The following is a 230,686-nucleotide window of genomic DNA, read 5'->3' as shown; positions in this document are numbered from 1 at the left end:
CACCACCGGTGGGTGGAGTCCAGCCAACGAAGAATTCCCCAATGTTAGGTGCCATCACCATACTCCCGGCGCTCATTCCCACATAAACTGCCTTCAGCGACGGCAAGAGGTCTGCCATTCCCGACTGCCGCATCCAGTGGCACAGGTAGAGGGCGTCCCCGCCCGCCACCAGCAGGACGTCCGTCTCCCGGACCAGCGGCACCCAGCGGTCTTTGTTGATGCTTGGCAGCGCTGTGAGCTCCAGCACGCCGACGGACTTCCAGCCCAGGTCGACCATGGGATTCTTGTAGATGGGATTCTCGGAATTCCCGCTGATGAAATGCCAGGCTTTGACACCGGGGCCGACCCAGGGGTGTCCGTACATCGCTGTGGGGATGCACAAGGCGTTGGAGTCGGCGATCGGCTTGCCCAGCATGTCAACTAACGCGTCTTGTATGCTTTTGTTATTAATGCCTGCAGATGTGAGCAATAATTTCATAACTTCACTCCTTGTCGTTGTGTGTGTTTGTCATTTATTCCTTTAGACTTTTCAAAGTAGGGAGTCGTAATTTCCCCGATTGCCTAGGTAAGATTAAGATAGGAGCAGTAAGTTTCTTTTTGAATTGATCGACTAAATTTGGATGGGGAGTGCCATCAAAAAGTATCAGTTCTGAATCTTGCTTTTTGTCACCACAAGACTGACATTGTGCCAAATCCCCTAACTCCTTTCAAAATACCGTTTCTATCATTGAGCTATCGTTATCCGTTAGCTTAATGCTTTTTTCAAATTTCAGCATAAATCATTTAGAAAAGCTAATGGATCTTTGCAAAATCTATAAGCATTCGATTGTTTTATTGTTAGAGCTATTGAATCTAATGAAGCATCATAAATGGTTTCACTTATTAATATTCTTGCTTTATTGATAACCATGAAATCCACAATTTCTCTTAGTATTTCTAAACTTATATTTCTAACGTCAATCCTACATGTTATTTCCGAAATGATGTTTCCATCATAGCTGATTTCCAAACAAGTCCCATCAATTTTTCCATACTGAATTCTTTCATCAGACCAACTTTTTTCTTGATGTAGTGATTTAGAAATACTTAATAATGAATCACTATTAAGGGGCGATTCGCCCCAAAGTAACATTTCTTCCTCATGTTCTTCTTCAATTACTATATTACTTTCTTTAACAATAAAAAATCGAGTTTGCCATAATCCCACCCAAAAATAATAATTCATATTGAATCTATATTCGGGAAAACGATTAAACTATCCTGCCCGTTAGTGCAGCAAAGGGCTGCCACTATTTTCCTTCAATGCAACTGCCTGACCAATCAAACAGAAGATAGTTTATCCGTTATCTATCCATTCATCGCTGTTATTAGGAAACAAATTGCAGTGAGAAAAGATAATGGTGTCATAACAAACTTTTCCTTTTTACTTTTGGACAAAGCATTTATTATGGTATTTACTATTAAATAAAATGAAAAAAAATAACATACTCCTATCGCAATGGTTGTTAAAGCATCTATCGAGATTACATTCCCTGCTTGAAGTAAAAAGATAATTGCAACCAACTGAATTAATACCGAAATTGCACATGCAACTCTCATTTGTTTTGGCATTACTTTGTACTTACCGCCCATTGCAAACTCTCCGTAAGGTAAACCCATAGCTAACAATATGTACAAAATAGCAATCGCTAAAAATGTAACACTTCCAATTAATGCTAATACCACTAAGACACCCCGATTACATTTACTTTTTTCTTCCAATTCCTTTTGTAGATAGCATAGCATTTACTCAAGTATCCTGCCCGTTAGCGTAGAGGTTTACTGTCATAAGGTTTTCCGCACTGTCTGTAACGGCAAGTTTTAAAGCCATCCTTTGCAGGATGGCCCTTTCTTTGTAGATAACATGGATTTACTGAACAGAAGTTCTTCGTACAAATCTACGACGACTTCTTACGAATAGGGTATAGCATTTTAAAGTTAAATGTTTCGATTTCAGAATAAGGGATTGTGAGAGCGTTCAACGGTTCAAGCGGAACTGTCTCCATCCCGAGTACGCCATGACGCCGATCAATCTCATAATCAGGCGACTGCTCGAGCCACGCAAATATCGCTTCATATACTCGCCACATATGGGCCTCATTCCCGTAGACTCGGGCGCTCACACAAAGCCCTCCGCTTACCTCCAAAGTCTCGATGCCATCCGGTACATCCCCAAACTCACGAACCGCCAATCCGACCCAAAGCGTATCGACTTTTTTGCTCCATTGCTCCTGTGGAATGAACACATACGCTGAAGGCCAGTCCGTAAGTCGCGTATCATCAAGTGGGACCTGCGCGGTAAGCTTGCTCCAGGCCACCCGCGTCCCGCTCTTGTCTGGTGTCATTCCCGTTCTTACTGCCAATGTCTTGAAAGGCGCCACTTCAACCAAATCAATCGCTATTGCTTCCTGCAAAAATACCCTCTCCAATCCCACTTGATTCATGAATAACTACACTGTCAACATCTTGTTAATCTTATTCGGTATTTTCCATAAAAATCCTTTGAAGTAAAACTGCTTATCCTGCCCATTCGTAACGATTGGCTACCAGGCGAGAGCACTTTTGGCATTCAACTAACTAACGTTACCCGTTAGCTTAATAACGTGACCTGTCTTATTCATGATACAGTTCTCCGTAATGTATTTAATGTATCTAAACCAAACTTCTATATATAGAAGAAAAATCTGATAATGACACCTACTTAGGCTGCTCCTAATTACTATGACTCACTTGTGTTTCCTTTTGTATTCCGTCGGGGGTTATAACAATTTGCCAAATTTCACCATTATCCCCTTTATAAAAATAAGAGAACATAATTGTTTTGTTCTTAATCACATTGATATAGAGTTGATATTGTAAGTTCCCATTCTTAATTTCACCATGTGCTACACGCTGAATATCAGGTGTATATTTAAAGCTTTCCTTTGTTTTATCAAATATCCATACATCACTTCCATCCCCGTAACCTCTAAATGCCTCTTGTCCAAACTTATTTTTAATTTCATTTTCAGTCATTCCAATTTTTGCATTGTCTTTTAAATATTCAATTGTTATCAATGGGTTTTTGTTTTGGTCACTACACCCACTATTCAAAAACAATATAGATATAAAAAGGATGATATGGCAGTATATCTTTTTCATAAAAGGCTCCTCCTTTGGTCTTATAGTCTTATTACGTTTCCAAATCATGGAAAGTTCCGCTATCCTGCCCGTTACTTTAATGAAAACAGGGAGCAGCTGCCGCGCGGCAATCTGCTCCCTGTTTATTGTGCTATCGTTACCCCTTAGTTTAGTTTCATTTAGATTTTTCTTCACCAGTGGGTTCTAATTAGTTTATTCCTTCTACAAAAACCAAAATATTTTTTGTTGACTTAAACTATGGTTTAAGTCGTATCATATTCTTGTCGACAATGAAAGATAAAATTTGGAGGCCTCCAGATGAAGTATTGTTTAATTAGCGAAGCTTCAGACAAATTCAATATTCCAGAATCCACGTTACGTTATTATGAAAAAAAAGGATTACTACCACTAATCGAGCGTGATAATGCTGGTAGGCGGTTATTTTCAGAAGATCAAATGGCGCTCCTTGAAACCGTTATTTGTTTAAAAAACACGCACATGCCAATAAGTGATATCAAGCAATATATTGATTGGATAGTTGAAGGAGATAACACGATTGAACTCCGACTTGAAATGATGAAGAATCACAAGCAAGCTGTGCTAGCTGAGATTTTGTTGATGACAGAATCCTTAAAAGGAATTGATGTAAAAATTACACGTTACACTATCGTACTCAGGAAAGAAAAGAGTGAAAAAGACTTTGACGGTTTGCTTATCGCTGGTTTTAATACAAATTCAGAAAAGGCATAATAAATTTGTTTTTATTAAGTTAAGAAAATGATGAGAAGAGGAACTATAATGAAACTTTCAGGAAATACAATACTTATTACAGGCGGAAGTGCTGGAATAGGATTAGCTTTTGCTGAGCGCTTTATAAAAGCTGGAAATAAAGTTATTATTTGTGGACGACGTGAACATGTACTTCAAAATGCGAAAGAAAAATTCCCAAGCCTTATTACTCGTGTATGTAATTTGGATATTGAATCTGAGCGTGTAGCATTGTTTGACTGGGTAATCGCTAACTATCCAGAAGTGAATGTGTTAGTTAACAATGCAGGGATCCAACAACGCTTTAATGTGTTAAAAGCGGATCCGAAGAACAATTGGAGTTATTTCAATAAAGAAATCACAACCAACATTGAAGCACCTTTCCATCTCTCAATGCTGTCCGCTCCATTTTTTGCAACAAAAGAAGAGGCGACTATCATTAACGTGACATCTGGGCTAGCTTTTACACCGTTTGCGATTGCTCCGATTTATTCAGCAACAAAAGCGGCACTTCATTCATTTACAGTGAGTCTAAGACACCAACTCTCGAATACGTCTGTAGAAGTAATTGAAGTTGCTCCTCCGGCAGTGAATACAGATTTAGGTGGGGCGGGGTTGCATACGCATGCTGAACCATTAGATGCCTTCGCAGATGGAATTTTCAAAGGATTAGAAGAAGGTAAAAAGGAAATTGGATATGGTACTTCTGTGAATCGCTTACGCATGTCACGAGATGAAGTCGACGAACATGTGGAAAATATGTACATGGCCATGAAAGACACAATTGATTAACTATACTTATGAAATAGATACTACCATTGTGTTGGTGCTTTTTCCGAAATCATAAATCAAAATGACAGTTGTTTTGACTTCGCCTTGGCATATAACAAAGCAAAACTCGCCGCAGTGTTGGCGAGTTTTCTTTATTTTATTTATCCATTTCTTATTCCACTAACCTGCCCGTTACTTTAATAAACAAAAAAGAGGAGCTGCCGCGAAGCAAGCTCCTCAAATATCGTCTTTCTATAGTTTTCTTGCCTTGAATACAAAAGTCACAGGAAGCATCTCTGCTTTTTTTGCGAAAGCGCTGTTAGCCCCCGATTGCATAATTTCATCATCAGATTCCTCAATCATTTGCTCAATGACAAATCCCGCTTTTGCTAACGCATTTACATAGGTTGATAGTTTACGGTCCGATAATGTTAGCGTACTTCCTCCAAGAGATAGCGAATACCAAGATTCATCGAAATAAGTTTTTTTGAAAACAAGCATATTATCTTGCGCAGCAACACATTTGTGTATTGGGTGAGACCAGCTGAAAATAAATACGCCGTCTTTTTTTAGGTAAGAAGCAATCCGGCGAAAAGTACCCTCAAGGTCAGTTGTCCAGCCTATTGCATAAACCGAATAAACAAAGTCAAAATAATCCTCTGGTATGCCACATTCTTCTTCCATAGGAGAACAGATTAATTTTGCTGAAAGACCGAACTCCGTCAGATGTTGCTTTGTCTTTTCGAGTTGGTTCTCTGATATATCCATACCCCATAGTTCAGATGCTTTGCGTTCCCCCAGATATTGCAAAGATTGACCGCTTCCACAGCCTATTTCCAGTATCTTTTTTCCTGAGACATCGCCAAAAAGCTGGCATTTTTCTTCTGAAACAAATGCTCCATAAAGAGGAAGTGAGGTTGCTCCTAAAACATCATTTCCTTTTGTATCCCAAAACAAGCTGTTTGTTTCATGAACAACACTCGTATCCATGTCGTCGACCGAGATGATACCAACCTCACTACCGCCTATAATGCTTTTCCCATAAACAGTATTCTTCTCCATGCCGACGACCTCCCCAAATAAGGCTCACTCAATATAACCCCAACTCTATGATTGGATAAATATGCAAAATTATCATATCGCACGTACTTTCTTATGTAAATGCCGTCTATTTCGGAAATTGTTACCTTATATACTTGACCTCTTTTTCAATGTTAACTAGGAAATAAATATGGTGATTCATAAAGTTCCACATACAGCCCAGACAATTTTATTTCGTGAAGTACTTCCGAACTATCGTCATTGGATCCAAGATACATATAAAAATCGAACCCAAAGTGTACAAAAATATCATTAGATTCCAGCTTGCACCAATACTCGTCTCGAAGAACAGCCTGAATAACTGTATTCAAATCAGAGATATAGATAATTTGTCCTTCCTTCAGTGGCGATTCTCCCTCGAGATTCGTTACTCTAAGATGTTTAACTTCCAGCTTATTCATTAGCGAGATAACACTATTCACATATGCATTTGCTACTGTTTCATACTCTTCCTTTGTTACAGTTTTGCCTATATCACTGTATGAAGTCCATTCATTGGTTTTTTGATAGTTTCCCTTTTCGTCACGATAATCAGGATTGTATTTCGTTACTCGCCATTGGTACCGCATGAATTCCCCGCCTTTAGGTTGAACTATTTTCATTTTATATCATCCACAAGAGTCAATAAAAGCTCGTTTTCCACTATTGTTATCCGTTAGCGAAACGAAAAGCTGCCGCTGTTGGCATTTGATTATGAAAATTGTTCACTGTTTAATATCATTATTCACTTCTTTGTTGCGATGATTAATCCAGTGGACCAATTTAACTTTGTTATTATTAAATCTTCTCTACTGTCCAAATAACCAATCAATTCCTCTACCTTTGTTGCATGTTCATCAGGCCAGGACGGAATCGGTAATAAATCATCAATGATATATAGACCTCCAGGCTTTAGTAAGACTAAAGCTTCATCTAGTACATAAAATTTCCCAGGCCAAGTATCAGCAAAAATAAAATCAAACTTTTGATTTGCTATTTGTTTTATAAATTCTTCTCCATCCATGTTGTAAAACTGAACCCTATTATCAAAGCTTAAATGTTTCTTGGCTATATTTTGGATAGTTTCATCCAGTTCAACAGTCAATAAAGATGATTCTCTATCCATTCCATCTAATATCCAACTTGTCGATATCCCCGCACCAGTACCCAATTCTAATAGCATCCCATTTTTACACGAACCTGCTAACGTTCGTAGTAAAGAAGCTGTCTCTAAATCACAGGACATCTTGAAACCCATCGCTTCTGCATCAATTGCAATGTTTTCACTTATTTCAGGTTTCCTGACGTTTTGTACTTGCAACATTTTAGCATGCATACATATACCCCCTTAGATAAAATTAGTATAAAAGATTTTTTGCGCAACAACTTCTCGAACTATCTTGCCCGTTACTTGAATGAAAACAGGGAGCAGCTGCCACGCAATCTGCTCCCTGTTTATAGTGTGATAACGAGATTGGTTCGTTTAGATTCATGGATAAAACCTAATTTTTTATATAACGACTTAGCAGCTTCATTTTTGATATCTACAGCTAGACGAACTTCCAAAACTCCGAAATCTTTCTCCGAACGAAATCTACTGTACCAAAACAGTCGACTACTATGTACATATCCTTTTCTAAGAAGCTTAATGAAAAAAAGCCAATGATAGTCTGATTAGTCTCAATAACAAAAGTATTTTCTCAGGTTCTTCTCCCTGGCTCATCCAAGGATAGCTCAAACTCTCCAACGGAGGTACCATTCAATAAGTGAAAAGGATCGCGGTTAATCAAAGTTACAATTTTCTCTGTATCAGTCCGCTTATGCAATCGAAAGATAACTTCAGAATACTGCACTAAGTATCTCATCCTTTACAGTAGGTATGTCCGCTATAAAATAGTTTCGATGTATAGTATATTACCACATTTTTACTATTATGTTGTGCTAAACTGCCCGTTCGTTTAGCAAGTTACGGTCAGTCTACTGCTTATCGGATTAGCGCTCTCTCTAAGCTTTTTTACGAAAATAAGACTAAAGCCGCGTTTCTCAAGTGAGTTACGCGGCTCTTAATATTTCAAGTATTTAGTGGGAGCACATAAGCCTAACACATGCTTATCAATATCCCTAGATTCACTTTCATTATTTTCTGGATAATCTGATCCATAACATCTCATGGAATATTATGGAAATCACTCATTGATTCATGATTAACATATTTCTTATCATTTAGGTGATGGGCATATCATTTTAATGTCTGCAATATCTAACATTTGGGAGCTCTCGACTAAACTGCTTAAAGGTACGCTTTGCTCGTTTTCAGGTTGATCCAAAGGATAAATTCTGGCTGTATCATTCTTTTCGTCGACATGTTGGATGTAGATTGGCGTCCCATTATAAGTAACATCAACCATGGCTGGTGAAACTGCAATCTCTTGAGCGCGTTGAATGTTCATTTTTTGTCCTCCCTTCACGTACTAGTTACATTATTTGTACGTTTGAAAGGATGTATTCATGGTATGTTACTCACGTTAAAATCCCAAGGACAATCCTCTGTTCTACTGTTTCAAGTTCGTCTGGCCTTCAGTCGGTCGCTAACCAGATTTTGGCGTTTTATCGGTTATATTTCTATTTAAACGCTTTCGTCTTAAAGGGACGGGGTTGCCGTTTTTTTGTTTGAATGAATAATTTGATTGATCATTTGGAATTGTATAACAGGATGTTAATCTATCGCAACAAAGGGAGGGAACTACAATGGCTAAGCCAGACAATCGCGAAGATAATCCAGCCCGTATTCAGAATGCCATCGATAATACAATGGCAAATCTAAACGAAGCTGAGGAATACTTGGATGAACATGCGGATGAAATTTCTGCTGTAGACAAAGAGAGCATCGAATCCAAAAATGCTCGCCGCAAAGAGAGCATCAATGGATTTATCGCAGAGAAACGAGACGAATCCAACGCACAAGAATAACAGATTTTCCCACTTATTAAAATCACCCTGTAGTCGAGATATCGGATAACCATTCTGGTTCAACCGAAGTCTGCTATGGGGTGTTTTTCTATGCCCGATAGTTGAGAAAAAAATGGCTGCCGTTTCTTCGTATTTATTATAAAGAAGGCTATAGTTTTCGAGGCATTAACCATCAAAATAACGTGATGCGCATCCGCCAATCCTGTTATTACTTGTTTAACGGCTGGATTTTAGTTATAGCGCGGCGCCAAACCCAATTTGCCTTCGTGTCAAGGAATGTAAACGTTAGTGTGTCACTTCAAGCCATAAAGAATGCAGGGAGCACGCCCCCTTGCACCCCGATACTTGCCGTAGCGCATCTACGTTCCCTTCTGGAAGGAATGTTTATGCGCTATATGTTCAGTTATTAAAATGACAAGATGGTGTCCAACTTTTCCCACAAGACTGGCCCTAGCTCACTCTCCGACCAGGGGATAAAATGCGGCTCCATGATCGTGTGCCAGTTCTCTGGCGTAATCGGTGCAGGCCATTTCATTCGCGTCGCCCCGTGTTCGAACGCGGGCGCCGGACGCTCATGATAGGAGAAGATCAGTTCCTCATGCGCTCCAATGATATAAGTCGGATTAAAGCAGCTCGGTTTCTCCTCCTGCATAGCGTAATGATAGAAGATATAGCTGCTGTACTTCGACGGTTTCAATCTCGCAAGCATACCGACTCGCTCACGGCCGGATTGTAATCGATCTCCCCTTATTTCCGGCTCACCATCGTGGTATATATCGAGCATCGGAACGGCATACCGCTGCACGCCTCCAAAACCGCCCGGCCATGTCTCCAGCAGCTGCAGACACGTTGTAGGCCATTCCCATTCGCAGCGTTCACTCGTCGTTTCAAAATAGAGAAATACACCGCTCCCCTTCGTGAAAATCGAGCAGTTCACTACACCCTGCCCCCGAAGTTGGCGCTGCCAGCTTGCGGCTTCTTGGGCTAACGAGAGCGCGAAGCCCACTTCGCAGCCTTCCTTCACCTGCGACCTATACATCCTTCTCATCATGTCAGTATCGGGTAGAATCGGTTGGCGTTGCCCGCGCGAATCATTCCCTTCTCCTCCTCTGCAAGAGTATCAGGAAGCACTGCCTCGAACAAATTGATAACATCCATATAACCACCTGCCTGCAAGGCGACCGGCCAATCACTGCCGAATAATAGCCGGTCGCTGCCAAACAGCTGAAGCAAATGATCGATATAAGGCCGCAGCCTTTCAGGATGAAATCCGCCTGCCATCGTGATCATACCGGACAATTTAACCGCCACGCAGGGAAGCTGGGTTAGCCGTTCCATGCCTGTTTGCCACGTTTCCTTTCGCTGCTTCCGAAGATTCGGACAGCCCAGATGGTTGACGACCGCCTTTAACAGCGGCAGCTCCTCTAAATACGACGCTACATCTGAAAGGTCATCAGGCTGTACGAGCAGATCCAGCGTGAGATCAGCCTCCAGCAGCGCAGCGAGCGCCGACCGCAGCTTGTTCCGGTCGGCCTCGGACCGTTCAGAGCGAAATGCGCTGCCACTTAATCGAATGCCGGTAAAGCGCGGGTTGGCCTTCAAGGACTCGAGCTCTTCGTGAAAAAGATCCGCGAACGGATCGAGTCCTCCTCCCACACCGGATATAATCGGGCAGGTCTGCGCCAGCTCCAACAGAAACGCCGCTTCCTCAGAACTAACGGCGGCCTGTATGGCTACAAGCCCCTTAACACCGAAAACGCCCAGCTCCGGAAGCAGCTGCTCTGGCAAGTAGTCCTTATAGAGCAGCTCATTTTCGGGCTTCAACCAACCGTAATCACCACGCGATGGCTTCCAAAAATGAACATGGCTATCTATATACACGGTGCTTCGCCTTCCTCTCCCTTACGCCCTGCCAGTAGATCAGCAGCATAGGGGTTCGGCCACGGCATCTCATAGCTCGGCGGATTAACGTATCGCTTCATGCCAAGCTTCAGCCTAATGCCAGAGCCTTGCTTCAGATGAACTGCAAGCCATTTTCCTTTGAGCCCATCTAGCGAGCCTCGCGGGTGCCCATCTGCGTCAATTCGCTGGGCATCGGTGAATTCGTGCTCACCAAAGCCCCCTGCCTGAATGACGACCTCTCGCTCGTCAAATAAGCTGGTGTTGCATAACTGCAACGTCACGCTGTCTGTTGTAAGCGATTCCACTAAGGCTGATACGCCATGTGGAAGACCTGGCCGTTTCTCCTGCGAATCAAAGTAGCGCACTCTAGCATGCTGCAGACCACCGTGCGAGATATGCATCGGTCCTCCCAGTGTCAGCTGTACAAGCGACTCGAAATAAATCGGGCACATTTCCTGCCAGATATGAATGTTAGAAAAGTCACCGTCTGCAAAGCCGCTTTTCCACCCGTGCGGGTCGCCTTGATCCGAGCGCATTCGCTCGAGTTGTCGACCGACCAGCTCCATATTGGCGTCCAATATCCGCTTCGGATAATCTGGGTTTAGCCCTCGAATGTACTGGAACCAAGGTTCTGTATTGCCGATATAGTGCTTCGTTTCCCTTCCTGTCCGGCTGTCCCTTCCCGATACGACAGGCACAGTTATTTCATTCCAGTCATGATCCTTCGGAATCCGCTCTAGCCGCTCTAAATCCTCGTCGGCCATGGACATCGTCCACAAATAGACCGGATACTTCGGCAGTGCCTTTCGCCAATCATACCAGCCATTATCCCCGTGCTTATTCGGTACGAGTATCTGGCCATTCTCTTCCCGCCGCAGCGCCCAGTTGGCATCCAGCTGAGAACGGGCAAGCTCAAGTTGGTTCATGTCTCCCGTCAGTAAAACGGCGTTCATACACGCGTTCGTCAGCGGCTCGATGATGGTCATAAAGCCGTGCGGCCATCTCCAGCCGTAGTAGCCTCCCCACCATTTGCCGTCATTGTACTCGCCGATTACATCGGACAGACCGACATTGTCGGGAATAATGCCTCCATTATTACCAGTACGCTTTTCCCATGCTGCGAGATAATCGACCACCCAATCGCGATAGACGGCGTCGCCATTATGCATGAATGCATGCGCAACCAATCCGGTTGCATTCAAATTCAGCGGGACATCGCCCCGGTTCATTCGCTCATTCATCATCGCAATCAGCTTCTGATATACGTCATCGTTAGACCAAGGGCATTTGCCGCTCGCAAAATCAACACCTGGAATATCTTCATACGGTGCAGGATAATCGTCGAGAATGCTGCGATGCGTGACCCAATCCTCTTCCGACACCGTAAACCGCGGACCTTTACTTCCGTTCAATGGTGATCGGATAAGCTTATGCTCTTTATCGTAATTCGGAGCATCCGGATCGTCTCCCATATACATGCTGGCAAAACGAACTGCTCTCTGCTTGTCCTTGCGTGTAACGGGACCAGCAAGTCCGAGAAAGTAGAGAAACAAATAACCTTCGCCATGATGCATCCAATCATAGTAAGCATCAAATTCTCGGTGAATTTGCCCATACTCGGTCCATTGCCAAGTAATCCCTTCCCAAATCTTTCGCGATACTTCATGGAGTTCACGACTGCCCCCTAACACGTAAAGCAGTGCTAGATTCATGAACCCTTCATAGGGATCATCCGAGCCGTCCATACCCGGCCATTCCTTCTGCCAAATCAAGCTTCCATCCGGTTGTGTGTAGCGCTCTACAAACTCCTTTGCCGCCTGATTCAGCGTAGCAAATAACCACTGTTCCTGCAGCGCCCACTCTGGTGCAACCATTCGCTCCTCCGCTACAATCCTTGGCAACATGCTCTCTTGTGTATTCATTTCTATTCCTCCTTCTCAGCCGGAAATAAACATTTGCCCTGAAATAAAGCATATACCTGTTGCAGCTCATCTGGATCCAGTCCATGCCCATCACAAAATGCCAAGTTCGTGCGCAGCACATCCGGTGTGGCGGCTCCCGTCAAGGTAACATGAATGCCCGGATTCGACAGACTAAAACGCATAGCTGGCTCGACGAGACCGTGCGGCGCTGTTTTGCGTAAAAACGCGAGCTGTTCCATCCGCTTTGCTGCCTCATCGATGAGGTTAGGCCTCAAAAATGGTGCCGGCGTATCGGCAAGCAAGCCGAGTCCGAGCACGCTGCCGTTGATAACACCGATTTTCTGCTCTGCTGCGAGCGGGAGCAGTTCGTCCTTCGCCGTATGATCAATCAGCATATATCTCGTATAAAACTGGATGCTGTCAAAGCGATTTAGCCGGACATAACGCTCCAGAAGTGATAATATCCTTGTTGAAACGCCGATATACCGGATTTTTCCATCTTCCCGCAGCTTCTCTAGGGCTGGAAGTGTCTCGTTCACAATCGTTTCATATGGAACCTGCTCCACATCGTGAATTTGTAGTAGATCAATCCAATCCGTTTGAAGCCGTACCAAACTATGCTCAACTGAGCGAATCGTTGTCGCATAATCGAACGATTCTCCCGGACCTACTGCCTTCGATGCCAACACGACCTCGTTTCTTCTGCCGCCGTTCAGCGCCTTGCCGATTCGGCGTTCCGACTCACCTCTGCCGTAGCTCGGTGCCGTGTCGATAAAATTGATGCCGCTATCCAACGCCTCATGGATCATCTTCTCGACGTCGCGTTCATCCGCAGGTCCAAAAACCCCTCCAAGGGGTGCGCCGCCTAGCCCGAGTTTCGATACACGAAGACCGGTGCGGCCGAATGTAGTATACTCCATTTGTCTATCCCTCCTACTGTAAATTGTAGTGTTCATCCTTTATAATCAAAATAGCCAGAGTTCCCCATCTTATGGCATATCTTCTCTACTTGAGGAAGAGGCGAAAGCAGGCATGGAATTTATTTATACGGAACCGATCGGATTAACCGATCTGGCAGTGCTCGAGGTCGGCACAGAAAATTGCCTGCCTGACATGTCATTCGGGCCTAGCGTAAGAGATATGTACATCCTTCATTACATTCACATCGGATACGGCACTTACTCCACAGGAGGCCGAACGGAAACGCTTAGCCCTGGTGAACTGTTCCTCGTTATGCCGGACACCGTCCACTCGTATCGTGCTGATCCGGATGAGCCCTGGCACTACTCGTGGTTCGGCTTTGTCGGGACGTTAGCCCCCCGTCTGGTCGAACTGGCCGGATTTTCTGTCCTGTCACCTGTTCGAACTGCTGACTCGTTACTGTCCATTGAATCTCTTTTTGGTAATTTAATGAGCCTGCGTAATGAACCAGCGAAGGAGCTATTTCTGACCGCTCTGTTGTATCAGATATTCGGTACGCTGGCCATACCGGACGATGCACCTCCCCTTAGAGCTGATGTCGGACACCACGTACGCAATGCGGTTTCCTATATGAACACCCGCTATGCCGATCGCATCGGTCTAAACGAGATCGCTGAGCATGTAGGACTAGACACCAAATACTTGTGCCGTCTCTTCCAGCAGCGCCTGTCCATGTCACCCTACCGATATTTGACCGATGTTCGAATGAGAAAAGCTTGCCGTCTTCTCCGAAGGCAGCTTCTCGGCATCGCCGAAATTGCCCAATCCGTGGGCTACCAAGACCCCCTCATGTTTTCACGCATGTTTAAACGGACCATTGGTCTTTCACCAACAGCATACAGGGAAAAGGCCAAATTGGAGAGCGGAACTACTTCCTATGAAACTTCTTGATTTTTCCTAAAAATGTAAAGAAGCCTATCGATGATAGGCTTCAAATGGTATAATATCTCTCGTACAACTGAACTTGGGTGGTCGGCATCCTCCAGAAAGGAGGTAATGCCTATGTCATTTTCATTTCATGAGTTAATGCTGTTCGGGATGTTTATTCTCGCACTTTTAACCTATGTGAAAAGAAAATAACCCCACTCAGGTTAGCGCCATAGGGTAGGGGTTATTCATTTCCGGTATGTCACTCGGAGTGTCTCCATCCAAGTGTTGTGCAGGAGACGGACCGCGAATCCGTCTCTTTGGTTATATTTACTCTAACATACTCTATTCATACCCGCAAATAATTATTAAATGCCACTTAAGTTTTTGAACCGTTAATCAAAATCGTAGCGTTCCTCTTTCCACGGATTTCCATACATATGATAGCCATTCCGTTCCCAGAAGCCTGGCTTATCCTTCGCCATGAACTCGATGCCTCGCAGCCATTTGGCGCTTTTCCAGAAATAAAGATGCGGAACCACCATACGTACAGGTGCTCCATGGTCAGGTGTTAGCAGCACACCATTATGTCGGATGCCTAGAAAAGACGTCTCCAACAGGAAATCTTCCAGTGGAAGATTTGTCGTCCACCCATGTTCCGCGTGCAACATAACATGAGTTGCTTCTGATTTCAACTTCACCTTGCTCATGAGCTCTGAGACGGCAATGCCTTCCCATATATTGTCCAGCTTGGACCATGTCGTGACACAATGTATATCGTTAGCAAATTCCTTGCGCGGCAGCGCCATGAAATCCTTGTACGAAATGCTGAACTCTTCTTCCACCAAACCGAACAAACGCAAATCCCATTTGCTCATGTCGTTGTAGTAGGGCACGGACCCATAGTGCAGCACAGGCCAGCCTTGTGTCAGCGTTTGCCCAGGAGGAACACGATCATTCGGATCCTGCGGCAGCTTTTGCCCAAATTGCATGGAAAAACCTCCATCCGTTCTACTTGCATCGAAATCAAAATAACTTAGTCGTTACCGATATAGGAGCCGTATTCCGCAGCGCTTAATAAGCCTTCCAATGCTTCCGGTCCTGAGATTTCAACCTCAACCATCCAGCCTTCACCGAAAGACGCATTATTAACTAGCTCTGGCGAGCCTTCCAATGTGCTGTTCACAGCCGTTACTTTACCTGATACCGGGCAGAAAATATCCGAAACCGTTTTGACCGATTCCACACTCCCAATGCTCTCATTCGCAGTTACAGAAGCGCCAACTTTCGGAAGCTCTACGAATACAATATCTCCCAATTGATCTTGTGCAAAATCGGTAATCCCTATGCGAACCACCGTATCCGATAGCTTCTCTACCCACTCGTGCTCTTTGGTGTATAACAAATTGGCTTGTACGTTACTCATCAGTCCACGCCTCACTTACTTACAAATTTTGCTTTTAGCTTAATCTACTGTGAACATCAAAGTCAAGACGGCTGTACGAGAAGCTGTGAAAGGACCATGCTGAACCTCCCCTGACCCTCTAAATCAAAAGTTATTGTTGACAATCTACACCAATTTAGACACATAATGAAGTTAAGTAGACTAATTAAATATTGGCGAATGAGGATACAGGGAGAGACTGCCGAGCACGATGGCGGCGCCGAAGGAGTAAGCCCAAAGCGGTGAATCTCTCAGGCAAAAGGACCTGTATCGGACGCGACTCTGGAGAGCTTCGAGCACTCGTTAAACACGGGAAATCGGACACCCAAGGGGAAACTTAACGGTGGAATGCATAGATTCTTCCGTTCTAGGCAACTCTCAGGTATAAAGGACAGGGGCAAAAGGTATGTTTGTGTTGCATACCTTTTGCTCCTTTTTGTGTTTCCGACATATAACCAACGGTAAATAAGCGAATGAAAGTGAGGTTATTTGCATGCTGAAACGAACACCGCTCTTCCCGATTTACGCGGAATATGGCGCGCGAATCATTGATTTTGGCGGCTGGGAGCTGCCCGTTCAGTTCACTGGCATTCAAAAGGAGCATGATGCTGTCAGGGGGCAGGCGGGGCTTTTTGATGTATCGCATATGGGCGAAGTACGTATTCAAGGCCCGGATGCTTTCGCATTTTTACAACGCGTTACGACGAATGATGTGTCCAAACTGGTGGAAGGCCAGTGCCAGTACAGCCTCCTATGCTACCCGAATGGCGGTGTGGTTGATGATCTGCTCGTTTACAAGTACAGCGACGATGATTACATGCTCGTTATCAATGCCTCCAATATTGAGAAAGATATCGCTTGGCTGCAGCAGCACCTGACAGGTCAGGTCCAGCTGCGCAACATTTCTGATGAAACTGCCTTGCTGGCATTGCAAGGTCCGAAGGCTTTAAACATTTTAGCTAAATTGACCGACGCACCGATTCACGCATTGAAGACCTTCCATTTCCTCTCAGATGTGAAAGTTGCCGGAGTAACAACGTTGGTATCCCGCACCGGTTACACAGGTGAAGATGGCTTTGAACTGTATGTCGATCAAAAGGATGCCATCACATTATGGCGGTCACTGCTTAAAGCAGGTGAGGAGCATGGGCTCATCCCGACTGGTTTGGGTGCTCGAGATACGCTTCGCTTTGAAGCGCGACTCCCCCTTTACGGGCAGGAGCTATCCTCGGAGATTTCGCCCTTGGAGGCGGGACTTTCCTTTTTTGTAAAACTAGATAAAGGTGATTTCATAGGGCGGGATGCCCTGCTCGAGCAAAAAACAAATGGTGTGCCCCGTAAACTTGTTGGCATTGAAATGCAAGAACGCGGCATTCCGCGTCCTCATTATGCCGTATACGCTGAAGGTAAACAGATTGGTGAGGTAACAACAGGTACGCAGTCTCCAACGTACAAAACGAATGTCGGCTTAGCTCTGATTGATTCCGCGTATAGCGCCCTAGGTACGGAAGTCTTTGTAGAAATTAGAGGCGCGCAAGTGAAAGCTTCAGTCGTTACTACCCCTTTTCACAAAAAGAAATAATTCCCGAATCCGGGTTGGAAGGAGCATCCTTTGACATGAAACATCGTTATTTACCTATTACGGAGCAGGATCAAAAGGAAATGTTGGAAACCATCGGCATCTCCTCCATGGAAGAGATGTTTAGCGATATCCCCCAGCAGGTGCGGTTTCAGGGTGAACTGCAAGTGGGGAATGCCCTCAGTGAGCAGGGATTACTCCGATATATGCGCGAGTTGGCAGGGCGCAACGCGGATTTCCAGCGCTACGCTAGCTTCCTTGGCGCTGGCATCTACGATCATCACCTTCCAGTGGTGATCAATCATGTCATCTCGCGGTCCGAGTTCTATACCGCGTACACGCCTTACCAACCGGAGATTAGCCAGGGGGAATTGCAGGCGATTTTTGAATTTCAGTCGTACATCTGTGAGCTCACCGGCATGGCCGTTGCGAACGCCTCGATGTACGATGGCGCAACCGCGCTGGCCGAAGCAGGCGCGCTAGCCAGCGGTGCGACGAAGCGCAGCCGTCTGCTCGTGTCCCGCGCGGTGCACCCAGAGGCGCGCGCTGTCTTGCGCACGTCCGCCCGCGGGCTGAACTTGGACGTCGTCGAGATCGCGGTTACACCCGAAGGTGTCACCGATCTGGGCGATCTCGCGTCCAAGCTCGAGAGCGACGCTGCCGCCGTCATCCTCCAATCGCCGAATTTCTTCGGCTGCTTGGAGGATATCGCGGCTGTGGAGCCGCTCGCGCACGGCGCGGGCGCACTGCTCGTCGTGAGCGCGAATCCGCTCACGCTCGGGCTGCTCGAAGCGCCGGGCAAGCTCGGCGCTGACATCGTCGTCGGCGATTGCCAGCCACTCGGCATCCCAGCTGCGCTGGGAGGGCCGAGCTGCGGCTACTTCGCCGTCGCGGAGAGCTGGATGCGCCGTATGCCGGGGCGCATCGTGGGCCAAACCGTGGACCGCGATGGCAAGCGCGGTTTCGTGCTTACGCTGCAAGCGCGGGAGCAGCATATACGACGTGAGAAAGCCACGTCGAACATCTGCTCCAACCAGGCGCTTCTCGCGCTTTGCGCATCCGTGTACTTGTCCACGATGGGCAAGCAAGGCATTCAGGACGTTGGCACGCTCAACGTCCGCAAAGCCCATTACGCGGCGAATCGCCTTGCCGCGTCAGGTCTGGAGCTGCCGTTCAAAGGCAGCTACTTCAATGAATTTGCCGTCAAGCTGCCGGACGGCACGAACATCGAGGAGCTGAATCGTCAGCTCCTTCACAAGGGCTTCATCGGCGGCTACGATCTTGGCCGCGACTATCCAGAGCTAGCCAGCCATATGTTAATCGCCGTCACCGAGCAACGAACACGCGAAGATATCGATGCCTTCGCAGCCGCATTGGAGGAACTCGTATGAACAACGAAAAAGCCCTTATTTTCGAAATGAGCCATCCTGGACGCGTCGCGTATTCCTTACCTGAATCGGATGTTCCCGACGTGAATATCGCTGAACTGCTTCCTGCCAAGTTTCGGCGGCAGCTCGAACCTGACCTACCCGAAGTATATGAAGTCGATGTCATCCGCCACTACACGGCGCTTTCTCGTCGCAACTTTGGCGTAGATAATGGTTTCTATCCGCTAGGCTCGTGTACGATGAAATATAATCCCAAAATCAACGAAGACGTCGCCCGCTTCCCCGGCTTCGCCCATATTCACCCATATCAGCCGGAAGAATCGATACAAGGCGCGATGGAGCTATTGTACAATCTCCAGCATGATCTCGAAGCGATCACAGGCATGGATCGCGTAACCTTGCAGCCTGCGGCTGGCGCACATGGTGAATGGACGGGGCTCATGATGATTCGTGCTTATCACGAAAGCCGCGGCGAGCATCGTACCAAGGTCATTTGTCCAGATTCGGCGCATGGCACGAATCCAGCCAGTGCAACGGTTGCTGGGTTCCAAACCGTAACGATCAAATCCGATGATCGCGGCCTCGTCAATCTCGACGAATTGCGCCGTGCCGTCGGTTCAGATACGGCCGCGCTCATGCTCACGAACCCGAACACACTCGGTTTGTTCGAAGAACAAATCGTCGAGATCGCCGAAATCGTGCATGCCGCGGGCGGACTGCTTTACTATGATGGCGCGAACGCGAATGCCATTATGGGCATCACGCGACCAGGGGACATGGGCTTCGATGTCGTCCATCTCAACCTGCACAAAACCATGAGCACACCGCACGGTGGCGGCGGCCCAGGCGCTGGCCCTGTCGGCGTTAAAGAGCGGCTGATTCCTTTTCTGCCTACGCCGCTCGTAGCCAAGCGCGAAGATAACAGCTTCTATTTCGACTACAACTATCCGCAGTCCATCGGTCGCGTCAAAGGCTACTACGGCAACTTCGGCATCCTTGTTCGTGCCTACACGTATATTCGTACGCTGGGTCCGGAGGGCTTGCGCAAAGTATCCGAATACGCTGTGTTGAACGCCAACTATATGCTAGCTCGGTTAACGCCGTATTTCGACGTACCGCATCCCCGCTTCTGTAAGCATGAATTCGTGCTATCTGGGAATCGCCAGAAGAAGCTGGGCGTACGTACACTCGATATTGCCAAAAGATTGCTCGACTTCGGCTACCACCCGCCAACGATCTACTTCCCGCTCAGCGTGGAAGAATGCATCATGATCGAGCCGACGGAAACGGAAAGCAAGCAAACGCTCGATAGCTTTATCGATACGATGATCGCCATTGCCAAAGAAGCAGAAGAGAATCCAGAGTTGGTTAAAAATGCCCCATACACAACTGTTGTCAGTCGGATGGATGAGGCGTTGGCCGCTCGGAAGCCGGTTCTGAACTGTACCTGCGGGTAACACGCACATCAAACTTACGCGACAATATGTGAAAAGGCTGATCCCTAAAGTAGAATGCTACTTTAGGGATCAGCCTTTATTTGGTGTTACGACCTCATTCTAAGATTAACTCCTAATTTCACTGAGATGACCATTTCACAATCAAATTATTGGCATCCGCAAGAAAGATAGCTTTTACTCCGCTGTTATCCATATCTTTCCCAATTTCTGCTTTATTCAGATGCTTCACAAAGTCCTCCATATGCTTTGCAGCCTGATCCGGTCGATTCATCTCCATTTTATGCTGCGCCTGCTTGAGGGCGTTGTTCAACTGAGATGTTAATGATTGGCTTAAAGAAGCACTATAGCGAGTAAGCAGCTGATCCATGGCTTCAATGCTGGTTGTCACATGGATTTGGACATTTTTAAGCAATTTATTCCCTGCTATATCTTCAACCATGATAGATACGTTATTACTTCCAACTTTTCCCGCTAAATCGAAAACTACGCTTGAGCCCCGTGTCAGATCTAACGCATAGACCGAGCCACTAACCGTGATTTGTGCAGAGGCTAATCCAGATAAATTATCGGATACTTGGAAAGTTAGAGGCAGATGATCATCAAAGGAGTCTCCCTCCCTTAACTCATTGCCATTGATCAAAAACTTATAACTAGGCAGTGTTACATCAACATGCACGGTCTGCTGTTTCACTTCTTCCACATTGCCTGCCTTATCCACGGAGTGGTACTGGATTGAATAAGAACCGTCTTGCGGTAGTGTAAACGGTCCCGAATACGCCGTCCAATTCGTCGAATCACCAAGTGTGTATTCCGTCTTGGCTACTCCAGATAACTCATCGGCAGCATGTAACGATACGACATTCGACGTGTACCAGCCCCTGTTAGCCACTCCTGCCATAGCAAATTCGGTAACTGGCTTCGTTTGATCTAAAAGGATCGAGACTGAATCTGACATTGGCGATTCGACAGATACGCTGGTAGATGTAACCTTATAGTAATAACGTACTGCAGGATCAACTCCACTGTCCGTGAAGCTTGCTGCTCCTCCCTGATAAATAGGCGCATAGGTGCCACCTGCACTGGTTGATCTATACAGTGTATAGGAGGTTGCTCCGATCGCTTTGTTCCAGGAAAGCTCCGCAGAATGGGATGTTGTCGAATCAACCTGAAGTCCCCTTAAAGGATCATGTGTCTGTGTTTGATCAACAATCATCAGCCAGTTGATCAACGGATCCTGTGAGGCTGTATTTCTCACCGTAACCGTGATCGTGCCATCCGTCACATCAACAGAATTTCCATAGACTGTATTGGAAATATAAGTGATCGCATTCTTTTTAACCCCATTGATATATAAGTCAGCTTTCCTAGAGGCATTATTCCATATATCGTTGAAGCCTGTGTACACGGTGTAGGAACCATTTTTCACATTGAACTTGTAGGTCAGGTCCGTACCCGCAGGGGAATTACTAACATTGCCGCCATTCAGATATCGGAGTGTTGAGAAAATATCTCCACTAGCTGACCCTGCTGAATTCGAATTCGTTCCTACATAGCCCCAAGGAGCTGGATCGGCAGCGTTATACGCCTGTTCAACTACGTCCTTATTAACAAGTGTATCTTGCAGATATGAGGTTAGCTGGCTGTAATCACTTGTCGCATAACCACCGCTGTTTACGAAATAGATGGTCTTATCAGGAATGGCGTACATTTTAAACCGTAACGCTTTATTATTAAACTGTGGAAGAACAGCCTGTAAGGTATACACACCTGGAAGTGCAAATGTATTCGCCGTTATAGGCTGTGAATTTACTGACCATGTTACTGCGGTTGTCGTTGCAACCGTTGCACCACTTGGGAGTACTGCTACCTGAGTCGGTAAATTCAGTACTGCTCCCGTAGCAACAACTTCAGGCAATTTCAGATTAATGTCCATTTTGCCCATACTGTTCAATACATCTTTATTCCAAGTGCTATACCATCTGATCGAGATATCCGTACCTTGCCCAAATTCAATGGGCAGCCATACATATTTGGCACCGCCATTTGTCGTAAACTGTCCGCCATTCCAATCGTCACCCACATAAATGAATTTTCCTTTCGCGGGGTCAACTGGGATCACAAATGTCGATTGTGATTTAAATGCTGTCATGGGGTCTGGATCTGATGTCGATGTCCTTACAAATGGATTCATCGGCGTTGACCATGGACCGAACATAGAGTCTGCCACACTGAATTTATTCTCATTCGGAGACCATCCAGTTGCACCGGAAGTGATCATGTAGTATTTTCCATTCGATTTAAAAATAGCTGGAGCTTCACGCTGAGTACCTGGAAATACTCTTATATAATCTGAGCCGTAAACAGCCTTATAGCTAGTATCGCGGACAGGTTTGCCGTTAGCATCTACATGGCCATCTGTGTGCCAACCAGTCACGTCAGAGTAATCATCCAACAGCTTGGAAATATAGATTGTTAAGTTTTCTTCACTGGAATAGATGAGATATCCCGTACCATCATCATCTTTAAACAAATTCATATCGCGTGCCATGCCAGGGTTGCCAGGCTGATAATCGATCTGCCCCGCTGGTGCTTGATCCATGCGGTAGCTCTTCTGGTAGATAAACGGCCCTAAAGGTGAATCACTTATGGCATAACCAGCTTGCGCTTTGCCATAGTTCGCGTTGTTATTATACGGATCTTTATCTCCATCAATATGAGCCCACATGACATATTTTTTTGTTTTATCATTGTAGATAACTTTGGGTCTCTCAATAATTCGGCCCATTCGAATATCTGCCCAGATGTTTAACGTATCCGTTCTACCGGCATAGAGCGAGGAAATATAAGGATCGTTCGTAAAATCATCCATTGATTTTACCATCGTCAGTGCCATACCTTCATCTGTCCAATTATACAGATCCGTGGAAGAGTAAACTCTCACTCCAGCTGCAGGCCATGCACCTTTATGGTATTCACCGTACCAATAATATTTCTGCGTTTTCTGATCATACATGATACCTGCTCCATGGGCATCAATGGGGTTACCACTGATATCTGACCAGACCGTACCAGGTGTAAAAGCCGTTCTCACTGTACCTACGCCAAGCGGATCGGATAAGGCTGATGAGATCCCATTTATGACGGCAACTATTTTATAAAAGTATCCTGTGCCTTGCGTTAAGCCTGTATCGATATACACCGTATTCGGACCGCTGTATATCTGACTATACGTTCCAGTCGCACTTGAGGATCTGCTTATTTGGTACGTTACGGTTGTTCCTTGCAGGGCATCCCAGGTTAATGCAGCTGTTGTATCTGTAACTGAAGCTGCTTGGAAATTTCCAGGGGCATCATAGCGATAAGTAGAAGCCTCTACAGATGCTGCTGGAGATTCACCAATCGAGTTATAAGCTTTGATTTGATACTTATAAGCTGTGTTAGGATTTAAACCTGTATCTACGTAGTTTAATGCTGTCCCATCATATACCTGAGTGAATGTGTTCCCCGCATCAGCAGATCGATACACCCGATATCCAGTTGCCTTAACTGCCGCTGTCCAACTCAAATTGATTTTCGAGGCATTTACAGCTGTTGCAGTCTGTCCCGTAGGTGCTGCTGGTGGTGCTGGCGTAGTCCGCACACTTATTTCGGAGGACCATTGCGATTCCGTCAGTCCGCCATAGAGAAAGGCTACTTTATAATAATACGCGGTATCTGAAAGTAACCCCGTATCCACGAAACTGTTGGTTGTGTTAGTAGATATAAAGGTATAACCGCTATTTGCCGTTGTTGAACGATAAATATTGTAACTTGTTGCCCCGTCAACTTGCGGCCAATTCAGGGTTATCGTGGAGTTGGTTTGTGTGTTGGATTGAACCCCTGAAGTGTTGACAGGCGGTGCGTCTGTTACTTTCACATCATCCAAATAAATGGCTTGCCATTTATTCCGAATGCCGATTTTCCCACTTGGAAATGTGGTGTCGGTCTCATCAAAAATTAGTTTATCAACGCCATTGTTAACGATATAGCATCTAATGGAATTGCCGACCGTAACCATTTTTAGCGTATACCACGTGTTTTTGTTCATCGGATAACTGAAGCTTCTTATCGTTGTATCCGTTCCGTTGATTCTTTTGGAAAGAACCAAGCCAGTAGTCGTTTGCATTTGGAAATAATAAAAATTTCTATAGTCCTGAACTCGCGCCAGAATACCCGGGTAAGCTCCACCGGCACCTGTATAGAAACGCATAGTAACGGTAGCATTCGTCCATGCAGCATCTCCTGCGGTAATAATCCCTTCACCAGCGTCCGTCTGATTTAACATTTTATTACTGGCGTCTGTGGGGTCTGTATTCACTTTCCATGTTCCAGAGGTTGCTGTCCATACTGGATTAGTCGTATAATCGCCGTCCGAAAAATCATCCTGCAAATAGGTCGTGGGTAGTGCAGGAGCCGCTGAAGCTTCTGGTTGTTTGGTGAGATTAAGAGATGTAATGGCTATCAACAGCAGAAACCATCCTAACAGTTTGTGCTTTCTATGCATCATGCTCCGTCTCCTTTTGTGGTTGAGATGAGGTGGCTTGAGTGATGAGTACTGTAACCTCCCGTACATTGAATTTCGCATTGCGATTTCATCACCTCTGTCTATATGGTAGAACCATAACCCACATCTGTGTAGTCTACATACCGTCTAACACTGAACAATCCTTCCTTTCGCAGCATGAACAAAAACAACTTATATGAACTCTCGCGTCTTCCAGCTACTTATAAACTTGGATTCTATCAATCATTGGACTTTTTTGCATATTTAGAAAAATGAAAAAAGCCGCCATCTTGTCTGAACAAGATGAGGGCTTCAAGATTAGTTTAAGGTCCGGAACCCGGTTCGGCTCCCCTTCACACAGACAGCTTCTCCACCAGCTCGTGCGAAGCCAGCACCCGATCCCCGCGAATGCCACAAGCATTCGGATTATCCAGCGAGTCCAAGAAATGCTGGACGACACCGGCGAAGCCTCTACGCTCTAGCACGGTGTCCCAGCTGCCGAAGGTGCGCAGGCGCGGAGCGGCATTTTTATCATAAAAGACCGCTGACTCCAAATTCGTCACCTCGACGGATCTTCCACTGCCGTGCAGCTCCACCTTTTCCAAATCAACACCAGCGAGTCTGACCATACTGTAGGAGCCTATCGCGGAACCAAAGCCCAGCGTACCTGAGGCATGCAGCAGCTTGCCGTTATCATCCACTTGTTGATGGGAGGCCATCACTTCGTAAGAGCTTTCTCCTAACCAAAGTAACGTGTCCAGCATGTGGATCAAATCGTCATACAGCGTTTCTTTGGCACTGTGTCCTTGCAGCTTGGTACGATGTTTGACGGCTGAAGCCACATCGAATCCGCCCGCTTCCTGCAACCACGTCTTTGCTTCGATATATAGAGGTGCGTAGCGACGGTTGAAGCCCGCAGCAAGAAGCACACCTTTGCGCTCCGCATAGGAAGCCATTTCCACGGACTCTGCCCACGCATACGAAAGCGGCTTATCTACATAGACCGCAACGCCATGCGCCATACATGTCATCGCAATATCATAATGCGTCGATGTCGGGCTATGCACGAAAACAGCATCCAACCCAAGCGCTAATAATTCATCCAATTGTGTCGTCCCGAAGGGCACTCTATACTTCATTTTCATACGTTCAACGGTCGCAGCCGTAGAGCTCATAATTCCAACAAGGTCCACCCGTTCATTGACGGAAAGAAGCGGTAAGTATACTTTTTGTGCAATATCGCCTAAGCCGATGAGGCCAATTCTTTTTTTTGACATGCTAAACACCACTCCTTATTTCTGTTCGTAATACATAACGTCCTACCCACAAGCCAAGTATGAGCAAGATAGCGCCAACTACCGTGGATACGCCATACACCTGCACCCACTCAGGTTGATCCACAATGAGGGCATAAATCTTCCCACCTGCAACAGGTCCCAAGAAAGCTGCCAAACCTGTGATCGCCGAATACGTCGCAATATACATCGGTCGCTCACTCTTTGGAGTATCCCCGATTGTAAAAGCGAATACCATTTGATTGAAGCCTCCCAAGCCAATCCCAAGCACAATATGAACCAAGAACAGCACAACAACAGCAGGAATGAAGGCGATAGTTCCCCATAATAAACACGCTAACGCAATGATCGGTAACGACCATAATAACAAGGTTTGGGCCGTGAATCGTGCATTCAAATTTCCCCATACATAATAGCTAGCCATCATGACTAAGGTATGTACCACTGTAATATAGGAAACAGTTCCGTAGGAAATGTTCATCAACTTCAGCATGACATAGGAGAAAAGAGGCACGGTCAATCCTTGCACGAAGAGGAAGGAGGCCAGGAAAATAATCGCTTTGAGAAACGCGCGATCCATTAATGGCTTCTGGAGCATACCAACTGGATTGGATGCCGTTGAAGGCTCAAAAGGTGGATTCGGGTACAAAAAGTAAGCAATCACGTTAAGAACCACACAAACACTTACGATCATAAAAATATAATTGAAGCCCTGCTCACCTGGGTACTTATCGAGAATCTGACCACCTACGAATAGCGCCAGCGAGCTCACGCCACCCAGAATGGTATTACGCAGTCCAAAATAACGTCCACGAATCGGTCCAGGTACGGCATCACTGATCAGTGAGGTCCACACAATCCCCCCAGCCGCATTTCCTAGATGCGCAGCCGTGTACAGAATCATATAGGTAATCACCCAATACTCTTGCGGCAAGACAAAAGGAATTAAACCGACACAAGCCCATAACACACGATGGGTAGATCCGAAAATTATCAGCATCCGCTTCCGATTTCGGAATTTCTGCATAACGACAGCCATCGCAATTTGCACGATATTGACGACTGTTGTGATCGCTAGAATAAGTCCGATCTCGGTCGAGCTTGCGCCTAAGTAAATCAAGTAACCGGTTAGGAACGGTCCGCCAAGCAGTTGAAAAATAATAACAGCAGGAAAACCCTCAAATGTCGCAACGAGTAAGCTTTTCCGGTAGGTGGACATTTTTTTCTTCGGTTTGCGCGCGTTCGGATCGAATAATTTCATAGGCATAAATCTCCTTTTGTCGGTTTAGCAAGGTTAGCAGGATCTAATAGTTTACAACCTATGGGTTGCTTATGTTAAAATAGTAGAGACTACCTAATCTATCATGTCAGGCGGGATCATCGTAAACTTATGAAACCTAAATATTGGGGTTTGCTGGCAACTTTGTTGCTCTTTTTGATTTTCATTGTACTCTCTATGAAATTTGAGTCAACTACTTATTTGTATGTCGCTAGTGTTTGCCCAATTCTTGTCGTGCCTTTTTTACCTGATATTCGCTCGAATCAATATATTAAGCCCAAAGGGAACGGTGCTGTACGCCTCATTTCAATGGAAAACAAGGACAGCGGTGATACTGATTTTCTCGTGATCCTTTTTGAACCTGGTTATATCAAATGGAATGGCGGCAAGCTTTTCTTCAATCTAGCAGATAATATGAAAGATGTGTATGTAAAGCCAGATCCATTTGCGGCAACGCTTACTGTACTCAAATACGACCTATTCAAGCATCGCCGTAAGAAGAATTGGATCGGCATTTCCTTAGATCAACTTGAGCAGCGAACTGAACAGCTCTCTTATACAACCAATGAAGTGAACCGTCTAATTATTCGTACTTCGGATATTCAAGAATTACTGCAAACCAACTTTAAACAACCTGCCTCTGTGGGACAACAGGTCGGCGCCTAATAGTCATAAAACATAAAATCACCCAACGCTTGAGATCTGGCCTACATGCAATAAGCAGGTAGGAGAAGTCTCAGACGTGGGTGATTTTTCATTTGAAAAAGATTAAGTGAGCTGCTCGCTGCACAAATAGGCAGCTAACGTACGTACCATAACACCGGTTGCCCCTTTGGGCTCGATGCCTTTGGCCGACCAAAGCCAAGCTGTGCCACCGGTATCCAAATGGATCCATGGCGTTTCCTCAGCAAAGTATCCGATAAACAGACCAGCCGTAATCGCACCTGCCCAGCGGTCGGAGGAAGTCGCGTTTTTGATATCCGCTACATCACTTTTCAGCATCGCACGGTATTCCGGATAATTCGGAAGCTGCCATACTTTCTCACCAGCGGCTCCTGCTGCTTGCAGAAATGGCTTTATGAATTCATCGTCATTCGTAACGGCTCCTGTTGCAATATCTGCAAAGGAGATTAAAATTGCACCCGTTAATGTCGCTACGTCGATCAGTCGGTTCGCTCCTTGCGCTTTCGCGTAGGTGATTCCCTCTGCCAATATAATACGACCCTCTGCATCGGTATTCAGCACCTCCACGGAATGACCGCTGAGCATCGTTACGATATCCCCTGGGCGGTACGCGGTTCCAGACGTCATATTCTCTGCTGCGGGAATGACCACAACCAGATTCACTTTCGGTTTCAATTGACCGACGACGTGCAAAGCCCCGAGCAGTGTGGCGGCTCCGCCCATATCACTGATCATTTCTTCCATGCCGTCGGGCTTTTTCATCGAGATACCGCCAGTATCGAAGGTCACGCCCTTGCCGACGAGGCCAAGCACGTCGGCGCTATCTGGATCACCCGTGTAACGCAGGGTGATCATGCGGGGCGGGTGGACGCTGCCCGCGCCCACCGCGATGAGGCCGCCCATCCCGCGGGCGGCGATCTCGTGCTCATCCAGCACTTCTATGGCGAAGCCATAGTGCTGGGCGAGCTTGATGGCTTCCTCTGCGATGGAAGCCGGCACAAGCTTGTTGCCCGGGAGGTTCGTGAGATCCCGGGCATAGTTCGTACCCTCCGCAACCGCCTCTGCGGCTGCGATCGCACTTGCCAGAAGCGCTGCATCCGCAGCCGCTTCTGTGAGCAACACCGCCTGGCGCAGCTCCGCGCGCGCAGGCTCGTTCTTGCGGTACGCCTCGATGCGGTACGTACCGAGGAGCAGCCCTTCGGTCAGCGCCGAGGCAGCTGACCGGGTGTCGAAACCGCTTGGCAGCTTCAGCGCCAAGCGTTCGAACTGCAGCGCGAGTATCTTGCGCGCTGCAAAGACCGCGGCTGCACGCAGCGTATCGCGCGTGGTTGCGGGGCCGAGCCCCGCAACAAGCACGTACGCGTACGGCAGCAGCCCGTGGGTCGGCAGCGCCTCGAGCTCGCCTGAGGCGCCCGTGAATAGGCCCTTTGCACGCATGCGCTCAAGGGCCTGGTCAAGCTGCGGCTGGCCGAGGACGACGTCCTGGCGCAGCTCAGCTTCTGTGAGGCAGACGAGAATCGCGTCTGCCCCTGTTGTGTTATCTAGCAACGAGGTGTAAACCCCTGTTGTAACGTTCGTTATTTTTGTAAACATAGGAAGTTGTCCCTACCCTCATCTATATTTCTACTCTTACTTTATTCTTCCCACTAATCGCTCTCATCGTTATTCCTGTTTTTCGTATCTTGATTCCTATTCTGGTTGCCCCCGCCAATTAACTGGAAAAACTCCAGCTAATTCCTTCACTTCACACAGAAATATCCATTTAACTGGAAAAACTCCAGTTATTTTCCGCATATCTGCTGTTTTCAAGCCAAACTAGATAAAATTAGCTACATAAAATCCATCTATTCCTCTAAATCGATATATGTAGTCGCAATTAGAGGGACTTTTTCCAGTTATCGCCTGTACTGAGGAGCATTAGTCATGCAGCATCATTCCGGAGTCCCAGATAGCAGTAGCTAACTCCCCCTAATAAAACGAAGCAGCCTTCTGCACAACCGATGACATCGGTAGTTGGTACGGACACTTTGCTTCACATAGTGGGACCACTTTACAAGGATCATGGTCTGCACAGCTAGTTATTTTTTCCTGATGCCGCTTGAAAAATCCATCACCTTTCGGAAGCAAACCGAATTTCTCCCTAAACTTACTCGCGATCATCACGTCAGGGATCGGGATTTCCAGTGGACAAGAGCAATAATTACAACGTCTGCAATCGTGCTCACCTAACTCAAGTGCAAGCTGTTCTAGTTCACGGCGCTCCTCTGGGCCAACTTCTTTTCGCTGCGCCTCCAAATTCTCTTGCACTTCCTTGACGCTGACCATCCCTGAAATGGTCACATGCACATCTTGGCTATACGGATAGCGGATCGCCCGATCCACTGGTTGAATGAATCCACCTGATAAAGGCTTCATCGCTACTCGCATCAAATCCATCTCAGCCGCTTTGGGAATTAGCTCATCCAAGGCGAAGGGCTGTGCCAAGTTCAAATGAAATAATATTTGCGAGAATTGCCCTTTCGCAATCCATTTAACAAGTAGATCTGGACGATGTCCGGAAATGCCGATATATCGCACTTTCCCCTCTCGCTGAGCCTCTAATGCTGCCTCGTAGGCGCCACCGACTTCCATCGCTTTCTTGTATTCCGTTACATTATTCACATAGTGAATTTGTAGTAAATCAACATGATCGGTCTTCATACGTACCAGGCTTCGCTCAATTTCCGCTTTCGCTGTAGCATAATCGCGTGCTCCCGTTTTCGTTGCCAAGAAATAATCCTGTCTTCGATGCGAGATACACTCCCCGATAATTTCTTCGCTGTTCCTATAAGCTGCCGCAGTATCTATGTAATTAATGCCATGATCCAAAGCATAATTAAGCGCTTCTCTCGCTTGTTCCAAGGGTACGCTAGGCAAATTCATGGCGCCAAACCCTAGTGACGAAACTTTATAGCCTGACTTCCCAAATGTTGAATATTTCAACCTTATTCCCCCTCAGGTTTGCTGGTTCATTTTCAAATTATCTTGGACATTCTCATGCTCTCCCGCAAGAGCTTCCTTCTTCACTTCAATATTGTAATACAAGTCAGTTCTACTTTCCATGCTGTCCATTAGGTCGCTTACATGCAAAAACACCTGAGACAAATGCCTCAGGTGCTCTTCCTTTATCTTCTTCCCTCATTTTGATTACCATTGTCGTCCCGGTCATTGTTTCCCCAGCCCCAATTGACACCTGGGAATTTCCCGTTATCATCTTTCGATTGCTGGAATGGGTTTACCGTAGGTTTACTTGAAATTGTTGGTTTCACTGTAGGCTTCGCAGTTGCACTCGGTGTTGAAGTTGCCTTAGGAGTTGGTGTTGGCGTCGCCTTTGGTGTAGCCGTTGGTTTCTTCGTTACCGTTGGTTTCTTCCCATCGTCGTCATCATCCTTACGATCCGGCTTTGGGGTCGGTTTACGATCATCCTTATTATCGTTATCGTTCTTATCATTTCCGTTGTTCTTACCATTGTTATTATTATTATCGTTATTATTATTTCTACCGTTATTGTCATTCTTCGATGTTGGCGTCGGCGTCGGTTTCTTCGTCACTTTGCCCGGGGTATTATTCCCTGTGTTGTTACCTTTGCCATTGTTATTTTTACTGTTTTTGTCGTCATCTTTATTAGATGAATTATCTGCACCAGATTTGGCAACGGAAGTTTGCCCAGCTCGTTCACTGAGCTTGCCGGACTTCTCGTCAGCAAGTAATCTTTGCAAAGAAGACTTATCAATCGGCTTATCCGGTTTAACGAACGTTTGAATACCACCGTTGTCCTTCGCAAGTTGATGAATGGAAGTCGTTTTGATGTCATCTAGCGATACTTTCGCACCATTATCAATGGCATTTAGATAAATCGCATATTTACCTGCAGATACACCACTTGCTTTCGCTTCCTGCCTTACTTCTTGCGGGGCAGCGAAGGCTTGCACTTCATAGTTCTTCACTTGATCCGGATGACTGTCTTCGATGTGTTTATTGACTTGAGCTTTCAACTTCGTCGCAATCGCTTCGTCGTTGACCGTTGTTTTGGCCCCTACAACCGTTGAGGAAATAATAATATCTCCTTCGCCCTTCGCCAATGCCCCTTGCTCAGCTTTATCGAGAATATCAGACGTTACAGCCTCTAAAGATTTACCTTCAAACACTAAAGCTTGAATCAAATCCTCACCGTCTGTATTGAGTCCATGCAGGTCACGAACAATCTCATTGTTATCAATACCAATTTCAACACTTGGATTAATATCAATAGTTACGTACGCAACTACGCTATTGCCAGGCACGCCGCCTGACAAGGTTGTGACTAGAACGAAGCATACAACGATTGCAGCAGCTAATGCTGAAACGACAGCCATTTGCGGTACTTGTAACCGACGCTTCACTGGTGAGTAGAGAATCTCTTCACCTAACTCACAGTTGCGCGTCCCCCTTGGTAACTTATCAAAACGCCCCTTTGAATTCATTACAATAATGGAGCTTTCGCTTAATTCCATTACGATCCCCTTGTTCATGCGCTGTTCTTCCTTTCATTCAACTTTCTTCATCGCGAATATGTAAGTAATCCCGCAAATATGGGTATGGACCGTTAAAAATAAGTGCAATGGCAATGATGTACTTACGATTTCGTTCCAAAGTTTTTCTAGATACTTGAACTTGCTCGAGCAGCTCTTTAATTGGCAGCTGTCGTTTCGTCAACAGAGTGCGCATAAGCTCTGAATCCTGTGCAAGTGTACGGCCGATACCGAAAAGCATCTGCCTTGAGTCGTCATGCTTGGGGGAGGCATCCGTTAATTCCGAGAAATTAATGTCAAAATCACTTAAGCAGCGATTAAAATCAATAATTTCACTTCGCCTTTCTTCTAAACCCTTCTGCTTCTCATAGGCTTCGATGGCTTGATGAACCTCAATTGGATTCATTAAGTTATCTTCATCATCTTCTTGATCAAACGAGCTATAAGGGATTTGCCCTTTGAAGCGTTGCTCCTTACGAATAAAATCAATGAGCCTTCGCCTGATAACCGTCTCTGCGAAACCTAGAAAAGATCTTCCCATAACCGAAGAGTATTGATTAATAGCTTCATTAAAAGCCGCTAAGGCAATGCTAAATTCATCATCTCTTGCGGGATCAATAAATCTTTTGCAAAACCTGCTCGTTACTTTGGCTACGTAGGGCTGATAATCTGAAATAAATTGATTCCTTAGTCGTAGGTCTCCCTCTTGAATCTGATGTATAGTTACCTCAAGTGAAGAGGCTTGCGGTTCATTTTTTCCATGGGACTCACTCTTTCCCAGAAACTTTTTGAATAGTACCAGTAGCACCTTTCCACCTCACAGTATAGTAGTTTCGTCCTTGTATATAACAATTCGGGGGGTACGTATGATGAAATTTATAAATAATTTGCTGATTCATTATAACATAGATCTCTAAATGAGCACCTACTGGCAAATAAACCCTTGTTTACGGTTTCAATTGCTTTATCAATCCTTTATAATATTAAGAAAACCTCTATCACGATGCCCTCTCAGATGAGCAATGTTGAATAGAGGTGGTACGACAAGGGAGGTGTTTCATATGGAAGCAAGCAATAACTTCGGTAAGTTTCTTGAAACGTTACGAGGCAAAGCTTCATTGCGTAAAGCAGCTAATAAGAGCGGCCTATCTCATGCATATATTAGAGATTTGGAACTGGGTCGTAATCGAACGACCAATGATGTCATTAAACCTTCTCCTGAGACCTTGAGAAAGTTGGCACAAGCTTATCAATACCCGTATACGGATTTACTTAAAAAGGCAGGATATCTAGAAGAAACTTCCACGTGGTCGAAGCCAGCGCAAGCAAATCTGGATACCATCTGGTATGTGGAATTCGGAATCCAATCGATTATTTACTACTCAGAAGACGGCATGCGAGAAGAACAAGTTGAATCTCTCGTGGCTTTCACACACTTTATCGAAACATTAACAGAGCATCATTTTGTGAAAATGGATATGCATCTTTTCGTAAATCTGAACAAAGTAAAAAAGTATGCCTCCTCAGAAGGCAAACTTTATTTTGATACATATGAAAATGCACCCTTCATCATTGCCGCAGCAATACCACAGAAGAAGTATCATCAAACGATTCTTGATTATGTCGCTTTTAATAATGGGCACGCCTTAGAATCATTGGGTAGTCAATGTCCCTCATCTTTGAAAGCCAAGTTCTTTACTTAGCATGACATAGATGAAGAGAATCGTTGCCATACTCAATAGCTGAATGGGCATCACTACACTGAATACATTATCACTTAAAGCATGACGGTAGATCATGCCAACAATAACAACGATCATGTATAAATAGGCCCCGACATTTTCTCGATTGAATGGAATTCTCGTATAATGCGAAAGAAAGGTAAATCCTAATCTCCCCTTGTATAGCGTCATGAGGAATGTCAATTTGCCCAAAAAAATAAAGAAACCCGTCACATACGTAATGGTAAGATCGTTCTTGATCACGTTATAGGCTTCGTCTTGTGTGATATTGATGCAAACAATGACAGTCGTAGATATTAGGACTGGCATAATGTAGCCCGAAAGTGCTATGAGTAAAGCAGGTACAAACCGATATTTCCATACACACATAAGTAAGATACATATGATGCAAACCAATATTAAAGGCGAATTATTAATTAATGAGAGCAGTGAGCCTACCAGTACGGCTAGCGATATTTGTTTCCAATATGGCTTTATTCGAATCCGAAATAGCAACAAGGAGAATAAGAGCATGGGAACAAAATGAATAATGGCTAGTATCAATTTTACCCATGTGAACAATTGCGCTTTCCCTCATTTCTAAGCGACGAAATCATACGATAAGCAACTTGACAATTTCTATAATTACATTTAAAAGTATACAAGATATTTGTACTTTTGCATTCAAAGTGGACTAAGTTGGCTGTTATAGCGTATAAGATGACAAAAGTTTCTGCAATTGTCTAGAAAGGATTGGAGTGAGATCAGTAAATGAAGCATGGCTTTACAGTCGCCATCGTAGAAGATAATTACTGGGTAGGTCAATTACTTGAAAACTATTGTCAGCAATGTGGATTACAGGTCATTTCGATCGTATCGGATGGGGAACAATTTCTACGGGATTACGATAAGCTGCAGCCAGATATACTTCTCATGGATATTGGGCTTGAAGGTAAATTGGATGGCATCAGCGTTGTGCAAGCCTTACGACTATCAGGGTATCAAATGAAGGTCATTATGGTTAGTGGAACAACGAATACCGAGCATATCTTGACCGCCTTTCATGAGCTTGATTCCGTCTATTTTCTCTCCAAACCTGTTATGCTGCCGAAATTTCAAGCTGCCATCCGCAAAACGATTGCAGAAATCCAATTAGATCGAAGCCGTATTTCGGAAGAACCACAGCCTGCCTCCGCAACTTGGATTACCGTTAAAAATCAAAAATCACAACTCCCTATCTCCGAAGATGCCATACTCTTTGTGGAAAAGGAAGACAAGCGACTCTCCAGAATTCATCTGGTGAACGGGGCTCAAATGGAATCCAGTTCGAACTTATCGGATATTCTGGCTCAAAGCACACCCCATATGTTCAGCCCCTTCAAGGGCTATCTAGTGAATCTGCGACATGTCGTTTCGTTTGTGAAAGAAAGCGGGTTCCCCACTTCTCGGAGATTTGTCATTCACTTGAGGCATACCTCCGTCAAGATACCTCTCAGCCGTGATTTGCAGAAGGAATTCGCAAAGCTGCTGCAGGAAGTTAAATAAGGAAAACCTCCAGCTCTTCTCTGGCAATTGCTTCGAAAACAGCAAAATCCAGAAAATTAGCAGGAGGTTTCCCATTTCATACAGTAAATCGCCTCAGGATGACACCCACCTCTAAGAATTCTTAGAGGTCTTTTTATTTTTCAGCTTGTCGCGGCGTGCGCTAAGCATTTTTAATCGCTTCATAAGTTGCTCTTCCCATTCCTGATCCTCAATCGTTTTGGCGAATCCTAACAGATCTAACGCCATGTCAATTTGGCAGCGAACGATATCGAGCGGCTCTTCGCCTTCGTGATTTACACAGTTGTCGTGCAACAGATGATCTTTGCCATCTACGTATTCAATAAAATCGACTTCAACAGCACCATCCCCATGGGCATATTCAGCGAGGATTTCATATTCATTCTCCACCAGATAGTGAACCTCAATATGGTGACATACCGGGCAGAAGAGGATGGGCACATTGTGAATTTGTGTACGTATGTGCTTCAAAGTACCTTTTGTTCCAATCATACTGGCTCCACAGCAAAAACTCATGGGAATTCCCTCCTAATCGTCGAACCCGGATTAATTTAATATATTCGTTACAAATGTGTGAAATTCCTTTTTCATAAGTGAGCTAGCTTATGCCAAATCATTCTAAATGTGTTTGAATAAGCATAATGATAGTAATGATCGATCCATTACGTGTTTTCCGAATTCTTAAGATGAAGGGGAGAGCGGCGTGAACATGATTCCGAGTGTTTCCAGACAGATAGCCTTTGTGCAGTATGACGATCAATCCTCCAGCATGACAGTTCAGTATCATACCGGATTCAGAGCCTCCTACACCAATGTAAAACAAGATGAGTATCTCTTGATTTTCACGTCGGCGAATCGATATGATTCTCTCATGAGACTTACGGAGAGTAGGTACATGGAAGAAAACATTTCTACCAAGTAAGTCACAGGATCCCCTTTACCCTCGGCCAATCATGATGAGCAACCGCAAGTGGTACACAAGCAATCTCCCCCCTTTCTTATGGGGTGGAGATTTTTGGTTTATATGGCGCATATGCTACAATAAAACATAGGATTAACACAATTGTTCCTTCTTACAACATAAGCAAGCAGAAAAGGTGAGTCTGATCTCTATTCAAGCACGCCCCTTTGCCCTTGATCGCGATACCCTTTATTTACTGGTACAATCCCCATCTGTCCAGTTTATTTATTGGCAGCTTTCTTCCAGTAAGCAGATGTTACTGAAAGAACATTTCCAGAAGGACTGGCGCTCTTTATCTCCTACACTACGGTTTCACGAAGTCGTTGATCCATCTCCCACGTCCTTCAGCAAGCTGCAGCAACCCGTAGATCGGGTCTCAGAGCTTATGCTTCCCCCTGGAGATTCTTGCTTTCTCAGTGGGTTAGCCTCCGGTCAATCGTATTGTGCAAGACTAGGTATCCGGAATGAGCAAGGATATTTCCTTCCGCTTCTGCATTCTAATATCATTCAAATCCCAGCGACAAGCCTGCCTAGCGATCATCATCCAGTCGAAACTGATCATCCTTTCATTTACCAGCTAACGTCTCTTCTATTACCGCAAGTAACGCCTGATGAACATGCGTATTTCTCGGCCTATTCGGTGTATGTCCCGAAGAACACTTACCTTGTAGATATGGAATCTGGAGGCGATACTGATTGAGCACTAACGTACAAGGCTATGTTGCTTTGCTCTTGCATGCCCATATCCCTTATGTTCGCCATCATGCATCTGACATTACGTTAGAAGAACGCTGGTTTTTCGAAGCGGTTGTCGATACGTACTTGCCTCTCATAGACATGATGGAAAAACTTATAGAAGATGAAGTGCCATTCGGACTTACCTTGTCATTGTCTCCACCTCTGCTTGCCATGCTAGAAGATTCCCGCATGCATCTGCGGCTTCGCAAGCACCTCTCCTCGCTTTGCGAGTTGGGACAGCGTGAAGTCATTCGCCTATGGGGGGATGAAGCCTTCGGCCCGCTGGCTAAGCTGTACGCGGATCGGTATCACCGGCTCAGCCTCCTGTACGATCGGCTCCACGGCGATCTCATTGCCAAGTTCCGCAGCCTTAGCAGCACAGGATGCTTAGAATTAATTACCTGCGCCGCGACACATGCGTTTTTACCCTTGGTAAAGAACGATAGTACGCTGCGTGCGCAACTTGAGTCGGCGGTACAGGAATTCCGCCGGCATTTCGGAGTCGCGCCTGCAGGCATCTGGCTGCCAGAGTGCGGCTATTCGCCTGCGCTTGAGCCACACCTGCAAGCGTTAGATCTACGTTACTTCATCGTAGATACACATGCGCACACTTTAGCCCGCCGCGACGGCGACCCTGACAAGGACATCGCAGGTCTGCCCCTGCGCACGCCTGGCGGCGCCTGTGCGTTCGCCCGGGATCCCGAGTCCGGCGCCCATGTCTGGAGCGCCGAGGTCGGGTACCCCGGCGACCCCGATTATCGCGAATATTATCGCGATATCGGGCATGACCTCGGCCGCGAAGACGGGGCCGAGTGGGCGTACTTGAAGCCCTATGTGCTGCCGGACGGCGCACGCATCAACACGGGCTTCAAGTACTACAGCGTCACCGGCGATGGTGACGCCAAAGTGCCCTACAACCCGGCGCGTGCCGCTCAGAAAGCTCAGCAGCATGCTGAGCATTTCATCGCTAGCCGGGTGGCGCAGGTGCGCCGCCTCGCGGAGCGGCGCCTGGCGTTAGGCGCAGAGGCTGCGTCTGCGCCTCAAGAGCCCTATGTCATCGTATGCCCTTACGATGCCGAACTGCTTGGGCACTGGTGGTACGAAGGCCACCAGTGGCTCGAAGCCGTCCTGCGCGGCCTTGCCGCGCGCAGTGATGAAAGCGTAGTCGTGCAGACGACTACGCTCGGCGGCTACGCCGCCGCCCATGCGCCGACCACCGAAGCTACGCTTCCGGTGTCGAGCTGGGGCCGCGGCGGCTATGCCGAGGTCTGGCTGCAGCCGCGCAGCCAGTGGGTTACGCCGCGGCTGCACGCGGCGGAGGACCGCATGGTGCTGGCTGCGCAGAAGCACCAGGATCCAGCAGCGCTCAACAGCCTGCAGCTGCGGGCGTTGAACCAAGCGGCGCGGGAGCTGATGCTCGCGCAGAGCAGCGACTGGACGTTTATTCTGGATGCGGATACGGTCACCTCCTACGCGACGAAGCGCATCGAAACGCATTTATCCCAGTTCCATAACCTTATGAATACATTAGACAATGTCGGATCTGACAAAGAGCTAGCCACGCTGGTGCATGCTTTGGAACGAAAGACACCTTTCTTACCTGAGCTTCATTATCGACTTTTTCAGCCATCTTCCTTTGAACCTACTCTTCTACGCGCCCCATCCCGTGTAGATACTGTAATCCTTTTAAACGAAGTTGCCGTTGCCTCGAACAACGAGGCGACCCAACAGAGCCATCCGTCCAAGCTACGTATTCTCATGCTCGCTTGGGAATACCCGCCACATGTCATTGGCGGACTGGCAAGAGCGGTTTGCGATTTATCCAGAGGGCTTGCTGCCGATGGCCATTCTGTTCATGTCATCACCTGTCAGTCTCCAGAGTGTCTGTCTTATGAAGTTTCTGAGGGGGTCCATATTCATAGAGCGGAAGTTATCCCTACAACAGACTCCTTACACTTCCTAGATCGCGTATTCCAAATGAATATGGCGTTCACGGATCTCATGTTGGGCATTTTACGACAGGGCCTCGTATTCGATCTGGTGCATGCGCATGACTGGCTAGTTTACTACACAGCACATGTCGCCAAGCATCAAGTTGGCCTCCCGCTTCTAGCAACGATTCACGCTACGGAAACAGGACGTAATCTTGGAAAACTCGAGTCACCGCTTCAAAAGCGGATTCATACCATAGAAGGAAAATTAACAGAAGCGGCCGATCATCTCATCGTTTGCAGTCTATCCATGCAGCAGGAAATGAAGGCGCTCTTTCATATTCCTATTCACCAAATATCTGTAATTCCAAACAGTGTTTCTCCCTTGCTTATACCAGATCCAGCGTTATTTATGATGAATCCACTGCTTGCTAACGCTATTTCCCCTAGCGAGATGCCGCAGCGCGTTCTTGCTTTTCTAGGCCGTCTTGTGCATGAAAAAGGCGTACACACCCTTTTGGCCGCGATGCCGCAAGTACTCGTTCAATATCCAGAAGCCAAACTCGTCATCGCTGGAATGGGGCCTGAGCGCGATTCGTTAGAGGAACTCGCTCTTAGCCTTGGAGATCGGGTAAGCTTCACAGGATTTCTGGATGAGGCTGACAAAAGCTTGCTTTTACAAAGGGCAGAAATTTGTATTTTCCCAAGCCTCTACGAACCCTTCGGATTAGTCGCATTAGAAGCGATGGCCAGCGGAACGCCACTCATCGTTTCAGATACAGGAGGCCTGGCGGAGATCGTCAGACACGGGGTTAACGGATGTACATGTCCTCCAGGCGACAGGGATGCTTTAGCTGCACAAATCATTAAGCTTTTGGACCAACCGCAGTATGCATCTAAGCTTGCTGCTACTGCCTTACGTACTGTTCACAGTGAATATAACTGGAAGAAAATTGGATCTTTAACAACTCACGTTTACGAGGCAGTGATTTCGAATCTGGCAGCTTCAACCAGTCATTCCCCACATCAAAAGGAAATAATCAAGTAATTTGGATATCCGTACCAAATGAAAGCGTGACCAGTAAGAATTTTCAGTTTTTTTTCAAAGAATCATTGATTCCTTTGTCAGAATTAGGTAACCTAATTGCAAGACTTGTGCTCCATCGTTCAGTCCTCTTGGCCTGATCTGAATGCGCGATCAAACAAATGAGTGGGGAAGTGATTGTATTGCCAAGACATCTGGTCATCGGAAATGGAAAATTCCTTATTAACCTCGATCAGCATTCCTACATGCGGGATCTGTACTATCCTTTCGTAGGCCAGCTTAACCATATTGGCGGTTATCAGTGCCGTGTTGGTGTTTGGGTAGATGGCGACTTCGCATGGCTGAATGCCCCTGAGTGGCAATTCAAGCTTGCGTATGTGGAGGATTCCCTCGTCACAGAAGTGACAGCTACACATCCCGGCCTCGGTGTTACTCTGCTTATGAATGACGGTGTTCACCAGCGTGAGGATATTTATTTGAAACGAATTCATATTACCAATCATACGAATACGGTTCGTGAAGTACGTATGTTCTTCAACCAGGATCTGCTCATTAATGAGACAGAGGTTGGCGATACAGCCGCTTACTACCCTTCTACGAATACCGTCTTTCATTATAAAAAGGATCGTTACTTCATGTTTAATGGAAGTACTGGCACAGAAGGAATATTCCAATATTCTACCGGTGTCAAAAGGTTCTATAACGCTGAAGGCACATGGCGCGATGCGGAAGATGGCCATCTCATGGGCAATGCTATTGCACAGGGGTCGGTCGATAGTACGATCTCTTTCCGACTGTTCGTCCCACCTAACGGAAATCAAACGCTCTACTATTGGATGGGCGCAGGCAAGAATCTCGAAGAAGTTAAGAAACTCGACTCATACGTTAAAGACAGCCACCCAGGCAAGCTGCTTGACCGTGTGACGGTGTACTGGCAGCGTTGGGCGAACAAAATCGATCGTGACTACTTCGATCTCACACCTGAAGTGCAGCGCCTCTTCAAACAAAGCTTGTTACTCGTCCGCACGCAAACCGATGTGAACGGAGCTATTATTGCCGCGAATGATTCTGACATCATGCAGAGCAACCGTGATCATTACAGCTACATGTGGCCGCGCGATGGTGCGTTAATCGCTTATTCGATGTCCATGGCTGGCTACCAAGGTATGATTATTCCGTTCTTTAACTTCTGTGCGAATGTACTGTCACCAGAAGGTTACTTGCATCATAAATACAATCCAGACGGTACCGTAGGATCCAGCTGGCATCCTTATATTCATTCCGGTCGCGTACAGCTTCCGATTCAGGAAGATGAGACAGCACTTGTGTTATTTGCTTTGTGGCAGGATTTCCAGAAAAATGGAAGTTTGGAATTTGCTCAATCTTTGTATCGCAATCTCATTCGCAGAGCGGCGAGATTCATGTCCACTTACATTGATCAAGAACTGAATCTACCGAAGCCGAGCTACGATCTGTGGGAAGAACGCTACGGAATCTATACCTTCACGGCATCTGCTGTGTACGGGGGATTAATCGCAGCTTCGAACTTCAGCAACTTGTTTGGAGATGAGGAGCGCAGCAATCGCTACAAGCATACCGCGGAGAAAATTAAATCCGGTATCCTGAAGCATTTGTGGGACGAAGGTGAACAACGATTCGTTCGCGGCTTGTATATGGAAGACGGCCAGTGGGTGAAAGATATGACGTTGGAAAGCTCCGTGTACGGTATCTTTGAATTTGGCGTTCTGCCTGCTGATGATCCACGTGTCGTAAGCACGATGTTAGCTAACAAAGAAGGTCTCATGATCAAAACCGAAGTCGGCGGCTCCGCCCGTTATCATCATGATTATTACTTCCAACGCTCCACCGATATTGAGAAAGTGCCGGGCAATCCTTGGATCATTTGTACCCTCTGGATCGCAGAATGGGAAATCGAGTATGCCAAAACGGTTGCTGACCTCGAGGCTCCGCGCAAAACGCTCGAGTGGGTCGTCAAACATGCCATGGAAAGTGGTGTGTTGTCTGAGCAATTGGATCCTTTCTCTGGCGAGCCGGTATCTGTTGCTCCACTTACTTGGTCGCATGCGACCTATGTGCTGACTGTGGTCAAATATCTCAACAAATATAAGCAACTCGTAAAATAAACGGCTACGTCGTCCTTACAGACGAGTGCGTTTATCCAAAAATATAGCCGACTTATCATGTGAAACATATAAATTCTATATTTCGAATAAGGCAAGTCAAGCCGTTCTCTTCGAGGACGGTTTTTTCATTGGGGGCTGTCTATTCTTATTGGAATATTGTGTGGTACGATAGCTTGTAGATAGTGGTATAGTTACAATTATCTTCTGTAGGAGGTATACTCATGGGGAGTATCATCACGCTTATCGTATTTGCTCCTGTTATTCTGTTCCTTGTTATTGGTATACTTCCTAATTCTCGCAACAAAAATCGCCCAAAAGGCCGACGTGATACTAATGACTCTAGTGGCTTTGCCACCTATGATTCCATGGATTCCTCTTCTCACAAGAGTCATCACCATAATCATCACCACCACGGTGGGCATAGTGACCATGGTAGTCACGGTAATTCCCACGATAGCAGCGGGGATAGCGGTGGGGGAGATTCTGGCGGTGGTGATGGAGGTGGGGGCGGCGATTAATCAGTCACCCAATACGACTCGGAATAACCAGCCTTTCTCATACGGCGACTCATAAAGGATTCCAGTTGCCCGCTCGATTAATATGTTCACAGCGATCACTTCACCTGTTACAGGAGCAAATAAATCGTGCTCTTCTACTGCTGTTTCTAGGGAACTCATGAACGCATCCTTCGTTAATTGCACACCTTTTTCTGGCAGTTCGATGTACAGAATCATGCCCCATTTTTCTAATGCATGCTCGGTAAGCCCGATTACCGCCTCATTGCCTTCTTGACGTATCCAAAACAACTCTTCTGTTATAACATCCATGACACGATCTCCTTAGAAAGAAAGACCCCTCCGCCCGCATTCGCATGCTAACCGAGGGGCCCTCCTATGTAGTTAAAACTTATTTAACAACCAAGTTTTTGTCGCCTGGTTTCCAGTTCATTGGGCACAATCCGCCGGATTGAAGCGCTTGAAGCACACGAAGTGTTTCTTCTACGCTGCGGCCTACGTCGTTGTGGTTAACAACTTCGTATTTCAATTCGCCTTCTGGATCGATGATGAATAGACCGCGAAGTGCGATACCTTCTTCTTCGATTAGAACGCCATAGTCACGTGCTACGGATTTCGTAATGTCAGCAGCAAGAGGGAAGGCCAATTTGCCAAGACCATTATCGTTAACCGGTGTGTTGATCCACGCTTTGTGTGTGTGGATGCTGTCGATGGAAACACCAAGAATTTCAGTGTCCAAAGCTTTGAATTGATCAGCAGCATAGCTAAGTGCTGTGATTTCAGTCGGACATACGAATGTGAAGTCCAATGGGTAGAAGAAAAGAACTAACCATTTTCCTTTGTAATCGGACAAAGATGCTTTACCAAATGCTGTACCGTCACCTGTAGCTGTCTCCATTGTAAAATCAGGAGCTTGTTTACCAACTAAACGTTCTGCCATGGGTATAATTCCTCCTCAAAATCTATCTAAATTCTATATTATCCGTATAAAATGGTATCATCCCCCTACTTGAAAGTCAATAATTAGATCGTATATTAGATAATAATTATTTTAATCCATGGAGGCTTAACTGTTGTGAACGCATTCATTCCTTTGCATACGTTTTTGGATAGTTTGCTCCCTCTCACAGAGAACCAAAAGAAGCGTTTCTCGAGCTTAATTACGACCACAACGTTGACTAAAGGTGACCATTTGCTTCGAGCTGGCGATTCACTTTCTTATTTATATTTTTGCTTATCAGGCTGTTTTCGCCTTTATTACAGCACCTATGATGGCAAGGAACGCATTAAGTCTTTTTGTACAGCTAATGACTTCATCACTTCTTATACTGCCTTGCTGACAGGCAAAGCGCTGCGTTACCAACTAGAAGCAACGAAGGTTAAGGTATTCGAAATCATCCCGCCACTCGTCAGCACGGAGATGACCGCAGGTCCGGGTAAAGGGAAGATTTCGCCTGATCAGCTCGCCCTTGAATTCGTAAGGAGCTTTGAGCGAGATCGTTATGAGATTCTGATTGGCAAAATAAAGCTGCTGCACTTGATCCAGCGGATCTCCCCATCCCTAGCGGATAAGCTTCTCAAGAATGGTTAGTTGATCCGGCACCTCAGCCTGATATAAAAAAGCTCGCATTTCCGAAGCAGATTTGCTTCGAAAGTGCGAGCTTTTTTGTATAATTATTTGCGCATTGCGTCAACAATCAATTGACCCATTGCCAGCGTACCGATCGCTGTGCTCTTATCCACTGCAATGTCGCCTGTGCGGTGACCAGCGTCTAAGACTTCTTTCACAGCGCGCTCGATGGAATCCGCAGCTTCGTGGTAACCGAAAGTCAAACGGAACATCAATGCAACGGAAAGGATTGTTGCGATTGGGTTGGAAATACCTTGACCTGCGATATCAGGTGCAGAACCGTGTACCGGCTCGTACAAGCCGAATGCACCTTCGCCAAGGGAAGCGGATGCTAGCATCCCGATGGAGCCTGTAAGCATCGCTGCTTCGTCGCTCAAGATGTCGCCGAACATGTTCTCTGTTACGATAACATCAAAGCTGGACGGACGGCGAAGCAATTGCATCGCACAGTTATCAACCAATACGTGCTCAAGCTCAACATCTGGGTAGTCAACCGCGATACGGTTAACCGTTTCACGCCATAGGCGGGATGTTTCAAGAACGTTCGCTTTGTCAACGGAAGCAAGCTTCTTACGACGCGTTTGCGCAATTTCAAACGCTTGACGCGCGATACGCTCGATTTCAGTTACGTTATATGCACAAGTGTCAACCGCTTCTTGCCCGTTAGCTGTTTCACGACGGAATTTCTCACCGAAGTAAATACCACCAGTCAACTCACGAACAACGATCAAATCTGTACCTTCAAGAACTTCTGGTTTCAATGTGGAAGCTTCTTTCAAGCAGTCGAAGATGAACGCAGGACGGATGTTAGAGAACAATCCAAGCGCTTTACGAATACCTAGAAGACCTGTTTCAGGACGAAGCTCTTTGGAATTATTGTCCCATTTCGGACCACCAACTGCTCCAAGAAGTACAGCATCTGCGGATTGACAAACTTTCAATGTTTCTTCCGGAAGTGGTGTACCTTTCTCATCGATTGCAATACCGCCGAAAAGCGCGTGCTCTGTTTCAAATTGATATCCGAATAATTCTTCCGTACGTTTCAATACTTTTTCTGCTTCTGCAACGACTTCTGGACCAATACCGTCCCCAGCGATTACCGCAATTTTTTTAACATCAGCCATGACAATCATTCACTCCTTATTTTAGCAAACCTAGTTCGTTAGTATTCCTATCGTTATATCCTGACCTCATTGTACCATAAGGAGACTCTCTTCTTTAGATATAAAATCTATTGCGTTTATAGGTTTCACCTATTAACATTTATCAATGACTATTCTAGGACTCCAATACTTTTGATGATCACTTTAGGTGAAATATTGACTGTTGCATCAGATAACGCTTTTCCCCAATTATCCTCTATCTTCTTCCAGTCTTTATAGTGGAATGCACGTACATGAACGCCAAACTGAAAAGGATCTAATTGGTATTTTTGAGCTTTCTTGATTAGTGCCGCGCATTCTTTTTGTAACTCGATTTCAATGGCTTGTTCCAATTGTTTTTTCTTCTCATCTACGTCTAAAGGAAACAACCGTTCTGTCAAATCGATCTGAGCCTTCATCTCGATATCAATCGTCAAATGATTACCTTCGAATTTTGCCTTGATTTTAGGCTTTCCTTTCTTGATATTGATACTGACAATGGATATTTCTTTGTTCGTATGAAATATTTCAGGAGGAATTTGAAACGTTAACGGAATGATATTTTTTGCATTGCCCTGCAATAAGTTAAGCAGAGAACTCTCTTGATGATTCAAAGAGGTCGCGTAAGTACCGTCTTTATGTAGAAGAACAGTACCTGAAATGACGAGTTCATTTTTCATAGGTTTCATTTCAGTTAATGCAGGCGTCATTCCTTTATCCTTTATTTGTTGATGAAATTGTTGTAATGAGGTTTGCACGGTGACTCTGCTCTTATAAGTGCTTTCTACAAGATCTTTGATCACGGTGGCAATTCGTCCTTTGTCACTCATGTTCGTATACATCACATCTTTAACTGTCCCTTCAACCACAATCACATTCGCATTAATCTCATTGCGGGAATCACGGAAGAGAACATCTAAATAGGGATATGGGTTTCTTTGCTGCAGCAGTTTTTTTCCTATGAGAACATTTTGCGATTTTCCGTAAGCCAGGATGCCACTGGTCTTACTGTTAATTTGCCCTTTTGATTTGCGCATCGTATTAGACCTTGCGAATGTGATTTTATATCGATCCTTGGCTTCTTTCGTGAAAACAGGAGTTGACGTGTACACGACAAGCTTATTATTCTCATCAAAATCAATTGCCTCTGTAAGAACAAACTGTTGATTCTCTATATAGACGGCTTTACCGCACCCTGATACGATCATTAAAACGACCAATGTCAACGAAATAGGTTTGAATTTCTTCATGATTTCGCTTCCTTTCTCATGAAATAATGAAAAATCCATCCATACATCCAAAGAAAAATTGGTAATACGTAAGCACAATATATCCCTATTATCCCCCAGGCTTGGCCCATTTGAGTGATTTGGGAAGAAGTAGGGATAAAGAAGAATGACGATAAGACCCATAGGAATAGGAGTATGCGTAAACCATTTCGATGATCTTGCTTGCCTAATAATTGACTAATTCCGAGAGTGGCCGCGTAGAGATACGGAATTATCGTCATAAATATAATAAACAAATAAAAGCTCAGGCAGATGATCTCCAGCCGTTCTATAAAAGGCAATTGGATCACCTTCAATAAATTAAGCACGGGATAAACGTAATCCGTGACCTCAGTCGGAGAGAATCTAATAAAACAGACGATTGTCGTTACTAGATACACAATCATTGTTAATGAATTGGCAATCACAATTCCCTTGGAAGCTGTTTTCTTGTCCTTAAGAAAAGGATAAAGAATGAAAGCAAGTTCAAATCCAAGGAAAGAATAAATGGTTGATTTTACGGCAGACAGAATGGGATACACGCCAACTTTCCCTATTGGAAAAAGGTACATCCATTGGATATCTTTGAGTGCAAATAGCAATAAGAAAGGTAACCACAAAGTGATAAATAAAACAAGCTCAGCGAAGAGTCCAATCATCCTTATCCCATGCTTCGTAATGATATAGATGGGGATGGTAAAAAGGATCATTAAGATGACGTTTCGTGAATCCTGAACGATCCATATTTTCATGATATGAATAGTTGAATACATAACGCTACTTGCTCCACCTACGACAACCAGAATCCATACTACCGTTAAGCCTTTACCCACCCACTTACCAAAGTATGTAGTTAAAAGTTCGAATATGGTATGCTCGGGATTCTTCTTCATAATTCGAATGATGACTAAGCTTAGCAGCGTGGACACCATCCAGCCTAATATGATTGATATCCATCCGTCGGTACCTGCCCTTTTAGCCAAATCGCTTGGCAGAGATAGGAGCCCAATCCCCACTTGGGTTTCAAAAATAATCAAGATATATTGTATCAAGGAGATTTGATTGAACGAATATTTGTTCATGGTTAATCTTCCCCTTTTCGTTTGTTTTGCTTTATTCGGAAACACCAGTACTTTTAATAGTAACATGCGGTGAAACATTTACAGTTGCTTTAGATAGTGCTTTTGGCCAGTTACCCTCTACCTTTTTCCAGTTTTTATAATCATGTGCTCTCACATATATACCAAACCCAAAGGGAGCCACTTCATGCTTTTGAGCTTTCTTGATGACATCCTGGCACTCCTTTTTTAGTTCATCTTCAACCGCTTGTTCCAGCTGTTTGCTCTGTTTCTCCATGTCTAAAGTAAACATGCGTTCCATTAAATCAATCTGAACCTTCATCAGGATATCGATAGTAAGATGATTTTCTTCAAATTTTGATTTAAAGTTAACATTTACTTTGTTAATATTGAAGCTCACATAAGACAATTCTTCTTCCGAATGAAATATTTCAGGAGAAATATGAAACGTTAGCGGTATGGGATTATTCGTATTTCGCTGCAACAATAGTAATAACGAACTTTCTTGATTGTTCAAAGAAGTCGCATAGGTACCATCTTTATGTAAAAGAGTGGTCCCTGAAACAATAAGATCATCCTTCTCTACTCTCATTTCCGATATACTTGGCGTTATTGCATTATCCATCATTTCCTGATGGAATTTCTGGAGGGTTGTCAGCACTGAAATTCTGCCTTTATATGTACTTTCAATCAATTGTTTGATCACGATACCCAATTGGCCTTTATCACGCATATTTGCATACATAACCTCTTTTACAGGCCCATCAACCACTATCATATTGGCATTAATTTCATTTTTAGGATCGCGAAAGAAGACATCTAAGTAGGGTAATACATTGGTTTGCTGCAGCAGTTTTTTTCCTATAAGAATACTTTGCAACTTGCCTGGCCCAAAACTGCCGTTTATTTGCGACTCGAGTTGTTTCTTACCAATACGCATCGTTTCCGCAGTTGTCGAAGTGATTTTATATTTATCCTTTGCTTCTCTACTGAAGACAGGACTAGCAGTGTAGATGACCAATTTCTTATCTTCATCAAAATCGATCCCCTCAGCAACCATAAAACGTTGATTCTCGATATATACTTCCTTACCGCACCCCGTTAAACATAATAAGCCTACCCCAGTTAAAAGAATGCTCCTCCATTTCATCATTGCTTATGTTCCTTTCTAGCAGGATGGAACAGCAATCCGTAGATCCATAGAAAAATGGGAAGCATATAAGCGACATAAGTACCTGCTATCCCCCACGATTTGCCCATATCATTTATTTGAGAAGCAGAAGGGAGATAAAAGAAGGGTAAGATGAGCCAGAGGCACATGACGACTCGTAACATAGTTCGATGATCCTCCATACCGACTAATTGACTTGCACCAAGAACAGCTGCATATAGATAGGGAATGATCGTCATAAACAGCGTAAACAAATACACGGAAAGAAAGATGATTTCCAACCTCTCTAAAAATGGCAATTGAATGAGCTTCAGTAAGTTTAGCGTAGGATAGATGTAATCATTGATCTCATCTGGGGAAAATCTAACAAAACTGACTACTGTTACCATAATGAATATAATCATGGATAGAGAGTTTGCAATTATAATCCCTTTGGAAGCTGACTTCTTGTCCTTTAGAAACGGATATAGGATGAAAGCCATTTCAAACCCGAGGAAAGAAAGAATTGTTGATTTCACAGTGGACAGAATGGGAAACAAGCCTTCTTTACCAATTGGAAGAAGAAACTGCCAATGGGTATCTTTTAATGCATACAATAACAAGAAAGGCATCCACATGGAGACAAGGAGAACGAGCTCAGCAAAGAGTCCGATCACCCTAATTCCATGCTTCGTGATGATATAGATGGGTATAATGAGCAGGAGCATTAAGATAAATTCCCGCATTCCAGGTACTATCCAAAGCTTTACGAGATAGACTGTTGAAAACATAACCACACTTGCTGCATATGCCGCATATAGAATCCAAAGAACAGATACACCATTCCCCACCCACTTCCCAAAGTATTGAGATAAAAGTTCGAACACCGTTGATTCAGGGTTCTTATTCATAATTTGAATGATGATTAAACTTACTAGCGTAGACAAAATCCAACCCAATATAATAGATATCCATCCATCCGTACCCACAGCTTTAGCTAAATCACGAGGAAGGGATAAGACGCCTATCCCAACTTGCGTTTCAAATATGATTAAAATGTATTGGATCAAAGAAATCTGATTAAACGCATATTTCATACTTGATCTTCACCTTCTCTGTTTGCACCCTGTCTTATAAGTTGAGTTGGATTAGTCGAGACTGGGCGCTTTTTCATTTTCCACATCGGGAGTCGAATCCATACGTCTTTCCAATCAGTCAGTCGGATCGGAGCAATTGGACTTCCATAGGAGATACCAAACGATTCCATTGAAATAAGTAGTGCACCTATAATCATCAACCCAATTACAATTCCCACCATACCGAACACAGCGGCCAGAAGCATCATTGGAAAACGAAGCAACCGCAGCGAGGAGGACATATCATAATCAGGGATAATAAAGGAGGAAATTGCCGTGATAGCAACGATGATAACCATAATATTACTCACAATTCCCGCTTGCACGGCCGCCTGACCAATGACAATACCTCCGACAACACCTATCGTTTGTCCGATAGGGCCCGGTAGACGCAAACCTGCTTCCCTTAACATCTCTAGGGCCAGTTCCATAAGAAACGCTTCAACAATTGGAGGAAAAGGTACCTTTGCTCTGGATTCCCCAATCGATATCAACAGGGCTAAAGGAAGTACTTCATAATGAAACGAAACAATGGCTATATATATCGCCGATAAAGAGATTGTTGTAATTAAGGCTAGAAAGCGCAATAAACGCAGGAAAGTGGCTATGAGCCAACGATTGCTGTAATCATCCACACTTTGAAAGAACGCCGAAAAGGTTACAGGAGCCACGATTACGCTGGGGGAGTGGTCGACAACGAGAACTATTCTTCCTTGCAAAATATGGGCTGCAGCCGCATCGGGACGTTCCGTCATAATTAACTGCGGAAACAAACTTATTGGATGATCTTCAATATACTCCGCTAATTCTCCCGTATTCAAAATGGCATCCACATTAATTTGTGATAATCGATCTTCCATTTCCTTCACAATATTAGGTTGTGTTACATCTTCGAGATACATGATAGACACTTTCGTATTCCCACGAGAACCGATGCTATATTCTTTTATTTTAAGTTCGCGATTAGGAAGATAGCGCCTGATCATAGCAATATTCTGCCCTGAAGTCTCGACGAACCCTTGATGCGATCCCTTTAGTGTCGATTCGATTTGCGGCTCTTTAATTGCTCTTTGAGGCCAGCCTTGTGTATGTAAAATAAGTGAACGCTTCTGCCCCTCAATAATTAGGACGCTTTTACCTTCAAAAATCGCGCTTTCACCATCTGCCCATAAGGTGATCATTTCTGTTTTTGCAATCGTAATGGAAGAGTTCCAAATATCGTCAATCGACTCGAGTTCATACATAAGCGGATATAAGACGTTATTATTGATCGCTGATTTATCAATGAGCCCTTCCAAATAGACAAGAACGGCATTGTCCCCCGTTCTTAATTGAAACCGACGTGTAACAAGATCTGGAGCAAATGTAAAAAATGTTTGCAAGGTAGTAAGGTCATTTTCAATAACTCCTGTAATCGTTTGATGTAGAGGAACGGATGATTGCTTACTTGGATTTGAATTCGTTCCTTTTAACCATCTCCGAATCGATACCATCTTTGCACCACCATTCCTCAATCACATGTACAGCATATTTTCCCACTTTTAGGTAAAATTATTCTCTGGTTGTCGATTCAATCCAAATTTGAACATGAAAAAACACCCAGAGCCATGCCTCTGAGTGTTGGTTACCAATCTTTAATTTGTTTTGCAAATCGATTCCATCGCCTTCGCGAGATCTCTTCAAACGTAATACCCCGCGCTTGAACTTAGCTTGGTTTGATGATCATGAAAATGAACAAAATGACACCTACAGTAGATGCCGCATAGAAATAGTTACGCGCCTTGGTCCATAGCAGCAGCTGCTCACCAGGGAGTGTAGTCGCCTTCTGGTTCGAAGGATCCAGCACCCAGCCACCGAGTTTTTTTTGATTGGGCGTTGCAAAGCCGATGGCAAGAACTTGAATGATTACATAAGCCACAAGCGAACCAAACAGCCAAATTTGCATGAAAGAACCATAATCGCCTAACCAAATCAACAACAATCCAGTTAGCACGGCAAGCGTACCTCCGATTTTCGGAAAGATCTCTAACCGACTTCCGACGCTCAAGGACATCCGCAATTCCTCTAGCGTTTGTTTTTTTCTTAGCAGCACATGGGCAAAAAACGTTGGACCAACACCGATAATGGCAGACAACACATGAATAAGTACAAGAAACTTCATGCCAAATTCACCTCTCGTTATGTAATATATAAACAACACAGTTTATAACATACAATCTGGAGAGAGAATTTTCTATGTGTGCCGACACCATTAGTGTATATTTTTACCATATACTCGATTAAAATTTCATCAATTATTATCGCCATCTCCAGCTGTCAGCAAAGGTTCATACATCATAATCGCATGGTTATCCGTCACCCATTCATCCCTTACGAGCTGCTCTTCTCGATTCCTCACCCTCCGGTGAATTTCATTATGCCGGACATATCCACCCCAGTATTCTCTTGTAATTCTGTGGCTCTTCTCATAAATTTCGTAGCTATGAAGATTGGGACTAAGTGCGCGCCATTCACCAACTAAATGGGTATCCGAAACATGGATCGTCAGCTGATACGGTTCTTGTGTCTCGTTCCGAATTTGCAAATCCAAGTAATTATAATAACACGTTGCCCCGCTCCCAAAAGGCTGAGATCTCCCCGCATCTGGAAATACATCATAGCTGTGGCGATACCTTTCCGTTACCGTAAGCGGCGTATGCAGCGTCATCCAATAGATCAAATTCGAAAGCTGGCATAAACCGCCGCCAACACCTGTCTTCACCTTTCCGTGAAAGAGCACCATGCCATCGACATACCCCTTCCTACGAGGTGTGCTGCCAATTAAGCGCCAATAGGAAAAAGTCTCACCAGGCTGGATGATAACACCATTCAACTGCTTCGCAGCAATTTTCAAATTGATTACTTTGTTGTGCTGAAGCCACATATCTACATCCTTCAACTGTCTTAGAAGAGGGGTACTGTGCGTGAACGCTAGTTGAGGGAGGATGGCGCTCTGTTTATGAGTGGCGTACTTTTTGTCATCGAATATCCAGGCCAAATATCGTTTCAAACGATATGCTTTGATCCCTAGATAAATCCTTGCACGACTTCGGTGGATCGGTTTTAAGGGTTTACTCATATGGTAAAAATCCCCTTTCTCATATCCTCTCCCTATCTTAATTTCAAAATAATCCCAAGTCAACGGACCCAAAACCGATATCTTACTTAATCACGCCACTATCCCTGTGAAATAATCCCATTGCTTGATTTTTCCCACATGCCTATGATAAAGTGTTAAAAAATGGTAGTGAAGCACACACCGCTTTTCTAGTTCAGCTTTTGCTGATGCTGGGGAGCGGCTTCTTTATTTTCTGAAAAAGGAGGCGAATTGAGTTTTGTCATTATTCGATACATCTTATGAGGCATTCATTCAGGAACATTCCAGCAAACGTAAAGGTGAAAGATTGCGCAGATTAATGGAACGGCATGGTCATGCAGAGCGATTATTTTTGAAACAAGTGTGGTGGAGAGCATTAGGTGAGTTTCTATATTTACATCTAGAATTTGAGGTTAAGGACTTCCGTGATGGCACTCGTTATATCGATTTTGCCTACATTAGACAAGGGCTGAAGCTTGCTATCGAAATTGATGGGTACAGCACACACGCCAGCCAGATCAGTCGCACGCAATTCTCAGATGGACTCATACGTCAAAATTATTTGATAATCGATGGATGGAAAGTATTACGTTTTTCCTATGATGATGTGCAGAATCATCCTCGTATGTGCGAACAAATTATCATGCAATTTATTGGGAAGTATTTCAGCGAACAGCATGGGGAGAAAGAACAATTTGGGGAGCTAAGTATTGTCGAAAAAGCGATTTGTTTGCTAGCGCTCTCACAAGGAAAAGCGATCTCTCCTCGTCATGTATCTGAACTTTTTCAGTTCGGAGCTAAGAAATCAAGGAACATCCTCCACCTGATGAAAGAGAAGCAGATTCTCGTCCCCGTTGTTGAAGGGCAGTAACGGATTAGACTTTATCAATTACATCCGACGGTTGCCGTCCAGATGATTAGGTAAGGGGCTGCGCTTTAAGGACCTTTTCGGGCCTTATCTGCCCCAAGAGCGCCGTGATCACTGCAATAGCGCCCAAAATGGGCGCTATTCATCACGTTCTCGTCTGCCGCGGCCGGCGCGCTCCGCTTTAAGGCCCTTTTCGGGCCATATTTGCGCCCACGAGCCCTGCTCTCACTGCAATAGCGCCCAAAATGGGCGCTATTCCTCACGTTCTCGCCTGCCGCGGCCGGCGTGCCACAAAAAAACACCCAAAGCCAACGGCCTTGGGTGCTGCATCTCTTTTATGCGTTTTGCAAATACGATTCCATCGCTTTTGCGAGCTTTTTCATGCCCAGAACAGTAGTTTCTTTATCTGTATGCGTGTAGTTCAGGCGCATCGTATTGTACTGGGGATTCTCCGCATAGAACGTAGCACCGGGTACAAAGGCAACGCCTTCTTTGACGGCGATTTTCAACAAATCCGCTGCGTTAATTTGCTCAGGAAGCTCTACCCAAATGAACATGCCGCCCTTTGGCTCTTCCCATTTAAGACCAGGCCAGTTCAGCTCCTTGAGAAGTCCTGACATGAACTTCATCCGATCCAGATACTGTTCACGGATTAAGGAAATGTGCGCGTCCAGATCAAAATGCTCAAGCAAGTGATACAGCGTTTGTTGATCAATTGTACTGGAGTGCAGATCCGCGGATTGCTTGAAGCGTGCAACTTGACGAATTAACGACTCGTCGCCCATCACCCAACCTGTACGGAAAGCAGGAGCTACGGTTTTGGAGAAGGTGCTCGTATAAACAACGTTCCCACCCTCAGCTTTTCCACCTAATGAGTAGACAGTCGGATAACTTTCGCTCTCGTCAAACTGGATTTCCCCGTATGGGTCATCTTCCAGAATGAGCACATCCGCGCCGCGGCAAATATCCAGCAAGCCTTGACGACGTTCCAAGCTCCATGCACGACCCGCAGGGTTCGAGAAGGTTGGAATGACGTAGACCATTTTGGGATTATGCTTCGCTATTTTGGCCGCCAAATCATCAAGAATCATGCCATCGCTATCGCTGTCAACGGAGTAGATCTTTGCACCTTTGGCTTGGAACACTTGGATCGCGGCCAAATACGTTGGACTTTCAACGAGAATGACATCGCCTTCATCAATATATACGCGTGTCAAAAGGTCAATCGCTTGCTGCGAACCTGTCGTCAACAGCATCTCGTCTGGTGTAACCAGCATGTTCTTTGCTGCCATCCGCTTACATAAGGATTCGCGCAAAGGCTTGTAGCCCTCTGTTAACCCGTACTGCAGCGCAGACTTCCCGCCGCCAACAACTCTTGTGAACGCTTCGCTAACTGCGTCTAATGGAAAAAACTCTTCAGCAGGCAATCCGCCAGCAAAGGAAATAATCGAGCTCCCTTGAGTCAACTTAAGAATTTCTCTTACTGCTGACGATGAGAAGCCTTCCAACGATTTAGAAAATCGATATTTCATACAGGGACGCATCCTTTCGCATTTGTAGAAAGCACCCCTCCTCGAATCTTGGAGGTGAGGTGCTTATCCGGGTTGCCATGAAAGCTAAGAGATTATTATATTAACGTAACGTTGCTTCTGTTACTTGTTGGGTTTTTGCGTTTCTCAATCAGTCTGTTCACAGCGTCTAGGTATGCCTTCGCGCTTGCTTCCAGAATGTCCGTAGAAATACCGCGCCCTTGAACGGAAATCGTGTCCTGTTTCAGAACAACATGAACTTCACCAAGCGCATCTTTCCCGTGGGAAACGGATTTGATGGAATAGTCGTCAAGCTCAACGTTTTCCTTCGTTGCTTTATCAATTGCGTTATAAATCGCGTCAACCGAACCGTTTCCTACCGCGCTTTCAGCCACTTCACTGCCATCTTGGAAGCGAACATGAACCGTAGCAGTTGGTGTCATTTGGTTGCCGTAGGCAACTTGAAGCGTGCCAAGTGCGAAAATTTCCGGTGTCTCGATCAACTTTTCTTCGATCAAAGCACGAATATCTTCATCTTCTACCTGTTTCTTGCGATCTGCCAAATCCTTAAACTTGGCAAAAGCCACATTCACTTGCTCGTCGCTGAGCTCGTAGCCAAGATCAATAAGCTTCTCACGGAACGCGTGACGTCCGGAGTGTTTGCCCATCACGAGCTTACTTTCCTTCACGCCGATCGTTTCCGGAGACATAATCTCGTACGTTGTTTTCTCTTTGAGCATGCCATCTTGATGGATGCCTGACTCATGCGCGAAGGCGTTAGCGCCAACGATCGCCTTGTTGCCAGGAACCACCATGCCAGTCAGCTTGCTAACTAGACGGCTGGTGCGGTAGATCTCGTTCAGCACAAGCGAAGTCTTCGCTTGGTAGAAGTCTTGGCGTGTTTCCAGCGCCATGACGACCTCTTCGATCGAGGTGTTCCCTGCGCGCTCGCCAATGCCATTGATGGTGCCTTCGATTTGATCGGCACCATTCAGAACAGCAGCGAGCGCGTTCGCAGTTGCCATACCTAAGTCGTCATGGCAATGCGCGCTCAATTGAATTTTCTCAATGCCTGGGACTGTCTCTTTCAGCATTTTGAAAATATTCCCGTAGTCATACGGTGTCATATAACCGACTGTATCTGGAATATTCACGACAGAAGCGCCAGCGCGAATCGCCATACTTGTTACTTCAGCGATAAAGTCCAGCTCCGTACGTCCAGCATCTTCGAGTGAGAACTCGATTTTGCTGAAATACTTCTTCGCATATTTAATCGCTGCTTCAGCCGTTTCCAGCACTTGGTGTTTCTCCATCCGCAGCTTATGCTGACGGTGAATTGGAGACGTAGCAAGGAAAAGATGAATGCATGGATCTTGTGCACCTTGAAGGGCTTCACGCACAGCCTCGATATCATTCTCTCTTGCACGGGACAAGCCGATAACAGAAGCGTTCTTAATCGCTCTAGCGACCGCATTCACACCAGCCAAGTCCCCTGGGGATGCCGCAGGAAAACCAGCCTCCATACGATCCACACCAAGTTTCTCTAGCTGCAAGGCGATCTCAACCTTCTCCTGAGTGTTCAAGTTCACACCTGGTGACTGCTCACCATCACGAAGGGTTGTATCAAAAATGTAAATTTTACGCACCGTGTCACCTCCCAAAAGTTTTCAATAGAAAACTTACTTCGTAAGCTTTTTCTAAGATATTTTTTCCAAGTCGTTATAGTATTCACAGGGAGCAATTGGGAAATTCTCCTCAATCACTCCCTGTGGAATGTACAGCCTATAAAATTCAATAATACCAAAGATTATTTTTTGATCCAGTGCATCATTTCGCGCAATTGTCCGCCAACAACCTCGATTGGGTGTTGAGCTTCGTTACGACGCGTTGCGTTCATGAATGCGAAGTTGGATTGGTTTTCCAAGATGAAATCGCGAGCGAATTTACCTTGTTGGATGTCGGAAAGAACTTCTTTCATCGCTTTTTTCGTTTCAGCTGTGATGATACGAGGACCTGTTACATAGTCACCGTACTCAGCTGTGTTGGAGATAGAACTACGCATGGAAGCAAGTCCACCTTCGTACATCATATCAACGATCAATTTCAATTCGTGTAAGCACTCGAAGTAAGCCATTTCAGGTGCATAACCAGCTTCAACCAATGTTTCGAAACCAGCTTTAACTAGCTCAGAAGCACCGCCACAAAGAACAGCTTGCTCACCGAACAAATCAGTTTCTGTTTCTTCACGGAAAGAAGTTTCGATAACGCCTGCACGCGTACAGCCGATACCTTTTGCATAAGCAAGACCGATTGCTTTTGCATTGCCAGTCGCATCTTTCTCGATTGCGATCAAGCCAGGTACACCAAAGCCTTCAACGTACGTACGACGTACCATGTGACCAGGGGATTTAGGAGCTACCAAGAATACATCTGTACCTTCAGGAGCAACGATTTGTCCGAAATGGATGTTAAATCCGTGGGAGAACATGATAGCTGCGCCTTTTTTCATGTTCGGTTGAATGGACTCACGGTAAACGCGAGCTTGTGTTTCATCCGGCATAAGAATTTGGATAACATCAGCGCGACGTGCTGCTTCTTCTACAGATACAACTTCGAAACCATCGTTTTTAGCTGCGTTCCATGAACGGCCTTCACGAAGTCCGATAATAACGTTCAACCCACTGTCACGCAAGTTTTGTGCTTGTGCGTGCCCTTGGGAACCATAACCAACAACCGCAATCGTTTTACCTTTAAGTACCGCTAAGTCTGCATCTTTTTCATAGTAAGTAGTAACTGCCATTCGAATAAATCCTCCTTTGATATAATGAATCCGTTTTGTCTACCCCTTGAGTGGGTGTTTCAACGATTTACCGTGGTACTTCGCTGAAACCCCCACTCAAGGAGAAGTTATTGCTGGTAGAACACTTGGTTTTTCTTGGTAAAATTTATTTAACCGAACCGCGAATCATCGCAGTAACGCCCGTACGGGAAAGCTCACGAATGCCATAAGGACGAAGCAATTCAACCATAGCATCTATTTTATCTGAATCTCCAACAACTTGCACGATCAATGAAGCTGGACCAATATCAACAACTGCCGCGCGGAACGTTTCAACAATTCCTAGAATTTCAGGACGCATAATCGGTTCTGCATTAACTTTAATAAGTGCGAGTTCTCTAGCTACCATTGGATTGGAGCTCAAGTCCACAACCTTGATAACGTCGATTAACTTGTACAATTGCTTGGAGATTTGCTCCAATGTGTTATCATCACCCGTGGTTACAATAACCATCCGGGAAAGTCCGTTTTCCTCGGACTCTCCTACGGTGATGCTTTCAATGTTAAAGCCACGGCGTCCAAACAAACCAGAAACACGTTGCAGGACACCAGGCTGATTGTTTACGAGTACGGAAACTGTATGTTTAGTTGTCATTCCGAATCCCCCATTAACATGTCACTAATTGTATCGCCCGCTTTAACCATTGGGAACACGTTCTCTCCCTTTGGTACGACGAAATCAATAACGACAGGCCCCGGTGTATCGAGGGCTTCCTGCCATACTCTTCTTGCTTCTTCTTTCGTCGTTGCGCGCAAGCCTTTTACGCCATAAGCTTCTGCAAGCTTCACGAAATCAGGGCTTCCTGCCAAGTCAATGTGACTATAGCGATTTTCATAAATGATCTCTTGCCATTGGCGAACCATTCCAAGCACTTGGTTGTTGATAATAACAACTTTAACAGGAATGTTGTTGATCGCACAGATCGCAAGCTCTTGCGCACACATCTGAACGCCGCCGTCTCCATTGATGGAAACAACTAGTTTATCCGGGTTCCCCATTTGAGCGCCGATCGCCGAAGGGAATCCGAAGCCCATCGTTCCAAGTCCACCTGATGTTACTAGGGAGCGAGGGTTTTTGAATTTATAGAACTGCGCAGCCCACATTTGATGCTGACCAACGTCCGTTGTAATGATCGCTTCACCTTTCGTTGTTTCGCTGATCATTTCAATAACGTACTGCGGTTTAAGCTCAGTTTCAGTTTCACCGTATTTCAACGGGAACTTCTCTTTGCTTTCTTGCAGCTCAGCGATCCATGCTGCGTTATTCGCAGGCTTCGCTTTCGTATTCGCATACTCCAGAACGGCTTTCACATCACCAACGCATGGAATATCGGTTTTCACGTTCTTGCCGATTTCAGCTGGATCTACGTCGATATGAGCGATCACTTTTACCTTTGGTGCGAAACCATTCAAATTCATCGTCACCCGATCATCGAAACGGGAACCGATAGAAATCAATAGATCTGCATTCTGGATCGCTGTATTCGCTGTAAACGTTCCGTGCATCCCTGGCATACCGAGCCATAGCTCGTGTGCACTTGGGAAGCCGCTTAAGCCAAGTAAAGTCGTGGCTACTGGGATCTGTGTTTTATTAACAAATTCGATCAATTCATTGGAAGCATTCGCATAAACAACGCCGCCCCCTGCAATGATGACTGGACGTTCAGCCTCTTCGATGGCTTTGATCAGCTTATCAATTTGCAGCTTATTCGGTTGCACCGTAGGGTTGTAACCACGAATGCTTACATCCTTTGCAGGCTTAAATATCGTTTTATGAGCGGAGACATCCTTTGGTATGTCAATGAGAACCGGGCCCTTACGTCCTGAGTTCGCAATATGGAATGCTTCATGAATGATACGCGGCAGGTCATTAACGTCTCTTACCAAGTAGCTGTGCTTCGTAATCGGCATTGTAATGCCTGTTATGTCAGCCTCTTGGAATGCATCCGTACCGATGAAGTTCGTTGCCACGTTACCTGTGATAACAACTAGAGGAACAGAATCCATATATGCTGTAGCAATACCTGTGACTAGATTCGTAGCCCCCGGTCCGGAAGTTGCGATACATACGCCAACTTTGCCAGTTGAACGAGCGTAGCCGTCAGCTGCGTGAATCGCGCCTTGCTCATGTCTAGTCAACAAGTGATTGAAATCATCAAAACCATGCATCGCATCATAGATGTACAATACAGCGCCGCCTGGATATCCAAAGACGCAGTCCACACCCTCCAGCAATAAGCTTCTTAGCAAAATCTCGGAGCCTGTAATCAGGTCTGGCTGCGTCAGCTTCTCAATTAGTTCTTCTTTAGAGCGTTTTGGTTCAGTTTGAACATTCATTGTGATCCTCCTCTCGAAAAGTCAATTCGTGTTATCGTCTACCATGCCATGAAAATAAGAAAAACCCCTATCATCCCGGACACGCACAAAACGTGTTCAACGGGACGAAAGGGGTTTAAGCTTCCGTGGTACCACCCAAATTTGCTATATGCCTCACAGCACATAACCTTAGCAGGAATGTTCATGAACGAACATTACCCTCAGCACGATAACGTGTGCTCTTCCGGTTCTCCCTACTACGTGCGGGTAATCCACATGTTTCAGGAAAACAGCTCCGAGGTGACTTCGTACTTAAGGGATTAAGGCGATGGTTTCAGCAAGTCCAACGCTCTCTGCGCATAAGTGCCCTTATTACTTCTTCCTCTTCATAGCGATTCATTCGTATGCTTCACCATATCAAATATGATTAAAGATTATTATATGCATCTGAAAGCCAATAGTCAATAGGTAGATCGAATAAAACATTGGAAAGTGAGAGAAGATAATACCAATTCTATGGAAAGTTCTGAGGAGGCCTACAATGAAAACGTCTCTGCAAGTCCCTTTCCCCATGACCACATCGCTGCAAGACAACGTCAAATGGCTTCAAGATCAATTAGGCAAAAGTTCAGACGTGTACTATCGACAATTAGAAATTGGCGTATATCCAGAAACGAATAGTGTTGCTTTATTTTACATTGATGGACTTGTCCAAAATGATATTTTGAATGAACACGTGTCTAAGCCTCTCCTCACCGCTCATGAGAATGTATCCTATTGGCAGCAGGATATTTGCTTCCACGATTTGTTGTGCCAGGCGATCACGATCAGCGAACTAACCTTGAGTAAGGAAGGAACCGCTGTCCTCGCTGCCCTCCTAGGTGGAAATACCATCCTTATTGCGGATGGCTATGACGAGGTTATCATCGCTGGTACCTCAGGGTGGGACAAGAGAGCTATTGAAGAACCGCAAACGCAAACTGTAGTCCGTGGCCCAAAGGAAAGCTTTACGGAGGATATTCGCACGAACACCTCTTTAATACGGAGAAAAATTAGATCTCCTGATCTTCGATTTATCTCCTTGCGGATTGGCCGGTATACCCAAACCGAGGTGATCATTTGCTACTTGGAGGGTATTGCCGATGAACGGGTAGTCACAGAAGCCACATCACGATTAGAGAGAATTGATACGGACAGTATTCTAGAAAGCGGATTTATTGAGGAATATATCGAGGATGTCACTTACTCCCCGTTTCCTACAATCATGAATTCTGAACGACCTGATGCGATAGCCGCTGGTATTCTCGAAGGTCAGATTGCGATCCTTGTCGATGGCACGCCTTTCGTTTTACAAGCACCCGTTACCTTTTTCAGCTTCTTGAAATCGAGTGAGGATTACTATCAGCGTTTCGACATTGCAACGTTCATACGAGCTATTCGCTATATTTCCTTTTTCGTCTCCATGCTGCTTCCGTCCCTCTATATCGCTATTACGACGTTTCATCAGGAAATGCTGCCAACGACCTTGCTCATCTCCTTGGCTGCACAACGCGAAGGCGTTCCCTTCCCAGCCTTACTCGAAGCGCTTCTCATGGAAGTCACCTTCGAGGTACTTCGCGAAGCTGGTGTACGTATGCCACGCGTCATCGGATCCGCTATTTCGATCGTAGGAGCGCTTGTCCTTGGGCAGGCATCTGTTCAAGCAGGATTAGTTTCTGCCGCCATGGTTATCATCGTTTCCTTTACAGCGATTTCGAACTTCGTGACACCCGCACTGAATATGGCTGTTGCCGCCAGACTAATTCGCTTCGGGCTGATGTTGTTGGCAGGCTCATTTGGTTTATTCGGCATTTTGACAGGTTGTATGGCTATCTTAATTCATCTGGCTTCGCTGCGTTCTTTCGGTGTTCCCTATTTAACGCCTGTCGCACCACTCACTGTGAGTTCATTCAAGGACACATTGTTACGAGTGCCACGTTGGTTATTAGGTTTACGTCCCTTTACCCGGTCTAACACAACAAGAAATAAGCCCTATGATAAGCCTTCTCCACCTAGAAAAAATCGCTTCTAAGACATGCTCTGGGAGGATATCGACATGAATCAGAAGCTCAACCGTTACGTGTGTCTGATGATCCTCAGTTTATGCTGTTTACTGCTAACAGGCTGTTGGGATCGCAAAGAACTGAACCAACTTGCTATCACCTCAGCGACCGCCATCGATTGGGACGGGAAAGTGTGGACCGTATCTTATCAGGTGGTTATCCCACAATCTATTGCCAACCCGAATACAGGGGGAAGCCCTGGGCAGCAAGCACCTGTCATGGTTTTCTCTACAAGTGGCGGTTCAATCCGAGGGGCTGTACAGCAATCGAGTTTAGAGATGCCAAGATCTCTTTTTTTTGCACATAATCGTGTGATTGTCATCGGTGAAAAAGCAGCTAAAGAGGGCATTTCCCAGTTACTGGACGTCTATCTGCGCAATTCAGATTCACGCGAAACGGTAGGCATTTTAGTGACAAGTGGCGAAGGGCGCAAGATTCTGGAACAAATTGTTCCACTGGAGAAAGTGCCTGGAGCTGCCATTAAAAACATGATTCACAACGAGGCTAAGAATGGATCTAATTTCCAACAAGTTTCCATTTATCAAATGATGATGGGAATTGCAAGCGACGCCCCTTTCACACTTGTCCCCGAAATTGTGATCTCTGGTGAAGGTGAGAATACGACAATTGCCACTCTGAAGAAAACATCCTTCACCAATAAGCTTAAGCTTGGTAGAATGGCTGTGTTCAAAAAAGATAAACTAATTGACTGGTTTACAGCAGAACAAGAATATGGCATCAGTTGGATTCGGAATACCATTCATCACACGACCTTGTTCTTTGGTTGTACAGAAGGAAGCAAAGATATTAAAGCAGCACTGCGTATCGATCAGAGCAACAGCAAATTGAAGCCTATCTTCTCTGAAGATGGCCATTTGGTTATGCATGTTGACGTGGATACAAGTGGTACCCTGAATGAGAATGGCTGTCCAAATGACCCTACGCAGCCTAAGGATTTGCATACCATGGAACGAATCGCAAGTGCCGAAATCACACGACTCATGACCAATGCCTTTCAAGTCGCTGTTAAGAACAATCTAGATATCTTTCATTTCGCGGATGTGATACATAAGCACCACCCTAATATTTGGAAACAGGTTAAACCCGATTGGGAGGAGCATTTCGCCAAACTTGAATTAGCAACTAACGTAAAAGTGAAGATTACAAGAATCGGTATGAGCGGTAAAGCTTTTATGGAAATGTCCAAAAAAACAGGTGAGTGATCTGTTCTAGTTCACAGTGGGATGAGGTAGAGGGTCTTGGAAGAACGCATTACGAACTATCAACTCGTTGTTATGATCATCCTATTCGAAATCGGGAGCACTCCGTTATTCGCGCTAGGGAGCAGTGCGAAGCAGGACTCTTGGCTTGCCATGTTGGCTGCTGCAGCAGCCGGATTCTTCTTATTGTTAATGTTTGTATCCATTCAACGACGAGCTCCTGAGCAGGATATTATCGGACTCCTTCGAATCTGTTTCGGCAAAGTCGCCGGCAGTGTCCTCGGAGTTTCCTTTGCGATCTATTTTGCTTATGAGTCCATGAGAAATGTCCGTGATTTCGGGGAAATCTCGAATTTAACGTTACTGAACACTACACCCAAATATATCACCATGTTCATTATCCTATTGTTAGCCTCATACGCCATTATGATGGGGGTAGATACCCTATTTCGGGTAACAGAAACTCTGCTTCCTATCGTCGCAATCAGTTACGGCTTGCTTATTTTTCTCATTAGCATCGCTCGTTTAATTCATTTCGATAATTTATTGCCCACCCTAGAAGATGGCTTTAAACCCGTCCTTCGAGCAGCCTTCCCGGACATGGTCTCTTTCCCTTTCGGGCAAACCATCATCTTCTTCATGATTTGGCATATGCTGCCCGAACAAAAGAAGGTGAAGAAGCTAAGTCTTACGGCTTATACCATCGTCTCCCTCTTCTTGATCTTGATGAATAGCATAAACATCGCCGTACTCGGCACTACATTGGCTGACAACAGCACCTTACCCTTCCTGCAAACTGTCCAGCTCATTGAGGTTGGCGATATATTTGAACGCCTCGATGTTCTCGTCACGTTACTGCTCTTTCTTGGCCTGTTTGTCAAAATGACAACCTTCTTCTGGGGAGCTGTTTATGCCTTCGCGCACATCTTTCCTTCCTTACGGAAAGCTACTTGGCTTGTTATCGTCGGCAGCCTTATCTTCATCACTTCATTTCTTGAACCCAACTATACGGTACACGTTTGGCTAGGACTTAAGTTTAGTGTGAAGCTTTACCCGCTATTCCAGGTGATCATTCCCCTACTCATGTTTATCGTCATCCGCTTTCGGAAGCTTCCAGCTCCACAGGCCACATCAGACATCTGAGTTCTGCCGTAACTCTCCATAAGATGAAAAAAGAGCCTGCCCCCTGATGGGGACAAGCTCTTAGGCGCATCGCATCGCTTACGCGTTTACTTTCGCTTTTGCAGCTGTTGCCAAATCGTTGAACGCTTTGGAATCATTCACAGCTAGGTCAGCCAAGATTTTACGGTTAACTTCGATACCAGCCAATTTAAGGCCGTGCATCAATTTGCTGTAGCTCAAGCCGTTTTGACGAGCGCCTGCATTGATACGAGTAATCCAAAGTCTACGGAAGTTACGTTTTGTTTGACGACGGTCACGGTATGCATATACCAATGACTTCATTACTTGCTCTTTAGCTGTTTTAAATAAACGGTGTTTGGAACCGAAATAACCTTTTGCTAATTTCAAAATTTTCTTACGACGGTGAGCGCGAATAAATCCGCCCTTGACTCTTGCCATTGTGAACTACCTCCTGGGATATATAAATGATGTTCGAATTTTATGCTACGTTACAATTAACCTTTGATAAGGGACAGTTGTTGTTGCAAACGACGTACATCGCCAGGAGCCATTGTTGGGTTCGTGGACAATACGCGTTTTTGCTTCGATGATTTACCAGAAAGCAAGTGGTTCTTACCTTGTTTGTATCTCATCACTTTGCCTGTGCCAGTGATTTTGAAACGGCCTTTCAGGCTGCTGTGTGTTTTCATTTTCGGCATGTTGTTGTTCCTCCTAATTTAGTATACTCGCCTAAGTTGTCGCTTTTGGCGTTAAGATCATGATCATGCTTCTTCCCTCAAGCTTAGGAGCACGCTCCTGTGAGGAGATTTCAGCAGTTTCTGTAGCAAGGCGCTCAAGCACTTTGCGACCAATCTCCGAGTGCGCAATTTCACGACCACGGAAACGAACGCTAGCTTTGACTTTATCGCCTTCACCAAGAAACTTAACTGCGTTGCGAAGCTTCGTTTGGAAGTCATGTTCATCGATCGTCGCACTCAGGCGAATTTCTTTGATATCCACAATCTTCTGATTCTTACGAGCTTCTTTTTCTTTCTTCTGTGTTTCATAACGGAACTTGCCGTAATCCATAATGCGGCAGACAGGCGGCTTCGCCGTCGGTGCAACGTTTACTAAATCAAGGTTCGCGTCAAGTGCAATTTGAAGAGCTTCGCGAATTGGTGTTATACCAAGTTGTTCTCCGTCCGCCCCAATAAGGCGTACTTCCTTCACACGAATCTCGTCATTAATCATATGGTCTTTGCTAATCGTGTTCCACCTCCATAAAGTATGTAACTCTCTTCCAAATATAAAAAAGATGCGGGCACAGTGGGCCCACATCTTCATCAATAACAGGTTTAAGACAAACCTATTGAATGTACATGATGATTCATTCAAACCAGCCAACGTTGCGTTAGTCAGGTGAGAAGCGGGCGCTTCTGCTTTACTTGAAACATATTATCATCTCATTCTAGAAAAGTCAACTCACTTGTTTACTTTTCATTTCATCCAACCGGATTACACGCGTATGCTCTGTGTGACTCCATTGTTTGTTGTTTTGCGTGAAGAACGCATAGAACGTAATTGGCCACCAAGACAGCATGAAAATCGGGTAAAGCAATAAATATTTGTACGTCTTCTTATGAGCCTTCTCAATCAGCATAGACATCGGAAGCAACACATAGATGGCCAAGCTGAGTGAATTGATAACAACCGGATTGACATGAACCAAAGCCGAATCAGCTGTCCCGTGTGATGTCATGGATTGAATCCATAGCATAACTGTTAGAATGGCACCAAAGAAGAAATTGTATACATTCGCGGAATAGATCGCCGCGTCAATTTTCATCCAGCTTCCCGTCTTAATCCCTTGCCATAGCAATGGGAAGAAGAAACGTTTGGCGACTTCAAAGTGACCTTGCATCCAACGTAGCCGCTGCTTAGCAGAAGCGTTGAAGGATAGCGGTTTTTCATCGTAAACCCTTGTATCGTAGTTGAACGTAGGCTTGATCCCCATTTGGATACATCTCATCGAGAACTCAAGATCCTCAACTAAGCTCGTTGCGCGCCAGCCAATTTGCTTTAACAGATTGGAATCGAAGCACATGCCCGTACCGCCAAGGTAATTGGCTAGTCCCAGGTTGGATCTTGGGGTTTGAACAAAACGATTCGCGTAGAAGTAAGAGATAGCGAAAGACCCAGTAATCCATGAATCATTCGGATTTTTCGTATCTAGGTAAGCTTGAATCACGCGTGAGCCTGAACACAGATCGTTATTCATGTGAATCAAATAATCTGGGCTAACCAGGTTATCCGCATCGAACATCACGATACCGTCGTACTGACGCTCACGTTTCCATAACTCTTTGAGCATCCATTCAATCGCATACCCTTTTCCTCTAAGGTTCGGGTTATGGCGTTCCATCGCGTACACCCCGTGGTGACGGGCAATGTCAGCCGTGTTATCCGTACAGTTGTCACAAATCACGAAGATGTCATAGAGCTCTTTCGGATAATCTAAGGTCTTCAGGTTCTCAATCAAAGCACCGACAACTTGTTCCTCATTATGAGCGGCAACCAATACAGCAAACGATTTCTGTGGAGCAAACATCTTTTTGTTTTTGGGACGATACCAACCAAAAAACGTTAAAAACAACTGATACGCGCCGATCAAAGCCAAGAATACTTGAACGGCAAGCATAATCTTGTCTAGCATGAAGCAAAGTCCCCCTTTTTTTGTGCACGTCAGCTATCTCTTTTTGTATGCCTAGTGCTTTTATGTACAGGTCATTCATGTTAACAGACTAACGGTGAAACAATCGTTTCTGATTTTCCTCTCTTTCCCCCTGTTTGTCAAAGTCTGCAAACTTCGAAAAAGCGTCAGTTCTTTGATATTTGGGAGGTTCGCACACGCCGAATAGAGCATGCGCTTGAAATCGGGTCGAAAATGTCTTGTTTTCATCGTTTTTCATATATTGTGTACCAAAAGTTCACCATTTAGACGAACACTAGCTTTTCTATGTGGTGACGTCCTTATTATAAATTACTCAGCTATTCGCTGACAACTTTTGCTTAAATACCCTGTTAATGGATAGCTCTAACCACCATAACAACATTCGCATAACAAAGTCCTTAAGAGTCCGTCGTTCACAATTAGGACATATCAACCTAAGCTGTGGCGGGATATCCACTCCAAATTTCGGAAACACTAGCAAGATATACTACGAACTTGCCTGAGCCTGGTCGAAGTTAATTGCCATCCTACCATACAAATGTTAACGCCAGATTAGTGCAACATTAAATTGAATTTATGAATATTTATCATCCAGTTAATCCTCCACTAATAAACCCTTCGTACAATAAGGATAGAGAGCAATTCCAAGTTAGAAGGAGGCGGTTACTCATGAGCAGCAAAGTTGTCCATTGGCTTCAAGATCATGAAACACGTCTATTCCACTTCGTCAATCAACGGATCCAGCATCATTTCCTCGATCAATTCTTTACGAAGTTCACCCATTTGGGCGGTGCCACAGCATCCATTATGATCTCTTTATGCTTGGCCTGTTTTGGGCAAGGCTCACTGCGTATAGCTGGATTTCAAGCACTGCTGGCTTTAGCCATCAGCCATATTCCTGTTGCCATTATGAAAAAGAGATACCCTAGACTTCGACCTTATCTTGTTCATCCTCAAACGATTACACATAAAAACCCTCTGACGGATCACTCCTTCCCCTCTGGACATACCACGGCTATTTTCTCGGTTATCGTCCCTATCGTATATGCCTTACCCATGCTAGGACTGCTACTAATCCCTCTTGCCTTCGTTGTCGGTATGTCGCGGATTTACTTGGGACTTCATTATCCATCCGATTGTATCGTAGGTTGCTTGATTGGAACGACGATATCCGTAGTGACAATCGCATTCTGGGGGTAGAACATGGAACAAATATTGCGAAAAAGAAGAGTGCTTATCTTATCAGAAGGCTTTGGTGCCGGCCATACGCAAGCTGCTTACGCACTCGCCAGCAGCTTAGAACAGCGCTGTTCAACGATTGAAACCCGTGTTGTGGAGCTCGGTTCCTTCCTCCATCCTACGTTGGCACCTTGGATTCTCGGTGCTTATAAGAAAACAATTGCTGTGCAACCCAAATTGTATGGTCGCTTGTACCGCGCTCAATATCAAAAGTCACTTAATCCATTGACACAGCTCGCCCTTCACCGCATTTTCTATGCACAAACGGCAGCTATGATCAGACATTGGGCGCCGCAAGCCATCGTATGTACGCATCCTTTTCCCAGCGTGGTTGTTTCTCGGCTGAAAAGAGCAGGACTGCATATCCCCCTATGCACCGTTATCACTGACTACGATGTTCATGGAACATGGGTCAGCCGTGAGGTGAATAAATACATGGTGTCTTCCGAAGACGTGAAACATAAACTTATCGTACATGGCATCGCCGCCGCGCATGTCGAAATCACGGGAATCCCGGTACATCCCAGCTTCCGAGAAGTCCATGATCGGACATTGATTCGACAGCAATTCAATCTCTCATCGAAACCTACTGTATTGGTTATGGGCGGAGGTTGGGGGCTTATCGGCGGCGATTCATTGAGCGAGCATTTACTAACGTGGAGAGACCGAATTCAGTTTATTTTCTGCTTAGGACATAACCGTAAGGCGATTTCGAAGCTAGCGGCAGACCCGCGATATCAGCATCCCCATATTCACCTGCTCGGATTTACACAAGAGATTGGCAAGTTAATGGAAGTTTCAGACCTGCTCGTTACGAAGCCAGGGGGAATGACGTGTTCAGAAGGACTGGCCAAATCGATTCCCATGTTATTCTATGATCCCATTCCAGGCCAAGAGGAAGAAAACGTACATTATTTTACTAGACATGGTTTCGGAGAATCGATCCGGTCAGCGGATACGATCTCTCATTGGTTGTCCATGCTGGCTAGCCGCTATGCGGATGTTCAGGCCAAGCGCGTTTCTAATCAACATAGGAAGAGTCACCTGCCTGCGGGTGATGGTTCAGAAGTCATTCTCCAACTGTTAGGATAAAATTGAAAAAACAGACTATCCATGGCTGCTCGTTGGCAATACGGATTAGTCTGTTTTATTTACAAGTCTATTCAGCTGATTCTTTCGATTCAGCGGCTAGTGCGGATGCAGCGGCTTGCTTCAACTGTTCTTGATGTGTTGACAATGCTTCTTGTCCGATCACAACTTCAAGGCGGTGAATATTCATACCTTGTCCTGCGAATTTCGTTTCGTACTCCGTCATCACATGATCCGGATGAATGCCATCCACGTGAAGATTCAGCGAAATATTGCGCATTCTTAGACCCATATCCGCAAAGGAATTCAATGAAAATTCAAATAAGGATTGCGAATCGGTTTTTAAATGAATTTCGCCCTTATCGTTCAGAATTTGTTGATATTTGGCAACAAAACCTGGATGAGTTAGACGTCTGCGCGCATGCTTCTTCTTCGGCCACGGATCACTAAAATTCAAGTAAACGCGCTCTAGCTCACCTTCAGCAAATGCTTCTTCAATATGCTCGATATTGAACAACATCAGCCTTAAGTTTGGAATGCTAAGCACCACCGCATCTTCTTCTTTCTCCACGGTAATTTCATGGGCAACCTTAGCTTTCTCACTTGCCTTGCGAATCAATTCATCGTACATATCCACACCAATGAAATTGATATTCGGATATTTCTTACTCATTTCACTAATAAAGCGCCCTTTGCCCATCCCTAACTCGGCATGAATTGGGTTATTGTTTCCGAACAACTCGGACCATTTGCCCTTATAATCCTTGGCATTTAATACAACGAGTTCTTTTTGACGTTCTATATCTTCTCTGATGCCTTTTCTGCCCCGTAAACGCATTCTTCATTTGCCTCCTACACGTACATGCTTTCGAATACAAATCATAGACGATTCTATAAAAAAAATCAAAACTTTCCTCTAGTAGATGAATGGAAGAATGAAAGAAAACACCCTCCGGAATGGAAGGTGCTTCGCTCTTAGAAGATATTTATTTATAGCTTTCGTCTTTTCTTCTATTATTGCTTCGTAGACCAGCTAGGCCCAATAGCCCAACGAGACCTAGCCATCCCCAGTCCATATCATTGTCATTATCCGTTGTTGCATAAGCTCGATAAGAATTACCATTAGTGCTTGGTGTTGCAGTAGCCAGGCTTTTCGTACTCATTCTATCAACCATGTTTGCGCTGCGATCGACACCTCTCTCAATCGCATTGGCTCCGCGTTCGACACCTCGCTCAACCGCGTTAGCCCCTTTTTCAACTGGATTCGTTCCATATCCATTCATATGGTCCATAACGCCAGTGCCTCTCCCAGCTGTTCCATAGCCAGAATAGGTGTTTGGGGTCGTTAGATTCCCATTATAGACGCCGTTCGTTCCATTTCCACTAAAATTGCTGACGCCTGTCCCAAGCCCCACTCCTGGTGAAGTGGCATCGTAGTTACTTCCTGTATAGCCCGTTGATGTCGTAGTCCCCGTTGCCCCTGTCCCCAATGTCCCAATTGGTGATCCCGTTCCGACCGCATTTCCAGTATCCATGTGAGTTGCCTGAACACCTGCTGCCCCCATACTTAAAGCTGTTGTCAATGCTACCGCTAAAGTTATCGTACGAAACTTTTTCATGTAGTCCATTTCCCCTCTCAGCTCGTAATTGTGGTGCAAAGTTATCATGCTCGTAGTTGAGGGGTTTTATCGGGGAACTTGTTGGAAAGGCAGGGTTCGCTTTCATGCGTAGATTTCGCTACAATATAGATTGAAACAAAATAAACGAAACCGCCGTCCTCCAAAGACTTCTCACAGTGTTTATGGAGAAATATAGCCATACTATTAGGTGAAACGTATATGTTCTATATTTGAAAGCGAAGCAACAGAAAGAAAGGATACATGTCTTATGTCTACAATGATCCAGGAATCACCTCAGCTTTGGGGCGATAAACGTTTCCATACATGGAATTATGAAATGCGCGATGCGTTCGGAGGGAAAGTTTTCAAAGTCATGCTCGATGCTGGCTTCACCTGCCCGAACCGCGATGGCAAAATTGCAACAGGCGGATGCACCTTCTGCAGTGCACGTGGATCAGGAGATTTCGCAGGAAGTCGCCGCGACGATCTTGTCACACAATTTAATAAGATCCGCGATCTTCAGCATCAAAAATGGCCCGAAGCCAACTATATCGGCTATTTCCAAGCCTATACGAATACTTACGCGCCAGTTGAGGAGCTACGGGAGTATTATGAAGAGATTTTGAAGCAGCCTGGTGTTGTCGGCTTGTCTATCGCCACGCGGCCAGATTGCTTGCCAGATGATGTTATTGAATATCTAGCTGAATTGAATCAGCGCACTTATTTATGGGTGGAAATGGGTCTACAAACCGTCCATGAATCCACTTCCGTGCTCATCAATCGTGCCCATGATACGCAATGTTATCTGGAAGCTGTAGCTAAATTGCGCAAACATAATATTCGTGTGTGTGCGCACATTATTTATGGCTTACCTGGAGAAACCCATGAGATGATGCTGGATACAGGGAAAGCTGTCGCTCAGATGGATGTGCAAGGCATCAAGATTCATTTGCTCCATCTCATGCGCAAAACACCAATGGTGAAACAATACGAAGCTGGTTTGTTACAGTTCTTGGAGAAAGATGAGTATGTGAAACTGATCGTGGATACATTGGAGATATTGCCACCAGAGATGATCGTTCATCGACTCACGGGAGATGCCCCGCGGGATCTACTGATTGGACCGATGTGGAGTCTTAAGAAGTGGGAAGTGTTGAACGCTTTTGATAAATTGCTCACGGAACGAAATACATGGCAAGGAAAGTATTGGACGGGAAAAGAAAACGTTGAGGCATCACTGCCCACTAGCCATGCGTGAAAACCAGCGTGAGAATCTTATTGATCGTGAAACCGAATAGAAGAACCCTATTCCGCAACTTGGCGCTTAAGTGAATTTTTGTACAATTAGCGTCTCTCGTTCCTTATTTCCTGGGAAATTGTCGAGAAATGCGTTAGCAAGCAATCATTGGAGGCACTCAACACATGGGATTTGTTTCAGTTCTAAGTTATGTACACCAGCTAATCGGGCAGCGCGTTGGGCCTGGTGATACTGTTATTGATGCCACGCTTGGCACTGGCGTAGACGCCTTGTACATGGCGAAGCTCGTCGGTGCTCGTGGCAGTGTCTACGGTTTCGATATCCAGCAGGCCGCGCTGGATCAAACACAGCAGCGTCTGGCAAAAGAGCTGCCAGACGCCCAAGTACACATGAGCTTATGCAGCCATGCGCTCATGGAAGCGGCAGTGCCGCAAGACCGCCACGGCAAGGTCGCCGCGGTCACTTTCAATCTCGGCTACCTGCCAGGAGCCGATACAGCCATAATCACGGAGCAGGCATCGACGATTCCTGCTCTTGAAGCTGCCCTCCGCCTGCTGCGCAAAGGCGGAATCGTGACCATCGTGCTGTACAGCGGGCACGATGGCGGGTCTGAAGAAGCCGCAGCGGTTGAACGCTGGGCAGAGAGCTTGCCGCTCGCAGCGTTTCAAGTGCTGCGGTATCAATTTGCCAATCGCAGCGCCTCCGCGCCGTATCTCTTAGCTCTAGAAAAAAGATAGCCACATGATATAATGCTAGAGTGGTATAAATGACAGAATGATAGAATAGACTAGGGGAAAGTAGGGATTGTTTTGAAATCATACCCGTTACAATTTCAACCTGAAATGAAAGAACGTGTTTGGGGAGGCAGAACCCTCGAACGATTTGGCTTTAAGCTGCCGGAAGGCGCCATTGGCGAAGGCTGGATGATCGGCGATCACCCGAACGGAACAACGAAAGTCATCAACGGCGAGTTAGCTGGCTTAGGTTTAGACGAAATTCGTGAAAAGTACGGCAAAACATTATTCGGGACCAAAGGTTTTTCCGAGAAAAATGGCCGGTTTCCACTATTAATTAAATTGCTAGATTGTGAAGACGATCTATCTGTTCAGGTTCATCCCAATGATCACTACGAGAACCTCGCGGCTGGTGAACTTGGCAAAACAGAAATGTGGTATATTCTCGATGCTAAGCCAGGCGCTAAAATTATATATGGCATGAAAGACGGTATAACACGGGAAAGCCTTGCAGAAGCTATTGCGGAGAACCGCATTATGGATTGTTTGCAAGAAGTACCTGTTGAAGCTGGAGATTCCTTCTACATACCGGCTGGTACGGTTCACGCGCTTGGCGCGGGTGTACTAGTAGCCGAAATTCAACAAAATTCGGATACAACGTACCGGTTGTATGATTACAACCGTCCAGGCTTAGATGGCAAAATGCGTGAGCTTCACATCGAGGATTCCCTCAATGTCATCGCGTATGAAGGATCAGGCTCCACCCGCATGAAAACAGATTTAGAGGAAGCAGGCACTTGGTTGACGCTAGCATCCTCTCCTTTTTTCACCGTAGAAAAAGGTCTGGTAGGACCGCAATGGGAACTCACGACAACACCAGATAGCTTCGTGATCCTTGTGATTGCAGATGGCAACGGGACGTTGCAATGGGCAGACGGTCAAATTGCGACGAAGCCAGGCGACTGTTTCTTGCTGCCTGCTGATTTGGGCAGTTACTCACTTGAGGGCAGCATGACGGTGATTCGCAGTTATTTGCCTTCGTAGATATTCGTTATCAAAAAAATAAAAAAGCTCTCTGATAGCAGCCGCGGTTGTCGGGCACTGTCAGAGAGCTTTTATATTTATGCTAACCTTCTTCCGAAAGGCTGCTTTCTTTAAGGATTACGTCATGTGCTCCGCCCTCAACTAGGCTTGTTGCGGATACGAGAGCAATTCTCGCATTTGCTTTCAGCTCGTCCAGCGTCAAGGAACCACAGTTGCACATGGTAGATTTAATTTTACCCAGCGTCTTGTCCAAGTTTTCTTGCAGACTTCCCGCATAAGGAACGTAGGAATCCACACCTTCCTCGAACAAGAGCTTGCTCTTGCCACCAGTGTCATAACGCTGCCAGTTACGAGCACGATTGGAGCCTTCACCCCAATATTCTTTCACGAAATTGTTACCCACTTTAAGTTTTCTAGTTGGGCTCTCATCGAAACGCGCAAAATATCTGCCCAACATAACGAAGTCAGCACCCATCGCCAAAGCAAGGGTTACATGGTAGTCGTGTACGATACCACCATCGGAGCAAATCGGAATATACGTACCCGTTTCTCTGAAGTACTCATCTCTCGCTTCAACAACCTCCATCACAGAGGAAGCTTGGCCGCGGCCAATACCCTTTTGTTCCCGCGTAATACAGATGGAACCGCCGCCGATCCCTACTTTAATAAAGTCAGCACCTGACTCAACCAGGTAGCGGAAACCTTCGCGATCAACAACGTTACCCGCACCAATTTTCACATCAAAATTCTGTTTCACATACTGTACGGTCTCATGCTGCCATTCGCTGTAACCGTCAGAGGAATCGATTACGAGAATGTCTACGCCCGCTTCAACAAGCGCAGGAACTCTCTCCGTATAATCCTTTGTGTTGATCCCAGCGCCGACAATGTAACTCTTATTCTTATCAAGTAGTTCCATCGGGTTCTCTTTGTGCTCATCATAATCTTTGCGGAAAACAAGCGTATCTAGATTCCCGTTGTCATCCACAATCGGCAAGCAGTTCAGCTTATGATCCCAGATTAGGTTGTTAGCTTCCGAGAGCGAAATACCGGATTTACCATAAATTAATTTCTCAAAAGGTGTCATGAACTCCGAAATTGCACGATCTAACGGATCGCGGCTCTTGCGGTAGTCACGGCCTGTTACGATCCCCAGCAATTTTCCGTTCGCTGTGCCATCATCAGTGATCGCAACGGTGGAGTGCCCTGTCTCTTCTTTCAAAGCTAGTACATCACTAAGTGACTGCTCAGGTTTCAGGTTGGAGCGGCTTACGACGAAACCAGCCTTGTACCCTTTTACCTTACGCACCATCTGTGCTTGCTCTTCAATCGACTGAGAGCCGAAAATAAACGAAATCCCGCCACTACGCGCCAGTGCAATAGCCATTCCATCATCGGATACGGCTTGCATAACAGCAGAGGAAAACGGGATATTCAGTGAGATTGCTGGCTCCTCACCCTTATTAAATTTAACTAAAGGTGTCTTCAACTTTACATTTGCAGGTGTGCAAGCCTTCGTCGTTAGATTAGGAATCAACAGAAACTCACTAAACGTACGCGATGGTTCCATATAATACGTAGCCACTTTACAATTTCCTCCTAAAATAGGGATCTTTGAGCGCAGCTCAAAGTCTCTCCTTTGATTGATCCATAGGTAAATTTTTATAATCTTATCACTGAACCTTGCCTGTGGTCAATGGATTTTTTAGGGAAATGTTCAGTAGGCTACGAGACGGTGTTATTTCTTCCAAATTTGGGGTTCAGAACCCTTGCTCGAATATTCAATATACGACGGTGAAATGTCCATCACAACATAGTTAGGATCGTGCGGCCCGTCAAACCATTCTTTCATCTCATCGGTCCATAGCTTCTCGCGAAGTGCATTGTCCGAAGAGATCTTTGCCGTAGCTTGGATTTGCAAAATGTTCGGCGTAGACTTGCCGTCATATCCCACTAGAATATGCACGTGGGGATTTTCTTGGAGTTCCTCAACTTTATCTGTCTTCTTACTTGTCGTTAAATAAATCTCCAGCCCATCGTGAAACAAAGCCATATAACGCACCTTCGGCTTGTTACCGTCAATCGTCGCAAAGGAGCACACCTGATTAGCGTTCAGCACTTGAATGATTTGCTCTTCGAGTTGTGTTTTTTTCGTTTCGATCATAGTTAGCTCTCCTCTCAGTCTCAAACTGCTTTAACTACCCTAGATTACCCATATGGGCGCGTGTTCAATCGTTTTATGCGAAAAAAATCCCCCTCACGCTAGGCGTGAAGGGGCATGGAAGGGTTAAATCGTTGCCAGCTGCTGCAGCGGCATCGTATAGTAGGACGCCGGCTTCTGTGCGTCCGGCGGGAAGTGCACGACAAGCAGCTCCTTGCTGCTTTCGTCGATGTAGCCACTTTGCAGATACGTCTGCAAAGCGAACGGTAACACCTCAAGCATAGCATGCTTGTGGAGGTCTTTCTCGTTGATGCGGAGGCTCTGGAAGTCTCCGCTGACGAGCTCAGGCTGCTCCGCAATCAGCTTGAGGTACGCATTCTGTTCGGACTTCTCCAAGGTGAAGTCCCACCAGATTTTGCGCGGCTTATATTTGTGGCCGAGGAAGTAATCGAGCTTCATCAAGCCTTCGATGATGTGCATATTAGCAGTTCCGCGATGAAGCAGGAACTCGCGTAAGCGAGTGAACAGATCCTCAAGCTGATGCCCGATCTTCTGCCAGCCGCGGCCTTCCCAGAAGTCGCCGAACTCTTGAAAGAAATCGAACGCCGACGCGAATTCGTTGGCGATCAAGTGCTTCACCGTGTGATCCATGCGGTGAGCGTTCCAATATTTCTCGAGCACATCCTCCACGCGCTTGATGCGAATCAAGTCGGTGAACGGAAGGATGTCGTTGCCGAGAATCTCATAAGGTGCGTGATCCATATAAATATAGCCATATTTATGAGCATCGTTACGCATGCCTGTGCCGCGCAGCATTTTGAGGAAACCAAGTTGCAACTCTTCCGGTCCTAGCTCGAAAACGTCGTTAAACGTCTTACGGAACGAGTTATAATCCTCTTCCGGCAGTCCAGCGATGAGATCGAGATGCTGATCGATTTTGAGACTATTTTTCACCTTAGACACGGTACGGCTCAGCTTGAAGAAGTTCTGTCTCCGCTGCACGAGGTCATTCGTCGTATCATTCGTCGATTGCACACCGATCTCGAAACGGAACGTACCTGGAGGGGCATTTTCAGCCAGATAATCAAGCACCTCAGGTCGCATAATGTCCGCCGTAATCTCGAATTGGAACACGGTTCCACGGTGATTTTGGATAAGGAATTCAAAGATTTCCATTGCGTAGTCCCGTTTAATATTAAACGTACGATCCACGAATTTGATCAGCTTTGCGCCAGAGTCGATGAGGTACAGCAGATCCGCCTTGGTCCGCTCCATGTCAAAATACCGCACACCCACCTCGATACTCGATAGGCAGAACTGGCAAGAGAACGGGCAACCGCGGCTCGTCTCGAAGTAGACAACACGGTTCGCTAGGCTCGGAAGATCTTCCTTGAAGCGATGCGGCGAAGGGATCTCATCCAGCTTCAGCTTTGGTCTGCCCGGCATCAGAATCACTTCTTGCTCTTTGCGGTAGGCAACGCCATAGACGAAGTGGTATTTGCGGGTTGTAGAGATCTCGGTAAGCAGTTGGTGGAATGTCTCTTCCCCTTCGCCCATGACGATGAAATCAACCTCTGGAATGCGCTCCATCCAGTAGTCCGTGTCGTAAGAAACCTCGGGTCCACCAAGGACGATGAGGATTTCGGGTCTGATTTTTTTGATCATTTTGATAATGTGAATTGTCTCTTCGATATTCCATATGTAACAGGAGAAGCCCAGTACATCCGGTGCCTTCTGATAAATGTCGGAGACGACATTCATGACGGGATCTTTAATCGTATATTCAGATATCTCAACATCAAAATCCTTCTCGCAGAACGCTTTCAGATAGCGCAAAGCCAAGGAAGTATGAATGAATTTGGCGTTCAGTGTGGATACAAGTACTTTCATATGAAAAAAACCTCGTTCTATTCTGGGTTATCGTGCCTTCTAATTCTACACGAAAACCGCGGAAATACAAAGGTAAGCCCTCCCATTCGGGACAGTAAAACGAAAAACATTAAAGAACCATGTCATCGTCCAAATGGGGGACTTCATAGGGAAATTGCAGGTAGGAGGCTTCTTCGATGGCGTTTTTCCAGCGTTCGGCGTGGGAGTAAAGCTGCTGCTCGACTTCTTGGATTCTCTGACTGATTTCGCCGGCCGATTCCACCGGTTCACGTTGCAGCGCTTGTTGTAGAGTACTGCGTTCTTCGAACCATTGCGTTAATTGGTATAAAAGCATAGGAAACCACCTCTCACACGTAGGATATGTACGTGCTAGTGTTCCCTGATTTGCGGAGGCGTATTCGGATGAGGCGGGGCAGCACGTCATTGTGCATATACCACTGGATACATACAGTGAAACCCACAAATAGAGAGCTTACCATGCCCTATACATTGGATTTATCCAGTAGAAGGGCTCAATTTGGGCAGAAAAAGTAGTATTTTGAGGGATTTGAATGGATTTCTCCAATCAAACACAAATTCTGGCTACTTTTCAGAGCGTTCTATTGGATTTATCCAATGAGGAGCGGTTGGGGGACAGTTTGTGGTTAGTGAGTTGGTGGGTTGGTGGGTTGGTGGGTTGGTGGGTTGGTGGGTTGGTGGGTTGGTGGGTTGGTGGGGAGTTGGTTGAGGTTGAGGTTGAGGTTGAGGTTGAGGTTGAGGTTGAGGTTGGGTTAAGGCCGCTGGAAGGGGAACTCACATCGAAAACCCCCAGTGTCACAAGGCACTGGGGGTCTCAACTATATTTACTTCAACAAAGCTCCGTCCTTCTCAAGGACAGCTTGCAGCTCGGCGACGTCAATCTCCGCTGGCAGTACGCCGTGCTTCACAGCGAGTCCAGCTGCGGAGCCTGCGGCTTGGCCCGTGGCCATACAGCTTGGCGTGAGGCGCGTTGTAGCCAGCGCTTCATGCGTGGTCGAGATGCAGCGACCTGCGGTGAGCAGGTTTTCGATTTTTTGCGGCAGTAGGCAGCGGTACGGGATGTCGTAGGCGCCGTCCCCTTTGACCCACGCTGCGGTTACACCTTTGCCAGACGGATCGTGGATGTCGATCGGATAGCCACTGCGTGCGATCACGTCATCAAAATGGCGGCCCTGCACGACATCTTCCACTTGCAGTGCATATTGACCATCGATACGGCGCGTTTCACGGATACCAATTTGTGCGCCAACGTTGGAGATGGAGGCTTTTTCGAAGCCTGGCAAGTTATTGCGCATAAATTCAGCAACCATCAACACCTGTTTGCGCCCAAGCTCCTCGGCCTCTGTCAAGTCCTCTACATTGGTGCCATCTAGCCCCTGCACACGCGTAGTATTGACCAGTACTTCGTCATCCTCAGGACCTGTGAAGAACAGCACTTGATCGCGATTAATTGGAAGATTCGCTTCCTTCCAGTGTTTGAAATAGCCGAGTACACCAGAAAGAGGGAGATCAGCGAGCTCGGAGAAAGGCGTCTTTTTATAAAACTCATCTGGGTGGTCAATCATGTATTGTTTCACGGCAGGCAGATTCACACCGCGCATTCTGAATTTCATCGTCATTGGCTGTGTGGCTTTATCCCCGTCACGCCCTTTGAGACACGGCGCACCAGACAGATACGCGAGATCAGCGTCACCTGTTGTATCGATAAACACTTTGCCACTTACATCAATTCGGCCGGATTTGGACGTCAACTGCACCGATTGTATGCGATTGTCCACGGTCTCCACATGATCGACAAAGCTATGGAAAAGCAGCTTAACACCCGCTTCTTTGAGCATATCGACCGCAAGAACTTTATATATTTCAGGGTGATAAGGTGTGATCGTATTCACGAAACCAACCGTATCCCGAAGATGTCCCGGGGATGCGTTTATTGCCATGAGGCGGTCAATGATTTCTTGCGCGAGCCCTGCAATGACTTGTTTGCCATCCGTTGTATGAAACGTCATCCAAGGATACACAAGCGCCGCCGTCGACATGCCGCCAATAAAGCCGTATTTCTCGATCAAAACGGTTTTGGCCCCACTTCTTCCAGCTGCAATCGCCGCATTAACACCCGCTGGTCCTCCGCCTACTACAACCACATCTGCTTCTATCTGTTTGATCATCTAACTTCGCTCCCTTAGCTTAATTGTTGGTAAGTCACTTGCCTCTCAGTTGCTTGCTTCTCTCTTAGTGTAGTTTAAAATTAACCTTCTTTTTAGTTTAAATTTAGTTTAAAATTGTAGGTACAGAAGGCAGTCAGAAAAGGGGCATCTCAGACGTATGCGAAAAAGAATTACACTCCACGATTTAGCCGCTCAGCTCGGCTTAACGATACAAACGGTATCCAAAGCGCTGCGCGGACTGCCTGGTATGTCAGAGCAGACACGAAGTGAAGTTTTCAAGCTCGCGCGCGAGCTTGGCTACATGACCAAAGATCAGAAACAAACACTTCAGCAAGATCTCATCTCACCGTATCCCGTTGTACAGCGCAGGTTCGTACTCGTCCAGAACAAGCAATCCTTGAACTTTAACCGCTTGTTGCTGCAAGGCTTACATGAACGTTTCATGGAGTTTGGCCACACGGTTCAACCACTTCTCATTCCGCCTAAACTTAAGCCATCACAATTTGACGACTGGGCCGAGGAAGAAGGTTTGTTATATGCGGAGGGGGTGTTTATCGCACCAAGGATGAATTGGGATCTCTTGGAGCAAAAACTGTTAGAGCTGCAGCTCCCGCGGATTCTGTTGAATTTTCCGCCACCGGAGTCCAAGGTCGATAGTGTCATTTGGGATGTGTACGAGGCAGTTTATCAGGCGGTTCGAAGGCTCGTCCGAATGGGCCACAGGAACATCCTTTATGTAGGCGATACGAAGGATCAACGCGGATTCGTTATCCGGTGGCAAGCTTTTGCCGAGGCGATGAAAGAGGCTGGGGTGGCGGTTGATCCTGGTGAGCACGCGATAGAGCGAGATGGTTCGGAGGGGTGGTTGGTGGATTTTCAGCAGAAATATCAGCTACGCCAGCCAACGGCAGTCATTTGTGGCATTGATGAAGAAGCTGCGCCTGTGTATCACACCCTTCGTCGATTAGGGGTTAACGTGCCTCAGCAATGCTCGCTGGTTGCGCTTTTGAATGAGCAAAGCGACACACTGCCGCTCTGCTCTCGCCCTCAGCTGCCGATTCGAGAGGCCGGCTACCGCGCAGCTGATCGCATGCTATGGCGGATTGCCAACCCGCATTTACCTTTTGAGCATGTGCGGCTGCAGGGGGATTTTTTCACAGGGAGTACGATTCAGAAGTTGCAGGGTTAATTTTAACGAGGCGATCATTTCATTTGCTTTTATGAACGTGGTATATTGGAGGTCGAATGAACTGACCGGATGGTAAGCCATCGTACTAGGAGGTATTTATAATATGCAAAAGAAACAAGGTTCACGTCCAAAAGGAAGCCTCAGCCATAAACCTAAATTCGGAACGAATAAAGCACAAATCCAGTCAACGCAAGCAGGTACTGCTAAAGGTGGTCAGGAGTCGAGTACTCGCCAGTATACGGTGAAGGAACCTACTGAGCTTCTGCCTTTTTTGTTGGAAAAACTATCGAGTCTAGGTCGAAATGCGGTTAAGGCTATCCTCGCTCGTGGACAAGTGGCCGTGAATGGTAAAGCGGTGACGGCTTATAATCACCCCTTGCAACCGGAAATGACGGTCACGATCAACAAGGATAAAGTTGTGGAGGATATTCCGCTAGCAGGGATGACGATTTTACACGAAGATCACGATGTTATTGTCATTCAAAAGGATGCAGGCCTTCTATCCATTGCAACGGATACACAGGAGAATCAAATCACAGCCTACCGCCAGCTTACGGCGCATGTGCGGAATCATGATCCGAAGGCGCGAATTTTTGTTGTTCATCGCCTAGATCGGGATACATCGGGTGTGATGATGTTTGCCAAAAACGAACAGGCGCAGCAGCACCTACAGAACACGTGGCAAGAGAGCGTCAAAGAGCGGACGTATGTGGCTTTAGTGGAAGGTATGGTACGCAAGCCTGAAGGAAAGATTTCTTCCTGGCTCAAGGAACACGCGAAATCGCTCAAAATGTTCTCCACACCGTACCCGAACGACGGACAGCATGCGGTTACGCATTACAAAACGCTGCAAGCGAATAAGAGCTTCTCTCTGCTTGAAGTGAACTTGGAGACCGGACGCAAAAACCAGATTCGCGTTCATATGCAGGATATCGGGCACCCCGTTGCTGGGGATAAAAAGTATGGGTCCAAATCGAAGGAGATCAATCGACTTGGTCTGCATGCGCGTGTGCTAGCCTTTTTGCACCCGACGACAGGTAAGTTAATGCGTTTCGAGACGCATATACCGAAGGTGTTTTTGAACCCTTTTAAAGAGCCGGGTGTGAAGAAGTAAAGTGCGTGAAGGATTGGGCAAACCAACAAAAGGAGTAGAGAGATGAACATTGTTGTACTTGATGGTTATACGTTAAATCCAGGCGATCTGGACTGGAGTGGTTTACAAGCGCTAGGCGAGTTGACGGTCTATGAACGTACATCTGAGTCCGAGATTGTAGAACGCGCCGCACAGGCAGACATGGTGCTGACGAACAAAACACCTCTCTCTGCACAAACGCTGGAGAAACTGCCTAAATTGAGATATGTCGGTGTTTTGGCGACTGGCTACAATATTGTGGATATCCAAGCCGCGAAGACTCAGGGGATTATTGTTACTAATGTGCCCGCATATAGTACGCATTCGGTTGCTCAGTTAGTTTTTGCACTCCTGTTGGAGTTCTGCCACCGCGTGCAGCGCCATAGTGACAGCGTGCTTCAGGGGGATTGGGCTGGATCGGCTGATTTCTTCTACAGTGTCTCCCCTCTCATCGAGTTAAGTGGCCAAACGATGGGACTAATCGGTCTTGGCCAAATTGGCAAACAAACGGCGCTCATTGCTGGGGCGATGGGTATGAAGGTCATTGCCACAGGGAGCGGACGAAGTGTGCCACAACCGGTGGAAGGCATAGAATGGGTATCGCTTGAGGAACTGCTCCAGCGTGCTGATGTGGTTAGCTTGCATTGTCCGCTGACCCCAGCTACGAATGAGCTGATCAATGCGGAGCGGATTGGTATGATGAAACCGTCGGCCATTCTGATTAATACAGCCAGAGGTGGATTGCTTAACGAGGCGGATGTCGCGCAAGCTTTGAACGAAGGTCGCCTCGCTGGTGCGGGGCTTGACGTTCTGACGGTCGAACCGCCAAAGCCAGATAACCCCTTGCTGCATGCTCAGAATGTAATTATTACACCGCATATCGCATGGGCAACGAAAGAAGCTAGAGCTCGGTTGATGGCTGTTGCGAGCAGTAATGCGCGGAGTTTTGTAGCGGGTCGGTCGGTGAATGTGATCGGGTAGGGTTGGGATTAGCGTCCTTTCCCAAGTATTTAACTTGGAATACACAACATGGATTCAAATCAATATAGGACTGCCGCCAAGGTTCGTGAATTCGAAGCTTTGGCGGCAGTCCTTTTTTTAGTTGTCGATCGTTCTATTATTTTAACTTATTCAATAAACGGTAAATGATCACAGCCGCTTGCGCTCTTGTCGTGTTGTCGTTCGGCATAAAGCTGCCATCACTTCCTTCAAGGATACCTGCTTTTTGCATGGTGATGACTGCTTCTGCCGCATAATCGGCGATTTCAGCCGAATCGTTAAATTCCTTGGAGCCAGCATTCGTCTGTATGCTTGCTTTTAGTGCCAGTAAAGTACGATAAGCCATAACCGTCATATCTTGTCTGGATATCTCATCCCCTGCACCAAAGCTTCCGTCTTCTCTGCCACTTATGATACCAAGCTGCCTAGCTGTCGCAGTAGAGCTGTAGTACCAATCTTCCTGATCAATGTCTGAGAAGGTGTTTGACGTCGCTTGTTCATGATCGAAGCCGAAAGCTCTCATCAGCAGTGTCACGAACTCTGCTCTTGTAACCGGGCTATTAGGTACAAAGCTCGCCTCACTCACACCACGGATTATTTCCCTCGCTGCCAAAGCGTCAATACTCGCTTGCGCCCAAGATACTTCGCCGATGTCTTGGAAGGTAACATCCTTGTAGAATACAGCATAGTTGCCAAGCTCTGCAGTAGTGAACTCCACTTGTCCTGTAGCTGCATTGTAAGCCCCATTCACAAGTACCTCTAACTTTCCTGATGCGTTCACATAGCTTACGATTACTTTCTCTGGAGATTCTCCTGGTTTCAGCGTATAGTTGACGGCTATGCGGGCACCCTCGGTACTCAAGTTCTTCGTCGACTTTCCATCCACTTGCAAGTCAAATTGGAATACACTACCGCTCCCAATGGACTGTCTTACCTGCTCGGAAAGTGCTCCTTGTTCAACGTTCGTTACGACAACCTGAATATTCTTCGCATCAGTCCCCGCCTGTTGCTTCAATGCTTGAAGAGGTAGGATGACCTTAGAGTCGCCTGCATGGAATGCAATCTGTTTCACTTGGTTCGCATCCGCTTTGTTCAGCAACGCAACAGGAACTTGTATGACAAGCTTCTTCGTTGTCGACTCTGCTGAAACACTTAAGCTTATCGTTCCGTTAACAGCTCCCTCAATGGCTTTAACCATGTCTAGATCTTGAATTATTACTGTGGATGTTTTCGGATCCTTGGGCTCTTCTTTAACAGGTACAGTGATGACACCGCCGCCGCTACCCGATCCGTTAGACGTATCGTCCGTCGTATCATCTGTGTTCTCCCCATTGTCTTTGCTCGTCACCGTTATATTCGCCGTCGCTTGCAGCGCAGTTCCGGCTACTGATCCATGAACGACAAAGTTACCTGCTTGGGCATAAAGCGTTGGAGCGATGTTGTCCCAAACAACCTGAAGCTGTGAGGTTAGCTGATTATCATATACGGCTGTTACAACCGTCGGTAATATCGGCGCTACCCCTGTTGTCGTGCTTACGGCTACAGGCTCAATCGATAGAATAACAGCTGGAATTTCCGTTACCGTAATATTCGCTACTGCGCGAATGCTTGTGCCTGCAACATCTCCTTGGACCACAAACGAACCTGCCGCAGCATACTGAGAAGCATCCACGAGATCCCATGTAACGGACTGCGATGAAGTCGATTGATCATCATACACGGCTGTTACTACGGTAGGAAGCACTGGCGCTATACCTTTACTTGTTAACACGCCAATCGGATTGATACTAACAATCACCGGGTTAGGATTGACAGTGACTTGAGCCTCCGCTCTCACATCTGTCCCCTCTACTGAACCATACACAACAAAGCTTCCTGCCTGCGCATATTGCGATGGTGCCACAGTATCCCAGATGACAGGGTGTGATTTTTGCGACTGATCGTCGTACACAGCAGTCACATGAGTAGGCAATACTGGCGCTGCTCCTACAGCGGTCGTAACCAACTTAGGCTCGAAGCTGACAATAGCAGCCGGAGTAGCTCCTACAGTGATATGCGCCTCTGCTCGTATGGCTGTCCCTGCTACAGTTCCTTGAATAGTAAAGGTACCTTCTGCCGCATATTGAACAGGTGTTAGGCTGTCCCACGTAACCGGCAGCGTTTCGACCGACTCGTCACTATACGTAACAGAAACGGTTGAAGGCAATGTTGGAGCAACGTTGACATACGTATTCACGTCAACGGGTGATACCGTATTAATTACCGCTGTTCCTGGAATGATTTCGCCACTGCCCATTTTGACATGGTCCAAAGTAATATCAGCGATAGGAGACGTGTCTCCGCCAATTTTCATCACATTGCCGCCGGTACCTAAACTGGCTGCTCCAGCCCAGGCTAGTTGACCGTCAATGTATAAGTCATACGTATAATTAGCGTGAACAACTACTCTGTAATCATGATACACGGTTGTATCCAAAGTAGTTGTCTTGACTGGGCTGCTTGCTTTATTTTGTGCCGTACCTTGTGTGCCATACTTTAAATAAAGTCCGATCTGATAATTACCGCTTCTGATTGTAAATTCATTTAAGGTGTTTGCGGTATTTACCTTGGCTCTATACTCTACGGTGAAGGCTCCCACCAAAGGCGTGAAATCGGTTTTTAGTAAATAGGTTGAAAAAGCGGTGCTCGAGTCTATAATTTTCACATTCCCGCTATCTTGCGTTACGGAGCCAGGGCCATTGACCAATTTGGACCAGCCTCGTGAATACTTATTCATATCGTCATTAAAATATTTGAATAGACCTGGCGGTAGTGGAGGTATCTCGTCTATAGGCTCAACTGCATTCGGGTCCATCTTTGCATAGGCAAGCACGCCGCCTAAACGGTCGCCTTGCTCATAGAACATGTATAAGTCTTCGCCGTCATATACAAAGTTAGCCGAGGCTGTTCGTCCCCGGTCAATCACGTCATCAGAGTCATGCAATATGCCCAGATGATTCTCCAGGTCAAAATTAGCACCAACCTCGGTGATATGCACATTGCCCGAAGACGCATGGTAAGCTACATAATGCTTGCCATTCCATGGAAAATAAGTGGGACCGGACAAATTTGTTCCTTCAGATGCATTGGAAGTAATCAATGGATTCTTTTGTGTTGTCCAGCTGAGACCATCATTCGACCATGCCAGATAAATGTTTCTTTTATTCGCTGTGGTATTACCCATCAGCAGCATGATGTAAATATTATTTTTGGAGGGAATCGTATACTTGAACACCTTGGCATAGGAGGTTTCCATCAAGCCAACAAAATCACTAGTGCCAAGCGCTTTTTGCTCATACGTAAAGTTGATGCCGTCTAAGGTTGAGGCAATCCTTGTCGTCGTATTTTCCCCATGGTAATACATGTAAAATTTCTGAGCTGCATCGTTCCATATCATATACGGTGAGGACACGTGTGACACACTGTAATGAGGAGACCAGACATTGGCGATTAATGGGTTAGCCTCGTATTCCGTCCAGGGCCCGTCCAAGGAATCGGAATAAGCCAGATTAATTCCTCCTGGCGCATCGTGAGGAGCATAGTACAAATAATAATTGCCTAACGGATTCGCGATATGTTCCCTCGCGTTAATAACCTGCGGAAATATAATCTCGTCTGTAGGATTATACTTTAATTTCAGTGGATCCAAGACTTGACCCTGATATTTGAAAATTGGAAAACCCGCTAAAGCGGACGCAGGTTTAGGTTTAACAACGACTACAATGCTCAGCACCATGATAAAACATATCAAACTGGCTATCGCTTTTTTTAGCATCAGTCTTGCTCCTTTTTAATGGTAAATTGTCTTCTCTACTTATTTCAAACCAGTCAAAGCTACACCTTCGATAAATCGCTTCTGGGCGATAAAGAAAACAAGCAATAGGGGAACAGTCGCCATAACGGAGGCTGCCATCAATAAGTGCCAATCCGTCCCTGCCGTATCCGTGAATAACTTGAGTCCAACAGGTAAAGTAAATAATTTATTATCGCTAATGTAGATCAGCGGATCGAAATAGTTATCCCAGCTGTGAAGAAATGTAAAAATAGCGAGCGTGGATAACGCCGGCGTAGAAAGCGGAAGCATGATACGCCAGAATGTTGTCCATGGTGTGCAGCCATCAATTTTCGCCGCTTCCTCCAGCTCATCAGGTACCATGATGAAAAATTGGCGTAGTAAAAATACGCCGAATATTCCGCCTGCACCTAATACGGAAGGAACAATTAACGGGAAGTGTGTGTCGGTCAGATGCAGCTTAGACATCCACACGAACATCGGAATCGCCGTTACTTCAGTCGGAATCATCATGCCGGTCAGCAGGATGAGGAAGATGATATTCTTGAAACGAAAATTCATCTTGCCAAACGCATACCCAGCCAGTGCCGCAAACAAGCAAGTAGCTATGGTAACCACGATGGCTATATAAGCGCTATTGAAGAAGTAAAGAGGAAACTCAGGCTGTTTAACGAAAACCTGCTTAAAATTGGACCAGGAAATGGGATCAGGAATCCATTGCGGCGGAAACAGAAATATTTTTGTCGGATCCTTAAGTGAAGTCGTGATCATCCACAGGAATGGAAACAAGATAACGAGTGATATAAGGGAAAGCACTGTATAAATAGGCAGATTTCGAAGTATGCCCTGTTGGTTATTGTTCATGATGCACCCACCTTTTTCTCATATTCCATTGCACGATGGTCAAGACCAGTACTAGGAAAAACAAGATGAAAGCGATTGAAGATGCGTAACCGAATTCAAATTGCTTAAATGCCTGCTGATAAATATAGTACACAAGCACATAGGTGCTAGTCCCCGGACCACCGTCCGTCATGACTTGGATTTGGGAGAATACCTTCAGCGAACCGATTAAGGTTAGGATAAGCGCCAGGAAAAACGCTGGTGAGATCATCGGAAAGGTGATATTCCAGAAGGTTCTCATGCGCGAGGCTCCGTCAATCTTGGCAGCTTCGTAGTACATTTTGGGAACCTCCTGCAACGCAGCAAGGAAAATCACCATATTCAGACCTACATTCTTCAATACGCTGACTACGATAACTACTGGCATCGCCAAGCCAAAATTGTAAAGCCATGCGGGTCCCTGAATGTTAAATAACAGCAGTATTTGATTGACCAAGCCAGCATCCGTCGCAAAAATGTATTTCCACACAATCGCCCATACGACAATCGAAGTCACAACCGGCGTGAATATAGCGGTTCGAAACAGGCTGATTCCTGGTATTTTTCTATTTAATAGAAGAGCTAAACCAAGTGCGAGCATTAAATTCAAGGGAATGAGCCCCGCCGAAAAGTACAATGTGTTCCATACCGTCTTCCAAAATAAAGGGTCGTTCAGAAACGCTTTCTCGTAGTTATCCAACCCTACATACTCCGTATCGTGAAGGAGAGAGTAATTGGTGAAGCTCATGCCAAATGCAGCCACGATTGGAACCAATAAGAAGATGATATATCCGAGTACCATCGGAGAAATAAATAAGTATGCATACCATGCCCCACTTGAAGCAAGGCGGCTCTTGGCACGTTTCCGGATGGAAACGGGTTGCCCTGTCTGCAGGGATGGGGTCAATTTCGCACCTGCGGAATCCATGTTGTTTCTCTCCGTTCTCTGTAAGTTATTCGATCAATAAGCGCACGAAATCCATAGCAGTGCAAGAAGCTTCGAGTAAAAGGGATCTGACTCATGCTCAGGCATCTAGTCAGAATCCGGTCATCGCTCGCGTTCAGACCCTTCTTCTACTCTAAACTTCTCCACTACCGTGACGTTTCTTTATTTAAGCAACGGGCTTACTTCACTTTCGGCTTTGGTCAATACATCCTTCACCGTGCCCGACTGCGCATAGAGCAAATCAAGAATCGTTTGCATCTTCGTATCAATTTGCTGCCAATTTTTGTGAGCTGGCAACGTTGTAGCGCCTACCATTTGATCGATGACGGCAAGCTTCACACTCTCAGGTGATGGCCCTTGCTTTAGGAATGACTCCGATTCCAAAATCGACTTGCGGCTTGGCACGAAATACTGGCTCGTAATGTTCATATTCTCACTATTGGTAATATATTTTAAGAAGTCCGTTGCTTCTTTCGGGAATTTACTATCCTTCATAACGACAACGCCAGCATATCCCATTGTAGTGCCCGCACCTTTAGGCCCTTGAGGCAATGGAGCGATATCCCACTCGAAGTCTTTGATCGCCTTAGCTTTACCCATATAGCTGAACAATTCCTTTTGCATGGCAATTTTCCCCGTGTCGAACGTCGTTTGATCCCCTGGCTTCGGATGCACTTTATCCTTGAAGATCATATCCGAATACAACTGAAGCGCCTGCTCGCCCTCTTTGGAGTTCAAAGTAAACTTCGTACCATCTTTACTTAACAGTTCGGCACCGTATGAATTAAACACTGTTTGCAGGGCATCCGGCCAGTTGGTCCAGCCATTGCGCACAAAATTCGTTCCATATACACCCTTTCCAGGGTCAGCTAATGTCTTTGCCGCTTTGAGGAACTCCTCATAGTTCCATTTCCCTTGCTTATACAGCTCAGTTGGCGTTGCCAGTCCTTTTGCTTTGAACATTGTTTTGTTGTAGTAGATCATCGATGTAGGTGTAGAAAATGGAATGCCATAGATTTTACTGTCTTTGGTTAACAATTCAAGCGTTGTCGGATATACCTCATCAAATTTATACGCCGTATCCGCTTTCAAAGAAGTAACATCAAGAAGCTGACTGCCCTGAATGAATTGCGGAATCATACGTTCTGCGAGCCATGCGACATCTGGAGCTGAATTTGATGCTTGCATGATCGATAGTTTCTGCTGGTAGTCAGCAAAAGGAATGATCGTAATCTCCACGCTAATGTTCGGGTTTTTCTCCTTGTATTTGGCAATCATATCCTCATACATTTTCTTGTGCGTGTCGTTGCCCCATATGCTGAATTTCAGTGTGACAGGCTTCTGAGCTTTCACCTCTGTTGACGAACTTGGTGCTGTTGTAGCTCCGGTTGCTGCCGGCGTATCTGTTTTGGTACCGCAGGCAGTTACGACTGACGTTGTGACTAGCAGCGTGCCCATAAGTAAGCTAAACTTTTTATTCATATTCGGGTTCCCCTTTAATTTGTATTATGTAACCGCTTCAGTGAAACGTTTACAAACTTTATTATAAAGAAAACGAACCCGCTCTTTTATGGCCTAAAATTCAGAATAGGTTCGAATTGTATCGATATTGGTTTTAAAATCTGCATGAATATTCGTACTCCTATTGGTCTCGAAATTCGGATGGCGTCAACCCAACGACTTGCTTAAATAAAGACATGAAATACTTGCCATTGGGATATCCCGACATTCTTCCGATGTCTTGAACCTTCATATGTGTCGTCTTTAATAGCTGCTTAGCCTTCTCTATTCGGCGCTGCGTCAAGTATTCCGATAGGTTCTGTCCCGTTTCGGACTTGAACAATGCGGACAAATATCTATGGTTTAAGAAAACCTGATCAGCCAAGTATTGCAGTGAGATGTTCTGATCTAGATGACTGTCGATAAGCTCCTTAACTTTTCTTATGATTTGTCGCTCCTCTTGCCCTTCCTTTGCAGAAGAGGCAATTTCAGCTTGCAAGGGATTATTTTTGAGGAGATCCTTCTTTAATCGATCTATAACAATGGCTAGTTCAGCCTTGTCTACAGGCTTCAATAAATAATCCGCAGCATGATACCTTAGTGCGTCCCGTGCATATTCAAAATCACTGTACCCGCTAACGATAACAACTGGCAGTTCAGGGTATTGGTCACTAAGCCTCCGCATCATCTCAATCCCGTTCATTTCCTTCATACGGATATCAGTAATGACGGCATCTGTCGTATTTGTCTTCAGCCATTCAATCGCCTCCAGGCCATTGGACATCCCCCCAACCACCTGAACCCCGCCTATGATATGCTCAAGTAAATGACGAAAACCATTCCGAAGATTAATCTCATCCTCAACTAATAAAATTCGAAGCATTGGTCATTCCCCTTCCCACTGCAATGGAATTTTCACAATAAAATGAGTGCCATGCCTATCGGTTTTATCCAAAAACAACCCATATTCCGTTCCGAACAAGAGTCGGATTCGCCAGTGAACATTTCGCAGTGCGAAGCCTTTCTTCTTAAAACCGAAGCCATCCCTTGCGCCGTGTTCGTTGCTTTCCTTGTAGATATGAGCTTCTACCTGCCTCATTCTTTCCTCGCTAATCCCCTTACCGTCGTCTGAAACAGTGATGACAAAGTGATCCTCTTCTAAATATGTGGCGATTCGGACGATGACAGGGTCCTCTTCCATGGCATGCTCAATGACATTTTCGATCAAAGGCTGAAGCATTAATTTGGGAACGAGATACTCCTCGTGCCCCATGTCAACATCAAGCTCCATCTGAAGCTGTCCACCTAATCGATACGACTGAATCTGAATATAGGATTCCACGAATAACAGCTCGTCCTTCAGATAGACAAGGCGCTCATCCTTATCTACCGTAAATCGCAGCAGCCTGCCTAAACTGACGACAACACTTGATAGCTTAGGATGATTCGACTCCAGAGCCATCAGGTTGATCGATTCCAGCGTATTGTAGATGAAATGGGGATTAATTTGACTCTCGAGCGTCGATAGCTGGGCATCCTTTTCACGAAGCTTGCTTTCATACACCTCTTTAATCAGGCGCTCGATTTCTGTTACCATCATGTTAAAGCCGCCTGTCAGATGGCCAATTTCATCATGGGAGGCGACTTCAGCTCGTTCCCCAAAATCACCCATTTGCACCTTTTTCATTTTCTTCTGAAGATGTCGAATCGGCTTCACTAATCGGCTTGAGGCTACAACGGCTAAGAGGTACGCAACTAGCATAGAAATAACCGAAACGATAATCGTAGACCTCACTAGCTTGCGAGCTCCCGCGGTTACCTCACTCTTCGGAATAAAGCCCGTCACTTGCATACCCGAGAATTCAGAGCTTACCTTTGCTGAAATTTGTTCTCTGCTGTTGTTAATTTCCTTCCAGCTCAATGAACTATCCATATCCACCCCATCAATCGGGTAGATCACATCACCATTACGATCCGAAATATAAATTTGACTTTTGCCGTTATAATTCGTGGAATCTAACAAGCTTTTGAAACCCATCTCAGTTAGATCAACCTTCACGATCCCCAAATATTCATTGGTGGAAATTTCTCTAACAACACGTGCAATGGAAATAACCTTTTCTGTGCCATCCAAATAGTAACCTGCGTCGTGAGGCGGTAATATGACAATTGAACCGTCCCCCTTCTGAACATCTGCCATCCACGGGTTGCTTAAAGCTTCCCAGTATCGATCAACGGTAGTCTCCAAGTTGCTAAACAAGTTCCCATCAAGCGCAAAAATTAAGATACTCCTTATCTCACTTCGATCAAATGTGAGTGAAGAAATCATTAAATTCATCTTGCTGTATTCATCGGAAGTCACAAATACGGGGTTACTTTGCCTTGGGTGTTTTCTCAGAATATTCATTACGTTTTGGTTATAATATGGCGCCATCGTAATGCGATCCATGTCTTTCATATATCGATCAAGATTAATCTGGACCTGCTCAATAATTTGGCGCGTATATCTGCGGGAATCCTCTTCAACATTCGAGATATATTGATAGTAGGTAATCCACCCGCTAATAAAGAAGGGAACCGTAATGAGCAAAGCAAATAAAATAATGAACTTGCCCCGTAAGGATAAAAATAGCTTCGATGGCATGCTAAATCATTCACCTCATAACCTAAGTGTTCTTGCATACGCCAATTATGATTGCTCGATGACTACAAATCTACTTTAACTTTACTTTATATTTGAGTGCGTAAAAAACTCTAATGAGGAGTATTGCGCGGAGTTACGGAGGCATGTATTTACATCACTATGGTGGGGAAGCTCGGGTAAGATAAAACAAAAAGGCTGTCTTTCCAAGTAGATTTTATCTACGGGGAAGACAGCCTCTTGTATTCCAATGCTATTTCAATAAAGCCGCATAATCCATCTGCGGCACAAGACCTGTCTCCGCTGCACGCTGGAGCAAGGTTAAGACAGCGCCATAGCCGCTATCGCCGAGATCAGCGGTGAATTCGTTGACATATAGGTCGATGTGCTGCTGCGCGACCTGCGGATCCATCTCCTGCGCGTGCTGCATGACGTAGTCGCGCGAAGCTTCTGGATGCGCCCACGCGTACTCAACGGAGGCGCGAGCCCAGCCCGCGAGTGCCTCCAAATCCATGGTGCGCCTAGCGATGATGGCGCCCAGTGGGATTGGCAGCCCGGTGTCTTGCTCCCACCAGCTACCCAAATCTGTTAGAAGCGCTAACCCGTACGACGGGTAAGTAAACCGGGCTTCATGAATGACGAGGCCGGCATCGATAAGGCCGTCCCGCACGGCGGGCATGATCTCGTGAAACGGCATGACCACGATTTCGCCAACGCCGCCAGGCACGTTCTGTTCTGCCCATAGGCGGAACAGTAAGTACGCCGTCGAGCGTTCGCTTGGCACGGCAACTCGGCGGCCGCTAAGGGCAGCCGGGTTAGCCGCTCCTTCGCTTGGCTGCGTCAGCACAAGCGGGCCGCAGCCTCTGCCCAAGGCGCCGCCGCAGGGCAGCAGGGCGTAATCCTGCAGCACCCACGGGAGTGCTGCGTAGGAGATTTTGAGCACGTCGGGGCCTGTGCCTTCGGCGGCCAGACGGTTCGTAATATCGATGTCCGCGTAGAGGACATCGAGCTCTGGTGCACCTGGGATTAAGCCATGCGCCCAGGCATGGAAAACAAAGGTATCGTTTGGACAAGGTGAGAACGCTATTTTCATATTAAAGCACCTCCGCTAAGACTGAACCTGCTGCTTCTAAAGCTTTCAAGGCATCACCGATCCGCCAGGCGTCTCGGTCTCGCGGCCCGACCGCGTTGGAGATCGCGCGGATCTCCAGCACAGGCACGCCGCGCTGCTGCGCAGCTGTCGCTATGCCGAAGCCTTCCATGGCTTCGGCGGCAGCGCCAGGCACGCGCGCAGCCAACGCAGCGGCGGTTGCCGCTGTTCCGGTGGCTGTTGCCACCGTCAGCACCGGCGCCGCTTGCGCCTGCAGGCCGGCGGCTTGCAGCGCCGCCGTCACACGCTGGGCCAGTTCGGCATTCGCGCTGATGCGCGTAGTCCCGAAGCCCAGCTCGTCCAAGCTGCTGAAGCCATCCAGCAGCTCAACACCAAGATCGGCGGCGATGATTTCGCTCGCAATAACAAGCGAGCCAATGTCCGCTTGACCTACGAAGCCGCCTGCAATACCCGCGATAATCAATAGGTCATAATCGGCTTTGGCAAGCTCAAGAGCACCGTTCACTGCCGCCGCGGCAAGCCCCACACCGGCTAACGCATATTGAAATCTGCTATCCTGACCAAGACCGCGCTGTATGGCATCTCGTTCAGGAGCGACTGCTGTCATGACGAGTATTCGCATCATTCTTCCCCTTTAAGCTTTGACTTCTATCTCGTATTTTACATGACCCCTGTCCAGAAAGAAACTTTCACGCTTGACACATCCATCTAATTTAATTAATATCTAATTAGATTTATGTCTAATTAGATTTTTAGGAGTTGTTCTCATATGCAATTGGATAAAATCCTCACCTATCACAAAGCAATGTCAGATGCTACGCGTATTCGCATGCTTATTTTGTTAGCGGACGGCGAATCCAATGGGCAAACTCTCGCAGAGAAGCTGAGCGTAACTCCCGCGACCGTTACCCACCATGCCTCAAAACTTCGCGAAGCCAACTTGATTCATGAGCGTCGTGATAAAAACACGATTTATTTCACCTTGAATGACGCTTCCATTCGCAGCTACGGTCAGACGACAGCTGACCTGATTTTCAAAAATAAAAAGGAGGCTCCCGCATCCATGGAAACGGAAGACAAAAATTTAAATCTTCAGAAGTCTGTTTTACGGAACTTTTTCACGTTAGATGGTAAGCTCAAACATATTCCAGCCCAGCTCAAGAAAAAGCTGATTGTCCTAGAGCATCTAGTTGCTGAACTAGAAAAAGGCCGATCCTACGCCGAAAAAGAGCTTAACCTCTACCTCAAAAACTATCATCCAGATTTCGCAACCTTGCGCCGCGAGTTGATTATGCACCAGTTTATGTTTCGGGAAAATGAGGTTTACGAGTTGAACCCTAGGGAAATGTGGGCGAAGTGGGAAACCCTATCCTAATTCGTGGCACCCCGCTCCCCCTGCAACTTTAACTGTAAAAACTCCAGCTATTTTCGACACTACTCCAAGTTTTTGGTATTTAAATGGAAAAACTCCAGTTAATTTCACCTATTTCTCTCCTGTAGAAGGAAATGGCTAATATTAACTGGAGAAAATACAGCTACTTCACAAATTCGCCCAAATACTCCTTAATTAGATGGAGAAAATCCAGTTATTTTCCTATGCGACTATCTGAAGGCAAGTGTTTCTGCAAAATCAGATAGATCGAGGGGGCGGATGGTCGCTTTTCTCGATTCCGGAGGGTTACGTCAGTAGTACAGATGCCGCTCCGAAGCCATGTCGCTTGATCTACTGTATCAATTGCGTCACTTGTGTCCCTATGTCGATATGTATCAGCTGTCACTCATTAACCATCAACGCACCACTCCAAGCCCCAACAACCACTTCTTATACGCCGTCGGTGTAATTCCAAGACATCTCTTAAATTCCTTGGAAAAGTGCGCATAATCATGATAGCCGAACTGGCCCATGCAGCTCGTGATATCCATCGTTGGGTTGAAGAAAATCTGGAGTCGAGCCAAGTTAAAACGAGACACAGAATTTAATCGCTTAGGTGACATCCCTACGAGCTCTGAACAAATCCGTTCAAAATGCCGCTGAGAGTATCCACTCTCGACGACGCTGATAGGAACATCCTGCTCCATCGGTGTGCGATATAGTTTGGACAATATATTAATCATCGCGGCATGCTTGGTTTCTGGTTGAAAATGACGATAGAGATAATCCGTCAGCAAAGCAATCCCTTCATCCAAATCTGCCTCGGCTAGCTGCGGAACGAGCTCGACAAGTTCATGCTCGGGAAATAAATCAGCGAGCGGAAGAAACTTATCAATCAATGCACGATGGTCCATCTCTTTGAAGGCACGCAACCCCCATGGCAGCAATCGCACGCCGAATAAACGAATAGGACCTTCTGCGGTAAGTGGATGATAGCGGGAAAGTGTTCCGATAAAAAATGCCCTTGGCAGAACTTGCCCACCGATTGAATAATCGGCTCCATAATGAAAAATCAACTCTTGGCAGCCATCTGGCCACAGGGTTTCCCACTCTTCCGCCGCGCTGTAATCCCGCTCCAAATACCAATAACATTTAATATATCGCTGCAATGTCTCATCTGGCTGACGTTCCTCATAACGCATCTGTCTCCTTACCTCCTTTCTCCTTTATGTCCCCTCATCCCTTTACTGTTCGTTGCCTCACCTTCATTCGTTATTCCCTTCCCTGTGCCTATTCAACTGTCCTTGTATCGCTTCTTCCAACTTTGAGTACTCATCCCCTACCAGTCCCACAAAATGGACACGTTGCCCAATTATTTATTCCGCATGCGGGTCATTCATCCATACACCTTCTAGTCAGATGACATATAGTAATTTTGTGAAGGGAGGGATTGACATGAGTTGTGGTTGCGGAACTGGCGGCGTAGGTTATTCAAGCACTGCAGTAGTCCTCGTTCTATACGTCCTCTTGGTTATCGTTCTTAGTACGTTCGGGTTTGGCTGGTAATATAGATTGTAAGACAGCGGCTGGGACGGTGATTCCGTTCCAGCCGCTTACTTTTTCTAGTCCTTTTAGCTATAATAAAAGCTTAAGCATGAATTTCATCTATTCCCTACTTAGGACGGAGACGAGGTATTGTGTCTAAACCGATTTTGACCATTGTGGTCCCTTGTTATAACGAAGAAGAAGTCCTCCCCGAAACTGTCTTTCAACTCAGTGAAGTATTAGATTCTCTCATTACAGATCAATTGATTGCCCTGGGTAGTACGGTATTATTTGTAGATGATGGCAGTAAAGATGCAACATGGTCGCTAATCGAGCGATTCCACCTTTCCAATCCATTCATTACTGGGCTTAAACTGGCCAAAAATGCCGGTCATCAAAGCGCTTTACTCGCCGGACTTCTGAAAGCGAAAGCGTATTCCGACTGTGTCGTTTCCATCGATGCGGACCTGCAAGATGATACTTCTGTCATTCGTGAATTTCTAGTGAAATTCCATGAAGGCTACGATATTGTCTACGGGATCCGTCAGGATCGTTCAGCTGATACCTTTTTCAAGCGAGCTACTGCGCAAGGCTTTTATAAACTCATGACCTCACTAGGTGTTAAAATTCAATACAATCATGCGGATTTCCGCTTAATGAGCAAGCGTACTCTCGATAATTTGGAGAAGTTTCAAGAGGTTAATTTATTCCTCCGCGGCTTAGTCCCTCTGCTAGGATTTCCTTCTACACAGGTCTATTATGACCGGAAGGAACGATTTGCTGGTGAATCCAAATATCCGCTGCGCAAAATGCTCGCTTTTGCCTTCGATGGCATCACATCCTTCAGTGTAACTCCCATTCGTTTGGTTACGGTGATGGGCTTTCTGCTCTTCGCACTTAGTGTGGTTGCTGCTATTTATGCGATTGTAGGCAAATTACTTGGCGAGAACGTTACGGGTTGGACTTCACTTATTCTCTCTGTCTGGTTCATTGGCGGTGTGCAGCTTCTTGCGATTGGTTTGATCGGCGAATACATAGGTAAAATTTATAAAGAAGTGAAGCAGCGCCCGCTTTTCGTTATCGAAAAGGAATTAACCGAGCAAACTCAGGGGCAGGAAACCGTCACTTCGCAGGCGAGCCAACCTGCATCTGCAAGGCGGTAATTGGATGACGTCCACTCCACTCAAATCCTTACTAACAGGCAGCTTTGCACGTTTCTTACTCGTTGGTGTGTTGAATACGTTGGTGGGTTTATCCGCCAGCTTTGCTCTTTTTAACCTACTAGATCTGAATTATTGGTTATCGACCTTTGGCGGCAATACGATCGGTGCGGTAGTGAGTTATCTGCTTAACCGTACGTTTACCTTTCGCTCCAAAGCCAGCATAGGCAGCAGTTGGTGGAAATTTGCACTTGTCATACTCATCTGTTATGGATTATCGTATGGGATCAGCTGGCTGCTTGCCGAAGCGATCAGTTCCTATCTCCCTAATGCCAGCACGAACTGGCTCCATAACGGTGCGATACTTGTAGGGAATGGCTTGTACACGATTGGCAATTATATCGGGCATAAATATTTCACCTTCCGTACTCATGATTCGAAAAAAGGCAGGGCATCCTAACACCTAAGAGGTGATTGACGATGTCACGAAGAAGAAGAAACCGGGCTATGGTGCCCGGATCCGAACATGGCTTAGGGCTGCTCAAAGCCCACGTTATGCAAAATCAAGGGTATGCCGTAAATCCTGAACGACCTGATCTTGTCAAATACGAGGTTGCCCGTACACTTGGTGTTCCCTTGCAACAAGGCTATAATGGGAACCTCAGCTCAGAAGATGCCGGCAGAGTAGGTGGTCCAATCGGCGGCGCGATGGTGCGAGAACTCGTTCGCATGGCACAGCAGCAGATGGCGAATCAGCGTCCTCCTGGGCAATAAGCATATCCCGCATTTAGATGTCAGCCATAATCCGACGCATCCTCACATAAACTAGTAGCAAGCTGCTTGCAGCTCTACTTTTAATGGTGAAGTCAGGTGATGATGGCAGATGAATCCTCCAGGCAATCGTTCGTCAAAACCCGATTGGAAGGGACTGTCGGCGCAAGCCGGCGATGTGCTAGGCCCCGAGTTCTGGCAGGACATTGCCAGTATTATTCCGCTAACCGGACCCCGAGTTGATATGTATGAAACGCCTCAGGAACTCGTTGTGGTCGCTGAGGTGCCAGGGTTGTCATCCCAAGAGAACATCCAGCTATCCTTCCGCGACCAGTCCCTCTTAATCAGAGGGATGCTCGTTCGGCCTTATCAGGTCAGTGATGAGCAAATGCGGCTGTCTGAGCGCTATTTTGGCACATTTGAGCGAGCGATCCGCTTACCTGGTAGAGCTTTGACCGATCAGATGCGAGCACAGTATCATAATGGGCTGCTTATCATCCGTATTCCGCTTGCTCCACCCGATGGCGAGAAGGTTATTCCCATACAGTTTACTTGAGACAACGGTTGAAGAAAGATTGCCTACTCCCTTTCATGAAGGAGGAGCCACGGTGATCTTTTTGTTTTGCAAAAAAAGAAATGATTCTGCCTTTGTCCCCATATACATGGAAAGGAGACGCTGAATTAGAGGATTTGGAGGGAATGACCATGGTTCGGATCCAATTTCAATCCATTCATATTGATGACATAACGGAAAATTCTAGCGTTAACAAGGGCAGCAATCGGATCAGTGGAAGGCGGCATTCAGCCAAGACGAATCAAGGGATCGGTGAATTGACAGGCGATCACAATGTGGTGTTGGGCGGGAAGCACACAGTCCTGGATAATGATACATTTGATGTTAAACCGAATACACGAAAGAGCTGACCTAACCTATGTGGTTTCAAAAAAAGAAAACGTCGCCGCCTCCAACTGGACCCTCTAACGCCACTCCCAAACCTTTGATGAGAAACGAGACTATTCCAAGCCCACAAACGCAAACCGTTCACTTATTGGAACAGCGGCTGCGGAAATTGGAGGAACAGTTAGCCGACCTCTCTGCTAAGCATCCGCGCATTCATATCGATAATCTGCACGTCCATCAGCCAGTTCTCGAAAACTTAACGTTTCGACTCGATCATCTCGACATTAAGGAGCTTAGCGGTTCGTTGAACTTGGGCAACAATTTCGGTGCTAAACCGAATGGGAAAGCGCAGGATGAGGCCGTGGATAAGGCATTCCAGCGTTCTCAGGTCACCAAAGAACCGCGACAGGAGCGTGCGTCAGACGGTCACTCGCATTCGTCGCCTATGCAAGAGGGTTCCGGTCCTGAGCGAACCTCAACCGGCTACCGTTACACCCCTCCCCAGTCGTCAAAAGTATAAAGATGAGGTGATTGACTGTGTCATCATTCATGTCTCCAACCTTTATCATCGGTTCGATCCGGATTGGATCTGTGGAAAGTGCATCCTGCATCAACATGGGAAATAATTGGCCCACTGATTTTCAAAGTAATCAAAAAACGGTTCAAGGCTTTGGCGCCGTCGAAGGCGACCATAACCAATTGGTCGGTACCCGTTCGATGCTAAACGATTCCGACTTCCTCGACATGCTCAATGTCGGCGATAACGATACGCCAGAGTGGCTGCAAGAGATGATAACGGTGCAAGCGCAAGCGTCGGGCTACACCACAGCAGCTGCCTCTCCACCTCCAACAGATGAAACGACGAAAGCTCCGCAAACGGCCGAGTAAGGCTGCCCGCGGAGCTTTATTTTCAAACACGGCCAATAATCAAATCACCCTTGGTATATGGTGCATCAATAATATCGTTATCGTACACGGTGTTTATATTGTTCCACACCATGTTATGTTCACCACTCACTTCACCAAGACCACTATTGCTTTTACTGCTCGTTGACCAATTCACTTGTGCGTTCGTACCAATGAATATACCAGAAGCATCGGCAATCGAATTAACATGAATCGAATCAAATTGAATCAATGGCGGGTCTAACGGTCCGGGCAGATTCAGCATCGCTTCGACCACCCTTCATTTAAACTTGGTTCGTTATGGCTGGTTTAAAGTCTTGATCATTAATAGGTGCATCAATAAAGTCATTATCAAAGATGGTATTGACGAAGTTGCAGGCGATCGAATTACCGATGAATTCACCGGTGCCGTAATTGTTTTTACTATGGGAATCCCAGCTGGATTGTGCATTCTCACCAATCCCGATCGTTGCATTCGTATTCTGATTATTAATATTGATCATGTTAAACACGATGGAACTCGGCATGCTGCTCACTCCCTGTCCGCGATTGGTTCTAGGGCCATTCCCTCATGCACGGGATCCTGCCGTAAACCTGTATCTTAGCCTATTCAGTGAGCAGGGAAATGGTGCGGCCTTCGAAGATGCTTTATCCAAATGAAAAAAGACTCTTCCCAGAAGGAAAGAGTCTTCGAGCACGATGATCAGAACCAGAGTCCTGGACCACCGAAACCGCCAAAGCCAAAGCCAGGGCCAAAGCCAGGGCCAAAGCCACCACCAAAGCCGCCACCATAACCAAAGCCACCGCCGAATCCACCATACGCGTAAGGTGCTGTACCGATTGCTAATAGGTCAAATAAAACCAATGGAATAATCGCTTTTACTTGCACTTTTTTTCCACTTTGTGGAGAAACCATCAACGTGTTACCACTGATCCGCACCAATTTACCAGTTACCTGTGTACCATCTTTCTTAACAGCCAAAATATCTTTCCCGATCAATTTACGAACTTCTTCTTTACGAATTCTGGATGCCACGAACGTCCACCTCCTCTTCACCCAATAGAGATACATTGCTCTACAGTGTATGGCATATGGGGTAACATCGCATGGATAGCTGTCCATTTTCATACAAAAATACGCTCATGTCCTGAGGGGGCTAGTTACTCTACGGTCAGTTTGGTAAGCGCCTTTTTGGCGGGTCCTTCAATCACATCACCTTGAAAGGAATATCTAGAGCCGTGGCATGGGCAATCCCATGTTCGCTCCGCTTCATTCCAATCGACTTCACACCCCAAATGGGTACAAGTCGTATCGACCACGTGCAGTTCTCCATTCGGTTCTCTGTACGCACCAGCTCTCTTCCCCTTCACGCTGACGACGGCCCCTTCATCAGGTGACAGTTCTTCAGGTTGCTTATGCAGCAAATCAAACTTGCCATCAACAAACTCTTTAGCGACGTTGGCATTCTGCATGACAAATGTTTTAATACTCGGATCGGCATGGAAACGATGCGGTGTAAATACTTCTTCGTAGGGACTCTTCTCCCCTAGAACAATCTTCGTATTTAGCAGCGCCGCTACCATGCTGGTCGTCATTCCCCATTTGCGAAAGCCAGTCGCCATGAGGAGGTGTGGAGCATCGGAAAATTGTTGTCCAATATAGGGCATTTTATCCAGTGTGAACACATCTTGAGCCGACCAACGATACAAAATCTCCTGGAGACCGAACTTGTCCTCGCCGAACTTCTGAAGATTTTCATAATACTGATGCGTACATAGACCTTGCCCTGTCTTATGACCCTCACCGCCGATAAGAACCGCTGGTTCCCCATGGATGGTGACAGCACGAAGAGAGCGAGTTGGCTGCTCCACGTTGATGTACATCCCCCCAGGGTAAGCTTTCTCCGTGCGCGCTGCAATCACATACGATTTCTCCGCATGCAGGCGAGTGAAATACGCTCCCTTGATATCGTTAAACGGATAATGGGAGGCTGTGACCACATAATTGCAAGTAACTTGATGCCCTTGCTTTGTTTTGACAATGGATGGTTGTTCATGGGTCGCACCTACGACGGTTGTTCCCTCATAAATCTGACCACCCAGCTTCGTAATCTCCTGAAGGAGTCTGATCAGGTAAGGCACAGGATTGAACCTAGCTTGCCCCTTTAATCGAATGGCTGCTTTCGTCGCGAAAGGCAGAGGCGTTGATTCCAGATAATCACCACCGATTTGCAGTTGCCCATAGGCCATGTATTCGTCCTGTAGTTGGTTTAAATAATCATCTTCACTCGTATAGAGATAAGCGTCTTCATCAGTAAGCTGACAGTCGATGTCTAGCTCAGTAATCGTTTGTTTAATCAGTATCAGCGCTTCTTGATTCGCTTCATAATATAGACGAGTCTTCTCCTCTCCAAAATGGGAAAGAAACTCATGATATATGAGTCCATGTTGCGTTGTAATTTTGGCGGTCGTGTGTCCCGTCGTTCCTTCTAGGATTGGACCGGCATTCAGTACAACAACCTTAACGCCTCGCTTTGCGAGTAAATACGCCGTTGTAATTCCAGTAATACCTGCGCCAATGACGACTACATCGGTCTTCAAATCAGCAGCCAGGGCAGGAAACTGAGGGAGCTTGTCGACAGAATCGAGCCAGAATGACTTAGGGAATTGCGGTAAAGTAGCGGCGGAAGCCTCTCCATGATGCGTCAATGTTACGTCTCCTTATGTGCCAATTTCTACCTATTTTGTCCTTGGCGGAAGGATTGTATGTATGTGAATTGGATGATGACTTGTCACGGAACATACGTTCCAATATGATAGAGATAGCAGCAGAACTCAATTGCTAGATTACTACGTATGTTAGGAGTGAGAAAATGTCAGAGAAAGTGTCACAGGTTAGTATCTTTCCTTGGTCTGAATCGGATCTTGAACTTCTGCGGCTTATCAATGCTCCTGAGATGATGGAACATCTGGGGGGTCCGGAAACAGAGGAGCAGCTGGCAATTCGCCACAAACGCTATCTGGAAATCAGCGGCAAAGGCAAGGGCCACATGTTTAGCATCGTACTGCTGCCTGATCGTGAAGCCGTGGGTAGTATTGGATACTGGGACAGCCATTGGCAAGGGGAATATGTTTACGAAGTCGGTTGGAGTGTGCTTCCCGAATTTCAAGGGCGAGGACTAGCCAGTAGCGCCTTACAGGCAGCTATTTCCCATGCGAGTTCCGAGGCTAAATTTCGGTGGATGCATGCTTTCCCCTCGATTCACAATCCAGCATCGAATGCTGTGTGTCGCAAGCTTAACTTTACGCTGATGAGCGAGTGTGAATTCGAGTATCCACTAGGACATTTCATGCAATGTAACGATTGGCGGTTGGAGCTCACTGAATCCCCGAGTGCCGATTGATGGGATTCAGCTGCTGTATTTAGCATTTGGCGGTCACTAGCATCGCTAAAAAAAGAAGTCGGCTGCCTCAGTTGGAACTCATGGGATCATGCTGGGGTTACTTGGATCGATTAACTGGATATTCTACAACTAATTTCGGGGATATCTAGCATTGCTGGAGTTTAACTGGATTTCCTACAGCTAATTTTGCTAGGTATGACCAGTTCGATAAAATTTGCTGATATTAACGGGAGAAAATCCAGTTATTTTCCAAAATCGGAGATTTAGCTTGAAATAGATGTAGAGAATCCAGTTAATCAAGGATGACTGGCGACCGACAAGGAGGGACGAGACAGGAGGGTAAGGAGAGTAACTGAAGGGTAACTGGAGAGTAGTGAGGATGAAGAGAACCTGCTAAAATGCAAAAGAGCACTTTTAGAGTAGGTTTCCCCAGCGTAATTGGAAATTGATGCAAATAGGCATCAATTTGGAGTGATTTCAGGAGATTATCCTTAAACACGTTAAAAAGGTTGCCTTTTTGCACGCATTTACCAATTTCAACCATAACTTAGTGATAAAGGTTGTATTTTTGCATTTTTGAGAAAAGGGAGCGATGAGCGAGAGTGATCAATCCAACCCCCGCGCTGCTCCCCCCGTAGTTCCAAGTTGGGGCTTGGGGCGAAATCCCAACAAAAAACCGCTCTTCCAACACAAGGTCAGAAACAGCGGCAGGCTTATGGGGTGAGGCGGTATGCTTTTAGGATAAGTATAGGTCTACTAGGCTTTGCGAATTTTCCCAAGTTCGGTTGTAATCGCATCAATCTCGCTAATGCTGAAACGATCCTTGCTCGTGACCATATCATAAAGATCCTTCAAATCCTCGTATTTTTCTTCTTTCACGTTGGAGGCTTTAATGGATCCTCCTGTTGCCATGCGCAGCTTTCTCGTAATACCTTCAAACATAAATTCAACGTTTGCTTCCGACCATATATTCAAATCCAATGTAATCATCCTTCCATCGCTGTCTTTCCATCATTTTAAAGCACATACAGGGTAATGTAAAATACAGTTTGTCTCCTTATGCAAAAAAAGAAGCAAAGACAGATCGTCTCGCTTCCTTATTTCTTCTATATCACGATGGATTTAAGTACATTCGGCCCAACCATTTTGACTAGCGGACGTTGCAATTCAGCTGAATCGACATCCAGGCTAACGCAGATAAGGCGAATATGCTCGTCAGCCAATTTACGTGCATCCTCGTATGATAGCTTAAACTGAATACAATAGGAAATAAAGCCATGTAAAGACATGAACAAATTCCATGGAAGTGTAAACTTCCGACTCTCAGCTCCTGGCTGATCTGCCATCACTTCACGAATCACAATGGCAAACATGTCCAAGCACTGCGCTTGTTCGGTACGCGAGTACTGCTGTAGTTCTGGCTCGTTAATCATAAACATCATTTCGTAGTGATTTGGATTGCTTAAACCAAACCAGACGAATTCCATCATTAACTTTTGAAGCAAATTCACGCTAAACCCATGCTCACGAACAATCATTTCCCGCTGACGCTGCAGCAGTAAGGCAAAATCGTCTTTAATTAGTGCATAAAATAATTCAGCTTTTTCATTAAAATGGTAATATAACGCACCATGACTGTACCCCATTGCTTTAGCAATGCTTCGCATCGTTAAAGCGCGATAGCCGAAAGTAGCGAATAATTCCCGCGCCTCTGTAAGAATTCGTTCTCTGCTAAGCTCTTGCGCGACTGCTTTCCTAGCCATTCCTATCCCTCCGCATCCTCAGCTCATATGAAATTTGTTGGGTCTTCTGGGAGCCTGCCTATTCAGGCAAGCTCTCGTGAACGATGTATTCGTTCTCACCAGCGACGATCAAGCTTTGACCTTGTGTAACATCAGTTGCCCAATTCATGAATGCTTCCGCTTCAGCAGCTAAAGGATAACAAGGAACGGTTACTTTGTCCGTAAACCCAATATCCCCTAACAGCATCCCTTGATTTCTCAGTTCGTTTTCCAGCTTGCCATACCATGTATAATCGACTTCAATCAGCACGAGCTGATGATTTACTTTATAAATCGGCTTTCCTGCTTCTATGCCTGCCACAGCCCCATCCGTATAAGCGCGAATAAGTCCGCCAGCACCTAACATGATGCCACCAAAATAACGAGTAACTACGACAACGGTATTCTTGAGCCCTTGATGCTTCATCACTTCCAGAATCGGCTTCCCTGCGGTACCGCTGGGTTCTCCATCATCGGATTGCTTCTGGATTTGATCCCGCTCCCCAATGATATACGCACTGCAATTATGCGTAGCCGCTCTGTGTTCTTTCTTGATCGCTTCAATAAACTGGATTGCTTCTTCTTCTGACTCTACGGGTTTAGCATGACCGATGAAACGTGACTTCTTGATGATAATCTCAGACGAACCATACGAATGGATTGTGCGATAATGTGCTAGCATAGCCAACCTTTCTCGGTAGAAGGAAACAACTGTTTCACTATATTCTACACACAACATTAGACTTCGACAATATAGAAAGAAAATTTACCACATAAATAATGGAAAAAAAGGTGCAAAAAAACGACCTATCCGATAGGATTGATCGTTTTTATTGTGAGTTGCTAATTACTGCTGCAAACGAGCTTCAAGTTCCGCTTTTTCTTTCTCATAGCCAGGCTTGCCTAAGAGAGCAAACATGTTCTTTTTGTATGCTTCAACACCCGGTTGATCGAACGGATTCACACCCATCAAATAGCCGCTGATGCCGCATGCTTTTTCAAAGAAATAGACCATGTATCCGAAAGAGTAAGGCGTCATATCCGGCAATGTTACGATCAGGTTCGGTACTTGACCGTCCGTGTGCGCAAGCATCGTGCCTTGGAATGCCTTCTTGTTTACGAAATCCATCGTTTTGCCGCTAAGGAAATTCAGACCATCCAGATCATCGCTATCTGTACCGATCGTGATATGATCAGCCACTTGGTCAACTTGGATAACCGTTTCGAACAAAATGCGATTACCATCTTGAACGAACTGTCCCATGGAGTGAAGATCCGTTGAGAAGTCTACGGAAGCAGGATAAATCCCTTTGTAGTCCTTCCCTTCGCTCTCACCGAACAATTGCTTCCACCACTCCGATACGAAGTGCAAGGACGGCTCATAGTTAACGAGGATTTCAATCGTTTTCCCTTTACGATACAAGGAGTTACGAACAGCTGCATATTGGTAAGCTTGGTTTTCGCTCAGCTTTGGATTCGAGAACTCTTGCTGCGCATCTGCCGCACCTTTCATGATCGCTTCAACGTCAATGCCAGCAGTCGCAATTGGCAGTAAGCCAACCGCTGTTAGCACGGAGTAACGTCCACCAACATCATCCGGAATAACGAAAGTTTCGTAGCCTTCTGCTGTTGCCAAAGTTTTGAGAGCGCCTTTCTCTTGATCCGTTGTTGCATAGATCCGTTTGCGAGCGGCTTCCTTACCGTACTTCTTCTCCAATAGTTCGCGGAAAATACGGAAAGCAATAGCTGGCTCCGTTGTTGTACCGGATTTGGAGATTACGTTCACGGAGAAATCTTTGCCTTCAAGTAACTGAAGCAAGTGTGTGACATATGTAGAAGAGATGTTATTTCCTACGAAATAAATCTCAGGTGTTTTACGTTTATCTTTTGGCAAAATGTTATAAAAAGAATGAGACAACATTTCTAGCGCAGCACGTGCACCTAGATAGGAACCACCAATACCGATCACGACAAGCACGTCGGAATCCGATTGAATTTGCTTCGCGGACGCTTGAATGCGGGCAAACTCTTCACGATTGTAGTTCTCAGGAAGATCTACCCATCCTAAATAATCAGAACCTGCGCCTGTTTTGTTATGAAGCTGATCATGGGCTAGCTCCACTTGAGCCGACAAATAATCGACCTCATGCTGGGATAGAAAGGATAATGCCTTGCTGTAATCAAATTGTAATTTTTTACTCAATAGGTTCGCCTCCATCTCTATTTTTCACCTTTTCCTAGCATACTTATTTGCTTGTCTAAAAGCAAGCGAGAAAGGAATTCACAGGTATTAATTCCCATGCTAAAATGAAGTCAGAGGTGAGGACATGAAACGTATCGGCTTTATTGGACTTGGCACAATGGGTAGACCCATGGCTGCTAACCTTATTCAAAAAGGGTTTATGGTAACTGTGTATAATCGTACTGCTGGCAAAGCGGACGAGCTTGGGCAAATGGGGGCTGAGGTTGGCCTCACACCTGCGGAAGTCGCTCGCAGCTCAGATGTCCTATTTACAATGCTCAGCAATGATGCTGCGCTTCTCGAAACATTTTACAGTGAGCAGGGTATTCTGAGCGGTATCCACCCGGCACTCACGATAATTGACACCAGTACCGTATCTCCCCAAACAAGTCAAAAGCTCGCTGAAGAGCTCGCAGCGCATTTCGTCGACTTCCTCGACGCGCCTGTTACAGGTACGAAGCCCGCTGCTGAAGCAGGTACGCTTACGTTCATGGTTGGCGGCAGCCGAGAAGTATTCGAGGAGCAGCAAGAATTGTTCCACGTACTTGGCAGCAAAGCTCTTTACCTAGGGCCGAGCGGTTCTGGTTCCTATGCCAAGCTCGCTCACAATACGATGGTCGGGATTAATCTTGCAGGACTTGCCGAAGGCCTGTCTATTGCAACAAAAGCTGGGATTCACCCTAGCCAATTCTTAGAAATCGTCCGCTCTGGCGGAGCCAATAGCAAGCAAGTCGAGCTCAAAGGCGATAAAATTCTCGATCGCGATTTCAGCAATCAATTCTCCTTGAAGCTGATGCTGAAAGATTTGCTGCTCGCGCAAGAAATAACGGGTAAATTTCAATTACCGACGCCAATGCTGCAATCCGCTACCAATCTGTTCCAGATCGGCCTAAGCAAAGGCTTAGGTGAAGAAGATCTTAGCGCTGTCATTAAGTGCTACGAGGAATGGATGGGACAAGAGGTTGTTAAGCCTAGTGAGCCTGTTTCGGAAGTGTCAAAACCGGCTTCGCCTCTGTCTGGTCGCGAACGTCGTAAGAATACACGGGTGCAGCTGGATATTAACTTGAAGCTGTCCATTTACCAATGGGAGCAAGAAGGTTCTTTCTCCGGTCAAAATATTGACGGAACCCTTTTCGATTTATCCGAAAGCGGGCTTCAGATCACAACAAATGTGCTGCTTGCGCCGGATATGTTCGTCGTCATCCACTTCCCTCAGGAAGCTGGATTACCTCCGATCACGGGTCGTGTCATTCGCATCGTGACCGAAGGACGCAGTTTCCGCTATGGTTGTATGCTGTCCGGCTTGCCGCCGTATGTACGGATTAAGCTGGAGCAGTATATTGAGGATCATATTGCAAGTGCGGTGTAAGAACTATTAATAGAAAATAGAACACCGTTCTTTCCTTAAATGGAAGTGGCGGTGTTCTTTTTGAATTCTACTGCAATTAGGCGGTTCACATCTGGCTTGACACTTTACGAAGCTCATTGGCTAGACGGTGGAAACTCTTCACTAGCTTCGACATCCTCCGTACTCATCCAAGCAGCAGATAAAAAGTTAATCATTTTATTGGCATCATCCGAACTCATCAAATACTCCCTTTCTTCTTCAACTTGATCAAAACGTGTCAGATCACTTCCCTCAATAATTGTAATTAGCTTGTCCGCATAGTGTGGATCTGTCGCATATCCTGCTTGCTGCAGCCCCCAACCACTTTCCAGAATAGCCTGGGCCGTAGTCACACTAGCTAAAATTCCAAATGCCAGCATATTTGCTTGTGCGGCAGGCGCAATTTGCTCAATAAATGCTTCCTTGTTCATAAACCTTCCCCCTTGCTCCGCAAAACTTGAATCATTTGCTTCAAAAACACAGGAAGAGGCAGACCTAAACGTCCGTAATTTTCCGTAATCGAAATGAACTCATTAGCCAAGTAAAAATAGATAGCACCTGTCATCATGAGGTCTGTATCCAAGAGAATATCCATGCGATGAGCCAGCATAATGACAAGCAGCATCAGTCCTTTGCGCGCCAGTCTCCAAAACCCATATTGACTGATAGACCCTTGCTGTTCTTTCATCGAGGCGGCAATGCCGGTAACATATTCGACGGTTATCGCCATAAAAAATAGACTGATAATCTCACTCCACTCACCTAAAGTGTAAGTCACAACGACTCCAAACGTGTCTGAAAACAGGTTAAATCCAAAATTGTTCATGTGTTGCTCCTTTCTTTTCGGTGTTTTGAAATTCAAAACATTTTTTTCTTTTCAAAACATATCTTCACTCCTTACACCTCCGCCGGAACGGTTTCTTGTGCAACTTCTCAGCAACATCACCTCCCTAACTTGGCTACACATCGATCATACCACGCCATATTTTAGGTGAACTGCCAATAAATGGCCAACTCTTAGTTACCCTTGTTGAGCTTCACTTCCAACCGCAGCATGTACGCTAGCTTCTCGATCGCTCTAGCCTTCATCCGTCGATACGTACGCTCACTCAAATTAAGCTCATGAAACAACAGAAAGTCGAACGTCTTGTCCCTTTTTAAATAACGTTCCCGGATAATTCCCTGCTCTTGCTCGTCCAGCCGAGATATGGCCTGCTCCACTTCCTCACATATACCTCGCATGTGTTCATCTGATCCCGACTGGTAAGGAGCTGTGTGCTCCGCCACTTTGAACCATTGATTCCTAGCGGAAATAGCTTCATTTCCTTTTCTTACATCCCCCATCGCTCGATACATACGCACAGCTTCAAGTACACTTTCCACCCTTTTGCGTGTTGCTCGGCGATCAATCTCTACTTGCTCTATATTCAAAATACGTTCTACCATCCCTTGATCATCTCCTAAAATTTGTCGTTTTGAAATTCTAAACACATCATACGTTGTCTTGTTTAAAATTTCAACACAAAAAGTTTTGATATTCAAAACTTTTTGATGATCTCCCCTTGTTTTTTGCACCGCTCACCATTTACAATAGAACCAGGTGATCAAACGATGAAAGATATGGTGCAATTCGGCATCCGAATCCGGGATCTGCGAAAGATGAATAATTATTCCCTCAGAGAGCTTGGCGAACGGTCCGGTGTTAGTTATTCATTTATTAACTCCATAGAAAATAACCGCTTCAATCCCTCAAGGGAAACGGTTATTGCCTTAGCAGATGCGCTTCGTATAGCTGAGAAGGACGAGCTTCTGCTGCTTGCTGGATTTGCTCCAACGGAAGAGGAGTCACTCGATAGCTTATCTGGAGACGGTCTTGACGAAGTCGATGACCCTGATGTGAGCTTATTTTTTAAAGACTTCAAAAACGCTCCCAAAGAGCGCCGCGACGAAATGCTCCGCTTCTGGAACTTTATCAAGGAGCAGCAGCAGAACCGAACACCTGACAGCCAGCAGTAATCTGGGTAATCTTTTAATAACGTAAAGCTAAGCCCTGACGGGCTTTTCTTTACCACAAATAAGCGAACATACATTCTTAAAGCGAGGTGTATTCACCTGTTCACTCATTACCAATCGACCTCTCTTGAGCAATGGGTAGAGGCTTTATATAGTCAACTTAGCATCACATCACCAGCTCAACTCACTATGACGAACTTGGCTGCTAAGCTGCATATTTGGGTTTACACGATGGATATGAACAGCATGGCCATAGAAAAAGATGGACTGTTCAGCATCAATGTTGACCGCCGCTTATCCGTCAAAGAACAGTGGGAGGACTTCCTGCATGAGCTTTGTCATGTACTTCGTCATTCCGGGAACCAGATGGTGATGCCTGATCGCTATGTTGATTGGCAAGAGCAGGATGCATCAGCGTTCCAGCTCTACGCGGCTATTCCTATTTCCATGCTGAAGAAACTATCGCTGCCTGAACAAAAGAATGAAATGGTCGCCTTTCTTTCTGAAGAGTTTCAGGTTACCTATCGGCTTGCCAATGAACGCATCGAACAAATCCAGCGGCGCGTCCTGCAAGGGATTCTGGATCATGAATACCAACAATTTTCACAGAGTCAAGTGAGGACGTACGACTCAGCCAACTGGTCTGACGCAACCCGCGCCATCATGAACAAGCTCGAGCAATTACAGCGAAAAGGAGGAATGGCTGATCGTCAAGCTAGCCGTCTTTTATGACTTTCATGAAGAGCGCATACAACCATCGATCATGGCGCTGCGTTTTCAGCCTAACGAACTCGACTTTAGTAAGACAACCCTTTATATTCCGATAAGCGCTCCTTTTCAGCAGCTTCATATGGAAGAAATCCCCGAGCTAGAAGCCGGAATAACCGTGCTGATTGAAGACCTCATCGTCAATCCTGCACGTCCTGCATCTTTTGGGATCAGCCTCTCACGAATAAAGCAACGACATACGCTCCTACTCGATGAGTACCCTTCAATCCAGCAACTATGGATTCGCATGACCGACATCGAAGAGGTGCTGCAGATGGAGATCCGCTCTTTGTATAGCTGGTCTTCCAAATAAAAAAAACATACATCCATTGAACATAATGTTCAATTACGATGTATGGTTTTTGTCTTTAAAGCATTCGACGCGCCGCGTGATTACTCAGCAATATACGAACAGATATAGTCGCTCACTGTTTTCACTTCGAGCTTGAATTTTGCGTTAGCAGGCACGGTGAACTCACCTTGACCACTGATTGTAATCCACTCTGTGCTGCCTGGAAGCAATACGTTCAGCTCACCAGCTTGAATTTCCATGATTTCTTTCACATCTGTTCCGAATTCATATTCACCTGGAAGCAGGATGCCTAGTGTCTTTTTCGTGCCGTCTGCGAATTGCACAGTGCGGCTTGTTACTTTTCCATCGAAATAAACGTTGGCTTTCGTAAGTACGGTTACATTTTCAAAGCTGGACATGATTAATAGTTCCCCCTCTAAAATGGCTATGAATAAATGCAAGCCGAGGCCCAGACAAGCTGAGCCCCTGCCATTATATTAACCCAACAAAGCTTTCACGCGTGCTGCAACGTTCTCTGGTGAGAAGCCGTATTCTCTAAGAACGGTATCCCCTGGTGCGGATGCGCCGAAAGTGGAGATTCCTAGGATTGAACCCTCGTCGCCTGTATAACGCTCCCAGCCAAGTGGGTACGCCATCTCAACAGCAAGACGCTTCTTCACGCCTGGTAAGATAACGGAATCTTTGTATTCTTTGGATTGCTTCTCGAATAGTTCCAAGCTCGGTAAGCTGACAACGCGAACGTTGATGCCTTCGGCTTGCAGCAATTTCTGAGCAGCTACAGCCAGTTGTACTTCGGAACCAGTTGCTAGGATTTGTGCATCCGGTTGACCGTTTGCAGCGTCAGATACCACGTATCCGCCTTTGCTTAGGTTTGCTTTAGCTCCTTCAACCGTACCTGGAAGGATCGGCAAGTTTTGACGAGTCAAGACAAGCGCAACTGGACCTTTCGCTTCTGCAATCGCATAACGCCAAGCTTCAGACGTTTCGTTACCATCAGCAGGACGGATGACTGTGATGCCTGGAATAACGCGAAGTGCCGGCAATTGCTCGATCGGCTCATGCGTCGGTCCATCTTCACCAACAGCGATACTATCATGCGTTAGAACATAAATAACAGGAAGCTGCATAAGTGCTGCAAGACGGATGGAAGCACGCAGGTAGTCGGAGAATACGAAGAATGTTGCTCCGTATACTTTAACACCGCCATGAAGCGCCATACCATTCATTGCTGTACCCATACCGAACTCACGAACACCGAACCATACGTTGCGACCAGCATAGTTGCTAGCGCTGTAGTTGGCTTCGCCTTTGATCATTGTGTTGTTCGAGCTCGCTAGATCTGCGGAACCCCCGATTAATTGCGGCAATTTACCTGCAACGGCATTGATCGCATTACCAGAAGCAACACGCGTAGCCATAGGCTTGTCTTCTGTTGTGTATTTAGGAAGATCAGCATCCCAACCAGCTGGAAGCTCACCATTCACTGCAGCGCTGAATTGGTTGCCAAGCTCTGGGTACGCTTTGATGTAATCGTTCAACAGGTTGCTCCAAGCTTCTTCAGCAGCAGCACCTTCTTGCCCAATTTCAGCATAGTGTGCACGAACTTCATCCGGAACAAGGAAATCCGGCTCTTCCGGCCAGCCATACGCTTGTTTCGTCAATTTCACTTCGTCGCCGCCAAGTGGGGAACCGTGAGGTCCAACGTGACCACCTTTACCACCTTTGTTCGGGGAACCGAAACCGATTGTCGTTTTCACTTCAATCAACGTAGGACGAGTTGTATCAGCCTTCGCTTCAGCAATCGCCTTGGAGATTGCTGCAAGGTCATTCTGCTCTTCTACGCGAATAACTTGCCAGCCGTAAGCTTCGAAACGTGCTTGCACGTTTTCAGAGAACGCCATATTCAATTCGCCATCAAGCGAAATATCATTGGAATCGTACATCATGATCAATTTACCCAATTTCAAATGAGCTGCAAGGGAAACCGCTTCAGAGGAAACACCCTCCATCATATCGCCATCGCCGCAAATTGCGTACGTGTAATGATCGATAACTGGGAAGTTTTCTTTGTTGTAAGTCTCTCTCAAGTGAGCTTCAGCCATCGCCATACCGACAGCCATACCAACGCCTTGTCCAAGTGGACCTGTCGTTGCATCAACACCTGCCGTGTGACCATACTCTGGGTGACCAGGGGTTTTGCTTCCCCATTGGCGGAAGTTCTTGATCTCTTCCATTGGCAGATCATAGCCACATAGGTGAAGCAAGCTATATAGAAGCATGGATCCGTGTCCTGCAGATAGAACGAAACGGTCACGGTTTACCCATTTAGGATTCGAAGGATTGTGTTTCATATGCTGTTTCCACAGCACGTATGCCATTGGTGCAGCTCCCATTACCATACCTGGGTGGCCTGATTTGGCTTTCTCAACCGCGTCGATACCGAGAGTACGGATCGTGTCGACGGCTAATTGTTCAATTGTTTTGTTTGATGCTGTCATTCGATATTTACCTCCATCAATTCTGTATTTTCATCAGCCAATTAACTTGTACATACAAGTGACTTTACTCGCTTGCATTATTGTACCATTTGCTTTAAGGCTTTGCCACAATAACCCGTTAAAACGTTATACTTCTCGCCTATATATAAATAGGCTGTACCCATAACTGGGCACAACCTGCTTTACACTAGTTAAAAACAACCGTTTTATTATTGTGGACGATAATGCGATCCTCAACATGCCAAGCTACTGCACGTGCAAGAACGATTCGTTCGATGTGACGACCAATTCTTTTCAAATCCTCAACATTATCCCGATGACTTACCCGCTGGACGTCCTGCTCAATAATTGGTCCGGCGTCTAGCTCGTCCGTCACATAATGCGCTGTCGCACCAATAATCTTAACTCCGCGGTTATGCGCTTGCGCATAAGGCTTACCGCCTACAAAAGCAGGTAAGAAGGAGTGATGAATATTGATGATGCGATTTGCGTAATTTTGGATAAATGAAGGGGAAACGATCTGCATATAGCGAGCAAGTACAATCGCATCGACGCCATCACCAATAACCTCAAGCTGGCGCTGTTCCGCCTCTGCTTTGGTTGCCGCGGTAACTGGAATGTGATGAAATGGAATCCCGAAGGGCTCCACTAGAGAACGCATATCATTGTGGTTAGAGATTACCATCGCAATATCCGCTTTGAGATCTCCTGCACGCCAATGCCATAATAGTTCGAGCAAGGCATGGTCTTCCTTCGAAACGAAGATCGCAATCCGCTTCTTCTGACTTGCCAGGGAAAGGCTCCAATCCATCGAGAACTTCTCAGCAAGAGTGGAGAAATCCGCTCTTAATGTCTCTACGCGACTCGCCAATTCCGCTAAATCGAATTCAATTCGGATGAAAAACATGCCACCCTCTGGATCCATCGTGTACTGATCCGATTGCACAATGTTCGCACCATATTCAAATAGAAATTGCGATACGGCTGCTACAATACCCGGTTGATCCGGGCAAGAAATTAGCATTCTTGCTCTATTCATCAATTCGCTCTCCCGGCGAGTTGAGCTGTTCGTGGTTCCCGCTTCCATCTGTATCCCCCTAGCAATTTCTGTCTATGTGAAACTTAAGCCTTCTTCAAGATGTCATTTCCAGCAAGCCAGACAATCAATCGTTGATTGATTTGTTCTTCGCTTAGATCAGCGAAAAGGCGTTCCTCATGAAGAATATCATATAAACGTTCCAGCGGCTCACGTCCATCCGCTTTCTTCGCTTTGGCATCATTCTTGAGCAATTCCCATGTTTTAAGAACGAAGTCACGGTAGTGAATATCTTTTTTGTTCATCAAAAAGTCAATTCGCTCCACTTGATCCAGGAACTCGCCGCCAAAACGACCACTTAAGTTTCCGGAAAGCAACGCAATTTCCGCTTCATACATCGGACGTTGTGTTTTGTCTTCTTTTCCAATCCAAGGTGTCTCTAAGATCATTGGCAAATGTTGCAGCTTCTCATGGTTCGCAATGTTGTTCATCGCTTCAAAGCCAATCCACCCTGAACCTAGCGGTGCGTGGCGATCCTTGGCCGCCCCGCGCGCATTCTTACTGTCATTCAAATGTATGACACCGAGCTTCTCAAGGCCGATCGTACGATCAAAATGATGCAGTACGCCGTCCAAATCATTCACGATATCATACCCAGCATCGTGAATATGGCAAGTATCCATACATACCGTCAACTTATTGTTGAACTCTACGCGCTCCATGATTTCCGCGATTTCTTCAAAGCTGCGGCCAATTTCGGTCCCTTTGCCAGCCATGGTTTCCAAAGCGATATTAACGTTCGTATCTTTAACCCCAGAGAGTACTTCATTCAAGCCATCAGCAATTCTAGCAATCCCATAGTCTGCATCCTTGTCCGTATAAGCACCTGGATGAAGCACGATATTGCGAACGCCAATGTAATCCGTCCGGCGGATTTCTTCTTGAAGGAAACGTACGGCAAGCTCGAAAGTATCTTCCTTATAAGAACCCAAGTTGATAATGTAAGGTGCATGAACAACGATTTCATTCATCGCATGCTTGTCCATTACAGCTTTGCCTTCTTCAATATACTGCTCTTCGATCGGTTTACGGCGCGTATTTTGCGGTGCGCCCGTGTATATCATAAACGTGGATGATCCGTAGGAAACGGCTTCTTCTGCTGCATTTAGTAAGCCTTTATCTGAGAAGGAAACGTGTGATCCAATTTTCGGCATAGTTCATAACTCCTTTATTAGTAGCTGCTACCCTCCTATTTTACTCGTATTGTCGCAAGAAATCTAGAAATAAGGTATAATTCTTACTATCTTTATTGAAGACAATTAGTGAGGTGACAAATAAATGGCAAATGATTTCTTTATGTATTTCATCATTTTCTGGGTATGCGTGTTGCTTGCATTCATGTCCATCGGCGGGTTCTTCATGTTCCGCAAGTTTATTAAGGTCCTTCCCAAAGAGGACGGCAAGTCCAAACTCGATTGGCAAAATCATTATGTGGACACGTCTCGACATCTATGGACAGCGGATTCCAAAGCATTTCTCGACCAATTAGTATCACCTGTCCCGACAGCGTTCCGTGATATTGCCAAGCATTCCATCGCCGCGCGTATCGGACAAGTAGCTTTAGAGGCCAATGCGAATGAGGTCACACGAGAACACTGTATCGAAGGTTACATACTTGCAACGCCGAAACGAGACTATCGGAGCTTGACGAGTTTTCTCGAAAAGCAAAAGATTGATTACAGCGCGTTCAAGCATTTATTGAACTAGAAAATGAAGAAAACACGCCCTCTTTTATCAAGAGCGCGTGTTTTTTCGAGTCTATTCCCATCCCTTGTAACTAATAATTTTGGCTGGCACACCTGCAACAACGGCGTTATCAGGCACATCTTTCGTTACGACCGAATTCGCACCAATCATCACATTATTACCAACAACTATTTTTCCAATAATTTTGGCGCCAGGTGCGATATAAACCTTATTTCCTATTTGTGGCACTCCTTTCTTCTCCCCTCTGCCGGCAATCCCGATTGTAACTCCTTGTCCAATATTGCAATTCTCACCGATGATGGTATCCCGATGAACCACGATCGTGCCGTAATGAGGCAAATAGACCCCTTTGCCAATTTTGGTTCCGAGCGGAATTTGAATGCCCATCACAATTGAAACGAATTTATGAAGGATAAACAGAATGAAATATAACAATTGTTTAATAACTGGAATCCTAAAATGATCTTTCACATAACTCCCTGCTCGATAGATGATGAGATACCACATAGGCTCATGCAGAAATAGCATTTTCATTTTCGATAATAAACTAACATGGTTTCCTACTTTTACATAACGATGAATGTCAGCTCTTAGATAGGCAATCAAGGCATCTCACCCCTTTATATATCCATTTGGTTAGGCTCATTTATAGAACTTTAAGAATTTGGGCTGGCAACTCTGCTTCTTCCACAACAAGCGGAATTTCTTTCGCAAGTTTAACCCTTAATTCCTGCCTATTTTGCCAACAATGATGGATCATCTGTATGAAAGACTCGGGTTCAATATCGGAGATATCTACCACAAAGTCATGTAAACCAAGCATTTCCATAATGCCTCTCGTTTTATGTTCATAATTGATGGCGACAGTGGGTATATGATTGGAGAGAGCAAAAATATTGGAGTGCATTCTAGTCCCAACAAACATATCCATTTTAGAATATAAATATTTTAATTCCCGGGGGTGGAAATCAAACTCCAACAATTCAGCAATACGAGTGTCTACTCCTTCTAGCACTTCTCTGCTGATGATTCTATCATCATTAAAGGCATTAGGCCCCAGCACTTGAGGCATTAACAATACCTTCCCCTTATAGGCCTGATGAATATACTGAATCGCATATCGGATACTTGCAATATACTTGGACCGATAAGCTTGCGTATCCTTCATCTCTGGAAAATTCCAATCCCTAACCGTGAACCCAATAATAGGCCCTTCATGTGACTCCTTGATTCTCTCCATCATGCTATCTATCCGTGGAGAACTAACTTCCTGCATAGAAAAGGCGGAATCAGGCACTAATACCACGTTTTCGTTCCTACACCCGATTTTCTCAAGCCATCGTTTGGAAACAGCTTCTCTCAGAAAAATGCGATCTACCTGATCGAGAATCTCCTTCGCCAACTTTTGCATATAGGTATTATAAAAAGGGCCAATGGATTGCGAATAAATAACAACTGGCTTGCCGTAGTTAAAAGCGGTTTTAATCTGAACCAAATGCTGCATAAGCGCGACACTAAATCTGTGTGAAAGTAAAAATCCTCCTCCACAACTGACCACCACATCCGCCCATTCATAATCATCTGACTTTATTTTTCTTAGGTTCTTCAAATAAGGCAGCAGCCTCAATACCGATCCAATCTTTTCTATTTTCGAAGTATCGGGGTCAATCGAAACATTATCTACACAAGAAGTAACCTGTTCTTCATAAAATTCATTATCTATCTCTGGGAATCTACTATGAATGCGAATACTGCAATCGATATTGTGTTTTTTGATCGCATCAATCATCGAAAGTACAATTCCTGCATCTCCTTTATTCTTGGAGGAATGGGCATTAATAATTAAGATATTCATCCTAGCTTCATCTCCTTTTTCCTATGAAAGATTAGCTTTTTCATGAAGACGATAAGGTCATCTTCTTTCATGACAAGTAATAGAGCAATAAAAGTGAAGTAGGCTAACAGCGTGTATAAGCTCAATCCAATAACCGTGTAAAATGTATTCATTACGAATAAGCTTCCGAACAAATGAACCAGCTTTAGCAAATAGATGGCTAATCCGCATCCTCCCATGGCCACAGAGAGTTTAATCATTTTTCGGATAAAATCTTTCGACCACACGAAATCTTTTTTCTTTTTTAGTAAGATAGCCGTAATAACAGCTGTGACGATAAATGCCATACTTGCTGATAACCCGAGCCCTATGATACCCATCGTTTTCACTAAAATGAAACTGAGAACAATGTTCACCAATGTGCCAGAAATCATAATATAGGTCGGTGTTTTCGTATCTCCGTAACTATAGAAAGCTCTCAATGTGACCTCTCTGAACCCAATGGCAATGATCCCTATGGAGTAGGCCCAAAAAATAGCTGAAGTCATTGCCGTGGCTTGCGCATCAAAACTTCCTCTTTCTAAAAGTGTTTGGACGATGACATGACTAAAAGACATGAATATGACGGTTAGAGGCATTAAGAGAATGAACAGTGAAAACAAACTATTGTGCGTTAGTGTACTAACTTTCTCGTAATCTTGGTTATGTGAAAGCCGTGATAGTTCAGGGAACGTAAGTGTAATTACGGGGGTAATACAGATGCCGGTCGCTATCCCCCTTAAATTAAAGGCATAGGACAGAGCAGCAATTGCTCCCTCAGAGATGCCTGAAGCCAATATCCGGTCTACGACGGAATTAAATTGCGTGAAGCCAGAGCTAATCATGATCGGATAGAGCAATAGCAAGAATGTCTTAGAGTTTGAACTCCAAAGCTCCACATTTCTGACGACTTTATATTGATGACCTTTAATCAGTAAGTAAAGTATGACAAGTTGTAGGACATAGGAGACCAGCGTTATAACGGCAACGCCAACAATCCCGTACTTATCTGCGAATAACCAAAGATAGGCAATAATAATGAGGTTATTGGGGAGGATGCTAGCTGCTGAAGCCATATAATCATGAAATGTATTCAACATTAAGGTATAGATCTGAATGGCGATGACAATAAATACGAGAGGGAATAATATTCTCACTAGCGTTATGGCCATGGCTTCCGCTTCCTCTGTTAAGCCAGGCGCAAGTAGATGAATAAAATGTTGTGTAAATACGATTACCAACGTATAAGCCACAATAAAAATAGCCAAAAACAGGAATAACACATTGTTCGTAAATAGATTCGATTTTCTTTTATCCGAAGCAAAATTAACGAATAAGGGAAGAAACACGCTGCTAAGTGTAAAGGAGAATGTGATAGCTAACATAGTTGGCGTTAACGCAACGTAATAAGCATCTGCCAGTGAAGAAGTCCCGTAATTTTTGGCTATCAATATCTCCCTTGTAAATCCGAGTAACTTACTTACTATGGTGATCAAAAATAAGACTAGCCCCGTTTTAAACAGTACTCGAGTCATAGGAATACTTCCTTTTGGCATAGAGTTGTACGCTCGCCTGACTATTTAGTAAGTGATCTCCTTTTTCAACTTGAGAGGCTGCCATGCCCATGACCGCAAAAATAAAAATATACTGTGGAGAGCCATTAAATATTTGCTCCCCTAACGATTCTACCAAGCTCTGAATGATGATAAATAAAGAAAAGAGGAGAAATACTTTCCCATTCTTGCTAACTCCTGCATCATGTAATTTCACATAAATCCCTCTCATGACGTAGATAAAGAAAGAAATAAATAGGATGGTTCCCAGAATGCCAACCTCACCAATAATCGATGGCCAGTACGTATCGGTTGCCCACTTCGGATCATCAGGGCTCAAACCGTATACACTTTGCAAACCATATTCATAATAAACAGGACTGTAGTCCACTCTAGCGATCCAACTCCCGAATCTCCCGAATCCTTCCCCTAGCGGAAAATCATGAAGGCCAATTGTAAATCCCGTGTGATACAAGGCTTTACGAGCCGAGTCCATATAATCTACGGAAATGTATCTGTCTATGGTTAACATGGTCAGATTGTTTATCATGTCTCCAAAAAACAAGTAGATGATGATGCCTACGCACGCAAGTGCTGCCGTATAGATGCGTTTCTTCATGGCAACTAAAGTTAAGATAACGGCTATTGCCAGCAACACCTTAAATCGCAGCGAAAGAAACGCAAGTATAAAGAAAACAATCGTATAGATGAGTGATTTTTTGGGTTTGTGAACGAGATAATGCGATAAATAGTACAGACCTACAAATACCATAAACCAGCCATATGTACCTGGATGAATAAAAAATGATTGCACACTTACTAAATTAGATCTCGCATCTAACAGATTATTCGTATGCAAGAAATTTCGAAACTGCTCATGGAATAAGAGATCAACAAGCGCAAAAACAGCTGCCAACCCACCAAGAACCTTAAAAAAACGTATCAGTTGCCGAATATTATTTTCGTTCATCGTTAGGTTTTTAAAAATAAAAAATAATAAAAACCCTTTAATCGTTAATAATCCACCTGCTACCGTTGTACTTATTGGCACTTGATGAATGGTACTTGACAGCAGTCCAAAAAACAGCACCCCTATCGTAACTAACGACAAGATCAATGTACTTTTCTTAATTCTAAAATTTGATTTAACCATAATGATACCTATGCTTCCTATAATGAAGAATTCGTCCATGTAAGATAAATAGCTGCCTAACGTGCTGTTCATATTGATGGTTATTAGATCCTGGGCAAACATAAATAAGAAAAAGCACAAGATACCTCTCATCGTTAGGCTCATTATGAATCATTCCTTTTAGATGCTATTTGTCATTTTAAAATAAGCCTTTGATACATGTGTGATAATTCTTTCATCAGCATATTGATATCGAATTGATTATGAATCAATGTCCTGTTCTTCTCTCCCATTGTAACAATCGTGTTCTGGTCGTGAATTAGAATTTCCAGTGATTTCGTTAGTCCCTCGATGTCACCGGGCTCATTGAGATAACCATTTTCCCCATGTTGGATAAGCTCAGGTATTCCTCCTACGTAAGTTGAAATAACCGGCAATGAAAAATTCATAGCTTCTAAGATGGCCATTGGCAACCCTTCATGGTAGGAGGGCAGCACTAGCATATCTGCTTTTCTTAGCAATTCTTCCTTCTCATGTACGTTAATCCAACCTAGCACTTCAACCATATCCTCGATTTGATAGTCTTTTAGTAGTTGTTTCACTTCCGTAATTTCGCCATCACCAGCTAATAAGAACTTACTTTTAACTTCTTTTTCTTTCAATTTTTTAATGGCTAGAAGCAGATCATATACTCCCTTTCGCTCTCCCAATCTCCCTAGGAAAAGACAAGTGGGTGTAGAATTCGTCCGGCTAACTTGCTCCTCCATTTTAAAAACCCCGTTATAAAGAATCTCTATTTTCCTATGTGGAACAATGGTAGAGAAATATTTTTTCCATTCTTGCGATAAAACCACTAATAAATCAACGCGATTTAGGATGAACTGACAATATCTCTTTTGAAACCAATTGTGATTATAAAAATCATCGAAGCTTGCTGCATGTATGTGCAGGATGATGGGAACTCTGACTATTTTACCAATCATCACCATCATGGATTTCCTGTAAAAGCTCCCTCCATTGGACATATGAATATGAACGATATCTGGCCGATTCCAAAACAATTGATATAGATAGCGAATTAGACCTACTATGAAAATGTGCAATCGTGCTAGTACGCTCCCTGTAATGTAAGTTTCCACTCTAGTTAGCTCATAGCTTTCCGTGAGATTCGATTGCTCAATATTTCTTATGACCGTAACGATTCCACCCATATCCTTTAACGATGAACCTACCACAAGTATCTTGGATTTCATCTGGCTCCCCTCCTATCCTAAGGTTTGGATATATGCCTTAATTGCGTAAAGGAGGTTGGATTCCTCTTGTATGTATGTGTTGAAGTGCAGATGATCGATCTCCGAAACAAGAAGCCTTAATTGATCCACGTTTTCTGCAACCTGAATGTATCCTTTTTCTTGAAAAGCAGATGAAATTTCGGATTGATGATCATCTACATGTTCGCCTAATATCTTTTTTCTAGGCATAACAATAACTTTTTTCCCACAATTGAGCGCATTGAGAATAGATCCGATTCCACCATGCGTAATGCATACGTCGCACTCTTTGGTTAATTTAGCTATGTCATCTAGTTCGTAAAAGTCGGAATACGGATAATGCCTGGGCTTATAATCCGAATATCCAATCTGGGCGATAACGGAATCTGTCAATACGCCTTCTTCTACTAATAGATCTACTGCACGTAATAAGCGATTGAATTGAAATCTCTGCGTACCTACCGTTATAAGGATCAATATAAGCTCCCCCTGTACGTCCCTTCCGGATAAACGTCTCTTAATTGCTCCCATTGAATATAAAATTGATCTGCAATTTTATAAATGAACCTACCGGTTACACTCGATGTATACACTTTAGCAAAGCTTTCAATGTACACAATTTTCGACCCGAACATTTTCCCTAGCAAGCAGAGTCCAAGTACAGCGCCCGCTCCGGTAGTTATTATTACTTTAGGCCTCTCTTTGACTAAGATATACAAGGACATTAACAAATTAAGGAGTAGATGAAGAATTAGAAAGAGATTTTTTCTTTCCTGCTGTGCTAAGAAATAAACCCTTTCTTGGTTTTTCAGAGTCCGACTCATCTCGCTCTGCTCTGTAATAATAAAGTAGTTATGTTCAGCAACTGCTGGAATGATCTTCTTCAATTCACCCAAGTGTCCTCCAGTGGAACTAGCTAAACAGATCTTCATCTAAGCTCTCTCCTTTTTGGGGATAACTGGGCAATGCACGGCACATCCCCAGTTATCATCAATCAAATGAACGAATTCAGACTTCAATTAATAAGCATTTTTAGAACCGAGCAAGGCGCTAAATGTTTTCAGAATGATTTTTAATTCAAATGAGATTTTCCGCTCACGAATATAAGTCAAATCCAATTCCACCATTTCCTCAAATCCAACATCGTTCCTCCCACTAACCTGCCATAACCCCGTACACCCAGGAGTAACTTGCAAACGTTGCTTATGATAGGAGCTGTACTGCTCAACCTCACGAAGGAGTGGCGGTCTAGGCCCTACTAAACTCATATCCCCTTTCAACACATTCCATAATTGTGGAAGTTCATCCATACTTGTTTTTCGCATAAATTTCCCGACTTTGGTAATACGGGGGTCTTCTTTCATTTTAAACATATGACCTTCCACTTCATTTTGATCGAGTAGATCCGCAAGAAGTTCTTCTGCATTCGATACCATCGATCTAAACTTGTACATGTTGAATACTTTCTCGTCTTTACCTACTCGCTGCTGATAAAAGAATATGGATCCCTTCGGATCTTCTAACTTCATACGAATAGCCAGCACAATGAACAAGGGCAAGCAACAAAGAAGTCCAAAACATGCACCTATAATATCCAATACTCGTTTAGCAATTAAATAGTAAACCATGGAGCTATCTGCGTTTTTCCATCTCGTTCTAGGATAGTATTGGTTTGCTTCGATCACCGATGAATCGTTGGATAATTTAGACATTGGTTTCCCTCCTAACCAATCGCGCGAGGTGACTTTTCACGTTTCAGCACTTCATTGAGCGCCTGTAACAGTGGCACCCTAAGCTCATTGTTCCGAAGAGCGAAATCTAACGAAGTAAGGATAAACCCGAGCTTTTCACCCACATCATACCTAATCCCATTAAAATGATAGGCATACACATTCTGTATCTCATTCAGTTTCGAAATGGCATCCGTCAGTTGGATCTCTCCTCCTGCACCACGTTCCTGAAGGTCGAGAAATTCAAATATTTCTGGCGTAAGAATGTAGCGTCCCATAATGGCAAGCTTGGAAGGCGCAGTCCCTGGTTGTGGTTTTTCCACAAGATTGCGAACTTGATACAATTTCCCATTCCTATTCACAGGATCAATGATGCCATAACGTTTGGTTTCTTCCTCAGAAACAGGCTGCACGCCAATTACGGAGCATTGCGTTCGTTCATATTGATTCATCAATTGTTTCAAGCAAGGTACGTCCGCAGTTACAATATCATCACCTAGCAACACAGCGAAGGGCTCGTTACCAATAAAGCGACGCGCACACCAAACGGCATGACCAAGTCCTTTCGCTTCCTTTTGACGAATATAATGAATGTCTACTTTGGCCGGCCTCAGAATTTCCTCAAGAAGCTCCAACTTGCCTTTCTCCGCTAAGCTGTATTCTAATTCAAAGGCATTGTCGAAATGGTCCTCGATGGCGCGCTTTCCTTTCCCCGTCACAATGATGATGTCTTCAATTCCTGATTCAACAGCTTCTTCAACGATGTATTGAATGGTCGGCTTATCGACAATGGGCAGCATTTCTTTCGGCATCGCTTTCGTTGCGGGTAAAAATCGGGTCCCTAAACCAGCTGCAGGAATAATTGCTTTCCTTACTGTTCTCTCCATCCAATACTCCTCCTAATATCTCTTCTCTATTTAGCTTCTTTTGTTGGTTTTAAAAAAACCAGGCATGCTGTCTTCTTGATGAAAACAACACGACTCGATCTTTTAACTAGTTATTCCTTATCTCCATAATAGTAATAATAGGCAGCGTCACTTTTCCTATGACGTTTGTTGTTGAGGACGACACCTAGAATCTTTGCCTGAACCCTTTCTAAGTTATGAATAGCCTTTCTTGCCATATCTCGTTTGACTTTCCCATCACTAATGACCATGACAACACCATCACATTTGGTTGCTAAAATTTGTGCGTCTGCCACTGCTAATGTTGGCGGTGAATCAATAATGATGACATCAAATCTGGCTGTCATTTCTTCCAGGAAAGCGGTCATTTTCTGTGACATTAGCAATTCAGATGGGTTTGGAGGAATGGGACCAGAGGTAATCAGAGATAAATTCTCAATCGACGTCTCACTGATAAACTCATCAAATTGAGTTCGATTCACAATGGCGCTAGTCAAACCATACCGATTCGACACACCAAAATAATGATGAATGGTTGGCTTACGTAAATCAGCATCAACAATAAGTACCTTCTTCCCCTCTTGTGCGTAGGCAACGGATAAGTTCGCAGCTGTTGTTGATTTCCCTTCTCCAGGCTGCGCCGATGTAACTAGAATCGTCTTCATGATGCGGTCAATGGATGAAAACTGAATGTTCGTTCTTAAGGTTCGATAAGATTCGGACACATGAGATTTAGGATGCAATTCCGTAATGAGCTGATGCCTATTGATTAGCGTTCGCATATACCGTATCGCCTACCTTTCTATGTGATTTAGAAGGAGCTTTGCTTAGCATGTCTTCTGGCTTTACTCTAGAAATGGTTGCAAGTGTAGGTAAGCCAAGATATTGTTCAATGTCGACTTCCGACTGGATGGAATCATCCAAATAATCTAAGAGGAACACGAGGCCAACAGCAAACATGAGGGACAGGACGAATGCGATCGCCACATTCATGATCATATGGGGTGAAACAGGACCTTGATTATCCTCGGGCTTTGCTTCATTCAAAATAACAACATTATCTACCTTCATAATCGAAGGTATTGTATTCTTGAATACTTCGGAGACGGCATTCACTGTCTTAGCTGCCTTCTCTGCTGATAAACTTCTAATTGATATGGTCATCACTTGCGTATCCACCGTTGAACTCACAAGAATCATGTCCATGAGCTCAGCGCTTGTCACACCAAGCTCTGGATACTTCGCAACCACATTATCGAGGATGGCAGGGGTTAGAATAATTTCCTTATAGGTCTTAATCAACAACGCATTCGTCCGTATGGAATCGTAATCGAGATTATCCCTTCCTTGAATGTCCGACGATTTATTGACGATGATCTTAGAACTCGCTTCATACAGGGGAGCTATCAAATAGTAGCTCACAAGCCCAGTCACTACACTTGCCAAGAGCACAATGCTTGCAATCAACCCTATCTTTTTTTGAACAATGGTCAAATATTGTCTGAGTTCAATTTCCATTGTGACCTCCAATAGTTAATGTAATGGTAGAGACCACAACCTCCGTTTATATGGAATGGTCTCCGTCACGATCGTCTCATTTCGTATGACACATGCCGCGTTAATGGAATACCTCTCCAGAGCTTTACGACCCTGAACCTTTTCCAAATACGAAAAAGCTTCTGCTAAATTACTCCTCCTACTGGCCAAATTATGCGCATCCGAAGCGATCAAATGAGCTAATTGCGATTTGCACACATACATGGCGAACTTTTGTATTTTGCGACCAAATCGTCCCATCAAGGACTGCGAAGTAATCTGGCACAGGCATCCCTGTTCCACGTAGCTGTGAAGCAAGCGGGGATTTACTATAAAATCAAGCTGCCTTTCCGGATGTGCGAGGATAACTGTTAAACCAAGTACGTGCAATTCATACAAGACCTCGTCAAAATAACTAGGAATACCTGTTGGAGGCAGCTCAAGCAAGACATACTGGCTATGATTCAGTGTTCGAATGCATCCTGCATCCAAGTCAAGAAGAAGTCCCTTAGAGACTCTAACTTCTTGGCCTGGAAGGATACGAACGGGAATACGACGCGTCTCAAGCTCATCATTCAGCTCTTGAACAGCAAGATCAACCTTCTCTGCAATATTGTCGTGTCTTCCATCACCATGGTGAGGCGTGGCCACGATGGTATGAATACCTTCACTGAAAGCAAATTGAGCCATTTCGATTGCTTCATCCCATGTTCTAGCGCCATCATCCATACCAGGTAAGATATGACAATGTGTATCAATCAGCATGAAACATCCATTGTTGTCTTATTGGTCAGCTCCATGGCATTGAGATAACCACGCACGGCTTTCTCAAATTCATTCTTAAATTGATGCTCCCAATAACGGAGAGTTTGGAGCACAATGGCCCCTGTCGGGGTTTCTTCCTCCAACCACTCCACGGCATAGACATAGCCATTCTCTAACTGGCTTCTTTCACGAAGCACCCCGCTTAACGATATGTCTTCGTTATGAAACTTAAATTGGAAACACCAAATCACATTTTCATTTATGGGTAGACTTAAATAAGAAGTGAAGCCCATTTGCGAAGGACTAATGTCGATCACTTTGAACGGCGTATACTTGGATTCCAGCATTCGCCCATCAATCTGTTTAATATTCATCAAACCATAACAAGGGTATCTCAAAACCATTTCTGATCCTTCAGCAAACGATGTAGTCATCTATTCCCCTCCTTAATGTTACGATATGTATCATCTTGAGCCTGACTACAACAGGTGCTGACTTCCATGTGCGACTAGTGTGGCGTACGTAAATGAGTTTATAGGGGATTGTTTGGACGCGATGCGATGTTTGTTATCGCTCGGGAGTGAGGGGAGCATTGTTGGGATTAGCTTGGAGGGGTTTCTTCGACTGGCCTTCTTTCCACAACAGAAACTGTTGCAAATCCAGTCCCAAATGTCTTAAAACATCTTTAATCTCAAGTGTAACTGGCTTATCTTTTTCCATAAAAGAGCACCACTCCTGATCATGTTATGTTTTATGACATTTCGCTTTAATTCTGCTTTCAATTTATGATACATCTCGTATCTTGTCAAGAGGATTTCACAAAATAAGAAAGTTCAATAGATCCTCAAAACTTGTATAGCACATGTGAAAATTACATCATCTGTTTTCAAAGTTATGCCCGTAAACCCTCGGATATGCTCAGAATCCTGTATAGATTTGAGCAAGAAATCTTGTAAGCGCACCCAAGTCTGATAGAATCAGCGGCTCTCGTACGATGTTCATTTTTTTAAAAAACAATTCCAATCACTCAGATACGAATCGTATCTAAAGTGCGAAAGTTGGTTCTTTTTTGACCGCATAACTTTAATCTTTAAATAACGTAGCGCTGATTTCCTTCACCTTCACCATATCCGGAATCCAATAATATAACCGTGAATGGACTAAAGGATCCATCTCATAGCCACTTTGGCCAGGAACTTGCTTGGTTGTAAAATCATCTGCTGTCATTCCTTTAAACAGCCAGGCTAAGCTAATGATATCGTTATCCTGGAAATTGGTATCCACCATATCTTTCTTGACCTTTGATAACAAACCTGCGATTTCTCCAATATGCTCTGGTCTTAATATTTCTGTCGCAACTGTTTTTAATAGCTGTGTTTGCTCGCTCTGCCTGTCGAAATCTCCATTCGCAAAAGCATATCGTTCTCTTGCTAAGCTCAGCGCCAATTTGCCATCAATATGCTGCTTTCCTTGAGGTAGTGTCACACCAGAATGAAGTAAATATATATCATTTTCAACCTCTACATTTACGCCGCCAATGGTATCGATGAAATCCTCAAAACCTTTAAAATTCGTCTTCATGTAATAATTGATCGGTACATCTAGAAAATTGGATACGGTTTGAAGCGCTTCTTTCGTCCCCTCCTCGTTACCTCCCCGCATCTCACCAAGGATATGAGCATGGTTTATTTTGGTGTATCCCACACCTTCTATGTAGACGCGACTGTCTCTGGGGATGGAAATCATATTGATTTTACGCGTGCTGGGAATAATGTGCATAACGATTACAACATCCGATCTAGCGTTCTCATCACCTCTGGCATCTGTCCCAAGAAGAAGCACATTGAATGATTTTATCGGTTTAGCAGGTACTTGCTGCGTAACTTGAAGTGTTGGCTCTACTGCAACTTTAGGCTGAATGACCGTCACTCCTTCCTCAATAGGAACCGATGGTCGGCTTAAAACGGGCACATCTACTTGCTCAAAATGACGAACGGGCTCATATTTCCAATAAACACCTAATCCCCCCCCGATGATTCCAACAAAGAGACAGCCTGCAGTGTACACTACCCAACGACGCATGTAGTCACTCCTTTAACTTCCCTATTTATTAGATACGTATTGTATCATCGAGATTATAGAAATACAAGAAAGAAAACAAATAATAAGCCACGTCTCTTATCCAACTAAGAGAACGTGGCTTATTGGTGATCACAAGTCCATTTCATGTCTCTCATGCTGCTCCCGCCTTATCCGATCAAATCCAACTCGCAACAGCCATTCCTTCAACATAACTCGGAAAATAAATAGGTTGCATGGTCTCGCATTTCATACAATGGGCCAATGGAATTGTTGTATGGTAGTAGCCTGTCTTAAAAATCTTTTTGGCATAGCACTTATCCATCATTGCATTGCATTCGACACAAAATACTTTTTCATAATTAATCATCTATTCCCACCCCTTAATGTATGACTAAATGTCGTAACCTGTTACAATATGTATATAATATTCATTATATGATACATTTCGTAACTTATCAAGAGGTTATTAATTATTTCAAATACATTTTGTATCTAGTCAAATGAATCTCTGCTTTGTTATAATTATCTTCTGGTATATTTCGTTAATGATAGTGGATATAATAATTGAATGATTATGAACAGTGAGGACTGATCAAGCTGAAATACGGAGATCGAATTGCACTCTTACGTGAAAAAAGAGGACTAACCCAAGAGGACTTATCCGTCAAAATAGGTATTTCCAGAGCATCCCTGTCTCACTATGAGACCAATCGCCGCGAACCTGATTATGAAACTATTAATAAGATTGCAAATTTTTTCAATGTTTCTATTGATTATTTGCTAGGGCGTACAAACCATCAACAAACGGTTTTGGATGAAGATGTACGAGACTTTGTCGAAAATTTGGATTTAACAGACGAGGGTATACTACAGAAGTTTTCATTAACAGTGGATGGAAAACGATTATCTGCCGAGGAAGCAAGAAGATTTATTGCTTTTGTTAGGGCTGAGCGTTCATTAGAGTAATTACTAGCTGCTCTCAACGCTCAGCCTTCCATTAGTTGTTGACACCAATATACTTTAAAGTCACGGATGGTGCTGACTGATTAAACAAATCTCTAAGTACAGAGACATTTCTCGTTTTGAGGTAGTAATGATAGCCATAGGTCTTACGAAGGGTATGCGTACCTATATCTGTTAAGCCTACCTGCTTTGCAGCCTGATTAAGAATCCGATAAACACGAATTCGCTTAATAGGGTGACCTGTACGCTGGGAAGGAAATAAGTAATTGTCTTCATCCATATATTGGACATATTCCTTAATATAAGCCTTCAGCTGCGAAGAAAGCTGGAATGTCTTTACTTTCCCCGTTTTCTCCTCTCTTACACTCACAATATTTCGATCCGTTACATCTTTTACTTTTAAATAGAGAATATCACTAAGATGGAGTCCTGAATTAATTCCAATTGTGAAAAGCAGCCAGTCACGAACCGATTGTTCTTTCAACACTTCCTGAATTTGCTCAATTTTCTCTTGTTCTCTAATTGGTTGAACAACTTGCATGAGTAGCACCTCACATGACCTTAATTAGTTTCATAGGATATGTTACGATATGTATCTATTGATATGTGGAGCTATCATTTTATTGGCATACCACTCCCTTTTCATCTATCATGTTACATATTGTATCATAAAATTAAGAAATGATCTATGCTTTCACCGTTCTCAAAACCTATTATTTGCTGTATAATTCTTAATAAAGAACAATTTTCAGTTACTATTCAAGAAGGGAGGCCGTGAAAATGTTTAAATTTCTCAAACTACCTTTTATTCTTCTACTCTCTAGCGCAATTATGTTTCCCGCCTATTCGTCAGCATCATCAGGTACAAGTAACTCTGACAATCATTTGCAAAGTAGCCCTCATAGTTTTTATCACTTTTTCACAAATTTTTTCAACGATCCCACCGAAGTGAATGCCGAATTAAATGATTTTATCGCAAGCTGGAATCATCAAGATTTTAATGATGTCGACTGGGAATCGGATGAAGCTATTAGTTCGCTGGATATTTGGAAGAAGTGGTTCTGTTATTAGGCAAATAAAACCTCCGTTGCTTCATTTTCATAGCAGCGGAGGTTTTACATTTATATGAGCTTCGTCTCCAGGACGAATACAGTAATTTCAGGTCGGCAATTGAATCGAATCGGTAATAAGGTCGTACCAATACCCCGATTGGTGTACACATGGAACTCCGTTCCGTCAAAGTTATACAAACCTATCGAGTACTTCTGGCCTAGGTCTGGTGTGAATACACTTCCATAGAAAGGGATACGAATCTGCCCACCATGACTGTGGCCGGAAAGTTGTAAATCGACAGCATAGCTCGAAGCCAAGTCCGCAAAATCAGGCTCATGTGCGAGCAAGAGGACGAATTCATCTTGGTCTATCCCTTTTAGGGCGAGTGGTAGATTAGGTTTACCATGGAACATCTCATCCACACCGACGATATGAATACTTTCATCTCCTCGGCTGATTCTCTGGCTTCCATTGACGAGTACTTTAAAACCAGATTGCTCCAATACCTCCGTTATTCGTGTCGCATCCATACGCAGATCATGATTGCCTAGTACCGCAAATTTCCCATATGTCGCATGAAGCTGAGATAGAATGGGAATCACGTCATTCGATATTTCGCCTTGTCTGGAATCAAATAAATCGCCAGTAAAAACAAGGATGTCAGGTTCTTGTCGCTGCAGCAGCTGGGCCAATCTAGTTAAATGAGCTAAGCCATAATACTTGCTAATATGGGTATCGCTGAACTGTACGATTCGCATACCCGCGAACGAAGCTGGATAACGCTTGTATGCTAGTTTGACCGTCGTTGTCTGGATCCAATTCGGCTCACCGAAAATACCATATGCACCGCTCATCCCCGCTAATATCCCTAGAGAACCAACCGCCAATAGACTATGCTTGAGGAATGACCTGCGACTTAAGGGGGTATCGTCCATGCTGCGTCCGCCTCCTAACTAGGTCTAAAGACTTGTATCACATACAAAATAATACATAATCCCCTTCTCGATTCATGATACAGTTTGTATAATTTTAATGTGAACGGGATTGATTTCGGAGAAAAAACATGCGATAATACATATAACGATACAAAGCGTATCTTACACAGAAAGTTTTGGAGGGGTCGGTTGTGAATATGCTAAAGCAAATGGAAATAGAAGAGTATGACGCAGAGTGGATCAATCTTATTATGAGTGCTCGTAAGATGGGACTTACCATGGAAGATATCCGCGCATTCTTAAGAAGCCCCTTCCAACCCAAGAAACTAGCACAAATCACAAATGAAAATGATCCTTGCATGTCCCCATAAGTTTACATAGCAATGCTAGCTATTCATCGTTAGGCCGTTTCATTCTCCATTTATTGAAATCCAAAAACTCCCGAAATTGCTGCTTATCTACACCAGAAGTCATTGCTTCTTTAATAATTTCATACCATTCCTCATCTAACTCTCGCTCACCTACAGCTATCTCTTCTTGATCATCAATAAGTCTGTCGACAGGCACTTTTAGTACAGCTGCAATCTTCTCTAGAAACTGGATAGAAGGATTCTTTTGGATATCTCGCTCTAGGCTGCTAATATACGATTTGGCCACACCTGCCCGCTCAGCTAATTCTGTGAGGGACAGGCCCTTTTCTTTCCTTAATTGTTGTACGCGTTTACCAATCATATTAGATCTTCCCTTTTAAAATGTAATAGTTGCTCCTATAAGTATAACAGAATTCCTATTAAAGAACAAATATTGTTCCCAATAAAGAACAACACTAGCCCCCTGAGGGGCTAGTGTTTACTTCGCTATCATGAATAAGTTCAAATGATCTCATCAGACACTCGTTATTTTGTCATTATGCCATTTCATAAACTCTATCAATATTTTCAACTCATGGATCCGTTCCTTTTTAATGCCTGATTTTTTCAAGTCTGCAATAAAATCCATCCATTCTTGATCAAGCTGCTGATTGGTTTCCACTTCTACAGCAATTTTCAAAAGTATTTTCAGATCAACCTTGAGAACCAAAGCAATTTTCTCGATTACATGAATGGAAGGATTCTGTTTCAAATTCCTCTCAATGTTGCTTAAATAGGACTTGGAAATACCTGTCCGTTCCGAGAGCTCGGACAATGTATACCCCCTTTGCTTACGAATACTCGATATATTGTGACCAATCATCGTTATCATCACTCCACAGTGACACTTTTGGCAAGATTTCTGGGCTTATCAATATCACAGCCCCGATATTTAGCTGCATAATAAGAAATTAATTGTAATGGAATCACTGACACCAAAGGGGTTAGCAGCTCTTGGACGGCAGGCAGCACAATCTGATCGCCTCTCTCCTCTGATCCTTCCATGGTAATCATACACACATTGGCACCACGTGCCATGATTTCTTGCACATTGCTTCGAACATTCGCACGAATATGTGACTGTGTAATGAGAGCAATGGCAGGTGTCCCCTCCTCAACTAAGGCAATTGTGCCGTGCTTGAGTTCCCCACCTGCGAACCCTTCAGCTTGGATGTACGATATCTCCTTCAGCTTTAAGGCGCCTTCTAATGCAACATAATAATCTACCCCTCTGCCAATGAAGAAACAATTTCGGGAGGAAGTGAGATATTTCCAAACGACTTCTTCCATCATCTCTTTCTTATTAATCAGAATTTCCATAGCGTTCGCGGCGATACTCAGCTCATGAAAAGGGTTAATACCATACAACTGCTCCATGCCTTTCTCTCTTACACTATCGAAGGCAAGCAACGCTAATACAGCAATTTGCGCTGTGTAGGCTTTCGTTGAAGCTACAGCAATCTCTGGTCCTGCATGCGTGAGTAACGTATAATCCGCTTCACGAGATAGTGTCGATCCTGGTACGTTAGTAATCGTAACGGTAGGATACCCTATCTGTTTAATCGCAACCAATACACCTCGGCTATCTGCCGTTTCGCCGCTCTGCGAAATAAAGATAAACAGCGGATTCGCGGACAAGATAGGCCTGTTATACAGAAACTCGCTGGCGATATGGGCTTCAACTGGGATGTTAGCGATCTTCTCGATCAGTTGCTTACCAACTAAACCAGCGTGATAACTGGTTCCACAAGCAATGATATAGATGCGATCCGCCATTGTCATACGTTCGCGCAACTGAGGGTCAATCAAGATTCCCCCCTGGCCATCCTGATATTTGGATATTACCTTGCGAATAACCACTGGCTGCTCGTCAATCTCCTTGAGCATATAGTGCGGGTATAAACCTTTCTCTATATCGCTGGCATCCAGTTTTACTTGAAATGGTCTTCTTTGAATCGTTTCACCATCTAAGTTCTTAATTGTTTTGGAATGCTGGCGAAGAATAACCATCTCTTCATCCATCAATTCGACGAATTGATTCGTAAGCTGCAGCATCGCCATCGCATCGCTCGCAATAACATGGAAATCGGATCCAAGACCGATGAGTAAAGGACTTTTATTTTTGCCAACATAAATGGTTTCTGTGTCCTGACTATCTAATACAGCAACAGCATATGAACCTTTAATTGCTAGAAGCAATTGCCGAAAAGCCTCCTCGACAGATAATCCACTTTCCACAAGTTGCTCCATCTTTTGTACAATGACTTCCGTGTCCGTATCACTAGAGAATGGAATATGAGCAAGGGAGTTCTCCTTCAGCTCTTGATAATTCTCAATCACACCATTATGTACGACCGTGAATCTACCATTGTGACTTTGATGAGGATGTGCATTGCGCTTACTTGGTTTGCCATGCGTTGCCCATCTTGTATGACCAATTCCCATCCGCGCCCCTTGCTCCGAATCAATAACTTCGCGAAGTGCCGCAATTCGACCTTTTTCTTTATACAGATGTAGGCCGCTCTCGTTTAGAATAGCAATACCCGAAGAATCATACCCTCGATATTCAAGCTTTTCTAGTCCCTTGACCAGTATTTCCTTCGCATCCTGACTGCCAATATATCCTACAATTCCGCACATTCGCATTACCTCCCCAATCTCAATTCTCAATAAAGAACAATAAGGCAGTATTTAGGAATAACTGAATAGATTTGTCTATTTATTCATACGTTTGTACAGAAGGGAGGAATCATGCCATGACTTCATTTTGGATAAACGTATGGAGAAAGGTGATACGTAGGTACCATAAATTCATGCATGACTACAACTATATCCTCTATCGGGATTGCCTGGACGCACAAATGAAAATAACACTATTTCAGAAAATAATTCATCATCGTATGAAAATAGACGAAAATTCATAAGCCAATTAGTTAAGCACTAATACTTTTGGCTTTAAGGATGGATTTCTGAATACAGGTAATGACCCGATCTTGCTCTTCTTCCGTCATACTTGAACCCGAAGGCAGACATAAACCTGATTGGAATAATCGCTCTGACACATTGTCGCTGTCACTATGTGGATAATAAGCAATCCCTTCAAATAGAGGCTGCATATGCAGCGGCTTCCAAACGAGACGAGCCTCGATATTCTCTACCGCCAGGAGTTCTATTAATGTCTCCACGGATACGCCGGCTTCTTTCGCATCGACTGTCAATGCTGTCAACCAACGATTCGACCTTGTATTCGGTAACTCCGGCATAAACTGAATGCCTGGCAAATGGGCTAATGCGTGATAATAGCGTTCAAATACAACTCGTCTAGCGATCACTCTTTCTTCCAAAACCGCAAGCTGAGCACGGCCAACTCCTGCCAATATATTACTCATCCGATAGTTGTAACCCATCTGACTATGCTGATAATGCAGGGCATAATCTCGTGCTTGTGTAGCTAGAAAGCGTGCTTTATTCAGCCCATCCACATCGTTCGACACCAACATGCCGCCGCCTGATGTGGAAATAATCTTATTCCCATTAAAGGAATAGACGCCAAACTTTCCAAATGAACCGCTTGCTCTTCCTTTATAGGTCGATCCTAAGGATTCTGCCGCGTCTTCAATAATGGGTACATGAAATAATTTACACAGCGCCACGATTTCGTCCATTTTGGCACTTTGACCATATAGATTAACAACGATAATCGCTTTGGGCAATTTCCCGTTAAGCGCAGCTTCATATAAGGCACGTTCTAATGCCTGTGGAGACATGTTCCAGGTTTCTGGTTCTGAATCAATAAATACAGGTGTTGCGCCCAAATAAACTATCGGATTAGCACTAGCAACAAACGTTAGGCTTGAACAAAAGACGGTATCCCCTTCAGCAACATCCAATAGTCGCAATGCTAAGTGTATGGCCGCTGTACCCGAACTAACTGCTGCCGCATCAACAAGACCAACATGGCTTGCTATCTCTTTCTCGAAGGCATCGACATGCGGGCCTAGCGGAGCGATCCAATTTGTATCAAAAGCCTCCTGGATAAACGCCATTTCATTACCACTCATATGCGGGGGAGAAAGATAGATTCTTTTTTTGTTGGCAAACATAAATTCATCCACACCTTTCAATCACTCTTTATTCTGAATCAGTATTGCAGGGGTCCCAATTGCTGTTCGAAATGAAGGAATATCACGGATAACCGTAGCTCCCGCTCCTACTGTGGCCCATTCGCCAACCTGTTTCCCAGGGATAATTGTCGCTCCTGCTCCTATCATGCTTCCTTCTTTGATCACAACAGCACCTGTCAACGTTGCCTTAGGTGCAAGATGAACATAGTCCGCAATCCGACAGTCATGTTCGACGATGGATCCCGTATTAATAATGGTATGGTGTCCAATATGGGCATCTGCATTAATAACCGCATTAGCCATAATGACGGAGCCATGACCTAGAGAAGCACTTGGACTAATGACGGCTGTCTCATGGATAAGGGTTGCGTAGTCCTCATGAGGTAGACCTAATTTCGTAAAAATGGACTTCCTTCGTTCGTTATTGCCAATAGCAACCACCCATTTCAACTCATAACCAAGTTCAATCAATTGATGGGCTGAGGAGACTGGCCCCTGATACAAGCCATCTATGGATATGAATTCCGTATACTTATCATCTAGAATTGCTACGATTTGATTTGCTTCCTTGGATCGAATAATATCCCTAATAACCTTGCTATGACCACCCTCGCCAATCACAACAATATTCACACAAGTCCACATCGCTTCATGACAAATTTGATCCTGAGAATTTCTCCATCGTTACATGATTCCCATGACTGACGCCTTCTGATTTCACGACTTTGCCAACCGTTAACACCAATATTTTGAGATCCAACATAAAGCTTCTATTCTCTACGTACCAAATATCGAGTTTAAATTTCTCTTCCCACGAAATTGCATTTCTACCGTGCACCTGCGCCCACCCCGTAATCCCAGGTCGGACAAGATGCCGCTTCGCTTGTTCTTCGGAATACAGGGATAAATAATCCATCAATAGCGGCCTTGGCCCAACTAGGCTCAAATCACCTTTGATCACATTGACTAATTGTAACAATTCATCTAGGCTGAATTTTCTAAGAAAACTGCCAAAAGCAGTCAATCTCATTGAATCCGGCAATAGATTACCCTCACTATCTCTAGCATCCGTCATGGATCGCAGCTTTAATATATTGATTGGCTTTTCATGTAAGCCTGGTCTTTGCTGCTTAAAGATGACCGGCGATCCAAGCTTCAGCTTAATTAGAAGGGCAACGATACCGATAATCGGTAGAAATAGCAGTAATAATGAGATAGCAACACAGACATCAAACACTCTTTTCATAATGGATCTACTCCTATTAAACTTGACTAAAAAGCTTTGATTTCATTCGGTCCAGCTTCCAAAGGATATAATTCATATTTTTAAACGTATGACCATCCACGGCAATTAGCCATTTATTATCCTTTAGTAAAAGTTGGTCGATATGATGCATGCCATCCTTGCGCCAATCTTTCTCTTCCTTGGATCCACTCAAAATAAGGGAAACCTCTTCTTCCACATATTCCTGCTCAGTTAGCTTATTCACTTTAAATACTCGGACTGACTCACCATAATGTGGATAATCTGCTTGCGTATATCTATGCACACATCCATCCGAAATAATCAGTCTTCCTCCTGGTCTACTGATCTTATCGTTATTTGAAATGATTGGACTTTGAGGATGCTCCGTCCAGGGTCCTACTAAATGATCCGAATAGAACACATGAAAATTGTCCTCTTCCGTCCCTGTAAACATCCACCACTTGCCATTATATTGCACAAGGGATGGATCCAAGTAATTGCCCTTCAACAGATCGCAATGTACCTCCCATTCAAATGGGAAATTCTTGGCTTTATATAAAATTACCCGATCCGATTCGGCAGTTTCAGGCAGCATGAAGAATTCGTTATTATGTTTAAATACTTGTGGATACGATAAATGGAATTTCTCACGCAGCACGACACGACCATATTTCCATGTCATTCCATCTGTACTCGTAGCAACGCCAATCTCCCCTTGACCAGATGCCTTATTCAAAATTTCAAAGAAAAGAAAATAGTCAGATTCATGCTGGATTATGAATGGATCAGCAACAAATTCCGCGGGCACATCCGTTACATCAGAAGCTTGCAAACTAGGAATGGTTAATTGTTGATACTGTGGCTCCGTTGAAATAAAATGGTCTGATCGAAATACCTTTATCGACCAAGTAGATACAACCATTCCTTGGCGCAACAGAGCCATCCAACTTTGAAATCTCTTTAGATTCCATGCACTAGCGATTGACAAAACTGTTCCTCCTTAAGATCATCCACATGTAGCGGATATGACAGAATTGATGGGTAGTTTGGTTCGTAATCTGCTTATTCATAGATTTGCAGCCACTTCATTCGCCTCTAGATAGCCCTGTGGATTGTAGGTTTGCCAACGCCACGAATCCAGACACATCTCATCAATACCCTTGTATGCAATCCATCCTAACTCTCGTTCCGCTTTGGTTGGGTCTGAATAACATACACCGATGTCGCCAGTCCTGCGTGAAGTTATCTTATAAGGAACGTTCCTTCCAGTTACGCGTTCGAAAGCTTTGACCATTTCCAATACACTATATCCTTGTCCCGTTCCCAGATTGTACGCCTCAACCCCTGTGGTTGCGATGACCTTCTCTAGCGCTTTCAAATGTCCGCGAGCTAGATCTACCACATGGAGATAATCTCTTACACCTGTACCGTCTGATGTTGCGTAATCATTGCCATATACCTGTAGTTCCTTCAGCGCACCTACAGCTACCTGCGTGATATAGGGCATCAGATTATTAGGGATCCCATTGGGATCTTCACCTAATCGTCCGCTGCTATGTGCCCCAATTGGATTAAAATATCGCAGAAGTGCGATACTCCAAGTTGGATCTGATACATGAAGATCTCTCATCATCTCTTCGATCATCAGCTTTGTTCGCCCATAGGCATTAGTTGCGCCTAATGGAGAGTCTTCTGTAATTGGAACACTTCCCGACGTCCCATACACAGTAGCCGAAGAACTAAATACGATATTCTTCACTCCATGCTCCTGCATAAGCTCGTAAAGTACAATGGAACCAGAGATATTATTATGGTAGTAGCGTAATGGCAAGGAAACCGACTCGCCGACAGCCTTCAGTCCCGCTAAATGAATCACAGCTTCTATGGAATGCCGCTTAAACACGCTCTCCAAGTCCTGTCGATGCAACAAATTAATTGGATAGAACTCAAAGTCCTTTCCCGTTAGCTCTTTTACTCGACTTAATGATTCCGAACTGCTATTGCTAAGATTATCAACAACAACGATTTCGTACCCTGCATTCAATAACTCCACACACGTGTGACTCCCAATATAACCAGCTCCACCTGTTACAAGAATCGACATTCAGATACCCTCCTACTAGATAGTTAGAATTTTAGAAAATCGCTTTTGTAAATAATGTCCAAGGTAACAACATTTTCATAATAGAAGTAGACGAAGTAAAAACCGATGACCAAGTAATAGACTAATTTCTGCTGTTTCTTAGCAAATAAACTAATTACCCATGACATTAAGATCACATTGTATAAGCCAAAATAGATCGTAAAACGCGCAAAGATCCAATTTTGTGTCGCGATAGCCATAACAACGAAATTTAATAGCGACATGTTAACAACGTAATCACCATATGGAAATATCTCTCTAAGTTTGTGTCTTCCTAAAAAGGCAAATACCAGCGGCACCGCACTTATGGCTACCCGAATGATGTTGGCACCGCCTTCTTGAAAATTCTGATACTCACTATAATGGGTATCTGCAATAGCCGAGAAAATTGCATTCGAAATCACACTGTAACCAACTATCAAAATGACTGAACCTGCGAGAAGCACGATGGTTGAGGATGTCCAAGCTTTTCTTCTGACAATGTAATAAATGGGAATCAGGATGAGGGCACTTCCATGGAAAAAAGAGGCAAACACTACAACTAGGAAATACTTTTTCCAATTTCCTTCGAATAAATATTTAGTGGCTGCGAATACAATAGCCGAAGCCAAAAATTGCCGAATTCCATTCATCGAAACGATATAGAGACCTGATGTTATGTAGATATACACACTTAATTCAAAAAGTTTAGAATACTTGTACAAGACATAGACAATAAGTACGTTAGTTACTAATGCCGTAATAAAAATGAGCGGTTGGGGATTATCTGTTATTGATTTCAAGATCATTTGTAAAATACCGAAGCCAATATCCTTCTCAGCCATGACTTCTGCCCAAGTAAAATTACTAATCCTATAAGAGTGAATATAAAAAACCGTATCGCCGATGTTATTACGAAGTCCCGCTATCAATGCGAAAGTTACCATCACAATAGCCGTCAGCCATTGATTAGGCTTCATCCATAGCTGACCATACCCAGTAGGAACAGGCTTGGCTATGTGTCTGGAAAAGTAAGATGCGAGATAGACAACGACTAAGTTAAGCCAAATAATTGCCATGAGAGGTTCCTTTCGAATCTTATGAGATCCTTGTTTTCCTGCTTACATACCAATAAAGTAGAATACCAAAAGGGATAGCCAGCAATGTGAGGAGTTTAGCGGGTGATTCCATCATGAATCTGCGATTACCTGCCATTATGCTGCTGGATACAAAGTGTATGGATTGTTTAAATTTAAACATTACACTTGCTAGGGGGAGTTTCATAAGCTCTTTACGATAAAAGGCGAAGCCTTTTGGATTTTTCAAATACTGCCTCAACATGTTCATGGAAGAGCCATCAGGTAAGTATTCTACACAGCAGAGTACTTCGTTCAAAAGAAGCATTTCATACTGTTGATCCAACTTATAATACTTGTACGCTAGACCTACATATTTCTCATTTTCGAAAATGGGGTACGGATAAGCTCGTGTTAACTCGCTTCGATACACCAGCTTCTTATCACCTGTCACGCCGTGCTTACTATACAACTCAAAAAGCGTCGATCGCTTGAGTGATACTGGCAATTTAGTACCAATAATTCGCCCATCCGTAAAGGAATCAAGCCCGATAATACCGCTAACCTGCTCGCTGCCATGTGCCTTCCAGAAAGTGAGAATGTGTTCTACCGCATTCGGTGGCATATAGTCATCCGAATCAATGCATACATTCAGTTCTGTATCAATCAATTGATAGGCTGTATTGTGCGCACCATGCATACCTTGATTATCCTGACGGTGGTATCGGATCTGAATCACATTTTCTGCGATCCAGCCAGCTACTACCTGCTCTGTGTCATCTGTAGAGCCATCGTCAATGATGAGCCATACGAAATCTTTAGAGGTTTGCTTTTTTAAATTCTCATAACAGATCGGAAGACAGTACGCACGATTATATGTTGGTGTAAAAACAGTAAGCTTGGTCATCTCATCACCTCGAAATACCTAGATAAAAACCTTCGGTCCAAGCCGCCGTATTGCGGATATCATACCCCTGGTTGGATAAAGATGAAGCAGGAATGCGTCTTGATTTGTTTCTGGCCATCACAACCTTCATTTGATGAACCCAAATCTCTTTATCAGCTAGCGGCAATCGTTCTACCAATCGAATACCCATATCCACTTCCTGCGTAATCTCATCCGAGATCATGCAAGGTAGTCCAGCACCTTGTGCCTCAATGAGTGTCACCGGCAAGCCTTCATGTAAAGAGGGAAATACAAACATATCTAGTCCCTGGAGTAAATGTGCAATATCACTACGCACACCAAGAAATTTGACTTTATGCTGCAAAGCAAGAGACTTCACTTTTCTCTCCATCTCTTCTCGGAGTGGTCCATCACCTGCTAGTACAAGCATCGTATTGGGTTTCTCTCGATTCAATTGGGCAAATACGTCGATGAGAAAAGCGTGGTTCTTCTGATGGTTGAACCTGCCAACATGTCCGAGCACGAATGCCTCAGGAGGAAGCTGCAGTTCTCGTCTTATTTGCTCTCTTACCAATGGTGAATACGCAAATTGCTCACTCTCGATCCCATTCTTCATCAACATCACTTTGCTCCGCTGATTAGCGAATAACCATTGTGCTGCCATATTCGAGCAAGCCAGGAAATGAGTGGCACAGGAAGCGATGAATGTACCTGCAAACCATTTATAAGCTTTAGCCGCTACGCCGCCTTCACTGCTTGTATTGTGACTATGTGCAATGCGAATGGGAATATCAGCCTTCTTGGCTGAACGTAATACAAAACCACTCATTTTATCCATATGAGCATGAACAATCCTGTAGCTTGCATGATTAACGAAGAATTGATCTAAGGCTTGGATATATTTCGCGTGTCCACTATCCGACACGTAGGGGATTCTATGAATAATCCCTCCCATCTCGGTAATCTCCGAATCATAGGCTCCTGGTTTGCAAGTTAGAAAGTCGAATTGAATCTTCGTTCGATCTACATTTCGATATAAATTCATTAGAAGGGTCTCTGCTCCCCCCCTATTCATATTGACAACGACATGCAGAATTCTTATTGCATCGCCCACATGACCTCCACCTTTTCGTCCATAAATCGAGAATATATTGCGCTTTTCTGATGTAACACTTGCTCAATGGCGTATTTAGCTTCAACCATTTGTCTCCCATTCGAGCCTAACTGGGTTCGCAATTCCTTATCACCAGCTAAGAGCAGAAGCTTCTCTGCCATTCTTATATGATCATGGGGAGAAGTCAGCCAACCATTATTATCATCATGTACAAGTTCTCTGTGACCCCTGTTGTCACTTGCAACGATTGGGAGTCCGCAGGCCATCGCTTCCATAATATTCACCGGCAGACCTTCACGCAGACTGGATGCAACAGCAATATCACACATAGGAAGCAAGTGATCTATATCTTGTCGATAACCAAGAAAATCCACTTGTTGAGCAACCTGAAGCTCTTTAGCAAGCTCTTGACATTGCACTTGTAGCGCTCCTTCTCCAGCAAGCAACAGTTTGACATGAGGCACTTCATTGCGAATATGAGCTAATGCTCGTATGAGCTGCTGCTGATTCTTATTCTGATTAAATTCTGCCGCATAAAATAAAAGAATATCCGCTGGTTGATAACCCATGGATACTTTTCTTTCAGCTCTATGCAGTTCGTTGATCTGTTGAAACCGTGTTGTATTAACGCCAACTCCATGCACATACTCAATCTGATTCGCACGGAACCTACGTTTCCTAGCAAGCAGGTAATCTTCCTCATTGATCGTGATCAAACAATCCGTAAAATAAGATAAGAATTTCTCTAATGGATAATAAACTAGCCAATGAAACAAAGGAGCACCTTGGCAAAAATGAAAGCCATGCGCGGTATAAATAACCTTAGTCCCCTGCTTACGGGCAGACCGTGCGGCTAGACGAGCCAGCACACCTCCCATTGGCGTATGGCAGTGGATAATATCATACTTGTTCTCATCAAGGATGGACTTCAACGCCACATAAGCATCTAGATTCGTACGGTGGAGCGGCGACCTCTGAATCGGAATATCAAACTTAGCATCAACATAAGGAAGCTCAATATTCCCACTCGCAGCAACATGAACCTCGAAGCCCTGATCCTTGAACCATTTCAAGTAAGGCAGGTGAAAAGCCCTAAAGTGATAATCAACCGTTGCGCAAAACAATACTTTTCTAGACATCGTGGCATCACCTATTTAATTAATTCTTTCTCCATAAGTTCGGAAAGATATTTCAATAGACCGTATCGTAACTCTTTACGTTGCAACGCATATTCGATTGTCGTTTGAATGAAGCCCATTTTCTCCCCAACATCATAACGGGTACCTTCAAATTCGTACGCATACACCGATTCGATCCGATTGAGTTGTGCGATCGCATCCGTTAACTGGATTTCGCCTCCAGCTCCGGGTTGCTGATTATTGAGAATCTCAAAAATTTTGGGTGTTAGAATATATCGTCCCATGATCGCTAAATTGGAGGGTGCTAATTCTTTGAGCGGTTTCTCAACAAGATGATTGACACTATGTAGTCGGTTCTCTAACTCAAAGCCATCCACAATCCCGTATCTGGACACCTCTTCGTCTGGTACGTGCTTCACGCCTATAATGGATGCGTCGTGGTACTCATATTGTTCCATCAATTGCTGCAAGCATGGCTTATCCGCTCGAACAATGTCATCCCCAAGCAATACCGCGAATGGCTCATTGCCAATAAATTTACGTGCACACCAGATCGCATGCCCTAATCCCTTAGGCTCCTTCTGGCGAATATAATGAATATCTACATTCGAAGACTTTTTCACTTCCGATAGCAGCTCGAACTTCTGTTTTTCTAATAAATTTTGCTCAAGCTCGAAGGAGTTATCAAAGTGATCTTCGATCGCTCTTTTCCCTTTACCCGTGACAATAATAATATCTTCGATGCCCGATTCGATAGCTTCCTCAACAATATATTGAATGGTCGGTTTATCAACAATGGGCAGCATTTCCTTCGGCATTGCTTTCGTTGCTGGTAGGAATCTTGTCCCCAGACCAGCAGCTGGAATAATGGCTTTTCTAACTTTCATAAATGATTGCTCCTTTTCAGCCTACAGATGATAGTTTCTTGGATAAAAGAAGAACATTGCTGTTTCCAATATTAAGCAAATGCTCTCTTAAGCTATCCTTATCTAATGTGTTGTAAATGGAAATGGTTTCTTTGATTTCCTCCATAAATAGGTCCGCCGTTTTGCCGATATAAATCTTCGGATATACTTGTTGTTCTTCGATTTCATCTGCCTTCAAAAGCTCCTCATAAAGCTTTTCTCCGGGTCTCATTCCGGTAAATTCAATACCGATATCTTCCACCGAATTACCTGAAAGTTTGATTAGATTTTTGGCCAGATCGACTATTTTCACAGGTTCACCCATATCGAGGACAAAAATTTCTCCCCCTTTAGCTAATGCACCAGCTTGCATAACGAGTCGAGATGCTTCCGGAATCGTCATGAAATAGCGAATCATATCCGGATGAGTGACCGATACGGGACCGCCTTTTTCAATTTGATGCTTGAACCTTGGAATGACACTGCCTCTGCTTCCCAACACATTGCCGAATCGGACGGCTACGAACTTCGTATTGCTGCTTCTATCCATGTCTTGAATAATCATTTCGGCCATTCGTTTCGTGGCTCCCATAACACTCGTTGGATTCACAGCTTTATCCGTGGAGATCATGACGAAGGTATTCACTTCATACTTGCTTGCTGCAATCGCGACGTTCATCGTACCAATCACGTTGTTCTTAACCGCTTCTTCGGGATTGCGTTCCATCAACGGTACATGCTTATGAGCTGCCGCATGGTACACGACATCAGGGCGATGTCGATTCATAACGGCCATCATTTTGCGTGAGTCCTGAATATCAGCAATTTCGGTAATGAATTCCGTTTGGTCGTATTCACATATGTCCTTCAATTCCATTTCGATGGAATAAATACTGTTTTCTCCGTGCCCTAGTAAGATAAGCTTGCTAGGCTGGAATTTAGAAACCTGACGGCAAATTTCAGAGCCAATGGACCCTCCTGCACCGGTTACTAAGACCACTTTTTGAGTAACAAACTCAGAAATACTTGCGATATCGAGCTCGATTGGCTCCCTACCCAATAGATCCTCAACATGAACGTCCATGAATTGATTGACTGAAAGCTTACCTGTTACAAGATCCTCTAACATTGGCAGGGTTTGAGTTTTGGCTGTCGTTTTGGCGCATTCCTGTACGATACTATTGAGATCCCGTTTCCCTAGAGAAGGAATTGCAATGATAATATTCTCAATTTGCATTTCTTTCACGGTTCGTTCAATCTGAGATATCCCGCCTACAACAGGTATGCCTAGAATATCCAGATTGTGAATGCGAGCATTATCATCAATAAAAGCAACCGGTTCTAACTCTGCATCGTTGTTCTTAATGAGTTGCCTGGCAACCATTAGTCCTGCGGAACCAGCCCCTACAACCAAAGTTCGCTTCTTCCCTGTTTTCTTAATATAGGTACTCCGAAATAACCGCCAGCAGAAGCGAGATCCGCCAATGAGCAAAATGTGAATCATCCAAGTTACAGCGAGCAAACGAAAAGAAATATCCTGAGCCATGATTTCCTGAATACACGCAACCACAACAATTGAAAAGCTAACTGCTTTTACGATAAATATTAATTCTGCAATACTCGCATGCTCCCAAGCTTTTTTATAAAGCTTGTATCGAAATGAAAACACATGATGACTTAGCAGCAGTGTAATTGAGCTGACAACCATAGGTAATGTTATGACATGAAGATCTGCGCTCAATAGAAATCGGCTTACAAAAATCGATGTTAAGACAATAAAAGAGTCAACAAAGACTAATAAGGATAATCGTTGGCGATATGACAAATAAATTCACCCTTTCACTAAAGTACTTAAGTATAAGGCCTTTGGAAAAAGACCATATAATTAAATCCTTTAATACGCTATAGGGCATCTAACCCTGCCTCGCACCACACTTTTGACGACTCGCGTCTAAGGTTTTGTCAAACCCACAGCATGATCGAGTGCATCCATTGATAACGGTAAGGAGGCATCACCGGAATGGGCTGAAAGGTTGTTCTTTATAAAGAACGACACTCTATTAATCCGCCTTGTTCCTATTATAGAGAACATTCCACATGCAATTATTCTTTATAAAGAACGATTGTATGAAAAAAAAGAGCCATAATATAGCTGTGTTGACTTATTTTCATTGTAGTTCTTTATAAAGAACATGTCAATAACAAAATAATGACGAGCCTTCTAGTCTTACACCAAAAGATATAGGAAGGATTACAGTAATACCTGTCCTCCTTCCTAGTATGAAGAAATTATCTTTCCACGTTCATGTTAGCAATGTCATTAGCTTTGAGTTTCAATCTCGCCATATTCAAAATATTGTTCTCAATTAGAAAGGGACCCGCTCCAACTCCTGCATTAAATGTAGCAATCCCTGCCGTTTCAACATTCGTTGTTATTGAATTACCTTTAACCGCCACTTGAAGAATTTCATTCGGCTTATCCTTGAGTGCGTTATAACTTAATTGAATGATGTCTGCCGGATTCTCGCGGTTAACCTCAGAGGCAACAATCGTATTATCAGTTATTTCTACTTTTTTAGCTGCGCTGATTGAAATAGCATACATATTTTTTGTTATATTAAATGTTGAGTTCCTAACAGTTAAATCTAACAAAGCGTTACCTGCTCCTAATCCAGCCCCTTTGAAGGAACAGCCGTTAAACAAGTAGGTTCCTGCATTATTAATACTTGGCCCTCCTCCTGTTTGATCTTTAGGAGACTCAAATACACAATTATTGTAGGTGCCAGGTGGTAGATCTAAGCCGTATGTTGAGTTATAACCTATAACCTTTAAATTATCAAATATGTTACCATCCACCGCACCACCTGTTACGGCTCGCAGTGCTGGGGCCCCTTGAATCGTTACATCCGTAAGATGTACGGGGTTTTTCCATATGGTTAAACCGGACTCTACTGTATTTTTAGTAATATTGATTTGAATATCGGAACCGGTTACTCCATATGCCGTACTGCTGCTTATTGATAAAAGAGAGTCAGTAAAAGTCATTCCGTTAATTTGAATACGAGGTCCTTCAAATCCAGTCATAGCATCATTCATAGAATTATCAATAAATGTCACATCATGACTCGCGTAGATATTCGTCCCGTCAAAATGATTTCCCTTGACTATAGTACCTGTAAAAGGATCTGACACCGCTAATCCAATTGCTCCCTTAGAAGCTAGATGATTGTTTTCTAAGTAACCATCATGACCATCATAAAAGATTACATCGTATCGATTATTATTAAAAAATTTGTTGCTATTAATCCTCACGTTCTCATTTATAAAGCCGTTATCACCCGCCCCGCCTTCGACATCAATCCCAGCCATCGGCGCAGTTCCATCTTTACCACCTATATCGTGAAAAGAATTGTTCTGTATGAGAATATTCTTCCCTCCATTGATTGTCAAACCCTGTCTTCTGTTAAATGCTGACTCCGAATTTTGAACAATTATGTTGGTTGATTGTACTCTATTCCATATTTCCGCATACTGACCTTCTGTTATCTGCCCATTAAACGCCACTTGAGCAGTCTTCGCCCCCTCGGGAATTTGAACATATTGCCCTTGAATTTGTTGTTTGAGTGCTGAAAGAAAGGTACCATCCGCTCGGTAGAAAAAAATATCATATCCGTGTGAAAGCTTCTGCCCATTATCGATAATGAGCGAATGTGTCCAATCAAAAGATGGGTGTGTTAACTCATATCTCACTTTTGTTCTAACTTTCGAAGCGTCCGCTATAGGCTCTCCATTATCATTTAATCCTCCCGACTCAAAACCAGCTGCATACACATCCTGCATAAACCCGCCACCACCACCAACGCAAAGGCCGTCACCAGTGAAATTTACTGCCCTAACGCCATCTATCTTAGAATTAATCGCACCTTGAAATAAAATACCATATCCACTTTCATGTGTACCGCCGCTAGAGTAATCATGTGTATCTCGATCGCCTCGATAGGTGCCACCACGAATGATAACATTCTTTACTCCCACACTTACTAATAACGTCGAATAATCTTGAAAGTTATTGCTTTCCTTTTGAATAACAGCTCTATCATCCAGCAAAAATGTCATATCACTAACCATGTTAATACGTCCATGTGGATCGTCTGTGCCATTTGATCCTTTTGCTATAAGATATGTACCTGCCGGGACCTTAAATACAGTATATCCTTGCTCATGTGCCCATTGAAGCGCATTATTGATTCCATCCGTTGTTTCAGTTGCATGTGAATTATCATTGTGAATTTGCCATCTATTTAATTCAAGCTCATAAATTCGCCCCTCTTGTTGAGGAACGCTTGTGTTTGGTGGTGATACTGAAGCAGTATTTTGAGATGATCCAACAGTCGTGTTTTGTTGAGGAACAGTGATCACACTTTGTGTTTCATTTGAATTCGAATGCAACATAAATAGCAAGGTAGCGTACAGTAGCAATACGATTTTTAACATGAATTAATTCAAATCCTTCTCGGGAATTTTATAAAAATAAATTTATAATAAGATAAGCAGTTACGTAAGTGCGATCCTTCTGAAGACTTAAACAGATATTTTTTTGGAAAACTCTTCGCGATTAGTTAAACGTGAATTCCCCCTGCGATTCGTTAGATATTTACCAAGCTTAATTGCAGGTTCTTCAATAAATTTATAACAAAGTGCAGACGAAACCATTGTTAGTATTAGGGACATAATTACAATAACTGGAGTTGGTATTATCTCATAAAAAATATGCAACATAATTAATAAAATCAATGCATGTATTAAGTACATGCTGAACGATATTTTGCCTAGATAATGAACAGGTTTCATTAATAACAATCTCGAGAAATAATTAGCACCTAACGCATGCAATAATATCAAAACAGCCCCGATGGTAATAAACCAATCAATCATAATCAAATATAGATTATATTCTGTATTTCCAATTAACTTTGAAAATATAGTAAATGGAATACGCGGGTAAGAAAAGAATAATAACCCCACAGGGAGGAATAAATACTTTGTCTTAGATCGAGCTATTATTCTTAATAATGATGCTCTATGCTTTGCCAGATTAGCTCCAATAATAAACATTGAAGTATAATGCAAAGTAACAAAATAGTTGGTAGAAAGCGGTACATGAAAAGCACTTGGAACGTTCAGCATCATGATATACCCAATACCTGATAATAATAGACTGGCCAAAACATTTAATCTCCAACTAGCCTTAAGTACAAATATCATAATGAAAGGGAATATGATGGATACTCTCATTTCATGAACTAAAGTCCAAATAACCATATTGAACGTGTACCATTTATATTCCCCTAGAAAAAGCAAATGATTAATTAAACTATTCACAGTTGTATCATCATTCCAAGTACCTAATCCCCTAATATCAGGTACAATTCCTATTTTCGAAGTTAGAGCTACTTTAGCAAGATAGGCCAAAATCGTAATTATTAAATAAGGTATGTAAATTCGACATATCCTTCTTATCAAGTACTTCGGATAACTTACTTTTGTATTTTGAAAAAAGGGGAGAGAAAGCACGAATCCACTTAAAACAAAAAACAAAATCACAGCTGAATGCCCACTTGTCAAAATTTTAATGTAGGGTATAAATGATTCGTTCTTCATTGGAATCACAAAAATAAAATGACTAAATAAAACGATTAATGCAGCGACTCCTCTTAATGACACTAATTCTTCATATCGGTTTCCCAAATAAACACCCCACCACTATTATAATTACACAAATGTTCTTTATAAAGAACATTATCATAATTTTCTGTTCTTTACAACAAAAAAAGCACCATGAGGTGCATCATAATTAATAATCTTCATACTATATTTTACTAATCGTCACACTCAAACTTAAGCTTTGTGTGTAAGTGATTTTAATTGTATTTGAATCCACGATTCTAATGATTGGCTGAATAACTTGTGTTGAGGATGTACAATAAACATAGGGCTCACTCGTAGTTAAATTGTGGATAATTGTAGCGGAATAATTCACTCCATCAGCCGTCAAAGTAATCGTTTGTTTATACTTTTTAGTTTCATCATACCCAATATATATGGAATCTGGAGCTGGTAAGGTTATATTGGTAAATGTGTTGTCAGCTGAAATGAATTTCTTCATCACATTTGCATATTGATAATAAACCAATTTAAGTGGAGTAGAAGATCCTTTATAGCTAATTGATGTTCTTTTCAATGATAAAATTACCGTTGAATCAGTCCCCCAAAGCTGAGTAAGAAGTCTCACAAATTGTGGATTATTAATTTCAATGACAGAATCTTCTAATGAAATAGTTGTAACCGAAGTTGGGCTGTTATTTTGACTCACGAAAATCTCTGTATTTGTATTTATCTGAAAGTAGCAGTTCTTTAAAAAGGTTATCGAAGTTACATTATCCATATTCGTAACTAAATTCCAAACCCTTGCATCAATAAAGGAACAATTAGCAACCTTCAAATTTTTGGGCTTTGCTGCTGTAGTATCATGCAGTAGATAGGCATTATTTTTAAATGTAGATTTGTCAATAGTTACTAACTCACTTAAGGTTGTTTCATTCCGAGAGCCTGCACTGAGTGCAATATTATCAAAGGTACATCCATCGAATGCATACACTTTAGCGTCGAGTCTAAACCCCGTTGCAATTGTGTTCTCAAAAATGCAGTCCTTTACCTGATCAACGATAAATAACGTGTAGCCTAGAGAAGATTGAGTAAACCTAATTATATTATTCTGAAAGATCGCATTTTCCGTAGGCATGCTCATGTTAATACAGTCTACCAAATAATTATTACTAAAATTAACTTTATATTTAGCGCCGCTTAAACCTAAACTTCCACCTTTCATATAATTACCAGTTATATGAATATAAGGATTTTCCATATAAGCAGTCATTAAGCCTATATTGTTACCACAATTATAGAAATAATTGCCCGTAATATCTGCATGCTGAACCGCATACATGTTAACTCCGTTTGCCGTCATATTGTAGAAATGATTATTTTGTATGCTTATCGTATATACACCAGCAAATATTCCATTGCTGCTTCCATAGAAGCGGTTATGCCTAATAATTACCCCTTCCCCGTAATTATCTTCCTGATTGAAACAGTACCTAGTTGGGTCAGCAAATACTGTACCTCCATCTAAAAACGCATTGCTACCGTCCTTACCAGTATCTCTAATGGTATTGTATTCAATAATATTATGTGAACCACCACCTTGAATTCCCCCTCGTTGACAACCATAAATTTCACAATTACTAATGATGTTATGATGAGGGATATCACCGTAGATAATTCTAATATTAAATGTTTTTTTTGGATTCGTTTCATTAAAAAAAACAAATCGATATGTGGCAGCCCCTTTTGGTATTGAAACAGGCGTATAAACGCGTTGATTCTTCATCTTTCCAATAAACGAACCGTCTGATCTATAGAACGCCATATCGAAGTCTTTGCTATTCATACTTCCAATCACACGATCGTAACCAGTACCACCAATAACTAATGCCGAATATTTCCCACCTTCAATTACTGGTAATTCAAAAGCTTTGCTGGTTAACATATTTGTTGCAGGTATAAGAGCACCTGTTGCATTGTTGATGGTATTTAAAGTAAATTGCGGGTCAAATTCAATTAATTCATTCAAAGAATTACTAATAAAGTTGATACTGTCACCAGTAAAAGCTCCAATACTGCAATTTCTAATTGAATTATTACTTGATGTTCTTTGGAATTGAACACCATATGAACTTTCGAGAACTGCCTCACCAGCTGGATTGGAATAGCTCCTGTCTGCTCTGCAGCCAATAATATTCCCATTAATTAAATGAGAGTTCATAACGTTATCAAAATAGAGAACTGTACCTTCAAACTTATAAAAGTTAGAGGTATTCGTCGTGTCAAAAGGTGATTTAGCATCGGAATCATAAATAACCTTAATCGTCGAGCCGTTAAGGTTAAATGTCAAATGACTGACCATATTTAGTGTTCTTGGATAACAAACCGCATATTCGCCTCTTGGTAGAACAGCCTCACTGTAGTTGTTGTTATACGCGTATTGCAAAGCATTATTAATACCTTGAATATTATTGTCCGCTAACATATAATGGCTAGCTACATAGGGTTTAGTAGGTAGTCCCTGTATGATTCCCCATCTCGATAATTCAATTAAATATGACGCGGTTCTTTCTGTTGCCATATTTTTAATATTTTTGACCCAAACCATTGTCCATCACCCCATTACTATTCAGATTTAGTTGTTGATTAAAGCATACATTCATTATAGTTTGCAGTTCTTTCTGCATCCGTCAAAACACGTGTATAATATCTAACGCGGCGGAATCTACCACCGTTATCCTTATTGTAGATACTAAGGTATTTACATATAATCACGCTTCTGCCATTGGTAGTATTACTGCCAATTAATACATTATCTACGTAAACTTTTACGTTCAAACCATCACTCGTAACAATTAAATGATGTTTTTTATTGTTAAAAATAGATGAGTTCATTGGTAATAGAGTATATAAACTATTGGTTGTTTGCAGGTGAAAATCACTATTACTTGCAAAAAATATTGCATAACCTTGACTATCAATTTGATAAGATTGGAGGTAATATGTTGTCGGGCTAGAAGCCAAAAATTCAAACTCCCACGTAAACACATCTGTACTAAATGGTGTTAAATTGGAAACGATATTAGAAACAACAACGTCTGAAGTGAAATCCAGTCCATCTGAATGGATATTTCTAACAAATTCAGAGTTGGCATACGGCCACCCTTTGGTCACACCTACATTGTAACCGTTTCCACTTCGATCCCCCCACAGCATTCCCGTAGAAGTCATGTTTGTGGCTAGAAGATCATCAGTAAATAAATACAATGAAGGTGCTGTCGTTGCTGAAGCAATTGTAGTAAATGACACATTCCCAAGGGTTGACTCCGTTCCAGCAGCATTCTTTGACTTAATCGTTAACGTATAGCTCGTACTTTTTAATAACCCAACTACCATATAACTGACACTTGGTGTGCTAGCTAGCCAGATAGAACCATTATATACCTCATATGACGCTGCTCCCGCGACTGCAGGCCATGTTATTGTTGCACCTGATGCGGTGATATTCTTGCTACTAATACCACTACTTGGCGGTGTAATAGCTGAGGTCGTTACTGTAAGCTGGGTACCATCGGAAATGTTATTCGATGTATCGACGGCCTTAATATTGAAGGTATACGAGGTAGAAGCTGCAAGCTGTGCTACATTATATGTGGTTCCACTTACACTACTTAACAAAGCGTTTCCATTATAAATCTGGTACGCAGCAACATCTTTTGAAACACTAGCAGTCCACGATAGCGTCAACGAATTTGCAGTAACATTACTAGCTACTAAATTCGTTACATTATCAGGAGCTGTGACATCGTTATTACTCTTAGGTACATTTGTCAGCTGAATACAGTACGCTCGGTATGCAGAATTGGTGCTGATTTGAATCGAATTAAAGGGTTCAAAAAATGCATCGAACACTTCGCCCCCTTTAACTACATACGTGTCAGTATTAATGGTAAATGACAAATCCGATGTCCCATCATTTGTAATTACAAAACCATCCATATTACTAGTAAAGGTTTTTGTTATACTCGTGCTCCCGCTAAATGATCCTTTGGCTTTTGGCAACAGCATCTTTATTCCACCATTTGAACCCAGAAGCGGCTCATATTGGTCACTGATCTCATTAAAGTATTGTAGAATCTGTTTGCCATCTACATCAACAAGTACTTTCTTGGTATTGTAAGTCATCCTTATCCTCCTCCTTTTGAATTTCTATAAAGTTCCAATTATTATATGCAGATTACATCCCAATAAAGTGGATTCTTGTCCCCTTAAATCTCATAGCTTTCCACCTATTTTAATGATTAGAAAGGTTAGATATAATAAATGCCACTTCGCCTCCATAAGCTGGAAGTAAAGTGGCATTTCTAAATATTTTCTTTAATAGCAGACTTATTATCTAGGTTAAATTTCACACGTATACCCAAGATTAACTTATGCATAATCGTAAAAATATATTTACATTCATCTGTTTTACGAAATATAAGCACATAGCATATATTCGGAACGATAAAGCAGATTATACTTCTAACAACTAGCATAACAAAGTTGTTAACTGGCACATAGCTACACAATACATTTGTCACAATCCAAATACCAACACCTATAACCACATATCCCAAGTATATCTTGAAATACTCCAGAACAGGCTTTCGAAAGACTTCCTTATATACAAAGTATGGTGCTGTCCAAAAAGGAACGACAATTGTGCTAATTAAAGTACCAATGAATACACCTGTCATCCCGAAGTATTGAACTAAGATGATAGACAGAACAAGATTTACTCCAGCTTCAAAAAATGGTGCATATCTATCTTGATGAAAAATACCCGAAGTCGTTTTTACCAGAACAATAGATTTTCTCATTCCAGATATAAAGAAATTCAACATGATAAATATAACTGCACTTTTACTCATTTGAAAATCATGCCCTAACCATAACGTAATGATAGGATCTAACATGATAAACAAGAAAATAGTAAAGAATGAATATATCCAAAAGTTAAAAAACATTGTGACTCTAAATATTTTATATATTTTGTCATCACTTTCTTGAGCTACAAGGTTCCCAAGACTGTGATTAATATTATCAAAAATTTGATTGATAAATGTTCTACAAATATTAATGAACATATAATAATTGGAATATAATCCAACTGCGGCTACACTGACAAAACTAGAAATAATGATGTTATCTGTTCCAAATACACAATACCCACCGATATTGTGCAACACTAACGCTTTCACATTTCTTATAATACTACTTTTAGTCTCAGGATCTAATTGACTACTTACTTTGTTTTTAATGTAGGGATACATCTTGTCTACAATCAATGACAGAATAACTGAAGTTGTTATTGTTATGAGAATATCAACAATAATATACAATAAATAATCATGCAAAAAATATAATATTCCAATTTTGATACATGTAGATATTATTGACGATATCGAATAAACACCCGTTACAATATAACCCTTTTGACTGACATTCAATAAAGAAATTTTATGTGAGAATAAATAAGTCGAAACCGTGTTTAATAGAAAAATAAAAAAAATGATGTTTACATGCTGAATATTTGTATCATTCATAAAAAAGTTAAGAAAAGGCATTAAGGAAATTCCAAGTAAAAATACAACAATAGCTATGATACGAAAACATTTTTTATACAAGTTCATCAGTACAATAATTTTCTCTTCGTTATTTTCCGCAACTGGTTTATACAAACTATAAATAATACTGGATCCAATCCCAGCTTCCGCCAGCGCTAACATTCCCAATATATTAGAGAATAGTCCATTAATACCTAGATATTCTATGCCCAATGCGCCTATAAATACTGTTCTGGACACAAAACTAAGCAATGTTATTATAAATTGACTACCAATACCAGCACTTATATTTCTGATTGAATTTTTTACTCTCATTTTATCTCCTATTTACAAACCTCTAAATTCCCGATTATGTACTTTAATTAATATTGGAAATACTCTAAATTTCAAAGCCAGGTAGTAAATATATTCTTTTAGGTTTTCACACCGATACGCAAAACCTATTTCTTTAACACTTTCAACGATCATGTTGTGACTGACCACTCTACGTAGTTCATTATTCATATTTGTTTCTGAACTATTCTTTACATTTTGTATTAGCAATCTATATATGTTTTTAATATAGTAATTTGCCATGTCATTCCTGTAGTTCTTATTTTTTAATAAACCAAACTTCTCAGAGATCTGCTTTCGAATTCGATGTTGTAAAAGTAAACTGCTCTCCAATTCGGGTTTAAAAGGGAGTCTCATCACACTCAACGGATTATTATCCGTGTAGTAATACAAGATATCTGGAATTGCGATTACTCGTTCTGATGCAAGAAGATACTCCAAATTAAAAATGACATCTTCACCGATAAATACATTTGAGTTGAATCTAATATGGTTCTTTTTTAAGATGCTTGTTCTATAAAAATACCTCCAAGAATAACACAAGTCATTGTTAGAGTGTACATTCGGTGAACTTAACACGAGTTCTTTTCCTTGCATAACTTGATTCATTTTAAACCCAGTATGAACTATAATATTCCTTGGAATTGTCTGAAATCCACTAATAACCACGTCACATTGGTGTTGCTCGGCAGTCTTATACAGTACGTTTAGATATTCCGATGAAACCTCATCATCAGAATCAATAAATACGATATATTTTCCAGTTGCGGCCTCAATTCCAGCATTTCTCGCACTACTTGGTCCACCATTTGCTTTATGGATCACTTTAATACGTTTATCCCTGGCTGCGTACGACTCCGCAAGTTCACCGCAATTGTCAGGCGACCCGTCATTTACAAGAATTATCTCGAAATTGGTATATACTTGGTTGAGTATAGAGGCCATGCATCCGGGAAGAAACTCCTCAACTTTATACATGGGCACAATAACGCTTATTTTTTCGTCCACAATGCCACCTCAACGGAATCAGACATAACATTTTATTTCTCTTAAATACTTACCATCCTGACTTTCTCCGACTCCCTTACCTCCACCAGCTTCGCAAACATATTTATTTTCGATGCTAATCTTCGTAAGCGTTCCTCTCAAATACCATTCATATTCGATATCTACATGTCCAATATCAATGGCTTGATAACCCTCTTTGTATAAGTCATATGCCATAACAGTAGCAGTGGGTCCAATTGCCAATAACATTAATTTGTGCTTTTCAACCTTCTTGGCTTCAGCAATGATTTTGTCGTATGAGTTAAATGCATCTTCTTCTGGAACTAAAATTCTCTCTATCGAGTTAGTTCCCTCAAATAGATCATTCCCTACACCAAGCCTACTTTTCTTCCCTTCGATAATAACAACGTCCCTATGCAGCCAGATTAATTTTAATCGATTAAACCAACGCTGACTTTCCGATTTGTTTTGGAATGGGTAATAGCATCGAGATAGGAATGAATTGTAATAAACTTTTTTATCCGACAAGAGTCTATACCATTGCAAACGATAGTTGGACAAATGTCGTGACCAATAATTTCTTGGTTCATCATGAAATTGTGATAATTCCTCAAATACGTCTGGTAAACATACAAGAAATCCAGGCTCATCAGCTTTTAGAATCGCTCTTAATCTTTCCGCTAAATTCTCATTGGCTTGTTGGAACGAAATATGAGTATTCATCATTAATTTAAACTCACCATCGCCATACCGACAAATAGAAGCACTATTATTCAAAATTTCATCCAATGTTTGATCAATAGTCTTAACTTCAGGAGAACGATTGAAAAGCCTAATTACCCGATCAATTAACGTTTTGTATTGATACTGAATTTCATCTTTAATATCAAACATCAAATTCCATATAATTATTAGTCTATGTTTTATCTTTACTACAGCCATAAGCTTACGCCCCTCTGCTTCTTTCGAAATCATATTCACACAACCTTGGAATCAACTTTGACATTCATCAGTCGGATACAAAAGCCTTGCGTGAAAGGCAACACATTAAACAACATCGAATATACTCCAATATCCTTCGTATCTCCTTGAGAGAAGTCCACAGCCCCGTTCCTTCTTGTCGCTTTCATCAAATAGCGAATAGCTTGATTAGCACTGTGCCTGCAGATGTCCGATATTTCATCGATTTGTGAAGCATTCAACATAAACCAACCTAGTGTTGCTGTTGTTGATGAGTCTGGTATTGTTTCCTCTCTGGTTACAGTCCAATTCCAATTGCCTTGCTTTTGTTGAAACACAATTGCAGACTTAGCAAATCGTACGATGCTCTTTTCCAACAAGGGTCTGCTTGTATGGTCCTGAGGCAGTTCATTCCAGGCATCGATAAGCCCAATTGCAAACCAACCCAATCCTCTTCCCCAGCCGAATAGCCCGAGTGGTAATTTACTATCAATCTGATAAGCATGGCTTGGAATATGATGCCCTTCCAACATTCCATGCTCCTCGTAATGTTGAATCTGTCTTACGGCGAGTTCAACACATTCCTCTTTCCCATAACGGATTCCATAGGCGACGAGGAAGGGGCAGATAAACCCTATCGTATCCACGTACCGATATTTGTCCATGAATTTGCGATATGCAACAGAGCCTTCATTTCCAATATGATCTTGGATGAGATGCCAAGTCTCGTCTAATGCGTTTCTGTATCGTTCTACTTCAAGAAAGTCCAACTTCATGATCGCATACGCGAGAATAGCAGCATCGACGTATTCTGGTTTCCGCGCCCAACTGCCTTGCCCATCCATTTTGGAATGAACATATTCCCCGATTTTTTGCTTAATCTCAGCTGGATTGTCATTACTTTTCACATACTCACCTAGACCAAGCAACAACGCTGCTTCTTGCCAGTGCTGAATCGCATGCTTCGTATAATTACCTTGCAGCATATCAATCGCAACTAACCGAGTTTGATCGGTCACTTTAATTTTGGGTGTACGCGACAACCATTTCACACCGATCGTCGTTATCGATTGATTCCATTTCTGCTTATCATCATATCTACCAATATGTATCCTATTTATCCAGTCCAAACCCATTGGAATCAGATCTATTAGTGCGATAACAATAATAACACTCACAATAATCAGACTAATCCATTGCAACATTACGACACTGCCCCCTTTCTTCAGCTACATAAACAATTGGTAGAGTTTAAGAATCTCTGTTTCTGTGCCAAGCATTTCTTTACCTAGATTTACAATTAATTGTTTTCTTAGTGCATCATTATCGATAATTTCTCTAATTCCCTCACATACTGCTGCAGGCGTCATCGCAACAATGAGTCCATTGATTTTGTTTCTGATTTGATCCTTGGCGGTACTGAAGTTCGTAACAACAATCGGCTTCTGAAGAATCTTCGCTTCATCGATGGCGATGGACTTCCCTTCAAATTTAGAGGGTTGAACGTAAATATCAGCTTCTCTTATGTAAGGATACGGATTTTCTTTAATGCCCAGAAGAATAAAGTTATCTTTCAGATCATGCTTTTCGATCAGCCTTTCTAAGGATGCTCTCTCCTCACCTTCCCCAATGATATACCATTTGATTGGGTAGCCAGCTTGAATGAGACCTTTACATGATTCAACAGCAAGCTCGAAGCCCTTTTGATAATTCAACCTGCCTACGGATACAATGGTAATGTCTTTTTCTTTGAGGTTGACGGTTTCCATAGAAAGCTTATGAATTGCAGCTGGAGAAACGATGTTATGCATAACCTCGATGTTTTGACTTAGTGTTGGAAATCGTTCTCTTAGAATATGACCACATTCTTCCGATACGGTTACGAGGTGATTAAGCTGATTGAAATAGACCTGATCGAGAGTTGGATCCATTCCCAGCTTGTCATAGTCATTATGAATAAAGCCTATTTTCTTGGAAGCCTTCACCTTATCGATGCAGAAGTAAATAGGATTCTTCTCTAAATATCCAATAGCTATGTCATAGTGGGTTTCGAGATTAGGTAGTGACTTCGCTAAATACTTCCAGACACGCTGCTCACATCTGATTCTGTTCTTCTCACTTACATAAATACTGCCCGCCAGTAGTCGAAGTAATGCAATCTTCAAACTGCCTTTTCTAAGGCATTGAAAGACAGCCTTTCTCATCGACATGTCGAAGTATTTATATTCAACTGGTTCTTGCAGTAAATTCACTTCTGGGGGGAGTTTGGATAAGAATAACCCCGTATGTCTGAGGAGATAAACATCCACATCATACATCGAGTAATCTATGGTCTCTAATAAAGAAATGAGCGCCTTTTCAGCTCCACCGCAGTTTAAATTGTTCATAATAAACAGTATTTTTTTCTTCATTATTAGACCATCCTACTAGATAATATCGTAAAGTTTATATACTTCTTCCTCTGTACCCATTTGCTCTTCAGCAAGACTCTGCATGAATGATTCCCTTAATTCGAATTGATTGATAAGCACTTCAATGCCCTTGCTAATACCAACGTCTGACATCTCCACAAGTAGGCCATTTACACCATCCGTAATTTGATCCTTAGCAGATTCATAATTTGTTACTACAATGGGCTTATTCAGAATCTTAGCCTCATCGATAGCAATCGATTTCCCTTCGTATCTAGATGGTTGAACATACATATCTGCATTTTTGATGAAGGGATAAGGATTCTCTTGGATACCAAGCAGAATAAAAGTATCTTGAAGCTGCAGCGCCACAATCTGCTTCTCCAACGCTTCTCTTTCCGAGCCATCGCCCAAAATGTACCATCTCACCTTGTAGCCCTTTTTTACTAGCAAGGCACAAGCATTTATGGCCATATCGATCCCTTTTTCATGGCTTAATCTAGCGATAGTAATAATATTCGTGAATTCACCATCGAATTTTTGTAAGGCAGATGGCTCACGATTAGATTCGCTTTTGATAATCCGTGGAGAAACAATATTTTGAATCACCGTGATATTATCAGTTAACTTCGTGAAAGTTTCTTTCAGTGACCTTGCGCATTCTTCTGATACCGTGACAAGCTTGTCTAACTGCTTAAAGTAGGGCTCATCCATACTTGCGATCATCCCAGAGTCTGCATAATTCGTATGAATCCAGCCAATTTTCTTAGCAGCCTTCACACGATCAACGATGTAATAAATGGATGACTTCTCTAAGTAACCGATAGCAACGTCATATTCTCGATCCAGCGTACCGAATGATCTTTTCAGATATTCCCAAGAATATTGTTCGGAGCTTGCCGTATTTCTCACAAAACGGTTAAGTGCTGCAAACATGATCCTGGCGTAAGCAAGCTTGAACTGGCGATGCGCTATCAAGGTTGTTACTGATTTCACAAGATGCTCAGCAAAAGCTGGGTGATGATAAGTAAGCGCCACAACCTGCACTTCTTTGGGTATTGCATTCATAAAGGCACCCGTTTGGCTAAATAACAATAAATCTACCTCAAACCGTTGGTAATCGATTTGCGAAAGCAAATTGATTAGACTTTTCTGCCCGCCTCCAGCCAATAAGCTGGGTATAACAAATAGTAACTTTTTCTTCATCGTATCCCTCATATACGCCAGCATTATTGGAATAATTCATCTAAGTGCTCCACCGCTTTATAAGACATTTGCTTCATATGGGGGATGGCAACCTGCAATTTCCGCTTAATTTCATCTTCTTCAGCAACCATCTCTTTAAATCCGCTAATCAACTTCGTACTGTTTGATAGTTCCTGAAGATTCAGAACCAGCTTTTCTTCTCCAAAAAGATCTTTGGCAATCCCTTTTGATTTAATGCTGTAACCTAGAACAAGTGTAGGTACATAATTGGAGTAGGCCGCAATTGTTGCATGGGTTCTTGCTCCAATAAAGAACCTCATTCTTGCGATATATCCCTTGTATTGCGTAGCGTTAAGATAATTCGGCAATAGGATGACTCGACCTGTTTGTTTAAATTCCTCGTAATACTTCTGTAAAATCTCGAAATCATTATTTCCCCCTTCAATAACATGGGGAGTCAGTGCAATCGTCATGTCAGTAGTCTCAATAATGTGGCGGATTAGGTCTCGTACCGCTTGTTGTGATTGTGGGTTCTTGTCTGAAACCAATGGACTAAAATTAAGCCCTACTGTGTTCCCCGCCTGCCAACCGTCTGGTAAGGTTAATTCTTCTTTTTCCATAGTAAAAGCCGGATCAGCGCACAATTTAACATTATTCAACCCCTTGCTCTTTAACATTTCATACGTTAATGTTTCTCTTGCCAGTATCAGATCAAACAACTTCAAATCTGCCAATTTTCGCTCTGACATGTCCTCTGCACCTATGGAGCAGCCCCAAAGCACTAGCTTTTTCCCTTGTGCTTTCACTCTTCGATTAATTTCATACCAGCCTGGCTGTTCGCCATAACAATAGTTATCTCCACCGATGGATAGGCATATATCCATCGAAGGAATATGTTTCACGATGTTATTATTCATTTTACCCAGCGCGTAGGACTCATCGTTGAACAACTTGACATGGAGAGAGGAGCGCAGCCATGTGAAGGAATACTTCTTGATTCTTCGGGAAGAACCATCATAAATCCCATCTAATTTCGTAATAAGCTGATCCGTCTCTGGTTTTGCTGAAGCTAGGTACACCTGAGCACCGTTGATTTTCTCCTTGATTAAACTCGTCGAGGAACGGACGATAGCCTCGCAACCACGATTCAAGCTGCCATTGTGTGCAAACATCATTATTCTCATTATTCATGCTCCTCCATTATGTATTTCTCAACTTGCTATACGTTGTAGCACAATATAAGCCTAATAGGGATTTCCTCCGGATCATCTCCGCGATAAACCGTTCATAGCGGCTTAAAGTTCCGGAAGCTTCATGATAATAATAGGGCAAGGCTTCCCTCACATCAGGATTTCGAATCATCCCGTTAACGTAGCGCAACCTTTTTCTAAGACTTAAATCTTTGGAGGCTTTCAAATACATATTTATATTTGCAATAACACTACTAATGAGCTTATATGACCTAAGTTGCTTGAACTTAATGGAATCAATATCACTGGAAGTATACAAGTCAGAAATATCGAGTTCATACACTTCTAAAGCTCTTTGAAAATAGTCCTTTTCCAAAATATTGCGGGTCGCACTTCCCATCACTTCTCGATAATTGTAGCCAGAATAATCGATATAAATAATTCGTGTTGCATGTTTGAAGAAACGCATATTGAATATTCCATCTTCTCCCAATGAAACATTTTTGGGGAATGTCACATCATATTTTTCAATTTTTACTCGTTTATAGAGTTTATTGCATACCATATTCAGCTGATCTGACTTCAAGAAATAGGTCATAATTTCTCTCTCGATATAATCTCTCATGAGTACAATTCCTAGAGGAAAAGGAAACTTCGTTGTCACTTTACAACCTTCGAGCTCACACTCCAAGTTAGTGATCACCGCATCACAATCACCTTCAACAGCTGCACGATATAACGTGTCATACATGGTTGCATCTATCGTATCATCCGCATCAACGAATCCGATGTAGTCACCAGATGCTGCTTGCAGCCCAATATTCCTAGCCATACTTACACCTTGATTAGCTTGATTAATCAGCATTATTCGAGGATTTGATCTCATGTAAGCTTCAATTAACTCTTTACTGCCATCCTTGGAACCATCATTTACACAGATAACCTCAATATCTGAGAAGCTCTGATTCATTACAGACTCTAAGCAAGAAATAATATAATTCTCCGCGTTATACACAGGAATTATGACACTTATCTTATGGTTTGCCATTCTTAAATCACCCCGTATAGCTTCTCCAGCTCATATGAATTACTGAAATTTTTTTCAAGCAAGTGATTCGCGAATCGCTCTCTGAGCTCCGAATTACGATACATCGTCTCAATACCAGCAGCGATTCCTTTTATACTCAGCTCACACATTAATCCTTCCGTACCATCCTCTATTTGACTGCTAGCTGTCGCATAGCTTGTTATCAATATCGGTTTACCGAGAATCTTGGCCTCCGTCACTGTGACCGCTTTACCTTCATAGCGTGAAGGTTGCACATACACATCACACGCTTTGATATACGGATAAGGGTTTGTTTGCTTACCTAGTAGAAGAAAGCTTTCTTCCAACCTATTCTCGGATATCAGTTTCCGCAGCTCTGCCTCATATCCACCATATCCAACCACGAACCAGCGAATATTCGTAAGTCCTTTATCATGTAGTTGGCGTAAAGCTTGAATCGCCATGTCGAATCCCTTCACATAGGATAGTCTTCCTACAGATACGAGGGTGAACGCCCCTTGGTCAGCTTCAAATGCTGGCAATGAAGCATCGGCCATTTTCTTGATGAAGTCAGGAGAAGTAATATTCTCGATCAAGGTAACCTTGTCATATAGTGTAGGATAAGTTTTGAGGAATGCAGCTGTACAGGCATCTGAGATGGAGGCGATTGCATCAAACTTATTCCATACAGCAAGGTCGATGTGATTATCAATTTCAAGCTCGCTATAATCTGTATGGATCCAAGCTAACTTTTTCGCAGCAATGACTTTCGTGGCTACAATATCATGAGGCCAAGCATAGCTGATGGCTAGGTCATAGCGCTTCTGAATGGGGGGTAACACGAAAGTTGTATATTTCAAATCTAGCTGCATTTGGATGTACCCTGGTCCTTCCTTCAGCTTTCTCCTTCTCGCCTTTAGACCAGCCACTGTTTTGCTCAGCGCCCTAATCAGCAATGCTGAGAAATGACCTTCCTTCATGCATTGTTTAACGGATTTCCTAAACACTGTATATGCCGGTACTTCTGGCAGTACATGAACCTCAGGTGGTATTAGTTTTAGCAAATCACCGGAATGGTGACAGATGAAGACATCAACTTCATATTTCTCATAATTAAAGCTTTCCAGCATATTGATTAAGCTGCGCTCAACACCACCAATTTCCATATCAAACAATGAAATAAAAATTTTAGTTCGCATAGGGAATGTAGCTCTTTTCTCTTTTATTTAAGAAAACGGTATTCGCGGGTACTCGCCCTTTCACAACACTTCCTGCAGCAATTACCGCGTTATCACCAATATATGTATCTCTCAAAATCACGACATTCGAGCCAATCCAAACGTTTTCTCCTATAATAACCTCGCCTTTCAAAAGATGCTCACCACCGAGATGCCTATAATTGTGATCATGATCGTTAATACTCACATGAGGAGCAATCTTAGAGAATCTGCCAATGGTTATACGATTCGCGCAGTTGATATGACAGCTATCATTGATAAATACCTTTTCGCCTATGCGGAGCTCACCATGATGGTCAACTCGTATGCTCGTATGCTTTCGAATAAAGACGAATTTGCCAATATGGATCTTAGCATGCTTACTGTACGCCTCAATTCGACTATTAGATTGCAAGACGAAGATGGAAGATTTCATATTACTCCAATAGAGAAGTGTGTTCACTACAGCTCTTAGGATACCCATGAGATGTGAAGCATACATGAGAAACGTATGATACACCCCTCGGCCGCGACACTCTGCTATAAGCGTGCTCACTACTTTTTTCAATAGACTCATTTGAGGTACCCTCTTATCCTGGCAATATTATGTCCGCCGATAAGTCTAGCCAGCAACATTTTCAACTGGCCTTTTCGTCTTTCCTTAGGAGGAAGCCAGCTTTTGTAGAAGTGATGCATAGCATAGGTATTTGATGTTTTGAATGTTTGACAGTTAATATAATCGTAGGGGGAGAAGTACGTTTGAGGGTAAAATGTGCCTAGATTCGGTAGCTCCTGAAACAGTCCATCTGGCTTTAATCCCCTCTCCGTTAATAGTCGCGTGATCACAGCTACGTTGGTCAGAGAATCGAAACTCCCATTGGCACGAATAAATGTTTTCTGTTCATAAGAATCTAAGAACAGCTGGATAAGCTTATTCCCCTTCATCGCGCCAATCGTGCTTGTAGCAATAAAGTTCGCCTGTTCAAAACCCCAGAAGGATTCATGATGCAACAAATCATCGAAAGGACGAAATACTTCCACATCTGTATCCAGATAAATTCCCCCCATATGATACAGAGCATGCACGCGCGCATAATCACTTACGAACGCGAATTTGCCAGCAGCATACGCCTCTTTGGTATATGGATGCCGGTAAATGTCAAAATTTCGTTCATTCCACTCTATGATCTGATAGTCCGCAAGATGCAATTGCCAACTCGCTAAACATCGCTTCACGATTTCCGGTTTTTCCTTTCCGCCAAACCAACAATAATGAATAATTTTAGGAATGCCCATATCGCAAGCTCCTTAGTTATAGAAAGAATAATCACAAATTTTCTTTATAAAGAACAACAAAGGCGAAGTAATTCGAAATTATTCGCTCTTAATTCTAATAATAGTTCTTTATAGAGAACATGTCAACATAAGACTTTCTTCCTATTTACGTCGGCGCCGTTTGCTTCTTTGTTCTTCTCCAGGCCCATAGGAAGGGGCGCAAAGGGAAGTACAGGAACTGCGCATACTTAGGCAACGGTAAGGTTTCTACGTCCTCTGGATAGGGATACATAAAGCTCAGAACGAACAATACTTTATTCCAATTCGACATAAGCGCGAATAAATGGCGTTTATGATATTTAGACACATCCTCGGGTACAGGATCGGTATGGAGATTGATCATCTGGCGAATGTAGAAGATAGCCCCTTGGGCTAAACGCCTTCCGTGATTTCCTTTGGTGAGCACTCCCAGTTCTTCGGTTAGCGGTGTTTGCAACAACTGCGCTGCTAACGTCAGTGCTTGGGCCCCTATTTGAAGGATATCATTGGTCTGGAGTTGCTTGAACAGGATGGCCGTATCTATATCTTGTCTCAGCATACGATCCATGTCGACTAACCATCGAAGTCGTGACCAGCCATGTCGTGCGCCGTGGGTGGCCAGAAACGAAAATAAATCCTCTCTCCCTAAATAATGGACAGGACTGCTCGTGATCGTGCTTATCCTTTTCCTTTCCCATAGTTCATTAAAGCTTGGTTCTTTCGCTGGGCCAGGGCCTAGTCGCCAATGTACTTCTACCGTAGTGCGTTTCTCCGCATGGTAAAATGTGATGTGATGATGCCGCCACTTCCAATCATTAAGTACGGTTAGTGGGTATTCAATTTTCACATAATTAAGCTTACAGAGTAGTTCTTCTACTCGCTCTAAATCGTCCATAGGTACCATAATGTCAAGATCGCGCGAGGTTCGAAGGGACAGATCACCATACAGGTCCGCAGCAAGAACGGGCCCCTTCAGCACGAGTGAGCGAATCATTTGAGCTGCAAAAGACTTGCTCAATTGCTCCATCTCTGCACTTAAATGCAGCATTTGAAAGGCATTTATCTGATATTGCTTACGCAAAGCTTCTAAGACAAAGACCGGAACCCCGATTTCTTTGTTATCCTGGAGTCTCCTGTACAGATCAGGATACACCCGATGATGCAAGGTTAGCTGAAGGAACAAATCCCAGTCCAGTTCCTCAAGCCAATCTTGTGGGATGGCGGTACATTCCCCTCGATTTTGTCTACTAGTTAGAAGCATGAGAAGTACCTTTAATTCTTTTGGAAATTGTGACACATCTAATCGAAAATCGGTATCCATCATATGACTCACCTTAGCCCCCTATTCCTCTCATACCCGCATGCGATCCCCTCACGCTAACCATGAGGCATAACGACAACTTGTTGCTCTAGCAAATGATTCAGCAAGCTTTTCTTTTCATTGGCCAGTTGATTAAACTTACCTTTCTGAACAACAGTTCCTTGATCCACGACAATGACTTGATCGGCATTACGGATCGTCGACAAGCGATGCGCGATGACTAGGATCGTCATTTTACCCTTTAATTGATCTAACGCTGCTAGAATTTTCGCTTCATTCTCCGTATCGAGCGCACTGGAAGCCTCATCCAAAACAAGGATGGACGTTTTGCGCAGTATAGCTCTCGCCAGAACAAGACGTTGCCGCTCTCCACCAGAAAGTCTAACACCGCGGTCTCCGATCAGCGTATCCAAACCTTGCGGTAGACGTTTCACAAATTCTGCAGAAATTGAAAATTCTAACGCTTCCCAGATTTCTTCTTCCGTTGCTTGCGGCTTAATCATCAATAAGTTCTCTCTGATACTGCCATTAAACAGAAATGGATCCTGCGGAACATAACTAATGGCTTGCCGGAAGGAGAGTAAGTTTTCGCTGGTGAGTGGTACCCCGTCGATACAGATTTGACCTTTCTCTGGCTGAAGGAGCCCCATGACGATATCAATCAATGTGCTTTTCCCTGCACCAGAACGTCCCACAATGGCTGTTGTTTGGTTAGCAGGAATATGCACTTGGATATTTTCAAGCTGATAGGTAGTTTCTTGCTTATTGTAGCGGAAGTAGATTTGCTTACATTCAATGCCCTGATTAACCAACATGGGTACAATGTGCTTTGCGGAATTCTCCGCATCTTCAAACTCCTTGGCATTCTTACTATCCTCTTGCAAGCGAAGAATCGATTGGAAAGCTGGAACGCAAGAAGCGATTTGCTCCAAACTAGACTGAATCCCTGTAAATCGCGGCCACAATCTCGAGAAAATCAAAACAATTAATAAGAGTTGACTAGGCTGTGCTTTAAATAATTGGATTGAAACGTAAATAAGAGAGGCAATCAACAAGGTGGATGTAATTTTGTAGAAGGTTTGTGAAGTGTTTTTTAATTTGTTCATTTTGAGTTGTTCTGCCACAACGCGTTCACACCAAGTCCGCAACCAAGCATAGCGGGATGCTTCTAAAGAATTGCTTTTAATATCTTTAATTCCGTTAAATTGGTCGGTAATTCCACCTAGATAGCTTTGTGCAATTTCGATGGTCTCATTACCAACCACTCTTGACTTCTTAATAAAACGCCTTGAGAACAAAGCTATAATAAAGCCAGCAGCTAAGACGAATACTGTAATCTTTGGTGAAAGCCAAAAAGCTATACCCAGTTGAATAGCTGTGAAAATGACAGATGTTAGTAGCTGAAGCAAGAGATTCGTCCCTCTCACAAGATGTGAAATTTCTTCCGTTAAGGAATTAATGAGATCTGATTTTCTCTTACTAACAAAAAAAGCCCAATTCGCCTGCATTAAAGTGCGATAGGTTTCCATACGAATCTGGTTGGTGAAGCCCATAATAATACGCAAGTTTCGTTGATTTAAATTTTGCTGAATGAGCGTTTGTGAGATGATCATCCCCGCGTAAGCACCTAACAGTAGGAGTAAACTCCATTTCGCAGGCAAATCCTGCAGAAAGCCAAAAATATGCTGTAACGTACTGGAACCTGAACTTATGCTAAGTACACCACTTAGACTGATCAACGGGATTAAGAGTAAGACTCCTGCCCCTTCCAGCAAACTAACCAGAACCATACCTATCACATTGATATATAAAATCTTTCCAGCAAATACGTGTAGCTTTCTTGCAAAATATAAGAGTTGCTTCACCGCAAATCCCCCTAAATAACCTGATCTTCCCTTATGCGAATGTGTAGCAAAGCCCTTATACACAGTCTCGTATAAGGGCTCTAAATCTTTATGTAGTATTCAGATCCTAGCTAGGCCCAAGTGCAAGAGGAATACCGAAAAAAGATAGGTCAACACGCTCGTCTGGCTCTCCAGCCATCGTCATACTAAGATCAAGGGCTTCCAACTCCGGTTTTTGCCATTGTTTTTGCATAGAATCACCTCCCTTCATGAACCTCTGGTTTCGACTTTTTAGCAAAAGTACCAACAACAGTAAACCTTTTCATTTCTTCTGCTCCAGAGACATAATAGGGGCCGCTACGCAGCCAAGCATGGGCGACCATGCTCCCTGTTTCGTCCTTCGCAGTTCCAAGATAAAGTGTACTATCGATCTTACGCCTTTCCAGCATTTTCATCGCCGCAAGTGCTCTCACCAGGCATTTGCTATCCCATGGGGTATAGCGGCTCATGGTTTGAATAGCTCCAGCAACGTTTGAAACCTTCCTTCTATTAATATGGAGAGGGTTTGTGGTTGTCTCTTCCATCTGAAGATCAAACATCTTAATAACTTTTGTAAAACGTATTGATTTGAGAACACGGGCCCAGCCCAGATACATATAAGCTTCCATAAATAAAAGCATTGTTTTCATATCCAAAGAACAAATGAGTTTGAAGATGCGAACGAAACGCATGGGGACTATCTTATTTTTCACGAACATGAATAAGTTCTTCTTTCAGTAAATGTTCCAAAAAGCCAATAACGTGTTCTTCACATTGCTCTTTATCTACCTGGTACTCCGAGATTAAAGTAAGAATAACATCTGCAACAACAACGGGTGAGGCAATAAGCTCCCAGATTCTGCCGCCTACTTCGCCTAAATTATAATATTTATTATGCTGCACATTGAGCATGACTTTATCTTCGCCCATATTACTAACAATGTTCCCTTTACCTTGCTCAACAATATCACTGATTGTCATCGTAGCTTGTTTAATCATGTGTGTACGCCTCCTAATGGATTGTATCTAAAATTAATGAGACAAGTTGATGAGCGGTAAAGCCATTAGTCGGGCGATTTAACTGATAAATATCCATGTGTTCCACCATGCGGGCCGATGTCGTGAAGTGCCAGTCCATCAAGCCAAGCGGCGCTAGAAAAGATTGACGATAAGTATGATAGAACAGCCTAGATAAGCCTGTAAGTTTCGGAATTTGTTGAATACTTACCTGCTCACCGTCATACTTCACAAGCTCAAATACTGCGGCTAATGGAAGTGTTTCCGTTGTAAAATTTGCAGGCACCGGAATCGTATATTTCGTTTCTCTTTGGAATATAGGATCATATTGACTTGCTTCCATCCCAAAATGAGTAAGACTTTCCTGCCAAAGCTTCTGCTGTGGATATGCTGGCGTCACCATTGGCTTATTTGAAGAATCAAACGTGATCGGAATGACATCATCACTTAACAGGGAGTAACCATGATTGATGAACGCTGATGCGAGCGTCGATTTCCCAGCACCTGAATGCCCAACAATCGCGTAGGCCTTACCCTCAATTGCGATTGCGCTGCCATGTAAAGGCAATATGCGCCTCTGCATCAATATCGCACCCATACAAGTCCCAAGTAGATAAAGGCGAATTTTGGATTCCTCAGCATGATTAACCGGTGAGATTGTAATCCTATTCCCATCCTGAATTAAGAAAATGGCTGTATCGTATACCCGAAATATGACCTTATCTTCATGAAAGAGGATACTTTGATTATCAGGTACGAGTTCTGACCACAGTTTGGATAAGTCAGCTATCGTAACCTCTACATCAGCATCTCCTTGTATATCACTTATTAGGCTTAGTTCGGGCAGATGAAGGTCGCTGCGAATGCTTAAGCCAAATGCTTGAAAAATCACTCTCTCTTGCGTTTTTATCATCTCATTCACTCCAGATATGCTTCAAAATTTTTAAAGCAACCCTTATACGAGCTGCATATAAGGGTTGGTTGCCTACGACTTTTCCTAAATTAGCTATGAAGATGAACAGTTTCATTTTGATCAGAGTAAGTAGCATCGATATAATCAGAGGTTGGACCAGCCAATGTCATACTTAGATCAAGTGTTTGTAATTCAGGTTTATTCCACTGTTTTTGCATAATATCACCTCCTTATGATAGTTTCTTGAGAAACCTATAAACAATAAGACTTCTCATGAGTATCCTAAAATCAGGACTAAATGCAGCATTCGCTTGAGGGGCATTGCGAATATTTGAAATTGCTGACTGTAACACAGGTACATTCAGCAGCTGAGAAGCCATTGGATCCTTGCTTAGTTGCTGGACCTCATCGATAAAAGATGACCAGGAAGGCGTCATACGATGAATCACATCTGTTCCCTGGATCCCTCTAAGACGTTGATTTAAGCGAATATCGTCTGGCAAAAGATTATGCATCGATCTTCGGATTAACGCTCGATCCTGACCCTTCTGGATATACTGTTCCATCGGTAAGGATAGGCAGAATCTTACGACCCTTAAATCATTCGTAGGATCTCGTCCTTGTAACTTATATCGAAGCGATAGCTTGGATGTGCTTGTATTACTTGTGTTCCATAAATTTAACTGTTGAAAATGCATGATTCTTTCTTTATCCAAATTTTTAGTAAGTTGAACACCAGCTAACATGCCTTTCGCTTCCAACTTTTGAATAATATTTGTCTTTCTTGCTAAATCTGGATTTAACAGCTGTGGAGGAGGCTCCTGTTGGGTTCCTTTTGAGAACAATTGATGGATCCCAGGAAATGCCTTTTGAGCAGCTAACTTGAGAATATGAGCTCTGCCAGATTCCATTTTCACACTGAATTTGCATACCTCATCATACAGATGGACCAGGCTCAATTTCCTCATGAGTGATGCATAGTACTGCATAGCAGGGCCCCAAGAGATTGTGAAATTTCCCCTTCCTCCATTTAAGAGAACCCCGATATCTTGCTGGTGGGCCTTTTCATAGATCCCTTTAATCCAGACGGAATTCTCAAAAAACTTATAAGGCATTTCCATAATATCAAGCCATTCATCCACTTCTGACAAAGCACTTTTCCCAGCGAAATCAAAATACTGGTCATGAATATTCCCTACATAAGCAACTGTGGATTTAATAAGCGGTCTTTCATCTGCGATTGTATTTCTCTTGGTCCAATCCGAGAAATTCTCCTCGGGAATTGAACTGTACGTATATAATTGTTTCTTCTGCTTCTGCAATGCTCTTGCCGCAAAGCTTACTACGGATCCTGAATCTAAGCCTCCGCTTAGCTGGGAACCAACGTTGCGATGCGTACGCAGCCTAGCTGTCACTGCGCTTTGGAAAACATCTCGAAATGCTTCTTCATATTCTTCATTCGATTTTAACTTCAGTTGTTTTCCAGCAGAGAACGTGCAGTACTTGGTAAGTGTTACTTTACCAGCCTTAACTAAGATACTATGCGAAGGAGGTATTTGCTGGATGTGCTTGTACACCGTTGATTCCACATCAACCGTATCAATAACACTGGTAATGGCCAGAAACTCAGCCAACCACTCTTCATTCAGCCTTTTTTCAATATGTGGTAAAACTAGTAATGGCTCAATTGTCGTGCAGAACGTGAAACTTGTTCGGTTGTGGTGGTAATATAGCGTTCTACTTCCAGTGAAGTCTCTAGCACCAAATAATTGATGCTTCTTCGCATCCCAGATCATAAAGGCGTAATCGCCTATTAAATATTTCGGTGCTTCTTCTCCCCACTTACGGTAAGCGAGTAGAATTAGCGCACTATCTGGAAATCTTTCTCTGCGGTCCGACTCGACCTGTAATTGCTCAAACAGTTCATTACGATTATCAATGATTGCATCTGCTGTAATGGCCAGCTGCCTCTCATCATCATAATAAGGAACCTGTTCGCCAACAGACTCTGGCGTGATCCACTGAGTATGGCAGCCAAGGAATACTCGCTCGTTACCCCAGGTTTGAATATCATCCGCAGGATATTTCTCCAAAGCTTTCATTAGGAGTTCTCCATGCGCTAATGAAACGGGCTGTTGTTCATCCAATTGGAATATACCGGTTATTGCGCTCATATTTCCTCCAACACTCGTTCTGGCACAGCTGTCGTTCTTTTAAAGAAACGTTTCAGTTGTTTATGTTGCATTTGTGTTCTCTATAAAGAACATTTTTAGAATATCATCTTATTTTCTACCTGTCAACCATTTCTCTAAACTTTTCTATTTCTTCCAGTTAAGTAGTACTTGAATACTTTGTTTGCCATTGTCATAGTCAAACAACTGGTAATAAACCCAATTGATATACTGACGAATCGTGCGTTGATGAAGGTTCCGGATCGTACTATAATCCCACCAAAGCTTGGTTCGATTTGGCAGAGAGAGCTCCTTGATTTCTTTCAAATGAGGAAACTGATGATAAACAATCGCAAGTGTCCTTGTGATTCTTTTTAATGTTTTATGAACATGTGCATCCTTAAATAAGGTCTCATAACGGCAGCTATCTTGCACAACATGTATCAACTGAATAATATCAATAAAGTATTTCAACGAGCTTAAATTATGCCTCCAGCCATGCAAACAAATCATATAGAACGTATGGTAGTCGGATAATTCCTTTATATACCGATACGTCCCCATAGGTGTAGCCTGCTTCCAAAATTGCTCCATACTTAAATTGGAGGTATTCTCTTTTAACAAATCCCAATGGATCTCTATGGTCAGTGGAATAGGCGATCCTGGTATTACTTTGCTAAAGCTCCAATGAAAATGAGATGGGATTCGCTCTTGCTCAAAGGAATATCCAAGTGCTTTGACACACGTAATTGCCCGTTGGAGGTCCGATGGCTGAACTAAAAGATCAATATCGGAAGTTGCACGTGCTCCTAAATGCCCAAAGTATTTCTCGGCAAACTTTGTACCTTTAAGCGGAATAGCAGCAATTTCAGCTGCATCGAACTGTTCCAACACAATGTTCATTTGATTACGAATAAACATATTTTGATACAGCGCATCACGATACTTTTCTTCAATTTTACTTCGAAAAAAATCAGGCATTTCCTCTAACTTCCCCGCTTGTTTCAATAACCAATACATTTGTGGTGATATATCAAAAAACTCAATATCGGCAAGAACTTGTTCATAATAGGATCGATCCTGGGGTATCGCCATTCGTCGATCATATAACGCTTGTATCAAAGAGATAATCAACGCGTTCCCCCCTTGTCTGAAATGATTGCCTAGATAAACTGCGATATTTGCCATTTACCTGCATGAGATCATGATGCTGTCCAATCTGGACAATGTTCCCTTTATCTAAAACATAGATGACATCTGCATGTTGGATCGTTGACAGTCTATGCGCTATGACGAGCGTAGTACGTCCTTCCATCAACCTGTGTAAAGCTTCTTGGACCTGTTGCTCTGTTTCATTGTCTAAAGCGGAAGTTGCTTCGTCTAACAAGAGTATCGGCGCATTCTTCAGTACCGCTCGGGCAATTGCCAGACGTTGCTTCTGCCCGCCAGATAATCGAACGCCTCTCTCTCCAATTTCAGTATCGTATCCATTCGGAAGCGTCTCAATATAGGAATGAATGTTGGCTATTGTTGCTGCCTGCCTCATTTCCGTTTCCGTAATGCCTTCTCGAGCAAGCAAGAGATTCTCTCGAATTGTTCGATCAAATAAGAAAGTATCTTGGGATACATGAGCAAACAAACTCCGTAGCTCGGCGGGGAGTAGCTGTTTACTAGAACGGCCATCAATGAGAATGTCACCTTTTTGGGGCTTATACAAGGCTTGAAGCAAATGAAATAACGTTGTTTTACCTGCTCCACTTAAACCAACTATTGCAACGACCTTGCCGGCCGGGATCTGCAAATTCAAATGTTCAAATATCGGGGTACCCCCATCGTAACTGAACGTAATGTCTTGAAATTGAATGGATGTTTGTAGCTTTTTAGGCAGCACGGCGTTCGGAAGCTCCTTGGCTTCCAGCGGGAGTGTTAAGATATTGTGAATTCTTTCTACCGCGGCTGCTGATCGTTGAAAGCCCGCCCACTGACCTGCTAGCTCTGTCAGCGGATACACCAAATGATTCACCAAATTCACGAAAGTCAGCAAGGAGCCTACCGTTAATAGGCCAATCGAAACATAATAGGAACCCATACTCAAACTCAATAGAAACGTTATCGTAGAAGCAGCTTGACCACCTAAGTAAAACCATCCACGTAATTTAGCGTTACGCAGTTCTAACGAGTAGATTTCTTGATTTTTACGAGCATAGCTGCCATGCATGATTGTTTCCATGATAAAAGAACGGATGATAGATAGACCCTGGAATGTTTCATTCAGGTGTGTGCTCATTTGACCCATAAGTCGATACACCATTCTACCGTTATTGCGAAGTATAACACCGAAAACAATACCAAATCCAAGCGCCAAAGGAGCTAACGCGACACAGAGAAGTGCTAATTTCCAATGAATCTGCAGCAGATAGACAAAGACAGCTGTATAGATCAATGGGAGTTTAATGAGATTCATTAAGCTTCTGCCGATCACACCGTCAATACTATGAATATCATTCGTAAAGTGCGACATTAATTCACCCGAGTGGTGTTTAGAAATATCACTGTGTGGTACTAGCAAAATGTGCTTATAAAGCTGCAATGAAAAATCCCTCTTCACACCGATCGTCGCCTTTGTTTCATAAACCGTATTCAGATACGTCGAAATTAAACTTACAATTAACAAGATGATGCCAACAGGAATTAATAGCTGCATACGTTTAAATTCACTTTGAATAGCAGCATCCGTTAAACGCCCAAAGAACCATGAAAAAGCCAAGGTTAGCGAGATATCAGCGAATAATAAAATAATAAGAACAACATATACCTGCCAGTATTTCAGCATGTAGGGAGTTAACAAGGTGAGTGTTCTCCGAATATCTCTAAACGTCAAATACTCTCTAATCGTAGATAAGAAGCTTCTAACTATTTCGGTCATATCATCGACGCTCCATTGCAGAATCTATCCTTGTATACGCTTCCTGCGTGCTAAGTAATGATTTAGAACTAATGATATTGGAGGAACTCCTAACACGATGTATCCCCAGGCTTGAGCTGCCCAACCGTCTACATGAATAATTCGTTCATTCCGCTGTATCCAGTCCATTCTACCTATCAACAGCTCCTGATCAATGCCTTCATCACATGCCAAATTCGTATCTCCCTTACAATGCAGGATGATCCCCTGTTCTAGCCATGCCTTCCGTATCAAGCGATGAGCAACTAAACTTCCATATCGCGTAAAGAATAGAACGACATCGCCTTTCTTGATATGATCAGCTTGGGCGGGTACAAACCTGCATATATCCCCCATTTGAATAAAAGGATACATACTTGTACCTTGAGCCGGAAGCTCAATCCAACCGTTTTTATCCATAGTTTGTACAATTAGCTGCCTATATTCCTTAGGAAATTGCATGTTGTACCAGGCCTCGTCTGATCATATCCTGCAAAAAGGCTTCAATGTCAGCTTCAACTGGTTCATCCACCAATACATACTCCTTTCGCACAGCTTCACTGATCGAACTCACCGTTTGTGCTACCCCTAGCAATGACCAGCAAAATCCGCCCACGCCATTTAGTTTCGTTAAGGTGTATTCATCCGTGTTCAAAATAATCCATTCCATATCCAATTCAATGGACTCATAGTCATTCATCCGGAGGTACTGGGACATTACGAAATCAGCTCCCAAAATGTATTGTTTTTTTGAAACTGTAACTCACTGATCGAAATGGAACGAACCATTTGTCTTAACATTTGGAGGATACGAATTGTTTCATCTGGGCTATGCGTCCAATAAAAAACTTTGTCCATGAGATGTAGAAATGCATCTGATTGACTTAGAGAAGCAACATGATTCGTACGTGCCTGCTTCAACAAGTAAATACCTGCAAGCGGGCTGACTTCCTTGGATCCAGTTCGGGAAAGTTCACTTCGAAACGGAGAATCAAACACAGTCACATGACTGGAAGTAATTTTGACAATTGTAGCTTCATCGGATAGAAGCTCGCGAGGATATGACAGCTTGGCAGCAGTTGACTTACCAGCGCCAGAGTACCCGGCGAACAAATAAGCTTTATCATGATCGATCACACAGGAAGAATGGATTAATAACCCCCATCCAACATACACCAAATAAGAGCTATATAAGTTCATCCATGCATGCTTCAACGCCAGTTCGTTATAAACAGCAATTGTAGCACTACGATAATCAGGTTCGGCTTCAATGAAGTAGTCCGCCCTACGATAGCAAATCTTATTTGTTTCTGTTGATATCTTTACCTCATAGTCAACAAATGCTTCCCCATAGCCATCAGTTAATTGAAGCCTGATATGAGGCGTAACCTTAGGTGGTTGGGTGATCAAGAAATTGTTGCACATCCAATTTAGAATCATAGTTGATTGACATTGCACTTCAATCGTATGCTCACCAATTCTCGTGTAAATGAGTTCCATGTTCATCACCTCGGACTTCTATATAAAGCAATCATGGAGGTCAAGTATTCAGAATATTGACCTCCATCAACGTCTAATTAATGCTTCCCATTATGATGAGGTCCACTATATGGTGGGTTAGGATAATGAATACCACCATTTCCATTCCCATTGTGATTGGTATTGCCTTGGCCTTTATTCCAGCTTTGAGCTGTTTCAAAGCGAACTGGCTGTTGGCTTAAAACGCGGGGACGCGAATATCTTCTTGGTTTCATTGCTGTTTCATTTTCCATCGCTCATCTCTCCTATCGGTTCCATGATTGTATGAGTCTTCTTACCTCACCAAATGGTGTATCAATAATTTCATACATGTTCAACTTTACCGTGGTTTCTTGTCTATCATAATCAAAGTTCAGTGTCTGCGGGCCGCTAACAATCTTATTCTCACCTGTGAATGAAAGGACCTTGGAGGTCATAATCTTATTCGATGAATCCACAAGCTCCAGTCTCACTTTAGACGATCCTTGATCCGCTACAACCTCGTCCTGAAGCTTTATGTCAAAATCAACATTTAACTTGTAGGAATACGAGTTTCCAGCGCCCATAACATAGAAGGCAGTTAACGACCAACTATTTAATGTCGTCTTAAAAGGATAGAAAGCTTTATCAGAGGAATCATCCTCCACTTTGGTCTGAAAAGCAGCCACGGGGAAATTGTAGGGCTCCACTCTTTTCGTATCCAGAATTTCCATTGCTAATCGAGCACCGGTTTCTGTATTCGGAACAATATAGGAGTAGTAGATAACATAGCTGATATTAGGAATCAGAGTTTCGACTTTCGTATCTTGCCTATTCCCCAAATACTTATTTCCACTACTACTTGTCAAACTGGTTTGAAATTTCGGAACTTGAACAGGTCCCTCACTCTTATTAAGCAATTTAAACTTAGCAACAACTGCTTTAAACCCGCCACCCGTACTCTCATTCATTTGCAAGTCAATCATGGATACTTCCACCTCTGGGCGAATGAGACCACTTAATGGATCAAACTTGATAGGCTTGTTCAACTCATACATGGACAGTTGATTCATAAAACGCTGTGTGCTGGTAGCTCCAGAAAGATTGATCATCAATCTTCCGATTAGATAAGAGATATGTGATTTATCCTCACCTACAAAATCTTCAGGCGTTAATATGACTAAACTCCTTAAATCTGCTTTGTTTTTTACAGGAATCGCATAGTACACATAATTCTTCTCACCTGGATCCAATGTGATCGTGTCTATATCTATACGTTTTCCGTTAACGGTCTTATTCAATGTTTTCCCGTTGACTCGAAAATCAGCTATCGTAGTTGCCTTGTCACCCACATTGGTAGCTAGAAAACCAACAACTGTAACGGGGCCATCTGGTGTAATCTGTTCATTCAAGCTCACAGGCTTGTATTCGACACTGCTTGATAACACAGAGATTTTAAACGTATTATCCCATTGCTTTATCAACGCTGGATCAGAGATAGCAGCCTTTTCCCCTTTCCACTCCATGTCAGAAATCGGAACCGAGATGATCCTTGTTTCATGCTTGGGATAGACGAATTCATCAACATCCAACCAAGACAGTTCAGTTAAAGCGAAGTCATCGTATCGATCTACAACATTCATATAGCTTAGTTCGACCGTCTCTTTCGGTTGTACATTTCTAGGATTTGCTTGACTCGGACGCATAATATATTCCAAACCCTCTTGTGTCTTCGCACGAACTTCATATTCTGGAACGCCGATTAAGCGATCTCCAGCATTATAAAGGCGAACAACAGCACCTATTCTAGCGCCATTTGGGCTTGGTTCATTCAGAATACTTTTCACTTCCACGTTAATAGCATCTGTAAGTTGATAGCTCAATTCTGTTGAGGTTTGTGTGTATTTCGCATCCGCTGCTACATGAAAGGAGGCAGATGGAATGACTAAGGAGGCCGCTAAGATGAACATAATCGTCGTTTTTTTCCAATTTATTTTCAAGTCGAGTCACTCCATTTTTAATTATTGCTCTTCCACGGCCGTCATTTGAACTTTCGTTTTATCGACTAACGCACCAGGGTTCGTTTTAACAACAAGTTCCCCTTCTTTAAGGCCTGAGGTCACTTCTTGATTGGGTTCATTCAATCTTCCCAATGTAATGCCTCGTTTCTCAACGGAATCACCGACAAGTACAAAGACAAATGCTTTTTCGCCTTCTTTAACGATGCTATACGTCGGCACTGTTACTACAATCTGGTCTGCATCATCTGACATTTGAAGTTTGAGCTTCATCCCTGGCTTCAAGAGTATATCTTTATTCGGTACCTCTAAATTGATTTCATAGGATTTGCTCTCAGGGTCCATGACCTTTGCCAGATAACTGATCGGTCCCTTAAATTTTGTTTTATTACCTGTTAACAAATAACCCATTTCAGTCTTACCACTAACTAGTTTCGTTTCATCTTCAGTAAGCTGCGCTTTAATTTTAATAGGATCCAATCTTTGAATAATGCCAACCTGAGATCCTGAAAGCACTGGCATCCCCGTTTCTAGTGGCATCTCGGTTAGTAATCCGCTAACTGTAGCTTTCACTTCTAAATTTTGCATGGATTGATTGAGCTGTTGCAAAGCAACTTGGGCTCCTTTGAGCTGTGACTCAAGTGCTGAGGTAGCGTCAACAGGCTCTAATTGGCTTTGCTTTTTCTTCAATTGATCCAAATCCATACGAGCATTCATCATTTGAGTTTCCATCTGATACAACTGTGCTTTGGTTGCTAGTCCTATATCATAGTCATTTTTCATTTTGTTATAGCTCCGTAGGAGTGTAGTCATATTTAACTCCATTTTTTGAATCGCATTGCTCATCTCTAATCTCTGATTTTCTATTTCTCGTTGAGCCTTTATTTTCGCTTTCTCAATGGATTCCTGAATAGCCGTTATTGCAGCCGCAGCCGAATCTCTTTGGACAAGAGCCTCACTCGATTTGAGTCGAAAGATAACGTCCCCTTCTTGAACCATATCTCCACGCTTTTTCAAAATTTGCTCAATATCGCCTGATGCCTTGGCGACTACAGTAAATTGAGCGGAGGATTGCACTTCGGCGGCACGCTCTAGCGGATCTCCAATTTTTTGCTTGATTACCTTAAATGCTTTCACAGATGGGATGGCTTGATCTTTATACACGGACTTTGCGTCATTACTAGTGACAGCGGTATCTGAGCAGCCTGCCAAAATACCAATGCTTAGCGTCAATATGCACACGATTCTTCCGGTTCGTAGATTCGGCTTTCGTCTTTTTTGTCTCATTAGCTATAAACTCGCTCCCCTTATTTTGATTTTTCAACATAACCGATTAGAGGTAAGCATTGGCCTCATGATTTCGTACTTCGTTCAAAACGACCCCGATCAATTTTACATTTGCAAGCAATAGCTCTTCTTTCACTTTCTTAGCTACATCACGTTTGACCTTTCCATATTCAACGATGAGAAGTACTCCGTCACACTTCGTCGCTATAATCTTAGCATCCGTAATCGTTAGCAGAGATGGCGTGTCCACGATGACAATATCGTACATATCCCTTAGTGTGGCTAAGAGGGCATCCATTTGCTTCGAGGCTAGTAAGCCAGAAGGATTCTGCGAGTTTGGTCCTGAAGTAATAATTGAAAGGTTCTCCACAATTGTCTCCCGAACGAGTTCGCTCACATGTGCCTGACCCTCCAAATAATTGGTAAGTCCCCGTCTATTCTCATCACTGAAAGCTTGATGGATGGATGGATTTCGTAGATCCGCATCCAGCAGTAACACTTTCTTTCCGATTTGCGCGTAGGCCACAGCCAAATGAACTGCTGTTGTAGTTTTCCCTTCACCTCGGCTTGAAGACGTGATTGTAATCGATTTTGCCTCTCGACCAAAAGTAGAGCACTCGATATTAAACCTCAACGATCTATAAGCTTCTGAAGTTGAGGAGTTGGGATGAATGTGCATCATAACGGGGGAATTAGAATTAGTAGCTAGTTTTGGCATATGAGATGTCCTCTGCTTTTTTGCTAATTTTATTTTTCCGCTTTACGCGTTGCATGTTCTTTTTTACTTTAGGTATGTAAGCCAAGGTCGAGAGTTCAAAAACCTCACGAATATCCTCTTCTGTTTTCAACGTATCGTCCAAAGCATCCCATAGAAGAATGATACCAACTGTAGCAGCCAAGGAGACAAGAAACCCTAGGATGATATACTGATTCGATTTCTGATTTATAGGCGTTGGATTATCTTGAACCTTAGCTCGATTCAGAATCGTAATATTATCAACCTTCATAATGTTAGGAATTTCTGATTGGAATACATCAGATACCGCGTTCGCAATGCGCACTGCTCGTTCGTGTGAGAGATGTCGTGCAACAATCGACATAACTTGCGTTTCATTGATATTGGTTACATTGATTATCGAGATTAATTGGTCTGTGGAGACGTGTAAATCGGGGTAGCGTTGAACAACTTTATCCATAATCGCTGGTGTTCTAATAATTTCCTTGTAGGTATTAATGAGGGACATATTGACACCAATGGCTCCATAATCAATTTGTTCTTTGCCCAGTTGATCTTGCTCTGAAGTCTTATTCACTATTAATTTTGTAGAAGCTTGATAGATTGGAACATAGTTTGATGTCGAATACATAGCTGTAAAAATGGTACAAGTACCTACAACTAGAACTATGATCCACCAGCGTTTTAATATAACCATCAAATATTCCTTCAAATTAATTTCCATAATTCCCCTCCATAGAAGTCAATTTCGATTTGCTATGATACTATTTGTATCTTAATTGTTACTCTTACTTTAAGATACTTTTCGTATCATGTCAACACAATATTATTGATTTTTAGTTCCAAATCGTATCGAAATTAAGCGAGCTATAGAATGCAAAAAGCAGCACTTTCCCCCTAGAGGATAGGCTGCTTTTACTAGGTAAAACTCCCTTATTTATCTCATTCCCATCGATGCTACGCGGACTGACTCACCCGCACCTAATCTTGAAACTAGCAGAGCTTGCTGCAACAGTAACGCTAGCAGTTTCCGCATGGAGCCAATGCCGATTTTACCCATAATATTGGCAAGGTGAATTTTCACTGTTTTCTCACTGATACAGCAATTTTCGGCAATTTCTTTGTTGGTATATCCATATGTAGCAAGTAAAGAAAGGATTTCGGTTTCACGTTGAGTTAGACCATAGTTGGAATAAAATTGAAGTAAAACGTCTGACTTTTCTGGATTTATTGGCTTCATATGACAACTTCCTTTATATGAATGTGTCTTTCTCGACTGAGATCAAGAAAGGTATTTTCGATTTTAACGAGTGGATTCGTATCATCCGTTGGATTAATATAGACGACTTCACCCCAGCGGCCATCCGTGAGAAGCACTTGCCGGCCCACTAGATTGTAGATGATATTCTGTAAAAAAACGGAAACAATATGCGGATCTAATTCGCCGAAGAATCCTTTCCTTAAGCGGCTGACGACCTCGTGAAAAGGCATCATTTCGTGATAGGGCCTCTTCGATGACATCGCATGGAATACATCTGCAACAGCTACGATACGGCTCATTTTATCGAGTTGACTATCTTGCAGCTGCAGGGGATATCCCGTGCCATCTGCTCGCTCATGATGCTGAAGGGCAACCAAAGCTACACGATAGTTAATGCCTACCGTTTCTCGCAGCATATTGTAGCCAAGAATGGTGTGTTTTTTAATTTCTTCATATTCTGCCGTCGTTAATTTGCCCGGTTTCATTAAAATTTCTTGAGAAACTTTGATTTTACCCACATCATGCATGGTTGCTGCTAAAGATAAAAGCGCCACTTCTGTCTCTGCGAGCTCCATCCATTTGCCAATAAGTGTCGAAAGAATGCCCACGCCAATATTGTGTTGATGGGTGTATTCATCCTTGGCCTTAACGGCTTGAAATAATTGAAAGAGATCCGGATTGTCGGCTGCTTGCTGGACGATAGGAATTAATTCTGACTTAATCTCAAGCAGTGGTATTTTCTTTTTTGTCTGAATACGTTCGAATAAGTCTTTGGCATATTCCGTCGCTTTTTGAACAAGACGGTTCGCGTCATGAGCAGGTGCAGATTGCGTCTGGCCATCAGGCATAGCCGTGGTTACGATATCCATCGCGTCAATGCGATGCTGCTTAAATAAGTCCAAATGCTCTTGATTGAGAACGGTATGGATAGGAACTAAGACTAGCCCATAACTTGTTGTCACATCATATCTTAATCTTTTACCCAGTAGGTCTCTCAAGATATCCCGCTCCATTATTTCAAAATCATACCAATTTCTATTATATACGACATGCCTCTTCGCATATATGGGAGAAATAACCTATATTTCGACAAATTAATCTAGGTTATTTCTCCCAGTTCGGTATATTATTGCATTCCATATAGGACTAGCGATCCTTTACTTTTGTTATTTGCTATCCGTGACATCCGTCTATCCCCCTGCATATAGTAAGTATCGACAATCCGCTTTTACCTAAGGAGGACTTCACGAATGGCATCGAACAAAAAACAAGAACTGCGCGACGTAGAGCTTGAAACGGAGATTTCAAAAAGCGCAGCCACGGAATCAGACTATCCAACAGCCTACTATCCACAAACACAAAATACGCCGTACCCATACGGCTATCCCGTACCCCAATACTACGGCTGGGTACCAGCCTATGATCCACGCGGCCTAGGAGGCTTCGGCATCCCTGGCTTCCCAGGGACTGGCGGCATGCTACCTGGATTCCCAGGTGGGCAAGGCGGCTTCGGTGGACCTGGCGGTTTCCCAGGTGGTCCAGGGTTCCCTGGCGGTCCGGGCGGTTTCCCGGGTGGACCTGGTGGATTCCCTGGCGGTCCGGGCGGTTTCCCAGGTGGACCAGGAGGATTCCCTGGCGGACCTGGCGGTTTCCCAGGTGGACCTGGTGGATTCCCTGGCGGTCCGGGCGGTTTCCCTGGCGGACCAGGACCTGGGCAAGGGCAAGGCGGATATCAACCGCCAACCTCTGCGCCACCATCCCATGTACCGCAAAAGCCGCTTAAAGCACCTGGTGTTTACGCTGTAGATCCAGGCGGCATCTCCCGCTGCTTGTTCAGATTCACATACATCTGGCAAAGCAACGGACAACAATACTGGTATTTCCCAGTGTTCGTTGGACGGACATCGGTTTCTGGATTCCGATGGACCGGATTCTCTTGGATGTTCTTTGGGATTGATTTGCGCTTTATTGACGCCTTTACTTGTTAATTCATCACGACAAATTAAACCAGTTAACATCGAGTTTTCCGGATGTTAACTGGTTTTTTGCTGGTGCATCCCGTAGCTACATTTGTATGAACAGGAAAATATACAGCTATTTGCTAGGAATTGCCTCGCAAATTCGATTTAACTGTAGAAAATCCATCGATTCGCCTCAAAGATCTAGATTCTTATATCTAAAAAAAGCTTCCAACACCACGCCATCGTGGGGGGTAGAAGCTTTTTTCCTTGAGCACCACTTCGTTAGTTCTCTTGCCAAGCAAACCGATACCCAATCCCCGGCTCCGTCAATATATACTGAGGTCTTGCCGGATCTGTTTCGATCTTCTTCCGCAAATGTCCTACATATACCCGTAGGTACTGGCTGTCAGATTCATACTGCTGACCGCCCCACACTTGCTTGAGCAGCTGCTTATGCGTCATGACACGGCCAGCATTAACCCCAAGCACCTTGAGCAAGTCATACTCGGTTGGCGTTAGCTTCAGCTTCTCCCCATTGAGCTCGACGCTGCGCTTGGCCAAATCAATGACAAGCTGGCCGAGCTTCAGCACAGGCTCATCGGGTGCTTTGGCTATATGCCGAAGAGCCACACGCATGCGGGCCATGAATTCGCCCATGCCGAATGGCTTCGTCACATAATCGTCTGCGCCGCGATCTAAGGCAGCGACCTTGTCATGCTCTTGATCCTGCGCCGTTAAAATAATGATGGGCACATTCGACCACTCTCGAATGCCATCCAGAACCTCCATACCGGTCATATCCGGCAGCCCCAAATCTAGTACGATGAGATCCGGACGGAACATTGCCGCCTGCAGCAAGCCTTCCTGCCCAGTTGTAGCTTCTGCCGTTTCAAATCCGTGGGCGGTTAAGGTGACACGCAATAATTTTCGTATTTGCGCCTCATCATCAATGACTAAAATTTTCGCGCCCATTGTTGTCATGTTTCTCTCCGTCCCTCTTAGCGAATTGCAGACATATAGTCAGAAACTTACCTGCGCTACTGTGATAAAGGCAAGCTCAGTTCGATAACCGTGCCCTGACGGCCATCTCTCCTCGCGCTAGCGGTAATTGAACCGCTATGCGCTTCCACAATACTCTTACATATTGCGAGCCCAAGCCCCGTGCCAGGAATATGCTTCGTACGATCACCTCGATAGAATTTCTCGAATACCCGTTCCCTGTCAGCTGGAAGAATGCCCGCCCCTTCATCTGCAATCGTCAAACTCAGCATGTCGCCGTCCTTCTCCGCTTCAATACGAATTTCGCTTCCTTCAGGCGAGTACTTGATGGCATTGCTGATTACATTCATCAGCACTTGTTCCATAAGAACTTCATCCAGCGGAACGGAAGGCAGATCCGGATCAAAAGCTATGTTCACAACTCTATTGTGCAGAGCATCCTTCAACTGTGTTAAGGCGACACCGACTACATCTTCGATCCCACACCACATTTTATTTAAGCGCAGCATACCGCTTTCAATACGAACCATGCCGAGCAAATTCCCCACAAGTCTATTCATGCGCGTAGCACCCTCACGCGTCGTCAGCAATAATTCTCGCCGATCATCGGGACTAAAGACGTCCTCTCCTTCGAGCAATCCTGTTACGGACCCAATAATTGTTGCCAATGGCGTACGCAATTCATGGGAGAGTGAATCCAACAAAGCTGTGCGTAACTTCTCCGACTCAGCAGTCAATTGTGCCACTTTGGCCTCATCCGCCAGTTTGACTCGCGAGATCGCAACAGCCATTAGATCCGAGAGCGCCTCGATGATCCGAATAAGCTCTGGCATCTCGGACATTAATCGATCGCGAACTTGTACAGCGAGCACGCCATGTACCTGCTGATCTGTCGCTAAGGGGACATACAAATCCGATGATTCACTCAATGTTCGAGTCCCTCTCCCCGCAATCGTATTATTACGGTTCACCCAGCCAGCGATTGTTAGGTGAGCTTCATCATTGGCCCAATCTCCACTTTCCTTCGAAGAAGCTTCTACCTGTTGTTCGCCATGTTGATTTGGCAGAATGATAGCAGCCTTCGCATCAAGTGTATCGGCAACATACTGTAGAATCTGCTTTAGCAAAATGTCTAGGTCTGAAATCGCAGTAATCTTACGACTTAATGCATACAGCGCAGCGGTATTCGCTTCTTTCTTCTGCGCCTGTTGGAACTGATTTCTAAGCTTTGAAGCAAGGCTTGACGTAAGGCCAGCCACACATAAGAACACAACAAAGGTTAGGATATAACGCAAATCAGCGACTGTAAGACTGAGTAGCGGTGGAACAAAGAAGAAATCAAAGGCTAAAACACCTAATGCCGCAGCAAAAAAAGAAGGTCCTCTCCCCCATCGAACAGCACTAAACAGAACTGGAAATAAGTAGAGAAGCGATATATTGACGAGATCAAAGAAAAAATCAAAACCTTTTAAAAATATCGTCAACAGGACGATAAAAAGTGCAGTTACAGCATACGATTGCCAGTTTGCATGTTCTTTTTTTGGAGTTTCCATAAGGTTTAGTTTACCTTATTTCTCGAAATTTGACACGAATCATAATCGGCAACAATGAGTACATCCATTGTGCTTGCATGCGGCAAAAGCTTTTGGACGATAGCATCTTTCCAAACGATGATTTGTGTAGCTCCGGCGTTACTTGCTTTCGTCGCAAAAACACGGGGAATTTGGTTACGATTCACTACCTCTTGATAGGAGAACTCTCCTCCCAAGCGAGTGGTCAGCTTTTCTAACGCTTCTTGCTTTGGCTTCCAATCGTCATAGGTAGGCCGAGCCGCTATTAAGGTTACATGCCAAGCTGCTTTAAGCCGATGCGCAATGCGAAACCCCCGCCGAATTAAGCGATCCGCCTGCGAAATTTCCGTCACACACACGTAAATGACTTCCTTCCGCCGCCATGGACCACGCAGAGAGCTCTTACGCTCCATCGACTCCAAACGTTCATCAACATCATCCGCAATTTCACGCAGCGCCAATTCACGCAAAGCGATCAGATTTCCCGTCTTAAAAAAGTTATTTAATGCCTGCTCTACTTTGACCATCGCATAAATCTTGCCATCTCTCATCCGAAGCTGCAGCGCTTCAGGGGCAACATCAATTAACTGAACTTCATCTGCTGTACGCAGCAGACTATCTGGTACGGTTTCCCGCACGCGAATACCCGTTATATGCTCAACGGCATCATTCAGGCTCTCCAAGTGCTGAACGTTGACAGTCGAGATAACCGAGATGCCAGCTTCCAGAATTTCCAACACATCTTCATAGCGTTTCTTATTCTTACTTCCTGGTACATTCGTATGTGCAAGCTCATCCACTAAGACTACTTCAGGTCGAAGACGAATAATGGCTTCTGTATCCATCTCCTCCAGTCTTACGCTTTGATATTGGTTTACTGCTCGTGGCACAATGTCAAGATCACCCACTTGCTGGGTCGTCTCTTTTCTTCCATGGGTTTCAAGCAAACCTATCTTCACATCAATCCCCTTTTTAAGCAGATCATTGCCTTCCCGCAGCATCGTGTACGTTTTACCGACTCCAGGCGCAGCGCCAATATAAACCTTGAATCTGCCTCGTCTGATTTTTTCGATTTTCGCCTCCACTTCTTGTGTGCTCAGACGTCTATATTTGTAAGGCTCCTTGGGCGTGTGAATATGAGCAGGCAGAATACGCTCTCCCTCTTGAGAAGCACGATCGGCTATCAGAAACACATCGATATTTTTGGTTCTTTCTAACACACCATTAATAACGGAGCCTTGTAAAAAAGTTTGCCATCTCGTTTGTTTGGAATGCCCTAATACAATACGTGTAACATGATTGGCGTTCGCATAGTCCACTAAAACCCGAGGAATGCAGCGGCGAAAAGTAAGCGGCAGCTCTTCAAATTTACCTCCTACTTTCTCTACAAGCTTCATAATGGACCTTCGAAATGTAGCAGATTCTTTGGTAAGCGTTTTACCTTGTTTACGCAGTGTAACTACATGCAGATCGCCATTCAATCGCTTCGCGATTTGTTGGCCACGACGTACATAAATGGATCCATTCCAATGATATTGCGTCGTAACTAGTATACGTTCCGTCGCTCCGGATGGCCCTTGAATCCCCATTTGTTCACGATGTGCTTCCAAAGAATCATTGACATCCTCGGCAACTAGACGGAGAGCTAATTCTCGCAGCACACCTAAATTACCGCGTTTAAATAAGGCTGCATCTTTGTTTCCCTTTAAATGCCCCTCTCCTAGCCGCGTTAAAATCGTTTCCGGCGTTGCATCTATGAGTCTCACCTCATCGGCCAGTTCTAAGGTATCAGAGGGAACGCAGTGACCCACTTCAATACCTGTCAGTTTATGAGCAACCTCCATCGTCCCTTCTAGCTCATAGACATTCACCGTGCTGATCACGCTAATATCGTGCGAGAGTAAATATTTAATATCTTCGAGCCTAGTTGGGAATTGAGCACCCTCCCGGTTCTGATGAGCAAGCCCATCAACGAGAACAACTTCAGGGTTTCTTTCGAGTAAGGCATCCAAGTTCAGATCCTTTTGTTCCACGCCATCTTTCATCCAATGAATGCTTGGTACTCTCTCCAAATCCCCTAATTGTTCCACCGTTTCCGGTCGTTGGAGCGTCGAAACCGCACAGATAACCACATCGATCCCTTGCCCCTTGAGATTATGACCTTCACGCAGCATGTGATATGTTTTACCAGATCCGCTAACCGCCCCGATATAAATTTTCAAGCTGCCGCGGTGCAGTTTGGAGATGGATAATAGAATCTCTTCTGGTGTTTTTCTTTTGAAACCATCCATCATAGTGACCTCCTTCCCTGTCTCTAAAAAGTGCAGAAACCACTCTCATATCGAGAGTGGCACCCTGCTTACTTTACAATTTCACTTGTTTAAGCAGTTCGCTATTTAGTTCAGTCACATTGACTCTTGGTTCCCCAAAAATGCCCAGTTGCCGCTCTTTTGACATGCGGTCAATTAAATCATTAAGCTCGTTCGCGGTGATCCCGGTTTCCTTACTAATTCTTGGAACTTGGGCTTTCGCTCCTTCTGGTGACAAGTCCGGATCAAAGCCTGAGCCAGAAACAGTAACTAAATCTGCCGGAATTTCAGTTAGCGTAGGATTTTCAGCCTTTAACGCGGCAATTTTCTCTGCCATTGCCGCTGCATAGTCGCTGGAAGCAACCACTGTATTGGAGCCAGATGATGCTGTTGGGTCATACTTGGCTGCCGATGCTCTTGGATGGAACAGCTTTGGAGACTCGAAGCTTTGAGCCAGTAATTCCGATCCAATCACCGTACCGCCTGATTCTATAAGACTGCCGTTTGCTTGTTTGGGAAATAAAACTTGAGCCACCCCTGTCGTAGCAAGTGGATAAATAAGTCCACAGACGATCATGAACAATAACGATACACGAACAGCTATCATAACCGATTTCATAAAATGATCTCCTCGTTTCTCTATCTCTTTACACGATGTTTAAGCCGTGAAGTACCATATCAATGATTTTAATCCCGATAAATGGTACAACCACACCACCGATACCGTACAGCAAAATATTACGTGACAACAGCCTATCAGCCGACATCGCCCGGTACTTAACACCCTTCATGGCAATGGGAATCAACAGCGGGATGATGATAGCATTGAAAATTAAAGCAGATAGAATGGCCGATTCTGGTGATGCCAGATTCATAATATTCAAGGCCTGCAGCTGCGGCATAGCTAGAATGAACATCGCAGGAATGATCGCGAAGTATTTAGCAATGTCGTTGGCGATCGAGAACGTCGTCAAAGCCCCACGAGTGATCAATAATTGTTTACCAATAGAGATCACCGATAACAGCTTGGTCGGATCGGAATCCAGATCGATCATATTAGCCGCCTCTTTGGCAGCCATCGTCCCTGAATTCATCGCGAGTCCTACATCCGCTTGTGCAAGTGCAGGCGCATCATTCGTGCCGTCACCTGTCATGGCAACGAGTTTGCCTTCCTGCTGTTCTTTCTTGATTGCGGCAATTTTATCTTCCGGCTTCGCTTCAGCAATAAACTCATCTACACCAGCCTCGAGTGCAATCGTTGCAGCCGTAAGTGGGTTATCTCCTGTACACATCACAGTTTTGATACCCATTGCGCGCAGTTCCGCAAAACGTTCCTTCAATCCCGGTTTTACCGTATCCTTAAGGTAAATAACACCATAGATTCGCTCGTTAATCGCAACCGCGAGTGGCGTGCCTCCTGCTTTCGCGATTCGGTTCGTTATCGCTTCTAAATCAGCTGGAATTTTGCCACCATGCGCAGTAACATAGTTCTTGATCGTATCAACCGCACCTTTGCGGAATTTCACACCGTCTGCTAGATCAAGTCCCGACATCCGTGTTTCTGCGGTAAACTCAACCACTTCTGCATCCGAGTAATGATCAGCTTGCCAAGACTCCCCAAGCTTATTCGCAAGCTCGACAATGGAGCGTCCTTCTGGTGTTTCATCCTTCACAGAGGCTTGTAGAGCTGCGAAAGTAATGTCTTTCACCGATCTGCCACTCACGGGCACAAACTCGGAAGCCATCCGATTACCAAACGTAATCGTCCCTGTTTTATCCAAAATCATCGTATCGATATCACCAGCAGCTTCAACAGCCTTACCCGACATCGCTAGCACGTTAAACTGCGTCACACGATCCATTCCAGCGATACCAATCGCTGATAAGAGACCGCCAATTGTCGTTGGAATGAGACATACCAGCAGCGCAATCAACGTGGAAATTTCTAATTTTACGTTTAAATACGAAGCCATCGGAACCATCGTCATAATGACAATTAAGAAGATCAATGTCAGTACAGCAAGCAGCGTTGTTAACGCAATTTCGTTCGGCGTTTTCTGCCGTTTGGCACCTTCGACGAGCGCAATCATACGATCCAAGAATGATTCGCCGGGATCCGTCAACACTTTGACAACGATATAGTCAGAAGCTACCCGTGTACCGCCTGTCACAGATGAGAAATCGCCGCCTGCTTCCTTAATTACCGGAGCAGATTCCCCAGTAATCGCTGATTCATCAATAGAGGCCAAACCCTCAATAATTTCACCATCGGAGGGGATAAGCTCTCCAATTTCAATGCGTACTACATCACCTTTGCGAAGCGAAGTCGAAGACACTTGCTTATAAGTGCCATCCTTTTGAACTAGGCGAGCCATCGTATCGGATTTCGTCTTCCTGAGGGAATCAGCCTGCGCCTTACCTCGACCTTCCGCCAACGCTTCAGCAAAGTTAGCGAATAGTAAGGTGAATAGCAAGATCAAGAACACTGCGATGTTATAACCCCGCCCTACTTCCGAGCTGCCAAACAACTCAGGTGCAAGAGAAAGCAGAAGGGTAATCACTGTGCCTATCTCAACAACAAACATGACCGGATTCTTCATCATGATCCAAGGATTTAATTTTTTGAACGAATCCACGATAGCTTGATTCACAATATCTTTAGTTAATGTTTTTTTACGTTCCACAGTCCAATCAATCCTCCATCTCTATTACGTCTATCCGTTTAACGCGCCGCCAAATGTTCAGCAATCGGCCCCAGTGCCAGCGCCGGGAAGAACGTTAGAGCACCAATAACTAGAATAATCATGATCATAATCCCCATAAATAAAGGCGTATTCGTCCGAAGTGTTCCCGTCGTAACAGGTACGACTCGCTTCGTAGCAAGTGATCCCGCAATGGCCAGCATCGCGATAATCGAAATGTAACGACCAAACAGCATCACCATACCAATGCCCAAATTGTAGAAGTTCGTGTTCGCGGTCAGGCCACCGAAGGCCGATCCATTATTAGCTGCACCCGATGTGAAGGCATACAGCACCTCAGAGAGACCATGCGTGCCCTGGTTGGCTATGGAAGTAATCGATTCAGGGCGAATCAGCGCCCAAGCGGTCGGTGCGAGAATGATAAGCGGATGGGTAAGAATCGCAATGGCCGCTAGTTTAATCTCTTTTCCTTCAATCTTTTTACCTAAAAACTCTGGCGTACGCCCCACCATTAACCCGCAGATAAACACAGATAAGATCAAGTAAAGCAAGCCGTTTAACAAGCCTACTCCTTTACCGCCGAACACATTGTTCAACATCATTTCTGCAAAAGGAACAATGCTTCCAAGAGGCGTAAGTGACTCATGCATATTGTTGACGCTGCCTGTTGTTGCAGCTGTAGTCACTGCTGTAAATAACGCGGATTCGGACGGTCCGAATCGAACTTCTTTGCCTTCCATGTTGCCATGTACGCCTAACGCATCTACCGCAGGCACACCTTTATATTCCGCATAGAAAACCGTAGCGACCATAACTACGAAAATAATCCCCATCGCAGCAAAGATCGTCCAGCCTTGTTTCTTGTTCTTGATCATGAGTCCAAATGCGTACACCAGTGAGGTAGGTAGAAGCATCATACAAATAATGTGGATCAAGTTGGCAACAGGCGTTGGATTTTCAAAAGGATGCGCGGCATTCGTGCCGAACCAACCACCACCGTTGGTGCCTATGTGTTTAATAGATTCAAAAGAAGCAACTAAACCACGAGTAATGGTTTGCCCTGCACCTTCAATGGTTGTCGCTTGTACGGCACCTAGCAGAGTTTGTGGAACACCTTGAAAAACTAGGATCAAAGCGACAATGAAGCTCAGTGGCAGGAATACGCGTGTAATCGCCCTCGTTATATCCACATAGAAATTCCCGAGATTATCTTGACGGCCAACTAGACCACGCGTGAAAGCAACAGCAATAGCAAATCCAGTTGCTGCCGAAGTAAACATCGGGAACGTAAGTCCCACCATTTGTGACAAATAGGACATGGCATTTTCACCGCTGTAAGCTTGCCAGTTCGTATTGGTAATGAAAGAAACAGCTGTATTGAAAGCGAGTGCCGGAGGCATATTACCTATGCCATCAGGGTTAAGCGGTAAGTATTTCTGAAGCCGAAACACAGCGTACATAAGAAGCATCATTACAAAGTTAACTAACAGGACAGCGCCTACATACTTTTTCCACCCCATGGCTTCGTCTTCTTTGACACCCATGATGCGATAAGATACACGCTCGAAAGGACCAAAAATGCGATCAAGGCCACTCTTTTCATAGCCAAACACTTTGACCAAGTAGCTGCCCACAGGCTTTACCAAAAGCATGATAATCCCTAGTGTGACGACTACTTGTAACAATCCCATACCCATAGTAGGTTCTCCCCCTGCTTACGTAAGCTTATAATCTACAATTAAAATTTCTCTGGTTTAACTAAAACAAAACCTAGATATACCATAATGGCACATCCAATGAGTCCAATAACTATCATCTGATTGCCTCCTAACATTTTTCTTGAAAAACGACTTCGTAAACTTACGCTTATGCTTTCTCACAATATTTTGCAAATCCCCAAAAACCTAGAAAAGTTACTGCAAATAATAAGATCATTGTTACATCGTTGTACACGGACACACCTCCTTGATGGATGCTCCTGAATCTGTTGTATCTACTTGGATAATTCGCTTCGCCCCTAGACCCTTTAACTTGATTCTCTCCATCTTGTTGTTTGTTAATGCAACAAAAGGAATTCCTACCAATTTCGTATGTTTCATAAACGCAACGCCTGCCTTCGTTGGCGCAGCTATCAGCAAAAAATCACTTTGCATGACGATCACCGCCCCCTTTCCTGAAACATTGTAACGCCGATCCATATAAAAAGGGGGTAAAGAAACTGTGGCATCGGTATAAAAAAAGTATAAAAATATGGATTCTCTTACCCACCTATCCAAGTTAAATCAAAAAAGCACCTCCCCACTCAATGACTAGTGGTTGGAGGTGCTCTTTGAATTGTAATCTAGCTTTCTCTCTTAGAAAGAGATATACGCCCCAGAATGCTCAAATAAATAAGTGCGATTGGATAGATAACTTAGTTCTTGTTCACTTGCAGTTGATAAGTTCTCTAGCTTTTCTGATAAATTCGTTAGTGCAGTTGCCATTAAATGAGATCGTACTTCTCCCCATGCCTCTTGTTTCTGATGAACATATTGTAAACCATCTTGAAGAGGAAGACCTTTGAGCTTCTGAAATACTGACGCCCATTGAACGAAATCCCCTTTCAGATTGCCGCATGGAATCACGAATTGCCCTAAACCGCATGTTCCGAGATTCGTTGAAATCGTCAGTATACCGCAATGACAGTCGGTGCCATGTCCAGGCTGCAGTTTATCGGATAATTCACAATCAAATCGAAAACATTCAATACGGATAATCTTGCATTCCTTGATAAGTTCGGTACATTCGTCAGATACTCTCACTAGAGTCAGGGGTTCGGGATGCATAATAGATTCACTCTCCTCAAAATATGAACAACAAAAAGAAGCCAAAGAGCAGAGAATCTCTACTATCGGGCTTCGAAACAGCGTGAATAAACGCGCTGTGGACGGCACGAAAAGAAGGTCGTTCTCTCCCAATGCGCCTACGAGGTTAGCTGTCGGATTCGGGCTTGGAAGTGCCCTACCCTAGCAAGCTGCGCTTGCTAAAGATTCACCCCGAGAAACCGATGCTGTATCCTATCGGTTCTTCTGGTTCCCCCGTTTCCCTTACGGGAATTCAGCGTTTTGCTTTAAATGATCTGTTGTTGATCCGAATATTACGCCTCATAGCCAAGAAAGTAAAACGGCGTGTAGGGACTCTATTTCTTATTTTTCAGCTGATTCAGCAAATAAAATTGGATCCAAACTATCCAAACATTCATTTTCGATATAAATGCTTCAGCTTGCTTCCGTTTTTGGCGATTCGTAGCCATCAACCTCTACTCCCACGGCTTCGAGACTATCAGTGGATTTGCATTTTTATTGTATTTTTATACGTTAGCTATGGATTCTTTACCCCCTTTTTATAAGGTTCAATCATACAATTATACCTATCAGATGGCGCTCATCAAGCAAAGTGACTTTTTGCAATTCTACTGTTTCAAACAAAGCGTCAGAAGGAGAAATGTCATGACTTCCACCTCCCGATACTATTTAGGAACCCTACCGCATTTGTTGAATCCAATCGATTTAGATTACGAGTGGTTCGGTGTCTTATGGCTAGAAGAGGAACATCATTTTCCTATCATTGTTGGTTACTGGTTTTCTAAAGAAAAGTCCGAGATTATACATGATGCTATCCAGTCAGGGTTTTCAACATGGACCGAAATATCCGATCATCAAACCATAATGAGAATGTATGAGTCCATAAGAAACAAACAGAAAAAACAGGATTGGGAGAGGCGGACTCGCTTATCCATCCGTACGATTTTCAAATCACCCTGGAGTGAAGTTTCCTCTGGATTGTATATCATCAAATCGCGGGAGACGTACCCCCTTCATGTTTCAGCCATTCTCAAGAAGAAATTCTTTGTTTGGTTGGAACATGCCGCCGTCTGTGAAACAGAGGCAGAGCTTCGTGGGTTTATGCAACGGGTAAGTGAGGAGCATCAGATGGAAACATGAATGAAAAAAGGTAGCCCTACTCTGAAGTAAGGGCTACCTTTTCCAGTTTATCTCAGGAAATTAGTTCGATAATTTCGGACTAATGGATGCTGAGGGCGGAGTCCAACCCGTACCAAGTCGATAAAATCGACTTGCACACCTGCCGCCGTGCACCCCACCCGAACTATCGAGCATTCACGCTACTTTTTTAAATGATATGGCACGGTCGTCACAACCAAATTCCGCTTATACAACAGGAACGCCCTTATCAGTAAACTGGACTGATTGTGGAGGATGTTATGCCAATTCTTCTTAGGAATAAACTGTGGAATGATCACGGTTACCCGGAAATTCGATTCCGAAGCCTTATGTTCCACGGTATCAATGAATTTGGTCAGCGGGTGGACAATGCTTCGATAATGGGAATGCAGCGTGACTAAGCGCACATCGGGCTGCCACTTCTGCCATTTCTCCTCGAACTTTTTCTCATCGTCCCGTTCAAAAGCCACATACACCGCAATAATTTGATCGGGTGATAGCGACTTGGCGTAGTTCAACGAATTCTCCACCACATGTGTGAAGCCGGCTACAGGCACAATCATGACATTCCCTTCAATCGGGAGGGCAGGTTCACAAGAAGAGAGTCGCAATTGTTCAGCGATCGCATCGTAATGCTTTTTGATTTGATGAAAAATGAACACGATGAGCGGTAGGAAAATGAGCACACTCCAAACTTGTCCAAACTTGGTGATAAAGAAAATCATCATGACGATGAAGCTCATGAATGCTCCTACCAAGTTGACCGTTAATTTGAGCAGCCAACCTCTCGGCTTCTCCCTAAACCATTTCACCAGCATGCCTGTCTGTGCCAGTGTAAAAGGAATGAATACCCCAACGGCATAGAGGGGAATGAGCTGCTCGGTCTGCCCTTTGAACACGATAATTAATAGCATAGAGGTCACCGCTAGGAAGATAATCCCGTTCGAATAGCCCAATCTGTCGCCGCGCATCGTAAACATCCTAGCGATAAATTTATCCTTGGCCAGATTAACCGCGAGCAGCGGAAATGCGGAATAGCCCGTATTCGCGGCGAGAACAAGTATCATCGCGGTTGTACCTTGGACGATATAATACATCAGTCCTCGGCCAAATGTCACCGTCGCAATCTGAGAAACAACTGTTTCCTTCTCGGTCGGGGCAATGCCGTAGTAGTAGGCCAAGTAGATGATGCCGGCGAACAAAATAGCTAATAGCATGCCCATGGCCATTAGTGTTTTGGAAGCGTTGTTCGGGGCAGGCGTCTTAAAGTTCGGAATGGCATTGGATATCGCCTCAACCCCTGTTAATGCCGAGCTACCTGAGGAGAAGGCTCTTAACAAGATGAATAAGGAAATGCCCGCAACCGGTGTCCCCAAGGGCGTATGCAAATCAGGAGAAATATCACCTGTAAAGATCTTGAACAAGCCAATACCAATTAGAATAAGCAGGGCGATCACAAACAAATACACAGGATACGCCAAAATAGAGGCAGATTCCGTAATTCCGCGCAGATTGAGGATCGTGATAAACAATACGAGTGCCAGAGCAATCGGCACTGTATAGCTATGTAAGCTTGGAAAGGCTGACGTGATCGCATCGGTACCCGCGGATATACTAACCGCTACCGTCAGGATGTAATCGACTAGTAGGGATCCGCCCGCAAACAACCCTGCGTTCATCCCCAGGTTCTCCTTCGAGACGACATAAGCACCTCCCCCTTGCGGGTAAGCGAAGATGATTTGTCGATAGGACAAAATAAGAGCTACTAAGAGAAACAGAACACCGCAAGCGATAGGGACTGTATACCAGAACGCCGCTGCGCTAATCGTTATTAAGACAATTAGAATCTGCTCTGGACCATAAGCTACCGAGGAGAGTGCATCTGAAGAAAGAATAGCCAATGCTTTCTTTTTATTTAACTTCTGCTCGCCTAATTCATGGGACTTCAAGGGCTGGCCTATTAACAAACGCTTCAAATCAGTCAACAATGTGCGTACACCACCTTGATGTGATAAGTTCGTCTCAGTTTGCCCTATTTCTTGAAATCGATTATAAATACTGGAAACACCATAGAAAAAAGAACATTAGAATAATGCTCTAATGTTCAGAAAGGTTCGAATTTTATTGATTGGTTAGACGATTTCCACATCAATCAGCTTAAATTGAGTCACATCCACCAACCCGCGATTCGAAATGCGAATTTCGGGAATCACAGGCAGAGCAATGAGGGAAAACGTCATGAACGGCGCGTTCATAGCACAGCCGATGTGCTGCCATGCTTTGTCCATCTGCGCGACTTCCTTGACGACTTCAGGCAGTGTTTTCTCTGACATCAGGCCTGCAATGGTCATTTGGACCTGAGCCAGCACTTTGCCATTCTCCACAACAATCATCCCGCCGCCAAGCTTCACAAGTTCATTCGCAGCGAACGCCATATCCGCTTCATCAATCCCCATCACAAGCAGATTGTGACTGTCATGGGCCACCGTAGAGGCCACCGCGCCAGACTTCACGCCAAAGCCATGGGCAAAAGCAAGTGAAATTTGACCTGTGCCATGATGCCGCTCGATACAGGCCAGGCGAATAATGTCTTGCTCCACATCCGGCAGGATGATGCCTTGTTGAATGGCGAGCTCTGCCGTCATCTTCTCGGTTCTGGCACTATTTTCGATTACGCGGATCACATTGACTTTCGTTTTCTCCTGCTCTGCAGCCGCCCTAAGCTTAAAGTCCTCCGCCGTCAGCTCCCGCTTCACGTTCATCGAATTGCGAATATGAGCCGGGTACGTAAACACAGGGAATTCGACAGCCAGCTCACCTTGCTCCGCAATGATTTGACCATCTGTTATAACCATGGAGGGCTCCATCTTCTGCAGATCTTCCATTAACAGAATGTCAGCACACTTCCCCGGAGTGATCGATCCCACATCATGCTCCAGCTTAAAATAACGTGCCACATTGATCGTGACCATTTGGATTGCGGTAACTGGTTGAACGCCTTCTTCTATCGCGCGTCGTGCTACATGATTGAGATGCCCTTTCTCCACGAGTGTTTGCGGGTTCACGTCATCGGTAACGAGTGAGATATTGGACGTATTGACACCATCCTCGGTGACAATCTTGATGACCTCTTTGACATCATGCCATGCAGAGCCTTCCCGAATCATGAGGTGCATCCCCATGCGAACTTTATGCAAACCTTGCTCGCGGGTAACCGTCTCGTGATCCGATGTAACGCCAGATGCGAGATAAGCTTGCAGCATACGATCATCGTCACTCGGGAAATGTCCCGTAACTGTCTTCCCGCTTTGCAGTGTAGCTTCGATTTCTCCGCACATTTTGGGATCTCCGAACACAACACCTGGGAAATTCATCACTTCACCCAGACCTACTACATTGTCCCATTGCAGTCCTGCTTGAATATCGGCTACCTCTAAGACAGCGCCGCCATCTTCCAAATCATTCGTTGCTGGCACACAGGAAGGGAAGGTCGTGAATACTTTGAGCGGTAAGGGCTGCCCCTCTTCATGCATGAGTCTGACCCCTTCTGAGCCGAACACATTCGCAATCTCATGCGGGTCCATGAAAATCCCGGTCGTCCCTTTGACAATCGCCGCTTTGGCAAATTCCGTCACTGAAAGCATTGTGCTTTCCACATGCATGTGGCCGTCCAGCAGGCCTGGCACCATGTATTTCCCTTTCGCATCGATCACGACCGTCTTCTCCCCGATCGTATGATCAGCCCTTCCTATGAAAGCAATTCGTCCAGCAGCAATCGCGACATCCATATGGGCAATAAGCTCACCAGAATGCACATTGACTAAGGTACCATTTTGAATAACAAGATCAGCAGCTTCTGCTCCTATTGCAACTTTAGCCAGTATGCGGCTGACGTCAGTTAATTTATTTCGATTTGAGGTATACGTCATAGATTTCGTTCTCCTTTACTCCTACATGAGCATCTATTTCAATACATAAATGTACTCCTTAATGTATGTCTGAGCAACTTGTAACTATTTCTTCTAACGGATACCCTATACATTCATCATGTATACTGATTTTTCAAATGCTCCGAAATTGACGTAAAAGAGAATGCCTCCAACATGTTTACAAGCTTAGCCTTGGTACCTTTAATATTGTAGTAATGAATAAAATGCTCCTTGCTCGGAAGCTCCAGCTTATGTTCCCTCGCATCAATTTCGCGCGGATGCAGATAAACAATGGAACTCTTCCCTCGGCGATTAGCAGATTGAATGGCTTTTCGAATAATGAACTCGGGGAAAAACCTAAAGTAAAAACCGCCGGAATAACCCACATTTCTCCCAGCAACTCGCATGACAGACATCGGAACCTCGAAGAGATTAAGTTCTCTACCGTTCACTATTGGCTTATGAATCTCCGTCTTTGCTGTAGGAATCCCATAAAGAAAAGTTTTCACTGGAAAAATACTAGCGTCATACACGAGGCCAAACTCTTCTAATACTTCAAGGTAGTAGAGGTTGCTTTCAACGATCGACCATGACGGCGCCCGATACCCGAGTACCTTCGTTCCGGTTAGATCCTCAAGAATATCAACTGATTTCTGGACATCCGCACGAAACTCTTCTCTGGTTTGCTTATAGGCTAATTCGTGGGCATACCCATGAGAGGCGACATCATGACCTTCACGCGCAATAGCCTTCACGATATCCGGGTAATCCTCTCCAATACAGCCAAGTGTGAAAAACGTCGCTTTACATTTCGCATCGCTGCACATCTGAAGCAAGGTATCCATATGGGCTCGGAAACTAGAGCCCTTCGTGCGATCCGGCGTCACCTGGTCGTAATTCGCATGAAACCATTCTTCAATGTCAAAAGTGAGTAGATTCGTTATCTGTTTTGAAGAATTAGACATGTTTCTTACTCCCCTTGATGGCGAATGATGTGCATAACCGATCCTGCACGTTCCACTCTGCACTTCCTTTCGAAACGTAAGAGAACGGATGATAGATCTTTAAGAACTCTATATGCTCAAATCCGTGCTCTATGAGCACTTTCTTTAATTCATCCATGGCGTACATGCGATCGAATTTTTTGGTTTTCTCGAACAATCGGAGCACTTTCCTCTGCCAAGACCTGCGGTGCAAAGTTTCAATAAGCAGAGTCCCTCCCGGCTTCGTCACCCTAGCCAATTCCTTAATAACCGTCCGATACTGTTCGATCAGCTGAATAACACCAATACACAGCACAAGGTCGAACTTACCCTCATCAAAATGAAGAGCCGTTAGATCATCCGACGATGTTCGAAGTCCTCTTTCCGCGGCAAAGGCAAGGCTTCTCTCCGAAAAATCCACCCCATACACTGTGTTTGACCCAACGAGAGGTTCACTAAATGCACCTACGCCACAGCCGGCATCCAAAATCTCTTTGTCATGAAGCTCTCCGAGCCAACCTAATGTATGATTTCGCTGCAAAAAGAAACTTTCCTCATTATAGTAGTCAGAGGATTGTACGGAAGCGCCATGAACCTCTGCCCTCTTGTCAAAATACTGCTTCCAGCTAAGATTAGCCATGCTCTATTTCCCCCGATTGTCATGTCACATATTGTTGGTTGGTTACGGCATTAGATACTTTATGAGCTGCTTACCTACTGGTTCTGTCACTATGTTAGGCATTCTCTTCCAGAGTTCGATGAAGAAACGCAGCTTTTCTTTATCTGGAGGCCCCGCCTCTTTATTGGTGCTGCCCATCACGAAATATGTGAGTTGCTCGGCAGCAGCCCCCCATTGTTCTTTGTACTTATACGTGCCTGAACCGGTTTGTGAACGACCGAGATCAAGCTGCTTTAGCCCGCTTCTTATCCCGAATTTCACGGCTTCCCAGTACATAAAGTTATTGAGATATTTGTGATTATACGCCGTCAAATTCGCACCATAGGGATAATAAAGTGTGGAGTCCCCCGGACTTATTAATAGCAGCATCCCACCAGCTACCTCACCTGTCTCTGCATCTAGGACGGTTTGCAGCACCGCGTGCTCAGGAAAATAGTCGAAGAATCTTTGGAAAAATCGGATATCTTGCGCTGGTGAACCCAACTGCTTCATTCGCCGAACATAGACCTTATGAAACTCTATCAGATTCCCTTTATCATAAGAAACCTGAAACCAGTTGTTCTTGTAGACCTTACGGATATGGTTTCGATTATTGCGAGTGGAGAGAGACAGAACCTCATCTTCATTAGTTAATGGCAGCACGAAGGTGTGGTTGGTATCGTTTAGTTGACCATGATCTGTATCCAATTGCTTAAGCACCGAAGACAACTGCTTGCCTTCGCACAGCATCGTCCCGTTCTTAAATCTCAACTCGATGTAACGGAGACGGTATTTCTCTTTCAGCGTCGCGATTGCGGCAATAGCAAATTGCGCGGCTTCCTCATTTAGGGCACACACATCCGTATAATTGACAAAGGGGAGCGAAACGCCTACCCGCTTGAGTCCTAAGTTGCGACCACTCGTTAATGGAATTAATGCGCAAATCTGGCCACTTTGATCAACCACAGCATGATACAAGCATTGATAACCAAACGTCTCGAGCAGAATCTGTCTAAATGATAATGTATGAAAAATGGTCCCCTGAGACCAAGCCAGCCTGTCCCAGTCTTCCTTCATATCTTCGGTATAGGGCACACAACGGTACATGCAGACTATCCTCTCAACCATAAAATGACACCAATCATAATAAACACGCACCCAGCCCATTTCATCGCGCTAATTTGTTCATGGAAAATCATAATCGAAACGAGAATCATAAAAATATATTGAATACTCGACACGAAGGTCACATAACTGAGGTCAAATTGGGACAGGCAATAAATCCAGATGAAGGCTGCCAGCGCGTAAAAGGCAAAGCCGGTTATAATCAACGGTGTTGTCATGTAACCTATCGCGATAGCCATAATTCCGCCCTCGAAATTGACGGCTCGACCACCTATTTTAAGCAGGGTACTCGCCACAACGGTCATGAGTACACTGGCAACTAGCATGATATATTTGATGACTTTTCCTCCTCATTGCTTTTCTTCTCAAGCTCTTCTAGCCTTAGCTTCGTCAATCCCAGTTCCTGCGTAAGCGCTTTGTTATGTAATTTTAAACCTGAGATACTTATACTCGTATTCAGCAGGAGCAGATAGGCAGAGGCGATCAGAATGGCAAAAAATGCAGATGGTGCATAGTCGATGCCGAGTAGTTTAGAGAACCACTCCATCAAATTCGTGAACATGGACATGATTAACGTAAAGATACCAATCACAAACCATACAAGTGCATATTTCTCACGAAGTCTTCTAGCCCTTACCATCATAAATACGGTACTCATGAGAATTAAACTAAAGACGACGCCCATTAATTGCACACTATACAAATGATGTTCACTCGTTAGCATTCCTACCACCTCGTCCTTGTCCTTGTAAAAGAGAATAAGATCGACATAATTACTTTTGTCATATAATAGGGACTTTGGATCGGGGTTATGGAGGAGACACCGTGTTCACGCTCTCTCATCTCAACGCCGATTTCCCCGATGCGAAGTCCATGTTTGCTAATCAAAATAATGGCGTCTGGCTCTGGGTAATCGTCTGGATAAAATTGGCTTAACAACTCTATGCTCTTGCGATTATACATCCGAAACCCTGAAGTCCCGTCGGTAATCTTCGTCTGAATTAACAAGCGAAATAAGTAATAGAACACTTTAATACCAAGGCGCCTTGTCCACGTCGTTTGGAACGATTTAATATCTAGAAACCTCGAGCCGATGACCATATCGGACCCCGTTTGCGTCATATACGCAAATAGCTTGTCCACCTCGCTGGGAAGGTGCTGACCATCGCCGTCAATTTGCACCATATACGAATAACCGTTCTTCTCGGCATATTTGAAGCCAGTTTGCACCGCGCCGCCAATCCCTAAATTATAGGAGAGGTCCACAACTTTGACGCCATCTCCTGCTTGCTTGGCTATCGCAGACGTGTTGTCCTTCGAGCAATCATTAACAACGAGAATATCGTATCTAGGAAGATTCTCACGAACATCCTTGATTACTTTTAGAATATTGTTCTGCTCATTATAGGCCGGGATCACAATGAGTGCTTGTTTCTGTTCCATTGAAGCAACTTCCCCCCAAATTTGTTAATGAAGAATAGCATTATGCGGATCAATCTCTCGACACCATACCCGCAGACGATACAAATAAAGGGTAAAGCAGGCAGCTTATAGCGATACATACTATCCATGAACAACACCATACAAAATAGGAATATCGACACAATAACTAACCAAACAATCGATGTTTTTCTGAATAGGTTGTTCTTTATGGCAGCGTAAGTTCCGAATAGAAATAGAAGTGACGGGACGACATCCTTGCACAATTTAATAACCCCAGCCAGACTCCGTATATCCGTCTTCCATACCCACCAGCCGATAAACGCAAGAGCCCTTCTGCCATATAACAACAGTACATGATCCCAATTATGAATAAGAAAGCTCAGGATCAAACTGCCGAAAATATCAATGCGATAATCGGGACGATAGGCATAGTCATGACCTGAAGGGTTATCATAAATCCAGCCTTTGGCATATATATTGTATAAAACCAACTTCGCATTATATTGAAGGGATGTGAGAAGTGGATTCAATTTGTGAGTAAATACAAGAAAACCAACAGCTGCGAAAACGATTAGTAAAGCGCATACAAACTTATATCTATGCTTCTTGAGGAAAGCGAATAATGGATATCGGTTAATTTGCAATGCGATGTAAATGAAAATAAATGCTAGTGTCAGGACTCCCGTTGGGCGGAATACCAGCATGAGGAGCGAAGAAATGAGAAATAACGAACCCATACCTTTATTGTTATTCTCAAGCGTTTTAAGAAGAAGGAAGACATTCAACAATACTAGATTCATAAATAAACTATCTGAAAGAATGTACATCGACCAAACCGTAATATGCCAAGATGTTGCATAGAAATACGAGGCTACTATTGCGGTAATTCGGTTGAATAATCGACGAGTGATGAGGTAAACCAAGATCACACACGATGCAGTTGTTACAGCCTGTATAAAAACAACGATATATTCTTCCTTAAACACACCTATCAATATGGCGAGAATGAGGTTATAGCCCAAGTAAAGAAGATCATTCATATGTAAGCCAAGCTTGAAATCTGTTAACAGGGAGTGGGCGTAATTCAGATACCACTGCGAATCTTCCGATTTCGGGAGTCCCTTCTCTGAGTGCAGGATAAAGAAAAAGTACTCTAATTTCCTCTTTAGTGAAAGCACGACAAGGGGGAGAATATAGATCCATTCGTAATTCTTGTATCGCTGATAGATTTGATTAATTCGCTCGATAAGATACACTCTGCCAACAACTCCAAATCTGTCATCATAATTGTGATGAAATTGTAAAAAAAGTGTGATTTAAATGTGAAAACAACTAGATTTTCGACATTCTCTGATGAAATCCTGCTTCTTATGGACTATTTCACAATAAATTAATTTATTGTTTAATTGCCCCGGAAATGCTACGATTTAAATCGTAATATTAATATTACGGGAGGCGTAAGGATGAACAACGAACAAGACAAACCTATGTATTACGATGGAAGCGGTACGATTCAATTACCTCAGTCAACGACAGAATGCAAGGCTATCATTATTAAACCCGTAGGTGTGAAAATTGAACATGTTCAGATTCCTTACTTTCCTTATTGATAGAGATTTTACTATGAAACTTTCATCTGAGTAGTGAAAAAGGCAGTCCCTAAGGCTATACCTTGGGACTGCCTTTATGTTATTCCATCTCTCCACTCACTCGCTCACCTTCGGCAATCTGATCGTCACTGTATGCTGCGATCAAATTCCATTTTTGCTAATACTCGGTGTTCAGAATTACGTTGAACTCAACCGTCGTATTCGGGTTAGAGACGTCAGACAAGAGACTGCCATTGTACTAAGCCACTTTCTATTTGTGAACATTTCATCGCCCCCGTTTATCTAGCAAATTTGAGATTGGCCATTTCGCTATCCCTTAACCCAATTGTAATCGTTTCATTTCGCGCTTTCCGCTCCAAATAATTGACCTTGCTCACTTATTTACATCATTTTCGCAGGTTGCTTACGTATCACTATTTTTGTTTTGTTCTCTTATCTTGATATTACCTTGTGAATTGGGAGGAATAAACGCAACTTTAGAACTGTTGTCCAATGGTAACTTTTACCTTAAAATAAATAAGGAAACGAAAGGAAATTTGTTGAAAGTTCGGTAATTTACTTAGGGCGGTGAATTGTATTCATGAGTTATCAATCACATGTGAAAAATAACCAATCGTCAGAACAATACGATAAGCAGAAACCCTCTAACAGCTCAGCCAAACAAACTGGAACAGCGGATCGTATGTCCCCTTTTTCCACTTCACATATCGCACAACTACAGAGAACCATCGGAAATCGCGCCGTCGCTCAATTATTTAGATCTCAATCTCCAGCACCATCCGAGAAGCCTATTCAGACCAAAAAAAATAACACGGGCATGCCCGATAATTTGAAATCTGGTGTAGAAAACTTATCCGGTATATCCATGGATTCCGTTAAGGTGCATTACAATTCCGATAAACCTGCTCAGTTGCAAGCCTTGGCTTATGCACAAGGGAATGACATCCATGTAGGACCTGGTCAAGAGCAGCATTTGCCGCATGAGGCTTGGCATGTCGTCCAACAGCGTCAAGGCAGAGTGGCACCTACGCAGCAAGCTGGTGGGGTCACCACTAATGATGATCACGGATTAGAATCCGAAGCTGATCGTATGGGGGCGAAAGCATCTGATTTCGGCGGCGAGCGTATGCAAATGAAGAGATCGGACAACGATAGTTTAGTAAGTGGAGAAGCATCAACATCATCGGATACGATTCAAAAGGTGGCTGCCACCCTATACGACGGATTGGATGCCAATGATCCAAGTACATATGATGTCGGTGGTGGACATTCCTATGCCGATCATGGGGCGCATACTACGGAAGAACAGCAACGCGAACGATTGAAAAGCGGTACCGCGCCTTCAGGTCGGGTGAGTAAAGTGCCAACGGGCAAAGCCGCTTCGAAATTCGTCTCGGATGATAAGCATAAGGCGGCCTTCACCAGTGCTTACAGCACTTTGGTGTCCAAAAACGCACCGAAGCAGAAGCTCGTCGGCATGGGTACCATAATCAGCGTACCAGGGGCAGGGGTCGGTTATCTCCGCGATGGTACAGAGGTCACTTGCGATCAGGTCCAATTAGATATTCAGCCAGACAACGGCAAATTGAAAATCAATACGATGTTTCCAGTAAGTTAGGAGGTGTAGGGCATGGAGTCATCCGAACGGAATACATTGCGTCAGCTCTTGGATGAGCTGACTATAGCATTAATTGCCGACGGTTTGCAGCAGGTTAATAGGCAAGCTTTGGCGGAGCACATTGCGGAGAACGAGCTCGATGAAGCAGGGGCTGCTCCTTCTTGGCTTATTGATCTCCTCACCGCGGTGAACGATCGAAAGGTCACAGGTCATTGGGTTGATTTCAAGCGAGGGACAGGCGATGACACGAATGTTTTCGATTTCATCCGGCACCTGCATGAGGTGCTCCCTATAAAGTATGAGAACAATGAGGAGAGCTGGTTGTTAACCTTTCCAAAGCTCCAGCTGGAAGCTTGCATTTCGTTGGAAGGTTCTTGCTACAAGGTAAGCGGTATTGGCGATACGTGGGAATTAGAGGATGCGTTGAATGAGTAAAGGCAGTCCCCGAAGTAGAATTCTACTTGGGGGACTGCCTTTATCGTTAGTGAGAGGGGGCTGTAGTGATGTTTTTCATCACTAACAGCATAGATTTCACCTGTTTCCCCCCTAATCCTTATACGGATCGAACTCATCCGCTCCTGCCATACAAACACCGATCGGCTTCAACACGTGCAGCACCTCAATCGTCTCCTCATGCGCGCCCAGCACATCTTCCAGCTTCCGATAGACAAAAGGACTTTCGTCCGTACCCGCTCCACGAAGCTCCACACCGTAATCTTTGACCGCATTCATCATGCGATCTGGTGAAATTTGACCTCCGCTTCTAGTGCGGTTTCTCCAGTTCATTTTGCCTGCCGCTTGCGTCCGACTCATCACCCTGCCGGCGCCATGCACCGTGCTGTAGTAAGCATCTCGATTCTCATCAGTGTCTTTCCCTCTGACGATCACGGAGATATCGCACATGCTTCCCCCGATAAAACCAAGTTGCCCCGGCGCAGAAGGCGTAGCCCCTTTACGGACTACTATAGTCTCTTGACCATCATGCTCTTCTTTCCAAGCAAAATTGTGATGATTATGCACCGCGAAATCCGCATCAGCTCCTAAAATAGCCAACACTTGCTCCATCACATAGTCTCGCCCTGCATAGGCATAGCGCCCTGCCAGCTTCATAGCTCTGTAATACATGTCTCCCAGCTCGCTCGACAAATCCAAAAGAATCGGTGGTTGATCCATCTTCTCACCTGGTGCGTTACCCAGAAAGTCGCGGCCAGCCGTCAGATTAATGAATCCACTCGCTGTCTTATGACCGAACCCGCGGCTGCCAAAATGATTCGCCACCCACACTCGCCCCGTGCTCACTTCCTCAAACACATCCACAAAATGATTCCCGCTACCTACGGTTCCAAGCTGATCACGAGCAAGTGCCTTTAACTTGTCATGTTCTTGTTTACCAATTGCTTTGTAAACATCCCAATCTGGGTCATCGAACAATTCATGATCAACTTTTTCATTATTCACGCGCCCGATACCGAAGGAAATTTTGCGTGCAATTTGATCCATCATGCCTGCCATGCGAGGCTTGATATCAGCAGCCATTAGATTCGTTCTTACGGCTTTATTCCCGCAGGCAATATCATAACCTACGCCTGATGGCGATAATTGACCGTCGTATACGACAACTCCGCCTATCGGCTGGCTATACCCTTTATGATGATCAGCCATAAGAAGGGTTTGAACGACTCTTCCTGTTTCTGAACATGTTTTCGCTTGTGACAAAGCGCCCTCATCAGGCTGCCCCCAGACGCGTACGCCGTTAATATTTTGATAGGTCATGTAGCTCAGCTCCTGTAAGTGAAAATTGTAACACCTATCCCCATACTTCCTTCAATGCCGAACGAAATAACTCGTCTAGCTGCCGATCCTGACCACCTTCACCAACCTGCATGACGGATGCGGCTTGATCATAGTAGGCGATTCTCGTCTCTAAAAACTCATTAATCGGATTGATTCTTGGCTCATAATCCATTTCGTCACCGGCTATTTTACGAGCAAGCAGCTCTTGAATAGCTGCCTTCAGCGGACTGCCCTCTGGTACTAAACGATCGACTAGATCTTGAAACTCGATAGGTGGCATCGTGTTATTTCGCTCGATCCATTCACAGGCCAAGATCGGGCGCAGGACATAGAAATACTTTTTGATTTTGACATGATCACCCTGCAAGTATTCCCGATAATTCCCCTTTGCCATGTGCAAATAGTGGTGCATACACGATTTTGGAGAAAACGTGAGTGGCGAAATACGACGGATTTGATCGGCTACCGTAAAATTCTCCAGATACGGTATGGGAGACTGTAACCACTCAAGTAAAGGCGGATTCGATTTACGAAATAAATTCAAAGCCTTCCTCAGGTCCCAGCCATTGATATCCAACATATCGCTGATTGGTCGCTCGATGACATCGCGTTTATCATAAATCGAAAGATACCACTCTACTGGCCTTATATATATAAATCTTACGTCATAATCGCTATCTTTGGAGGGGAAGCCCCATGCACGACTGCCTGATTCACAGGCATACAAGATACAGACGCCTTCTTCCTTCTCGATCCGTTTCAACTCTTCTAGGATTTGTTGATGAACATCTAACATTTGACTTCCTCCTTTGATACATGTAACCCTCTTATGTACCTATCTTCCCTCATTTTCATTTCATCGAACATGGCAAAAGTATTACGACAACAGAGAAAGTTTACCATTTCGCCCAATTCCATCCCCTGATACAATGGAAATAAGATGTAGATTGAACGGAGGAGTAGCGTGGCTAAGGAAAGCTTTGATAAAGAAATCCAGTTTCTGCGCATGCTCGTGCTGACGAGTGGTGCCTACAACAGACAGCAGTTCTCAGAGAGACTGGGCATTTCTATCCATACTTTTGACAAGACGATCCGACGGTTAAAAGAAATCGTAAGCTCCACGTACCAGCACTTACCGCAGGAGGAGCGCAAAGAGTTCGCCGAAACGATTCGCTTCAGCTATTACGAGTCCACCGATCCGATGCTCCTATTCTTGTTTCGAGCCAAGTCACTGAAGGAATCGGAATCTCAGAGAATCTCATTGCTGCTGGCCGCGATGAACGAACAAGCTTTAACAGCCATGGAACTGTTAGACATCTGTTGCACCAGTCAATCTTCCGATCTATCCTTGCCCGATGAGAAGACGATCCGTTCTGATCTTAAGTATCTGGAAGAAGTTGGTGTCATCTCAAGGCAAGCAGGTGCTCGTCCCTATCGCTACCGCATCCAAAACGATTTGATCCACGGATTATCGAACAAGGAGCTTTATGACCTCTATGATTTCGTAGATGTCATGGCGAACACGCAGGTCCCTTCTGTTCAAGGCTATTTGCTGCGCGATGGCTTGAAGAAGCATTTGACTCGCCAACATGCTGAGAGGCACGCCATTGAGCCTTTTTTATATAAATATCACTATTATTCCCGCATCTTAGATGAAGCCCATTTGTTCACGATCCTGAATGCGATCCGCAATCGTCGTAAGGTTCGTTTCTTATATTTTTCACCAAAGTCCGAAAAAAGCTACGCCTCCAAGAACACCAACCCGTTATTCGAGAAGGATACGAACGGAAAAGTGGAGAAAACGCTCCCGCTGAAAGTAATCTATGATCATCAGTACGGGAGATGGTATCTTCTCGCAAATGGCAGAGAGGGGATTCGGAAATATCGGTTGGAAGGGATTACGCAGATTGAAGAAGATGAATCCGTTGGCGAAGATGTCTTTGAGAACAGGTTGAACGAGCTTCATGCGAAAATTCAGTATAGCTGGCTGATAGACACGGGGCAACCTGTGAAGGTTCGTGCTCGATTTTACAATCCAGAAGGTTCTGCGCCTAATTTTGTTAGGGAGCGTGTATGGCTGCAAGGTCAATGGGGGCAAATCGTGCAGGAGGATGAGCATTCTTTTATCTATGAGATCCTGGTTAACGGGACGACAGAAATTAAGCCTTGGCTGCGCAGTTTCGGGTCTAGCTGTGAAATTCTTGAGCCGGTTCAGTTCCGCAGGGAAATGATCGCTGAATGGAAGGAGATTCAGGCTTATTATGAATCTGTTTGAGAAGATTTTTAATTACCAAATTATTTCCCGGCTAGAAGACTCAGGTACGTTCATGGTCACTTCGCACGAAAGGGCGTGGCTCAAAACAATGCTCGGGCATCCTGCTGCGGATAAGGCTTTCACTTCCGAAACGTTGGATAAACTACGAGTAATCCTAGGTCAAGATCGGATCATGGACACCTCGGACCATCTCATTGAAAAAGCCCGCAGTAGGGAGAAACATGTCTACCACCCGCTCCTGCGAACTTTACGTAGGCTTATTACGGAGAGAAGTGGAATACGCTTAACCTATGAGATTAAAAGCGGACGCATGCAATCAGACCAATCCGGGCTACCCTATAAATTAGAATACTCCATGGTCAAAAGGGAATGGTACCTGCTCTGGTATGATTTTCGGCATCACACGATCATGCGTACTAAATTAGATAAGATTATAAGTGTTACTGCTGAGGCATTGAAAACAGAGGATGCAGATAGCATTATGGTAAAGAGCAAAAAAGCTCTAGACGCACGCAAAGGCGAAGCCGTCATTGAAGTTGTTCGTGATTACAATAGAGAGCTGTCGCGAATTCTATATGCCCTTTCCAGTTTTGAAAAAGACGTTGCATATGATACAGAGAAGGATATCTATAGAGTCAGGGTAACTATTTTTGGCGACGAAACGGAGTATCTGCTTTCCAAGGTCCGTTTTCTTGGAAAGCGAGTTCGTGTGGTCGAGGGGGATTTTTTAAGAAGACGTATGCTGGAGTCGGCGACAAAGGCTTTGGCGCGTTACGGAGTTAGTTCGGTTGGTGAGGAAAAGGAGGGAGCTATATAAAACCTACGGATGAATGGGATACTGGTAATACAAACAAAATCGGAAGAAACAAGTCGCATATTTGGATTGCGATTGCGGGAGCCGTGTTTATTGTTTCAGGAGGGCTGTTCCTGACGTGGCTCTCTATTGAACATTTTTTAACACAGATTTGTGAGATTACTCATTGTTAGTTCAAGCATTAGGAACATAAGAAAATATATAATTCAAAAAACAAACACCAGTTAACACGAACATAAAGTGTTAGACTGGTGTTTGTTTTTTCACTATATATCTCAATCTGAGGATTTGTCCTATATCAAAATATGAAACGGCACATATATTATTGTACTGCAAAGGAGGTGCAAGTCAATGTCAGGAAATAATAAGAATGATATTTTAGTAAGGATTCAAAAACAACTGATTGCTATTAACAATGCTGTTCTTCTCAATAGAAAGAAAATAATTGAATTTAGACAGACTTGCAAAAAAGATGAAAAAGTTATCTTATTACAGATTAGAAAACAACTGAGGGCCATCAATAGAGCAGTTCTCATTAATCAGCACACGATTGGAACTAAACTAGTTCTCTCAGGCAAACAATTTGATAAAGATTCCTTGCTGAGAATACAAAAACAACTTAAAACAATCAACCGAAATGTTCTTATTAATCAAAAAATGATTGATCATCTCTTAGCGTGCAAAAAATACAATGATGAGATTAAAAAGAGTTTGAGAAAGATCAATAAACAACTTAAAACCATCAGCAAGAACGTTCTACTTAGTCAACGTATTGTTGATAATTTAATTCAGCCACCAATTACCTCATGCCCTCCGGGTCATACTTGTGTTTCTGTACGATTAATCGATGGGTTAGGACTAGACTTAGATGTTGATCCCAGTGACCCAAGTATTAAAATCACTGTGAGAGTGTTCGGGGCACCTGTTTTATCTGGAACGATAAGTTTGAGGAATCCAACGTTTAGTTTAGGCGGAGAATTTGGTCTTTTCGTTTTAGAATTGACTTTCAGAGGGGAATTTGGAGACCTTGCTCATGGTCATTTTAGACTTATCTTGGGTGGTAGAGCATGCATTGGACCACCAATTGACTTTTTACGTACCTGTACCAATTTCAACCAAATTATTTTTGATAGATAATCCACAATTTTTATATCGAAACATTGCAAAAGCTTCCAAAGCCACAAAACGTGTGGTTTTGGAAGCTTCTTTTTTTAATCTATGAAGTGTAGGCAATCATTTTGCAAGGGTGCATATCTCATATAATTCCACTAAACTTTTGATCGTGTACGTGCTTTGAATTTCTGTAGAGTCTTTCTGTGACTTCGTGTTCATCCAACAGGTATCAATACCTGACAGAATACCACCTTGTATATCGGTATTTAATGAATCTCCGATAATCAGTGCATCTTTTTTATTAAAATCTTTAATCTGACTCATCACATAGTCGAAAAATTCTTTTGCCGGTTTGGCGAATCCAATGCTTTGAGAATCATAAATGCCTTCAAAAAATTCATATAAGCCTGAGAGCTTCAATCGTTTTATCTGAGTTTGGGTGATGCCATTCGTGATAATAAACAATCTATGGGATGCAGATAGGCTCTGACATAATTCTAAAGCACCTTCCATAAGCTGATTTCCATTGCCTAGCAGTTCCCTGTACATATTTTCCCATTCAACGCCATCCACAACATGTCCCAGCTTTAACATCGTATCTGAGAATCTTGCGTTTAGCACTTCATCTAAAGCAATTTTGCCATTTTCATAGTCAGTCCATAGCTGTTTGTTGACGGAATTATATACACGAAACAACTCATCCGATAGCGTATATCCGTGTTGCTGAAACAATTTGTTTAATGAATCTTTTTCATTAGCGCCAAAATCTAACAACGTATCATCTAAATCAAATAGAAGTATGTGATAACTCATTATTTATGAGCCGCTGGTTGATAATCTCCTGGTACCATACCCGTTGAAATGGCAATTCGATTCCAACAGTTGATCGCATTAATCGCCATAATTAAGTTGGCAAATTGGCCTTCATCGAAATGGTTGCGAACTTGCGCATATAATTCCTGCGGAACGCCAGCCTCCGAAATTTTGGTCACAGCCTCCGTTAATGCGATCGCGGCCCGCTCTGCTTCTGTATAGAAAGGAGCCTCACGCCATGCGTTGAGCATATACAATCGTTGCTCCGTCTCCCCCATCGCACGCGCATCTTTCGTATGCATATCCAGGCAGTAAGCACATCCATTAATCTGCGAGGCGCGAATTTTAATCAACTCCAACAATGTGTGATCAAGACCACTCTTCCTTACGTATCCTTCCAATTTTAAAAGTGTTTGAAAAGCTTCAGGTTGTGCTTTCGTATAGTCGAATCTGATTTCCATGTGTGAGTACACTCCTTTATTTTTAGTTGATATAAGATATCGCCTCGCCATATCGTCGATGATATTAATCGTCGATTAACTATATCTACAATATAACCATTTCGCTAATTACTGTCAACGATAAATCATGGGTCTTTTAGCTGAAAACACCAAATCCCCCTATTTGACAAGGGGTTTAAATCAACCTAAGATGTTTAATAGCAACCTTTATATAGAACTGAAAGCAGGTGTTGGGATGCAGTATAGTATTGGCGTTGAATATGGACTGCATTGCTTGGTATATCTCATTGATATTCCTCCTGATTCAACCATAGGGATTAAAGAACTGTCCGCTTTTCAAGGCGTTTCGGAAACCTATCTTTCGAAGATTTTTAGTAAATTAACCAAAGCTGGCATTGTAATCTCTGTCCCTGGTGTAAAAGGAGGCTATAAATTAGCCAAGTCGCCTGCGGATATTTCTTTTTGGGATGTCGTTGAAGCTGTTGAAGGTGCTTCTCCGATTTTTCAATGCAAGAACATCAAAAATAATAGCTATCTTTGCCGTGATGAAGACTATGCCGCATGCGCTAAAGCTTCTCCCTGTTTGATTAACTTAACCATGCGCGAAGCTGAAGATAGTATGCGCAATGTTCTCCGTAACAAGTCGCTTACTTGGTTAAACGAAGAACTTGATCGCGTGTTAACTCCTCAATCCCGCAAAGATACACGTGAATATTTTGCGAATAGCAACCATGTTTAGTGGTGAAAATAAAAACTTAAAGAAACCCACAGCAATAGGCTGTGGGTTTCAACGATACAACGGAGATAACTCCACATCCAATTTATCAGCAATTAGCGTATAGAACTCTGGAAATCTTGGATCTGCCTTACTTGCAATCTCTTCAAATGTTCTTATACATAATCCTGTTGTTCCAATGGCAGTAATGATTTCTCCGACTGTCCAACTTCGAACTAATACCTTACTTAACTCAGAACGTTCTTCCTCGGGGAGCAACTTAGCAAAGGCTACTTGCCCCTCTTTAATACGATCATCGAAGTAGTTACCAGTTGGCTGCGGCAAGTTGTATGTGTTCAGCCATGCTCGTGCGAAAGGATGAAAGTCAGTCAAAATAAACCGACCATTTTTCCCAAGTCTACGACGAACAACGCTGAAAATAGCATTGAGGTCTGTAAAATAATGCAAAATACCAAACTCCATCAACACGATGTCAAATTGGCCTAATGCTTCTTCATTTGGGATATCCAAAACATCAGAACAGATATAGTCAATTTTGACACCAGTAGCAGCAGCAACCTGCATCGCGTACAATCGATTTTCTTCCGATATGTCCACCACCGTCACTTCTGCACCTAACAATGCAAGAGATATTGCCTTACGACCGTGTGAGCCGAGTAAATTAATAACTCGCTTGCCAGCTGGATCACCCATATACTTTAGCCAGTAGCGTAAATGATGTTTGTGTTCTAGCTTCAGTTTTTCTGCAAGTTCTTCTGGTGTTCCATAATTATGAACCCATGCCTGATAAGCTTTCGTTTCCCATGCAATTTTGTTCGCAGTTGACAGTTGTTCTTGCAAATACATACCTCCCAGATTTATACAATTGATACTAGCTGGTATATAATACCACCCGCGTGCTGATTGTCAATATTTTCTTGCCAAAGAAATAAAAGAGCCGAATGGATCGTTCTCATCCACTCAGCTCTTAGGTTTCTATACCAAGCTTACTTCGTTACTTTTACAATCATCGTATCACTGGATGTGGCTCCGGCATAGTTGACGAGCTCACCGCGATATTGATAGGTGCCAATTGCTCTATTTGTCACGCTCATTACTGATGATTGGGCATTCGGCGTATGATTGGTCAGTGCTTCTGTATAGATGAGAATACCGTTCTCATATAAATTGTACGTCCCGCCATTGGTTCCCCACCACATATTCATGCTGACTTTGAAATTTCCATCACCATCCCAGTTATCGCCCGACAGAACTGGTTTGTCCGGCGCTGCTTTCGTGACTGTTACAATGTGCGTACTGCTCGTCGTTGTGCCGAATGCATTAGTAAGCTCCGCAAAGTAACGATAGGTCCCATTCTTTTTGCCGTAAACTGCGGTTACTACCGTTTGTGCATTTGGTGAATTGTCAGTAAGGATTTTCGTATCGATTAAAACATCATTCTCGTAAAGATTGTAAATTCTACCATTTCCTCCATACCGCATGTTCATCGTAACATTGTATGTACCGTCCAGAAGTCCGGTATCATACCCATTGTCATCGGATAGTACCACTGTACCCGGTTTAGCTTTACTTTTTGCTGCAATATTGCTAACTGTTGCCGTTGCCGTTCCATGATTTCCTGCTTCATCGACGAATTCGAAGGTAAAGCTCCCGTTAAAGATGAACGTATAGCTGTTTGAACCCCCATTATTCGTAATCGTTACCGCTTCGCTCGGTGTGATTGTGGCAATCACACTTTGTGCGTTTACCACGCTATAGGCCACTGTTGCAGTTGGTGATGCATGATCGATATTACTGACTACATAATGAGTTACATTGGATACGTTGCCTGCGGCATCGCTTCCTCTTGCGTACACCGTGTTATTTGCGGAAACAACGACAGGGTCTGTGTACATTGTCCATGTGCCGTTTGTTCCTATTTTGTATTCATTTGCCACTGCATCAGCCGGATAACTGATCGTTACGATGACATCGGTGTTGGTTGGTGACATCACCTCTGCCGATAAGGTTGCTTCTGCCGGAGGTGCTTTATCGATCATAATGATTATCGTGTGATAGGCTTCGATATTCCCCGCATTGTCAACACTCCAATAAACAAGTCTATGAATACCATCCACTGTCAATGTAACCGTAGTACCGGTTTGTTGCGGACCGCCATCTACGGTGTAGTTTATAGCTGCGATCCCTGATTCACTATCACTTGCGTTAAAGCTTACGGTTACATCATGGTTTACCCAACTTGTCGGAGCATCATCTGTGGTCATTGGAGCTGTCTTATCATTCGACGTCACTTTCACTTCAGCCTCGGCATAAAGGGACGTCAATGGATTCGTGACACGGATCACGGCACTGCCAACAGTCAGAGCATGCAGCTGTCCTTGGGCATCAATGGCTGCCACATCGGTGTTCGTGCTGCTCCAAAGCAGATTTTGATCCGTTGCTTCGCTCGGCGTTATCCCCGCCGTAAATAGATGCGTATCTCCTATTTGCAAATCAAGCGCCTGGGTATTCAAGCTGATGCCCGTAGGGGGGATAAACTCGAACTTGGCCACGTCCGCACGAAGCGGTCTGTCATGAGCTGAATTCGCATCCTCGACCGTGATGTAGCTCGCACTTCCTCGCGGCAAATCATAGATGCCCAGTACCTGCCATGAGCCTTGCAGAGTAGATTGATCGACGATCTTAGAATCGCTCTTTACGCCATCCGTATAAATCGAGTATTCGGCAGCTTTCGTCGTATACACCGGAGTCGCAGGCGTTCCTGGTAAATAAACCGATACCCTATATCGTCCGGGCTGGGTGATTGTCGGCGTCCATCTGGCCGATGCGCCCGTTGGATTCGTAATTGCTCGCGAGATGCCGCCGTTATAACCTTGGAGAACCGTAGAAGTCACCCACTTATTCGTAGCGGTTCCTAGCGGCCCATTGATTTCCGTGTAACCCCCGTTTGTACCATAACTGTTATAGATCGTAACCTGCTGAATGGCAGGCAACGTTACTCGGACCCTCGCCTCTGCATAGAGGGAAGTTAACGGATTCGTGACACGAATCACCGCTTCTCCAACTCCTGTCGCATTCGCATGCCCCTCGGCATCAACAGTCACGACTTGGCTGTTCGAACTGCTCCAAACCAACGTCTGGTCAGTGGCCTCAGCAGGTGTAAACACAGCCGTGAAGGTATGCTTATCTCCAACCCGTAAATCTAAGGAATCGGTATCCAGAGCAATCCCGGTCGGAGGGATTGACTCTAACTTGATGACATCTGCCCTAAGAGGTCGATCATGAGCTAGGCTTGTGTCTTCGAGCAGGATATTGCTGCTTGTTCCCCTTGGAAACTCATAGGTACCCAATACCTGCCATGATCCCTGTAGAGAGAATTGATCAACAACTTTCGTTTCCTGTTTGACTCCGTTGATATAGATCGAATAAGCAGCCATCTTGGTGGTATTCACCGGAGTGGCGGGCGTTCCAGGAAGATACGCTGAAACCCGATACCATCCGGACGCGGAAACATTCGGTGTCCATTTGGCCGTTGCACCTGTTGGGTTCGTAATCGCTCGCGAAATACCGCCGCTGTAGCCTTTGAGCACGGATGACGTTACCCATTTATTAGTAGCCGTTCCAAGCGGTCCATTGACTTCCGTATAGCCCCCCATACTGTAACCACTATATAGGGTGATCGGATTGGTAATGGTCGGCGGTATCTCTTCAATATAAGGAGCCTCCAACCCACCCTTTACATAAATCGGGTTCTCATCGAGCCGCAGCCGCACGTAACCATTCGTTGGTGAATATGTTAACGTATTTCCCATGATGTCCGTGACATCGAGGCTGCTGTGAGTATACAGCTTGAGGTCGGCTCCCGCAGGAGCGTACATAACTCGGATATCTTCCGCTGCTTTTAAAAACTTATGAATATAAATTCCGGGGAAAACATCCTCCGTGGTTTGGAAATCCGCTCCCGTTAATTCACGGGTCATTGTCGCATAAGCAGCGTATGCCGGCTTAGGAACATAAGCACCTTTGGCATCGTCAGGATTGCGAATCAAACCGAACGTTCCCTCGAATTCATTCGGAACTGTAGATTTATTTTGCAAATTATAGATATTGATTTTTTGGATCCCATTAGCCAAAGCAGTGACAATTCTTCGAGTCACATAGTTGGCTTGGACATGCTCATTGAAATTAAAGTTGCTGAATCCTGTCTCCGAAAGATTGATTGGTATGGTTTGATTGTTGTTATAGGTTTTCATTATATTTTTATGCCTGTTGATATCTTTAACAAAATCCTCAGGATTCCTCGTATACGAATGAAACGAATATTCATCCATATAATTCAGCGCGCCCTTTTGATAAAGCGCTTCCAAAAATGCGTCTGAACCCAGTTCACCAAAGACAAATCCTGTTATTTTCACATTCGGAAAAAGGGGATGAATTTGTTCGTAGGAGGTTTTTAACAAATTGAAGTAAAAATCCGCTTTCTCTGCCTCAGTGCTAAGTCCCTTCCCAAACGAAGGAATGTCCGGTTCATTCCAAATCTCCACCTGTCCGATCTGGGGATATCTGCTCAATACTTGCTTGCCGTATTCAGCAAATGCCGCCCTTGCCTCCGGACTCGTCGGCGCATTTCCCTCATCGTATAAATTATTATATAACGCCAGAGTCATATAGGGCTTGAGATCGTTCGCCGCCACACGCGACATGAAGTCGTCATGGAAGGATTTGAAGCTATAAACCCCCTTCGTCGTATCCTCGATGTCCCCCCAGCGCAAGGCATCCCTGACATACTTAACTCCCATTTTTTTGGCAATCGGTATCAGCGCAGCAGAATCTTGAGCAATAAGATCGGTTCGAGCAGCATGCGTTTGTACAGAAAAATGTGAATCCGCCACTTGGCTCAGATCGAAACTGGAAACGACCGCAAAGGATGTATCTTTGGAGGCAATAACGTTCCCGTTTTGCTTGGCTGTAATAACTAAGTTGAACCATCCCTTTTTCCCAGGATTAACGGTTAGCAAGGTCGTTCCATCGCTTACCGCTTGGCTTCCAGACTGTACGGTGTTATTCCAATAATCGGAATAAACCCAATCAATCGAGTCCCCATCCGTATTGATTTTGAAGCTCTTGGTGTCATTTTCATAGAAAATGTTACCTACTGTGTTCTGCTCGATGGTTAATGCTGCAGCATAAGCCACTTGGTTTCCTGAGATCAAGGTGAACCCATACGTTGCTAGTAGAGCAAACACCACAAATGCAGAACTTAGACGACTTATCACTCTTTTCATTGCCTAACATCTCCCTTCAAATGTAAATCATTTTCAAAAAACACTCGACACCTCGTCTATAAAGTCACCTCCTTCCTCATTTAGCGCCACGTATATACCTTTTTTCATTACTGGTTCAACACATGTGTTTCCTTAACAGGACCTTCTACGAATTGGCCTCGCGTTTGCAGGATATAACGTATCTCTTCGGCAGAAATCATACGAACATCGCTGAAGCCAGATTTGACGGTTAAGGCTGCTGCAGTGCCTGCTGCTTCGCCAATAGCGCTAATTCCTGACATGACACGGTAAGAAGCGTGGGCCTCAAAAGTACCACTAATGCAGCGTGAGCTTAACAGCAGATTGTTAAATCCTTTGGCGATGAGGCTGCGATAAGGAATATGATAATACCCCGGGCTTGGCAAAATCGTCATATACTCCTGGTGATTTTTATTCCCATCCGGATCATGGACATCCACATCATAAGCACAAGCAGCCACCATATCATCAAACTTGCGTACTTGCAGACAGTCTTCTCCGGTTAACATATAGTCGCCGATAACTCTGCGGCCTTCACGTACCCCTAGCTTCGTAAAAATAGTCTCAATCTTCGCATCTCGAAATGCAGGGTGCTCCCTGATCGCTTCAACTAATTCATACACTTGAACTTTGCCGATTTCAAACGCACGTTCAACTGATCCTGGTATGGTGGGATCAACATCGCTTATCGCAGTCGAATTAAACAGGAATGCTTTCCCATCTGGATAAGGAAATGCTAATACGCCCTGACGCATATTCGTGCTGTTCTTTCTCTGTTTCATCGCAATATAATAGGGCTTGAGCGTCTCTTCCAGCCAAAAAAAGCAGCCCCAGCTTGTGACATCCTTTACTTTGAACAGCGAGGGGTCGAATCCAGTCAGCTTGAAAGTAACCGTCGCCATCTGCATCTTTCCATCTTTATCTCGCCCCTTTTGAAACTCAGCTCCTGCCAATGCAGATAAATTCCCATCAGCCGTCCCGTCCAGGAACACGCGACCAAATATACGCGTTTGCTTAGATCCAGTGATCGTAACTGAACGAATATTCCCATCTTCCACCTGTACAGCGTCCACTTCGCAGTCCGTCCATACGGTCAGATTTTTCTCCTTTTGAATTAATCGATGATAGGTCTCTTTTAATTCCTGTTCGTCATAGCTGGATACTGTTTCCTCGTCAAAGGTCAAGCCAGTATTCTGGTAGGCCTGCGGGAATAATTCCTTATGAATCCCCGTGTTCACACATCTTCCATCATGATCACGAAACTTACATACTAAAGCTATAGCGGCATGGACGCCTGTTCCGCCAATCTCACTCATTTTTTCAATAAGCAGCACTTTACTGTTTAATCTAGAAGCAGCTAAAGCTGCACAAATGCCACCTACGCCTGCCCCAACAATCACAATATCAAAATCGTTTGTAAACTCATTCACAGATATCACTCCTTTATTAAATTTCGCTGCTGTTACCCTTTCAGGCCGCTGCTGGCAATGCCTTCAACAAAGAATCTTTGGAAGATGGCTACGACGATAATGAGAGGAAGCAGCGCCGATACCGAAGCAGCCATAATCAGCGAATAATTTGCACCGTACTCATCTACAAAACTGGAAAGACCTATCGGTAGTGTGAACAATTCACTCGAACGCAGGAAGATCAACGGATTCTCATATTCATTCCAGTGCCATGTAAAGGTCAGTATGAGAAGTGTCACGATGGCAGGCTTCGTTAATGGCAAGCAAATTTGCCAATAGATCCGGAAGAATCCCGCTCCATCCGCTTTTGCCGCTTCAAGCAGCTCATTCGGAATTGTACTGAAAAATTGCCGCATCAAGAACGTTCCGAATACAGTGAAAATTCCCGGTAAAATGACGGCCCAATGGGTATTCACCAAGCCAACGCGATCGAACAGGATAAACCTAGGGACAAGCAGTACCTGAGCAGGTATGATCATCGTGGCCAAGTACATCAGGAAGATTAGATCTCTTCCCTTAAAGTTCAATTTAGCGAACGCGAACCCAGCCAACGAGCTGGTGATAATGGAGCCAACAACCGTAAAGAAAGTGATTTTGGCCGAGTTCCAATAAAACAAAGCAAATTTATATTTGCCACCCCAAACCTCTTCATAATTCGAGAGAATCGGATTTTGCGGAATCCAATTGATCGGGTATTTGAATAAATCAGCTTGGATTTTGAAAGACGAAGAAATCATCCAGATAAACGGGATCAAGACCAATACACCCAAAACCAACATCACAAGCGTTACGCTTAATTTTCGCAAAGATACCACTACGAACACTCCTCCATTAAAAGTGCTGCTGCCACTTCTTCTGACTGCGCCATTGAATCAAAGTAATCGAAAAGATGATGATGAACAAAACCCATGACATTGCTGCCGCATAACCCATTTTATAATTCTGGAAGGCAGTGAGATAAATATGATAAGCAATAACCATCGTAGAGTTGACCGGTCCGCCTTGTGTCATCACATTCACAACCGCAAAAACCTGGAAGGTGGAAATAATCAGTGTAATAGCAATCAAAAAGGTCGTAGGCTTCAACATAGGAACCGTGATTTTGAAAAACTGTCTCAATCCTGTGGCTCCGTCAATTGAAGCCGCTTCATATAAATCTTTGGGGATTCCTTGTAGTCCCGCCATATACAGCACCATCGTATATCCAATGTAAGTCCACACGACCATAATGATGATAGCCGGCAATGCCCACGCTGTGCTCCCCAACCACTCGGGAGGATTGGCAACCCCCAGCGATCTTAGGAAGGCGTTGATCGGGCCATCTTGGGCATTGTAAAGCACGCTCCATACCACAGAAACAGCCACCAAACTGCTGACATAGGGCAGGAAAAACAAAGTTCGCAATAAACCTTTGGCATAAACATGTCGATTGAGCAGCACAGCTACAACCAAACCTATCGCCATTGCACTGGGCACCGTTACGCCTGTCAAAATAAAATTGTTCTTGAGTGCATGCCATAGGTAAACGTCATTCACTAATTTTTCAAGATTCCCTAGTCCAGCGAAACTCAGCCCAGCAAAGCCCTTTAAGTAATCCCAATCTGCAAATATCAGCATAAAACTGAAAAGCAGAGGTAGAATGACGAAGAAAAAAACGCCGAGAAAGTTCGGCAAAATAAACAAATAACCCGCCAATTGTTCCTTCATGTTATGTTTGGACACTCGTCGCATGATGCCACCTCATTTAGCTATATTCAACCCATACCCGTATCATAAACAGTAGCGAATCAGAGTGGAATGGCGTGATTTAGGTTGTTACAGCGTTGATTTTAAGATGTAGGTAAACAAATTAAAAAAATATAAAAAGAACCCGGCAGACTTCAATTCGAAGCCCGTCAGGTCCCTTTTATAAAACAACCGTTATTTTTTTTCAGCCTTAATCGCTTGATCCGCTCTTGTCTTCATATTCTGAATGGCTTTGTCCAAGGGCTGCACACCCATGACATATTTCTCTGTTTCTTCATTAATAATTTTGGTCATTTCCGGTAAAGCGGTGGAAATCGTTTGAACCGGGAACGTATAATCGCCCTTGATTAGAGACTTCAGAGAATCCACATTAATCAAGTTTGCTGCATCTCCGACCATAAGCTCAGCCACTTTATCCACATCGATTTTCTTGGAAGATGGCAAACGTCCACCCGGAATCATGAGAAGATTCCCTTCGGTTAGGTACCACGAGATAAATTGAAAGGCTTCGTCTTTGTTCGTGGACGTATTGTTTATCGACATAAAGTCGTTGAAGCCTGCCGTATTCACTTTGCCGCCTTTCTCTAACTGAGGTACCGGTGCAAAAATGGTTTTGAACTCATGCGGGAAGCTTTTCGTATCTTTCACATTCCTTAGCAGATGTGTCCCTCCGAAGATCATCGCCGCTTTACCGGTCAGAAGCTCATTTGGAGGAAGCAGTTTGTTGGCGATTATTTCCGGCCACTTGACCGATAATCCTTTGTCCTGCAGCGCTTTTTGATATTCCAAGCCCTTCTTGACGGCAGGACTGTCGAAGGTGGACAATCCATCCGCAGTATAATAAGAATCTACCGGCTTATTCTCAAGAATGGCAAAACGCACCATATTATCATCTGGAACCTTGATAAAGCTGCCCTTCTGGTCAGGTGTATGCAGCTTCTCGGCAAGCGCCATGTAGTCATCCCATGTCCATCCTTGAGCCGGAATCTTCTCTCCCGCTTTCTCCAAGGCCGTTTGATTAATCATAACGGAAGATAATAGCTTCATAGCCGGTAAATAGTGCGTTTTCCCTTTATACGGGACGACATTATCTTTGCCGATGATATCATCCACATTAAGCTTATATTTGCTAATCAAATCATCCAACGGAAAGGTGACCCCCGCGTTCGCACGGCGATTGTAATTCGTTTCTCCATAACTGAAGAAAATGTCCGGAGCATCGGTGTTGCTGATAAGAGCCGTATCGAGCTTTGTGTTGCCACTATCGTCGTTCACGTAACGTGTATATTCCACTTGGATATCAGGATGTGTGCTGTTCCATTTCGTGACCACATCCTTGGGTCCGTTCTCTTCAGGAATGCCGCCCCACATCTTAAGTTTGACGGCTTTCTTCGGAACTGCGGAGCTGGCAGTAGTCGCTGCAGTGGGAGATGAGCTTGTTTGGTTGTCGCCTTTTGCACAGCCGGAAAGCATCAAACTAAATGCCATTGTGAGTGATAGTGCGGAATAAATCGATTTCTTCATACAGGTAAAACCCCTCTCTTACTTGTTATCATCCGTTTG

At 44.0% G+C, this 230,686-nt stretch carries 221 protein-coding genes, 5 pseudogenes, 2 riboswitches and 1 other annotated feature (1 of these 229 cut by a window edge); of the genes and pseudogenes, 57 read left to right on the top strand and 169 right to left on the bottom strand.

The window, feature by feature from the left end:
• The 5 genes from ASL11_RS02310 to ASL11_RS02285 all read right to left on the bottom strand — a co-directional run.
• Window positions 1–478: the 5' portion of a Type 1 glutamine amidotransferase-like domain-containing protein gene (locus tag ASL11_RS02310; protein WP_056609211.1), read on the bottom strand. Its footprint begins 206 nt before the window's first position; only the first 478 of its 684 coding nucleotides appear in the window; it begins with the start codon at window positions 476–478; the stop codon falls past the left edge of the window.
• A gap of 291 nt (window positions 479–769) precedes the next feature.
• Window positions 770–1,207, bottom strand: coding sequence for a hypothetical protein (locus ASL11_RS02300; protein WP_157256781.1), 438 nt, complete (start codon window positions 1,205–1,207; stop codon window positions 770–772).
• Window positions 1,208–1,347: 140 nt separating this feature from the next.
• The gene (locus ASL11_RS02295) at window positions 1,348–1,785 is read right to left on the bottom strand and encodes a hypothetical protein (protein WP_235550345.1); all 438 of its coding nucleotides are present in this window, start codon (window positions 1,783–1,785) and stop codon (window positions 1,348–1,350) included.
• Between the two features lie 152 nt (window positions 1,786–1,937).
• A complete protein-coding gene (locus ASL11_RS02290) occupies window positions 1,938–2,453 on the bottom strand; it encodes a GyrI-like domain-containing protein (protein WP_056609206.1) in 516 nt (171 codons plus the stop codon).
• A gap of 298 nt (window positions 2,454–2,751) precedes the next feature.
• Window positions 2,752–3,180 carry a hypothetical protein gene (locus ASL11_RS02285; protein WP_157256779.1) on the bottom strand — a complete coding sequence of 143 codons (429 nt, stop codon included), beginning with the start codon at window positions 3,178–3,180 and terminating at the stop codon, window positions 2,752–2,754.
• 297 nt (window positions 3,181–3,477) lie between these two features.
• Between ASL11_RS02285 and ASL11_RS02280 the strand changes: the two genes are divergently transcribed.
• Together ASL11_RS02280 and ASL11_RS02275 are read left to right on the top strand one after the other, a co-directional pair.
• Complete coding sequence (locus ASL11_RS02280) at window positions 3,478–3,909, top strand: MerR family transcriptional regulator (RefSeq protein WP_056609203.1); 432 nt, start codon at window positions 3,478–3,480, stop codon at window positions 3,907–3,909.
• 48 nt (window positions 3,910–3,957) lie between these two features.
• Entirely contained in the window at window positions 3,958–4,719 is a 762-nt protein-coding gene (locus tag ASL11_RS02275; protein WP_056609200.1) for an SDR family oxidoreductase, read from the top strand.
• Between the two features lie 231 nt (window positions 4,720–4,950).
• Here the strand turns inward: ASL11_RS02275 and ASL11_RS02270 are convergent, their stop codons facing one another.
• The 4 genes and pseudogenes from ASL11_RS02270 to ASL11_RS02255 form a co-directional block, all read right to left on the bottom strand.
• Window positions 4,951–5,760 (bottom strand): class I SAM-dependent methyltransferase, encoded by an 810-nt coding sequence (locus tag ASL11_RS02270; protein WP_056609198.1) that lies wholly within the window; start codon window positions 5,758–5,760, stop codon window positions 4,951–4,953.
• A gap of 152 nt (window positions 5,761–5,912) precedes the next feature.
• Window positions 5,913–6,401: a hypothetical protein gene (locus ASL11_RS02265; protein ID WP_056609197.1), complete on the bottom strand. Its 489-nt coding sequence runs from the start codon at window positions 6,399–6,401 to the stop codon at window positions 5,913–5,915.
• 122 nt (window positions 6,402–6,523) lie between these two features.
• Window positions 6,524–7,114, bottom strand: coding sequence for an O-methyltransferase (locus ASL11_RS02260; protein ID WP_235550344.1), 591 nt, complete (start codon window positions 7,112–7,114; stop codon window positions 6,524–6,526).
• A gap of 940 nt (window positions 7,115–8,054) precedes the next feature.
• Window positions 8,055–8,228: pseudogene (locus tag ASL11_RS02255) on the bottom strand (small acid-soluble spore protein H); the annotation flags it as partial.
• Window positions 8,229–8,526: 298 nt separating this feature from the next.
• Between ASL11_RS02255 and tlp the strand changes: the two are divergent.
• Window positions 8,527–8,748, top strand: a complete 222-nt coding sequence (gene tlp / locus ASL11_RS02250) for a small acid-soluble spore protein Tlp (protein ID WP_056609191.1) — start codon at window positions 8,527–8,529, stop codon at window positions 8,746–8,748.
• 406 nt (window positions 8,749–9,154) lie between these two features.
• Here the strand turns inward: tlp and ASL11_RS02245 are convergent, their stop codons facing one another.
• The 4 genes from ASL11_RS02245 to ASL11_RS02230 are packed head-to-tail and all read right to left on the bottom strand — an operon-like array spanning window position 9,155 to window position 13,492.
• Window positions 9,155–9,787: a hypothetical protein gene (locus tag ASL11_RS02245; protein ID WP_157256778.1), complete on the bottom strand. Its 633-nt coding sequence runs from the start codon at window positions 9,785–9,787 to the stop codon at window positions 9,155–9,157.
• Window positions 9,788–9,795: 8 nt separating this feature from the next.
• Complete coding sequence (locus ASL11_RS02240) at window positions 9,796–10,629, bottom strand: amidohydrolase family protein (RefSeq protein ID WP_056609187.1); 834 nt, start codon at window positions 10,627–10,629, stop codon at window positions 9,796–9,798.
• The gene (locus ASL11_RS02235; RefSeq protein ID WP_056609185.1) at window positions 10,620–12,572 is read right to left on the bottom strand and encodes a hypothetical protein; all 1,953 of its coding nucleotides are present in this window, start codon (window positions 12,570–12,572) and stop codon (window positions 10,620–10,622) included. Before ASL11_RS02235 ends, ASL11_RS02240 begins: the two co-directional genes overlap by 10 nt.
• A gap of 2 nt (window positions 12,573–12,574) precedes the next feature.
• On the bottom strand, window positions 12,575–13,492 hold the full coding sequence (locus ASL11_RS02230; protein WP_056609182.1) for an aldo/keto reductase: 918 nt from the start codon (window positions 13,490–13,492) through the stop codon (window positions 12,575–12,577).
• Window positions 13,493–13,604: 112 nt separating this feature from the next.
• Between ASL11_RS02230 and ASL11_RS02225 the strand changes: the two genes are divergently transcribed.
• A complete protein-coding gene (locus ASL11_RS02225; RefSeq protein WP_056609179.1) occupies window positions 13,605–14,444 on the top strand; it encodes an AraC family ligand binding domain-containing protein in 840 nt (279 codons plus the stop codon).
• 371 nt (window positions 14,445–14,815) lie between these two features.
• Here the strand turns inward: ASL11_RS02225 and ASL11_RS02220 are convergent, their stop codons facing one another.
• Both ASL11_RS02220 and gcvH read right to left on the bottom strand, forming a co-directional pair.
• Window positions 14,816–15,412, bottom strand: coding sequence for a sulfite oxidase-like oxidoreductase (locus tag ASL11_RS02220; RefSeq protein ID WP_056609177.1), 597 nt, complete (start codon window positions 15,410–15,412; stop codon window positions 14,816–14,818).
• Window positions 15,413–15,456: 44 nt separating this feature from the next.
• Window positions 15,457–15,846, bottom strand: a complete 390-nt coding sequence (gene gcvH / locus ASL11_RS02215; RefSeq protein WP_056609175.1) for a glycine cleavage system protein GcvH — start codon at window positions 15,844–15,846, stop codon at window positions 15,457–15,459.
• A 198-nt stretch (window positions 15,847–16,044) separates the two neighbouring features.
• Window positions 16,045–16,141: riboswitch (glycine riboswitch) on the top strand.
• A 210-nt stretch (window positions 16,142–16,351) separates the two neighbouring features.
• On the opposite strand from gcvH, the gene gcvT reads away from it, so the two are divergent.
• The 3 genes from gcvT to gcvPB are packed head-to-tail and all read left to right on the top strand — an operon-like array spanning window position 16,352 to window position 20,288.
• Entirely contained in the window at window positions 16,352–17,446 is a 1,095-nt protein-coding gene (gcvT, locus tag ASL11_RS02210; protein ID WP_157256777.1) for a glycine cleavage system aminomethyltransferase GcvT, read from the top strand.
• A 35-nt stretch (window positions 17,447–17,481) separates the two neighbouring features.
• Entirely contained in the window at window positions 17,482–18,834 is a 1,353-nt protein-coding gene (gene gcvPA / locus ASL11_RS02205; protein WP_056609169.1) for an aminomethyl-transferring glycine dehydrogenase subunit GcvPA, read from the top strand.
• On the top strand, window positions 18,831–20,288 hold the full coding sequence (gene gcvPB / locus ASL11_RS02200) for an aminomethyl-transferring glycine dehydrogenase subunit GcvPB (RefSeq protein WP_056609167.1): 1,458 nt from the start codon (window positions 18,831–18,833) through the stop codon (window positions 20,286–20,288). The genes gcvPA and gcvPB overlap by 4 nt, the downstream gene beginning before the upstream one ends.
• A 118-nt stretch (window positions 20,289–20,406) precedes the next feature.
• Here gcvPB and ASL11_RS02195 read toward each other — a convergent pair whose 3' ends face one another.
• The 3 genes from ASL11_RS02195 to ASL11_RS02185 all read right to left on the bottom strand — a co-directional run bounded on the left by ASL11_RS02195 (window position 20,407) and on the right by ASL11_RS02185 (window position 27,387).
• A complete protein-coding gene (locus ASL11_RS02195) occupies window positions 20,407–24,834 on the bottom strand; it encodes an OmpL47-type beta-barrel domain-containing protein (RefSeq protein WP_056609165.1) in 4,428 nt (1,475 codons plus the stop codon).
• 350 nt (window positions 24,835–25,184) lie between these two features.
• On the bottom strand, window positions 25,185–26,108 hold the full coding sequence (locus ASL11_RS02190) for a Gfo/Idh/MocA family protein (protein ID WP_056609163.1): 924 nt from the start codon (window positions 26,106–26,108) through the stop codon (window positions 25,185–25,187).
• Between the two features lies 1 nt (window position 26,109).
• Window positions 26,110–27,387, bottom strand: a complete 1,278-nt coding sequence (locus ASL11_RS02185; protein ID WP_056609161.1) for an MFS transporter — start codon at window positions 27,385–27,387, stop codon at window positions 26,110–26,112.
• A 129-nt stretch (window positions 27,388–27,516) separates the two neighbouring features.
• Here ASL11_RS02185 and ASL11_RS02180 point away from each other — a divergent pair, with 129 nt between their 5' ends.
• A complete protein-coding gene (locus tag ASL11_RS02180; RefSeq protein WP_056609159.1) occupies window positions 27,517–28,071 on the top strand; it encodes a hypothetical protein in 555 nt (184 codons plus the stop codon).
• Between the two features lie 102 nt (window positions 28,072–28,173).
• On the opposite strand, the gene ASL11_RS02175 is transcribed toward ASL11_RS02180, so the two are convergent.
• The 4 genes from ASL11_RS02175 to sigI form a co-directional block, all read right to left on the bottom strand.
• The gene (locus ASL11_RS02175) at window positions 28,174–29,682 is read right to left on the bottom strand and encodes a leucyl aminopeptidase (RefSeq protein WP_063795440.1); all 1,509 of its coding nucleotides are present in this window, start codon (window positions 29,680–29,682) and stop codon (window positions 28,174–28,176) included.
• A gap of 375 nt (window positions 29,683–30,057) precedes the next feature.
• The gene (locus ASL11_RS02170; protein ID WP_056609157.1) at window positions 30,058–31,071 is read right to left on the bottom strand and encodes an aldo/keto reductase; all 1,014 of its coding nucleotides are present in this window, start codon (window positions 31,069–31,071) and stop codon (window positions 30,058–30,060) included.
• Window positions 31,072–31,253: 182 nt separating this feature from the next.
• The gene (locus ASL11_RS02165) at window positions 31,254–32,639 is read right to left on the bottom strand and encodes an anti-sigma-I factor RsgI family protein (RefSeq protein ID WP_056609155.1); all 1,386 of its coding nucleotides are present in this window, start codon (window positions 32,637–32,639) and stop codon (window positions 31,254–31,256) included.
• Between the two features lie 19 nt (window positions 32,640–32,658).
• Window positions 32,659–33,447, bottom strand: coding sequence for an RNA polymerase sigma factor SigI (sigI, locus tag ASL11_RS02160; protein WP_056609152.1), 789 nt, complete (start codon window positions 33,445–33,447; stop codon window positions 32,659–32,661).
• A 253-nt stretch (window positions 33,448–33,700) separates the two neighbouring features.
• Between sigI and ASL11_RS02155 the strand changes: the two genes are divergently transcribed.
• The gene (locus ASL11_RS02155; RefSeq protein WP_056609151.1) at window positions 33,701–34,342 is read left to right on the top strand and encodes a helix-turn-helix domain-containing protein; all 642 of its coding nucleotides are present in this window, start codon (window positions 33,701–33,703) and stop codon (window positions 34,340–34,342) included.
• Here the strand turns inward: ASL11_RS02155 and ASL11_RS02150 are convergent.
• A complete protein-coding gene (locus tag ASL11_RS02150; protein WP_056609149.1) occupies window positions 34,313–34,942 on the bottom strand; it encodes a hypothetical protein in 630 nt (209 codons plus the stop codon). The two genes, ASL11_RS02155 and ASL11_RS02150, sit on opposite strands and share 30 nt — an antisense overlap.
• Before the next feature lie 189 nt (window positions 34,943–35,131).
• On the opposite strand from ASL11_RS02150, the gene ASL11_RS02145 reads away from it, so the two are divergent.
• Window positions 35,132–35,905: a LytR/AlgR family response regulator transcription factor gene (locus ASL11_RS02145; RefSeq protein ID WP_056609147.1), complete on the top strand. Its 774-nt coding sequence runs from the start codon at window positions 35,132–35,134 to the stop codon at window positions 35,903–35,905.
• A 111-nt stretch (window positions 35,906–36,016) separates the two neighbouring features.
• On the opposite strand, the gene ASL11_RS02140 is transcribed toward ASL11_RS02145, so the two are convergent.
• Window positions 36,017–36,439, bottom strand: coding sequence for a hypothetical protein (locus ASL11_RS02140; RefSeq protein WP_056609146.1), 423 nt, complete (start codon window positions 36,437–36,439; stop codon window positions 36,017–36,019).
• Between the two features lie 193 nt (window positions 36,440–36,632).
• Here ASL11_RS02140 and ASL11_RS02135 point away from each other — a divergent pair, with 193 nt between their 5' ends.
• From ASL11_RS02135 to ASL11_RS02115, 6 genes and pseudogenes are all read left to right on the top strand, one after another.
• Window positions 36,633–36,845: a KTSC domain-containing protein gene (locus tag ASL11_RS02135; protein ID WP_056609144.1), complete on the top strand. Its 213-nt coding sequence runs from the start codon at window positions 36,633–36,635 to the stop codon at window positions 36,843–36,845.
• A gap of 175 nt (window positions 36,846–37,020) precedes the next feature.
• Window positions 37,021–37,584 carry a DUF4912 domain-containing protein gene (locus ASL11_RS02130; RefSeq protein ID WP_056609141.1) on the top strand — a complete coding sequence of 188 codons (564 nt, stop codon included), beginning with the start codon at window positions 37,021–37,023 and terminating at the stop codon, window positions 37,582–37,584.
• A pseudogene (locus tag ASL11_RS38095) lies at window positions 37,581–38,330 on the top strand (1,4-alpha-glucan branching protein domain-containing protein); the annotation flags it as partial. The gene ASL11_RS02130 and the pseudogene ASL11_RS38095, both read left to right, overlap by 4 nt.
• 114 nt (window positions 38,331–38,444) lie before the next feature.
• Complete coding sequence (locus ASL11_RS02125) at window positions 38,445–40,601, top strand: 1,4-alpha-glucan branching protein domain-containing protein (RefSeq protein ID WP_235550342.1); 2,157 nt, start codon at window positions 38,445–38,447, stop codon at window positions 40,599–40,601.
• Between the two features lie 179 nt (window positions 40,602–40,780).
• A complete protein-coding gene (locus ASL11_RS02120) occupies window positions 40,781–42,742 on the top strand; it encodes a glycoside hydrolase family 15 protein (protein WP_056609614.1) in 1,962 nt (653 codons plus the stop codon).
• A 221-nt stretch (window positions 42,743–42,963) separates the two neighbouring features.
• The gene (locus tag ASL11_RS02115) at window positions 42,964–43,260 is read left to right on the top strand and encodes a hypothetical protein (RefSeq protein WP_056609138.1); all 297 of its coding nucleotides are present in this window, start codon (window positions 42,964–42,966) and stop codon (window positions 43,258–43,260) included.
• Here the strand turns inward: ASL11_RS02115 and ASL11_RS02110 are convergent, their stop codons facing one another.
• Window positions 43,261–43,569: a glycine cleavage system protein H gene (locus ASL11_RS02110; RefSeq protein ID WP_056609136.1), complete on the bottom strand. Its 309-nt coding sequence runs from the start codon at window positions 43,567–43,569 to the stop codon at window positions 43,261–43,263.
• 79 nt (window positions 43,570–43,648) lie between these two features.
• Window positions 43,649–44,197: a peroxiredoxin gene (locus tag ASL11_RS02105; RefSeq protein ID WP_028554012.1), complete on the bottom strand. Its 549-nt coding sequence runs from the start codon at window positions 44,195–44,197 to the stop codon at window positions 43,649–43,651.
• Between the two features lie 135 nt (window positions 44,198–44,332).
• On the opposite strand from ASL11_RS02105, the gene ASL11_RS02100 reads away from it, so the two are divergent.
• Window positions 44,333–44,848, top strand: a complete 516-nt coding sequence (locus tag ASL11_RS02100) for a cyclic nucleotide-binding domain-containing protein (protein WP_056609134.1) — start codon at window positions 44,333–44,335, stop codon at window positions 44,846–44,848.
• Window positions 44,849–44,931: 83 nt separating this feature from the next.
• Here ASL11_RS02100 and leuB read toward each other — a convergent pair whose 3' ends face one another.
• The 8 genes from leuB to ASL11_RS02060 all read right to left on the bottom strand — a co-directional run bounded on the left by leuB (window position 44,932) and on the right by ASL11_RS02060 (window position 53,780).
• Window positions 44,932–46,011: a 3-isopropylmalate dehydrogenase gene (gene leuB / locus ASL11_RS02095; RefSeq protein ID WP_056609132.1), complete on the bottom strand. Its 1,080-nt coding sequence runs from the start codon at window positions 46,009–46,011 to the stop codon at window positions 44,932–44,934.
• A 149-nt stretch (window positions 46,012–46,160) separates the two neighbouring features.
• A complete protein-coding gene (locus ASL11_RS02090; RefSeq protein ID WP_056609129.1) occupies window positions 46,161–47,279 on the bottom strand; it encodes a Ger(x)C family spore germination protein in 1,119 nt (372 codons plus the stop codon).
• A complete protein-coding gene (locus ASL11_RS02085) occupies window positions 47,276–48,379 on the bottom strand; it encodes a GerAB/ArcD/ProY family transporter (RefSeq protein ID WP_056609127.1) in 1,104 nt (367 codons plus the stop codon). Before ASL11_RS02085 ends, ASL11_RS02090 begins: the two co-directional genes overlap by 4 nt.
• A 31-nt stretch (window positions 48,380–48,410) precedes the next feature.
• Window positions 48,411–49,529 (bottom strand): Ger(x)C family spore germination protein, encoded by a 1,119-nt coding sequence (locus ASL11_RS02080; protein WP_056609125.1) that lies wholly within the window; start codon window positions 49,527–49,529, stop codon window positions 48,411–48,413.
• Complete coding sequence (locus ASL11_RS02075; RefSeq protein WP_056609123.1) at window positions 49,526–50,623, bottom strand: GerAB/ArcD/ProY family transporter; 1,098 nt, start codon at window positions 50,621–50,623, stop codon at window positions 49,526–49,528. Before ASL11_RS02075 ends, ASL11_RS02080 begins: the two co-directional genes overlap by 4 nt.
• Window positions 50,620–52,155 (bottom strand): spore germination protein, encoded by a 1,536-nt coding sequence (locus tag ASL11_RS02070; protein WP_056609121.1) that lies wholly within the window; start codon window positions 52,153–52,155, stop codon window positions 50,620–50,622. Before ASL11_RS02070 ends, ASL11_RS02075 begins: the two co-directional genes overlap by 4 nt.
• Before the next feature lie 212 nt (window positions 52,156–52,367).
• Window positions 52,368–52,823, bottom strand: a complete 456-nt coding sequence (locus ASL11_RS02065; protein WP_056609120.1) for a DUF2269 family protein — start codon at window positions 52,821–52,823, stop codon at window positions 52,368–52,370.
• A gap of 129 nt (window positions 52,824–52,952) precedes the next feature.
• Window positions 52,953–53,780, bottom strand: a complete 828-nt coding sequence (locus ASL11_RS02060) for a VanW family protein (protein WP_056609118.1) — start codon at window positions 53,778–53,780, stop codon at window positions 52,953–52,955.
• Window positions 53,781–54,036: 256 nt separating this feature from the next.
• On the opposite strand from ASL11_RS02060, the gene ASL11_RS02055 reads away from it, so the two are divergent.
• Window positions 54,037–54,669: a DUF559 domain-containing protein gene (locus ASL11_RS02055; RefSeq protein ID WP_056609116.1), complete on the top strand. Its 633-nt coding sequence runs from the start codon at window positions 54,037–54,039 to the stop codon at window positions 54,667–54,669.
• 332 nt (window positions 54,670–55,001) lie between these two features.
• Here the strand turns inward: ASL11_RS02055 and ASL11_RS02050 are convergent, their stop codons facing one another.
• The 5 genes from ASL11_RS02050 to ilvB all read right to left on the bottom strand — a co-directional run bounded on the left by ASL11_RS02050 (window position 55,002) and on the right by ilvB (window position 61,371).
• Window positions 55,002–56,198 (bottom strand): aminotransferase-like domain-containing protein, encoded by a 1,197-nt coding sequence (locus tag ASL11_RS02050; protein WP_056609114.1) that lies wholly within the window; start codon window positions 56,196–56,198, stop codon window positions 55,002–55,004.
• 95 nt (window positions 56,199–56,293) lie between these two features.
• Window positions 56,294–57,841, bottom strand: a complete 1,548-nt coding sequence (locus ASL11_RS02045; protein ID WP_056609112.1) for a 2-isopropylmalate synthase — start codon at window positions 57,839–57,841, stop codon at window positions 56,294–56,296.
• Between the two features lie 161 nt (window positions 57,842–58,002).
• On the bottom strand, window positions 58,003–58,995 hold the full coding sequence (gene ilvC / locus ASL11_RS02040) for a ketol-acid reductoisomerase (protein WP_056609110.1): 993 nt from the start codon (window positions 58,993–58,995) through the stop codon (window positions 58,003–58,005).
• 145 nt (window positions 58,996–59,140) lie between these two features.
• On the bottom strand, window positions 59,141–59,629 hold the full coding sequence (gene ilvN, locus ASL11_RS02035; RefSeq protein ID WP_056609108.1) for an acetolactate synthase small subunit: 489 nt from the start codon (window positions 59,627–59,629) through the stop codon (window positions 59,141–59,143).
• Window positions 59,626–61,371, bottom strand: a complete 1,746-nt coding sequence (ilvB, locus tag ASL11_RS02030; protein WP_056609106.1) for a biosynthetic-type acetolactate synthase large subunit — start codon at window positions 61,369–61,371, stop codon at window positions 59,626–59,628. The genes ilvN and ilvB overlap by 4 nt, the downstream gene beginning before the upstream one ends.
• Before the next feature lie 520 nt (window positions 61,372–61,891).
• On the opposite strand from ilvB, the gene ASL11_RS02025 reads away from it, so the two are divergent.
• The 3 genes from ASL11_RS02025 to ASL11_RS02015 are packed head-to-tail and all read left to right on the top strand — an operon-like array spanning window position 61,892 to window position 65,815.
• Window positions 61,892–63,421, top strand: coding sequence for a spore germination protein (locus ASL11_RS02025; RefSeq protein ID WP_056609105.1), 1,530 nt, complete (start codon window positions 61,892–61,894; stop codon window positions 63,419–63,421).
• Between the two features lie 24 nt (window positions 63,422–63,445).
• Entirely contained in the window at window positions 63,446–64,675 is a 1,230-nt protein-coding gene (locus ASL11_RS02020) for a Ger(x)C family spore germination protein (protein WP_056609103.1), read from the top strand.
• Between the two features lie 36 nt (window positions 64,676–64,711).
• Entirely contained in the window at window positions 64,712–65,815 is a 1,104-nt protein-coding gene (locus tag ASL11_RS02015; RefSeq protein ID WP_235550341.1) for a GerAB/ArcD/ProY family transporter, read from the top strand.
• Between the two features lie 78 nt (window positions 65,816–65,893).
• Here ASL11_RS02015 and rplT read toward each other — a convergent pair whose 3' ends face one another.
• The 4 genes from rplT to ASL11_RS01995 all read right to left on the bottom strand — a co-directional run bounded on the left by rplT (window position 65,894) and on the right by ASL11_RS01995 (window position 68,507).
• Window positions 65,894–66,253, bottom strand: a complete 360-nt coding sequence (gene rplT, locus ASL11_RS02010; RefSeq protein ID WP_028553998.1) for a 50S ribosomal protein L20 — start codon at window positions 66,251–66,253, stop codon at window positions 65,894–65,896.
• A 56-nt stretch (window positions 66,254–66,309) separates the two neighbouring features.
• Entirely contained in the window at window positions 66,310–66,513 is a 204-nt protein-coding gene (gene rpmI, locus ASL11_RS02005; RefSeq protein WP_028553997.1) for a 50S ribosomal protein L35, read from the bottom strand.
• A 31-nt stretch (window positions 66,514–66,544) separates the two neighbouring features.
• Complete coding sequence (gene infC, locus ASL11_RS02000; RefSeq protein WP_056609101.1) at window positions 66,545–67,045, bottom strand: translation initiation factor IF-3; 501 nt, start codon at window positions 67,043–67,045, stop codon at window positions 66,545–66,547.
• Between the two features lie 52 nt (window positions 67,046–67,097).
• Window positions 67,098–67,242: a sequence feature (ribosomal protein L20 leader region), on the bottom strand.
• Window positions 67,243–67,271: 29 nt separating this feature from the next.
• Window positions 67,272–68,507, bottom strand: coding sequence for a glycosyltransferase family 2 protein (locus ASL11_RS01995; protein ID WP_056609100.1), 1,236 nt, complete (start codon window positions 68,505–68,507; stop codon window positions 67,272–67,274).
• A 687-nt stretch (window positions 68,508–69,194) separates the two neighbouring features.
• On the opposite strand from ASL11_RS01995, the gene ASL11_RS01990 reads away from it, so the two are divergent.
• On the top strand, window positions 69,195–69,725 hold the full coding sequence (locus ASL11_RS01990; protein WP_056609098.1) for a phosphatase PAP2 family protein: 531 nt from the start codon (window positions 69,195–69,197) through the stop codon (window positions 69,723–69,725).
• 15 nt (window positions 69,726–69,740) lie between these two features.
• Window positions 69,741–70,856 carry an MGDG synthase family glycosyltransferase gene (locus ASL11_RS01985; RefSeq protein ID WP_056609610.1) on the top strand — a complete coding sequence of 372 codons (1,116 nt, stop codon included), beginning with the start codon at window positions 69,741–69,743 and terminating at the stop codon, window positions 70,854–70,856.
• 67 nt (window positions 70,857–70,923) lie between these two features.
• Here ASL11_RS01985 and trmB read toward each other — a convergent pair whose 3' ends face one another.
• Both trmB and ASL11_RS37300 read right to left on the bottom strand, forming a co-directional pair.
• Window positions 70,924–71,691, bottom strand: a complete 768-nt coding sequence (gene trmB / locus ASL11_RS01980) for a tRNA (guanosine(46)-N7)-methyltransferase TrmB (RefSeq protein ID WP_056609096.1) — start codon at window positions 71,689–71,691, stop codon at window positions 70,924–70,926.
• 148 nt (window positions 71,692–71,839) lie between these two features.
• Window positions 71,840–72,472: a WGxxGxxG family protein gene (locus ASL11_RS37300; RefSeq protein WP_056609094.1), complete on the bottom strand. Its 633-nt coding sequence runs from the start codon at window positions 72,470–72,472 to the stop codon at window positions 71,840–71,842.
• A gap of 268 nt (window positions 72,473–72,740) precedes the next feature.
• Here ASL11_RS37300 and ASL11_RS01970 point away from each other — a divergent pair, with 268 nt between their 5' ends.
• The 3 genes from ASL11_RS01970 (at window position 72,741) to ASL11_RS01960 (ending at window position 75,508) form a co-directional block, all read left to right on the top strand.
• Entirely contained in the window at window positions 72,741–73,730 is a 990-nt protein-coding gene (locus tag ASL11_RS01970; protein WP_056609092.1) for a TIGR01212 family radical SAM protein, read from the top strand.
• Between the two features lie 164 nt (window positions 73,731–73,894).
• A complete protein-coding gene (locus ASL11_RS01965; protein WP_056609091.1) occupies window positions 73,895–74,467 on the top strand; it encodes a class I SAM-dependent methyltransferase in 573 nt (190 codons plus the stop codon).
• A gap of 72 nt (window positions 74,468–74,539) precedes the next feature.
• The gene (locus ASL11_RS01960; RefSeq protein WP_056609089.1) at window positions 74,540–75,508 is read left to right on the top strand and encodes a type I phosphomannose isomerase catalytic subunit; all 969 of its coding nucleotides are present in this window, start codon (window positions 74,540–74,542) and stop codon (window positions 75,506–75,508) included.
• A gap of 82 nt (window positions 75,509–75,590) precedes the next feature.
• Here ASL11_RS01960 and ASL11_RS01955 read toward each other — a convergent pair whose 3' ends face one another.
• The 5 genes from ASL11_RS01955 to ASL11_RS01935 all read right to left on the bottom strand — a co-directional run bounded on the left by ASL11_RS01955 (window position 75,591) and on the right by ASL11_RS01935 (window position 81,745).
• Window positions 75,591–77,093, bottom strand: a complete 1,503-nt coding sequence (locus ASL11_RS01955) for an IMP dehydrogenase (protein ID WP_056609087.1) — start codon at window positions 77,091–77,093, stop codon at window positions 75,591–75,593.
• Window positions 77,094–77,246: 153 nt separating this feature from the next.
• Window positions 77,247–77,672, bottom strand: coding sequence for a pyridoxamine 5'-phosphate oxidase family protein (locus ASL11_RS01950; RefSeq protein WP_056609085.1), 426 nt, complete (start codon window positions 77,670–77,672; stop codon window positions 77,247–77,249).
• A gap of 123 nt (window positions 77,673–77,795) precedes the next feature.
• Complete coding sequence (locus ASL11_RS01945; RefSeq protein WP_056609083.1) at window positions 77,796–79,559, bottom strand: B12-binding domain-containing radical SAM protein; 1,764 nt, start codon at window positions 79,557–79,559, stop codon at window positions 77,796–77,798.
• A 109-nt stretch (window positions 79,560–79,668) separates the two neighbouring features.
• Window positions 79,669–79,893, bottom strand: coding sequence for a hypothetical protein (locus tag ASL11_RS01940; RefSeq protein WP_056609081.1), 225 nt, complete (start codon window positions 79,891–79,893; stop codon window positions 79,669–79,671).
• A 508-nt stretch (window positions 79,894–80,401) separates the two neighbouring features.
• Window positions 80,402–81,745, bottom strand: a complete 1,344-nt coding sequence (locus ASL11_RS01935) for an FAD-dependent oxidoreductase (RefSeq protein ID WP_056609080.1) — start codon at window positions 81,743–81,745, stop codon at window positions 80,402–80,404.
• Window positions 81,746–81,902: 157 nt separating this feature from the next.
• On the opposite strand from ASL11_RS01935, the gene ASL11_RS01930 reads away from it, so the two are divergent.
• The 3 genes from ASL11_RS01930 (at window position 81,903) to ASL11_RS01920 (ending at window position 85,047) form a co-directional block, all read left to right on the top strand.
• Window positions 81,903–82,934, top strand: a complete 1,032-nt coding sequence (locus ASL11_RS01930; RefSeq protein WP_056609077.1) for a LacI family DNA-binding transcriptional regulator — start codon at window positions 81,903–81,905, stop codon at window positions 82,932–82,934.
• A 103-nt stretch (window positions 82,935–83,037) separates the two neighbouring features.
• The gene (locus ASL11_RS01925) at window positions 83,038–84,048 is read left to right on the top strand and encodes an RluA family pseudouridine synthase (RefSeq protein ID WP_056609075.1); all 1,011 of its coding nucleotides are present in this window, start codon (window positions 83,038–83,040) and stop codon (window positions 84,046–84,048) included.
• A gap of 42 nt (window positions 84,049–84,090) precedes the next feature.
• Window positions 84,091–85,047: a D-2-hydroxyacid dehydrogenase gene (locus ASL11_RS01920; RefSeq protein WP_056609074.1), complete on the top strand. Its 957-nt coding sequence runs from the start codon at window positions 84,091–84,093 to the stop codon at window positions 85,045–85,047.
• A gap of 136 nt (window positions 85,048–85,183) precedes the next feature.
• On the opposite strand, the gene ASL11_RS01915 is transcribed toward ASL11_RS01920, so the two are convergent.
• Window positions 85,184–88,879 (bottom strand): Ig-like domain-containing protein, encoded by a 3,696-nt coding sequence (locus ASL11_RS01915; protein WP_056609072.1) that lies wholly within the window; start codon window positions 88,877–88,879, stop codon window positions 85,184–85,186.
• A gap of 25 nt (window positions 88,880–88,904) precedes the next feature.
• Between ASL11_RS01915 and ASL11_RS38090 the strand changes: the two are divergent.
• Window positions 88,905–88,973, top strand: a pseudogene (locus tag ASL11_RS38090) (hypothetical protein); the annotation flags it as partial.
• Here the strand turns inward: ASL11_RS38090 and ASL11_RS01910 are convergent.
• The 7 genes and pseudogenes from ASL11_RS01910 to ASL11_RS01880 all read right to left on the bottom strand — a co-directional run.
• A pseudogene (locus ASL11_RS01910) lies at window positions 88,964–89,668 on the bottom strand (carbohydrate ABC transporter permease); the annotation flags it as partial. The pseudogenes ASL11_RS38090 and ASL11_RS01910 sit on opposite strands and share 10 nt — an antisense overlap.
• An 82-nt stretch (window positions 89,669–89,750) precedes the next feature.
• Window positions 89,751–90,707, bottom strand: coding sequence for a carbohydrate ABC transporter permease (locus ASL11_RS01905; protein ID WP_056609067.1), 957 nt, complete (start codon window positions 90,705–90,707; stop codon window positions 89,751–89,753).
• Between the two features lie 180 nt (window positions 90,708–90,887).
• On the bottom strand, window positions 90,888–92,207 hold the full coding sequence (locus ASL11_RS01900; protein ID WP_056609065.1) for an ABC transporter substrate-binding protein: 1,320 nt from the start codon (window positions 92,205–92,207) through the stop codon (window positions 90,888–90,890).
• Window positions 92,208–92,367: 160 nt separating this feature from the next.
• Window positions 92,368–93,108 (bottom strand): response regulator transcription factor, encoded by a 741-nt coding sequence (locus ASL11_RS01895; protein WP_056609063.1) that lies wholly within the window; start codon window positions 93,106–93,108, stop codon window positions 92,368–92,370.
• Window positions 93,109–93,111: 3 nt separating this feature from the next.
• Window positions 93,112–94,869 (bottom strand): sensor histidine kinase, encoded by a 1,758-nt coding sequence (locus tag ASL11_RS01890; RefSeq protein WP_056609061.1) that lies wholly within the window; start codon window positions 94,867–94,869, stop codon window positions 93,112–93,114.
• A gap of 250 nt (window positions 94,870–95,119) precedes the next feature.
• On the bottom strand, window positions 95,120–95,959 hold the full coding sequence (locus ASL11_RS01885) for a 1,4-dihydroxy-6-naphthoate synthase (RefSeq protein ID WP_056609059.1): 840 nt from the start codon (window positions 95,957–95,959) through the stop codon (window positions 95,120–95,122).
• A 1-nt stretch (window position 95,960) separates the two neighbouring features.
• Complete coding sequence (locus tag ASL11_RS01880) at window positions 95,961–96,602, bottom strand: futalosine hydrolase (protein ID WP_056609058.1); 642 nt, start codon at window positions 96,600–96,602, stop codon at window positions 95,961–95,963.
• Between the two features lie 144 nt (window positions 96,603–96,746).
• Between ASL11_RS01880 and ASL11_RS01875 the strand changes: the two genes are divergently transcribed.
• A complete protein-coding gene (locus tag ASL11_RS01875; protein ID WP_056609056.1) occupies window positions 96,747–97,352 on the top strand; it encodes a DUF2087 domain-containing protein in 606 nt (201 codons plus the stop codon).
• A gap of 413 nt (window positions 97,353–97,765) precedes the next feature.
• On the opposite strand, the gene ASL11_RS01870 is transcribed toward ASL11_RS01875, so the two are convergent.
• Window positions 97,766–98,551, bottom strand: a complete 786-nt coding sequence (locus tag ASL11_RS01870) for an AraC family transcriptional regulator (RefSeq protein WP_056609055.1) — start codon at window positions 98,549–98,551, stop codon at window positions 97,766–97,768.
• Between the two features lie 253 nt (window positions 98,552–98,804).
• On the opposite strand from ASL11_RS01870, the gene ASL11_RS37135 reads away from it, so the two are divergent.
• The 8 genes from ASL11_RS37135 to ASL11_RS01835 all read left to right on the top strand — a co-directional run bounded on the left by ASL11_RS37135 (window position 98,805) and on the right by ASL11_RS01835 (window position 102,614).
• Window positions 98,805–98,915, top strand: coding sequence for an MYXO-CTERM sorting domain-containing protein (locus ASL11_RS37135; protein ID WP_200962405.1), 111 nt, complete (start codon window positions 98,805–98,807; stop codon window positions 98,913–98,915).
• A gap of 131 nt (window positions 98,916–99,046) precedes the next feature.
• Window positions 99,047–100,057, top strand: a complete 1,011-nt coding sequence (locus ASL11_RS01865) for a glycosyltransferase family 2 protein (RefSeq protein ID WP_056609053.1) — start codon at window positions 99,047–99,049, stop codon at window positions 100,055–100,057.
• A 4-nt stretch (window positions 100,058–100,061) separates the two neighbouring features.
• Window positions 100,062–100,514 carry a GtrA family protein gene (locus ASL11_RS01860; RefSeq protein ID WP_056609052.1) on the top strand — a complete coding sequence of 151 codons (453 nt, stop codon included), beginning with the start codon at window positions 100,062–100,064 and terminating at the stop codon, window positions 100,512–100,514.
• 20 nt (window positions 100,515–100,534) lie between these two features.
• Window positions 100,535–100,828, top strand: a complete 294-nt coding sequence (locus tag ASL11_RS01855; protein ID WP_056609050.1) for an alpha/beta-type small acid-soluble spore protein — start codon at window positions 100,535–100,537, stop codon at window positions 100,826–100,828.
• Window positions 100,829–100,937: 109 nt separating this feature from the next.
• Window positions 100,938–101,381: an Hsp20/alpha crystallin family protein gene (locus tag ASL11_RS01850; protein WP_056609049.1), complete on the top strand. Its 444-nt coding sequence runs from the start codon at window positions 100,938–100,940 to the stop codon at window positions 101,379–101,381.
• Window positions 101,382–101,530: 149 nt separating this feature from the next.
• Complete coding sequence (locus ASL11_RS01845) at window positions 101,531–101,749, top strand: hypothetical protein (protein WP_157256771.1); 219 nt, start codon at window positions 101,531–101,533, stop codon at window positions 101,747–101,749.
• Between the two features lie 8 nt (window positions 101,750–101,757).
• Window positions 101,758–102,246: a hypothetical protein gene (locus ASL11_RS01840; protein ID WP_056609046.1), complete on the top strand. Its 489-nt coding sequence runs from the start codon at window positions 101,758–101,760 to the stop codon at window positions 102,244–102,246.
• A gap of 17 nt (window positions 102,247–102,263) precedes the next feature.
• Window positions 102,264–102,614, top strand: a complete 351-nt coding sequence (locus ASL11_RS01835) for a hypothetical protein (protein ID WP_235550340.1) — start codon at window positions 102,264–102,266, stop codon at window positions 102,612–102,614.
• 22 nt (window positions 102,615–102,636) lie between these two features.
• Here the strand turns inward: ASL11_RS01835 and ASL11_RS01830 are convergent, their stop codons facing one another.
• From ASL11_RS01830 to ASL11_RS01815, 4 genes are all read right to left on the bottom strand, one after another.
• Window positions 102,637–102,897: a hypothetical protein gene (locus ASL11_RS01830; RefSeq protein WP_056609044.1), complete on the bottom strand. Its 261-nt coding sequence runs from the start codon at window positions 102,895–102,897 to the stop codon at window positions 102,637–102,639.
• A 19-nt stretch (window positions 102,898–102,916) separates the two neighbouring features.
• The gene (locus tag ASL11_RS01825; RefSeq protein ID WP_056609042.1) at window positions 102,917–103,159 is read right to left on the bottom strand and encodes a spore germination protein; all 243 of its coding nucleotides are present in this window, start codon (window positions 103,157–103,159) and stop codon (window positions 102,917–102,919) included.
• A 176-nt stretch (window positions 103,160–103,335) separates the two neighbouring features.
• Window positions 103,336–103,668, bottom strand: coding sequence for a 50S ribosomal protein L33 (locus ASL11_RS01820; protein WP_157256769.1), 333 nt, complete (start codon window positions 103,666–103,668; stop codon window positions 103,336–103,338).
• A gap of 125 nt (window positions 103,669–103,793) precedes the next feature.
• A complete protein-coding gene (locus ASL11_RS01815; RefSeq protein ID WP_056609040.1) occupies window positions 103,794–105,341 on the bottom strand; it encodes an FAD-dependent oxidoreductase in 1,548 nt (515 codons plus the stop codon).
• A gap of 164 nt (window positions 105,342–105,505) precedes the next feature.
• On the opposite strand from ASL11_RS01815, the gene ASL11_RS01810 reads away from it, so the two are divergent.
• The gene (locus tag ASL11_RS01810) at window positions 105,506–106,036 is read left to right on the top strand and encodes a GNAT family N-acetyltransferase (RefSeq protein WP_056609038.1); all 531 of its coding nucleotides are present in this window, start codon (window positions 105,506–105,508) and stop codon (window positions 106,034–106,036) included.
• A 756-nt stretch (window positions 106,037–106,792) separates the two neighbouring features.
• Here the strand turns inward: ASL11_RS01810 and ASL11_RS01805 are convergent.
• The 4 genes from ASL11_RS01805 to ASL11_RS01790 form a co-directional block, all read right to left on the bottom strand.
• On the bottom strand, window positions 106,793–107,026 hold the full coding sequence (locus ASL11_RS01805) for a DUF1128 domain-containing protein (protein WP_420794129.1): 234 nt from the start codon (window positions 107,024–107,026) through the stop codon (window positions 106,793–106,795).
• Window positions 107,027–107,142: 116 nt separating this feature from the next.
• Window positions 107,143–107,799 carry a TetR/AcrR family transcriptional regulator gene (locus ASL11_RS01800; protein ID WP_056609034.1) on the bottom strand — a complete coding sequence of 219 codons (657 nt, stop codon included), beginning with the start codon at window positions 107,797–107,799 and terminating at the stop codon, window positions 107,143–107,145.
• A 58-nt stretch (window positions 107,800–107,857) separates the two neighbouring features.
• Window positions 107,858–108,499, bottom strand: a complete 642-nt coding sequence (locus tag ASL11_RS01795) for a YigZ family protein (RefSeq protein ID WP_056609032.1) — start codon at window positions 108,497–108,499, stop codon at window positions 107,858–107,860.
• A gap of 165 nt (window positions 108,500–108,664) precedes the next feature.
• Window positions 108,665–110,020 carry a glucose-6-phosphate isomerase gene (locus ASL11_RS01790; protein ID WP_056609606.1) on the bottom strand — a complete coding sequence of 452 codons (1,356 nt, stop codon included), beginning with the start codon at window positions 110,018–110,020 and terminating at the stop codon, window positions 108,665–108,667.
• Window positions 110,021–110,144: 124 nt separating this feature from the next.
• Here ASL11_RS01790 and ASL11_RS01785 point away from each other — a divergent pair, with 124 nt between their 5' ends.
• A complete protein-coding gene (locus ASL11_RS01785; protein ID WP_056609030.1) occupies window positions 110,145–111,428 on the top strand; it encodes an NAD(P)-binding domain-containing protein in 1,284 nt (427 codons plus the stop codon).
• A gap of 332 nt (window positions 111,429–111,760) precedes the next feature.
• Here the strand turns inward: ASL11_RS01785 and ASL11_RS38085 are convergent.
• The 3 genes and pseudogenes from ASL11_RS38085 to ASL11_RS01770 form a co-directional block, all read right to left on the bottom strand.
• Window positions 111,761–111,868: pseudogene (locus tag ASL11_RS38085) on the bottom strand (glucosaminidase domain-containing protein); the annotation flags it as partial.
• A gap of 5 nt (window positions 111,869–111,873) precedes the next feature.
• Entirely contained in the window at window positions 111,874–112,272 is a 399-nt protein-coding gene (locus tag ASL11_RS01775; protein WP_056609026.1) for a phage holin family protein, read from the bottom strand.
• Window positions 112,273–112,463: 191 nt separating this feature from the next.
• On the bottom strand, window positions 112,464–112,892 hold the full coding sequence (locus tag ASL11_RS01770; RefSeq protein ID WP_056609024.1) for an ArpU family phage packaging/lysis transcriptional regulator: 429 nt from the start codon (window positions 112,890–112,892) through the stop codon (window positions 112,464–112,466).
• Window positions 112,893–113,057: 165 nt separating this feature from the next.
• Here ASL11_RS01770 and ASL11_RS01765 point away from each other — a divergent pair, with 165 nt between their 5' ends.
• The 3 genes from ASL11_RS01765 (at window position 113,058) to ASL11_RS01755 (ending at window position 114,540) form a co-directional block, all read left to right on the top strand.
• Window positions 113,058–113,462, top strand: a complete 405-nt coding sequence (locus ASL11_RS01765; RefSeq protein ID WP_056609022.1) for a helix-turn-helix domain-containing protein — start codon at window positions 113,058–113,060, stop codon at window positions 113,460–113,462.
• Between the two features lie 186 nt (window positions 113,463–113,648).
• Entirely contained in the window at window positions 113,649–114,191 is a 543-nt protein-coding gene (locus ASL11_RS01760) for an ImmA/IrrE family metallo-endopeptidase (RefSeq protein WP_082595199.1), read from the top strand.
• A gap of 31 nt (window positions 114,192–114,222) precedes the next feature.
• Window positions 114,223–114,540 (top strand): hypothetical protein, encoded by a 318-nt coding sequence (locus tag ASL11_RS01755; RefSeq protein WP_056609017.1) that lies wholly within the window; start codon window positions 114,223–114,225, stop codon window positions 114,538–114,540.
• Between the two features lie 80 nt (window positions 114,541–114,620).
• Here the strand turns inward: ASL11_RS01755 and ppnP are convergent, their stop codons facing one another.
• From ppnP to ASL11_RS01735, 4 genes are all read right to left on the bottom strand, one after another.
• Window positions 114,621–114,938: a pyrimidine/purine nucleoside phosphorylase gene (ppnP, locus tag ASL11_RS01750; RefSeq protein WP_056609015.1), complete on the bottom strand. Its 318-nt coding sequence runs from the start codon at window positions 114,936–114,938 to the stop codon at window positions 114,621–114,623.
• A 78-nt stretch (window positions 114,939–115,016) separates the two neighbouring features.
• Complete coding sequence (gene tkt, locus ASL11_RS01745; RefSeq protein ID WP_056609013.1) at window positions 115,017–117,038, bottom strand: transketolase; 2,022 nt, start codon at window positions 117,036–117,038, stop codon at window positions 115,017–115,019.
• A gap of 187 nt (window positions 117,039–117,225) precedes the next feature.
• On the bottom strand, window positions 117,226–118,125 hold the full coding sequence (gene purU / locus ASL11_RS01740) for a formyltetrahydrofolate deformylase (protein WP_056609010.1): 900 nt from the start codon (window positions 118,123–118,125) through the stop codon (window positions 117,226–117,228).
• Window positions 118,126–118,160: 35 nt separating this feature from the next.
• Complete coding sequence (locus ASL11_RS01735; RefSeq protein WP_056609008.1) at window positions 118,161–119,288, bottom strand: deoxyribonuclease IV; 1,128 nt, start codon at window positions 119,286–119,288, stop codon at window positions 118,161–118,163.
• Window positions 119,289–119,412: 124 nt separating this feature from the next.
• On the opposite strand from ASL11_RS01735, the gene ASL11_RS01730 reads away from it, so the two are divergent.
• A complete protein-coding gene (locus tag ASL11_RS01730; protein WP_056609006.1) occupies window positions 119,413–119,841 on the top strand; it encodes a DUF2621 domain-containing protein in 429 nt (142 codons plus the stop codon).
• 51 nt (window positions 119,842–119,892) lie between these two features.
• Here ASL11_RS01730 and ASL11_RS01725 read toward each other — a convergent pair whose 3' ends face one another.
• The 16 genes from ASL11_RS01725 to ASL11_RS01655 all read right to left on the bottom strand — a co-directional run bounded on the left by ASL11_RS01725 (window position 119,893) and on the right by ASL11_RS01655 (window position 133,055).
• A complete protein-coding gene (locus tag ASL11_RS01725; protein ID WP_056609004.1) occupies window positions 119,893–120,447 on the bottom strand; it encodes a serine O-acetyltransferase in 555 nt (184 codons plus the stop codon).
• A 40-nt stretch (window positions 120,448–120,487) separates the two neighbouring features.
• Window positions 120,488–121,696, bottom strand: a complete 1,209-nt coding sequence (locus ASL11_RS01720) for a polysaccharide pyruvyl transferase family protein (RefSeq protein WP_056609002.1) — start codon at window positions 121,694–121,696, stop codon at window positions 120,488–120,490.
• Window positions 121,693–123,249, bottom strand: coding sequence for a murein biosynthesis integral membrane protein MurJ (murJ, locus tag ASL11_RS01715; protein ID WP_056609000.1), 1,557 nt, complete (start codon window positions 123,247–123,249; stop codon window positions 121,693–121,695). The genes ASL11_RS01720 and murJ overlap by 4 nt, the downstream gene beginning before the upstream one ends.
• Window positions 123,230–124,564, bottom strand: coding sequence for a hypothetical protein (locus ASL11_RS01710; protein WP_056608998.1), 1,335 nt, complete (start codon window positions 124,562–124,564; stop codon window positions 123,230–123,232). Before ASL11_RS01710 ends, murJ begins: the two co-directional genes overlap by 20 nt.
• Window positions 124,565–124,593: 29 nt before the next feature.
• A complete protein-coding gene (locus ASL11_RS01705) occupies window positions 124,594–125,652 on the bottom strand; it encodes a glycosyltransferase family 4 protein (RefSeq protein ID WP_056608996.1) in 1,059 nt (352 codons plus the stop codon).
• A 12-nt stretch (window positions 125,653–125,664) separates the two neighbouring features.
• On the bottom strand, window positions 125,665–126,147 hold the full coding sequence (gene pssE, locus ASL11_RS01700; RefSeq protein WP_056608994.1) for a PssE/Cps14G family polysaccharide biosynthesis glycosyltransferase: 483 nt from the start codon (window positions 126,145–126,147) through the stop codon (window positions 125,665–125,667).
• Window positions 126,144–126,602 (bottom strand): PssD/Cps14F family polysaccharide biosynthesis glycosyltransferase, encoded by a 459-nt coding sequence (pssD, locus tag ASL11_RS01695; RefSeq protein ID WP_056608992.1) that lies wholly within the window; start codon window positions 126,600–126,602, stop codon window positions 126,144–126,146. The genes pssE and pssD overlap by 4 nt, the downstream gene beginning before the upstream one ends.
• An 87-nt stretch (window positions 126,603–126,689) precedes the next feature.
• Window positions 126,690–127,382 carry a sugar transferase gene (locus ASL11_RS01690; protein ID WP_056608990.1) on the bottom strand — a complete coding sequence of 231 codons (693 nt, stop codon included), beginning with the start codon at window positions 127,380–127,382 and terminating at the stop codon, window positions 126,690–126,692.
• 11 nt (window positions 127,383–127,393) lie between these two features.
• The gene (galU, locus tag ASL11_RS01685; RefSeq protein ID WP_056608988.1) at window positions 127,394–128,287 is read right to left on the bottom strand and encodes a UTP--glucose-1-phosphate uridylyltransferase GalU; all 894 of its coding nucleotides are present in this window, start codon (window positions 128,285–128,287) and stop codon (window positions 127,394–127,396) included.
• A gap of 110 nt (window positions 128,288–128,397) precedes the next feature.
• Window positions 128,398–129,087: a CpsD/CapB family tyrosine-protein kinase gene (locus ASL11_RS01680; protein WP_056608986.1), complete on the bottom strand. Its 690-nt coding sequence runs from the start codon at window positions 129,085–129,087 to the stop codon at window positions 128,398–128,400.
• Window positions 129,068–129,823, bottom strand: a complete 756-nt coding sequence (locus tag ASL11_RS01675) for a YveK family protein (RefSeq protein WP_056608984.1) — start codon at window positions 129,821–129,823, stop codon at window positions 129,068–129,070. The genes ASL11_RS01680 and ASL11_RS01675 overlap by 20 nt, the downstream gene beginning before the upstream one ends.
• Window positions 129,824–129,838: 15 nt before the next feature.
• A complete protein-coding gene (locus tag ASL11_RS01670) occupies window positions 129,839–130,606 on the bottom strand; it encodes a tyrosine-protein phosphatase (RefSeq protein ID WP_056608982.1) in 768 nt (255 codons plus the stop codon).
• Entirely contained in the window at window positions 130,600–131,040 is a 441-nt protein-coding gene (locus tag ASL11_RS01665) for a hypothetical protein (RefSeq protein WP_056608980.1), read from the bottom strand. The genes ASL11_RS01670 and ASL11_RS01665 overlap by 7 nt, the downstream gene beginning before the upstream one ends.
• Window positions 131,041–131,173: 133 nt before the next feature.
• Window positions 131,174–131,326, bottom strand: coding sequence for a hypothetical protein (locus ASL11_RS36250; protein WP_157256765.1), 153 nt, complete (start codon window positions 131,324–131,326; stop codon window positions 131,174–131,176).
• A 363-nt stretch (window positions 131,327–131,689) separates the two neighbouring features.
• On the bottom strand, window positions 131,690–132,688 hold the full coding sequence (locus tag ASL11_RS01660) for an LCP family protein (protein ID WP_056608978.1): 999 nt from the start codon (window positions 132,686–132,688) through the stop codon (window positions 131,690–131,692).
• 175 nt (window positions 132,689–132,863) lie between these two features.
• Window positions 132,864–133,055 carry a hypothetical protein gene (locus tag ASL11_RS01655; protein ID WP_056608976.1) on the bottom strand — a complete coding sequence of 64 codons (192 nt, stop codon included), beginning with the start codon at window positions 133,053–133,055 and terminating at the stop codon, window positions 132,864–132,866.
• 230 nt (window positions 133,056–133,285) lie between these two features.
• Here ASL11_RS01655 and ASL11_RS35555 point away from each other — a divergent pair, with 230 nt between their 5' ends.
• Window positions 133,286–133,654, top strand: coding sequence for a helix-turn-helix domain-containing protein (locus ASL11_RS35555; protein ID WP_082595196.1), 369 nt, complete (start codon window positions 133,286–133,288; stop codon window positions 133,652–133,654).
• A 31-nt stretch (window positions 133,655–133,685) separates the two neighbouring features.
• Here ASL11_RS35555 and ASL11_RS01650 read toward each other — a convergent pair whose 3' ends face one another.
• Window positions 133,686–134,192: a tyrosine-type recombinase/integrase gene (locus ASL11_RS01650; RefSeq protein WP_056608974.1), complete on the bottom strand. Its 507-nt coding sequence runs from the start codon at window positions 134,190–134,192 to the stop codon at window positions 133,686–133,688.
• Window positions 134,193–134,431: 239 nt separating this feature from the next.
• Here ASL11_RS01650 and ASL11_RS01645 point away from each other — a divergent pair, with 239 nt between their 5' ends.
• Window positions 134,432–134,722, top strand: a complete 291-nt coding sequence (locus tag ASL11_RS01645) for a hypothetical protein (RefSeq protein WP_056608972.1) — start codon at window positions 134,432–134,434, stop codon at window positions 134,720–134,722.
• A 50-nt stretch (window positions 134,723–134,772) separates the two neighbouring features.
• Here the strand turns inward: ASL11_RS01645 and ASL11_RS01640 are convergent, their stop codons facing one another.
• Window positions 134,773–135,639, bottom strand: a complete 867-nt coding sequence (locus tag ASL11_RS01640) for a metallophosphoesterase (protein WP_056608970.1) — start codon at window positions 135,637–135,639, stop codon at window positions 134,773–134,775.
• Window positions 135,640–135,836: 197 nt separating this feature from the next.
• On the opposite strand from ASL11_RS01640, the gene ASL11_RS01635 reads away from it, so the two are divergent.
• On the top strand, window positions 135,837–136,010 hold the full coding sequence (locus ASL11_RS01635) for an anti-repressor SinI family protein (RefSeq protein WP_235550357.1): 174 nt from the start codon (window positions 135,837–135,839) through the stop codon (window positions 136,008–136,010).
• Window positions 136,011–136,029: 19 nt separating this feature from the next.
• On the opposite strand, the gene ASL11_RS01630 is transcribed toward ASL11_RS01635, so the two are convergent.
• From ASL11_RS01630 to ASL11_RS01395, 49 genes are all read right to left on the bottom strand, one after another.
• The gene (locus ASL11_RS01630; protein ID WP_056608967.1) at window positions 136,030–136,371 is read right to left on the bottom strand and encodes a helix-turn-helix domain-containing protein; all 342 of its coding nucleotides are present in this window, start codon (window positions 136,369–136,371) and stop codon (window positions 136,030–136,032) included.
• A gap of 153 nt (window positions 136,372–136,524) precedes the next feature.
• A complete protein-coding gene (locus ASL11_RS01625; RefSeq protein WP_056608965.1) occupies window positions 136,525–136,872 on the bottom strand; it encodes a helix-turn-helix domain-containing protein in 348 nt (115 codons plus the stop codon).
• A gap of 8 nt (window positions 136,873–136,880) precedes the next feature.
• Window positions 136,881–138,689: a glutamine--fructose-6-phosphate transaminase (isomerizing) gene (gene glmS / locus ASL11_RS01620; protein WP_056608963.1), complete on the bottom strand. Its 1,809-nt coding sequence runs from the start codon at window positions 138,687–138,689 to the stop codon at window positions 136,881–136,883.
• 293 nt (window positions 138,690–138,982) lie between these two features.
• The gene (locus ASL11_RS01615) at window positions 138,983–140,152 is read right to left on the bottom strand and encodes a DegT/DnrJ/EryC1/StrS family aminotransferase (protein WP_056608961.1); all 1,170 of its coding nucleotides are present in this window, start codon (window positions 140,150–140,152) and stop codon (window positions 138,983–138,985) included.
• A 21-nt stretch (window positions 140,153–140,173) separates the two neighbouring features.
• Entirely contained in the window at window positions 140,174–140,806 is a 633-nt protein-coding gene (locus ASL11_RS01610; protein WP_056609604.1) for an acetyltransferase, read from the bottom strand.
• Between the two features lie 16 nt (window positions 140,807–140,822).
• Window positions 140,823–141,419: a sugar transferase gene (locus tag ASL11_RS01605; RefSeq protein ID WP_056608959.1), complete on the bottom strand. Its 597-nt coding sequence runs from the start codon at window positions 141,417–141,419 to the stop codon at window positions 140,823–140,825.
• 16 nt (window positions 141,420–141,435) lie between these two features.
• On the bottom strand, window positions 141,436–142,407 hold the full coding sequence (locus ASL11_RS01600; RefSeq protein ID WP_056608956.1) for a glucosamine inositolphosphorylceramide transferase family protein: 972 nt from the start codon (window positions 142,405–142,407) through the stop codon (window positions 141,436–141,438).
• 78 nt (window positions 142,408–142,485) lie between these two features.
• Window positions 142,486–143,523 (bottom strand): UDP-glucose 4-epimerase GalE, encoded by a 1,038-nt coding sequence (galE, locus tag ASL11_RS01595; protein WP_056608954.1) that lies wholly within the window; start codon window positions 143,521–143,523, stop codon window positions 142,486–142,488.
• Window positions 143,524–143,546: 23 nt separating this feature from the next.
• On the bottom strand, window positions 143,547–144,620 hold the full coding sequence (locus ASL11_RS01590) for an EpsG family protein (protein ID WP_056608952.1): 1,074 nt from the start codon (window positions 144,618–144,620) through the stop codon (window positions 143,547–143,549).
• A 19-nt stretch (window positions 144,621–144,639) separates the two neighbouring features.
• Window positions 144,640–145,524 carry a glycosyltransferase family 2 protein gene (locus tag ASL11_RS01585; protein WP_056608950.1) on the bottom strand — a complete coding sequence of 295 codons (885 nt, stop codon included), beginning with the start codon at window positions 145,522–145,524 and terminating at the stop codon, window positions 144,640–144,642.
• Between the two features lie 4 nt (window positions 145,525–145,528).
• Window positions 145,529–146,638 (bottom strand): glycosyltransferase family 1 protein, encoded by a 1,110-nt coding sequence (locus ASL11_RS01580; RefSeq protein WP_056608948.1) that lies wholly within the window; start codon window positions 146,636–146,638, stop codon window positions 145,529–145,531.
• Entirely contained in the window at window positions 146,623–147,777 is a 1,155-nt protein-coding gene (locus ASL11_RS01575) for a glycosyltransferase family 4 protein (RefSeq protein WP_056608946.1), read from the bottom strand. Before ASL11_RS01575 ends, ASL11_RS01580 begins: the two co-directional genes overlap by 16 nt.
• Before the next feature lie 11 nt (window positions 147,778–147,788).
• Window positions 147,789–148,664: a UTP--glucose-1-phosphate uridylyltransferase GalU gene (gene galU / locus ASL11_RS01570; RefSeq protein ID WP_056608942.1), complete on the bottom strand. Its 876-nt coding sequence runs from the start codon at window positions 148,662–148,664 to the stop codon at window positions 147,789–147,791.
• A gap of 16 nt (window positions 148,665–148,680) precedes the next feature.
• Window positions 148,681–150,507 (bottom strand): polysaccharide biosynthesis protein, encoded by a 1,827-nt coding sequence (locus tag ASL11_RS01565; RefSeq protein WP_056608941.1) that lies wholly within the window; start codon window positions 150,505–150,507, stop codon window positions 148,681–148,683.
• 464 nt (window positions 150,508–150,971) lie between these two features.
• Window positions 150,972–153,176, bottom strand: a complete 2,205-nt coding sequence (locus tag ASL11_RS01560; RefSeq protein ID WP_056608939.1) for a right-handed parallel beta-helix repeat-containing protein — start codon at window positions 153,174–153,176, stop codon at window positions 150,972–150,974.
• 87 nt (window positions 153,177–153,263) lie between these two features.
• Entirely contained in the window at window positions 153,264–154,430 is a 1,167-nt protein-coding gene (locus tag ASL11_RS01555) for an acyltransferase family protein (protein WP_056608937.1), read from the bottom strand.
• Window positions 154,431–154,551: 121 nt separating this feature from the next.
• Window positions 154,552–156,954, bottom strand: coding sequence for a right-handed parallel beta-helix repeat-containing protein (locus ASL11_RS01550; protein WP_056608936.1), 2,403 nt, complete (start codon window positions 156,952–156,954; stop codon window positions 154,552–154,554).
• 38 nt (window positions 156,955–156,992) lie between these two features.
• Window positions 156,993–158,531 (bottom strand): fibronectin type III domain-containing protein, encoded by a 1,539-nt coding sequence (locus ASL11_RS01545; protein WP_056608932.1) that lies wholly within the window; start codon window positions 158,529–158,531, stop codon window positions 156,993–156,995.
• Window positions 158,532–158,710: 179 nt separating this feature from the next.
• Entirely contained in the window at window positions 158,711–160,270 is a 1,560-nt protein-coding gene (locus ASL11_RS01540) for a lipopolysaccharide biosynthesis protein (RefSeq protein WP_056608931.1), read from the bottom strand.
• 12 nt (window positions 160,271–160,282) lie between these two features.
• Window positions 160,283–161,296 carry a glycosyltransferase gene (locus ASL11_RS01535; protein ID WP_056608927.1) on the bottom strand — a complete coding sequence of 338 codons (1,014 nt, stop codon included), beginning with the start codon at window positions 161,294–161,296 and terminating at the stop codon, window positions 160,283–160,285.
• Window positions 161,297–161,314: 18 nt separating this feature from the next.
• The gene (locus ASL11_RS01530) at window positions 161,315–162,271 is read right to left on the bottom strand and encodes an SP_1767 family glycosyltransferase (protein ID WP_235550339.1); all 957 of its coding nucleotides are present in this window, start codon (window positions 162,269–162,271) and stop codon (window positions 161,315–161,317) included.
• A 2-nt stretch (window positions 162,272–162,273) separates the two neighbouring features.
• Complete coding sequence (locus ASL11_RS01525) at window positions 162,274–163,461, bottom strand: glycoside hydrolase family 88 protein (RefSeq protein ID WP_056608925.1); 1,188 nt, start codon at window positions 163,459–163,461, stop codon at window positions 162,274–162,276.
• Window positions 163,462–163,485: 24 nt separating this feature from the next.
• Entirely contained in the window at window positions 163,486–164,667 is a 1,182-nt protein-coding gene (locus ASL11_RS01520; RefSeq protein ID WP_056608922.1) for a glycosyltransferase, read from the bottom strand.
• 15 nt (window positions 164,668–164,682) lie between these two features.
• Window positions 164,683–165,873, bottom strand: coding sequence for a glycosyltransferase (locus ASL11_RS01515; RefSeq protein ID WP_056608920.1), 1,191 nt, complete (start codon window positions 165,871–165,873; stop codon window positions 164,683–164,685).
• Window positions 165,874–165,896: 23 nt separating this feature from the next.
• Window positions 165,897–167,057 carry a polysaccharide pyruvyl transferase family protein gene (locus ASL11_RS01510; RefSeq protein WP_056608919.1) on the bottom strand — a complete coding sequence of 387 codons (1,161 nt, stop codon included), beginning with the start codon at window positions 167,055–167,057 and terminating at the stop codon, window positions 165,897–165,899.
• A 16-nt stretch (window positions 167,058–167,073) separates the two neighbouring features.
• Window positions 167,074–168,111 (bottom strand): glycosyltransferase family 2 protein, encoded by a 1,038-nt coding sequence (locus tag ASL11_RS01505; protein ID WP_056608916.1) that lies wholly within the window; start codon window positions 168,109–168,111, stop codon window positions 167,074–167,076.
• A gap of 2 nt (window positions 168,112–168,113) precedes the next feature.
• On the bottom strand, window positions 168,114–169,310 hold the full coding sequence (locus tag ASL11_RS01500; protein ID WP_056608914.1) for a glycosyltransferase: 1,197 nt from the start codon (window positions 169,308–169,310) through the stop codon (window positions 168,114–168,116).
• Complete coding sequence (locus tag ASL11_RS01495) at window positions 169,300–169,905, bottom strand: acyltransferase (protein WP_235550338.1); 606 nt, start codon at window positions 169,903–169,905, stop codon at window positions 169,300–169,302. The genes ASL11_RS01500 and ASL11_RS01495 overlap by 11 nt, the downstream gene beginning before the upstream one ends.
• Window positions 169,902–170,624 (bottom strand): glycosyltransferase family 32 protein, encoded by a 723-nt coding sequence (locus tag ASL11_RS01490; RefSeq protein WP_056608912.1) that lies wholly within the window; start codon window positions 170,622–170,624, stop codon window positions 169,902–169,904. Before ASL11_RS01490 ends, ASL11_RS01495 begins: the two co-directional genes overlap by 4 nt.
• Window positions 170,625–170,769: 145 nt before the next feature.
• Window positions 170,770–171,963 (bottom strand): nucleotidyltransferase domain-containing protein, encoded by a 1,194-nt coding sequence (locus ASL11_RS01485; RefSeq protein WP_056609597.1) that lies wholly within the window; start codon window positions 171,961–171,963, stop codon window positions 170,770–170,772.
• Window positions 171,964–172,019: 56 nt separating this feature from the next.
• Entirely contained in the window at window positions 172,020–173,828 is a 1,809-nt protein-coding gene (locus ASL11_RS01480) for an ABC transporter ATP-binding protein (RefSeq protein ID WP_056608910.1), read from the bottom strand.
• A 106-nt stretch (window positions 173,829–173,934) separates the two neighbouring features.
• Window positions 173,935–174,060, bottom strand: coding sequence for a paeninodin family lasso peptide (locus ASL11_RS36245; RefSeq protein ID WP_157256763.1), 126 nt, complete (start codon window positions 174,058–174,060; stop codon window positions 173,935–173,937).
• A 4-nt stretch (window positions 174,061–174,064) separates the two neighbouring features.
• Complete coding sequence (locus tag ASL11_RS01475) at window positions 174,065–174,538, bottom strand: lasso peptide biosynthesis B2 protein (RefSeq protein ID WP_056609595.1); 474 nt, start codon at window positions 174,536–174,538, stop codon at window positions 174,065–174,067.
• A 10-nt stretch (window positions 174,539–174,548) separates the two neighbouring features.
• Complete coding sequence (locus ASL11_RS01470; RefSeq protein ID WP_056608908.1) at window positions 174,549–174,845, bottom strand: lasso peptide biosynthesis PqqD family chaperone; 297 nt, start codon at window positions 174,843–174,845, stop codon at window positions 174,549–174,551.
• Window positions 174,846–174,858: 13 nt separating this feature from the next.
• Entirely contained in the window at window positions 174,859–175,776 is a 918-nt protein-coding gene (locus ASL11_RS01465) for an ATP-binding cassette domain-containing protein (protein ID WP_056608906.1), read from the bottom strand.
• 89 nt (window positions 175,777–175,865) lie between these two features.
• Entirely contained in the window at window positions 175,866–175,994 is a 129-nt protein-coding gene (locus ASL11_RS36240) for a paeninodin family lasso peptide (RefSeq protein ID WP_056608904.1), read from the bottom strand.
• A 12-nt stretch (window positions 175,995–176,006) separates the two neighbouring features.
• Window positions 176,007–177,950 (bottom strand): asparagine synthase-related protein, encoded by a 1,944-nt coding sequence (locus ASL11_RS01455; protein WP_056608902.1) that lies wholly within the window; start codon window positions 177,948–177,950, stop codon window positions 176,007–176,009.
• A 144-nt stretch (window positions 177,951–178,094) separates the two neighbouring features.
• A complete protein-coding gene (locus ASL11_RS01450; protein WP_056608899.1) occupies window positions 178,095–179,081 on the bottom strand; it encodes a nucleotidyltransferase family protein in 987 nt (328 codons plus the stop codon).
• Entirely contained in the window at window positions 179,050–180,873 is a 1,824-nt protein-coding gene (locus tag ASL11_RS01445) for an ABC transporter ATP-binding protein (RefSeq protein WP_056608897.1), read from the bottom strand. Before ASL11_RS01445 ends, ASL11_RS01450 begins: the two co-directional genes overlap by 32 nt.
• 24 nt (window positions 180,874–180,897) lie before the next feature.
• Window positions 180,898–181,353: a S24/S26 family peptidase gene (locus ASL11_RS01440; RefSeq protein ID WP_056608895.1), complete on the bottom strand. Its 456-nt coding sequence runs from the start codon at window positions 181,351–181,353 to the stop codon at window positions 180,898–180,900.
• Window positions 181,340–181,609, bottom strand: a complete 270-nt coding sequence (locus ASL11_RS01435; RefSeq protein ID WP_056608893.1) for a PqqD family protein — start codon at window positions 181,607–181,609, stop codon at window positions 181,340–181,342. The genes ASL11_RS01440 and ASL11_RS01435 overlap by 14 nt, the downstream gene beginning before the upstream one ends.
• The gene (locus tag ASL11_RS01430; protein ID WP_235550337.1) at window positions 181,609–182,397 is read right to left on the bottom strand and encodes a hypothetical protein; all 789 of its coding nucleotides are present in this window, start codon (window positions 182,395–182,397) and stop codon (window positions 181,609–181,611) included. Before ASL11_RS01430 ends, ASL11_RS01435 begins: the two co-directional genes overlap by 1 nt.
• 71 nt (window positions 182,398–182,468) lie before the next feature.
• The gene (locus ASL11_RS01425) at window positions 182,469–182,663 is read right to left on the bottom strand and encodes a hypothetical protein (protein WP_056608890.1); all 195 of its coding nucleotides are present in this window, start codon (window positions 182,661–182,663) and stop codon (window positions 182,469–182,471) included.
• Between the two features lie 12 nt (window positions 182,664–182,675).
• Window positions 182,676–184,388: a hypothetical protein gene (locus tag ASL11_RS01420; RefSeq protein WP_056608888.1), complete on the bottom strand. Its 1,713-nt coding sequence runs from the start codon at window positions 184,386–184,388 to the stop codon at window positions 182,676–182,678.
• A 21-nt stretch (window positions 184,389–184,409) separates the two neighbouring features.
• A complete protein-coding gene (locus tag ASL11_RS01415) occupies window positions 184,410–185,693 on the bottom strand; it encodes an efflux RND transporter periplasmic adaptor subunit (RefSeq protein WP_056608886.1) in 1,284 nt (427 codons plus the stop codon).
• A 46-nt stretch (window positions 185,694–185,739) separates the two neighbouring features.
• A complete protein-coding gene (locus tag ASL11_RS01410; RefSeq protein WP_268796181.1) occupies window positions 185,740–186,372 on the bottom strand; it encodes a CpsD/CapB family tyrosine-protein kinase in 633 nt (210 codons plus the stop codon).
• A 19-nt stretch (window positions 186,373–186,391) separates the two neighbouring features.
• Entirely contained in the window at window positions 186,392–187,153 is a 762-nt protein-coding gene (locus ASL11_RS01405) for a YveK family protein (protein WP_056608877.1), read from the bottom strand.
• A 213-nt stretch (window positions 187,154–187,366) separates the two neighbouring features.
• Entirely contained in the window at window positions 187,367–187,669 is a 303-nt protein-coding gene (locus tag ASL11_RS01400) for a helix-turn-helix domain-containing protein (RefSeq protein ID WP_056608875.1), read from the bottom strand.
• On the bottom strand, window positions 187,666–188,688 hold the full coding sequence (locus tag ASL11_RS01395) for an HD-GYP domain-containing protein (protein ID WP_056608873.1): 1,023 nt from the start codon (window positions 188,686–188,688) through the stop codon (window positions 187,666–187,668). Before ASL11_RS01395 ends, ASL11_RS01400 begins: the two co-directional genes overlap by 4 nt.
• A 252-nt stretch (window positions 188,689–188,940) precedes the next feature.
• Here ASL11_RS01395 and ASL11_RS01390 point away from each other — a divergent pair, with 252 nt between their 5' ends.
• Window positions 188,941–189,678, top strand: coding sequence for a hypothetical protein (locus tag ASL11_RS01390; protein ID WP_235550335.1), 738 nt, complete (start codon window positions 188,941–188,943; stop codon window positions 189,676–189,678).
• Window positions 189,679–189,933: 255 nt separating this feature from the next.
• Here the strand turns inward: ASL11_RS01390 and ASL11_RS01385 are convergent, their stop codons facing one another.
• The 9 genes from ASL11_RS01385 to ASL11_RS01350 form a co-directional block, all read right to left on the bottom strand.
• Window positions 189,934–190,632 (bottom strand): response regulator, encoded by a 699-nt coding sequence (locus tag ASL11_RS01385; protein ID WP_056608872.1) that lies wholly within the window; start codon window positions 190,630–190,632, stop codon window positions 189,934–189,936.
• Window positions 190,633–190,688: 56 nt separating this feature from the next.
• Window positions 190,689–192,203, bottom strand: coding sequence for a DUF4118 domain-containing protein (locus tag ASL11_RS01380; protein WP_056608869.1), 1,515 nt, complete (start codon window positions 192,201–192,203; stop codon window positions 190,689–190,691).
• Window positions 192,204–192,208: 5 nt separating this feature from the next.
• Window positions 192,209–194,512 (bottom strand): histidine kinase, encoded by a 2,304-nt coding sequence (locus ASL11_RS01375; protein WP_056608867.1) that lies wholly within the window; start codon window positions 194,510–194,512, stop codon window positions 192,209–192,211.
• 73 nt (window positions 194,513–194,585) lie between these two features.
• The gene (kdpC, locus tag ASL11_RS01370) at window positions 194,586–195,149 is read right to left on the bottom strand and encodes a potassium-transporting ATPase subunit KdpC (protein WP_056608865.1); all 564 of its coding nucleotides are present in this window, start codon (window positions 195,147–195,149) and stop codon (window positions 194,586–194,588) included.
• A 28-nt stretch (window positions 195,150–195,177) separates the two neighbouring features.
• A complete protein-coding gene (kdpB, locus tag ASL11_RS01365) occupies window positions 195,178–197,214 on the bottom strand; it encodes a potassium-transporting ATPase subunit KdpB (RefSeq protein WP_056608863.1) in 2,037 nt (678 codons plus the stop codon).
• 38 nt (window positions 197,215–197,252) lie between these two features.
• A complete protein-coding gene (gene kdpA / locus ASL11_RS01360) occupies window positions 197,253–198,923 on the bottom strand; it encodes a potassium-transporting ATPase subunit KdpA (protein WP_056609589.1) in 1,671 nt (556 codons plus the stop codon).
• A 47-nt stretch (window positions 198,924–198,970) separates the two neighbouring features.
• Window positions 198,971–199,048, bottom strand: coding sequence for a potassium-transporting ATPase subunit F (locus ASL11_RS38080; RefSeq protein ID WP_171631218.1), 78 nt, complete (start codon window positions 199,046–199,048; stop codon window positions 198,971–198,973).
• 121 nt (window positions 199,049–199,169) lie between these two features.
• Complete coding sequence (locus ASL11_RS01355) at window positions 199,170–199,385, bottom strand: hypothetical protein (protein WP_056608861.1); 216 nt, start codon at window positions 199,383–199,385, stop codon at window positions 199,170–199,172.
• A gap of 201 nt (window positions 199,386–199,586) precedes the next feature.
• The gene (locus ASL11_RS01350; RefSeq protein WP_056608859.1) at window positions 199,587–200,057 is read right to left on the bottom strand and encodes a hypothetical protein; all 471 of its coding nucleotides are present in this window, start codon (window positions 200,055–200,057) and stop codon (window positions 199,587–199,589) included.
• A gap of 118 nt (window positions 200,058–200,175) precedes the next feature.
• A riboswitch (cyclic di-AMP (ydaO/yuaA leader) is annotated at window positions 200,176–200,344 on the bottom strand.
• A gap of 376 nt (window positions 200,345–200,720) precedes the next feature.
• Here ASL11_RS01350 and ASL11_RS01345 point away from each other — a divergent pair.
• Entirely contained in the window at window positions 200,721–201,215 is a 495-nt protein-coding gene (locus ASL11_RS01345) for a hypothetical protein (protein ID WP_056608857.1), read from the top strand.
• A 179-nt stretch (window positions 201,216–201,394) separates the two neighbouring features.
• Here ASL11_RS01345 and ASL11_RS01340 read toward each other — a convergent pair whose 3' ends face one another.
• The 9 genes from ASL11_RS01340 to ASL11_RS01300 form a co-directional block, all read right to left on the bottom strand.
• Window positions 201,395–203,221, bottom strand: coding sequence for an APC family permease (locus ASL11_RS01340; RefSeq protein ID WP_056608856.1), 1,827 nt, complete (start codon window positions 203,219–203,221; stop codon window positions 201,395–201,397).
• Window positions 203,222–203,365: 144 nt separating this feature from the next.
• A complete protein-coding gene (ade, locus tag ASL11_RS01335) occupies window positions 203,366–205,162 on the bottom strand; it encodes an adenine deaminase (protein WP_056608854.1) in 1,797 nt (598 codons plus the stop codon).
• 116 nt (window positions 205,163–205,278) lie between these two features.
• Window positions 205,279–206,127: a DUF3473 domain-containing protein gene (locus ASL11_RS01330; RefSeq protein WP_056608852.1), complete on the bottom strand. Its 849-nt coding sequence runs from the start codon at window positions 206,125–206,127 to the stop codon at window positions 205,279–205,281.
• Complete coding sequence (locus ASL11_RS01325) at window positions 206,120–206,785, bottom strand: class I SAM-dependent methyltransferase (RefSeq protein WP_056608851.1); 666 nt, start codon at window positions 206,783–206,785, stop codon at window positions 206,120–206,122. The genes ASL11_RS01330 and ASL11_RS01325 overlap by 8 nt, the downstream gene beginning before the upstream one ends.
• A 42-nt stretch (window positions 206,786–206,827) precedes the next feature.
• Window positions 206,828–207,910, bottom strand: a complete 1,083-nt coding sequence (locus tag ASL11_RS01320) for a GNAT family N-acetyltransferase (protein ID WP_056608849.1) — start codon at window positions 207,908–207,910, stop codon at window positions 206,828–206,830.
• 5 nt (window positions 207,911–207,915) lie between these two features.
• Complete coding sequence (locus ASL11_RS01315; RefSeq protein ID WP_056608847.1) at window positions 207,916–208,254, bottom strand: EamA family transporter; 339 nt, start codon at window positions 208,252–208,254, stop codon at window positions 207,916–207,918.
• Window positions 208,248–208,652 carry a DUF2304 domain-containing protein gene (locus ASL11_RS01310; protein WP_056608845.1) on the bottom strand — a complete coding sequence of 135 codons (405 nt, stop codon included), beginning with the start codon at window positions 208,650–208,652 and terminating at the stop codon, window positions 208,248–208,250. The genes ASL11_RS01315 and ASL11_RS01310 overlap by 7 nt, the downstream gene beginning before the upstream one ends.
• A 2-nt stretch (window positions 208,653–208,654) precedes the next feature.
• Complete coding sequence (locus tag ASL11_RS01305; RefSeq protein WP_056608842.1) at window positions 208,655–209,371, bottom strand: glycosyltransferase family 2 protein; 717 nt, start codon at window positions 209,369–209,371, stop codon at window positions 208,655–208,657.
• A complete protein-coding gene (locus ASL11_RS01300; protein WP_056608840.1) occupies window positions 209,344–210,627 on the bottom strand; it encodes a glycosyltransferase family 39 protein in 1,284 nt (427 codons plus the stop codon). The genes ASL11_RS01305 and ASL11_RS01300 overlap by 28 nt, the downstream gene beginning before the upstream one ends.
• A gap of 207 nt (window positions 210,628–210,834) precedes the next feature.
• Here ASL11_RS01300 and ASL11_RS36235 point away from each other — a divergent pair, with 207 nt between their 5' ends.
• The 3 genes from ASL11_RS36235 to ASL11_RS01290 all read left to right on the top strand — a co-directional run bounded on the left by ASL11_RS36235 (window position 210,835) and on the right by ASL11_RS01290 (window position 213,034).
• Window positions 210,835–210,981 (top strand): hypothetical protein, encoded by a 147-nt coding sequence (locus tag ASL11_RS36235; protein WP_157256761.1) that lies wholly within the window; start codon window positions 210,835–210,837, stop codon window positions 210,979–210,981.
• A 580-nt stretch (window positions 210,982–211,561) separates the two neighbouring features.
• Window positions 211,562–212,599, top strand: a complete 1,038-nt coding sequence (locus tag ASL11_RS35545; protein WP_082595193.1) for an eCIS core domain-containing protein — start codon at window positions 211,562–211,564, stop codon at window positions 212,597–212,599.
• 12 nt (window positions 212,600–212,611) lie between these two features.
• The gene (locus ASL11_RS01290; RefSeq protein WP_056608838.1) at window positions 212,612–213,034 is read left to right on the top strand and encodes a hypothetical protein; all 423 of its coding nucleotides are present in this window, start codon (window positions 212,612–212,614) and stop codon (window positions 213,032–213,034) included.
• 111 nt (window positions 213,035–213,145) lie between these two features.
• Here ASL11_RS01290 and ASL11_RS01285 read toward each other — a convergent pair whose 3' ends face one another.
• Window positions 213,146–214,372, bottom strand: a complete 1,227-nt coding sequence (locus ASL11_RS01285; protein WP_056608836.1) for an RtcB family protein — start codon at window positions 214,370–214,372, stop codon at window positions 213,146–213,148.
• Window positions 214,373–214,406: 34 nt separating this feature from the next.
• The gene (locus ASL11_RS01280) at window positions 214,407–215,189 is read right to left on the bottom strand and encodes a nucleotidyltransferase domain-containing protein (protein WP_056608834.1); all 783 of its coding nucleotides are present in this window, start codon (window positions 215,187–215,189) and stop codon (window positions 214,407–214,409) included.
• A gap of 168 nt (window positions 215,190–215,357) precedes the next feature.
• Here ASL11_RS01280 and ASL11_RS01275 point away from each other — a divergent pair, with 168 nt between their 5' ends.
• The 3 genes from ASL11_RS01275 (at window position 215,358) to ASL11_RS01265 (ending at window position 218,619) form a co-directional block, all read left to right on the top strand.
• Window positions 215,358–216,668 carry a helix-turn-helix transcriptional regulator gene (locus ASL11_RS01275; protein ID WP_056608832.1) on the top strand — a complete coding sequence of 437 codons (1,311 nt, stop codon included), beginning with the start codon at window positions 215,358–215,360 and terminating at the stop codon, window positions 216,666–216,668.
• A complete protein-coding gene (locus ASL11_RS01270; RefSeq protein ID WP_056608827.1) occupies window positions 216,655–217,485 on the top strand; it encodes a WYL domain-containing protein in 831 nt (276 codons plus the stop codon). Before ASL11_RS01275 ends, ASL11_RS01270 begins: the two co-directional genes overlap by 14 nt.
• A gap of 348 nt (window positions 217,486–217,833) precedes the next feature.
• A complete protein-coding gene (locus ASL11_RS01265; protein WP_056608825.1) occupies window positions 217,834–218,619 on the top strand; it encodes a hypothetical protein in 786 nt (261 codons plus the stop codon).
• 96 nt (window positions 218,620–218,715) lie between these two features.
• On the opposite strand, the gene ASL11_RS01260 is transcribed toward ASL11_RS01265, so the two are convergent.
• Both ASL11_RS01260 and ASL11_RS01255 read right to left on the bottom strand, forming a co-directional pair.
• Window positions 218,716–219,408, bottom strand: a complete 693-nt coding sequence (locus ASL11_RS01260) for a YjjG family noncanonical pyrimidine nucleotidase (protein WP_056608823.1) — start codon at window positions 219,406–219,408, stop codon at window positions 218,716–218,718.
• Window positions 219,408–219,869 carry a carboxymuconolactone decarboxylase family protein gene (locus tag ASL11_RS01255; protein WP_056608821.1) on the bottom strand — a complete coding sequence of 154 codons (462 nt, stop codon included), beginning with the start codon at window positions 219,867–219,869 and terminating at the stop codon, window positions 219,408–219,410. The genes ASL11_RS01260 and ASL11_RS01255 overlap by 1 nt, the downstream gene beginning before the upstream one ends.
• 235 nt (window positions 219,870–220,104) lie before the next feature.
• On the opposite strand from ASL11_RS01255, the gene ASL11_RS01250 reads away from it, so the two are divergent.
• On the top strand, window positions 220,105–220,608 hold the full coding sequence (locus ASL11_RS01250; RefSeq protein WP_056609588.1) for an RrF2 family transcriptional regulator: 504 nt from the start codon (window positions 220,105–220,107) through the stop codon (window positions 220,606–220,608).
• Between the two features lie 48 nt (window positions 220,609–220,656).
• On the opposite strand, the gene ASL11_RS01245 is transcribed toward ASL11_RS01250, so the two are convergent.
• The 6 genes from ASL11_RS01245 to ASL11_RS01220 form a co-directional block, all read right to left on the bottom strand.
• A complete protein-coding gene (locus tag ASL11_RS01245) occupies window positions 220,657–221,445 on the bottom strand; it encodes a class I SAM-dependent methyltransferase (protein ID WP_056608820.1) in 789 nt (262 codons plus the stop codon).
• A 146-nt stretch (window positions 221,446–221,591) separates the two neighbouring features.
• Window positions 221,592–225,890, bottom strand: a complete 4,299-nt coding sequence (locus tag ASL11_RS01240; protein WP_056608818.1) for a golvesin C-terminal-like domain-containing protein — start codon at window positions 225,888–225,890, stop codon at window positions 221,592–221,594.
• A 107-nt stretch (window positions 225,891–225,997) separates the two neighbouring features.
• A complete protein-coding gene (locus ASL11_RS01235; protein ID WP_056608815.1) occupies window positions 225,998–227,338 on the bottom strand; it encodes an FAD-dependent oxidoreductase in 1,341 nt (446 codons plus the stop codon).
• 32 nt (window positions 227,339–227,370) lie between these two features.
• Entirely contained in the window at window positions 227,371–228,192 is an 822-nt protein-coding gene (locus ASL11_RS01230; RefSeq protein WP_235550334.1) for a carbohydrate ABC transporter permease, read from the bottom strand.
• 16 nt (window positions 228,193–228,208) lie between these two features.
• Window positions 228,209–229,099, bottom strand: coding sequence for a carbohydrate ABC transporter permease (locus tag ASL11_RS01225; protein ID WP_442953007.1), 891 nt, complete (start codon window positions 229,097–229,099; stop codon window positions 228,209–228,211).
• Window positions 229,100–229,297: 198 nt separating this feature from the next.
• Complete coding sequence (locus ASL11_RS01220; RefSeq protein ID WP_056608809.1) at window positions 229,298–230,647, bottom strand: ABC transporter substrate-binding protein; 1,350 nt, start codon at window positions 230,645–230,647, stop codon at window positions 229,298–229,300.
• Window positions 230,648–230,686: the final 39 nt, after the last annotated feature.

This window comes from Paenibacillus sp. Soil750, from assembly GCF_001428045.1.
Lineage (GTDB): Bacteria > Bacillota > Bacilli > Paenibacillales > NBRC-103111 > Paenibacillus_E > Paenibacillus_E allorhizoplanae.
This window is presented reverse-complemented; position numbering and strand designations above follow the sequence as displayed.

Excerpts from the sequence above, each read along its gene's own strand:
- ASL11_RS02295 (WP_235550345.1), bottom strand. The coding sequence starts at position 1,785 with ATGCTATGCTATCTACAAAAGGAATTGGAAGAAAAAAGTAAATGTAAT.
- ASL11_RS02285 (WP_157256779.1), bottom strand. The coding sequence starts at position 3,180 with ATGAAAAAGATATACTGCCATATCATCCTTTTTATATCTATATTGTTT.
- ASL11_RS02280 (WP_056609203.1), top strand. The coding sequence starts at position 3,478 with ATGAAGTATTGTTTAATTAGCGAAGCTTCAGACAAATTCAATATTCCA.
- ASL11_RS02275 (WP_056609200.1), top strand. The coding sequence starts at position 3,958 with ATGAAACTTTCAGGAAATACAATACTTATTACAGGCGGAAGTGCTGGA.
- ASL11_RS02270 (WP_056609198.1), bottom strand. The coding sequence starts at position 5,760 with ATGGAGAAGAATACTGTTTATGGGAAAAGCATTATAGGCGGTAGTGAG.
- ASL11_RS02265 (WP_056609197.1), bottom strand. The coding sequence starts at position 6,401 with ATGAAAATAGTTCAACCTAAAGGCGGGGAATTCATGCGGTACCAATGG.
- ASL11_RS02260 (WP_235550344.1), bottom strand. The coding sequence starts at position 7,114 with ATGCATGCTAAAATGTTGCAAGTACAAAACGTCAGGAAACCTGAAATA.
- tlp (WP_056609191.1), top strand. The coding sequence starts at position 8,527 with ATGGCTAAGCCAGACAATCGCGAAGATAATCCAGCCCGTATTCAGAAT.
- ASL11_RS02245 (WP_157256778.1), bottom strand. The coding sequence starts at position 9,787 with ATGTATAGGTCGCAGGTGAAGGAAGGCTGCGAAGTGGGCTTCGCGCTC.
- ASL11_RS02235 (WP_056609185.1), bottom strand. The coding sequence starts at position 12,572 with ATGAATACACAAGAGAGCATGTTGCCAAGGATTGTAGCGGAGGAGCGA.
- ASL11_RS02230 (WP_056609182.1), bottom strand. The coding sequence starts at position 13,492 with ATGGAGTATACTACATTCGGCCGCACCGGTCTTCGTGTATCGAAACTC.
- ASL11_RS02225 (WP_056609179.1), top strand. The coding sequence starts at position 13,605 with ATGGAATTTATTTATACGGAACCGATCGGATTAACCGATCTGGCAGTG.
- ASL11_RS02220 (WP_056609177.1), bottom strand. The coding sequence starts at position 15,412 with ATGCAATTTGGGCAAAAGCTGCCGCAGGATCCGAATGATCGTGTTCCT.
- gcvH (WP_056609175.1), bottom strand. The coding sequence starts at position 15,846 with ATGAGTAACGTACAAGCCAATTTGTTATACACCAAAGAGCACGAGTGG.
- gcvPA (WP_056609169.1), top strand. The coding sequence starts at position 17,482 with ATGAAACATCGTTATTTACCTATTACGGAGCAGGATCAAAAGGAAATG.
- gcvPB (WP_056609167.1), top strand. The coding sequence starts at position 18,831 with ATGAACAACGAAAAAGCCCTTATTTTCGAAATGAGCCATCCTGGACGC.
- ASL11_RS02195 (WP_056609165.1), bottom strand. The coding sequence starts at position 24,834 with ATGATGCATAGAAAGCACAAACTGTTAGGATGGTTTCTGCTGTTGATA.
- ASL11_RS02190 (WP_056609163.1), bottom strand. The coding sequence starts at position 26,108 with ATGTCAAAAAAAAGAATTGGCCTCATCGGCTTAGGCGATATTGCACAA.
- ASL11_RS02185 (WP_056609161.1), bottom strand. The coding sequence starts at position 27,387 with ATGAAATTATTCGATCCGAACGCGCGCAAACCGAAGAAAAAAATGTCC.
- ASL11_RS02180 (WP_056609159.1), top strand. The coding sequence starts at position 27,517 with ATGAAACCTAAATATTGGGGTTTGCTGGCAACTTTGTTGCTCTTTTTG.
- ASL11_RS02175 (WP_063795440.1), bottom strand. The coding sequence starts at position 29,682 with ATGTTTACAAAAATAACGAACGTTACAACAGGGGTTTACACCTCGTTG.
- ASL11_RS02165 (WP_056609155.1), bottom strand. The coding sequence starts at position 32,639 with ATGAACAAGGGGATCGTAATGGAATTAAGCGAAAGCTCCATTATTGTA.
- ASL11_RS02155 (WP_056609151.1), top strand. The coding sequence starts at position 33,701 with ATGGAAGCAAGCAATAACTTCGGTAAGTTTCTTGAAACGTTACGAGGC.
- ASL11_RS02145 (WP_056609147.1), top strand. The coding sequence starts at position 35,132 with ATGAAGCATGGCTTTACAGTCGCCATCGTAGAAGATAATTACTGGGTA.
- ASL11_RS02140 (WP_056609146.1), bottom strand. The coding sequence starts at position 36,439 with ATGAGTTTTTGCTGTGGAGCCAGTATGATTGGAACAAAAGGTACTTTG.
- ASL11_RS02135 (WP_056609144.1), top strand. The coding sequence starts at position 36,633 with ATGATTCCGAGTGTTTCCAGACAGATAGCCTTTGTGCAGTATGACGAT.
- ASL11_RS02115 (WP_056609138.1), top strand. The coding sequence starts at position 42,964 with ATGGGGAGTATCATCACGCTTATCGTATTTGCTCCTGTTATTCTGTTC.
- ASL11_RS02110 (WP_056609136.1), bottom strand. The coding sequence starts at position 43,569 with ATGGATGTTATAACAGAAGAGTTGTTTTGGATACGTCAAGAAGGCAAT.
- ASL11_RS02105 (WP_028554012.1), bottom strand. The coding sequence starts at position 44,197 with ATGGCAGAACGTTTAGTTGGTAAACAAGCTCCTGATTTTACAATGGAG.
- leuB (WP_056609132.1), bottom strand. The coding sequence starts at position 46,011 with ATGGCTGATGTTAAAAAAATTGCGGTAATCGCTGGGGACGGTATTGGT.
- ASL11_RS02090 (WP_056609129.1), bottom strand. The coding sequence starts at position 47,279 with ATGAAGAAATTCAAACCTATTTCGTTGACATTGGTCGTTTTAATGATC.
- ASL11_RS02085 (WP_056609127.1), bottom strand. The coding sequence starts at position 48,379 with ATGAACAAATATTCGTTCAATCAAATCTCCTTGATACAATATATCTTG.
- ASL11_RS02080 (WP_056609125.1), bottom strand. The coding sequence starts at position 49,529 with ATGATGAAATGGAGGAGCATTCTTTTAACTGGGGTAGGCTTATTATGT.
- ASL11_RS02075 (WP_056609123.1), bottom strand. The coding sequence starts at position 50,623 with ATGAAATATGCGTTTAATCAGATTTCTTTGATCCAATACATTTTAATC.
- ASL11_RS02070 (WP_056609121.1), bottom strand. The coding sequence starts at position 52,155 with ATGGTATCGATTCGGAGATGGTTAAAAGGAACGAATTCAAATCCAAGT.
- ASL11_RS02065 (WP_056609120.1), bottom strand. The coding sequence starts at position 52,823 with ATGAAGTTTCTTGTACTTATTCATGTGTTGTCTGCCATTATCGGTGTT.
- ASL11_RS02060 (WP_056609118.1), bottom strand. The coding sequence starts at position 53,780 with ATGAGTAAACCCTTAAAACCGATCCACCGAAGTCGTGCAAGGATTTAT.
- ASL11_RS02050 (WP_056609114.1), bottom strand. The coding sequence starts at position 56,198 with ATGAAATATCGATTTTCTAAATCGTTGGAAGGCTTCTCATCGTCAGCA.
- ilvC (WP_056609110.1), bottom strand. The coding sequence starts at position 58,995 with ATGGCAGTTACTACTTACTATGAAAAAGATGCAGACTTAGCGGTACTT.
- ilvN (WP_056609108.1), bottom strand. The coding sequence starts at position 59,629 with ATGACAACTAAACATACAGTTTCCGTACTCGTAAACAATCAGCCTGGT.
- ilvB (WP_056609106.1), bottom strand. The coding sequence starts at position 61,371 with ATGAATGTTCAAACTGAACCAAAACGCTCTAAAGAAGAACTAATTGAG.
- ASL11_RS02025 (WP_056609105.1), top strand. The coding sequence starts at position 61,892 with ATGAAAACGTCTCTGCAAGTCCCTTTCCCCATGACCACATCGCTGCAA.
- ASL11_RS02020 (WP_056609103.1), top strand. The coding sequence starts at position 63,446 with ATGAATCAGAAGCTCAACCGTTACGTGTGTCTGATGATCCTCAGTTTA.
- rplT (WP_028553998.1), bottom strand. The coding sequence starts at position 66,253 with ATGGCAAGAGTCAAGGGCGGATTTATTCGCGCTCACCGTCGTAAGAAA.
- rpmI (WP_028553997.1), bottom strand. The coding sequence starts at position 66,513 with ATGCCGAAAATGAAAACACACAGCAGCCTGAAAGGCCGTTTCAAAATC.
- infC (WP_056609101.1), bottom strand. The coding sequence starts at position 67,045 with ATGATTAATGACGAGATTCGTGTGAAGGAAGTACGCCTTATTGGGGCG.
- ASL11_RS01995 (WP_056609100.1), bottom strand. The coding sequence starts at position 68,507 with ATGCTAGACAAGATTATGCTTGCCGTTCAAGTATTCTTGGCTTTGATC.
- ASL11_RS01990 (WP_056609098.1), top strand. The coding sequence starts at position 69,195 with ATGAGCAGCAAAGTTGTCCATTGGCTTCAAGATCATGAAACACGTCTA.
- trmB (WP_056609096.1), bottom strand. The coding sequence starts at position 71,691 with ATGCGTTTACGGGGCAGAAAAGGCATCAGAGAAGATATAGAACGTCAA.
- ASL11_RS37300 (WP_056609094.1), bottom strand. The coding sequence starts at position 72,472 with ATGAAAAAGTTTCGTACGATAACTTTAGCGGTAGCATTGACAACAGCT.
- ASL11_RS01970 (WP_056609092.1), top strand. The coding sequence starts at position 72,741 with ATGTCTACAATGATCCAGGAATCACCTCAGCTTTGGGGCGATAAACGT.
- ASL11_RS01965 (WP_056609091.1), top strand. The coding sequence starts at position 73,895 with ATGGGATTTGTTTCAGTTCTAAGTTATGTACACCAGCTAATCGGGCAG.
- ASL11_RS01950 (WP_056609085.1), bottom strand. The coding sequence starts at position 77,672 with ATGATCGAAACGAAAAAAACACAACTCGAAGAGCAAATCATTCAAGTG.
- ASL11_RS01945 (WP_056609083.1), bottom strand. The coding sequence starts at position 79,559 with ATGAAAGTACTTGTATCCACACTGAACGCCAAATTCATTCATACTTCC.
- ASL11_RS01940 (WP_056609081.1), bottom strand. The coding sequence starts at position 79,893 with ATGCTTTTATACCAATTAACGCAATGGTTCGAAGAACGCAGTACTCTA.
- ASL11_RS01935 (WP_056609080.1), bottom strand. The coding sequence starts at position 81,745 with ATGATCAAACAGATAGAAGCAGATGTGGTTGTAGTAGGCGGAGGACCA.
- ASL11_RS01930 (WP_056609077.1), top strand. The coding sequence starts at position 81,903 with ATGCGAAAAAGAATTACACTCCACGATTTAGCCGCTCAGCTCGGCTTA.
- ASL11_RS01925 (WP_056609075.1), top strand. The coding sequence starts at position 83,038 with ATGCAAAAGAAACAAGGTTCACGTCCAAAAGGAAGCCTCAGCCATAAA.
- ASL11_RS01920 (WP_056609074.1), top strand. The coding sequence starts at position 84,091 with ATGAACATTGTTGTACTTGATGGTTATACGTTAAATCCAGGCGATCTG.
- ASL11_RS01915 (WP_056609072.1), bottom strand. The coding sequence starts at position 88,879 with ATGCTAAAAAAAGCGATAGCCAGTTTGATATGTTTTATCATGGTGCTG.
- ASL11_RS01905 (WP_056609067.1), bottom strand. The coding sequence starts at position 90,707 with ATGGATTCCGCAGGTGCGAAATTGACCCCATCCCTGCAGACAGGGCAA.
- ASL11_RS01900 (WP_056609065.1), bottom strand. The coding sequence starts at position 92,207 with ATGAATAAAAAGTTTAGCTTACTTATGGGCACGCTGCTAGTCACAACG.
- ASL11_RS01895 (WP_056609063.1), bottom strand. The coding sequence starts at position 93,108 with ATGCTTCGAATTTTATTAGTTGAGGATGAGATTAATCTTCGGAATGGT.
- ASL11_RS01890 (WP_056609061.1), bottom strand. The coding sequence starts at position 94,869 with ATGCCATCGAAGCTATTTTTATCCTTACGGGGCAAGTTCATTATTTTA.
- ASL11_RS01885 (WP_056609059.1), bottom strand. The coding sequence starts at position 95,959 with ATGAAAATAGCGTTCTCACCTTGTCCAAACGATACCTTTGTTTTCCAT.
- ASL11_RS01880 (WP_056609058.1), bottom strand. The coding sequence starts at position 96,602 with ATGATGCGAATACTCGTCATGACAGCAGTCGCTCCTGAACGAGATGCC.
- ASL11_RS01875 (WP_056609056.1), top strand. The coding sequence starts at position 96,747 with ATGCAATTGGATAAAATCCTCACCTATCACAAAGCAATGTCAGATGCT.
- ASL11_RS01870 (WP_056609055.1), bottom strand. The coding sequence starts at position 98,551 with ATGCGTTATGAGGAACGTCAGCCAGATGAGACATTGCAGCGATATATT.
- ASL11_RS37135 (WP_200962405.1), top strand. The coding sequence starts at position 98,805 with ATGAGTTGTGGTTGCGGAACTGGCGGCGTAGGTTATTCAAGCACTGCA.
- ASL11_RS01860 (WP_056609052.1), top strand. The coding sequence starts at position 100,062 with ATGACGTCCACTCCACTCAAATCCTTACTAACAGGCAGCTTTGCACGT.
- ASL11_RS01855 (WP_056609050.1), top strand. The coding sequence starts at position 100,535 with ATGTCACGAAGAAGAAGAAACCGGGCTATGGTGCCCGGATCCGAACAT.
- ASL11_RS01850 (WP_056609049.1), top strand. The coding sequence starts at position 100,938 with ATGAATCCTCCAGGCAATCGTTCGTCAAAACCCGATTGGAAGGGACTG.
- ASL11_RS01845 (WP_157256771.1), top strand. The coding sequence starts at position 101,531 with ATGGTTCGGATCCAATTTCAATCCATTCATATTGATGACATAACGGAA.
- ASL11_RS01840 (WP_056609046.1), top strand. The coding sequence starts at position 101,758 with ATGTGGTTTCAAAAAAAGAAAACGTCGCCGCCTCCAACTGGACCCTCT.
- ASL11_RS01830 (WP_056609044.1), bottom strand. The coding sequence starts at position 102,897 with ATGCTGAATCTGCCCGGACCGTTAGACCCGCCATTGATTCAATTTGAT.
- ASL11_RS01825 (WP_056609042.1), bottom strand. The coding sequence starts at position 103,159 with ATGCCGAGTTCCATCGTGTTTAACATGATCAATATTAATAATCAGAAT.
- ASL11_RS01810 (WP_056609038.1), top strand. The coding sequence starts at position 105,506 with ATGTCAGAGAAAGTGTCACAGGTTAGTATCTTTCCTTGGTCTGAATCG.
- ASL11_RS01805 (WP_420794129.1), bottom strand. The coding sequence starts at position 107,026 with ATGATTACATTGGATTTGAATATATGGTCGGAAGCAAACGTTGAATTT.
- ASL11_RS01800 (WP_056609034.1), bottom strand. The coding sequence starts at position 107,799 with ATGGCTAGGAAAGCAGTCGCGCAAGAGCTTAGCAGAGAACGAATTCTT.
- ASL11_RS01795 (WP_056609032.1), bottom strand. The coding sequence starts at position 108,499 with ATGCTAGCACATTATCGCACAATCCATTCGTATGGTTCGTCTGAGATT.
- ASL11_RS01785 (WP_056609030.1), top strand. The coding sequence starts at position 110,145 with ATGAAACGTATCGGCTTTATTGGACTTGGCACAATGGGTAGACCCATG.
- ASL11_RS01775 (WP_056609026.1), bottom strand. The coding sequence starts at position 112,272 with ATGAACAATTTTGGATTTAACCTGTTTTCAGACACGTTTGGAGTCGTT.
- ASL11_RS01770 (WP_056609024.1), bottom strand. The coding sequence starts at position 112,892 with ATGGTAGAACGTATTTTGAATATAGAGCAAGTAGAGATTGATCGCCGA.
- ASL11_RS01765 (WP_056609022.1), top strand. The coding sequence starts at position 113,058 with ATGAAAGATATGGTGCAATTCGGCATCCGAATCCGGGATCTGCGAAAG.
- ASL11_RS01760 (WP_082595199.1), top strand. The coding sequence starts at position 113,649 with ATGACGAACTTGGCTGCTAAGCTGCATATTTGGGTTTACACGATGGAT.
- ASL11_RS01755 (WP_056609017.1), top strand. The coding sequence starts at position 114,223 with ATGGCGCTGCGTTTTCAGCCTAACGAACTCGACTTTAGTAAGACAACC.
- ppnP (WP_056609015.1), bottom strand. The coding sequence starts at position 114,938 with ATGTCCAGCTTTGAAAATGTAACCGTACTTACGAAAGCCAACGTTTAT.
- tkt (WP_056609013.1), bottom strand. The coding sequence starts at position 117,038 with ATGACAGCATCAAACAAAACAATTGAACAATTAGCCGTCGACACGATC.
- purU (WP_056609010.1), bottom strand. The coding sequence starts at position 118,125 with ATGGAAGCGGGAACCACGAACAGCTCAACTCGCCGGGAGAGCGAATTG.
- ASL11_RS01735 (WP_056609008.1), bottom strand. The coding sequence starts at position 119,288 with ATGCCGAAAATTGGATCACACGTTTCCTTCTCAGATAAAGGCTTACTA.
- ASL11_RS01730 (WP_056609006.1), top strand. The coding sequence starts at position 119,413 with ATGGCAAATGATTTCTTTATGTATTTCATCATTTTCTGGGTATGCGTG.
- ASL11_RS01720 (WP_056609002.1), bottom strand. The coding sequence starts at position 121,696 with ATGAATATCTTAATTATTAATGCCCATTCCTCCAAGAATAAAGGAGAT.
- murJ (WP_056609000.1), bottom strand. The coding sequence starts at position 123,249 with ATGACTCGAGTACTGTTTAAAACGGGGCTAGTCTTATTTTTGATCACC.
- ASL11_RS01710 (WP_056608998.1), bottom strand. The coding sequence starts at position 124,564 with ATGAGCCTAACGATGAGAGGTATCTTGTGCTTTTTCTTATTTATGTTT.
- ASL11_RS01705 (WP_056608996.1), bottom strand. The coding sequence starts at position 125,652 with ATGAAATCCAAGATACTTGTGGTAGGTTCATCGTTAAAGGATATGGGT.
- pssD (WP_056608992.1), bottom strand. The coding sequence starts at position 126,602 with ATGAAGATCTGTTTAGCTAGTTCCACTGGAGGACACTTGGGTGAATTG.
- ASL11_RS01690 (WP_056608990.1), bottom strand. The coding sequence starts at position 127,382 with ATGTCTAAATTATCCAACGATTCATCGGTGATCGAAGCAAACCAATAC.
- galU (WP_056608988.1), bottom strand. The coding sequence starts at position 128,287 with ATGGAGAGAACAGTAAGGAAAGCAATTATTCCTGCAGCTGGTTTAGGG.
- ASL11_RS01680 (WP_056608986.1), bottom strand. The coding sequence starts at position 129,087 with ATGCGAACGCTAATCAATAGGCATCAGCTCATTACGGAATTGCATCCT.
- ASL11_RS01675 (WP_056608984.1), bottom strand. The coding sequence starts at position 129,823 with ATGGAAATTGAACTCAGACAATATTTGACCATTGTTCAAAAAAAGATA.
- ASL11_RS01670 (WP_056608982.1), bottom strand. The coding sequence starts at position 130,606 with ATGCTGATTGATACACATTGTCATATCTTACCTGGTATGGATGATGGC.
- ASL11_RS01665 (WP_056608980.1), bottom strand. The coding sequence starts at position 131,040 with ATGACTACATCGTTTGCTGAAGGATCAGAAATGGTTTTGAGATACCCT.
- ASL11_RS36250 (WP_157256765.1), bottom strand. The coding sequence starts at position 131,326 with ATGGAAAAAGATAAGCCAGTTACACTTGAGATTAAAGATGTTTTAAGA.
- ASL11_RS01660 (WP_056608978.1), bottom strand. The coding sequence starts at position 132,688 with ATGCGTCGTTGGGTAGTGTACACTGCAGGCTGTCTCTTTGTTGGAATC.
- ASL11_RS01655 (WP_056608976.1), bottom strand. The coding sequence starts at position 133,055 with ATGATTAATTATGAAAAAGTATTTTGTGTCGAATGCAATGCAATGATG.
- ASL11_RS01650 (WP_056608974.1), bottom strand. The coding sequence starts at position 134,192 with ATGCAAGTTGTTCAACCAATTAGAGAACAAGAGAAAATTGAGCAAATT.
- ASL11_RS01645 (WP_056608972.1), top strand. The coding sequence starts at position 134,432 with ATGTTTAAATTTCTCAAACTACCTTTTATTCTTCTACTCTCTAGCGCA.
- ASL11_RS01640 (WP_056608970.1), bottom strand. The coding sequence starts at position 135,639 with ATGGACGATACCCCCTTAAGTCGCAGGTCATTCCTCAAGCATAGTCTA.
- ASL11_RS01635 (WP_235550357.1), top strand. The coding sequence starts at position 135,837 with ATGCTAAAGCAAATGGAAATAGAAGAGTATGACGCAGAGTGGATCAAT.
- ASL11_RS01630 (WP_056608967.1), bottom strand. The coding sequence starts at position 136,371 with ATGATTGGTAAACGCGTACAACAATTAAGGAAAGAAAAGGGCCTGTCC.
- ASL11_RS01625 (WP_056608965.1), bottom strand. The coding sequence starts at position 136,872 with ATGATTGGTCACAATATATCGAGTATTCGTAAGCAAAGGGGGTATACA.
- glmS (WP_056608963.1), bottom strand. The coding sequence starts at position 138,689 with ATGTGCGGAATTGTAGGATATATTGGCAGTCAGGATGCGAAGGAAATA.
- ASL11_RS01615 (WP_056608961.1), bottom strand. The coding sequence starts at position 140,152 with ATGTTTGCCAACAAAAAAAGAATCTATCTTTCTCCCCCGCATATGAGT.
- ASL11_RS01605 (WP_056608959.1), bottom strand. The coding sequence starts at position 141,419 with ATGAAAAGAGTGTTTGATGTCTGTGTTGCTATCTCATTATTACTGCTA.
- galE (WP_056608954.1), bottom strand. The coding sequence starts at position 143,523 with ATGTCGATTCTTGTAACAGGTGGAGCTGGTTATATTGGGAGTCACACG.
- ASL11_RS01590 (WP_056608952.1), bottom strand. The coding sequence starts at position 144,620 with ATGGCAATTATTTGGCTTAACTTAGTCGTTGTCTATCTCGCATCTTAC.
- ASL11_RS01585 (WP_056608950.1), bottom strand. The coding sequence starts at position 145,524 with ATGACCAAGCTTACTGTTTTTACACCAACATATAATCGTGCGTACTGT.
- ASL11_RS01575 (WP_056608946.1), bottom strand. The coding sequence starts at position 147,777 with ATGTCTAGAAAAGTATTGTTTTGCGCAACGGTTGATTATCACTTTAGG.
- galU (WP_056608942.1), bottom strand. The coding sequence starts at position 148,664 with ATGAAAGTTAGAAAAGCCATTATTCCAGCTGCTGGTCTGGGGACAAGA.
- ASL11_RS01560 (WP_056608939.1), bottom strand. The coding sequence starts at position 153,176 with ATGTTAAAAATCGTATTGCTACTGTACGCTACCTTGCTATTTATGTTG.
- ASL11_RS01550 (WP_056608936.1), bottom strand. The coding sequence starts at position 156,954 with ATGGTTTGGGTCAAAAATATTAAAAATATGGCAACAGAAAGAACCGCG.
- ASL11_RS01545 (WP_056608932.1), bottom strand. The coding sequence starts at position 158,531 with ATGACTTACAATACCAAGAAAGTACTTGTTGATGTAGATGGCAAACAG.
- ASL11_RS01540 (WP_056608931.1), bottom strand. The coding sequence starts at position 160,270 with ATGAGAGTAAAAAATTCAATCAGAAATATAAGTGCTGGTATTGGTAGT.
- ASL11_RS01530 (WP_235550339.1), bottom strand. The coding sequence starts at position 162,271 with ATGATTTCGAAAGAAGCAGAGGGGCGTAAGCTTATGGCTGTAGTAAAG.
- ASL11_RS01525 (WP_056608925.1), bottom strand. The coding sequence starts at position 163,461 with ATGTTGCAATGGATTAGTCTGATTATTGTGAGTGTTATTATTGTTATC.
- ASL11_RS01520 (WP_056608922.1), bottom strand. The coding sequence starts at position 164,667 with ATGAAGAAAAAAATACTGTTTATTATGAACAATTTAAACTGCGGTGGA.
- ASL11_RS01515 (WP_056608920.1), bottom strand. The coding sequence starts at position 165,873 with ATGAAGAAAAAGTTACTATTTGTTATACCCAGCTTATTGGCTGGAGGC.
- ASL11_RS01510 (WP_056608919.1), bottom strand. The coding sequence starts at position 167,057 with ATGAGAATAATGATGTTTGCACACAATGGCAGCTTGAATCGTGGTTGC.
- ASL11_RS01505 (WP_056608916.1), bottom strand. The coding sequence starts at position 168,111 with ATGGCAAACCATAAGATAAGTGTCATAATTCCTGTGTATAACGCGGAG.
- ASL11_RS01500 (WP_056608914.1), bottom strand. The coding sequence starts at position 169,310 with ATGCGAACTAAAATTTTTATTTCATTGTTTGATATGGAAATTGGTGGT.
- ASL11_RS01495 (WP_235550338.1), bottom strand. The coding sequence starts at position 169,905 with ATGAGTCTATTGAAAAAAGTAGTGAGCACGCTTATAGCAGAGTGTCGC.
- ASL11_RS01490 (WP_056608912.1), bottom strand. The coding sequence starts at position 170,624 with ATGGGCATTCCTAAAATTATTCATTATTGTTGGTTTGGCGGAAAGGAA.
- ASL11_RS01485 (WP_056609597.1), bottom strand. The coding sequence starts at position 171,963 with ATGGATACCGATTTTCGATTAGATGTGTCACAATTTCCAAAAGAATTA.
- ASL11_RS36245 (WP_157256763.1), bottom strand. The coding sequence starts at position 174,060 with ATGCAAAAACAATGGCAAAAACCGGAGTTGGAAGCCCTTGATCTTAGT.
- ASL11_RS01475 (WP_056609595.1), bottom strand. The coding sequence starts at position 174,538 with ATGCGTTTCGTTCGCATCTTCAAACTCATTTGTTCTTTGGATATGAAA.
- ASL11_RS01470 (WP_056608908.1), bottom strand. The coding sequence starts at position 174,845 with ATGATTAAACAAGCTACGATGACAATCAGTGATATTGTTGAGCAAGGT.
- ASL11_RS01465 (WP_056608906.1), bottom strand. The coding sequence starts at position 175,776 with ATGATAAAAACGCAAGAGAGAGTGATTTTTCAAGCATTTGGCTTAAGC.
- ASL11_RS36240 (WP_056608904.1), bottom strand. The coding sequence starts at position 175,994 with ATGCAAAAACAGTGGAATAAACCTGAATTACAAACACTTGATCTAAGT.
- ASL11_RS01455 (WP_056608902.1), bottom strand. The coding sequence starts at position 177,950 with ATGAGCGCAATAACCGGTATATTCCAATTGGATGAACAACAGCCCGTT.
- ASL11_RS01445 (WP_056608897.1), bottom strand. The coding sequence starts at position 180,873 with ATGACCGAAATAGTTAGAAGCTTCTTATCTACGATTAGAGAGTATTTG.
- ASL11_RS01440 (WP_056608895.1), bottom strand. The coding sequence starts at position 181,353 with ATGCAATTTCCTAAGGAATATAGGCAGCTAATTGTACAAACTATGGAT.
- ASL11_RS01435 (WP_056608893.1), bottom strand. The coding sequence starts at position 181,609 with ATGTCCCAGTACCTCCGGATGAATGACTATGAGTCCATTGAATTGGAT.
- ASL11_RS01430 (WP_235550337.1), bottom strand. The coding sequence starts at position 182,397 with ATGAACATGGAACTCATTTACACGAGAATTGGTGAGCATACGATTGAA.
- ASL11_RS01425 (WP_056608890.1), bottom strand. The coding sequence starts at position 182,663 with ATGGAAAATGAAACAGCAATGAAACCAAGAAGATATTCGCGTCCCCGC.
- ASL11_RS01415 (WP_056608886.1), bottom strand. The coding sequence starts at position 185,693 with ATGAGACAAAAAAGACGAAAGCCGAATCTACGAACCGGAAGAATCGTG.
- ASL11_RS01410 (WP_268796181.1), bottom strand. The coding sequence starts at position 186,372 with ATGCACATTCATCCCAACTCCTCAACTTCAGAAGCTTATAGATCGTTG.
- ASL11_RS01405 (WP_056608877.1), bottom strand. The coding sequence starts at position 187,153 with ATGGAAATTAATTTGAAGGAATATTTGATGGTTATATTAAAACGCTGG.
- ASL11_RS01400 (WP_056608875.1), bottom strand. The coding sequence starts at position 187,669 with ATGAAGCCAATAAATCCAGAAAAGTCAGACGTTTTACTTCAATTTTAT.
- ASL11_RS01390 (WP_235550335.1), top strand. The coding sequence starts at position 188,941 with ATGGCATCGAACAAAAAACAAGAACTGCGCGACGTAGAGCTTGAAACG.
- ASL11_RS01385 (WP_056608872.1), bottom strand. The coding sequence starts at position 190,632 with ATGACAACAATGGGCGCGAAAATTTTAGTCATTGATGATGAGGCGCAA.
- ASL11_RS01380 (WP_056608869.1), bottom strand. The coding sequence starts at position 192,203 with ATGGAAACTCCAAAAAAAGAACATGCAAACTGGCAATCGTATGCTGTA.
- ASL11_RS01375 (WP_056608867.1), bottom strand. The coding sequence starts at position 194,512 with ATGGATGGTTTCAAAAGAAAAACACCAGAAGAGATTCTATTATCCATC.
- kdpC (WP_056608865.1), bottom strand. The coding sequence starts at position 195,149 with ATGAAATCGGTTATGATAGCTGTTCGTGTATCGTTATTGTTCATGATC.
- kdpA (WP_056609589.1), bottom strand. The coding sequence starts at position 198,923 with ATGGGATTGTTACAAGTAGTCGTCACACTAGGGATTATCATGCTTTTG.
- ASL11_RS38080 (WP_171631218.1), bottom strand. The coding sequence starts at position 199,048 with ATGATAGTTATTGGACTCATTGGATGTGCCATTATGGTATATCTAGGT.
- ASL11_RS01355 (WP_056608861.1), bottom strand. The coding sequence starts at position 199,385 with ATGCAAAGTGATTTTTTGCTGATAGCTGCGCCAACGAAGGCAGGCGTT.
- ASL11_RS01350 (WP_056608859.1), bottom strand. The coding sequence starts at position 200,057 with ATGCATCCCGAACCCCTGACTCTAGTGAGAGTATCTGACGAATGTACC.
- ASL11_RS01345 (WP_056608857.1), top strand. The coding sequence starts at position 200,721 with ATGACTTCCACCTCCCGATACTATTTAGGAACCCTACCGCATTTGTTG.
- ade (WP_056608854.1), bottom strand. The coding sequence starts at position 205,162 with ATGACGTATACCTCAAATCGAAATAAATTAACTGACGTCAGCCGCATA.
- ASL11_RS01330 (WP_056608852.1), bottom strand. The coding sequence starts at position 206,127 with ATGTCTAATTCTTCAAAACAGATAACGAATCTACTCACTTTTGACATT.
- ASL11_RS01325 (WP_056608851.1), bottom strand. The coding sequence starts at position 206,785 with ATGGCTAATCTTAGCTGGAAGCAGTATTTTGACAAGAGGGCAGAGGTT.
- ASL11_RS01320 (WP_056608849.1), bottom strand. The coding sequence starts at position 207,910 with ATGTACCGTTGTGTGCCCTATACCGAAGATATGAAGGAAGACTGGGAC.
- ASL11_RS01315 (WP_056608847.1), bottom strand. The coding sequence starts at position 208,254 with ATGCTAGTTGCCAGTGTACTCATGACCGTTGTGGCGAGTACCCTGCTT.
- ASL11_RS01310 (WP_056608845.1), bottom strand. The coding sequence starts at position 208,652 with ATGCTAACGAGTGAACATCATTTGTATAGTGTGCAATTAATGGGCGTC.
- ASL11_RS01305 (WP_056608842.1), bottom strand. The coding sequence starts at position 209,371 with ATGGAACAGAAACAAGCACTCATTGTGATCCCGGCCTATAATGAGCAG.
- ASL11_RS36235 (WP_157256761.1), top strand. The coding sequence starts at position 210,835 with ATGAACAACGAACAAGACAAACCTATGTATTACGATGGAAGCGGTACG.
- ASL11_RS35545 (WP_082595193.1), top strand. The coding sequence starts at position 211,562 with ATGAGTTATCAATCACATGTGAAAAATAACCAATCGTCAGAACAATAC.
- ASL11_RS01290 (WP_056608838.1), top strand. The coding sequence starts at position 212,612 with ATGGAGTCATCCGAACGGAATACATTGCGTCAGCTCTTGGATGAGCTG.
- ASL11_RS01285 (WP_056608836.1), bottom strand. The coding sequence starts at position 214,372 with ATGACCTATCAAAATATTAACGGCGTACGCGTCTGGGGGCAGCCTGAT.
- ASL11_RS01280 (WP_056608834.1), bottom strand. The coding sequence starts at position 215,189 with ATGTTAGATGTTCATCAACAAATCCTAGAAGAGTTGAAACGGATCGAG.
- ASL11_RS01270 (WP_056608827.1), top strand. The coding sequence starts at position 216,655 with ATGAATCTGTTTGAGAAGATTTTTAATTACCAAATTATTTCCCGGCTA.
- ASL11_RS01265 (WP_056608825.1), top strand. The coding sequence starts at position 217,834 with ATGTCAGGAAATAATAAGAATGATATTTTAGTAAGGATTCAAAAACAA.
- ASL11_RS01260 (WP_056608823.1), bottom strand. The coding sequence starts at position 219,408 with ATGAGTTATCACATACTTCTATTTGATTTAGATGATACGTTGTTAGAT.
- ASL11_RS01255 (WP_056608821.1), bottom strand. The coding sequence starts at position 219,869 with ATGGAAATCAGATTCGACTATACGAAAGCACAACCTGAAGCTTTTCAA.
- ASL11_RS01250 (WP_056609588.1), top strand. The coding sequence starts at position 220,105 with ATGCAGTATAGTATTGGCGTTGAATATGGACTGCATTGCTTGGTATAT.
- ASL11_RS01240 (WP_056608818.1), bottom strand. The coding sequence starts at position 225,890 with ATGAAAAGAGTGATAAGTCGTCTAAGTTCTGCATTTGTGGTGTTTGCT.
- ASL11_RS01220 (WP_056608809.1), bottom strand. The coding sequence starts at position 230,647 with ATGAAGAAATCGATTTATTCCGCACTATCACTCACAATGGCATTTAGT.